The organism is Streptomyces sp. NPDC001515 (genome assembly GCF_053597115.1).
On sequence record NZ_JBSFHN010000001.1, the window covers coordinates 223,624 to 454,309 of the forward strand.

General features: G+C 72.3%; 190 protein-coding genes, 4 tRNA genes and 5 pseudogenes (2 of these 199 running past the window's edge). 127 read left to right on the forward strand and 72 right to left on the reverse strand.

The window, feature by feature from the left end:
• Positions 1-290, forward strand: the end of a protein-coding gene (locus ACWCXC_RS01050; protein WP_450885820.1) for a DUF6232 family protein. Its footprint begins 358 nt before the window's first position; 290 of the gene's 648 nt are visible here — the last part of the coding sequence; its start codon lies off the left edge, out of view; the stop codon is at positions 288-290.
• Positions 291-326: 36 nt separating this feature from the next.
• Here ACWCXC_RS01050 and ACWCXC_RS01055 read toward each other — a convergent pair whose 3' ends face one another.
• The 6 genes from ACWCXC_RS01055 to htpX (ACWCXC_RS01080) all read right to left on the reverse strand — a co-directional run bounded on the left by ACWCXC_RS01055 (position 327) and on the right by htpX (ACWCXC_RS01080) (position 3,842).
• Positions 327-761 (reverse strand): hypothetical protein, encoded by a 435-nt coding sequence (locus ACWCXC_RS01055; protein WP_450885822.1) that lies wholly within the window; start codon positions 759-761, stop codon positions 327-329.
• Positions 762-917: 156 nt separating this feature from the next.
• A complete protein-coding gene (locus tag ACWCXC_RS01060; RefSeq protein WP_450885824.1) occupies positions 918-1,508 on the reverse strand; it encodes a DUF1707 SHOCT-like domain-containing protein in 591 nt (196 codons plus the stop codon).
• A gap of 22 nt (positions 1,509-1,530) precedes the next feature.
• Positions 1,531-1,662, reverse strand: a complete 132-nt coding sequence (locus ACWCXC_RS01065; RefSeq protein ID WP_450680927.1) for a hypothetical protein — start codon at positions 1,660-1,662, stop codon at positions 1,531-1,533.
• A 50-nt stretch (positions 1,663-1,712) separates the two neighbouring features.
• Positions 1,713-1,931 (reverse strand): hypothetical protein, encoded by a 219-nt coding sequence (locus ACWCXC_RS01070; RefSeq protein WP_450885826.1) that lies wholly within the window; start codon positions 1,929-1,931, stop codon positions 1,713-1,715.
• A 385-nt stretch (positions 1,932-2,316) separates the two neighbouring features.
• Positions 2,317-2,901 (reverse strand): PspA-associated protein PspAB, encoded by a 585-nt coding sequence (pspAB, locus tag ACWCXC_RS01075; protein ID WP_450680928.1) that lies wholly within the window; start codon positions 2,899-2,901, stop codon positions 2,317-2,319.
• A 29-nt stretch (positions 2,902-2,930) separates the two neighbouring features.
• Positions 2,931-3,842, reverse strand: a complete 912-nt coding sequence (gene htpX / locus ACWCXC_RS01080) for a zinc metalloprotease HtpX (RefSeq protein ID WP_450680929.1) — start codon at positions 3,840-3,842, stop codon at positions 2,931-2,933.
• Positions 3,843-4,011: 169 nt separating this feature from the next.
• Here htpX (ACWCXC_RS01080) and ACWCXC_RS01085 point away from each other — a divergent pair, with 169 nt between their 5' ends.
• Together ACWCXC_RS01085 and ACWCXC_RS01090 are read left to right on the forward strand one after the other, a co-directional pair.
• Positions 4,012-5,223, forward strand: coding sequence for a cytochrome P450 (locus tag ACWCXC_RS01085; RefSeq protein ID WP_450680930.1), 1,212 nt, complete (start codon positions 4,012-4,014; stop codon positions 5,221-5,223).
• A 26-nt stretch (positions 5,224-5,249) separates the two neighbouring features.
• On the forward strand, positions 5,250-5,429 hold the full coding sequence (locus ACWCXC_RS01090) for a ferredoxin (RefSeq protein ID WP_450680945.1): 180 nt from the start codon (positions 5,250-5,252) through the stop codon (positions 5,427-5,429).
• Between the two features lie 33 nt (positions 5,430-5,462).
• On the opposite strand, the gene ACWCXC_RS01095 is transcribed toward ACWCXC_RS01090, so the two are convergent.
• Positions 5,463-6,131: a pyridoxine/pyridoxamine 5'-phosphate oxidase gene (locus ACWCXC_RS01095; protein WP_450885829.1), complete on the reverse strand. Its 669-nt coding sequence runs from the start codon at positions 6,129-6,131 to the stop codon at positions 5,463-5,465.
• Between the two features lie 81 nt (positions 6,132-6,212).
• Between ACWCXC_RS01095 and ACWCXC_RS01100 the strand changes: the two genes are divergently transcribed.
• Together ACWCXC_RS01100 and ACWCXC_RS01105 are read left to right on the forward strand one after the other, a co-directional pair.
• Positions 6,213-6,491: a type II toxin-antitoxin system Phd/YefM family antitoxin gene (locus tag ACWCXC_RS01100; RefSeq protein WP_450885831.1), complete on the forward strand. Its 279-nt coding sequence runs from the start codon at positions 6,213-6,215 to the stop codon at positions 6,489-6,491.
• Positions 6,484-6,888: a type II toxin-antitoxin system VapC family toxin gene (locus tag ACWCXC_RS01105; protein WP_450885833.1), complete on the forward strand. Its 405-nt coding sequence runs from the start codon at positions 6,484-6,486 to the stop codon at positions 6,886-6,888. Before ACWCXC_RS01100 ends, ACWCXC_RS01105 begins: the two co-directional genes overlap by 8 nt.
• 40 nt (positions 6,889-6,928) lie before the next feature.
• Here the strand turns inward: ACWCXC_RS01105 and ACWCXC_RS01110 are convergent, their stop codons facing one another.
• Positions 6,929-8,125 carry a thiolase C-terminal domain-containing protein gene (locus ACWCXC_RS01110; protein WP_450885835.1) on the reverse strand — a complete coding sequence of 399 codons (1,197 nt, stop codon included), beginning with the start codon at positions 8,123-8,125 and terminating at the stop codon, positions 6,929-6,931.
• A gap of 165 nt (positions 8,126-8,290) precedes the next feature.
• Here ACWCXC_RS01110 and ACWCXC_RS01115 point away from each other — a divergent pair, with 165 nt between their 5' ends.
• Both ACWCXC_RS01115 and ACWCXC_RS01120 read left to right on the forward strand, forming a co-directional pair.
• Positions 8,291-9,553 (forward strand): acyl-CoA dehydrogenase family protein, encoded by a 1,263-nt coding sequence (locus ACWCXC_RS01115; protein WP_450886384.1) that lies wholly within the window; start codon positions 8,291-8,293, stop codon positions 9,551-9,553.
• Complete coding sequence (locus tag ACWCXC_RS01120) at positions 9,553-10,068, forward strand: nitroreductase family deazaflavin-dependent oxidoreductase (protein ID WP_450885837.1); 516 nt, start codon at positions 9,553-9,555, stop codon at positions 10,066-10,068. Before ACWCXC_RS01115 ends, ACWCXC_RS01120 begins: the two co-directional genes overlap by 1 nt.
• A gap of 116 nt (positions 10,069-10,184) precedes the next feature.
• Here the strand turns inward: ACWCXC_RS01120 and ACWCXC_RS01125 are convergent, their stop codons facing one another.
• Positions 10,185-10,832, reverse strand: a complete 648-nt coding sequence (locus tag ACWCXC_RS01125) for a TetR family transcriptional regulator (protein WP_450680936.1) — start codon at positions 10,830-10,832, stop codon at positions 10,185-10,187.
• A 321-nt stretch (positions 10,833-11,153) separates the two neighbouring features.
• Between ACWCXC_RS01125 and ACWCXC_RS01130 the strand changes: the two genes are divergently transcribed.
• Both ACWCXC_RS01130 and ACWCXC_RS01135 read left to right on the forward strand, forming a co-directional pair.
• Complete coding sequence (locus tag ACWCXC_RS01130) at positions 11,154-11,954, forward strand: VOC family protein (RefSeq protein WP_450885840.1); 801 nt, start codon at positions 11,154-11,156, stop codon at positions 11,952-11,954.
• A 178-nt stretch (positions 11,955-12,132) separates the two neighbouring features.
• Positions 12,133-14,505: an outer membrane protein assembly factor BamB family protein gene (locus ACWCXC_RS01135; RefSeq protein ID WP_450886386.1), complete on the forward strand. Its 2,373-nt coding sequence runs from the start codon at positions 12,133-12,135 to the stop codon at positions 14,503-14,505.
• Between the two features lie 148 nt (positions 14,506-14,653).
• On the opposite strand, the gene ACWCXC_RS01140 is transcribed toward ACWCXC_RS01135, so the two are convergent.
• A complete protein-coding gene (locus ACWCXC_RS01140) occupies positions 14,654-15,298 on the reverse strand; it encodes a hypothetical protein (protein ID WP_450885842.1) in 645 nt (214 codons plus the stop codon).
• Between the two features lie 224 nt (positions 15,299-15,522).
• Here ACWCXC_RS01140 and ACWCXC_RS01145 point away from each other — a divergent pair, with 224 nt between their 5' ends.
• The gene (locus ACWCXC_RS01145) at positions 15,523-16,068 is read left to right on the forward strand and encodes a hypothetical protein (RefSeq protein WP_450684714.1); all 546 of its coding nucleotides are present in this window, start codon (positions 15,523-15,525) and stop codon (positions 16,066-16,068) included.
• A gap of 34 nt (positions 16,069-16,102) precedes the next feature.
• On the opposite strand, the gene ACWCXC_RS01150 is transcribed toward ACWCXC_RS01145, so the two are convergent.
• The 3 genes from ACWCXC_RS01150 to ACWCXC_RS01160 are packed head-to-tail and all read right to left on the reverse strand — an operon-like array spanning position 16,103 to position 18,482.
• On the reverse strand, positions 16,103-16,882 hold the full coding sequence (locus ACWCXC_RS01150) for an enoyl-CoA hydratase/isomerase family protein (RefSeq protein WP_450885844.1): 780 nt from the start codon (positions 16,880-16,882) through the stop codon (positions 16,103-16,105).
• A gap of 4 nt (positions 16,883-16,886) precedes the next feature.
• Positions 16,887-17,327: a Zn-ribbon domain-containing OB-fold protein gene (locus ACWCXC_RS01155; protein ID WP_450684712.1), complete on the reverse strand. Its 441-nt coding sequence runs from the start codon at positions 17,325-17,327 to the stop codon at positions 16,887-16,889.
• A gap of 6 nt (positions 17,328-17,333) precedes the next feature.
• Positions 17,334-18,482 carry a lipid-transfer protein gene (locus ACWCXC_RS01160; RefSeq protein ID WP_450684711.1) on the reverse strand — a complete coding sequence of 383 codons (1,149 nt, stop codon included), beginning with the start codon at positions 18,480-18,482 and terminating at the stop codon, positions 17,334-17,336.
• A gap of 112 nt (positions 18,483-18,594) precedes the next feature.
• Between ACWCXC_RS01160 and ACWCXC_RS01165 the strand changes: the two genes are divergently transcribed.
• The 3 genes from ACWCXC_RS01165 (at position 18,595) to ACWCXC_RS01175 (ending at position 20,907) form a co-directional block, all read left to right on the forward strand.
• Positions 18,595-20,172 (forward strand): FadD3 family acyl-CoA ligase, encoded by a 1,578-nt coding sequence (locus ACWCXC_RS01165; RefSeq protein WP_450885847.1) that lies wholly within the window; start codon positions 18,595-18,597, stop codon positions 20,170-20,172.
• 64 nt (positions 20,173-20,236) lie between these two features.
• On the forward strand, positions 20,237-20,512 hold the full coding sequence (locus tag ACWCXC_RS01170; RefSeq protein ID WP_450684709.1) for a hypothetical protein: 276 nt from the start codon (positions 20,237-20,239) through the stop codon (positions 20,510-20,512).
• On the forward strand, positions 20,512-20,907 hold the full coding sequence (locus ACWCXC_RS01175; protein WP_450684708.1) for a PIN domain-containing protein: 396 nt from the start codon (positions 20,512-20,514) through the stop codon (positions 20,905-20,907). Before ACWCXC_RS01170 ends, ACWCXC_RS01175 begins: the two co-directional genes overlap by 1 nt.
• 109 nt (positions 20,908-21,016) lie before the next feature.
• On the opposite strand, the gene ACWCXC_RS01180 is transcribed toward ACWCXC_RS01175, so the two are convergent.
• Positions 21,017-21,205 (reverse strand): hypothetical protein, encoded by a 189-nt coding sequence (locus ACWCXC_RS01180; protein WP_450684707.1) that lies wholly within the window; start codon positions 21,203-21,205, stop codon positions 21,017-21,019.
• A gap of 209 nt (positions 21,206-21,414) precedes the next feature.
• The gene (locus ACWCXC_RS01185; RefSeq protein ID WP_450885850.1) at positions 21,415-24,384 is read right to left on the reverse strand and encodes a BTAD domain-containing putative transcriptional regulator; all 2,970 of its coding nucleotides are present in this window, start codon (positions 24,382-24,384) and stop codon (positions 21,415-21,417) included.
• A 234-nt stretch (positions 24,385-24,618) separates the two neighbouring features.
• On the opposite strand from ACWCXC_RS01185, the gene ACWCXC_RS01190 reads away from it, so the two are divergent.
• A complete protein-coding gene (locus ACWCXC_RS01190; protein WP_450885852.1) occupies positions 24,619-25,851 on the forward strand; it encodes an amidohydrolase family protein in 1,233 nt (410 codons plus the stop codon).
• Between the two features lie 82 nt (positions 25,852-25,933).
• On the opposite strand, the gene ACWCXC_RS01195 is transcribed toward ACWCXC_RS01190, so the two are convergent.
• Positions 25,934-26,761: a MerR family transcriptional regulator gene (locus ACWCXC_RS01195; RefSeq protein WP_450684704.1), complete on the reverse strand. Its 828-nt coding sequence runs from the start codon at positions 26,759-26,761 to the stop codon at positions 25,934-25,936.
• A gap of 113 nt (positions 26,762-26,874) precedes the next feature.
• Between ACWCXC_RS01195 and ACWCXC_RS01200 the strand changes: the two genes are divergently transcribed.
• The gene (locus ACWCXC_RS01200; RefSeq protein ID WP_450885855.1) at positions 26,875-27,525 is read left to right on the forward strand and encodes an RNA polymerase sigma factor; all 651 of its coding nucleotides are present in this window, start codon (positions 26,875-26,877) and stop codon (positions 27,523-27,525) included.
• Complete coding sequence (locus ACWCXC_RS01205; protein ID WP_450885857.1) at positions 27,522-28,547, forward strand: CU044_5270 family protein; 1,026 nt, start codon at positions 27,522-27,524, stop codon at positions 28,545-28,547. The genes ACWCXC_RS01200 and ACWCXC_RS01205 overlap by 4 nt, the downstream gene beginning before the upstream one ends.
• A 181-nt stretch (positions 28,548-28,728) precedes the next feature.
• On the opposite strand, the gene ACWCXC_RS01210 is transcribed toward ACWCXC_RS01205, so the two are convergent.
• A complete protein-coding gene (locus ACWCXC_RS01210; protein ID WP_003967102.1) occupies positions 28,729-28,932 on the reverse strand; it encodes a cold-shock protein in 204 nt (67 codons plus the stop codon).
• A gap of 365 nt (positions 28,933-29,297) precedes the next feature.
• Between ACWCXC_RS01210 and ACWCXC_RS01215 the strand changes: the two genes are divergently transcribed.
• The 4 genes from ACWCXC_RS01215 to ACWCXC_RS01230 all read left to right on the forward strand — a co-directional run bounded on the left by ACWCXC_RS01215 (position 29,298) and on the right by ACWCXC_RS01230 (position 34,148).
• Positions 29,298-30,176, forward strand: a complete 879-nt coding sequence (locus ACWCXC_RS01215; protein WP_450684701.1) for a menaquinone biosynthetic enzyme MqnA/MqnD family protein — start codon at positions 29,298-29,300, stop codon at positions 30,174-30,176.
• Between the two features lie 230 nt (positions 30,177-30,406).
• Positions 30,407-32,221 carry a serine/threonine-protein kinase gene (locus tag ACWCXC_RS01220; protein ID WP_450885859.1) on the forward strand — a complete coding sequence of 605 codons (1,815 nt, stop codon included), beginning with the start codon at positions 30,407-30,409 and terminating at the stop codon, positions 32,219-32,221.
• A gap of 72 nt (positions 32,222-32,293) precedes the next feature.
• Positions 32,294-33,493 (forward strand): cyclic dehypoxanthinyl futalosine synthase, encoded by a 1,200-nt coding sequence (mqnC, locus tag ACWCXC_RS01225; RefSeq protein WP_450684699.1) that lies wholly within the window; start codon positions 32,294-32,296, stop codon positions 33,491-33,493.
• Positions 33,494-33,500: 7 nt separating this feature from the next.
• Positions 33,501-34,148 carry an imidazolonepropionase-like domain-containing protein gene (locus ACWCXC_RS01230; protein WP_450885861.1) on the forward strand — a complete coding sequence of 216 codons (648 nt, stop codon included), beginning with the start codon at positions 33,501-33,503 and terminating at the stop codon, positions 34,146-34,148.
• A 29-nt stretch (positions 34,149-34,177) separates the two neighbouring features.
• Here ACWCXC_RS01230 and ACWCXC_RS01235 read toward each other — a convergent pair whose 3' ends face one another.
• The 7 genes from ACWCXC_RS01235 to ACWCXC_RS01265 form a co-directional block, all read right to left on the reverse strand.
• Positions 34,178-34,525, reverse strand: coding sequence for a helix-turn-helix domain-containing protein (locus tag ACWCXC_RS01235; RefSeq protein ID WP_450684697.1), 348 nt, complete (start codon positions 34,523-34,525; stop codon positions 34,178-34,180).
• A 111-nt stretch (positions 34,526-34,636) separates the two neighbouring features.
• Positions 34,637-35,059 carry a peptidase inhibitor family I36 protein gene (locus ACWCXC_RS01240; RefSeq protein WP_450684696.1) on the reverse strand — a complete coding sequence of 141 codons (423 nt, stop codon included), beginning with the start codon at positions 35,057-35,059 and terminating at the stop codon, positions 34,637-34,639.
• Positions 35,060-35,209: 150 nt separating this feature from the next.
• Positions 35,210-35,890 (reverse strand): DUF3152 domain-containing protein, encoded by a 681-nt coding sequence (locus ACWCXC_RS01245; RefSeq protein ID WP_450885864.1) that lies wholly within the window; start codon positions 35,888-35,890, stop codon positions 35,210-35,212.
• Between the two features lie 95 nt (positions 35,891-35,985).
• Positions 35,986-36,780 (reverse strand): DUF3152 domain-containing protein, encoded by a 795-nt coding sequence (locus tag ACWCXC_RS01250; protein WP_450886388.1) that lies wholly within the window; start codon positions 36,778-36,780, stop codon positions 35,986-35,988.
• A gap of 185 nt (positions 36,781-36,965) precedes the next feature.
• Positions 36,966-37,238: a LuxR C-terminal-related transcriptional regulator gene (locus tag ACWCXC_RS01255; protein WP_450885866.1), complete on the reverse strand. Its 273-nt coding sequence runs from the start codon at positions 37,236-37,238 to the stop codon at positions 36,966-36,968.
• A gap of 164 nt (positions 37,239-37,402) precedes the next feature.
• Positions 37,403-38,371: a hypothetical protein gene (locus tag ACWCXC_RS01260; RefSeq protein ID WP_450684693.1), complete on the reverse strand. Its 969-nt coding sequence runs from the start codon at positions 38,369-38,371 to the stop codon at positions 37,403-37,405.
• Between the two features lie 128 nt (positions 38,372-38,499).
• Positions 38,500-38,934 (reverse strand): hypothetical protein, encoded by a 435-nt coding sequence (locus tag ACWCXC_RS01265; protein WP_450885868.1) that lies wholly within the window; start codon positions 38,932-38,934, stop codon positions 38,500-38,502.
• 799 nt (positions 38,935-39,733) lie between these two features.
• Here ACWCXC_RS01265 and ACWCXC_RS01270 point away from each other — a divergent pair.
• The 6 genes from ACWCXC_RS01270 to ACWCXC_RS01295 all read left to right on the forward strand — a co-directional run bounded on the left by ACWCXC_RS01270 (position 39,734) and on the right by ACWCXC_RS01295 (position 46,286).
• Positions 39,734-41,449 (forward strand): peptidoglycan-binding protein, encoded by a 1,716-nt coding sequence (locus tag ACWCXC_RS01270; RefSeq protein WP_450885870.1) that lies wholly within the window; start codon positions 39,734-39,736, stop codon positions 41,447-41,449.
• Positions 41,446-42,162 (forward strand): ABC transporter ATP-binding protein, encoded by a 717-nt coding sequence (locus ACWCXC_RS01275; RefSeq protein WP_450885872.1) that lies wholly within the window; start codon positions 41,446-41,448, stop codon positions 42,160-42,162. The genes ACWCXC_RS01270 and ACWCXC_RS01275 overlap by 4 nt, the downstream gene beginning before the upstream one ends.
• Positions 42,163-42,227: 65 nt before the next feature.
• Positions 42,228-43,448: an ABC transporter permease gene (locus tag ACWCXC_RS01280; RefSeq protein WP_450885874.1), complete on the forward strand. Its 1,221-nt coding sequence runs from the start codon at positions 42,228-42,230 to the stop codon at positions 43,446-43,448.
• 41 nt (positions 43,449-43,489) lie between these two features.
• Positions 43,490-44,182, forward strand: a complete 693-nt coding sequence (locus tag ACWCXC_RS01285; protein ID WP_450684688.1) for a demethylmenaquinone methyltransferase — start codon at positions 43,490-43,492, stop codon at positions 44,180-44,182.
• Positions 44,183-44,309: 127 nt separating this feature from the next.
• Complete coding sequence (locus tag ACWCXC_RS01290) at positions 44,310-45,593, forward strand: geranylgeranyl reductase family protein (protein ID WP_450684687.1); 1,284 nt, start codon at positions 44,310-44,312, stop codon at positions 45,591-45,593.
• A gap of 204 nt (positions 45,594-45,797) precedes the next feature.
• Positions 45,798-46,286 (forward strand): DinB family protein, encoded by a 489-nt coding sequence (locus ACWCXC_RS01295; protein ID WP_450684686.1) that lies wholly within the window; start codon positions 45,798-45,800, stop codon positions 46,284-46,286.
• Between the two features lie 89 nt (positions 46,287-46,375).
• Here ACWCXC_RS01295 and ACWCXC_RS01300 read toward each other — a convergent pair whose 3' ends face one another.
• Positions 46,376-47,638 carry an MFS transporter gene (locus ACWCXC_RS01300; RefSeq protein WP_450885877.1) on the reverse strand — a complete coding sequence of 421 codons (1,263 nt, stop codon included), beginning with the start codon at positions 47,636-47,638 and terminating at the stop codon, positions 46,376-46,378.
• A 173-nt stretch (positions 47,639-47,811) separates the two neighbouring features.
• Entirely contained in the window at positions 47,812-48,651 is an 840-nt protein-coding gene (locus ACWCXC_RS01305; protein ID WP_450684684.1) for a C40 family peptidase, read from the reverse strand.
• 782 nt (positions 48,652-49,433) lie between these two features.
• Between ACWCXC_RS01305 and ACWCXC_RS01310 the strand changes: the two genes are divergently transcribed.
• From ACWCXC_RS01310 to recQ, 15 genes are all read left to right on the forward strand, one after another.
• Positions 49,434-49,793: an NADH-quinone oxidoreductase subunit A gene (locus tag ACWCXC_RS01310; protein ID WP_003992243.1), complete on the forward strand. Its 360-nt coding sequence runs from the start codon at positions 49,434-49,436 to the stop codon at positions 49,791-49,793.
• An 18-nt stretch (positions 49,794-49,811) separates the two neighbouring features.
• Positions 49,812-50,366 carry a NuoB/complex I 20 kDa subunit family protein gene (locus ACWCXC_RS01315; protein ID WP_111337185.1) on the forward strand — a complete coding sequence of 185 codons (555 nt, stop codon included), beginning with the start codon at positions 49,812-49,814 and terminating at the stop codon, positions 50,364-50,366.
• Positions 50,363-51,076, forward strand: a complete 714-nt coding sequence (locus ACWCXC_RS01320; protein WP_450684683.1) for an NADH-quinone oxidoreductase subunit C — start codon at positions 50,363-50,365, stop codon at positions 51,074-51,076. Before ACWCXC_RS01315 ends, ACWCXC_RS01320 begins: the two co-directional genes overlap by 4 nt.
• On the forward strand, positions 51,076-52,398 hold the full coding sequence (locus ACWCXC_RS01325; RefSeq protein ID WP_450684682.1) for an NADH-quinone oxidoreductase subunit D: 1,323 nt from the start codon (positions 51,076-51,078) through the stop codon (positions 52,396-52,398). Before ACWCXC_RS01320 ends, ACWCXC_RS01325 begins: the two co-directional genes overlap by 1 nt.
• A gap of 29 nt (positions 52,399-52,427) precedes the next feature.
• A complete protein-coding gene (nuoE, locus tag ACWCXC_RS01330; protein WP_450684716.1) occupies positions 52,428-53,252 on the forward strand; it encodes an NADH-quinone oxidoreductase subunit NuoE in 825 nt (274 codons plus the stop codon).
• Positions 53,252-54,616, forward strand: a complete 1,365-nt coding sequence (nuoF, locus tag ACWCXC_RS01335) for an NADH-quinone oxidoreductase subunit NuoF (RefSeq protein WP_450684681.1) — start codon at positions 53,252-53,254, stop codon at positions 54,614-54,616. The genes nuoE and nuoF overlap by 1 nt, the downstream gene beginning before the upstream one ends.
• Positions 54,613-57,117: an NADH-quinone oxidoreductase subunit G gene (locus tag ACWCXC_RS01340; protein ID WP_450885882.1), complete on the forward strand. Its 2,505-nt coding sequence runs from the start codon at positions 54,613-54,615 to the stop codon at positions 57,115-57,117. The genes nuoF and ACWCXC_RS01340 overlap by 4 nt, the downstream gene beginning before the upstream one ends.
• Positions 57,114-58,517, forward strand: a complete 1,404-nt coding sequence (nuoH, locus tag ACWCXC_RS01345; RefSeq protein WP_450885884.1) for an NADH-quinone oxidoreductase subunit NuoH — start codon at positions 57,114-57,116, stop codon at positions 58,515-58,517. Before ACWCXC_RS01340 ends, nuoH begins: the two co-directional genes overlap by 4 nt.
• Positions 58,510-59,229: an NADH-quinone oxidoreductase subunit NuoI gene (nuoI, locus tag ACWCXC_RS01350; protein WP_383643045.1), complete on the forward strand. Its 720-nt coding sequence runs from the start codon at positions 58,510-58,512 to the stop codon at positions 59,227-59,229. The genes nuoH and nuoI overlap by 8 nt, the downstream gene beginning before the upstream one ends.
• Positions 59,226-60,056, forward strand: a complete 831-nt coding sequence (locus ACWCXC_RS01355) for an NADH-quinone oxidoreductase subunit J (protein WP_450885886.1) — start codon at positions 59,226-59,228, stop codon at positions 60,054-60,056. The genes nuoI and ACWCXC_RS01355 overlap by 4 nt, the downstream gene beginning before the upstream one ends.
• Complete coding sequence (gene nuoK, locus ACWCXC_RS01360) at positions 60,053-60,352, forward strand: NADH-quinone oxidoreductase subunit NuoK (protein WP_018101339.1); 300 nt, start codon at positions 60,053-60,055, stop codon at positions 60,350-60,352. The genes ACWCXC_RS01355 and nuoK (ACWCXC_RS01360) overlap by 4 nt, the downstream gene beginning before the upstream one ends.
• A 13-nt stretch (positions 60,353-60,365) precedes the next feature.
• Positions 60,366-62,261 carry an NADH-quinone oxidoreductase subunit L gene (nuoL, locus tag ACWCXC_RS01365; protein ID WP_450885888.1) on the forward strand — a complete coding sequence of 632 codons (1,896 nt, stop codon included), beginning with the start codon at positions 60,366-60,368 and terminating at the stop codon, positions 62,259-62,261.
• Between the two features lie 4 nt (positions 62,262-62,265).
• Entirely contained in the window at positions 62,266-63,837 is a 1,572-nt protein-coding gene (locus tag ACWCXC_RS01370; protein ID WP_450685303.1) for an NADH-quinone oxidoreductase subunit M, read from the forward strand.
• Positions 63,834-65,498 (forward strand): NADH-quinone oxidoreductase subunit NuoN, encoded by a 1,665-nt coding sequence (gene nuoN / locus ACWCXC_RS01375; protein ID WP_450685302.1) that lies wholly within the window; start codon positions 63,834-63,836, stop codon positions 65,496-65,498. Before ACWCXC_RS01370 ends, nuoN begins: the two co-directional genes overlap by 4 nt.
• Before the next feature lie 144 nt (positions 65,499-65,642).
• Positions 65,643-67,718 carry a DNA helicase RecQ gene (gene recQ, locus ACWCXC_RS01380; protein ID WP_450885891.1) on the forward strand — a complete coding sequence of 692 codons (2,076 nt, stop codon included), beginning with the start codon at positions 65,643-65,645 and terminating at the stop codon, positions 67,716-67,718.
• Between the two features lie 21 nt (positions 67,719-67,739).
• Here the strand turns inward: recQ and ACWCXC_RS01385 are convergent, their stop codons facing one another.
• From ACWCXC_RS01385 to ACWCXC_RS01405, 5 genes and pseudogenes are all read right to left on the reverse strand, one after another.
• Positions 67,740-68,348 (reverse strand): Uma2 family endonuclease, encoded by a 609-nt coding sequence (locus ACWCXC_RS01385; RefSeq protein ID WP_450886390.1) that lies wholly within the window; start codon positions 68,346-68,348, stop codon positions 67,740-67,742.
• Between the two features lie 59 nt (positions 68,349-68,407).
• Positions 68,408-69,972, reverse strand: a pseudogene (locus tag ACWCXC_RS01390) (HEAT repeat domain-containing protein); the annotation flags it as partial.
• A 15-nt stretch (positions 69,973-69,987) separates the two neighbouring features.
• Positions 69,988-71,214 carry a fumarylacetoacetase gene (gene fahA, locus ACWCXC_RS01395; protein WP_450685293.1) on the reverse strand — a complete coding sequence of 409 codons (1,227 nt, stop codon included), beginning with the start codon at positions 71,212-71,214 and terminating at the stop codon, positions 69,988-69,990.
• A gap of 58 nt (positions 71,215-71,272) precedes the next feature.
• Complete coding sequence (locus tag ACWCXC_RS01400) at positions 71,273-73,267, reverse strand: CocE/NonD family hydrolase (RefSeq protein ID WP_450685292.1); 1,995 nt, start codon at positions 73,265-73,267, stop codon at positions 71,273-71,275.
• A gap of 54 nt (positions 73,268-73,321) precedes the next feature.
• Positions 73,322-74,821: a peptide MFS transporter gene (locus ACWCXC_RS01405; RefSeq protein ID WP_450885894.1), complete on the reverse strand. Its 1,500-nt coding sequence runs from the start codon at positions 74,819-74,821 to the stop codon at positions 73,322-73,324.
• A gap of 157 nt (positions 74,822-74,978) precedes the next feature.
• Between ACWCXC_RS01405 and ACWCXC_RS01410 the strand changes: the two genes are divergently transcribed.
• The 5 genes from ACWCXC_RS01410 to ACWCXC_RS01430 all read left to right on the forward strand — a co-directional run bounded on the left by ACWCXC_RS01410 (position 74,979) and on the right by ACWCXC_RS01430 (position 80,362).
• Positions 74,979-75,989, forward strand: a complete 1,011-nt coding sequence (locus ACWCXC_RS01410) for a polyprenyl synthetase family protein (RefSeq protein ID WP_450685290.1) — start codon at positions 74,979-74,981, stop codon at positions 75,987-75,989.
• Positions 75,990-76,220: 231 nt separating this feature from the next.
• A complete protein-coding gene (locus tag ACWCXC_RS01415; RefSeq protein ID WP_450885897.1) occupies positions 76,221-77,522 on the forward strand; it encodes a LolA family protein in 1,302 nt (433 codons plus the stop codon).
• A gap of 123 nt (positions 77,523-77,645) precedes the next feature.
• A complete protein-coding gene (locus tag ACWCXC_RS01420; RefSeq protein WP_450685288.1) occupies positions 77,646-78,641 on the forward strand; it encodes an ATP-binding cassette domain-containing protein in 996 nt (331 codons plus the stop codon).
• Positions 78,628-79,536, forward strand: a complete 909-nt coding sequence (locus ACWCXC_RS01425) for an ABC transporter permease (RefSeq protein WP_450885900.1) — start codon at positions 78,628-78,630, stop codon at positions 79,534-79,536. The genes ACWCXC_RS01420 and ACWCXC_RS01425 overlap by 14 nt, the downstream gene beginning before the upstream one ends.
• Before the next feature lie 235 nt (positions 79,537-79,771).
• A complete protein-coding gene (locus tag ACWCXC_RS01430) occupies positions 79,772-80,362 on the forward strand; it encodes a TetR/AcrR family transcriptional regulator (protein ID WP_450682430.1) in 591 nt (196 codons plus the stop codon).
• A gap of 22 nt (positions 80,363-80,384) precedes the next feature.
• On the opposite strand, the gene ACWCXC_RS01435 is transcribed toward ACWCXC_RS01430, so the two are convergent.
• Positions 80,385-81,191 carry an HAD family hydrolase gene (locus ACWCXC_RS01435; protein WP_450885903.1) on the reverse strand — a complete coding sequence of 269 codons (807 nt, stop codon included), beginning with the start codon at positions 81,189-81,191 and terminating at the stop codon, positions 80,385-80,387.
• 170 nt (positions 81,192-81,361) lie between these two features.
• A pseudogene (locus ACWCXC_RS01440) lies at positions 81,362-81,805 on the reverse strand (N-acetyltransferase family protein); the annotation flags it as partial.
• Positions 81,806-81,999: 194 nt separating this feature from the next.
• On the opposite strand from ACWCXC_RS01440, the gene ACWCXC_RS01445 reads away from it, so the two are divergent.
• Positions 82,000-84,003, forward strand: a complete 2,004-nt coding sequence (locus ACWCXC_RS01445; RefSeq protein ID WP_450885905.1) for a PE-PGRS family protein — start codon at positions 82,000-82,002, stop codon at positions 84,001-84,003.
• A gap of 6 nt (positions 84,004-84,009) precedes the next feature.
• On the opposite strand, the gene ACWCXC_RS01450 is transcribed toward ACWCXC_RS01445, so the two are convergent.
• On the reverse strand, positions 84,010-84,462 hold the full coding sequence (locus tag ACWCXC_RS01450) for an Lrp/AsnC family transcriptional regulator (RefSeq protein ID WP_450885907.1): 453 nt from the start codon (positions 84,460-84,462) through the stop codon (positions 84,010-84,012).
• A gap of 106 nt (positions 84,463-84,568) precedes the next feature.
• On the opposite strand from ACWCXC_RS01450, the gene ACWCXC_RS01455 reads away from it, so the two are divergent.
• Positions 84,569-85,513: an SMP-30/gluconolactonase/LRE family protein gene (locus ACWCXC_RS01455; RefSeq protein WP_450682427.1), complete on the forward strand. Its 945-nt coding sequence runs from the start codon at positions 84,569-84,571 to the stop codon at positions 85,511-85,513.
• 33 nt (positions 85,514-85,546) lie between these two features.
• On the opposite strand, the gene ACWCXC_RS01460 is transcribed toward ACWCXC_RS01455, so the two are convergent.
• Both ACWCXC_RS01460 and ACWCXC_RS01465 read right to left on the reverse strand, forming a co-directional pair.
• Positions 85,547-85,753 carry a DUF397 domain-containing protein gene (locus ACWCXC_RS01460; protein ID WP_450885910.1) on the reverse strand — a complete coding sequence of 69 codons (207 nt, stop codon included), beginning with the start codon at positions 85,751-85,753 and terminating at the stop codon, positions 85,547-85,549.
• Positions 85,750-86,586, reverse strand: coding sequence for a helix-turn-helix domain-containing protein (locus ACWCXC_RS01465; protein WP_383643120.1), 837 nt, complete (start codon positions 86,584-86,586; stop codon positions 85,750-85,752). The genes ACWCXC_RS01460 and ACWCXC_RS01465 overlap by 4 nt, the downstream gene beginning before the upstream one ends.
• A 111-nt stretch (positions 86,587-86,697) precedes the next feature.
• Here ACWCXC_RS01465 and ACWCXC_RS01470 point away from each other — a divergent pair, with 111 nt between their 5' ends.
• From ACWCXC_RS01470 to ACWCXC_RS01480, 3 genes are all read left to right on the forward strand, one after another.
• Entirely contained in the window at positions 86,698-86,943 is a 246-nt protein-coding gene (locus ACWCXC_RS01470; RefSeq protein WP_450682425.1) for a hypothetical protein, read from the forward strand.
• Positions 86,940-87,146: a hypothetical protein gene (locus ACWCXC_RS01475; protein ID WP_450885913.1), complete on the forward strand. Its 207-nt coding sequence runs from the start codon at positions 86,940-86,942 to the stop codon at positions 87,144-87,146. The genes ACWCXC_RS01470 and ACWCXC_RS01475 overlap by 4 nt, the downstream gene beginning before the upstream one ends.
• A 163-nt stretch (positions 87,147-87,309) precedes the next feature.
• Positions 87,310-88,017: a hypothetical protein gene (locus tag ACWCXC_RS01480; protein WP_450885915.1), complete on the forward strand. Its 708-nt coding sequence runs from the start codon at positions 87,310-87,312 to the stop codon at positions 88,015-88,017.
• On the opposite strand, the gene ACWCXC_RS01485 is transcribed toward ACWCXC_RS01480, so the two are convergent.
• Positions 88,014-88,697, reverse strand: coding sequence for an NADPH-dependent F420 reductase (locus ACWCXC_RS01485; protein WP_450885917.1), 684 nt, complete (start codon positions 88,695-88,697; stop codon positions 88,014-88,016). The two genes, ACWCXC_RS01480 and ACWCXC_RS01485, sit on opposite strands and share 4 nt — an antisense overlap.
• Before the next feature lie 77 nt (positions 88,698-88,774).
• On the opposite strand from ACWCXC_RS01485, the gene ACWCXC_RS01490 reads away from it, so the two are divergent.
• The 3 genes from ACWCXC_RS01490 (at position 88,775) to ACWCXC_RS01500 (ending at position 91,301) form a co-directional block, all read left to right on the forward strand.
• Complete coding sequence (locus tag ACWCXC_RS01490) at positions 88,775-89,155, forward strand: winged helix-turn-helix transcriptional regulator (protein ID WP_450682420.1); 381 nt, start codon at positions 88,775-88,777, stop codon at positions 89,153-89,155.
• Positions 89,156-89,286: 131 nt separating this feature from the next.
• Positions 89,287-90,087 (forward strand): MerR family transcriptional regulator, encoded by an 801-nt coding sequence (locus ACWCXC_RS01495; RefSeq protein ID WP_450682419.1) that lies wholly within the window; start codon positions 89,287-89,289, stop codon positions 90,085-90,087.
• Complete coding sequence (locus ACWCXC_RS01500) at positions 90,084-91,301, forward strand: glycosyltransferase (protein ID WP_450885920.1); 1,218 nt, start codon at positions 90,084-90,086, stop codon at positions 91,299-91,301. The genes ACWCXC_RS01495 and ACWCXC_RS01500 overlap by 4 nt, the downstream gene beginning before the upstream one ends.
• Before the next feature lie 165 nt (positions 91,302-91,466).
• On the opposite strand, the gene ACWCXC_RS01505 is transcribed toward ACWCXC_RS01500, so the two are convergent.
• Positions 91,467-91,883 (reverse strand): DUF4267 domain-containing protein, encoded by a 417-nt coding sequence (locus ACWCXC_RS01505; RefSeq protein WP_450682417.1) that lies wholly within the window; start codon positions 91,881-91,883, stop codon positions 91,467-91,469.
• Between the two features lie 65 nt (positions 91,884-91,948).
• A complete protein-coding gene (locus ACWCXC_RS01510) occupies positions 91,949-92,299 on the reverse strand; it encodes an antibiotic biosynthesis monooxygenase family protein (RefSeq protein WP_450682416.1) in 351 nt (116 codons plus the stop codon).
• A 143-nt stretch (positions 92,300-92,442) separates the two neighbouring features.
• On the opposite strand from ACWCXC_RS01510, the gene ACWCXC_RS01515 reads away from it, so the two are divergent.
• The gene (locus tag ACWCXC_RS01515; protein WP_450885923.1) at positions 92,443-93,024 is read left to right on the forward strand and encodes a TetR/AcrR family transcriptional regulator; all 582 of its coding nucleotides are present in this window, start codon (positions 92,443-92,445) and stop codon (positions 93,022-93,024) included.
• Positions 93,025-93,051: 27 nt separating this feature from the next.
• On the opposite strand, the gene ACWCXC_RS01520 is transcribed toward ACWCXC_RS01515, so the two are convergent.
• The 4 genes from ACWCXC_RS01520 to ACWCXC_RS01535 form a co-directional block, all read right to left on the reverse strand.
• Positions 93,052-93,510, reverse strand: a complete 459-nt coding sequence (locus ACWCXC_RS01520) for a VOC family protein (RefSeq protein WP_450682414.1) — start codon at positions 93,508-93,510, stop codon at positions 93,052-93,054.
• Positions 93,511-93,546: 36 nt separating this feature from the next.
• A complete protein-coding gene (locus ACWCXC_RS01525) occupies positions 93,547-95,127 on the reverse strand; it encodes an FAD-dependent monooxygenase (protein ID WP_450682413.1) in 1,581 nt (526 codons plus the stop codon).
• A 74-nt stretch (positions 95,128-95,201) separates the two neighbouring features.
• Positions 95,202-96,194, reverse strand: a complete 993-nt coding sequence (rarD, locus tag ACWCXC_RS01530; protein WP_450682412.1) for an EamA family transporter RarD — start codon at positions 96,192-96,194, stop codon at positions 95,202-95,204.
• A gap of 136 nt (positions 96,195-96,330) precedes the next feature.
• Positions 96,331-97,191 (reverse strand): SDR family oxidoreductase, encoded by an 861-nt coding sequence (locus ACWCXC_RS01535; RefSeq protein WP_450885926.1) that lies wholly within the window; start codon positions 97,189-97,191, stop codon positions 96,331-96,333.
• Positions 97,192-97,290: 99 nt separating this feature from the next.
• Here ACWCXC_RS01535 and ACWCXC_RS01540 point away from each other — a divergent pair, with 99 nt between their 5' ends.
• Complete coding sequence (locus ACWCXC_RS01540; protein WP_450885928.1) at positions 97,291-97,695, forward strand: winged helix-turn-helix transcriptional regulator; 405 nt, start codon at positions 97,291-97,293, stop codon at positions 97,693-97,695.
• 111 nt (positions 97,696-97,806) lie between these two features.
• On the opposite strand, the gene ACWCXC_RS01545 is transcribed toward ACWCXC_RS01540, so the two are convergent.
• From ACWCXC_RS01545 to ACWCXC_RS01565, 5 genes are all read right to left on the reverse strand, one after another.
• Positions 97,807-98,865 (reverse strand): 2-oxoacid:ferredoxin oxidoreductase subunit beta, encoded by a 1,059-nt coding sequence (locus tag ACWCXC_RS01545; protein ID WP_450682409.1) that lies wholly within the window; start codon positions 98,863-98,865, stop codon positions 97,807-97,809.
• Positions 98,858-100,813: a 2-oxoacid:acceptor oxidoreductase subunit alpha gene (locus ACWCXC_RS01550; RefSeq protein WP_450885931.1), complete on the reverse strand. Its 1,956-nt coding sequence runs from the start codon at positions 100,811-100,813 to the stop codon at positions 98,858-98,860. Before ACWCXC_RS01550 ends, ACWCXC_RS01545 begins: the two co-directional genes overlap by 8 nt.
• Positions 100,814-101,127: 314 nt before the next feature.
• A complete protein-coding gene (locus tag ACWCXC_RS01555; RefSeq protein WP_450682435.1) occupies positions 101,128-101,787 on the reverse strand; it encodes a LuxR C-terminal-related transcriptional regulator in 660 nt (219 codons plus the stop codon).
• Between the two features lie 126 nt (positions 101,788-101,913).
• Complete coding sequence (locus ACWCXC_RS01560; protein ID WP_450885933.1) at positions 101,914-103,272, reverse strand: sensor histidine kinase; 1,359 nt, start codon at positions 103,270-103,272, stop codon at positions 101,914-101,916.
• A gap of 229 nt (positions 103,273-103,501) precedes the next feature.
• Complete coding sequence (locus ACWCXC_RS01565; protein WP_450682406.1) at positions 103,502-104,710, reverse strand: sensor histidine kinase; 1,209 nt, start codon at positions 104,708-104,710, stop codon at positions 103,502-103,504.
• A 170-nt stretch (positions 104,711-104,880) separates the two neighbouring features.
• Between ACWCXC_RS01565 and ACWCXC_RS01570 the strand changes: the two genes are divergently transcribed.
• The 14 genes from ACWCXC_RS01570 to ACWCXC_RS01635 all read left to right on the forward strand — a co-directional run bounded on the left by ACWCXC_RS01570 (position 104,881) and on the right by ACWCXC_RS01635 (position 117,543).
• Complete coding sequence (locus ACWCXC_RS01570) at positions 104,881-105,282, forward strand: NADH-quinone oxidoreductase subunit A (protein ID WP_450682405.1); 402 nt, start codon at positions 104,881-104,883, stop codon at positions 105,280-105,282.
• Positions 105,273-105,911, forward strand: coding sequence for an NADH-quinone oxidoreductase subunit B (locus ACWCXC_RS01575; RefSeq protein ID WP_450682404.1), 639 nt, complete (start codon positions 105,273-105,275; stop codon positions 105,909-105,911). Before ACWCXC_RS01570 ends, ACWCXC_RS01575 begins: the two co-directional genes overlap by 10 nt.
• A complete protein-coding gene (locus ACWCXC_RS01580; protein ID WP_450885936.1) occupies positions 105,908-107,284 on the forward strand; it encodes an NADH-quinone oxidoreductase subunit C in 1,377 nt (458 codons plus the stop codon). Before ACWCXC_RS01575 ends, ACWCXC_RS01580 begins: the two co-directional genes overlap by 4 nt.
• Positions 107,281-108,249 (forward strand): complex I subunit 1/NuoH family protein, encoded by a 969-nt coding sequence (locus tag ACWCXC_RS01585; RefSeq protein ID WP_450885938.1) that lies wholly within the window; start codon positions 107,281-107,283, stop codon positions 108,247-108,249. The genes ACWCXC_RS01580 and ACWCXC_RS01585 overlap by 4 nt, the downstream gene beginning before the upstream one ends.
• Before the next feature lie 80 nt (positions 108,250-108,329).
• The gene (locus ACWCXC_RS01590; RefSeq protein WP_450886392.1) at positions 108,330-108,887 is read left to right on the forward strand and encodes a 4Fe-4S binding protein; all 558 of its coding nucleotides are present in this window, start codon (positions 108,330-108,332) and stop codon (positions 108,885-108,887) included.
• Entirely contained in the window at positions 108,884-109,522 is a 639-nt protein-coding gene (locus ACWCXC_RS01595; RefSeq protein ID WP_450885940.1) for an NADH-quinone oxidoreductase subunit J family protein, read from the forward strand. Before ACWCXC_RS01590 ends, ACWCXC_RS01595 begins: the two co-directional genes overlap by 4 nt.
• Positions 109,522-109,944 (forward strand): NADH-quinone oxidoreductase subunit NuoK, encoded by a 423-nt coding sequence (nuoK, locus tag ACWCXC_RS01600; RefSeq protein WP_450885942.1) that lies wholly within the window; start codon positions 109,522-109,524, stop codon positions 109,942-109,944. Before ACWCXC_RS01595 ends, nuoK (ACWCXC_RS01600) begins: the two co-directional genes overlap by 1 nt.
• The gene (locus tag ACWCXC_RS01605; protein ID WP_450885944.1) at positions 109,941-111,941 is read left to right on the forward strand and encodes an NADH-quinone oxidoreductase subunit 5 family protein; all 2,001 of its coding nucleotides are present in this window, start codon (positions 109,941-109,943) and stop codon (positions 111,939-111,941) included. Before nuoK (ACWCXC_RS01600) ends, ACWCXC_RS01605 begins: the two co-directional genes overlap by 4 nt.
• Positions 111,942-111,968: 27 nt before the next feature.
• Positions 111,969-113,519: a complex I subunit 4 family protein gene (locus ACWCXC_RS01610; RefSeq protein ID WP_450886394.1), complete on the forward strand. Its 1,551-nt coding sequence runs from the start codon at positions 111,969-111,971 to the stop codon at positions 113,517-113,519.
• Positions 113,516-115,129, forward strand: coding sequence for an NADH-quinone oxidoreductase subunit N (locus ACWCXC_RS01615; protein ID WP_450885946.1), 1,614 nt, complete (start codon positions 113,516-113,518; stop codon positions 115,127-115,129). The genes ACWCXC_RS01610 and ACWCXC_RS01615 overlap by 4 nt, the downstream gene beginning before the upstream one ends.
• 95 nt (positions 115,130-115,224) lie before the next feature.
• Positions 115,225-115,686 carry a large conductance mechanosensitive channel protein MscL gene (gene mscL / locus ACWCXC_RS01620; protein ID WP_450885948.1) on the forward strand — a complete coding sequence of 154 codons (462 nt, stop codon included), beginning with the start codon at positions 115,225-115,227 and terminating at the stop codon, positions 115,684-115,686.
• A gap of 203 nt (positions 115,687-115,889) precedes the next feature.
• Complete coding sequence (htpX, locus tag ACWCXC_RS01625; protein ID WP_450682396.1) at positions 115,890-116,753, forward strand: zinc metalloprotease HtpX; 864 nt, start codon at positions 115,890-115,892, stop codon at positions 116,751-116,753.
• Positions 116,750-117,142 carry a YccF domain-containing protein gene (locus tag ACWCXC_RS01630; RefSeq protein ID WP_383643195.1) on the forward strand — a complete coding sequence of 131 codons (393 nt, stop codon included), beginning with the start codon at positions 116,750-116,752 and terminating at the stop codon, positions 117,140-117,142. The genes htpX (ACWCXC_RS01625) and ACWCXC_RS01630 overlap by 4 nt, the downstream gene beginning before the upstream one ends.
• 125 nt (positions 117,143-117,267) lie before the next feature.
• A complete protein-coding gene (locus ACWCXC_RS01635) occupies positions 117,268-117,543 on the forward strand; it encodes a GlsB/YeaQ/YmgE family stress response membrane protein (protein ID WP_383643198.1) in 276 nt (91 codons plus the stop codon).
• 21 nt (positions 117,544-117,564) lie between these two features.
• On the opposite strand, the gene ACWCXC_RS01640 is transcribed toward ACWCXC_RS01635, so the two are convergent.
• The 3 genes from ACWCXC_RS01640 to ACWCXC_RS01650 all read right to left on the reverse strand — a co-directional run bounded on the left by ACWCXC_RS01640 (position 117,565) and on the right by ACWCXC_RS01650 (position 119,433).
• Entirely contained in the window at positions 117,565-118,227 is a 663-nt protein-coding gene (locus ACWCXC_RS01640) for an alpha-ketoglutarate-dependent dioxygenase AlkB family protein (protein ID WP_450682394.1), read from the reverse strand.
• A complete protein-coding gene (locus ACWCXC_RS01645; protein ID WP_450885952.1) occupies positions 118,227-118,745 on the reverse strand; it encodes a methylated-DNA--[protein]-cysteine S-methyltransferase in 519 nt (172 codons plus the stop codon). The genes ACWCXC_RS01640 and ACWCXC_RS01645 overlap by 1 nt, the downstream gene beginning before the upstream one ends.
• A 199-nt stretch (positions 118,746-118,944) precedes the next feature.
• Entirely contained in the window at positions 118,945-119,433 is a 489-nt protein-coding gene (locus tag ACWCXC_RS01650; protein WP_383643207.1) for a YajQ family cyclic di-GMP-binding protein, read from the reverse strand.
• A 264-nt stretch (positions 119,434-119,697) separates the two neighbouring features.
• Between ACWCXC_RS01650 and ACWCXC_RS01655 the strand changes: the two genes are divergently transcribed.
• Together ACWCXC_RS01655 and ACWCXC_RS01660 are read left to right on the forward strand one after the other, a co-directional pair.
• Positions 119,698-119,779, forward strand: a tRNA-Tyr gene (locus tag ACWCXC_RS01655).
• A gap of 64 nt (positions 119,780-119,843) precedes the next feature.
• Positions 119,844-120,293, forward strand: a complete 450-nt coding sequence (locus ACWCXC_RS01660) for a DUF523 domain-containing protein (RefSeq protein WP_450682373.1) — start codon at positions 119,844-119,846, stop codon at positions 120,291-120,293.
• A 15-nt stretch (positions 120,294-120,308) separates the two neighbouring features.
• On the opposite strand, the gene ACWCXC_RS01665 is transcribed toward ACWCXC_RS01660, so the two are convergent.
• On the reverse strand, positions 120,309-120,965 hold the full coding sequence (locus tag ACWCXC_RS01665) for an SDR family oxidoreductase (protein ID WP_450885955.1): 657 nt from the start codon (positions 120,963-120,965) through the stop codon (positions 120,309-120,311).
• A gap of 34 nt (positions 120,966-120,999) precedes the next feature.
• Positions 121,000-122,256 carry an amidohydrolase family protein gene (locus ACWCXC_RS01670; RefSeq protein WP_450885957.1) on the reverse strand — a complete coding sequence of 419 codons (1,257 nt, stop codon included), beginning with the start codon at positions 122,254-122,256 and terminating at the stop codon, positions 121,000-121,002.
• A 277-nt stretch (positions 122,257-122,533) separates the two neighbouring features.
• Here ACWCXC_RS01670 and ACWCXC_RS01675 point away from each other — a divergent pair.
• The 8 genes from ACWCXC_RS01675 (at position 122,534) to ACWCXC_RS01710 (ending at position 127,315) form a co-directional block, all read left to right on the forward strand.
• Positions 122,534-122,606 (forward strand) — tRNA-Thr (locus ACWCXC_RS01675).
• A gap of 45 nt (positions 122,607-122,651) precedes the next feature.
• Positions 122,652-122,724: transfer RNA gene (locus ACWCXC_RS01680), tRNA-Met, on the forward strand.
• An 88-nt stretch (positions 122,725-122,812) separates the two neighbouring features.
• Positions 122,813-122,977: a 50S ribosomal protein L33 gene (gene rpmG / locus ACWCXC_RS01685; RefSeq protein WP_003956487.1), complete on the forward strand. Its 165-nt coding sequence runs from the start codon at positions 122,813-122,815 to the stop codon at positions 122,975-122,977.
• Positions 122,978-123,094: 117 nt separating this feature from the next.
• Complete coding sequence (locus ACWCXC_RS01690; protein ID WP_383640078.1) at positions 123,095-123,547, forward strand: FAS1-like dehydratase domain-containing protein; 453 nt, start codon at positions 123,095-123,097, stop codon at positions 123,545-123,547.
• Positions 123,547-123,975, forward strand: coding sequence for a MaoC family dehydratase (locus ACWCXC_RS01695; RefSeq protein WP_450682370.1), 429 nt, complete (start codon positions 123,547-123,549; stop codon positions 123,973-123,975). Before ACWCXC_RS01690 ends, ACWCXC_RS01695 begins: the two co-directional genes overlap by 1 nt.
• A gap of 137 nt (positions 123,976-124,112) precedes the next feature.
• Positions 124,113-124,661 carry a TetR/AcrR family transcriptional regulator gene (locus ACWCXC_RS01700; protein WP_450682432.1) on the forward strand — a complete coding sequence of 183 codons (549 nt, stop codon included), beginning with the start codon at positions 124,113-124,115 and terminating at the stop codon, positions 124,659-124,661.
• A 75-nt stretch (positions 124,662-124,736) separates the two neighbouring features.
• Entirely contained in the window at positions 124,737-126,182 is a 1,446-nt protein-coding gene (locus ACWCXC_RS01705; RefSeq protein ID WP_450885960.1) for a DHA2 family efflux MFS transporter permease subunit, read from the forward strand.
• Positions 126,183-126,259: 77 nt separating this feature from the next.
• Positions 126,260-127,315, forward strand: coding sequence for a UDP-N-acetylmuramate dehydrogenase (locus ACWCXC_RS01710; RefSeq protein ID WP_450885962.1), 1,056 nt, complete (start codon positions 126,260-126,262; stop codon positions 127,313-127,315).
• A gap of 33 nt (positions 127,316-127,348) precedes the next feature.
• Here the strand turns inward: ACWCXC_RS01710 and ACWCXC_RS01715 are convergent, their stop codons facing one another.
• On the reverse strand, positions 127,349-127,984 hold the full coding sequence (locus tag ACWCXC_RS01715) for an NAD(P)-dependent oxidoreductase (RefSeq protein WP_450885964.1): 636 nt from the start codon (positions 127,982-127,984) through the stop codon (positions 127,349-127,351).
• An 87-nt stretch (positions 127,985-128,071) separates the two neighbouring features.
• On the opposite strand from ACWCXC_RS01715, the gene ACWCXC_RS01720 reads away from it, so the two are divergent.
• Positions 128,072-128,677, forward strand: a complete 606-nt coding sequence (locus ACWCXC_RS01720; protein WP_450682366.1) for a TetR/AcrR family transcriptional regulator — start codon at positions 128,072-128,074, stop codon at positions 128,675-128,677.
• Positions 128,678-128,695: 18 nt separating this feature from the next.
• Here the strand turns inward: ACWCXC_RS01720 and ACWCXC_RS01725 are convergent, their stop codons facing one another.
• Together ACWCXC_RS01725 and ACWCXC_RS01730 are read right to left on the reverse strand one after the other, a co-directional pair.
• Positions 128,696-129,718, reverse strand: coding sequence for an adenosine deaminase (locus ACWCXC_RS01725; RefSeq protein WP_450885967.1), 1,023 nt, complete (start codon positions 129,716-129,718; stop codon positions 128,696-128,698).
• 130 nt (positions 129,719-129,848) lie between these two features.
• On the reverse strand, positions 129,849-131,075 hold the full coding sequence (locus ACWCXC_RS01730; protein WP_450682364.1) for a pyridoxal phosphate-dependent aminotransferase: 1,227 nt from the start codon (positions 131,073-131,075) through the stop codon (positions 129,849-129,851).
• Positions 131,076-131,310: 235 nt separating this feature from the next.
• On the opposite strand from ACWCXC_RS01730, the gene ACWCXC_RS01735 reads away from it, so the two are divergent.
• The 10 genes from ACWCXC_RS01735 to ACWCXC_RS01780 all read left to right on the forward strand — a co-directional run bounded on the left by ACWCXC_RS01735 (position 131,311) and on the right by ACWCXC_RS01780 (position 144,635).
• Positions 131,311-131,383, forward strand: a tRNA-Trp gene (locus tag ACWCXC_RS01735).
• A 106-nt stretch (positions 131,384-131,489) separates the two neighbouring features.
• On the forward strand, positions 131,490-131,777 hold the full coding sequence (secE, locus tag ACWCXC_RS01740) for a preprotein translocase subunit SecE (RefSeq protein ID WP_383640053.1): 288 nt from the start codon (positions 131,490-131,492) through the stop codon (positions 131,775-131,777).
• Positions 131,778-131,853: 76 nt separating this feature from the next.
• Positions 131,854-132,717, forward strand: coding sequence for a transcription termination/antitermination protein NusG (nusG, locus tag ACWCXC_RS01745; RefSeq protein WP_450885970.1), 864 nt, complete (start codon positions 131,854-131,856; stop codon positions 132,715-132,717).
• A 177-nt stretch (positions 132,718-132,894) separates the two neighbouring features.
• Positions 132,895-133,329, forward strand: coding sequence for a 50S ribosomal protein L11 (gene rplK / locus ACWCXC_RS01750; RefSeq protein ID WP_073786749.1), 435 nt, complete (start codon positions 132,895-132,897; stop codon positions 133,327-133,329).
• 82 nt (positions 133,330-133,411) lie between these two features.
• On the forward strand, positions 133,412-134,134 hold the full coding sequence (gene rplA, locus ACWCXC_RS01755; protein ID WP_383640045.1) for a 50S ribosomal protein L1: 723 nt from the start codon (positions 133,412-133,414) through the stop codon (positions 134,132-134,134).
• 159 nt (positions 134,135-134,293) lie between these two features.
• On the forward strand, positions 134,294-135,220 hold the full coding sequence (locus tag ACWCXC_RS01760; protein ID WP_450885973.1) for a hypothetical protein: 927 nt from the start codon (positions 134,294-134,296) through the stop codon (positions 135,218-135,220).
• Between the two features lie 275 nt (positions 135,221-135,495).
• Positions 135,496-136,026 carry a 50S ribosomal protein L10 gene (gene rplJ / locus ACWCXC_RS01765; protein ID WP_450682361.1) on the forward strand — a complete coding sequence of 177 codons (531 nt, stop codon included), beginning with the start codon at positions 135,496-135,498 and terminating at the stop codon, positions 136,024-136,026.
• Between the two features lie 113 nt (positions 136,027-136,139).
• Positions 136,140-136,526 carry a 50S ribosomal protein L7/L12 gene (rplL, locus tag ACWCXC_RS01770; RefSeq protein WP_450682360.1) on the forward strand — a complete coding sequence of 129 codons (387 nt, stop codon included), beginning with the start codon at positions 136,140-136,142 and terminating at the stop codon, positions 136,524-136,526.
• A gap of 594 nt (positions 136,527-137,120) precedes the next feature.
• Positions 137,121-140,606 (forward strand): DNA-directed RNA polymerase subunit beta, encoded by a 3,486-nt coding sequence (gene rpoB / locus ACWCXC_RS01775; protein ID WP_450682359.1) that lies wholly within the window; start codon positions 137,121-137,123, stop codon positions 140,604-140,606.
• A gap of 129 nt (positions 140,607-140,735) precedes the next feature.
• Entirely contained in the window at positions 140,736-144,635 is a 3,900-nt protein-coding gene (locus ACWCXC_RS01780; RefSeq protein WP_450682358.1) for a DNA-directed RNA polymerase subunit beta', read from the forward strand.
• A 74-nt stretch (positions 144,636-144,709) separates the two neighbouring features.
• Here ACWCXC_RS01780 and ACWCXC_RS01785 read toward each other — a convergent pair whose 3' ends face one another.
• The 6 genes from ACWCXC_RS01785 to ACWCXC_RS01810 all read right to left on the reverse strand — a co-directional run bounded on the left by ACWCXC_RS01785 (position 144,710) and on the right by ACWCXC_RS01810 (position 151,341).
• On the reverse strand, positions 144,710-145,711 hold the full coding sequence (locus ACWCXC_RS01785; protein WP_450885976.1) for a M48 family metalloprotease: 1,002 nt from the start codon (positions 145,709-145,711) through the stop codon (positions 144,710-144,712).
• Between the two features lie 20 nt (positions 145,712-145,731).
• Complete coding sequence (locus tag ACWCXC_RS01790; RefSeq protein ID WP_450885978.1) at positions 145,732-146,265, reverse strand: Pycsar system effector family protein; 534 nt, start codon at positions 146,263-146,265, stop codon at positions 145,732-145,734.
• Entirely contained in the window at positions 146,262-147,494 is a 1,233-nt protein-coding gene (locus ACWCXC_RS01795) for a hypothetical protein (RefSeq protein ID WP_450885980.1), read from the reverse strand. The genes ACWCXC_RS01790 and ACWCXC_RS01795 overlap by 4 nt, the downstream gene beginning before the upstream one ends.
• Entirely contained in the window at positions 147,491-149,710 is a 2,220-nt protein-coding gene (locus ACWCXC_RS01800) for a hypothetical protein (protein WP_450885982.1), read from the reverse strand. Before ACWCXC_RS01800 ends, ACWCXC_RS01795 begins: the two co-directional genes overlap by 4 nt.
• Entirely contained in the window at positions 149,707-150,480 is a 774-nt protein-coding gene (locus tag ACWCXC_RS01805) for a hypothetical protein (protein WP_450885984.1), read from the reverse strand. Before ACWCXC_RS01805 ends, ACWCXC_RS01800 begins: the two co-directional genes overlap by 4 nt.
• A gap of 108 nt (positions 150,481-150,588) precedes the next feature.
• Positions 150,589-151,341, reverse strand: a complete 753-nt coding sequence (locus ACWCXC_RS01810; protein WP_450885986.1) for a Crp/Fnr family transcriptional regulator — start codon at positions 151,339-151,341, stop codon at positions 150,589-150,591.
• Positions 151,342-151,713: 372 nt separating this feature from the next.
• Between ACWCXC_RS01810 and rpsL the strand changes: the two genes are divergently transcribed.
• The 4 genes from rpsL (at position 151,714) to tuf (ending at position 156,081) form a co-directional block, all read left to right on the forward strand.
• Positions 151,714-152,085, forward strand: a complete 372-nt coding sequence (gene rpsL, locus ACWCXC_RS01815; protein WP_003948652.1) for a 30S ribosomal protein S12 — start codon at positions 151,714-151,716, stop codon at positions 152,083-152,085.
• Positions 152,086-152,087: 2 nt separating this feature from the next.
• Positions 152,088-152,558, forward strand: a complete 471-nt coding sequence (gene rpsG / locus ACWCXC_RS01820; protein WP_450682351.1) for a 30S ribosomal protein S7 — start codon at positions 152,088-152,090, stop codon at positions 152,556-152,558.
• A gap of 38 nt (positions 152,559-152,596) precedes the next feature.
• Positions 152,597-154,726 carry an elongation factor G gene (gene fusA / locus ACWCXC_RS01825; protein ID WP_450682350.1) on the forward strand — a complete coding sequence of 710 codons (2,130 nt, stop codon included), beginning with the start codon at positions 152,597-152,599 and terminating at the stop codon, positions 154,724-154,726.
• 161 nt (positions 154,727-154,887) lie between these two features.
• Positions 154,888-156,081: an elongation factor Tu gene (gene tuf / locus ACWCXC_RS01830; protein WP_383640021.1), complete on the forward strand. Its 1,194-nt coding sequence runs from the start codon at positions 154,888-154,890 to the stop codon at positions 156,079-156,081.
• Between the two features lie 95 nt (positions 156,082-156,176).
• Here tuf and ACWCXC_RS01835 read toward each other — a convergent pair whose 3' ends face one another.
• The 3 genes from ACWCXC_RS01835 to ACWCXC_RS01845 are packed head-to-tail and all read right to left on the reverse strand — an operon-like array spanning position 156,177 to position 160,574.
• On the reverse strand, positions 156,177-156,644 hold the full coding sequence (locus ACWCXC_RS01835) for an N-acetyltransferase family protein (RefSeq protein ID WP_450885989.1): 468 nt from the start codon (positions 156,642-156,644) through the stop codon (positions 156,177-156,179).
• Between the two features lie 13 nt (positions 156,645-156,657).
• The gene (locus tag ACWCXC_RS01840; protein ID WP_450682348.1) at positions 156,658-158,904 is read right to left on the reverse strand and encodes an RNA repair domain-containing protein; all 2,247 of its coding nucleotides are present in this window, start codon (positions 158,902-158,904) and stop codon (positions 156,658-156,660) included.
• Positions 158,904-160,574 (reverse strand): RNA ligase family protein, encoded by a 1,671-nt coding sequence (locus tag ACWCXC_RS01845; protein ID WP_450885992.1) that lies wholly within the window; start codon positions 160,572-160,574, stop codon positions 158,904-158,906. The genes ACWCXC_RS01840 and ACWCXC_RS01845 overlap by 1 nt, the downstream gene beginning before the upstream one ends.
• A gap of 506 nt (positions 160,575-161,080) precedes the next feature.
• Here ACWCXC_RS01845 and rpsJ point away from each other — a divergent pair.
• The 23 genes from rpsJ (at position 161,081) to ACWCXC_RS01960 (ending at position 172,965) form a co-directional block, all read left to right on the forward strand.
• Positions 161,081-161,389, forward strand: a complete 309-nt coding sequence (gene rpsJ, locus ACWCXC_RS01850; RefSeq protein WP_003948644.1) for a 30S ribosomal protein S10 — start codon at positions 161,081-161,083, stop codon at positions 161,387-161,389.
• Positions 161,390-161,402: 13 nt separating this feature from the next.
• Positions 161,403-162,047 carry a 50S ribosomal protein L3 gene (rplC, locus tag ACWCXC_RS01855; protein ID WP_383640009.1) on the forward strand — a complete coding sequence of 215 codons (645 nt, stop codon included), beginning with the start codon at positions 161,403-161,405 and terminating at the stop codon, positions 162,045-162,047.
• Between the two features lie 4 nt (positions 162,048-162,051).
• Positions 162,052-162,702, forward strand: a complete 651-nt coding sequence (gene rplD / locus ACWCXC_RS01860) for a 50S ribosomal protein L4 (RefSeq protein ID WP_383640005.1) — start codon at positions 162,052-162,054, stop codon at positions 162,700-162,702.
• On the forward strand, positions 162,702-163,025 hold the full coding sequence (rplW, locus tag ACWCXC_RS01865; RefSeq protein ID WP_003966958.1) for a 50S ribosomal protein L23: 324 nt from the start codon (positions 162,702-162,704) through the stop codon (positions 163,023-163,025). Before rplD ends, rplW begins: the two co-directional genes overlap by 1 nt.
• Before the next feature lie 40 nt (positions 163,026-163,065).
• A complete protein-coding gene (gene rplB, locus ACWCXC_RS01870; protein WP_450682346.1) occupies positions 163,066-163,902 on the forward strand; it encodes a 50S ribosomal protein L2 in 837 nt (278 codons plus the stop codon).
• A gap of 12 nt (positions 163,903-163,914) precedes the next feature.
• Entirely contained in the window at positions 163,915-164,196 is a 282-nt protein-coding gene (gene rpsS / locus ACWCXC_RS01875; protein ID WP_093540761.1) for a 30S ribosomal protein S19, read from the forward strand.
• A gap of 42 nt (positions 164,197-164,238) precedes the next feature.
• Entirely contained in the window at positions 164,239-164,586 is a 348-nt protein-coding gene (gene rplV / locus ACWCXC_RS01880; RefSeq protein WP_004571827.1) for a 50S ribosomal protein L22, read from the forward strand.
• Entirely contained in the window at positions 164,586-165,422 is an 837-nt protein-coding gene (rpsC, locus tag ACWCXC_RS01885; protein WP_148020233.1) for a 30S ribosomal protein S3, read from the forward strand. The genes rplV and rpsC overlap by 1 nt, the downstream gene beginning before the upstream one ends.
• Positions 165,423-165,427: 5 nt before the next feature.
• The gene (gene rplP, locus ACWCXC_RS01890; RefSeq protein ID WP_018101222.1) at positions 165,428-165,847 is read left to right on the forward strand and encodes a 50S ribosomal protein L16; all 420 of its coding nucleotides are present in this window, start codon (positions 165,428-165,430) and stop codon (positions 165,845-165,847) included.
• Positions 165,847-166,071 (forward strand): 50S ribosomal protein L29, encoded by a 225-nt coding sequence (gene rpmC / locus ACWCXC_RS01895; protein ID WP_014047786.1) that lies wholly within the window; start codon positions 165,847-165,849, stop codon positions 166,069-166,071. Before rplP ends, rpmC begins: the two co-directional genes overlap by 1 nt.
• Positions 166,071-166,355 (forward strand): 30S ribosomal protein S17, encoded by a 285-nt coding sequence (rpsQ, locus tag ACWCXC_RS01900; RefSeq protein ID WP_383639998.1) that lies wholly within the window; start codon positions 166,071-166,073, stop codon positions 166,353-166,355. Before rpmC ends, rpsQ begins: the two co-directional genes overlap by 1 nt.
• A 109-nt stretch (positions 166,356-166,464) precedes the next feature.
• Positions 166,465-166,833: a 50S ribosomal protein L14 gene (rplN, locus tag ACWCXC_RS01905; protein WP_003966950.1), complete on the forward strand. Its 369-nt coding sequence runs from the start codon at positions 166,465-166,467 to the stop codon at positions 166,831-166,833.
• Positions 166,834-166,835: 2 nt separating this feature from the next.
• On the forward strand, positions 166,836-167,159 hold the full coding sequence (gene rplX, locus ACWCXC_RS01910; RefSeq protein ID WP_111337423.1) for a 50S ribosomal protein L24: 324 nt from the start codon (positions 166,836-166,838) through the stop codon (positions 167,157-167,159).
• Positions 167,159-167,716, forward strand: coding sequence for a 50S ribosomal protein L5 (gene rplE / locus ACWCXC_RS01915; RefSeq protein ID WP_018550615.1), 558 nt, complete (start codon positions 167,159-167,161; stop codon positions 167,714-167,716). Before rplX ends, rplE begins: the two co-directional genes overlap by 1 nt.
• Positions 167,717-167,718: 2 nt before the next feature.
• On the forward strand, positions 167,719-167,904 hold the full coding sequence (locus tag ACWCXC_RS01920; RefSeq protein ID WP_003948630.1) for a type Z 30S ribosomal protein S14: 186 nt from the start codon (positions 167,719-167,721) through the stop codon (positions 167,902-167,904).
• Between the two features lie 224 nt (positions 167,905-168,128).
• A complete protein-coding gene (gene rpsH / locus ACWCXC_RS01925; protein WP_005313538.1) occupies positions 168,129-168,527 on the forward strand; it encodes a 30S ribosomal protein S8 in 399 nt (132 codons plus the stop codon).
• Positions 168,528-168,548: 21 nt separating this feature from the next.
• Positions 168,549-169,088, forward strand: a complete 540-nt coding sequence (rplF, locus tag ACWCXC_RS01930) for a 50S ribosomal protein L6 (RefSeq protein WP_383639993.1) — start codon at positions 168,549-168,551, stop codon at positions 169,086-169,088.
• 2 nt (positions 169,089-169,090) lie between these two features.
• Positions 169,091-169,474 (forward strand): 50S ribosomal protein L18, encoded by a 384-nt coding sequence (gene rplR / locus ACWCXC_RS01935; RefSeq protein ID WP_111337428.1) that lies wholly within the window; start codon positions 169,091-169,093, stop codon positions 169,472-169,474.
• Positions 169,475-169,520: 46 nt separating this feature from the next.
• Positions 169,521-170,126, forward strand: a complete 606-nt coding sequence (gene rpsE, locus ACWCXC_RS01940; RefSeq protein ID WP_018101216.1) for a 30S ribosomal protein S5 — start codon at positions 169,521-169,523, stop codon at positions 170,124-170,126.
• Positions 170,126-170,308: a 50S ribosomal protein L30 gene (gene rpmD / locus ACWCXC_RS01945; protein WP_003966943.1), complete on the forward strand. Its 183-nt coding sequence runs from the start codon at positions 170,126-170,128 to the stop codon at positions 170,306-170,308. The genes rpsE and rpmD overlap by 1 nt, the downstream gene beginning before the upstream one ends.
• A gap of 1 nt (position 170,309) precedes the next feature.
• Positions 170,310-170,765 (forward strand): 50S ribosomal protein L15, encoded by a 456-nt coding sequence (gene rplO, locus ACWCXC_RS01950; RefSeq protein WP_450682345.1) that lies wholly within the window; start codon positions 170,310-170,312, stop codon positions 170,763-170,765.
• Between the two features lie 224 nt (positions 170,766-170,989).
• Positions 170,990-172,309 (forward strand): preprotein translocase subunit SecY, encoded by a 1,320-nt coding sequence (secY, locus tag ACWCXC_RS01955; protein WP_450682344.1) that lies wholly within the window; start codon positions 170,990-170,992, stop codon positions 172,307-172,309.
• Positions 172,309-172,965, forward strand: coding sequence for an adenylate kinase (locus ACWCXC_RS01960; protein WP_450682343.1), 657 nt, complete (start codon positions 172,309-172,311; stop codon positions 172,963-172,965). Before secY ends, ACWCXC_RS01960 begins: the two co-directional genes overlap by 1 nt.
• Here ACWCXC_RS01960 and ACWCXC_RS01965 read toward each other — a convergent pair.
• The 5 genes and pseudogenes from ACWCXC_RS01965 to ACWCXC_RS01985 all read right to left on the reverse strand — a co-directional run bounded on the left by ACWCXC_RS01965 (position 172,946) and on the right by ACWCXC_RS01985 (position 222,763).
• A complete protein-coding gene (locus ACWCXC_RS01965; RefSeq protein ID WP_450885999.1) occupies positions 172,946-187,345 on the reverse strand; it encodes an SDR family NAD(P)-dependent oxidoreductase in 14,400 nt (4,799 codons plus the stop codon). The genes ACWCXC_RS01960 and ACWCXC_RS01965 overlap by 20 nt on opposite strands.
• 89 nt (positions 187,346-187,434) lie before the next feature.
• Complete coding sequence (locus ACWCXC_RS01970) at positions 187,435-192,315, reverse strand: type I polyketide synthase (protein WP_450886001.1); 4,881 nt, start codon at positions 192,313-192,315, stop codon at positions 187,435-187,437.
• A 32-nt stretch (positions 192,316-192,347) separates the two neighbouring features.
• Positions 192,348-195,641: pseudogene (locus ACWCXC_RS01975) on the reverse strand (type I polyketide synthase); the annotation flags it as partial.
• Between the two features lie 300 nt (positions 195,642-195,941).
• The gene (locus tag ACWCXC_RS01980; protein WP_450886003.1) at positions 195,942-206,327 is read right to left on the reverse strand and encodes an SDR family NAD(P)-dependent oxidoreductase; all 10,386 of its coding nucleotides are present in this window, start codon (positions 206,325-206,327) and stop codon (positions 195,942-195,944) included.
• A 29-nt stretch (positions 206,328-206,356) separates the two neighbouring features.
• Positions 206,357-222,763: an SDR family NAD(P)-dependent oxidoreductase gene (locus tag ACWCXC_RS01985; protein ID WP_450886005.1), complete on the reverse strand. Its 16,407-nt coding sequence runs from the start codon at positions 222,761-222,763 to the stop codon at positions 206,357-206,359.
• Positions 222,764-223,116: 353 nt separating this feature from the next.
• On the opposite strand from ACWCXC_RS01985, the gene ACWCXC_RS01990 reads away from it, so the two are divergent.
• The 3 genes from ACWCXC_RS01990 (at position 223,117) to ACWCXC_RS02000 (ending at position 225,800) form a co-directional block, all read left to right on the forward strand.
• Positions 223,117-224,676 (forward strand): acyl-CoA carboxylase subunit beta, encoded by a 1,560-nt coding sequence (locus tag ACWCXC_RS01990; RefSeq protein WP_450682437.1) that lies wholly within the window; start codon positions 223,117-223,119, stop codon positions 224,674-224,676.
• A gap of 1 nt (position 224,677) precedes the next feature.
• Positions 224,678-224,905 carry an acyl-CoA carboxylase epsilon subunit gene (locus ACWCXC_RS01995; RefSeq protein WP_450682438.1) on the forward strand — a complete coding sequence of 76 codons (228 nt, stop codon included), beginning with the start codon at positions 224,678-224,680 and terminating at the stop codon, positions 224,903-224,905.
• Between the two features lie 136 nt (positions 224,906-225,041).
• The gene (locus tag ACWCXC_RS02000) at positions 225,042-225,800 is read left to right on the forward strand and encodes a thioesterase II family protein (RefSeq protein ID WP_450886008.1); all 759 of its coding nucleotides are present in this window, start codon (positions 225,042-225,044) and stop codon (positions 225,798-225,800) included.
• Between the two features lie 90 nt (positions 225,801-225,890).
• Here the strand turns inward: ACWCXC_RS02000 and ACWCXC_RS02005 are convergent.
• A pseudogene (locus ACWCXC_RS02005) lies at positions 225,891-226,223 on the reverse strand (ATP-binding protein); the annotation flags it as partial.
• A 127-nt stretch (positions 226,224-226,350) separates the two neighbouring features.
• Positions 226,351-226,719: pseudogene (locus ACWCXC_RS02010) on the reverse strand (transcriptional regulator); the annotation flags it as partial.
• 365 nt (positions 226,720-227,084) lie between these two features.
• Between ACWCXC_RS02010 and ACWCXC_RS02015 the strand changes: the two are divergent.
• The 6 genes from ACWCXC_RS02015 to ACWCXC_RS02040 all read left to right on the forward strand — a co-directional run.
• The gene (locus ACWCXC_RS02015; protein ID WP_450886010.1) at positions 227,085-227,492 is read left to right on the forward strand and encodes a four-helix bundle copper-binding protein; all 408 of its coding nucleotides are present in this window, start codon (positions 227,085-227,087) and stop codon (positions 227,490-227,492) included.
• 180 nt (positions 227,493-227,672) lie between these two features.
• Positions 227,673-228,194, forward strand: a complete 522-nt coding sequence (gene msrA, locus ACWCXC_RS02020) for a peptide-methionine (S)-S-oxide reductase MsrA (RefSeq protein ID WP_450682444.1) — start codon at positions 227,673-227,675, stop codon at positions 228,192-228,194.
• Positions 228,195-228,273: 79 nt separating this feature from the next.
• Complete coding sequence (locus ACWCXC_RS02025; RefSeq protein ID WP_450682445.1) at positions 228,274-228,933, forward strand: sulfite oxidase-like oxidoreductase; 660 nt, start codon at positions 228,274-228,276, stop codon at positions 228,931-228,933.
• Positions 228,930-229,667, forward strand: coding sequence for a ferredoxin reductase (locus tag ACWCXC_RS02030; protein ID WP_450886012.1), 738 nt, complete (start codon positions 228,930-228,932; stop codon positions 229,665-229,667). Before ACWCXC_RS02025 ends, ACWCXC_RS02030 begins: the two co-directional genes overlap by 4 nt.
• Before the next feature lie 53 nt (positions 229,668-229,720).
• Positions 229,721-230,008, forward strand: a complete 288-nt coding sequence (locus ACWCXC_RS02035; RefSeq protein WP_450682447.1) for a DUF6510 family protein — start codon at positions 229,721-229,723, stop codon at positions 230,006-230,008.
• A gap of 228 nt (positions 230,009-230,236) precedes the next feature.
• Positions 230,237-230,686, forward strand: partial view of an alpha/beta fold hydrolase gene (locus tag ACWCXC_RS02040; RefSeq protein WP_450682448.1) — the 5' portion only. 378 nt of this gene lie beyond the right edge of the window; only the first 450 of its 828 coding nucleotides appear in the window; it begins with the start codon at positions 230,237-230,239; its stop codon lies off the right edge, out of view.

Sequence of the window (230,686 nt, forward strand, 5' to 3'; positions counted from 1 at the left end):
AGAACGGCAACGTCCTGACCCTCGTGGGTGTGGCCGCCCTGATCATCGTCGTCCTGAGCATCGGCACGGCGAAACCGGTGCTCGTCGTGGAGACGGCCGGGGGCTCCCGCCTGGTCGTCACCCGGCCGAGCCTGGAGGACCTGCGACTGATCGCCGACGCGATCCTCTTCGCGATCCAGGTCCCGGACACGGAGTTCCACACCACTGTGCGTCCGCTCAACGACGCGAAGAAGTACGGGTCCGTGATGGTGATGAACGGCGGGCGGGGAACCCCCGGCCTCAGGCTGTGAGCGGCCTGCCCGGCCGGTGAGGCCGGTGTGAGCCGGTCAGACCCAGGCGGCCACGGTGTTGCACGTGTTCTCGATGACGTACGTCGCCCCGTACTCACCGGCGCAGACGTCGAATTCCAGGTAGTCGCCCTCGGCGAAGTTCTTGTTCATGTACCGGTACGCGTTGGCCCCGCCCTTGTTCCAGATGAGGCCGGTGCGGTGGCGCGCGTTGGTGTTCGCGTCGTACGTGGTCCAGCGGACGACCGCGGAGTGACCGTCGGCCTTCTGGTCCACGATCATGAACCAGTCGCCGTTCGGACGGAAACAGGCCATGGCCGACGAGTTGGATCCGCACCGGTCGCTGGTGCCGGTTCCCGAGGGCCAGACCGTCGTACCGGCCACGTCGTTCTCGACCGTGATGGCGGAGGACGAGGTGATGCTGAGGAGCGTGGCGGCGACGGCTCCGCCGACGACCGTGGCTATCCGGGACATGCGCATGAGGGTTCCTCCCGTTGTCGATCTCGTGGATCTTGTCGATCTTGTCGAGTGGCGCATGGTAGCCAGTCGCGGGAGACGAGTCGACTCGCCAGCAGGTGAGCGGTGGTCAGGGACGCCCTCTGCGACCACACGTCGTCCGGTGAGGGCCACTCAACTGGTCAGCGCCTTACGCTGCTTGCGCCGCTCCCGGCCGCTGGAGTGGCGGATCACGACCCCGCCCATGCCACACGTGCCCGAGAGCCGGAGCAGCGGGGTGCCGGGCAGCCGTCGGCCGGAGGTCTTGTCCTTGAAGCCGCCCATGCCGGGATCGAGCGCGTCGGTGTCCGAACCCCAGCCCTCGGGCACCACGAACACCACACCCGCCATCTGTGCGTCCACCTCGACCTCGATCTCACGCAGTCGGCACTCCGTCTGCGTGAAGTCGAGCAGGACGCCGCCCATGCCGCCGTACGCGACGATGCGCGGCGGCACCTTCCACCGGCCCGTCCGGGACACGCTGTGCATGCCGCCCCGGAGCGTCAGCGGTTCGCCGGAATCCACGACCACGGGCCCCAGATCGGCGGTGAGCGGGGCGAGTTCGCCGTACGTCTTCGCCGTCAGCGCGGCGCCGACCCGTTCGTCCAGCTCGTCGAGGTCGATCCGTCCCTCGGCCGCCGCCTCCCGCAGCTGTTCCACGACCGCCTCGCGGTCGGCGTCGGAGGCACGCATGCGGCCGGGGGAGCGGTCGGGTTCGGCAGTCATGGACCCGATGATACGGACGGCTCTACTCCTCGGGCACGAGCTGGGCGGTGACCACCCCGTGCAGCAACTCCGCGTCCACGAAGTCCCCGTACTCCGGCGCCCCGCACCGCCGGCTCAGCGGATACGTGTTCCCCTCCGCCGCCGGAATACCCACCTACCGGTCCCGCACCGCCGACCCGGGATCACCGTCCGTCGGCGCCGCCGTCACCGCCCGGGTGCCCCGATCACCTGGGCGGTCGTCTCGAAGCGGTGCACGGTCGGCTTCAGGACTTCGTAGAGCCGGCCGAAGTAGGCCGTTTCGGCCGTCCCCGTGAGCACCGCCAGGACGAACTCGACGCAGCGCATGGCGTGGGGCTCCCAGAGAGGTCCCCGCCCCTCGTTGAAGAGGAGCGTCCACGTGTCCGGGTGCTGTCCGGGGCGCACGAGCAGTAGAGGAAGGCCCCGGAGCCCTCCTCGAAGGCCCAGGGGATGACGTACGCCCCCTCCTCCAGCAGGCCGTCCGGTTTTTCCTCGTCCATGAGCCACAGGCTTTCGAGGACCCCGTCACGTTCCGTCCGCTGCCAGTGCAGGTTGGACACGTCCGCCGTGGCGTCCGGGCCGAGCAGCCAGATCGTCCGGTCGAAGAGCCCGTCCCCGTAAGCCTCCACGAGCCGCTTGTAGTCCTCCGGCAGCCCCGTGCCCAACCGTTTCTCCGCCGCCGCCCAGTCGGGTGCCGGGGGCGGCTCGGCGGGCGGCGGGCAGAGGCGGAGGAGGGCGTCGAGCGCGGGGGATGCGGTCACGGAGACGGAACGTAGCGGAGCGGCCCGCCTCACAGCCCCGGTGCCCCCCACACCGGGAACCACCGTGCCAGGTCCTTCTCCACCCGCAGGTCGTCGCCCAGGGCGGCGCGGACGGAGAGTTCGAGGGGGTTGTCGCGTTTCTCGGTGGTGCCGGGGAGTGGGGCGAAGGGGTAGAAGGTGCCGCGTTTGTAGAGGTAGACGAGGGCGAGTGAGCGGTCGCGGGCGTCGTGGAAGGCGATGAGGGAGCAGAGGAGCTGCGGGCCGAAGCCGCCGTCCTGGAGGAGGGTGTTGACGGCGTGGAGGTCGTTGACGAGGGCGGCGGTGTCGTCGGGGGGCTGGCGGGCGAGGAGCCAGGTGTAGCCGTAGGAGTCGCGGCTGAACTCGACGGGGATGCCGCCGCGCGCGGTGTCGGCGTCGAGGAGTTCGCGGACGTCCTGCTGGAGACGGGCGAAGGTGGCGCCTTCGACGCCGGCGAAGCAGACCGAGCCGAGGCCGGTCGGGGTGAAGCCGGTGGCGGCCTGGAGGGTGAGGGCGGCGGAGGGGACGGCGAAGAGCTGGTCGAGGTCCGGGCGGACCGGTTTGCTGCGGCCGAGGATGGTGTCGAGCAGGCCCACGGGGGACTCCCTGGGTGGCGGGGGCGCTTCTACGGGCGGGACAGGTCGGCGGAGATGCGGGCGAGCTGGTCCAGGCGCTGTTCGAGGGTCGGGTGCGAGGAGAGCAGCCGGCTGAGGCTCTCCTTGGAGGAGAAGGCCGGGACGAAGTAGAAGGCGTTGTACGGCTCCGCCTTCCGCAGGTCCTCCGTGGGGATACGGGCCATCTGGCCGCTCACCTTGGTGAGGGCGGAGGCCAGGGCGGAGGGGCGGCCGGTGAGGAGGGCCGCGGCGCGGTCGGCGGAGAGTTCGCGGTAGCGGGAGAGCAGCCGGGTGAGCAGGAAGCTGAGGGCGTAGACGACGGCGCTGACCAGCGGGATCAGCATGAGGACGATGCCCGAGGGGTCGTTGCTGCGGCTGCCCCGGGCGAAGCCGCCCCAGAGGGCGACGCGGGTCATGATCCCGGCGAGGACGCCGAGGAACGAGGCGATGGTCATGACGGCGACGTCCCGGTGCGCCACATGGGACATCTCGTGGGCGAGGACGCCCTCCAACTCCTCCGGTTCCAGTCTGCGGAGCAGACCGGTGGTGGCGCAGACGAGGGCCGTCTTCTCGTTGCGGCCCGTCGCGAAGGCGTTCGGGACGTCGCTCTGCGCGATCGCCACCCGGGGTTTGGTCATATCGGCAAGGGCGCAGATCCGGTCGATCGCGCCGTGCAGTTCCGGGGCCTGTTCGGGGGTGACCTCGCGGGCGCCCATGCTGAACGCGGCGATGCGGTCGCTGAACCAGAACTGGGCGACGAACATGCCGCCGGTGATGATCAGGATGATCGGCCAGGCGCCCTTCAGGACGGCGAGCAGCACGCCGACCAGCACGACGTACAGCAGGCCGATCAGGAACATGGTGGTGACCATGCGTGCCGTCAGCCCCCGGTCGGAGGCGTAGCGGCTCCGGGTTCGGCTCATGGGTGCCCTCCAGTCCTCGCCTGTCTTCCATGGTGCTCCTCGGCGGCCGAAAGTGGACGTGGGGACTCCGTTCGGGTGGTTTGGCCGAAGAGCGCCTGGTTGTTTAGGTGCCTCAGGCATCTAGTGGGAGTGATCGGTACGACACCCCCCTCTTCCTGCGAGGTCCGCCGTGACAGAGACATCCACCGAAACGCCTGGCGTCGTCTTCCCGCAGAACCGCAGCTGTCCCTATCACCCGCCGTCCGGCTACCCCCGTCCGAGCCGGGGCGACGGGCCCGTCTCCCGGGTCCGGCTCTTCGACGGCCGTACGGTCTGGCTGGTCACCGGACACGCCGAGGCGCGGGCCCTGCTCGTGGACCCGAGGCTGTCCTCCGACCGCGAGCACCCCGCGTTCCCGGTGTTCGCCCGGCGGCTGGCCACCACCACCCAGCGGCGGATCGAACTGCTCGGCGTGGACGACCCCGAGCACCACGCCCAGCGCCGGATGCTCATCCCGAGCTTCACGCTCCGCAGGACCGCCGCGCTGCGCCCGCGCATCCAGGAGATCGTGGACGGGCTCCTCGACGCGATGGTCGCGCAGGGGCCGCCCGCCGAACTGGTCACGGCCTTCGCGCTCCCCGTCCCGTCCATGGTCATCTGCGCGCTGCTCGGCGTGCCCTACGAGGACCACGCGTTCTTCGAGGCGCAGTCCCGCAAGCTGCTGCGCGGGCCGGAGGGCTCCGACGTGGAGACGGCCCGGGAGGCGCTGACCGAGTACTTCCGGACGCTGATCGCGCAGAAGCGGCGCGAGCCGGGCGACGGGCTGCTGGACGAGCTGATCGCCCAGCGGCTGGAGACCGGGGAACTGGAGCTGGACGCGCTGGTGCGGCTGGCGCAGATCCTGCTGGTGGCCGGGCACGAGACCACCGCGAACATGATCTCGTTGGGCACCCTCACCCTGCTCCAGCACCCGGACCAGCTGGCGCTGCTGCGGGCGGCGGGGCCGGAGGGGGTGGGCGCGGCCGTGGAGGAGCTGCTGCGGTTCCTGTCCATCGCGGACGGGCTCTCCCGGATCGCCGTCGAGGACATCGAGATCGGCGGGGTGGTGCTGCGCGCCGGGGACGGGGTCCTGCTGTCCACGGCGGTGAGCAACCGGGACGCGAGCGTGTATCCGGCCCCGGACGCGCTCGACCTGGAGCGCGGCGCCCGCAACCACGTGGCGTTCGGCTTCGGCATCCACCAGTGCCTCGGGCAGAACCTCGCCCGCGCCGAGCTGGAGATCGCGCTGCCCGCCCTCTTCGAGCGGCTGCCGGGGCTGCGGACGGCGGTGCCCGTGGCGGAGATCCCCTTCAAACCGGGGGACACCGTCCAGGGGCTCGTGGAACTGCCGGTGACGTGGTGAGCGCGGAAGGGGAGGCGGCCGTGGAGCTGCGGATCGCCGTCGACAAGGACGTGTGCATCGGGGCCGGGCAGTGCGCGCTCGCGGCGCCCCGGGTCTTCACCCAGGACGAGGACGGGCTCAGCGAGGTGCTCCCCGACGCCGAGCCGGGGCCCATGGTCCGCGAGGCCGCCCGCGCCTGCCCCGTACGGGCGATCACGCTCGGCTGATCCGGCGGGCGGGGCCCTCGGGGCCGGAGGGATTCACGGCCAGAGCAGTTCACGGATCCAGGCGGCGCCCTCCGCGCGGTACCGCAGCCGCACGTGGCGGCGGCGGGCGTCGCCCTGGAAGAACTCGGCCTCACGCGGCTCCACCACGTACCGCGTCCAGCTCGCCACCTCCGCGTCCGGCTCCGCCCCGGCCCGCTGCCACGCGGCGTCCGAGGCGCGGTCCAGCTCCGCCACCGACCCCAGCACCTCGCTCTGCCGTCCGACCAGCGCCGAGGCCAGGGCCCCCGTCGAGCGGGCGTGCAGATCGGCGGAGCTCTCGGCCGGCGAACAGACCGCGACCAGCCCTCGCACCCGCACCTGCCGTCCGAGCGCGGGCCAGTAGAACCCCAGCGCCGCCTGCGGGCGGGCGGCCAGTTGCCGGCCCTTCGCGCTCGTGGCGTGCGTCGCGAAGTGCCACCCCCGTTCGTCCGCCCCGTGCAGCATCACCGTCCGCACGTCCGGCATCCCCTCCTCGTCCACCGTCGCCAGACTCATCGTGTGCGGCTCCGTCTGCCCGGCCGCGACGGCGTCCGCGAACCAGGAGTGGAAGAGGGGAAGGGGCGCGGCGGGGGCCGCCTCCGGGTCGAATACGGGCAGCTCGACGTCCCAGACGCGCTGGGCGTGGAGCAGTTCGGTGAAGCGGTGCGAGGCGTCGGAGGTCATGGGGTCATTTCACAGGGTGCGGCGGGGCAGGAGAGGCGAGACGATGTAGCACTGTGAGACACGTGGCGCTGCGCTGGCTGTATGAAGACCATTACGCAGCGGGAGTTCCGTAACCGGTCCGCGGATGTCATGAACGCAGTGGAGGAGGGCGAGGTCTTCCACATCACGCGCAACGGGATAGAGGTTGCCGAGCTGCGCCCCCTCGCGCGCAGGCGAAGTCCGAGCGCGGAGGAGCTGGTGGCCCGCCACCGGCGCCTTCCGAGGGTGGACGCCGCAGTGATGCGCCGTGAGGCGGACCAGCTGTTCGGCGGCGAGGACAGGGCCGGAGACGACGATCCGTGGGAGCGCCCGCGTGGCTGAGCGCTATGAGCAGGGCGTCCTCGATACCTGCACGTACATCGACCTCGGGCTGCTGAGTCCGAAGGACCTGCCGTCCTTCCCCGCGCTCACCGCCGTGACGATGGCCGAACTCCAGCAGGGGGTGGCGATGGCCGTCCACCCGTCCGAGCGGGCGGCACGGATGGAGAAGCGGGGGGCCGCCGTGGCCGACTTCGAGCCCCTGCCCTTCGACGGTGACGCGGCCGCCCGGTACGGAAGCCTGGTGTCGCTGGTCCTCGCGGCCGGCCGGAACCCCCGCCCCCGGCGTATGGGTCTGATGATCGCGTCCATCGCGTCGGTGCGGGACCTGCCGCTCTTCACCCGCAACGCGGACGACTTCAAGGGGCTGGAGGACATGCTCACCGTGGTCGCCCTCTGAGCCGGACGTGCCCCGTGCCGGTCCTCCGGCTTTCCGCCCCTCACCCCCGCCCCAGCACCACCGTCCCCGAGGAGCAGAACCAGCCGCCCGTGCCCGAGGCGACGGCGAGTTCCGGGAGGCGGTCGCCCGGTTTGCGGACCTGACGGGCGCCGGCCTCGCCGCGGAGCTGGCGGACGGCCTCGACCAGGAGGAAGAGGCCGCGCATGCCGGGGTGGCAGGCGGAGAGGCCGCCGCCGTCGGTGTTGACGGGGAGTTCGCCCGTCAGGCCGGTGCGGCCCTTCTCGACGAAGGGGCCGCCCTCGCCCTTCGCGCAGAAACCCAGGTCCTCCAGGGTCACCAGCGTCATATAGGTGAAGGCGTCGTAGATCTCGGCCAGATCGATGTCCGCCGGGCGCACCCCCGCCCGTTCGAAGGCGAGCCGGCCGGAGACGGCGGCGGGGGAGACGGTGAAGTCGTCCCACTCGGACATCGTGGAGTGCGAGACGTGCTCGCCGGTGCCGAGGACCCAGACGGGGGCCTTCGCCGTGTCCGGGACGTACTCCTCGGCGGCCAGCAGCACCGCGCAGCCGCCGTCGCTGCGGATGCAGCAGTGCAGCTTGGTGAACGGGTCCGCGATCATCGGGCCGGACAGCACCTCGTCCACGGTGACCGGGTCGCGGAACATCGCGTCCGGATTGGCCGCCGCGTTGGCCCGCGCCCGCACCGCGACCTCCGCGAGCTGCTCCAGCGTGGTCCCGTACGTGTGCATGTGGCGGCGGGCCGCCATCGCGTACTTCGCGATCAGCGAGTGCCCGTACGGCACCTCGAACTGGAGGGGGCCCCGCGCGCCGAAGGACAGGTTCGAGGTGCGGCGGCCCGCCTTGATGTCGGCGCGGGCCGTCGACCCGTACGCCAGGAGCACGGCGTTGGCCCGGCCCTCGGCTATCGCGTCCGCCGCGTGCGCCGCCATCACCTCCCAGGTCGCCCCGCCCACCGAGGTCGAGTCCACCCAGGTCGGCCGCAGGCCCAGATACTCGGCCACCTCCACCGGGGCCAGCGTGCCGAGCCCGGCCGAGGCGAACCCGTCCACGACCGAGCGGTCCAGCCCCGAATCTGCCAGCGCCCGGCGGGCCGCCTGGGCGTGCAGGGCGTACGGCGTGGCCGTGTCGACGCGCCCGCAGTCGGACAGGGCGACCCCGACGACGGCGACCCGGCGGCGGCCGGGGGAGGGGGGGCGGTGCGTGGGAGTGGTCGGCATGAATCTGACGGTACATCAGATGGCGGGGAGCGGGACCCGCGCGGAACGGGTCCGTCGTGTGGTCCCCGTCGCCGTGCGCGACTCTGGGAATCTCCGTGCTTCACCCCTAGCATGACGGCCCGTCAGATCAGAGGCCGTCGGCCCCTGAGGGGAAGGAGCCCGATGATGGACGCCGCCTTCACCGCGGACCAGGACACGATCCGCCGCGCCCTGCGCGCCCTGCCGGCCGCGCACCGCTCACCGGCACCGGACGGGCCCGGGGGCGCCGCCGCGCCGGACGGCCCCGGCGGCGGGAGTGGTGCGCCGGACGGCTACGACCCGGAGGTCTGGCGCGCCCTCGCCCGCGACCCCGGGCTGCCCGGCCTCGCCCTGCCCGAGGCGTACGGAGGGGGCGGACGCGGGACCGCCGGGCTGGCCGCCGCTTTGGAGGAGACCGGCCGCGCCCTGCTCCCCTCCCCGCTGCTCGCGACCGCCGCGCTGGCCGCGCCCCTGATCCTCGCCCTCGGCGCCGAGGACCAGCGCACCGCCCTGCTGCCGCGCATCGCGGACGGCACCCTCACCGCCGCCCTGGCCGTCCCCGGCGGCTCGCTGTCCACCGCCCTCGGCCTCACCGGCGACCCCACCGGGGGGGCCTGGGCGGGCGGCGGCCGGGCCGGCGGGGTGCAGGCCAGGCCCGTCGGGGGTGACGGCGGCTGGCGGCTGTACGGCGAGGCCGTCCCGGTGATCGACGGCGCGAGCGCCGGACTGCTCGTGGTCGCCGCCCACGCCGGCGGCTTCCCGCGCAGCCGCACCCTCCTCTTCCTGGTCGAGGCCGACGGACCGGTCCCGCCCGCCGGACTCGTCCGCACCCCGCACCCCTCGCTCGACCCGACCCGCCCGCTCGCCCGCGTCCAGCTCCGCGACACCGGGGCGGCGCTGCTCGGCGCCGACGACGGCGCGGACGTCACCGGAGCCCTCGCGGAGGCCGGGCGCACCGCCGCCGTCGCCCTCGCCGCCGAGGCCGCCGGGGCCGCCGCGGGCGCGCTGGAGCGGGCCGTCGCCCGTGCGGAGGCCGCCGAAGCGGCCGGAACCGGAACCGCCGGCGCGCACCCGGCCGCCCGGCTCCGCCTCGCCGAGCTGTACGTCCGGGTCGAGTCGGCCCGGACCGCCGCCCACCACGCCGTCGGGGAACCGGAATCCGGCGGGCTGGCGCTCGCCCAGGCCCTGGAGGTGCTGCGCGCCACCACCGCCGAGACCGCGCAGCTGCCGGGCGGTCCGGGTGCCGCCCGGGAGCGCGGGGCCCGGGGCTACTTCGAGCGGGCCGCCGGGGACGAACTCCTCCTCGGTCCCGTCCATCTGCTCCGCGACCACGCGGCCGACCGGGCCGGGATGTTCGGCACCCGGCCGTGCGAGGGCGCCGGGCACGGGGCCGGGCGGGTGGCGGTCTGATGGCGCCCGGCGTCCGGCTCGTCCAGAAGGTCTCCTCGACCCGGGCCTTCGCGCGGATCGCCCCGCACGTCGTGCCCGCCATGGACCGCGCGGTCCACCGGCTCACCCGGGGCAGAGTGCTGCTCAGCGCCCGGATGCTGCCCGGGGTGGTGCTCACGGTGCCGGGGGCGCGCAGCGGCCGGCCGCGTACCACCCCGCTGGCCTGCATGCCGCACACCGCTGCGGACGGCGGCGAGGGCTGGGTCCTGGTGGGCAGCAACTTCGGCCGCCCCGGCCATCCGGCGTGGACGGCCAATCTGCTGGCGCACCCGGAGGCGGCCGTCATCAACTGGAAGGGGCGCGACATCCCGGTGGCGGCCCGGCTGCTGGCGGGGGAGGAGCGCGCCGGGGTGTGGCGGGAGGCGCTGCGGTTCTGGCCGCCCTATGCCGCGTACCAGTCCCGGATCGACCGGGAGATCCGGCTGTTCCGGCTGGAGCGGCGGGACGGCGGGGAGGGCGCGGCCCAGGGGGTCTGAGCTGTCCCGTCCGGGTACGCCGACGGCGGACCACAGGCGTGGTCCGCCGTCGGTGAGACAGGACCCGGGGCGCGCGGGGTCGCCGCGCGTCGCCCCGTGGGGAGACCGGCCGCGCGTTACTTCGGCGGCTTCTTGCCGGTGATGCCCAGATGCACCAACAGCGCCAGGTTCGGCTTCAGTTCGGCCTGCTTGACGCCCCAGGCGGTGAAGCCCTTCTGGTGCGAGGCGACGGCGGCGAGCATCGCGACCAGGGAACCGGCCATCGCCGCGGCGCTGACGTCCTTGTCGACCTTGCCCTTGGCCTGGAGCTCCTTCACCGATTCCGTAAGGGAGTTGGTGACCGAGTTCAGGATCTTCATGCGGATCTTGTAGAACCGCTTGTCGCCCTCGGCCGCGCCGAGGTCCACCACGCGGAGGATGGCGTCGTTGCGGCGCCAGAAGTCGAGGAAGCCCTCGACCAGTTCCTCGGCGGCCTGCCAGCCCGACTTGCCGACCCAGGAGCGTCCGGCGACCAGTTCGGTCAGTCCGGCGCCCTCTTTGGCCATTTCCTCGGCGATTTCGAGAACGGCGCCCTCGACGTCCGGGAAGTACTGGTAGAAGGTCGCGGGTGAAGTCCCCGCCTTCCGGGCGACGTCGATGACTTTGACGTCCCGGTACGGCGAGGAGCCGAGCATCTCGCTGAGGCAGTCGAGCAGCTTCTGCCGCGTCGCCTGACCGCGTCGACCGGCCACGCGGCCGTCGACGGTGCGTACTTGTCCTGTCATGCCGTCAGCTTACCGACGGGTGATCGGAGCGCGATTCGGCCGAGTGCAAATGGGGTGCGGGGCATGCGTGGTGGGGGGAACGGGGGGATTTCGGGGGATGCGCCCCGGGGTCTCCCGACCGCTTTCCACCGGGTGATTAGTGTTATCAACAGCCTGTGGACAACTTTGGTGGATAACTTTCCGTGAGGACCGCGTGACGAGGGTGTGCGGGGCGCCGCGTATCGAACGTGCGTTCGCATCGAGGGGGCTGAGGGGCGCCGGACGGGCCGCACGGCTACGTTGGGTGTGACGAGCGTCACCGCGACGGAAGGAGCCGGGCCCATGGCCGCGTTCGCACGGTCCGCCCCGTGCTGGGTGGATGCGCAGCTCCCCGACCTCGAAGCCGGCAAGCGCTTCTACGGCGAGCTGTTCGGCTGGACCTTCCGGCCCGGCGACGGCCCGTACGCCGACGCGCTCAGCGAGGGCCGGCTCGTCGCCGCCCTCGCCGCCAAGCGGGACGGCCGGATGCCCACCGCCTGGGGCGTCTACTTCGCCACCGACGACATCGGCGCCACCGTCGCCCTGATCCGCGAGCACGGCGGCCAGATCATCACCACCCCCGTCCGCGCCGGGCTCGCCGGGATCGTCGCCCAGGCCGCCGACCCCGGCGGCGCGGTCTTCGGCCTCTGGCAGGCCGCCGAGCGCAAGGGCTTCCAGAAGCAGAACGAACCCGGCTCCTTCTGCTGGACCGAGGTCTACACCCGCGAGAAGGAGCGCGTGGACGCCTTCTACGAGGCCGTCTTCGGCTTCCGCTCCACGGACCTCGACGAGTCCGGGCCCGGCGGCCCCGGCACCGCCGAATCCGGCGTCGACTTCCGCATGTGGTCCCCGGAGGGCACCGAACCGGGCCCCGACACCGCCGTCGGCGGGCGCAGCGTCATCACCGACGCCTTCCCCGCCGAGATGCCCAGCTACTTCCTCAGCTACTTCGCCGTCGCCGACTGCGACGCCACCGCCGAGACCGTCCAGAGGTTCGGTGGCCGGATCTCGGCGGAGCCCTTCGACATCCCGTACGGGCGGATGGCCGTCGTCCAGGACGACCAGGGCGCCGTCTTCGCCGTACTTCAGCCGCCCCTGTCCTGAAACGGGCGGAGTGCTACGGGACACCCCGATCCGCCCCCGGGTTCGCCACCGGAGCCTCGGCCAGGAAGAATCGGGGTGCGCACCGCCGGGTGGTGCCCACGGATGAGACGCTGCACACGGCGGGTTTTTCGCGGACCTCTGATCCCTGGGGTCCGTACGGGGAGGTGGCAGGCAAGTGGTGGAGCAGCTGACGCAGCACGACCCGAGGCGGATCGGCCCGTTCGAGGTGCTGGGACGGCTCGGGGCCGGCGGCATGGGGCTGGTCTATCTCGCCCGCTCGGCGTCCGGCCGGCGGGTGGCGATCAAGACGGTCCGCACGGAACTGGCCGAGGACCAGCTGTTCCGGGTCCGCTTCACGCGCGAGGTCGAGGCGGCCCGCGCGGTCAGTGGTTTCTACACGGCCGCCGTCGTCGACGCGGACCCGCGTGCCGCCGTGCCGTGGCTGGCCACCGCCTATGTGCCCGCCCCCTCGCTCGAAGAGATAGTGAATGAGTGCGGGCCGATGCCGACGCAGGCCGTGCGCTGGCTCGCCGCGGGCATCGCCGAGGCCCTCCAGTCCATCCACGGCGCCAAGCTCGTCCACCGCGACATGAAGCCCTCCAACGTGCTGGTCGTCGAGGACGGCCCCCGGGTCATCGACTTCGGGATCGCCTCCGGGGTCTCCAACACCCGGCTCACCATGACGAACGTCGCCGTCGGCACGCCCGCGTACATGTCGCCCGAGCAGGCCCGCGACTCCCGCAGCGTCACCGGGGCCAGCGACATCTTCTCGCTCGGCTCCACCCTGGTCTTCGCCGCTACCGGGCACGCCCCGTTCCACGGAGCCAACCCCGTCGAGACCGTCTTCATGCTGCTGCGCGAGGGCCCCGACCTCGCCGGACTCCCCGAGGACCTGCGCCCGCTCATCGAGTCCTGCATGCAGATGGACGCCGCGCTACGCCCCACCCCGGCCGAGCTCCAGGCCCAGCTCGCCCCGCACCTCTTCGCCTCCGGCGGCGACGACAGCGGCACCGCGTCGGCCTGGCTGCCCGCCGAGGCCACCGCGATGATCGAGCAGCGCCGGGGCGGTGGCCGCGCCCCCGCCGCCCGGCCCGCGCCCGCCGCGCCGCCGCAGCGCGGCGCCGACTGGGACAACGCCTGGCGCCCCGGCGACAACCCGCCCCCGCCGCCCGCCGCCCCGCCCGCCCCCGTCCCGGTGCCCGACGCCGGCGGTCCCGTACGCCTCCAGGGCGCGGCCGTGCCGATCGGCCCCGGCCCCCGGGCCCAGGACGTGCGCGCCTCCGCCGCCGCCGAGGCCGGCCCGGCGACCGACTGGGTGCGCCCGCCCGCCGGGATGAACGGCGCGGCCCCCGCCGCCACGCACGCCCCCGTGCCCGCCCCGGCCCCCGCGCCCGAGGCCGGACCGGCCGCGCCGGACCGCTGGCGGCCCTGGCGTTTCCGCATGTCGAACGATGTGTGGGGCACCCCCGTCGTCGTCGGTGACCTGCTCTACGTGACCTCCTTCGAGGTGCACGCGCTGGACACCGGCAACGGGCGGCGCCAGTTCAAGACCAGGGACGTGGCCTGGGCGATGGCCGTGGACGGCGGCAGCATCCACGCCTCCGACGGCCCCTCGCTCTACGCCCTGGACGCGACGAGCGGCGCCGAGCGCTGGCGGGCGCAGAGCGAGGCGTGGGTGTACGCGCTGCGCGCCGAGCGCGGCACCGTCGTCACCGCCACCCGGGGCGGCGGCGTCCAGGCATGGGAGGCGGCCACCGGGGAGCGGCTCTGGGAGATCACCGGGGCGCAGACGGACTTCGAGACGGCGGAGGCCGGGCCGGCCCTGCACGACGGCACGGTCTACCTCTGGCAGGACGCCCGGCTGCGGGCCGTCGACGCCCGCACCGGCACCGAGCGCTGGTCCTACCCGGTGGGCGACGCCGCCTCCTGCGGCGGTGTGCCGGTCCGGGTGACCCCGGCCGCGGACGGCTATGTGTACATCGCGGCGGGGACCCGCGTCCTCGCCGTGGACATCGCCGCCGGCCACGTCCGCTGGCACTTCGAGGCCCCCGCGGTCTTCCTCTCCCCGCCCGCCTTCGCGCCCGGCCCGGCGGTGACCGGCGGCGGGGTGTACCTCGCGGACTACCTCGGCACCGTCTACGCCCTGGACGCCTCGACCGGCAAGGACCGCTGGCGCATCGCCACGGAGGCCCGCCAGTCGATCGAGCCGGTGCTGGTGGAGGCGGGCAACGTGCACGTCGGCAGCGGCAGCGCGCTCTACACCCTGGACGCCGTCACGGGCACCCCGAAGTGGCGGTTCGCCGCGGGCGGCGAGGTCGTGGGGGCCCCGGTCGTCGCCGACGGCCGCGTCCACTTCGGCTCCGCCGACCACGTCCTCTACACCCTCGACGCGGCGGGCGGCCAGCTCCGCTGGAAGCTCGCCACCGGCGGCGAGATCACCGGCTCGCCCGTGGCCCAGGGCGGCGTCGTCTACGCGTGCAGCAAGGATCGCTGCGTGTACGCGCTGGACGCGGTCAAGGGCACGGGGACGGGGAACCGGGCGCGGTCCTAGGGCCTGTCTGACAATTCCCGTCGTCCGCCCGGAGGGCGGGCCGGGCGGCGTCAGGTGCGTGCCGTTGACGCCCTCCTCCGCCTTGCAGCCCCACGCACCACACCCCGCTCCCTGATCCAGCCTGATCCGAACGAAAGGCCCTAGCCGTTCAACCGGTGTCCTTCGGGGAACGCGGCTCCCCGGGCGGGCGGGGGTCCTCCGGCGGGCGCCGCTCCCCGGGCGGCGGGGGCCGCCGGGTGTCGTCCGGGCCCACGTACGGCTCCGCCTCCGGCTCGGGCCAGGGGCTCGTCTGGACCGAGGGCCCCGGCTCGCGGGTGGGCGGCCAGGTGTCGGGATCGGCCGAGTCCGGCGCTTCGTAGGGAGGTTCGGCGCGGACCGCGCGGGGCCGCCCGGACATCAGCGCGGCGCCCAGCAGGAGCAGCACCCCGCCGGCCGCCGCGGTCGCCACGCCCTCATCGAGCCCCGAGCCGTCGCCCGCGACCGTCAGGCTCCCCTCCGCCTGCCCCTGGCGCACCATCCACAGGACGGTGAAGCCCAGCACCAGCACGCCCGCGACCGCCACCAGCGGCCGGAAACGCAGCACGACGCCCACGACCGCCAGGACGGCGGCCACGAGGAACGGCAGCAGGATCGAGCCGAGCACGGCGGGGTGGGCCCCGGTGATCCCGGTGAACAGGTCGCCGACGCGGTAGTACCGCCCGAGGCGGCCGTCGTACCAGTCACGGAAGGGGCTCTGCACGGCGGCCGCCGCTCCTAGGAGAGCGACGACGGAACCCAGGACGTTGCGGATCATCTCCGGCCTCCCGCGGACGATGGCCATCGCCCTCGCTCCGACGCTACGCCGGGCCCCGGGGTGCCGCCACCAGACGGACCATGACGCATCTGTGACAGGACCATGACCGGGGCGCCGGAACGCGGGCGGGATGCTGTGCGCTACGTTGTCGCGCGCCCGTTCGACAACGCGCCGACGGACGGCACGCACGGAACGAGAAGCGGGCACCCGAGGGGGACATGGCGATGGTGAAGCAGCATGTGAAGCTGACAGTGGTGCTGGTGGCGGTGGTCCTCGCCCTCACCGGCTTCTCCACCAGCGGCAAGGGCCGGGGCGGCAGCGGCAAGAGCAAGTCGCACAGCAGCAGCGGCGGCGGAGGCGGGTGCTCCAACTCCAAGAAGAGCAACGGCACCTACCACGACACGGACTCCGACACCGACTACTCCTCGTCGAGCGGCGGTTCGTCCGGTTCGGTCGACAGCACCCCGACCGCCACCGCGACGGACGCGCCCCAGGTGTACGTCTTCCGCTGCGCCTCGCCCCGCAAGGGCAAGCGCAAGGCCGTCACCGTCTCCACCGCGCGGCTCACCCCGAACGCGACGGCGACCGGCAGCCACACCTACGAGGTCGAGGTGACCTTCCTCGACGCGATCGGCAACACCGTCGACACGGGCACGGCCTCCACCACCGTGGAGGGCAACGAGACGAAGACCGTCTCCGTGCGCATGGACCACCCCTCCAAGGTGTCCCGCGTCAAGAAGTGCTCGGCCACCGCCGAACTGCTGTACTGACCCGGGGCCGCGCGGCCACCCCCCACCGCGGCCCTCACCGCAGGCGGAACCCTCCACCGCCCCGGCCCCGCCCCCCGAACAGCCCGGCCTGCTCCTCGGGTGCCAGGTTCCCGAGCGCGATCAGGTGCGGGGCGTGGGCGAACGCCTGCGCCCGCGCCGCCTCCTTCGCCGACCACACCGCCCGCACGGTGCCCTGCACCGCCCCGGTGGGGTACGAGGCGATCACCTCGGCGGCCCGCAGCGCCGCCGGCACCGCGCCCCCGGCCTCCGTCACCTCGCTGACCAGCCCGGTCTCGTACGCCCTGCGGGCCGTGACCCGCTCCGCCGTCCCCATCAGGGCCATCCGGGCCACCTCGCCGAACGGCATCCGCTGCGCCATCGCGATCGTCTCGTAGGCGCTGACCATGCCGTACGTCGTGTGCGGATCGAAGAACGTGGCCCCCTCGGAGGCGACGACGAACTCCGCCTCGCCCAGCAGGTAGAACGCCCCGCCGCACGCCATCCCCTCCACGGCCGCGATCACCGGCTTCCACAGGTCGTTGGCCTTGGGCCCGACCGTGAGCAGCGGATCGTCGATCGCGTACAGCGAGGAGGGCTGCGGGACCTCGGCGTCCCGGTCGATGCCGGTGCAGAACGCCCGCCCGCCGGCCCCGGTGAGCACCACCGCCCTGACCGTGTCGTCGAACCGGAACGCCCGCCAGGCGGCGACGAGTTCGGCGGCGGTGGCCAGATCGATCGCGTTGTGCCGCTCCGGCCGGTCCAGGGTGAGCAGCGCGACCCCGGTCGCCGCGTCGGTCTCCGTGCGCAGGCTCATCGGCTCACCGCTCCAGCAGCCAGCGGACCAGCACGGTTCCGGGCGCGACGGGGCAGAACACCACCCGCACCGGGGCCCCGATCCGCAGCCGTGCCGGGTCGACCGAGTCCAGGGGCGCGTCCGGGCCGCTGACCACATTGCCGACCAGCCGGATGTGCGGGGCCTCGGCGAGTTCAACGACGACCGCGTTGTACGGGGCCTGGGCGGCGTACGCCGGAAGGAGCGGGGGGTGCGGCAGCACGTACGACCAGATGCGGCCGCGGCCGCTCGTCTCCCGCCACTCGCTGTCGAAGGAGCCGCAGTGCGGGCAGCACGGCCGGGGCGGGAAGCGGAGCCGGCCGCAGTCCGGGGCGGCGCACGCCTGGACGCGCAGTTCGCCCCGGGCCGCGTACTCCCAGAAGGGGGCGCCGTCGTCGTCGACGACGGGCAGCAGAAGATCGTCCATCGCGGTTCAGCTCCTCAGCAGGACGGCGGAGGTGGGGACGCCCTCCCCGGCGGTGACCAGGCAGGTCGAGGCGGAGGGCACCTGGGCGGTGGAGGTGCCGCGGAGTTGCTTCACGCCCTCGTTGATGAGGTTGAAGCCGTGGACGTAGCCCTCGCTGAGGCCGCCGCCGCCGGTGTTGATCGGCAGCCGGCCGCCGCTCTCCAGCGCCCCGCCCTCGGTGAACGCGCCGCCCTCGCCGCGTCCGCAGAATCCGTACCCCTCCAGGGAGAGCGGGATGAGCGGGGTGAACGCGTCGTAGATCTGGGCGACGTCGACGTCCTGCGGCCCGAAGTCGGCCTGTTTCCAGAGCTGCCGGGCGGCGGCCCAGGCGGGGCCGGTGAGCGGGTCGTCGTTCCAGTAGTTGACCATCCCGTGGTGCTGGGCGGGCAGGCCCTGGGCGACCGAGTGGAGGTAGACGGGCCGCTGCCGGCAGTCGCGGGCCCGTTCGGCGGAGACGATCACGCAGGCCAGCGCCCCGTCGGTCTCCAGGCAGTTGTCGAAGAGGCAGAGCGGCTCGCTGATCCAGCGCGAGGTCATATACATGTCGCGGGTCAGCGGCCGTTCGTACATCACGGCGTCCGGGTTCTGGTTGGCGCGGTTGCGGCAGGCGAGGGCCACGTTGAACAGGTGGTCGCGGGTGGCCCCGTACTCGTGCATGTAGCGCCGGGCGAGCATGCCGATCTCGTCGGCGGGGCGCAGCAGCCCGTAGGGCCGGGTCCACTGGGCGGGGGTGGGCAACTGCACGGCGGTGTTCTTCCAGGGGCGCGGGCCCGACCCGCGTTTGCGCGAACGCCAGGCCACCCCGACGCTCGCCTGCCCGGTGGCGACGGCGGCGGCCAGATGCGCGAGCGTCGCGCAGGAACCGCCGCCGCCGTAGCCGACCTTGCTGAAGAAGGTGACGTCCCCGGCGCCGATCGCCTTGGCGACCTCGACCTCGTCGGTCTCCTCCATGGTGTACGAGGCGAAGGCGTCCACCTCCGACGGGGCGATGCCCGCGTCGTCGAGCGCGGCGAGGATCGCCCGGCACGCCAGGGTCTTCTCCGACTCGGGCAGGTGCTTCGCGAACGCCGTCTGCCCGATTCCGGCTATCGCCGCCTTGTCCTTGAGCGTCCCCACCGCCACCTCCGAGGCCGTCGCGACTGCTGACAGCGGCAGAGGCTACAGCTAATCTGACGGATAGTCAGCTACGAGGGGCGGGACGGTTTTCCGTTCGACGGGAGGGCACGAGATGCGCGGCGACGAGGAATGGTCCACCGTCCCCGACCTGGTGCGCGCGGCGGCGCGCCGCTACCGGGACCGCGAGGCGGTGGTGGAGGGCCGGACCCGGGTCACCTACGCGGAACTGGGCGAGCGGGTGGAGCGGGCCGCCGCCGCGTGCATGGCGGACGGGGTGGAGCCGGGGGACCGGGTCGCGATCTGGGCGCCCAACACCCTGGACTGGATCGTCTCCGCGCTCGGCGCGGTCACGGCGGGCGCGGTCCTCGTCCCGCTCAACACCCGCTTCAAGGGCGCGGAGGCGGCGTACGTCCTGGAGCGCAGCCGGGCCAAGCTGCTCTTCGTCACCGGCACCTTCCTCGGCACCTCGTACGTGGCGTCCCTGCGCCGGGCCGAGGCGGACCTGCCGCACCTGGAGAAGGTGGTGGTCCTCGCCGACACCGCGCCGGAGGCGGAGGACTACGTCACCTGGAAGGACTTCCTGGCGACGGGGGAGGGGATATCAGCCGGGCAGGTCCGGGAACGGGCCGACGCGGTCCCCGCCTCGGCCCCCTCCGACATCATCTACACCTCGGGCACCACGGGCCGCCCCAAGGGCGCCGTCATCACCCACGCCCAGACCCTGCGCTGCTACGCGATCTGGAGCGAGCTGGCCGGGCTGCGCGAGGGCGACCGCTACCTGATCGTGAACCCGTTCTTCCACACCTTCGGCTACAAGGCGGGCATCATCGCCTGCCTCATGCGCGGGGCGACGATGATCCCGCAGCCGGTCTTCAGCGTGGACACGGTCCTCGCCAACATCGCCGCCGAACGCGTCTCGGTCCTCCCGGGGCCGCCCACGCTCCACCAGTCCCTCCTGGACCACCCCGCCCGCGCGTCCCACGACCTCTCCGCCCTCCGCCTCGTCGTGACCGGAGCGGCGGTCGTCCCCCTCCGGCTGGTCGAACGGCTCCGCGCCGAGCTGAACATCGCCACGGTCCTCACCGCCTACGGCCTCTCCGAGGCGAGCGGCATCGTCACCATGTGCCGCCGGGGCGACCCCGCCGAGGTCATCGCCTCCACCTCCGGCCGCGCCATCCCCGGCACCGAACTCCGCGTCCTGGCCGCCCCCGGCGAACCCGGCGAGATCCTCGTCCGGGGCTTCCACGTCATGGGCGGCTACTTCGAGGACCCCGAGACGACGGCGGCCACGGTCACCCCGGACGGCTGGCTCCACACCGGCGACATCGGCGTCCTCGACGCGGCGGGCAACCTGCGCATCACCGACCGGATCAAGGACATGTTCATCGTCGGCGGCTTCAACGCCTACCCCGCCGAGATCGAACAGCTCCTCGGCCTCCACCCCGACATCGCCGACGTCGCCGTCATCGGCGTCCCCGACCCCCGCCTCGGCGAGGTCGGCAAGGCGTACGCGGTCCGCCGGCCGGGCGCGACGGTCACCGAGGACGACCTCATCGCCTGGTCGCGGCGCGAGATGGCCAACTACAAGGTGCCGCGCGCGGTGGAGTTCGTGGCCGAACTGCCGCGCAACGCGAGCGGGAAGGTGCTGAAGGGCGAGCTGCGGGGGAGGGTCGATCACTCCCTCGGGTGAGCCGGTCACCCTATGTGATGAACCGGCCTGTTCGGCCGAACGGGTGCGGAGTATGGTGCGAAGTATGGCAACCAAGAAGTACACCGTCACCCTCCCCGAGGAGCTCGCGGAGGAGATCCGCAAGGAGGTCGGCCCCGGGGCCTTCAGCGCCTATGTCACCCGTGCCATAGAGCGGCAGCGCGAGCACGACCGGCTGGGGGAGCTGGTGGAGCGGCTGTTGGAGGAGCACGGTCCGCTGACCGAGGCCGAGGAGGCGGCGGCCGAGAAGGAGAGGCGTGACATCGAGCGCTGGTTCGAAGAGCGCGAGTCCGCCTCCGACGCGCGGCCGGAAGCCGCCTGATGCCGGAGATGACGTACGTGTTGGACAGTGAGGCCCTCTCCAGGGTCGCCCTGAACGACCGCGCCATGGCCGTGACGCTCGCGAAGGCCCACCGGTCGAACGTCCGCGTCGTGACGAGTTCGATGACGCTCATCGAGGCGTATCACAGCAGGATCCGGCAACCCGTCTGGGACTGGGCGATGTCGCGGGTCGTCGTCGAACCCGTCACCAAGGTCATCGCCGACGAGGCCATCCGGCTCCTGCGCGCCACCGGCCTGCACGGCCACAGGTACGCCATCGACGCGGCTCTCGCGGTGATCGCCGGCCGTCAGCGCGGGCGGGTGGTGGTGTTCACCTCGGACGAGGACGACATGGGGAAGCTCTGCGGGGCGGGGGTGCTGGTGCGGGGCATGTAGCCGCACGGCGGACACACCCCGTCCGCACCGCGTCCGCGTCCGGACATGCAACGGCCGCGGTGGCTCCCCCTCCGCGCCACCGCGGCCGTTCCCCCGTCGAGAGAAGTCGTCAGTTGGCCGGCTCCGACGTGGCGTGCATGTCGTTGGTGGAGGCTTCGCCACCCGTGGCGTGCATGTCCAGCGGCTTGATCGGGCTGCCCGTGGCGTGCATGTCCTGCGTCGTTATCTGGACCGCGTCCTCCCCGGTCGCGTGCATGTCCTCGGGCTTGAGCTCCAGATCCTTCTTCGCGTCAGCCATGATCGTCTGCTTCCCTCGGCTTTTCTGTGATGGGTCGGTGAGGCCCGCCCGGCTGTTCCCCCGTGGACTGCCGGGCGGGCGTCTCCAGAGCCGCTCACCTTAGTGCTACGGCTTCGGCGTCGACCCGTCTGCCCCCCGACGCGGCGGATCGACAGGGATGAGACTGCCGGGCCCGGATAAACGATTGATGAACGCCCCGAACGCGGAGGTCAGGAGGCCGCCGCCGAGGGGACGGAGGAGAGCAGGGCGCGTACCCCCGCGGCCTCCTGGGAGCCGAGCCGTTCGTAGATCGTCAGCGCCTCGCGCCAGCACACATGGGCCCGGCCGAACTGGCCGATGCTGTTGAGCGCGCGGCCCAGTACGGTGAGGACGTTCCCCCGCCGCCACTCGCCGCCGATGCCCCGAAGGGCCGTCAGGGCCTGTTCCGCCTTGGTCGCGGCGTCGGCGGGCCGGCCCCACGCGAGGTCCACCTCCGACAGCCGGAAGAGCGCCATCCCCTCCCACAGGCGCTGCCTGCTGTCCCGGAAGATGCCGAGCGCCTCCAGCAGGACCTCGGAGGCGGCGGCGAACTGCCCGCTCTGCGTCAGCGCCATGCCGAGGGCGTAGCGCCCGTTGGCGCTGCGCAGGGTGTGCCCGAGGCTGTTGTAGATCGCGATGCCCTGCTGGGCCAGCGAGACCGCGCTCTCGGTCCGCGCGGTGGCGAGGTGGATGCGCGACAGGTTGCACAGGGCGCTGGCCTCGCCCGGCCGGTCCTCGATGCGGCGGAAGCGTTCGATGGCGAGGCTGAGGTACTTCTCGCCGTCCGCGTGCCGGTTCTCGTAGAGGGCCATGATCCCGAGCGCGTTCGGCGCCCAGCAGCCGGGCAGCGGGTCGGAGGTGGACCCGACCAGCTCCATCACCTGCTCCGACTCGTCACGGGCCTGGTCGAAGCGGCCCGAGGTGTGGTGCACGTCCGCCAGCGTCATCAGCGCCCGCACCTCGGTGCGGCGGTCGCCCGCCCGGCGGGCGGCCGTGAGAACGGCGAGGGCGGTGGACTCGTACTGCTTCGCGTCCGTACCGGACTCGCCCAGATCGAGCGCCGCCCACAGCAGGTCGACCGAACGGGGCAGGGTGTCGGGCGAGCAGAGCTGCCGCACGCAGGACAGCAGCGGGCCGGCCTCGGCGTACAGCCAGTCGCGGGCGGTGGATCTGCTCCGGAACGACAGCCCGGCCCGTTCGGTGGGCTGCAGGTGGTCCACCAGCCGGTCCCCCGGCCGCTCCAGCGCGTACACCCCCGCCGCCGTCGCCAGATAGAAGTCCAGCAGCCGCGACAGCGCCCGGTCCTTCTCCTCCGGGGGCTGTTCGTCGCGGTCGGCGCAGGAGCGGGCGTAGAGGCGGACGAGGTCGTGGTAGCGGTAGCGGCCCGGGGCGGCGGATTCGAGGAGGCTGGTGTCGACGAGCGCTTCGAGGAGGTCCTCGGCCGCGTGGACGTCCAGGTCGAGCAGGGCGGCCGCGGCGGCGAGCGAGATGTCGGGGCCGTCGGCGAGGCCGAGCAGGCGGAAGGCGCGGGCCTGGGCGGGTTCGAGCTGGCCGTAGCCGAGTTCGAAGGTGGCCTTCACCGCGAGGTCGCCGGCCTGGAGCTCGTCCAGGCGGCGGCGCTCGTCCGCGAGCTTGGCGGCGAGGACGGAGACCGTCCAGGTGCGGCGGGAGGCCAGCCGGGAGGCGGCGATGCGGATGGCGAGGGGGAGGAAACCGCAGGCGGCGACCACGTCGAGGGCGGCCTCGCGCTCGGAGGTGACGCGCTCCTCGCCCGCGATGCGGGTGAAGAGCTGGAGCGCCTCCTCGGGGGACATCACATCGAGGTCGACGAGGTGCGCGCCCGCCAGGTCGACCATCCGGACGCGGCTGGTGACCAGCGCGGCGCAGCCCTCCGTGCCGGGGAGCAGGGGGCGGATCTGGGCGGCGTCGTGGGCGTTGTCCAGGAGGACCAGGACCCGGCGGCCGTCCAGCGCGGAGCGGTAGAGCGCGGCGCGCTCGTCCAGCGAGTCGGGGATCGCGGAGTCCGCCGTGCCCAGCGCCCGCAGGAACGCGCCGAGCACCGCCTCCGGCTCGGCGGCCCGGGAGCCGGCGCCCTGGAGGTCGACGTAGAGCTGTCCGTCGGGGAAGTGCCGGCGGGCCTGGTGGGCGACGTGCACGGCGAGCGTCGTCTTGCCGACGCCGCCGATGCCGGCCAGGGCGGAGACGGCCATCACGGAGCCCTCGGCGGTGCCGAGGCGGTCCCCGAGTTCGCGGACGAAGGAGGCGCGGCCGGTGAAGTCCGGTACGGTCGCCGGGAGCTGGGCCGGGCGGACCGGTGCGGGGGCCGGGGCCGGTTCGTCCGCCGGGCGGGCCAGTTCCTCGTCGGCGCGCAGGATGCGCTGCTGGAGCTGGGCCAGCTCCGGGCGCGGGTCCACGCCCAGTTCCTCGGCGAGCAGCCGGCGGGTGTCCGCGTAGACGGCCAGCGCCTCGGCCTGCCGACCGCTGCGGTACAGCGCCACCATGAGCAGTTCGCGCAGCCGCTCGCGCAGCGGGTGCGCGGCGGTGAGCGCGGTCAGTTCGGAGACGGCCTCCGCGTGGCAGCCGACCTCCAGGTCCAGATCGAGCCGGCTCTCGGTGAGCTGGAGCCGCCACTCCTCCAGCCGGGTGCGCTGGTTGTCGGCGTACGGGCCGGGGACGGAGGCCAGCGCCTCGCCGTCCCACAGCGCCAGCGCCTCGTTCAGCAGCTCCCGGGCCCGGGGGCGGTCGCCCGAGGCGCGCGCCTTCTCCGCCTCGGCGGCCCGTTCCTGGGCCCGGGTCAGGTCGAGCGCCTCCGGCGCGACCCGCATCGCGTAGCCGCCGGAGTCGCTGGCCAGGGTCAGCGGGCCCAGCGTCTTGCGGAGCCGGGAGGCGTAGGTGCGGACGGCGGCCAGCGCCTGGGAGGGCGGGTCCTCGCCCCAGATGGCGTCGATGAGTTCGGCGGCCGTGGCCGTCCGGCCGCCGCGCAGCAGCAGGGCGGTCAGCAGGGCGCGCTGCTGGGGCGATCCGGACGGCAGCGTCTCCTCCCCGCGCCGGGCCCGTACCGGACCGAGCACGGAGAAGTGCAGACCCGCGTCCTGTACGGCCCCCCGCTCCGGGGCGCGTTGCTCCGGAACACGTACCCGTGGCCCGACGTCACGGCCCATTGCTGCCTCCTGTCCCACCCTGTGCGCCGCCCGGCAGGGGCCGCAGATGTCCCGTTCCCTCCGGGGCCATCCGGATTGCTCCATACCGTTGGTATCGCCGTCAACAGTCTGCCTTGTGGAGGGGCGACTCGTCAGCCTTGGGTGACTCTCTGCACAAGCCCTCGACAACGATTGTGGAACGGGTCCCCGCACAGATAGCTGACGGTTCGTCAGATCAACGCTACCGTGGACCGCATGGAGACCTTCCCGAAGATCATCTCGGTGGACGACCACACGGTGGAGCCCGCTCATGTCTGGCGGGACCGGCTCCCGTCCAGGTACGCCGACTCCGGACCGCGCATCGTCCGCGCACCGCTCAAGGAAATGACCTTCATGGGCGGAAAGTTCGCCCCCGTGATGGGCGCCCCGGGCGACGACGGACCGATCGGCGACTGGTGGGTGTACGAGGACCTGCACCGCCCGCTCACCCGGCTGGACACCGCCGTCGGCTACGACCGGGACGAGATCAGGCTCGAAGTCATCACCTACGAGCAGATGCGCCCCGGCTCGTTCTCCGTGCCCGAACGCCTCGCCGACATGGACGTCAACCACGTCCAGTCCGCCCTCTGCTTCCCCACCTTCCCCCGCTTCTGCGGCCAGACCTTCACCGAGGCCAAGGACCGGGAGCTGGGGCTGCTCTCGGTGCGCGCGTACAACGACTGGATGGTCGAGGAGTGGTGCGGCCCCGAGGCGCACGGCCGGCTCGTCCCGCTCACCCTCATCCCGCTCTGGGACGCGGAACTGGCCGCCGCCGAGGTCCGCCGCAACGCCGCGCGCGGGGTGCGCGCCGTCGCGTTCTCCGAGATACCCCCGCACCTGGGACTGCCGTCCATCCACACGGACGACTGGGACCCGTTCCTGCGCGCCTGCGACGAGACGGGGACGGTGATCGCCATGCACATCGGCTCGTCCTCGAAGATGCCCTCCACCTCCGCCGACGCCCCGCCCGCCGTCGGCTCCACCATCACCTTCGCCAACTGCTGCTTCTCGATGGTGGACTGGCTGATGAGCGGCAAGTTCGAACGCTTCCCGAACCTGCGGATCATGTACGCCGAGGGCCAGATCGGCTGGATCCCCTACATCCTGGAACGCGCCGACGTGGTCTGGGAGGAGAACCGTGCCTGGGGCGGCGTCGCGGACAAGGTCCACCGCCCGCCGTCCGAGCTCTTCGCCGACCACGTCTTCGGCTGCTTCTTCGACGACGCCTTCGGGCTCAGGAACCTCGACGCCATCGGGGTGGGGAACGTCCTGTACGAGACGGACTACCCGCACTCCGACTCGACCTGGCCCAAGTCCCGCGAGGTCGGTGAGGCGCAGATGGGCCACCTGGACGCCCAGGTCGTGGAGCGCATCGTGCGGGGCAACGCCATCGACCTGCTGGGTCTCACCCCCGACGGACTGTGGGCGGGACCCGGCACCGGGGCCTGAACCGGCGCCCCGGGGCCGGGTCCCGTTCGAGGGCGGGGGCCCGGCACCGGCCTGGCCGGGCGCGGCCGGGCCCCCGCCCCGGTCACCCAGCGGCCAGCGGCTCCTGGAGCTCCGTCACCCACAGCGACTCGTCCTCGGGGCACTCCAGGCTGACCTCGCGCGCGTACCCCGCCGAACGGCGTCCGCCCGCGTCGATCCAGCGGGCCAGCGTCTGCGTCGTCGGCAGCACCGTGGCCATCGGCCCCCGGTGCACGATGGTCGCCGCCTCCACCGGCTCCAGCTCCACCACCGTGACGCCCGTGTCACCCACCGGCCCCAGCGGGGCCGAGACCGTCACCCCGGCGTGCACCACGATGGCGCCGCCGCCCTCCGGGGCGTCCTCGTACCGGGCGATCCCCGGGCCCGTCGGCCGGACCCCGGCCCCCTCCAGTAGCGGGAAGAGCCGCTCGTACAGCGGCCGGATCACCGGAGTGATGTCCTGCGGCTCATAGCTCGCGGCGGTCCCCGTCAGCTCCGCGACCCGCACCGCCGGGATGGTCTTGATCACGACATCGTCCGTGGACATGTGTCCCTCGCTCTCGATCGACCGGAGCCTCGCCTCGACCTGGACGAGCCGCGCCGCGGCCCGCGCCATCGCCTCCTCCAGCTCCGCCCGGCGCAGCCGCAGCATGCCGCGGAGCTGTTCCGGGTCCACCTCCTCGTCCAGGACGGCCCGCACCTGCTGGAGCGTGAAGCCGAGGTCCTTGAGGGCGATGATCCGGTTGAGCCGGGCGAGCTGGGCGGCACCGTAGTGGCGGTAGCCGTTGGCGGGGTCGGTACGGTCGGGGTGCAGCAGTCCGACCGCGTCGTAATGACGCAGCATGCGGACCGACACCCGTCCGTACCGGGCGAAGTCTCCGATGGTGAACATGATGTCTCCCAGTGCACGGCCTCACACGGTGTCAGGGTCAAGCATCACCCGGAGCCCCGAGCCCTGTGACCCAGGTCACCGGAACCCGGCGTCCGCCCCGGACAGGACCTGACGTGGAGCATTCCCTGAGAGCCCGGATACGGGCAGGCGACCCGGACGCGTTCGGCACCCTCTTCGACGACCACGCCCGCACGGTCTTCCGGTACGCGGCGCGGTCGACGGGCGATACCGCCGGCGCGGAGGACATCGTCTCGCTGACCTTCCTGGAGGCGTGGCGGCTGCGCACCACCCTGCGCGAGTCCGACGAGGAGCTGAAGCCCTGGCTGCTCGGCATCGCCACCAACGTCCTGCGCAACACCCGCCGCGCCGCCCGCCGCCACGACGCCGCCCTGACCCGGGTCCCGGTCCGGCCCGCCGTGCCCGACTTCGCCGACGAACTCGTGGGCCGCATCCACGACGCCGAACAGCTCGCGGCGGCGCGGGCCGCGCTCGCCCGGCTGCGCCCCAAGGAGCGGGAGGTCTTCCTGCTCTGCGTCTGGGACGGACTGGACTACCGGCAGGCCGCCCGCGCACTCGGCGTCCCGGTCGGCACCGTCCGCTCCCGGCTCTCCCGGGCCAGGAAGCGGCTGCGCGACCTCACCGAGGACGAGCTGAAGAGATACGAGAAAACCGCGAGAAACAGGGAACTACCGGGATCAGCCGGACAGTACCTGGGTGACCGCGCCACCGCGGTCCGGTCGAACGAAAGGGAGGGGAACCGATGAGTGCAGACGCCGAGAAGGTCGCCCAGGAGCTCCGGGCACGGCTGCCCGAGCCGCACGGACCGGTCCTGCCGGGCGACCGCCAACGGCTGCTCAAGGAGTACGTGATGAACGAGATCCACCAGGCCGGGGCCGGGGAGAAGACGGCGGCGGGCAGCACCCGCCCGCGCCGGCTGCGCGGCTGGTACGCCGTGCCGGTCGGCATGGCCGCCGCCGGGGCGCTGGCCTTCACCTTCCTGGCCGGTCCCGGCCAGGGCGGCGGGGACACCGGCTACCACCTCAGCGCCGCCCCCGTGGTCAAGGTCGAGGTCGCCTCGGCCGACGGCGTGGGCGCGCTCATGGAGAACGTCGCCCGCCACGCCGAACAGGGCCCGGCCCTCCGCGTCCGCGCGGACCAGTTCGTGTACGTGCGCTCGCACTACTCCAACATGCAGGCGAAGGTGGGCGAGGCCTTCCAGCTGAAGACGTACTACCGCGAGTCCTGGACCTCCCAGAACCCCGACAAGGTGCAGAGCCGGCTCAAGCAGCCCGGCGACGACATCGTCTGGTCCGAGCCGGACGAGGAGGGGCTGCGCCAGTACAACCGGAACCACACCTACGCGGCGCTGGCGGCGCTGCCCACCGAGCCGGGCGCCCTGCTGAAGAAGCTCCGCGCGGACGCCGCGTACACCGGCTCCTCCGACCAGGACCTCTTCGACTACGTCGGCGGCCTGATCGGCGAGTCGATCCTGCCGCCCGAGACCGGCGCCGCGATCTACCGCGCCGCCGCCGAGATCCCCGGCGTCGTCATGGTGAAGAAGGCCCAGGACGGCGACGGCCGGCCCGGTGTCGCCCTGGCCCGCACCGACGAGCGGACGCACGAACGCAAGGAGCTGGTCTTCGACGCCAACAGTTACGACTATCTCGGACTGCGTTCCTATCTCGTCCGGAACACCGAACTGGGCAGGAAGGGCACCGTCACCGAAATGCAGGCGGTGCTCGACCGGGGCGTCGTGAACAGCCGCGACGAGACGCCGAAGAAGTAGACGGGACGCCGACGAAGTAATCGCACATCCGGATGACGGGTGGGTGCGGGCGGAATTCCCCGCATTCCGCCCGCATCCGTCCGGGGCCGTACAACGGGCAGGAGCCCCGCTTCTCCGCCGGAGCGGAGGAGCGGGGCTCCTTGGGTACTGCATATGCGGCCGCGATCGGCCGACCTGGCAACTAGGCCGGGGTGACGTTCTCAGCCTGCGGGCCCTTCGGACCCTGAGTGACGTCGAAGTTCACGACCTGGTTCTCCTCGAGGGAGCGGAACCCGGACGCGTTGATCGCGGAGTAGTGGACGAAGACATCCGGGCCGCCGCCGTCCTGGGCGATGAAGCCGAAGCCCTTTTCAGCGTTGAACCACTTGACGGTTCCGGTAGCCATAAGCCCTCCTTGGGCCAAAGGGTTGCCCTGCTCCAGAACCTGCAAAGAAGTCTGAAAACTACAAAAGCCTGCGGGGTTACATGCTCCGCAGGCTCTGTACTGCAAGGGAAACCAAACTGCAACTTGGCGACGAGCCTAGCACGCAGCGTGTGCCGAGGGGTAGAGGGAAAGATCACTTCACCCGGATGTTTGATTGCCGTGCGGATGAGCGTCCCGAGAGTGTCTTCCGGGTGACTTCGCACCCTTCCGCACCCCTTCCGGAGAGCCGGTCGCGGGGTCCGTGCGAGACCTTCGTGAAGAAGTGGTGCGTGACACCGCGCGCCCCCGGTGGGGCGCGCCGAGCAGTGCGGGTCTAGCCTCGCGATGTGGACAATTCAACCGTCTCAACCGTCGCAGGCGACGACCGTCGCAGCCGGCCGCGCGTCGGCCACATCCAGTTCCTGAACTGCCTCCCCCTCTACTGGGGCCTCGCACGGACCGGAACCCTGCTCGATCTGGAGCTGTCGAAGGACACCCCGGAGAAGCTCAGCGAGCAGTTGATCCGAGGCGAGCTGGACATGGGTCCGGTCACCCTCGTGGAGTTCCTGCGCAACGCCGACGACCTGGTCGCCTTCCCCGACATCGCCGTCGGCTGCGACGGCCCCGTCATGTCGTGCGTCATCGTGTCGCAGCGTCCCCTGGAGGACCTCGACCGGGCCCGGGTCGCGCTCGGCTCCACCTCCCGCACCTCCGTACGCCTGGCGCAGTTGCTGCTCGCCGAGCGGTACGGCGTCACCCCGGACTACTACACCTGCCCGCCGGACCTCGGCGTGATGATGCAGGAGGCCGACGCCGCCGTCCTCATCGGGGACGCCGCGCTCCGCGCCAATCTGCACGACGCCCCCCGGCTCGGGCTCCAGGTCCACGATCTGGGCGCCATGTGGAAGGAGTGGACGGGGCTGCCCTTCGTCTTCGCCGTCTGGGCCGCGCGCAAGGACTATCTCGCCTCCGAGCCGACCGCCGTGCGCAAGGTCCACGAGGCGTTCCTGGCCTCGCGCGACCTCTCGCTGGAGGAGGTCACCAAGGTCGCGGAGCAGGCCGCGCGCTGGGAGGCTTTCGACGCGGAGGTGCTGGAGCGCTACTTCACCACCCTCGATTTCCGATTCGGTCCGGCGCAGCTCGCCGGGGTCGAGGAGTTCGCCCGCCGCACCGGCCCGACGACCGGCTTCCCGTCGGATGTGCGCGTCGAACTGCTGGGCGGTTGAATTCGCAACGGGCCGAGCCGTTCGATCAATCGACCGGAGCTCTCGATCAATCGACCGGATCTCTTCGATAACCGACCGGCGGAACGGCACATTCACGCCTTTTGTTGTGGCGAATGATGTCGTTCGTTCCCTCCGGGGCGAAATCGTCGGATGGTTTCCTCTGTGAGCCGATGACCTTCAGAGCCTAGGCTTCGGTCGGATGTCAGCCGGTCCACAGGGGGAGTCCGAATATGCAGCCGCTCGAAGCCGGCGACCCGCTGGGCATCGGTGCCTATCGGCTGCTCGGCAGACTCGGGGCCGGAGGCATGGGCCGCGTCTATGTCGGACGCAGCGCGGGCGGCCGTACGGTCGCGGTCAAGGTCGTCCATCCGCACTTCGCGCTCGACGAGCAGTTCCGTGCCCGCTTCCGCCGCGAGGTGGACGCGGCCCGGCGCATCGGCGGCCAGTGGACCGCGCCCGTCCTGGACGCCGACCCGGACGCCCCCGTGCCCTGGGTCGCCCACGGCTACGTGGCCGGGCCACCGCTTTCCTCCGCGGTGACCGCCCACGGCCCGCTGCCCGAACAGGCGGTCCGCACCCTGGGCGCCGGGCTCGCGGAGGCGCTGGCCGCCGTCCACGGGCAGGGGCTCATCCACCGCGACGTGAAGCCGTCCAACGTGCTGCTCGCCCTCGACGGCCCCCGGCTGATCGACTTCGGCATCGCCCGCGCCATCGACGCGACCGTCTCCCTCACGTCCACCGGGGTCTCCGTCGGCTCGCCCGGCTACATGTCCCCCGAGCAGATCCGGGGCCAGGAGATCTCCGGCGAGGCCGACATCTTCTCGCTGGGCGCGGTGCTGGCGTACGCGGCGACGGGCTCGGCCCCCTTCCTCGGCGACTCCTCCGCGGTCCTCCTCTACAAGGTCGTGCACGAGGAGCCCGAGCTGGGCGAGCTGGAGGGCGAGCTGCGCGAGGTGATCGCCGCCTGCCTGGCCAAGGACCCGGCGCACCGCCCGACCCCGGCCGAGCTGGCCCGCCGGCTGATGCCCGGCGGCGCGGCGGCCGCGGTGGCCGCGGGCTGGCTCCCCGCCTTCCTGGAGCGCGAGGTCAGCCGCTCGGCGGTGGCCCTGCTGGACCTGGAACCGCAGGACGCGCCGGTGCAGTCGGGTCCGGTGCCGTTCAGCAGCGCCTCGTTCGGCATGGGAGGCGCCGGAGGCATCGGCGGCCGGGGCGGCGTGGACGGCATGGGCGGCGCGGACGGTGCCGGCGGGACGGCCGGTGCGGCCGGCGGCGGGGGCCTCGGGGTCTTCGGGCCGCCGGCCGACCCGCGGACGGCGCCCGACCCCCGGTCGGAGCCGGGGCCGCGCGGGGCCGGGGCGGGCGGGGTGCCCGGCCCGCGCACGGCCCGTCCCCGGTTCGCCCTCGGCATCGACGCGGGCTCCCGGCCGGACGGGCGGCGGGGGCGCCGGCTCAGCTGCACCGTCGCGCTCGCGGTGGCCGGGGCGCTGGCGGTGGCGACCGTCGGCGGCGCGTACCTCTTCGACCTGATGCCCGGCGGGGACGGCACCGAGAACGCCGGAGCGCGGCCGACCACGGGCGCCGAGACGTCACCGCGCACCCCGGACGGCTCCACCGGCTCCGCGCCGGGCACCCCGTCCGGCTCGGGGACCCGCACCCCGGGCCGGGTGGCCGAGGTCCCGACGGCCTTCCTCGGCACCTGGCGCGGCCCGCTCACCGAGAAGACGACCGGCGCCCCGCACGGCACGCTCACCGCGGTGATCGGCAAGGGGGCCGAGGGGGACGACGTGGTCCGCATGACGACGACCGTCGAAAGCCTCGGCGTGGAGGTGCGCTGCTACAGCGTCGCCTCCCTCACCTCCGCCACCGACAAGGCGCTCACCCTGCGGGAACGGACCGACCCCGACCGCCCCGGCACCCCCGGCCTCTGCACCACCAACCCGGCCGTCCTCCACTACACGCGCGCCGACGACGGCACCCTGCGCTTCCGCTCCGAGGAGCGGGCGGCCGGGCTCCCGTACGGCACGCTGGCCAGGTCCGGCCGCTGAGGCCCGGCGGGGCTGGCGTACGCTGAACCGGTCCATGGATCCGTTGAAAAACCGCCGAAAGGTGACAGCCCGGTGACCGAGAAGGCCGACCTCCAGCCCATCCTCGACCGCGCCGCCGCGGGCGGCCGGATCACTCCGGAGGAGGCCCTCGACCTCTACCGGTCCGCGCCCCTGCACGCCCTGGGCGCGGCGGCGGACGCCGTGCGCCGCAGGCGCTACGCGGGTACGGAGCACATCGCGACGTACATCATCGAGCGGAACATCAACTACACCAACGTCTGCGTCACGGCGTGCAAGTTCTGCGCGTTCTACGCGGCGCCCAAGGACACGGACAAGGGCTGGTCCCGGGACCTGGACGACATCCTGCGCCGCTGCGCGGAGACCGTCGAGCTGGGCGGCACGCAGATCATGTTCCAGGGCGGCCACCACCCGGACTACGGCGTGGAGTACTACGAGAAGCACTTCTCGGCGATCAAGAAGGAGTTCCCGCAGCTGGTCATCCACTCGCTCGGGGCCTCCGAGATCGAGCACATGGCCCGGATCTCCGGAGTCTCCGCCGAGGAGGCCATCGCCCGGATCCACGCGGCGGGCCTCGACTCCTTCGCGGGCGCGGGCGCCGAGCTGCTGCCGGCCCGGCCGCGTACCGCCATCGCCCCGCTCAAGGAGTCCGGCGAGCGCTGGCTGGAGATCATGGAGATCGCCCACGGCCTGGGCGTCGAGTCCACCACGACGATGCTCATGGGGACCGGCGAGACGAACGCCGAGCGCATCGAGCACCTGCGGATGATCCGCGACGTGCAGGACCGCACCGGCGGCTTCCGCGCCTTCATCCCGTACACGTACCAGCCGGAGAACAACAAGCTGAAGGGCCGCACGCAGGCCACGCTCTTCGAGTACCTGCGGATGATCGCCATCGCCCGGCTCTTCCTGGACAACGTCGCCCACATCCAGGGCTCCTGGCTGACCACCGGCAAGGAGGTCGGCCAGCTGTCGCTGCACTACGGCGCCGACGACCTCGGCTCGATCATGCTGGAGGAGAACGTCGTCTCCTCCGCCGGGGCCAAGCACCGCTCCAACCGCCTGGAGATCATCGACCTGATCCGCAAGGCGGACCGGGTGCCGGCCCAGCGCTCCACGACGTACGAGCACCTGGTCGTCCACGACGACCCGGCGAACGACCCGGTCGACGAGCGCGTCGTCTCGCACATCTCGTCCACCGCGATCGAGGGCGGCACCGCGCACCCGGAGCTGAAGCTCCTCAACGCCAACTGACCCTGCCGTGCTGACGATCCACACCGCCGCCCTGCTGCTGCCGGGCGGCGGCCGTGCGCCCGTGCCCGACGGCGCGGTGGTCGTGCGGGACACGGTGGTCGCCGCCGTCGGGCCGTACCAGGAGGTGGCCGCCGCGCATCCGGGCGCCCGGGTGCGGCGCTGGCCCGGACTGCTGGCCCCCGGGCTCGTCCAGGACGACGCGGTCCGGCTGCTGACCGAGTGGTATTTCCCCGATCCGCGCGAGGCCGGGACCCTGGGCACCGAACCCCTCACCGGGGCCGCCCTCGACGCCCTCGGTCCGGACTCCGCCCGGTGGGCCGGCAGCGTCCGGCGCGGGCTGCACCGGATGCTCGGCCACGGCACGACCCACCTCGCGGGCCGCTTCGACGACGAGACCCTGCGCGGACCCGTCGCCCGCTCCGGCCTCACGGTCCTCCCGCCGGCCCGCCCCCACGGCGATCACCCCGCCCCGTGTCTTGATCCGTTCGCACACGGACGCGACCTGGCCGCCGCCGCCCACGGCCCCCTCACCGAGGGCGCCCGCGCCGACCTCGCCGCCTTCGACGTCCCGGACGAACCGGCCCTCCTCGCGGAAGGCGCCCGCACCTGCGCGGCGACGGTGCTGGGAGGGCGGCTGGTGTACCGGCGGCGGTGAGCCCGCCGCCGGCACGGGGCGCCGAGGCCCTACGCGCACGGGGCCAGCCGCGGCTGCTCCGCCAGGACATGGGCGCAGGCGGGGCAGACGGCCGGCAGCTCCAGCCGTTCCAGGGCCGCCAGCAGATGCAGCCGCAGCCGGGTCAGACCGCCCAGCTTGGTGCGGAGATTGACGATGTGGAACTTCACGGTGCGCGGGGTGATGTGCAGCCGCGCCGCGAGTTCCTCGTTGGACGGGCCGCTGTACAGCGCGGCGAACACCTGCCGTTCCGTCGGGGTCAGGTGACGGAGCGGGACGCGCGTCAGCGGGGTCCGCTGCTTGCCCTGCTGGTGCCCGGCGCTCGGGCCGTCCGCGCATACGAGACAGCGAATCCTCATGATTCCCCCCGGAGCCAACTCGGATCACGGAACCTCGCACGGGAGCGGGGTGGTCGGCCCCGTACCCGGGACGCGCGGTTCCGGAGTGCTTGGTCGGTGGCCGGCCCGCGGCTACTCGGCCCAGGCCGCGCTGACCGACGAGATCGTGTTCCGGTACGTGCTCGACGCGTTGCCGACGTAGCCGGGCGGCAGGCTTCCGTGGGAGCCGCTGAAGCCCGCGCCCGTGTACACGACCATCCGGTTGCTCGCGCTGCGGTTCCAGTACGAGGCGGTGTTGTTGTCCACCCGCTGTCCGGCGCAGCTCAGCGAGCCCTTGAAGTAGTCGTTGCCGAGGTCCTCGTCGGAGCCGTACTCGCCGAGGTCGAAGACGGAACTGCCCTGGTTCGGCGTGCAGTACAGGCCCATCTCCCCGGCGGTGAGCCAGCCGTCCTTCTCCGCGGCCGAGGACGTGCCGGCGGTGACGAGGCAGAGCACGGCGGCGGAGGCGGCGAGGATCGCGGGGACCAGGGCCCGCGGACGGATTCCGGTGCGCATGAAGGCTCCCCTTCCGGGGGTCTCGGTGGTCGGATCGGCCGTGATCGGCGTTCAGGGCCGTTGAGAAGTGAAGCAAGCTCGACCGGCTCTCGACCACTGTCCCTCGGGCCAGTTCGCGTACGGTGAGAGGCGCTCACCGCCCGCCCGGCGTCACGGCACCGGAGGCCCGCCGAGGTAGCGCCCGTGCGCGTCGTACGGCCAGGCGTTGGCGACGCAGCCCTTGAGCCCGTCGATCTGCTGCATCATCGCCGGGGCGGGGCGGCCCTTGCCGGGGCAGGTCTCGTGACCGTGGCCGAGCCAGTGCCCGACCTCGTGGTTGATGATCAGCGCCCGGTACTCGGCGAGCGGGCCGCGGAACTCCGGCGAGCCCTTCTCCCAGCGCTTCAGATTGACCATGACCTCGGCCCCGACCCGGCAGTTGACCTCGCCATGGGTGTCCAGGCCGCTCTTGGCGCAGACCCGGTCGGTGGTGTCGGGCGTCGCGATGCGGATGACGAGCCCCGCCGACGCGTCGTCCACCTGGCGGAAGGTCTGCTCCCCGCCGTGCGCCCAGCCGCGCGGCGCGGAGAGGACGGTGGCCACCCGGGCGGCGACCTCGTCCGGGTTCAGGCCGGACGCCTTCTCGACCTCGACCCGGTAGGCGTGGCCCGTCGTGCCCGTGGAGACGCCCGCGCGGGCCACCTCGAACGTGTCCCCGCCGCGCCCGGCGTTCCACTTCAGCCCCACGACACCGGCCGCGACCAGCACCAGGGGGACGGCGGCCGTCAGCACCAGCCGACGCCGCCCTCCGCCCGCACGTATCCGTTTCCGGCGCCCCGTACTCGTGGCCATCCGTACCCTCCCCGGTCCCGCGTGTGTGTGCACTCCCCGTGGGTAGGACCGGTGCTGGGGGCAATGGGTTCAGTCCACACGCGTAATCGGTCGGCTCAGGGCACGGCGGGCCCGCCGAGGTAGCGCCCGTGCGCGTCGTACGGCCAGGCGTTGGCGACGCACCCCTTGAGCCCGTAGATCTGCTGCATCATCGCCGGGGCGGGGCGGCCCTTGCCGGGGCAGCCCTCGTGGCCGTGGCCCAGCCAGTGGCCGACCTCGTGGTTGATGATCAGCGCCCGGTACTCGGCCAGTGGGCCGTCGAACTCCGGCGAACCGGTCTGCCAGCGCTTGAGGTTCACCACCACCGTCTCGCCCAGTCGGCAGTTGACCTCCCCGTGCGTGTTCATGCCGCCCGATCCGCAGATGCGGTCGGTGGTCGCCGCCGTCGCGATCTTGACCACCATTCCGGCCGGACCCTCGGTGACCTGGCGGAACGCCTGCGCCCCGCCGTGCGTCCAGCCGCGCGGCGACGCCAGGATGTCCGCGATCCGGTCCGCCGCCTCGTCCGGGTCGACCCCGGAACCGTCCTCCACCTCCACCCGGTAGGCGTTCCCGCCCCCGGAGGAGGCGCCCGCGCGCGCCACCGTGAAGGTTCCCGGGCCCGACGCGGGGACGACGGGCGGGGCCGTCCGGGTCTTCCGGGGAGACGGGGAGGGGGAGGGAGAGGGGGCGGCCTCGGGGGAGGGCGGCGCGGAGGCGGGCGCGGGCGCGGTCACCTCGGTGTCGGTGTCGGTGTCGGTGTCGGTGCTGGTGCCGGCGGCGGCAGCGGCCGGTTCGCCCCGCTGCCAGGGCGGCGCGACGACGAGGAAGGCCGCGACGGCCAGTGCGGCCAGGGCCAGCACGGCGAGCACCGTCCGGCGCGGCGGCCCCCCTCCCCGTAGGGACGGCGCGCGTCCGGATATGCCGCTGATGCCTCGGTCTCTCGTCACCCGGTGGATCCCACTGTTCTTTCGCACGGTCTGTTCGTCGCGTATCGCATCAGGTCCCCTCACCACCGCGCGCGGCGGGGGGTGCGGAACGTCCGCGGGTGCGGTCCTCAGGCTGACCGGGCCACGACGGAACCGTCCGTGAACCCCGACGCGCACGAATCGCACAGGGCCGGAAGCCCGCGGTGGTGCAGGGCGGCGAGCAGACAGAGCTGGAGGTGCGTGAGACCGCCCAACTTCTGCCGGAGATTGGCCAGATGGAATTTGACCGTACGGGTGGTGATGAAGAGCGACGCGGCGATGTCCTCATGCGCGGGGGCGCTGTGCAGCACCTCGAAGATCCGGAGTTCCGTCGGTGTCAGATGGTGGACCGGAACGGGCACCAGAGGCGGTTCCGGTAGGCACCTGCACGCGCTGACCATGCGATGAGCGGCGCAAACGACGCAACGGTCCATCATGTCCCCCCCCAGGGAAGCCGGCACAACGCCCGCGAAACTAGCACGGGGCCGGCGGATTCCCCGGGGGGATATCAGGATCCGGAATGTCGTCAGGACGTCAGTTCCGAGGCGAGGCGGAGCCGGTCCTGCGCCTGCTTCCGAAGGAGGCCGAGCGTCTCCGCGTTCCGGTCGGCGGAGCGCTTCTCGTACGCGCTCTGCACGGCGAACCGGATTCCCGCGTAGTTGACCTCCGCCTTGCAGGCCACGTCCGCCTTCGCCGCCGTCACCGCCCTGGGACCGGTGGCGGCCTCACCCGAGAAACCGAGGTCCCGGGCGGCCGACGCGGGGGCGGCCGTGACGTACCCGGCCTTCTTCATGCACGCGGACCAGGCCCGCGTCGCCTTCTTCACCCGCGAATCGCTCAGGGCGCGGGACTCCGCCTCGCCCTTGAGATTGAACACGTACATGATGTCCACGCTGGACGAGGTGGGGGCGTACAGCTTCAGATACGACTCCCGCAGGCAGCCGCCCATCGGGACGGCGCGGCCGTTGACGACGAGGCCGCTCTTCTTCTTCTCGGCGGCGGTCTGGCTCATGGGCATGCCGGCGAGCGCCTTGGCACCCTTCGCCTCCTTCGGGCCGAACAGCACCGACTTGGCGGTCTCGCCGAGGACGGCGGTCTTGGGCTTCGCGGGTGCCGCGCCGGGCCGGAGCATTGACCCGTAGCCGTAACGTGCGGCCTCTCCCGCGTCCACGAGGCCGAAGACCCGTGCGTTCGGCCGGTCGTGGGTCGGCGGCATGGGGTCCGGGGCGTCGTACGTGAAGCCGTAGCGCTTCATGCACTGCTCGGTGAGGACGTTCTGCGCCTTGGCCAGCGCGTACACATCGTCCTCGGACCGCTCGTACGCGTCGAGCGGGAGCCGCGCTCCCGCGGTGAGCGTCATTCTCGGGGTGTCCGCGACCGCGGGCTCACCACTGCCCGCGCCCGAGCCGTCGTCGGAGGAGGAACAGCCGGTCAGGACGGCCGCGACGGCTGCGGCCAGGCACACGGCGCGGAGGCGGCCGGGGACAGCGGGCATGGGGCGGTCCTTGCACTCGGAGGGGGCGACGGCGGGGGTTGTAGGGTGCTCGCGGCGCCGTCCCGCCCGGCTCCAACGGGCGGGACGGCGCTGCGGAGGGGTGAGGCGCGGGTCCTACGGCGACAGCACTACTGCTTGGGGTAGTAGTGGTAGGCCGAGCTGATCTGGTTCCGGAAGCCCGTCGACGCGTTGCCGATGTGGCCGGGGGGCAGCGAGCCCTCACTGCCGGTGGCCCAGGAGCCGGTGTACACCCACCAGGTCGCGGTGTCGCGGTTGTAGTACGAGGCGGTGTTGTTGTCGACGGGCTGGCCCTGACCGCTGCACGTGCCGCTGTACGGCTTGAAGGTGTACCCCTGGAAGTTCTGCTCCGCCATGTAGAGGTCGAAGACGCAGCCCGTCTGGTTCGGGCTGTAGTACAGGCCGAGTTCGTACTCGTCGACGTACCCGTCCTTCGGCGCGTACACGGCGAAGGCGTTGCCGGCAGTGAAGAAACCGGCACCCGTCAGCGCGGTCGCGGCCAGCGTGAGGGTGGCCGCGCGACGCGCCAGGTTGTTCTTGAACACTGAGTCATTCCTTCGGTCCAGCGGTGACCGCCCGACGTGGCGAGCCGTCCCCGCGGCTGATGTCGGAGCAAGCGGACCCAGCCAAGCGCAGCCCCCGACGGGCCGTCTACTGGCCTCGGGGACAGTGGACACGGGGTGCGCACCCGCCTAGTTTCGCTGGGGGACGATCGCGGAAGCCCTGGTCAACTCCGGGGCGCCAGCTCGGCGTTGAGTGCTGCCCGGTTCCTCGTACGCCCCGCGCCCGGCCGCCGTTCCGCCGGGTCTCCGCCCTCACCGGCCCGCCCCGCCCCTGGAGTTCCGCATGCCGCGCACCGCCCGCACCGCCCGAGGGGCAGCCCTCCGCGCACTCCTCGCGTCCGTGCTGCTGGGCGGATGCCGGAGCGGTGCGCCGGACGGCGCCCCGGAGTCGCGCGAATCCGTTGCATCCGCGAATTCTCAGGTGTGGAGCGCCACCGCCACGCACCGGGACGGGGCCCTGACGGTCTGCCTCGGCTGCCTGGAGGACCGGGGCGGCGGTCGGCCCCGGGGAACGGGCGAGGTCCGAGGAGTTCGGCGCCTGCGTGCGGCGTGACGGGTATGCCGGATATCCGGATCCGGACCCGGAAACGGGCAGGTCGCGCAGACGGAGGAGCAGGCGGCGGCGTTCAAGACGGACCCCGGGGCGATCGGGGCGTTCAGGAAGTGCGGCGGACGCGGCGGGGCCGCGGCGGACGGCGGGACGGTGGCCGGCGGCTGAACCGGACCGCCCCGACGACCCCGTACCGGCCGATATGCCGCCCGACGAAGGAAAGGTGACACGATGGCTCCGACCTCAGCCCTCCCCGACGACGCCCCCCACAACGTGCCTCCCGAGGCCCCCGACGGCGTCCCCGGCGACGCCCCCGTCGGCGTCCCGGACGCGGTCGGCTCCGCGACCGGCGCGCCCGGGAAGGGAGCCACCGGGCTCTCCCGGCGCAGGAGGGCGGTGGCCGTGCTGGCCGCCGGAGCCGTGGTGCTCGCGGGGGCGGGGGTCGCCGCCGCCGCGTTCGTGAAGTCGCCCGCGCAGGCCGCCGCCGACGCCGAGGCGCCCGCGCCGAGCGTGCTCACCGCCGAGGTCGAGTACCGCGTCCTGGCGTCCACCGTGATCACCCGGGGCCAGGTCATCGCCGGGCAGTCGGTGCGGATCGCCCCGCAGACCGCCGGCGGGGAGGGGGCCGGGAGCCCGGTGGTCACCAAGATCGGGGTGCCGGCCGGCGGGAAGGTCACGGCCGGGAAGGTGCTCCTGGAGATCTCCGGGCGGCCGGTCTTCGCCCTGCCCGGCACCCTCCCCGTCTACCGCGACCTGAAGCCCGGCGCCACCGGCGACGACGTCGCCCAGCTCCAGAACGCGCTGCGCGGACAGGGGCACGGCACCGGAACCGACCCGCGCGGCACCTTCGGCGAGGGGACCAAGGCCGCGCTCACCGCCTTCTACGCGTCGATCGGCTACGACCCGCTGCCCGCGCTCGACGACCGCGGCGCCGGTCTCAAGGCCGCCCGCGACGCGGTCACCGCCGCCGAACGCGCCGTCCAGGACATCGAGGACGCGAACGCGGCGGCGGACGCGACCCGGAGCGGGGCCCCGGACGGGACCCCGGACTCGACCCCGAAGGGGACCGCGAACGGGAAGCCCCCCAAGGACGCCGCCGACGACACGGGGAGCCCAGGCGCCGCGACCACCGACGCCGCTAGCACCGGCGCCGCGACCACCGGCGCCCCGAGCACCGGCAAGGGCTCCGGCGGCCCCGCCTCCGGCCGGCAGCTCGCGCGTGCCCGGGAGGACCTCGCCGCCGCCCGTACCGCCTTGGCCGCCGCGCGTGCCGCCGACGGACCCGAACTGCCCGCCGGGGAGGTCGTCTTCCTCCAGGGCTTCCCGGCCCGGGTCGACTCGGTCCCCGGCACGGTGGGGACGCGGGTCTCGGGCACGGTGATGACCGTGTCGGCGGGGCGGCTGGTCGTCCACGCCTACCTCCAGGAGCACCAGACGGGCCTGGTCCGCAGGGGCCAGAAGGCCGAGATCCTCTCCGAGCTGACCGGAATCCGCGCCGGGGCCCGTGTCACCTCGCTCTCCGGGACGCTCTCCACCGCCGGGCAGGACGCCGGGGACACCGCACGGGGCGGCGGGGACCAGCAGGGGAGCGGCCAGGGCGGCGACGGGGCGCCCACCGGGGAGTCGGGATATCTGCTGGAGGTCCGGCCCGACCGGCCCCTCGACCCCAGACTCGCCGGGCAGGACGTCCGGCTCACCATCGAGGCGGCGACCACCGACGGCAAGGCACTCGTCGTCCCCGTCACCGCGATCACCGCCGGGGCCGACGGCCGGACGACCGTCACCGTGCTCACCGGAAGCGGCGGGCGCCGGCAGGTGGCCGTCGAACCCGGCACCGTCGGCGACGGCTTCGTCGCCGTCACCCCGGTCGGCTCCGGCGCACTCCGCCCCGGCGACAAGGTCGTCACCGGCGTACGGAAGACCACGGACACGGGGGCGGGACAGTGACCGGGCCCGGCGGCACCGCCCGGACCGCCGAACCGCCCGTCATCGAGTTCCGCCAAGTCGGCCTCACCTACCCGGGGCCGCCGCCGGTCGCCGCGTTCCGGCCGTGCGATCTGCGCGTGGACGCGGGGGAGTTCGTGACCGTCGTCGGCCCCTCCGGCTCCGGCAAGTCCACCTTCCTGAACATCGCCGGACTGCTCGACGCCCCGACCCACGGCACGTACCTCCTCGACGGGTACGACACGGGCGCCCTCAAGGACGCCGACCGCACCGCGCTGCGCGGTCGCCGGATCGGCTTCGTCTTCCAGTCCTTCCACCTGCTGCCGCACCGCTCCGCACTGGAGAACGTCATCCTGGCGATGGTCTACAACGGCACCCCGCGCGCCGAGCGCCGCCCCCGCGCCCGCGAGGCGCTGGACCGGGTCGGCCTCGGCCCCCGGACGGACAGCCTGCCCACCCGCCTCTCCGGCGGCGAACGCCAGCGCGTCGCCATCGCGCGGGCCCTGGCGGCCGGTCCGTCCCTGCTGCTGTGCGACGAGCCGACCGGCAATCTGGACACCGCGAACGCCGCCACCGTGCTCGCCCTGCTCACCGAACTCCACGCCGAGGGCATGACCGTCCTGTTGATCACGCACGACCCGGGCATCGCCGCACGCGGCCAACGGACCGTCACCATCCGCGACGGGATCCTCGACGAGCGGCGGGTGGGCGGGTGAACGCGCGGGGAGCCCGGTCCCTCCGGTGGCGGGGGCACGGGCCGGGCCGGGGGGCGCGGCCGGCCGTGGAGCCGTCCGGATTCCGGCCCCGGGACCTGCTGTCCGAGGCCACGGCCGGCATCCTCCAGCGGCCGGCCCGTTCGGCGCTGACCGCGCTCGGCACAGTCCTGGGCGTCGGGACGTTCGTGGCGGTCCTGGGGCTGACCGCCACCACCTCCTCCCAGATCGACTCCCGGTTCAACGCACTGACCGCCACCGAGGTGACCGTCGAGGAGGCCGGGTCCGAGGGGGCCGCGACGTCCGGCCCGGTCTTCCCCGAGGACGCCGACCACCGCATGGCCCGGGTGAACGGGGTGACGGCGGCCGGGGTGTACTGGACGGTCCGCCTCCGCGACTCCGTCACCGTGCGCTCCGCGCCGATCGCGGCGGACGGCACCGGCGGCGGGGGACAGGAGGTCGCCGTCGTCGCCGCGTCCCCCGGGGTGTTCGCCGCCGCCCGGCCCGTCCTCGCCCAGGGCCGCGTCTACGACGACTACCTCTCCGACTCCGGCGAACCCGTCGCCGTCATCGGCTCCGGCGTCGCCGCCCGGCTCGGCATCACCACCCTGGAGACCCACCCGGCCGTCTTCATCGGGGAGGAACCCTTCACCGTCGTCGGCATCGTCGAGAACGTCGCGCGCAAGGCCGATCTGCTGCTCTCCGTCGTCGTGCCCCGGACCGCCGCCGAGCGGATCTGGGGCGCCCCCGACCCGCAGGAGGCGCAGATGCTGGTCTCCACGGAGATCGGCGCCGCCCGCCAGGCGGCCCGGGAGGCGCCGACGGCACTGCGGCCCGACCACCCCGAGTACCTCAAGGCCCAGCCGCCGCCCGACCCCAGGACCCTGCGCACCCACGTCACCTCCGACCTCGACCAGCTGTTCCTGCTGCTCGCCGGGATCTGCCTGGTCATCGGGGCCGTCGGCATCGCCAACACCACCCTGGTCGCGGTCCTCGAACGGACCGGCGAGATCGGTCTGCGCCGCGCGCTCGGCGCCCGGGGGCGGCACATCACCGCCCAGTTCCTCGCCGAGTCCGGGGCGCTCGGCGCGCTGGGCGGGCTGGTCGGCACCTCGCTGGGCACCGTGACCGTCGTCGGCGTGGCGGTGCTCCGGGACTGGACCCCGGTCGTCCATCCCGGGACGGTGGCCGCCGCCCCCGTCATCGGGCTCGTCACCGGGGTGGTGGCCGGTCTCTATCCGGCCTGGCGCGCCGCGCGCGTCGAACCGGCCGAGGCCCTGCGCCGGTGACCCGCCCCGCCCCCGTACGGCCGGGCTGCTTGAATGGACGGGTGACCCGAGCCTCCCTGGACAAGCAGCCGCACGAAGTCGCCTCCATGTTCGACGGAGTGGCGGCCAACTACGACCTGACCAACGACGTGCTCTCGCTCGGCCAGGCCCGGCTGTGGCGCAAGGAGGTCGCCAAGGCGGTCGGCGCGCGGCCCGCGGAGAAGGTCCTCGACCTGGCGGCCGGTACGGCGACGTCCTCGCTGCCGTTCGCCGCGACCGGGGCGTACGTCGTGCCCTGCGACTTCTCCCTCGGCATGCTGAGCGAGGGCAAGAAGCGCCACGCCTGGCTGCCGTTCACGGCCGGCGACGCGACGAGGCTGCCGTTCCGGGACGAGACGTTCGACGCGGTGACGATCTCCTTCGGGCTGCGCAACGTCCAGGACACCGAGGCGGCGCTGCGCGAGCTGTACCGGGTGACGAAGCCCGGCGGCCGGGTCGTGATCTGCGAGTTCTCCCAGCCGGTCTGGGCCTCGTTCCGCACGGTGTACACGGAGTACCTGATGCGGGCGCTGCCCCCGGTCGCGCGGGCGGTGTCGTCCAACCCGGACGCGTACGTGTACCTCGCGGAGTCCATCCGCGCCTGGCCCGACCAGCCGGGCCTCGCCGCGCTGCTCCAGCGGGCCGGCTGGTCGAAGGTCGCCTGGCGCAACCTGACCGGGGGCATCGTCGCCCTGCACCGGGGCGTACGCGCCTGACGGCGGGGAGCACGGACCGGGCGCGGACATGGGGGGAGCCCTTCCGAGGACGCGCCCGCGTCCCCCATAGACTGCGGGGGACAAGTGCCGCGCGGCACGCGAATGCGAGTCTCCGGGAGAGCCGATCGTGACCGAGCCCCTGTCCGAACACAGCGCGGACGTGATCGTCGTCGGGGCGGGCCCGGCCGGCTCCACCACCGCGTACTACCTCGCCAAGGCCGGACTCGACGTCCTGCTGCTGGAGAAGACGGCGTTCCCGCGCGAGAAGGTCTGCGGCGACGGCCTCACCCCGCGCGCCACCAAGCAGCTCGTCGCCATGGGGATCGACATCTCCGAGGAGGCCGGCTGGCTGCGCAACAAGGGCCTGCGCATCATCGGTGGCGGCGTCCGGCTCCAGCTGGACTGGCCGGATCTCGCCTCCTTCCCGGACTACGGACTGGTCCGCAAGCGCGACGACTTCGACGAGCAGCTGGCCCGGCAGGCGCAGAAGGGCGGCGCCCGGCTGTACGAGCGCTGCAACGTCGGCGCCCCGATCGTCGACGAGCGCACCGGCCGCATCACCGGCGTGCACGCCAAGCTCGGCGAGGAGAAGACCCCGGTCACCTTCCACGCCCCCCTCGTCGTCGCCGCCGACGGCAACTCCACGCGCCTCTCCCTGGCGATGGGCCTGCACCGCCGCGAGGACCGCCCGATGGGCGTCGCCGTGCGCACGTACTTCACCTCGCCCCGCCACGACGACGACTACCTGGAGTCCTGGCTGGAGCTGTGGGACCGGCGCGGCCCCCAGGACCGGCTGCTGCCCGGCTACGGCTGGATCTTCGGCATGGGCGACGGCACCTCCAACGTCGGCCTCGGCATCCTCAACTCCTCCTCCGCCTTCAAGGAGCTGGACTGGCGCGAGGTCCTCAAGGCGTGGTGCGCCTCCATGCCGGAGGACTGGGGCTACACCCCGGAGAACATGACGATGCCCATCCGCGGCGCCGCCCTCCCCATGGCCTTCAACCGCCAGCCCCACTACACCAAGGGCCTGCTGCTCGTCGGTGACGCGGGCGGCATGGTCAACCCGTTCAACGGCGAGGGCATCGCGTACGCCATGGAGTCCGGCCGGATCGCCGCCGACGTCATCGTCCAGGCCCACGCCCGCGCCACCCCCGCCCAGCGCGAACTGGCCCTGAACAACTACCCGAAGGTCCTCAAGGAGACCTACGGCGGCTACTACACGATGGGCCGCGCCTTCGTGAAGCTCATCGGCAACCCGAAGGTTATGAAGGTCGCCACCCAGCGCGGCCTGACCCACCCGGTGCTCATGAAGTTCACCCTGAAGATGCTCGCCAACCTCACCGACCCGACGGGCGGCGACGCGATGGACCGCATCATCAACGGCTTGGCGAAGGTGGCCCCGAACGCCTGATCCCGCACCCGCACGACGAAGCCCGCCGCCCGTCCCGCACGGGACCAACGGCGGGCTTCGCGCCGCTGCACCAGTGCGGTGACGCGCGTGCGCAGCGTTTTCGCGAGGCCGCGTGCCGGTGCGCGTGCTCTCCCTTCGCGGGGTCGGCGGGGACGGTCCGGGCCGTCCCGCCCCCCTGTCAGTGCCGCCTGCCACCATGCGCTCATGGACACGGAGAGCAAGGAGAAGGCGACCCTGTCGGCGTTCCTCGCGGCGCAGCGAGCCAGTGTGCTGGCCATTGTCGACGGGCTCGACGCGCGGTCGCTGACCACGCCGGTCCTGCCGTCGGGCTGGACGCCGCTGGGGCTGATAGAACATCTGGGGCACGCGGAGAGGTACTGGTTCCAGGAGATCGTCACCGGAGGGGCCGAGCCGTTGCCGTGGGCCGACGGCGATGCGCCGCTGACGACACCGCGGGCGCCGGAGGTGGTTTTCGCGTTCTACGAGGACCAGTGCCGCCGCTCCGACGCAGTGATCGCCCGCACCCCGTTGTCGGCGCTTCCGAAGGGGCGCCTGCCCGAAATGATGGGCGACGAAGTCTCCGACCTGCGCGGGATCATCCTCCACGTCGTGGAGGAGACCGCACGGCACGCCGGCCATCTGGACATCGTCCGTGAACTGCTCGACGGCAGAACCGGACTCGGGCCCCGCTGAGCACCCGCGCGGTGTCGCCCCTCGCGTTCCCCCCCGCTCCGCCCCGGTGACGCCGAAAGCCCGCCGTCCGTCCACGGACGGAGGAGCCGTCACGTCCGGGCGGGGGAGCGACCGTCCCCGCCCGGTTCGGTGTCCCGGCGGAGGAGGCGGCCGGGCCGGGCGCCCCTCGTCCGCGACGCGACGAGCACCGCCAGGCCCGCCGCCCCCGCCCCGCACCACATGACCGCGCGGAGCGAGGTGTGGTCGACGACCGCGCCCCCGGTGAGGGCGCCGGCGGCGAGCGTCGCCTGGAAGGACGCGGTGAACAGGACCGTGGCGGCCTCGGGCGCGCGCGGGGCCGCGCGGACGAACCAGGTCTGGGAGCAGACCGGCACCGCCCCGTAGCCGAGTCCCCAGACGACGAGCACGGTGAGCGCGCCCGCGTCGGTGCGGCCGAGGACGGGCGCCAGCGCGGTCGCGGCGGCGATCGTCGCGGCGGCCGCCCCGAACGCGAGGCGGGGCGCTCGCGTGACCAGGGCGCCCCCGATGAAGTTGCCGGCCACGCCGGCGGTGCCGTAGATCAGCAGGTATCCGGTGATCCGCGCCGGACCGGCTCCGGTGATCTGCTGGAGGAGGGGCGTCACGTAGGTGTACGTGGCGAAATGCGCCATGACGACGAGGAACGTCATCAGCAGGGCGTACCGGGTGTCCGTGCCGCGCAGCAGGGCGCGGAGCACCGAGGTGCGGGTGCCGCCCCCCTCCGGGGGCAGGGCGGGGAGGGTCAGCAGCAGCAGGGCGAGCGCGCCGGTGCTCAGCAGCCCCATCACCGCGAACGCGGTGCGCCAGCCCGCCAGATCACCGACGAGCGTGCCGGCGGGGACGCCGAGGACGGAACCGAGGGGGACGGCCGCGAAGATGACCGCCGTCGCGCGCCCGGCCGACTCGGGGCGGACCAGCCGGCCGGCGAGTCCGGCGCCGATCGACCAGAAACCGCCGATGGTGACGCCGACGAGCACCCGGGCGACGAGCACCAGCGAGTAGGCCGTCGCCGCGGCGGTGAGGAAGTTGGCCACCGCGAGCAGCAGGATCAGGGCGCAGAGCATCAGCCTGCGGTCGACGCGGGCCGTCGCGAGGGTCACCGCCGGGGCGGCGACGGCGGCGAGGAGGCCGGGCATGGTCATCATCAGGCCCGCCGTACCGTCCGCGACGCCGAAGCCGGCGCCGATCGGGGTCAGCAGACCGATCGGCAGGATCTCGGTGGTGACGATGGCGAAGAGGGCCAGGGTCAACGCGCCCACCGCGGACCGGCCGCGCAACGGGGTGCCGGTGGGACGGCCGGAGACGGGCGGGGGCGTGGTGGCCGTGCGGTGCATGGAGGGCCGTCCTGTGCTCGGGGGAACGAGGGCTGTTCCCTCCAGTTCACAAGCACACGCGGATGATGTCCGGCAGGTTCGCGACGTCAACGGTGACGCCCAAGGGCCGCCGCTCCCGAGCGGGGGAGCGGCGGCCCTTCACCGTGCGCCGGAGCGCTTGTGAAACCGTGAACTCAGAGCACGCGGACGGCGCCCGTGGGCATGTCGTACGACAGCGGGCGCTGCACGACTCCGGTGGAGGAGTTCTGCGCGCCGACGAACTGGCCGTTGCCCACGTAGATCCCGACGTGGTATGCGCTGCCCGCGCTGCCCCAGTACAGGATGTCGCCCGGCTGGAGGTTGCTCAGCGAGACCTGGGTGCCCGCGGTCGACTGGCTCTGCGAGACGCGCGGCAGGTCGACGCCGACCGTGCGGAACGCGGCCTGGACGAGGCCGGAGCAGTCCCAGGAGTTGGGGCCGGTGCCGCCGGCCACGTAGGCGTCGCCGACCTGTGCCTGCGCGAAGGCGACGACGGAGGCGGCGGAGCCGGTGGCGCTGGAGGAGTACGAGGCCGTGGCCGTGGAGGCGGACGACGACGAGGACGACGAGGAGCCCGAGGTGGTGCTGAGCGTCGTGCGGGCGGCCGTGCGGGAGGCGCGCTCGGCGGCCTCCGCCTTGGCCTTCGCGGCGGCCTCGGCCTTCTTCTTGGCCTCGGCCTTGCGGACGGCCTCGGCCTTGGCCTTCTTGGCGGCCTTGGCGGCGCTGGTGGCGGCCGCGTCCTCGTGGGCCTGCGTCTCCAGGTCCAGGGCGACCTGCTGCGTGGCCTCGGCGGACGCCGCGACGGTGGTCGAGAGGCCGTCCGTGAGGGTCGGCATCTCGATGGTCTGGGTCACCGGCTCGGCCTGCGCCGGACCGGCGGCACCCGCGACCGCGATCGTGCTGAGGACGCCACCGGCAACTCCGGCCCGCAGCGCCGTCTTGGAGGCGTTTCGGCGGGGCTTCCGGTGGCTGGGTATGAGAGCGGAGTGGGACATGGGTACTAGCGCTATCAGGGCCGTAGGGGTCCCATCAAGAAACGTGTGTTGCGACACAGTTACGTCCGGAATCTGTGAATCCGCTTTCTGGGGACCTTTATTGACGCCGTAACGGGCAAATCGGGCAGACGTCAACATGGCCGTGAGCACGGGTTTTCAGCAATACGCCCGAATTGCCCGTCACTTACCATCCGTTCACACGGTTGGCCAAGCCCGGTTTTCGGCCGTCCCTCTAGGGGTGACGCAGGTCACAGGATGGTCTCACTGGAGGGCGATCGCGGCCGACGGGCGCGGCGGCCTGGGGGCGGGGGTGCGGAACCGGCCCCGGGTGGCGGGTCATTCGCCCCCTAGGGGGTGGATGCGGCTTTGCGTCCACTTCGTTCCACGCGAGGCCCCCGCGCGGGTGACGAACGCTCGCGCATCGGCGGAGGATTCCTTTATCACCCGCTCGCGTCCATGGCCAATTTGGCGGATGGTGCCTCCGCTTGATAGAGCGACACCCGTTTGACCAGCGCGTACGGCCGTGGATGTCACGTCTCGTGATCACTCGGCCGCTTCGTGTACGAAGATCACCGCTCATCCGACTTCATGATCGTTCGTCAGGTGGTGGAGATCACAAAGGCGTTGTCGTACCCCGTGTCGCAGATCACAAGGCGGCGGGCATAGGATGCGGGGCAGTCGGGCTTGTGAACTGCCTCACATGTGCACGATCTTGGTGAGGCGGGGAACCGGTTCGCCCGATGCGGTCCAACGGTCAAGGACGACTGGAAGGAGCGAGGAGCGTGAATGCCTACGCGCCCATCCTCGTGCTCGGCGCCCTCGGGGCAGGGTTTGCGATCTTCTCCGTGGTCATGGCCACGCTTATCGGCCCCAAGCGCTACAACCGAGCGAAGCTCGAAGCGTACGAGTGCGGTATCGAACCCACCCCGACTCCGGCCGGAGGCGGCCGCTTCCCCATCAAGTACTACCTGACGGCGATGCTGTTCATCGTCTTCGACATCGAGATCGTCTTCCTCTATCCCTGGGCGGTCACCTTCGACGCCCTGGGGATCTTCGGGCTCGTGGAGATGCTGCTCTTCGTGCTCACCGTCTTCGTCGCCTACGCGTACGTGTGGCGACGCGGCGGCCTGGAATGGGACTGAGGGGCTGAGGGGCACACCATGGGACTCGAAGAGAAGCTGCCCAGCGGCTTCGTACTGACCACTGTCGAGCAGGCCGCCGGCTGGGTGCGGAAGTCCTCCGTCTTCCCCGCCACCTTCGGCCTCGCCTGCTGCGCCATCGAGATGATGACGACCGGGGCCGGGCGCTACGACCTGGCCCGGTTCGGCATGGAAGTCTTCCGCGGCTCGCCGCGGCAGGCGGACCTGATGATCGTGGCGGGACGGGTGAGCCAGAAGATGGCGCCCGTCCTGCGTCAGGTCTACGACCAGATGCCCAACCCCAAGTGGGTCATCTCCATGGGTGTTTGCGCGTCATCCGGTGGAATGTTCAATAATTACGCCATTGTTCAGGGTGTTGATCATATTGTCCCGGTTGACATCTATTTGCCGGGCTGTCCGCCGCGGCCCGAGATGCTGATGGACGCCATCCTCAAGCTCCACCAGAAGATCCAGGGCTCCAAGCTCGGGGTCAACGCCGAGGAGGCCGCCCGCGAGGCCGAGGAAGCGGCGCTCAAGGCCCTGCCCCTGATCGAGATGAAGGGGCTCCTGCGGTGAGCGACGAGCAGAACACCACCAACGGCGTCCCCGCCCCGCGCGACGAGCACGGCGAGGTCATCGGCGTACGCAAGGGCATGTTCGGCGCCAACAACGGCGGCGACACCAGCGGCTACGGCGGCCTGGTCCGCACCGTGGCCCTGCCCGGCGCCTCCTCCCGTCCCTACGGCGGCTGGTTCGACGAGGTCGCCGACGAGCTGGAGGGCGCCCTGGAGGAGCAGGACCTGCTCCCCGAGAACGCCATCGAGAAGACCGTCGTGGACCGCGGCGAACTCACCTTCCACATCGCCCGCGAGCACCTGCTCACCGTCGCCCGGACCCTGCGCGACGACCCGGCGCTGCGCTTCGAGCTCTGCACGGGGGTGAGCGGCGTCCACTTCCCCGGCGACAAGGGACGTGAACTGCACGCCGTCTACCACCTGCGCTCGCTCACCCACGGCCGGCTGATCCGCCTGGAGGTGTCCACCCCGGACGCCGACCGGCACCTGCCGTCCCTCGTGCCGGTCTACCCGACCAACGACTGGCACGAGCGCGAGGCCTACGACTTCTTCGGGCTGATCTTCGACGGGCACCCCGCCCTCACCCGGATCATGATGCCGGACGACTGGCAGGGCTTCCCGCAGCGCAAGGACTACCCGCTCGGCGGCATCGCCGTCGAGTACAAGGGCGCCCAGATCCCGGCTCCGGACCAGCGGAGGTCGTACTCCTGATGACCACTCCCCATGCCACGCCCCGCGCCACGACCGAGGGGACTGTATATACAGTCACCGGCGGCGACTGGGACGAGATCGTCGAGAACGCCACCGCCTCCGACGACGAGCGCATCATCGTCAACATGGGCCCGCAGCACCCGTCCACCCACGGCGTGCTCCGGCTCATCCTGGAGATCGACGGCGAGACCGTCACCGAGGCCCGCTGCGGCATCGGCTACCTCCACACCGGCATCGAGAAGAACCTCGAATACCGCAGCTGGACGCAGGGCACCACCTTCGTCACGCGCATGGACTACCTGACGCCGTTCTTCAACGAGACGGCGTACTGCCTCGGCGTGGAGAAGCTGCTGGGCATCGAGGACCAGATCCCCGACCGCGCCAGCATCCTGCGCGTGCTCCTCATGGAGCTCAACCGGCTCTCCTCCCACCTGGTGTGCATCGCCACCGGCGGCATGGAGCTGGGCGCCACCACGATCATGATCTACGGCTTCCGCGATCGTGAACTCGTTCTCGATCTCTTCGAGCTGATCACCGGACTGCGGATGAACCACGCGTTCGTCCGCCCCGGCGGCCTCGCCCAGGACCTGCCCCCGGGCGCGGTCGACCAGCTGCGCGAGTTCGTGAAGACCATGAAGAAGAACCTGCCGGAGTACGACAAGCTCGCCACCGGCAACCCCATCTTCAAGGCCCGCATGCAGGACGTCGGCTACCTGGACCTGACCGGCTGCATGGCGCTCGGCGCCACCGGACCGATCCTGCGCTCCGCCGGACTCCCGCACGACCTGCGCAAGACCGACCCGTACTGCGGATACGAGACCTACGACTTCGAGGTCCCCACCGCCGACAGCTGCGACGCCTACGGCCGCTTTCTCATCCGGCTGGAGGAGATGCGCCAGTCGCTGCGGATCATCGAGCAGTGCATCGACCGGCTCGCCCCCGGACCGGTCATGGTCGCCGACAAGAAGATCGCCTGGCCCGCGCAGCTCGCGCTCGGCCCGGACGGCCTCGGCAACTCGCTGGACCACATCAAGAAGATCATGGGCACCTCCATGGAGGCCCTGATCCACCACTTCAAGCTGGTGACCGAGGGCTTCCGGGTCCCCGTCGGACAGGCGTACACCGCCGTCGAGTCCCCCAAGGGCGAACTCGGCGTGCACGTCGTCTCGGACGGCGGAACCCGCCCCTACCGGGTCCACTTCCGCGACCCGTCCTTCACCAACCTCCAGGCCATGGCGGCGATGTGCGAGGGCGGCCAGGTCGCCGACGTCATCGTCGCCGTCGCATCCATCGACCCCGTGATGGGAGGCGTCGACCGGTGACCGAAGCACGTCAGGAAGTCAGTCTGGGGATGCCGCAGCTCCCCGCCCCCGCCTACCCGGCCGAGGTGCGCGCCAGGCTCGAAGCGGATGCGAAGGAGGTGATCGCCCGCTACCCCGGCAGCCGCTCCGCGCTGCTGCCGCTGCTGCACCTGGTGCAGTCCGAGGAGGGGTACGTCTCGCGTACGGGCATGGCCTTCTGCGCCGAGGTGCTCGGCCTCACCACCGCCGAGGTCACCGCGGTCGCCACCTTCTACACGATGTACCGGCGCAGGCCGAGCGGCGACTACCAGGTCGGCGTCTGCACCAATACGCTCTGCGCGGTGATGGGCGGCGACGCGATCTTCGACCGGCTCAAGGAACACCTCGGCGTCGGGAACGACGGTTCTGATATGACCACAGACGACGGCAAGGTCACGCTCGAACACATCGAGTGCAACGCCGCCTGCGACTTCGCGCCCGTCGTGATGGTCAACTGGGAGTTCTTCGACAACCAGACGCCCGAGAGCGCGACCCGGCTGGTCGACGACCTCATCGCCGGACGTCCCGTCGAGCCCACCCGGGGCGCCCCCCTCTGCACGTACAAGGAGACGGCCAGGATCCTGGCCGGCTTCCCCGACGAGCGCCCCGGCGCCGTCGCCGCCTCCGGCGGTGCCGGCCCCGCCTCGCTCATCGGACTGAAGCTCGCCAAGGGCGAAGCCGCCCCGCAGGCCCGCGTCGTCAGCCCGCGCGGCGAGGCGCCCGGCGACCAGCCGCAGAAGGGCGCCGAGCACCTCAGCTCCCACGACGCGCCGCAGCAGACCTCGGCATCCGACCCGGACCACCCGGCAGGACCCGCGGCCGAGGAGGGGGAGTGATGACGTTGGCCACCGAACTCAATCAGAACGGGACCAGCCCCGAGAAGCTGCTCGCCCCCGTCCTCTCCGCGTTCTGGGACCAGCCCGAGTCCTGGACCCTGGAGACCTACCGCCGCCACGAGGGCTACGAGGGACTGCGCAAGGCCCTCGCCATGTCCCCGGACGACCTCATCGCGTACGTCAAGGACTCCGGACTGCGCGGGCGCGGCGGCGCCGGCTTCCCCACCGGGATGAAGTGGCAGTTCATCCCGCAGGGCGACGGCAAACCGCACTACCTCGTCGTCAACGCCGACGAGTCGGAGCCGGGGACCTGCAAGGACATCCCGCTCCTCTTCGCCAACCCGCACAGCCTCATCGAGGGCATCGTGATCGCCTGTTACGCGATCCGCTCCTCGCACGCCTTCATCTATCTGCGCGGCGAGGTCGTCCCCGTCCTGCGACGGCTGCACGAGGCCGTCCGCGAGGCGTACGAGGCGGGCTATCTCGGCAAGGACATCCTGGGCTCCGGACTCGATCTGGAACTCACCGTGCACGCGGGCGCCGGCGCGTACATCTGCGGTGAGGAGACCGCGCTGCTCGACTCGCTCGAAGGACGGCGCGGCCAGCCCCGGCTGCGCCCGCCCTTCCCCGCGGTCGCCGGTCTGTACGCCTGCCCCACCGTGGTGAACAACGTCGAGTCCATCGCCTCGGTTCCCGCGATCCTGAACCGGGGCAAGGACTGGTTCAAGTCGATGGGCAGCGAGAAGTCCCCGGGCTTCACGCTCTACTCGCTCAGCGGCCATGTCGCCGGACCCGGCCAGTACGAGGCCCCGCTCGGCATCACCCTGCGCCAGCTCCTCGACATGAGCGGCGGGATGCGCCCCGGCCACCGGCTGAAGTTCTGGACGCCCGGCGGCTCCTCCACCCCGATGTTCACCGAGGAGCACCTCGACGTGCCCCTCGACTACGAGGGCGTCGGCGCCGCCGGATCCATGCTCGGCACCAAGGCGCTCCAGTGCTTCGACGAGACGACCTGCGTGGTGCGGGCCGTCACCCGCTGGACCGAGTTCTACGCGCACGAGTCCTGCGGCAAGTGCACACCCTGCCGCGAAGGCACCTACTGGCTCGTCCAGTTGCTCCGAGACATCGAGGCCGGCAAGGGCCAGATGGCCGACCTGGACAAACTCAACGACATCGCCGACAACATCAACGGCAAGTCGTTCTGCGCCCTCGGCGACGGCGCCGCCTCGCCGATCTTCTCCTCGCTGAAGTACTTCCGCGAGGAGTACGAGCAGCACATCACGGGCAAGGGCTGCCCCTTCGATCCCGCCAAATCGACCCTCTGGGCCGACGACAAGAACGCATCCCAGGGGGTGAACGCATGACAGTCACCACGAGTGCGCCCTCCGGGGGCGGCGAAGCGGCGATCCCGCCCGAGGACCTCGTCACGCTGACCATCGACGGCATCGAGATCAGCGTGCCCAAGGGCACCCTGGTCATCCGCGCCGCCGAACTCCTCGGCATCGAGATCCCGCGCTTCTGCGACCACCCGCTCCTCGACCCCGCCGGCGCCTGCCGCCAGTGCATCGTCGAGGTCGAGGGCCAGCGCAAGCCGATGGCGTCCTGCACCATCACCTGCACCGACGGCATGGTCGTCAAGTCGCAGCTCACCTCGCCCGTCGCGGACAAGGCGCAGCGCGGGGTGATGGAGCTGCTGCTCATCAACCACCCGCTGGACTGCCCGGTCTGCGACAAGGGCGGCGAGTGCCCGCTCCAGAACCAGGCGATGTCGCACGGCGACGCGACCTCCCGCTTCGAGGGGAGGAAGCGGACCTACGAGAAGCCCGTGCCGATCTCCACCCAGGTGCTGCTGGACCGCGAGCGCTGCGTGCTCTGCGCCCGCTGCACCCGGTTCTCCAACCAGGTGGCCGGCGACCCGATGATCGAGCTGATCGAGCGCGGCGCGCTCCAGCAGGTCGGCACCGGCGAGGGCGACCCCTTCGAGTCGTACTTCTCCGGCAACACCATCCAGATCTGCCCGGTCGGCGCGCTGACCTCGGCGGCGTACCGGTTCCGCTCCCGCCCCTTCGACCTGGTCTCCACGCCCTCGGTGTGCGAGCACTGCGCCGGCGGCTGCGCCACCCGCACCGACCACCGGCGCGGCAAGGTCATGCGACGGCTGGCCGCCAACGACCCCGAGGTCAACGAGGAATGGCTCTGCGACAAGGGCCGCTTCGGCTTCCGCTACGCCCAGCAGCGCGACCGGCTCACCACCCCGCTGGTGCGGGGCGAGTCCGGTGAGCTGGAGCCGGCGAGCTGGCCCGAGGCGCTGGCCGCCGCGGCCGAGGGCCTGTCCGCCGCGCGCGGCCGGACCGGTGTCCTCACCGGCGGCCGGCTGACCGTCGAGGACGCCTACGCGTACGCCAAGTTCGCCCGGACCGCCCTCGACACCAACGACGTCGACTTCCGGGCCCGGGTGCACAGCGGCGAGGAGGCCGACTTCCTGGCCTCGCGCGTCGCGGGGCGCGGCACGGACCTGGACGGCAGCGGGGTCACGTACACCTCGCTGGAGAAGGCCCCGACCGTGCTGCTGGTCGGCTTCGAGTCCGAGGAGGAGGCCCCCGGCGTCTTCCTCAGGCTGCGCAAGGCCCACCGCAAGCACGGCCAGCGCACCTTCTCCGTCGCCTCGCACGCCACCCGGGGCCTCGGCAAGGCGGGCGGCACCCTCCTGCCCGCCGCCCCCGGCACCGAGACCGAATGGCTGGATGCCATCGCGGGCGGTGTCGGCCTGGACGGCGACGGTGCCGCCGCCGCCGAGGCGCTGCGCGCCGAGGGCGCCGTGATCGTGGTGGGCGAACGGCTCGCCGGGGTGCCCGGCGGGCTGACCGCCGCGGTGCGGACGGCGACCGCGACCGGGGCCCGGCTGGTGTGGATCCCGCGCCGGGCCGGCGAGCGCGGCGCGGTGGAGGCCGGCGCGCTCCCGTCGCTGCTGCCCGGTGGCCGCCCGGCCACCGACCCGAGGGCCCGGGACGAGGTGGCGGCCGTCTGGGGCGTCGCCGAACTCCCCTCCCGCTTCGGCCGCGACACCGGCCAGATCATCGAGGCCGCGGCCACCGGTGAGCTGGGCGCGCTGCTCGTCGCCGGGGTGAACACCGAGGACCTGCCGGACCCGGCCCGTGCCCTGGAGGCGCTGGACGCGGTCGGTTTCCTGGTCTCCCTGGAGCTGCGGCCCAGCGAGGTCACCGACCGCGCCGACGTGGTGTTCCCGGTGGCCGCGGTCGCCGAGAAGGCCGGGACCTTCCTCGACTGGGAGGGCCGGGTGCGGATGTTCGAGGCCGCGCTGAAGCCCGAGCAGATGACGCGGACGCCCGCCCCCGGCGACGCCCGGGTGCTGCACATGCTGGCCGACGCCATGGACACCCACTTCGCGCTGCCGGACCTGAAGTCCGTACGCCGCGAGCTGGACCGGCTCGGCCACTGGCAGGGCGATCACGCCGACGAGCCGCGCGTCCCCGCGCAGCCGCTGCCCCGGCCCGGTGACGGCGAGGCGATCCTCGCCGGCCACCGGATGCTGCTCGACCAGGGGCGCCTCCAGGACGGCGACCCGGCGCTGGCCGGGACGCGGCACGCCGCTCTCGCCCGGCTCTCCGCGGCCACGGCCGCCGAGACCGGTGTCAAGGACGGCGACCTCCTCGCCGTCTCCGGCCCGGCCGGCTCCGTCGAACTGCCGCTCCGGATCACCGACATGCCGGACCGGGTGGTCTGGGTGCCGCTGAACTCCGCCGGACGCGGGGTCCCGGGCGACACCGGCGTACAGCCCGGTGGCCTGGTCCGGATCGGCCCCGCCGCCGGCACTCCCGACGACGCACCGGAGGTGGGGGCGTGAGCGCCTTCGCTCAACTCGCCGCGGCGCCGCACAGCACCGTGCTCGCCGCCGAGGACCTGTCGATGTTCGGCAACGACCCCTGGTGGCTCGTCGTCATCAAGGCGGTCTTCTGCTTCGCGTTCCTGATGGTGACCGTGCTCTTCTCCATCGTGTGGGAGCGCAAGGTCGTCGCCTGGATGCAGCTGCGCATCGGCCCCAACCGGCACGGCCCCTGGGGCATGCTCCAGTCGCTCGCCGACGGCATCAAGCTGATGCTGAAGGAGGACGTCGTCGTCAAGCGGGCGGACAAGGTCGTCTACGTCCTCGCCCCGATCGTCGCGGCCATCCCGGCGTTCATGGCGATCGCCGTGATCCCCTTCGGGCCCTCCGACAACCAGGTCTCGATCTTCGGCCACCGCACGGCGATGCAGCTCACCGACCTGCCGATCGCGATGCTCTACATCCTCGCGGTCGCCTCGGTCGGGATCTACGGCATCGTGCTGGCCGGCTGGTCGTCCGGCTCGACGTACCCGCTCCTGGGCGGTCTGCGCTCCTGCGCGCAGATGATCTCGTACGAGATCGCCATGGGCGCCGCGTTCGCCTCGGTCTTCCTCTACTCCGGGTCGATGTCGACCTCGAAGATCGTGGAGGCGCAGGAGGACCGCTGGTTCATCATCCTGCTGCCGGTCTCCTTCATCATCTACATCGTCACGATGGTCGGGGAGACCAACCGCGCCCCGTTCGACATGCCGGAGTCCGAGGGCGACCTGGTCGGCGGCTTCAACACCGAGTACTCGTCGATCAAGTTCGCGATGTTCATGCTCGCCGAGTACGTCAACATGGTCACCGTCTCGGCGGTCTCCACCACCCTCTTCCTGGGCGGCTGGCGGGCCCCGTGGCCGATCAGCACCTTCTGGGAGGGCGCGAACCAGGGCTGGTGGCCGATGCTCTGGTTCGTCCTCAAGGTCCAGCTGCTGCTGTTCTTCTTCATCTGGCTGCGCGGCACGCTGCCCCGCGTCCGCTACGACCAGCTGATGAAGCTCGGCTGGAAGGTGCTCATCCCGGTCTCCGTGGTCTGGCTGATGCTGGTCGCGACCGTGCGGGCGCTGCGCAACGAGGGCTACGACTTCACCAGGATCCTGCTCTACGTGGCCGGAGCCGTGATCGCGGTCCTGCTGATCTCCTTCGTCGTCGACATCTTCCGCGACAAGCAGGACAAGGCCGCCGCCGGGCGTGCCGAACCGGAGCCCGCGTTCGACCCGATGGCGGGCGGGTTCCCGGTGCCGCCGCTGCCCGGACAGACCCTGCCGCCGGTGCCGAGGCGCAGGCCGCGGCGCGAGCGGGAGCTCGTTGTCAGTGGTGGCATGGATACTCAGAGTGACGGAAATCCGAGTGACGGAAAGGAGGCCGGCGGTGTCTGAACTGTCTGGGTCCCCGGGGTCCGGGAAGCCGGCGAAGCCCACCGGGCCGAAGGGGGCGGTCGCGCCCTCGGGCGGCTCCGGGGCGTCGGGATCCTCCCCGTCCTCGGAGGAGAAGTTCCTCAATCCGGTGGCCGGCTTCGGCGTGACCTTCAAGGCCATGTTCAAGAAGCGGCTCACCGAGCAGTATCCCGAGACGCCGAAGGTGACGGCGCCGCGCTTCCACGGGCGGCACCAGCTCAACCGCCACCCGGACGGCCTGGAGAAGTGCGTCGGCTGCGAGCTGTGCGCCTGGGCCTGTCCGGCGGACGCGATCTACGTCGAGGGCGCGGACAACACGGACGAGGAGCGCTACTCCCCGGGGGAGCGCTACGGCCGCGTCTACCAGATCAACTACGCGCGCTGCATTCTCTGCGGTCTGTGCATCGAGGCGTGCCCGACCCGGGCGCTCACGATGACCAATGAGTTCGAGCTCGCCAACACCACCCGCGAGAGCCTCATCTACACCAAGGACGAGCTGCTCGCGGGCCTGGAGGAGGGCATGGTCGACAGCCCGCACGCGATCTTCCCGGGCATGGACGAACAGGACTACTACCGGGGCCTGGTGACCGAGGCCGCTCCCGGTACGGAGCGCCAGGTCGCCGTCTCCAAGGGCGAGAAGCCCGAGGACGCGCACAGCGAGGGCAACGGCTCCGCGCAGGAGGTGGACGCATGACCGGCCTGGCCGCAGCGGCCTCCCAGACCTCGACCGGCGAGGCGTTCCAGTTCTGGGTGCTGGGCACGGTCGCCGTGCTCGGCGCCCTGTCCACGGTGCTCATGAAGAAGGCGGTGCACAGCGCGCTGAGCCTCGCCGGGACCATGATCATCCTGGCGGTGTTCTACCTCGCCAACGGCGCCTACTTCCTCGGCATCGTCCAGATCGTCGTCTACACGGGCGCGATCATGATGCTGTTCCTCTTCGTCGTCATGCTTGTCGGCGTCACGGCCGCGGACTCCCTCAAGGAGACCATCAAGGGCCAGCGCTGGCTGGCCGCCGGCTGCGGCCTCGGCTTCGGCGTCCTGCTGATCGCCGGCATCGGCAACGCCTCGCTGAACAGCTTCAACGGCCTGGGCACCGCCAACACGGAGCACGGCGGAAACGTGGAGGGGCTCGCCAGCCTCATCTTCACCAAGTACGTCTTCGCCTTCGAGATCACCGGCGCGCTGCTGATCACCGCGACCGTCGGCGCGATGGTGCTCACCCACCGCGAGCGCACCGAGCGGGCCAAGACCCAGCGGGAGCTGTCCGAGGAGCGCGTGCGCGGCACGCACCTCCCGCCGCTGCCCGCCCCCGGCGTCTACGCCCGGCACAACGCCGTGGACATCGCCGGTCTGCTCCCCGACGGCACCCCGTCCGAACTCACCGTCATGCAGACGCTGCGCAAGCGCGGCCAGATGCGCGACGTGTCCCACGAGTCGCTGGCCGGCCTCAAGGCACTGGAGCAGCGCTCCGGTGAGCGGCTGGGCCGGGACACCGCAGAAGAAGAGGAGGTCGCCAAGTGAACCCGGTCAACTACCTCTATCTCGCCGCTCTGCTGTTCACCATCGGCGCCGCCGGGGTCCTGATCAGGCGGAACGCGATCGTGGTGTTCATGTGCGTGGAGCTGATGCTCAACGCCTGCAACCTCGCGTTCGTGACCTTCTCCCGGATGCACGGCAATCTCGACGGCCAGATCATCGCGTTCTTCACGATGGTCGTCGCCGCCGCGGAGGTCGTGGTCGGGCTCGCGATCATCGTGTCGCTGTTCCGTTCCCGTCACTCGGCCTCGGTCGACGACGCCAGCCTGATGAAGCTGTAAGGGGCGCTAGACCGTGGACAACCTCATTGCGCTGCTCGTCGCGGCGCCCCTGCTGGGAGCGGTGGTGCTGCTCTGCGGAGGCCGGCGCCTCGACCGGGCCGGCCACTGGCTCGGCACCGCGCTCGCCGCCGTCTCCTTCGTCGTCGCCGTGGCGCTCTTCACCGACATGCTCGGCAAGGGCGCCGAGGACCGTGCGCTGCACCAGAAGCTGTACAGCTGGATTCCCGTGGAGGGCTTCCAGGCCGATGTGGCCTTCCAGCTCGACCAGTTGTCGATGACCTTCGTGCTGCTGATCACGAGCGTGGGCACCCTGATCCACCTCTACTCGATCGGCTACATGGAGCACGACGAGCGCCGTCGCCGCTTCTTCGGCTATCTGAACCTGTTCGTCGCGGCGATGCTGATCCTGGTCATCGCCGACAACTACCTGCTGCTGTACGTCGGCTGGGAGGGCGTCGGCCTCGCGTCGTACCTGCTCATCGGCTTCTGGCAGCACAAGCCCAGCGCGGCCACCGCCGCCAAGAAGGCCTTCCTGGTCAACCGCGTCGGTGACATGGGCCTCTCGATCGCGATCATGCTGATGTTCACCACCTTCGGCACTTTCGCCTTCGGCCCGGTCCTGGAGGCCACCGGCGAGACGAGCGAGGGCAAGCTGACGGCGATCGGCCTGATGCTGCTGCTGGCCGCCTGCGGCAAGTCCGCCCAGGTGCCCCTGCAGTCCTGGCTCGGTGACGCGATGGAGGGCCCGACCCCGGTCTCGGCCCTCATCCACGCCGCGACCATGGTCACCGCCGGTGTCTATCTGATCGTCCGCTCCGGCGCGATCTTCAACGGCGCCCCCGACGCGCAGCTGGTCGTCGTGGTCGTCGGCGCGGTCACGCTGCTCTTCGGTGCGATCGTCGGTTGCGCCAAGGACGACATCAAGAAGGCGCTCGCCGGTTCCACGATGTCGCAGATCGGCTACATGATCCTGGCCGCCGGGCTCGGCCCCATCGGCTACGTCTTCGCGATCATGCACCTGGTGACGCACGGCTTCTTCAAGGCCGGGCTCTTCCTCGGCGCCGGTTCGGTCATGCACGGCATGAACGACGAGGTCGACATGAGGAAGTTCGGCGGCCTGCGCACGTACATGCCGGTCACCTTCGTCACCTTCGGCCTCGGCTATCTGGCGATCATCGGCTTCCCCGGCCTGTCCGGCTTCTTCTCCAAGGACAAGATCATCGAGGCGGCCTTCGCCAAGGGCGGCACCGAGGGCTGGATCCTCGGCGCGGTCACCCTGCTGGGCGCCGCGATCACCGCGTTCTACATGACGCGCGTGATGCTGATGACCTTCTTCGGCGAGAAGCGCTGGGTCCCGGACGCCGAGGGCCACGAGCCCCACCCGCACGAGTCCCCGCGCTCCATGACGATCCCCATGATCGTCCTGGCGGTCGGCTCGGTCTTCGCCGGAGGCTTCTTCTCCATCGGCGACCGCTTCCTGCACTGGCTGGAGCCGGTCACCGGCCACAGCCACGGGGACGCCCCGGTCAGCGCGACCACCGTCACCGCCGCCACCATGGTGGTGCTCGTCCTCGGTGTCGCCCTCGCCTGGGCGATGTACGGCCGCAAGCCGGTGCCGGCGGTCGCCCCGCGCGGCTCGCTGCTCACCCGGGCGGCCCGCCGCGACCTCCTCCAGGACGACTTCAACCACGTGGTCCTGGTCCGCGGCGGCGAGCACCTCACCCGCTCCCTGGTCTACGTCGACCACACCCTGGTCGACGGCGTCGTCAACGGCACGGCCGCGTCCATGGGCGGGCTCTCCGGCCGGCTGCGCAAACTGCAGAACGGCTACGCCCGCTCCTACGCGGTCTCGATGTTCGGCGGTACGGCGGTTCTCATCGCCGCGACCCTGCTGATGAGGGCGGTCTGATCCCATGTCCTTTCCCCTCCTGACAGCGACGGCGGCGCTCCCGGCGATCGGCGCGGTGGCCACCGCCGCCGTCCCGGCCGCCCGGCGCACCACGGCCAAATGGGTCGCGCTCGCCTTCTCGCTGGGCACCCTGGTCCTGGCGGGCATCGCGCTCGCCCGGTTCACGCCCAACGGCGCGCGCTACCAGCTCACCGAGTCCCACGCCTGGATCGCGGACTTCGGCGTCCGGTACGAACTGGGCGTGGACGGCATCGGCCTGGCGCTCATGGCGCTCACGGCCCTGCTGATCCCCTTCGTGATCCTGGCCGGCTGGCACGACGCCGACCCGCTGGAGACCAACTCCTCGCGCTGGCGCCCCACCCAGGGCTTCTTCGCGCTGATCCTGATGGTCGAAGCGATGGTGATCCTCTCCTTCGAGGCCACCGACGTCTTCCTCTTCTACATCCTCTTCGAAGCCATGCTCATCCCGATGTACTTCCTCATCGGCGGCTTCGGGGACCGGGCGCACACCGGCACCGACGAGAACGCCTCGGCCCAGCGCTCCTACGCGGCCGTGAAGTTCCTCCTCTACAACCTGGTCGGCGGGCTCATCATGCTGGCCGCCGTCATCGGGCTCCACGTCGTCACGGGGACGTTCTCGCTCTCCGAGATCGCCGACGCCCGCGCCGACGGCTCGCTCACCATGGCGACCGGCACCGAGCGGTGGCTCTTCCTCGGGTTCTTCTTCGCCTTCGCGGTGAAGGCCCCGCTCTGGCCGCTGCACACCTGGCTGCCCAACGCCATGGGCGAGGCGACCACCCCGGTCGCCGTGCTGATCACCGCCGTGGTCGACAAGGTCGGCACCTTCGCGATGCTCCGCTTCTGCCTCCAGCTCTTCCCGGAGGCCAGCAAGTGGGCCACCCCGGTGATCCTGGTCCTGGCCCTGATCAGCATCGTCTACGGGGCGCTGCTCGCGGTCGGCCAGCGCGACATCAAGCGCCTGATCGCCTACGCGTCGATCTCGCACTTCGGCTTCATCATCCTGGGCATCTTCGCCATGACCAGCCAGGGCCAGTCCGGCGCCACGCTCTACATGGTCAACCACGGCATCTCGACCGCCGCGCTGATGCTGGTGGCCGGCTTCCTCATCACCCGGCGCGGCTCGCGGCTCATCGCGGACTACGGCGGGGTGCAGAAGGTCGCCCCGGTGCTGGCCGGCACCTTCCTGATCGGCGGACTCGCCACGCTGTCGCTGCCGGGCCTCGCCCCGTTCGTCAGTGAGTTCCTGGTCCTGGTCGGCGCCTTCTCCGCCTATCCGGCGGTCGGCATCATCGCCACCACCGGGATCGTGCTCGCCGCGATCTACGTCCTCGTCCTCTACCAGCGGACGATGACGGGCCCGGTCAAGGCCGAGGTCCAGGGCATGGCGGACCTCAAGGTCCGGGAGCTGGCGGTGGTCGTCCCGCTGATCGCGCTGCTGATCTTCCTGGGCGTCTATCCCAAGCCCCTCACCGAGATCGTCAACCCGGCGGTGCAGCACACCATGTCGGACGTACAGAAGAAGGACCCCCAGCCCGAGGTGGAGGCCGCCAAGTGAGCGCAACAGCTGTCCACAGCCTGTGGACCGTGGCGGGCGGGGTGACGACGGCCGCGCCCGAGGAGAAGTTCACGGCGCCGGTCATCGAGTACACCCAGCTGTCCCCGGTCCTGATCGTGATCGGAGTCGCCGTCCTGGGCGTCCTCGTCGAGGCGTTTGTGCCGCGACGGGCCCGCTACTACACCCAGGTCCTGCTGACCGTCGCCGCGCTGGTCGCCGCCTTCGCGGCGGTGATCGGCCTGGCCGCCGCCGGATACGGCACGACGGACGCGCACATCGCCGCGATGGGCGCCGTCGCCGTCGACGGACCCGCCCTGTTCCTCCAGGGCACCATCCTGCTGACGTCCCTGGTGGCCGTCTTCACCTTCGCCGAGCGCCGGCTCGACCCCGCCTCGCACGGCAACCGGGTCGACTCCTTCGCGGCCCAGGCCGCCTCGGTGCCCGGCAGCGACAGCGAGAAGGCCGCCGTCCGGGCCGGCTTCACCACCACCGAGGTCTTCCCGCTGGTCCTCTTCTCGGTGGCCGGCATGCTGGTGTTCCCCGCGGCCAACGATCTGCTGACGCTCTTCGTGGCCCTGGAGGTCTTCTCCCTCCCGCTGTACCTCCTGTGCGCCGTCGCCCGCCGCAAGCGGCTGATGTCGCAGGAGGCCGCCGTGAAGTACTTCCTGCTCGGCGCATTCTCCTCGGCCTTCCTGCTCTTCGGGATCGCCCTCCTCTACGGCTACGCGGGCTCCGTCTCGTACGCGAAGATCGCGACCGTCGTCGACGGCTCCCTCCAGAAGATCGACCCGGCGCTCGCCGACACCATGGGCAACGACGCGCTGCTGCTCATCGGCGGCGCGATGATCCTGACCGGCCTGCTCTTCAAGGTCGGCGCCGTCCCGTTCCACATGTGGACCCCGGACGTCTACCAGGGCGCCCCGACCCCGGTCACCGGCTTCATGGCCGCGGCCACGAAGGTCGCCGCGTTCGGCGCGCTGCTGCGCCTGCTGTACGTGGTGCTGCCCGGGCTCACCTGGGACCTGCGCCCGGTCATGTGGGGCGTCGCCATCGTCACGATGGTGGGCGGCGCGGTCGTCGCCATCACCCAGACCGACATCAAGCGGCTCCTGGCGTACTCCTCGATCGCGCACGCCGGGTTCATCCTGGCCGGTGTCATCGCGGCCACGCCGGAGGGCGTCTCCTCGGTGCTCTTCTACCTCGGCACGTACTCCTTCGTGACCGTCGGCGCCTTCGCCGTCGTCACCCTGGTGCGCGACGCCGGCGGCGAGGCGACGCACCTGTCGAAGTGGGCCGGTCTCGGCCGGCGCTCCCCGCTGGTCGCCGCGGTCTTCGCGGTGTTCCTGCTGGCCTTCGCGGGGATCCCGCTCACCTCGGGCTTCTCCGGCAAGTTCGCGGTGTTCAAGGCCGCGGCGGACGGCGGGGCGACCGGTCTGGTCGTCGTCGGTGTGATCTCCTCGGCGATCGCCGCGTTCTTCTACATCCGGGTCATCGTGCTGATGTTCTTCAGCGAGCCGAAGGCGGACGGCCCCACGGTCGCCGTCCCGTCCCCGCTGACGATGACCACGATCGGGCTCGGCGTCGCCGTCACGCTGGTGCTGGGCCTGGCCCCGCAGTACTTCCTGGATCTGGCGGGCCAGGCCGGGGTGTTCGCGCGGTAGCCGGGACACCACGGAGCGCACGGCGCCGGACGGGCTTGACCCCCCTGGGGAAGTCAAGCCCGTCCGGCGTTGTCGTAGGCGGCGCCTATCGTGGCAGGGGAGAGCACCGGGACGGGAACGGACAGCCGCCGGGGGAACAGCGCGATGAACATGACGGGCGGGACAGGCGTGACGGACAGGACCACGGACCCCACCGGGGCCGGGACCGAGAGCGAGGCGCGGCGCACGCTGCACCGGATCTTCGGGTACGAGGAGTTCCGGGGCGAGCAGGAAGCGATCGTCGATCATGTGGTGGCCGGCGGGGACGCCGTCGTGCTCATGCCGACCGGTGGCGGAAAGTCCCTGTGCTACCAGATCCCGTCCCTGGTCAGACGAGGCACGGGCATCGTGATCTCGCCGCTGATCGCCCTGATGCAGGACCAGGTCGACGCGCTGCGGGCGCTCGGCGTGCGGGCCGGGTTCATCAACTCGACGCAGGACTTCGACGAGCGCCGCTCGATGGAGTCCCAGTTCCTGGCCGGGGAGCTGGACCTGCTCTATCTGGCGCCGGAGCGGCTGCGGCTGGACGCCACGCTCGCGCTCCTGGCCCGGGGCGAGATCTCCGTCTTCGCGATCGACGAGGCGCACTGCGTCGCCCAGTGGGGCCACGACTTCCGCCCCGACTACCTGGCCCTGTCCGTCCTGGGCGAGCGCTGGCCCGACGTCCCGCGCATCGCCCTGACGGCCACGGCGACCGAGGCCACGCACGGCGAGATCACCCAGCGCCTGGGCATGCCCGACGCCAAGCACTTCGTGGCCAGCTTCGACCGCCCCAACATCCAGTACCGCATCGTCGGCAAGTCCGACCCCAAGAAGCAGTTGCTCACCTTCCTCAAGGAGGAGCACGCCGGGGACGCGGGCATCGTCTACTGCCTCTCCCGCGCCTCCACGGAGAAGACCGCCGAGTACCTCTGCCGCAACGGCATCGAGGCCGTTCCGTACCACGCGGGCCTGGACGCCGGCACGCGCGCCGCCCACCAGTCCCGCTTCCTGCGCGAGGAGGGCCTGGTCGTCGTCGCGACCATCGCCTTCGGCATGGGCATCGACAAGCCGGACGTCCGCTTCGTCGCCCACCTCGACCTGCCGAAGTCCGTGGAGGGGTACTACCAGGAGACCGGCCGCGCCGGCCGCGACGGGGCCCCGTCCACGGCCTGGATGGCGTACGGCCTCCAGGACGTCGTCCAGCAGCGCAAGCTCATCCAGGGCGGCGAGGGCGACGAGGCGTTCCGCCGCCGCGCCGCCTCCCATCTCGACGCGATGCTCGCCCTCTGCGAGACGGTCCACTGCCGCCGCGCCCAGCTCCTGAGGTATTTCGGCCAGGAGCCCACCGCCGCCGCCTGCGGCAACTGCGACACCTGCCTGGCCCCGCCCGAGACCTGGGACGGCACGGTGGTCTCCCAGAAGCTGCTCTCCACCGTCGTCCGGCTGAAGCGGGAGCGCGGCCAGAAGTTCGGCGCCGGCCAGATCATCGACATCCTCCTCGGCCGCCGCACGGCCAAGGTCATCCAGTTCGACCACGACCAGCTCTCCGTCTTCGGCATCGGTGAGGAGCTGTCCGAGGCGGAGTGGCGCGGCGTCGTCCGCCAGTTGCTCGCCCAGGGCCTCATCGCCGTCGAGGGCGAGTACGGCACGCTCGTCCTCACCGAGGACAGCGGTTCCGTCCTCTCCCGGCAGCGCGAGGTCCTGCTCCGCAAGGAGCCCAAGAAGCCCGCCGCCTCCCGTTCCTCCGCCACCCGGGGCGAGCGCAGGGCCAAGGCCGCCCCGGCCGACCTCCCGGAGACCGCCGTCCCCGTCTTCGAGGCCCTCCGCGCCTGGCGCGGCGCCCAGGCCAAGGAGCTGGGCCTCCCGGCGTATGTGATCTTCCACGACGCGACCCTCCGCGAGATCGCCACGCTCCGCCCGACGACGCTGGACGAGCTGGGCGGCATCAGCGGCCTCGGCGAGAAGAAGCTGGCGACGTACGGCGAGGGCGTCCTGGAGGTCCTGGCGGGCCTCCCGGCCGCCCCTGACACGGAGGAGAGCCCCGCACCGACGCCCCCGCCGTCCGAAACCCCGGCCCCGGCCCGGCAGGCGCCCGCCCCGGCCCCCGCGCACGCGTCGGCCGCCCGGCCCGCCGCCCAGGCACCGGCCTTCGACGACGACGGGTTCGGCTGGGACGAGGAGCCGCCGGAGTACGAGTGAGGCGGGACGGGCGGGGCGGATCTACTGCGGGTCCGCCCCGCGCCGGCGCGGCATGATCGCGGTGAGGTCCAGATCGACCGGGAAGGGCACGGACACCTTCATGTGGTCGTGGAAGATCCCGGTGGAGGTGTAGGCCCCGGTTACGGGCTCCAGCTCGAAGACGTACACGACCGTGCGCCCGCCCTGGTCCTCCACCCGCCAGTAGTGCGGGATCTTCGCCCGTGCGTACTTCACGGGCTTGGTCTCCCGGTCACGGGTGACCGAATCGTCGGAGACGACCTCGACGGCGAGGACCACGCTGCTCGCGGGGAAGCGCGTCTGGCGCAGGCTTTCGACGGCGTCGCCGCGGACGACGATCACATCGGGTTCGGGCCGGTTCGAGCGGTCGATGTCGATCGTGAAACGGGCCACGGCGTCCAGAGAGGGCGGCGCCGAGGACAGCAAGTGCCGGCTGAAGAAGCTGACGGCCCGGGAATGGAAGACGTTCTGGCGGCACGCGAAGACCAGACTGCTGTCGATCAGCTCCGTGTGCGGTGGCAGATTCGGCAGCGTGTCCAGGTCGTCGGCGGTCCAGCCGCCCACGGGCGGTACCGCCCATCGCGGTCCGGGAGGCGCGGGCTCGCGGTTCATCGGTGTACCCATGCGGCGGAGTCTCGCGTCCCGGACCGCACATGCGCCCGGGACCGGCATCAGGGTCCTCCGCACGGGTGACCGGTGCTCAGGCCCCCACCCCCCCGCCCCGCATAAGCCCGCACATCCGCGTCCGGGTCCGCGACCGCCCCCGCGAGTGCGTCCCGCACCCCCGGGGCGTGCCCGTGACGCAGCAGCGCCAGTACCGCCGCCTTGCGGACGTCGGCGTTCGAGTCGTCCAGCGCACCGGCCAGCGGGCCCACCGCGTGGGCCGGGTCCGCCGAGGACAGGGCCTTTGCCGCGCCCGCGCGGACCTGCCAGGCCGGGTCGGTCAGGGCGGCCACCGCGCGCTCGGCGTACGCCGTCGGGCAGCCGGTCTCCGCGAGGGCGCCGAGGGCCGCCGCGCGGACCAGGGCGTCCGGGTCGTCGAGGAGCGGGGCGAGGGGGGCCGGGGCGGGGTCGCGTACGGCGGCCAGGCCCTTGGCAGCCGCGACGCGGACCTCGCGGGCGTCGTCGGCGGTCGCGCGGGACAGTCCGTCGACCGCGTCCACGGAGACCAGGGCGCGGACGGCCGAGAGGCGGACATCGAGTTCCGGGTCGTCCAGCGGGCCCGTGTAGAGGGACGCGTCGCCGAGCCGCAGCGCCCGCAGGGTGTCCAGCGCGGCGGCCCGGACCACCGCGTCGGGCGAGGAGAGCGCGGCCACCAACGGGGTGCGGAGTTGCGGGGACGGGGGCAGCACCTCGACCAGTTCGCGCAGGGACGCGGCGGCGGCGCGGACGGCGGCGGCCGGATCGCCCAGGGCACCGGCCAGCGCGGGGCCCGCGCCCGGCGGAGTGGACTCGGTGAGCGCGGCGACGGCGGCCCGGCGGACGGCCGGGTCGGGGTCGTCCAGGTAGGGGGCCAGGGCCGCGAGGTCGGGTTCGCCCTCGCCCAGGGCCAGCAGCTCCAGGATGCGCGGCGAGGTGGAGGGGGCGGAGGGGACGGGCCCCTGGGCGGACGGGGCGGCAGCCGCACCCGACGCCGACGCCGACGCCGCCTTCCGCGCCGACGCCGACACCGGAGCCGCGTCCCGCGCTCGCGCCGTCCCCACCCCGGCCGGCACGACCTCCCCGATCCGCCGCACCGGCCCGCCGACCGGGGCGAAGCCCTCCACCGGGACCAGGTACGGGGCCACCGGGCGGGCCGTGAACTCCATCGCGCCGGACGGGGACTTGCGCAGGTCCAGATCGTGGAACCAGTCCGCGTCATCGCGCTCCGGATGGTCCGTGCGCGCGTGGTACAGCCCCAGCGGGACTCCGTGCGGGCCAGCGGGGCGCGGGCGGCCATCTCCGCGCAGTCCCGGATGAACGACACCTCCGCGCACCGCATCAGCTCGTGCGGGGTGGTCGCGCCCATCTCCGCGAGGTCCGTGCGCATCCGCTCGAAGGACTCCAGGGCGATGGCGAGCCGGGCGCCGGACTTCGGCGGGGCCACGTAGTCGTTCACGAACCGGCGCAGCTTGTACTCGACCTGGGTCTGCGGCGGCCCGTCCGGATGACGCAGCGGCCGGTAGACCAGCTCGTGGGCCGCCCGCAGCTGATCGGCCGACAGCTCGCCCTCGTAGGCCGTGTGCCGCGCCGCGTCCGGCATGCGGACCTCTCAGGCGCCCGCCACGATCCGCCCCGTCACCTCGCCGAGGCCGACGCGGACGCCGTCCGGGCCCGGTGCCCAGGCGGTGAGCGTCACGGTGTCGCCGTCCTCCAGGAAGGTGCGCGGGCCGTCGGGCAGGTCCAGCGGATCGCGGCCGTTCCAGGTCAGTTCGAGGAGGGAGCCGCGCTGGGAGGGCTCGGGGCCGCTGACCGTGCCGGAGGCGTAGAGGTCGCCGGTGCGCAGGGAGGCGCCGTTGACCGTCATCTGGGCGAGCTGCTGGGCGGCGGTCCAGTACATGGTGGAGAACGGCGGCTCCGCGACGACCCGGCCGTTGACGGCGACGGCGATCCGCAGGTCGTAGCCGCCCGGCTCGTCCTCGTCCGCGTCGTCGAGGTAGGGCAGCAGCGGGACGTCCCGGGCGGGCGGGGCGGTCCGCGCGGAGTCCAGCGCCTCCAGCGGGGTCACCCACGCCGAGACGGAGGTGGCGAAGGACTTGCCGAGGAAGGGGCCCAGCGGGACGTACTCCCACGCCTGGATGTCGCGCGCCGACCAGTCGTTGAGCAGCGACAGGCCGAAGACGTGCTCGCGGAAGTCGGCGAGGGGCACGGCCCGGCCCTGCTCCGAGCCGACGCCGACGACGAAGCCGACCTCGGCCTCGATGTCCAGCTTCACCGAGGGGCCGAAGACCGGGGCCGGGTCGGCGGGCGTGCGGCGCTGCCCCGAGGGGCGCACCACGTCCGTGCCGGAGACCACCACGGTGCCCGCCCGGCCGTGGTAACCGATCGGCAGGTGCTTCCAGTTGGGGGTCAGGGGCTCGCCGTCCGGGCGGAAGATCCGGCCCACGTTGGAGGCGTGGTGCTCGCTGGCGTAGAAGTCCACGTAGTCCGCGACCCGGTAGGGCAGGTGCAGCGTCACCGCGTCGAGCGGGTGCAGCAGCGGGGCGACGGTCTCCCGGTGGGCCGGGACCGTCACCCAGGCCGTCAGCGCCCGGCGCACATCGCTCCAGGCGGTGCGCCCGGCCGCCAGCAGGGCCATCAGATCGGGCTGCGCCAGCAGCCGCGCGTACGGCGACCCCAGCGCGTGCGCGGCGGCCCCGGCGTCCAGCACATGGCGGCCGAGGCGGACGCCGACGCGGTGTTCGGGCCGCTCGGGGGTGGAGAAGACGCCGTAGGGAAGGTGGTGCGGGCCGAAGGGGTCGCCCTCGGCCACATCGAGCGGACTGCTCTGCTCCGGCATGGGTCGCTGCCTCGCTTTCCGGGGTCGCTGTGGGGGACACGTTACGTGCCCCCACCGCTCACCCGGCCGTGCGCGGGATGCGCTTCTCCCAGGTCCGGTGGAAGACGACCTCGCCGCCCTCCTTGCAGACCACCTCGTTGGAGGTGAGGAAGTCATGGGCGTCGCAGGAGATCTCCGAACGCGTCTCCACGAGCACGTCCCAGGCCATCTCCGGCCGGTGCAGCCGGATCGTCCAGTCGGAGCGGGTGCGGGCCGAGAGCGGGTCGTTCTCCTGGATGGTGTACGTCTCCCGCGCGTCCTCGGTGAACTCCAGGCCGTCGGGGTAGACCCGGGTGCCGCCGTAGCGCGGATCGACCTCCATCCGCCATTCGCCCTTGGCGACGTCGCGGACCACCAGCCGCTCGGGCCGCTGCTCGTCCAGCGTGACGGGGTGGACGACGCCGAGGGGTTCGGACTGCTCGGGCTCCTCGAAACGGATCGCGGGGTCCTCGGTGCGTGCGCGGACCGGGAGTTCGACGAAGCTGCCGTCGGCGTCCAGGGTGAAGCCGGCCGAGCCGGCCTGCGGCCAGATCCACGGCCAGTACGAGGAGGAGACCGCGAGGCGGATGCGGTGGCCGGGCGGGAAGGTGTGGCCGATGCCGTTCAGTTCGAAGGTGACGTCCTCGGTCGCCCCCTCGGGCCAGTCCACGGCGTGGTCGCGGCCCTCGCGGGCGGCCAGGTTGAGGACGCCCCGGGTGACGAGCGTGGAGGCGCCGTCCGGGGCCACGTCGCAGAGCCGGGCGACCGCCTGGCCCCGGGGCACGTCCATCCGGATCCGCAGCCTGACCCGGGGGCGGCCCAGGATCTCGATCGGGGCGTCCTCGACGGGGAACTCGAAGCACAGCGACTTGGCGTCCTCGTCGCGCTGGTCGGGCGGGAGGTCGGCGTCGTTGCCGAACGGGAAGAACCGCCCGGCGTCCATGCCCGTCTGCTGCGGCGAGTCGACGATCTGCGGCCCGCCCTGGAGGGCGTACGCCACCGGCCGGATGTTCTCCGACGGCCAGCGGGTCTCCCCGACCCAGCGGCCCGGCAGCGTCTCGTAGACCGTCGCGGGCCGGTGGGACTCGCTGATCCAGGCGCGCAGCAGCGGCTCCTCCATCACCCCGGTGTCCTTGTCCTTCAGGTGCTGGTCCCACCAGCGCAGCGTCTCCTGGAGGAAGCCGATGCCCGGCCCCGGCGGCAGCCCCCGGTCGGGGTACTGGTGCGACCAGGGCCCGATCAGCCCGCGCACCCTCGCCGGGTCCAGGTGCTCCACCAGCCGCAGGACCGTGTCGCGGTACGGGTCGTGCCAGCCGCCGACCGCCAGGACGGCGGCCCTGACCGCCCCGTAGTCCTCGCAGACGCTGCCGTGCTTCCAGTAGTCGTCCCGGGTCTGGTGGGCGAGCCAGGTGTGGATGAAGGGGTCCACGGCCTCCAGCCGGTCCAGCCACATCTGCCGCCAGTCGTCGCCCACGTCCGCCGGGTCCGGCGGCCGGCAGACGAAGGCGAGCATGGTCGCCGCCCAGGCGTGCATGTCCACGGCGAGGACGGAACCGCCCATGTAGTGGACGTCGTTGTCGTAGCGGTCGTCGGTGGAGCACACGGTGACGATCGCCTTCAGCGGCTCGGGGGCGAGCTGGGCGATCTGGAGCGAGTTGAACCCGCCCCAGGAGATGCCGAACATGCCGACCCGGCCCGAGCACCACTCCTGCTGGGCCAGCCAGTGGATGACGGCCACGCCGTCCGCCAGCTCCGTCGCGTCGTACTCGTCGCCCGGCATGCCCTCGCTGTTGCCGTGGCCGCGCACGTCGACCCGGACCGAGGCGTAGCCGTGGCCCGCGTACCAGGGGTGGCGCTGCCAGTCGCGCGGCGCGGTCCAGTCGCTGAGCCGGTAGGGCAGGTACTCCAGCAGCGCCGGAACGGGTTCGTCCGTGACCGGCCGCCAGATCCGGGCGTACAGCTGCGTGCCGTCCGCCAGCGGGATGTAGAGGTCCTCGCGGGTCGTCTCGTACGGGAACGAGGTCTGGATGTGCATGGGGGCTACCTCAGGTACATGGACGGGGGACGGGGGAGGAAGGGCGCGGGGGCCTCAGTGGACGGGGTGCATGGTGCGCCGGAGCCAGGGGGCGGCGGCGATGACGGCCACGCCGGCCACCACCGCGATGGCGCCGTTGACCCCGAAGTACGCGGGGTTGGAGACCTCGCCGTACAGCTTCACGATCTGGGCCTGGATGCCGTTGGCGAGGGCCAGGGAGAGGAACCAGAGGGCCATCGTCTGGCTGGCGAACGCCTTCGGGGCGAGCTTGGTCGTCGCGGACATGCCGGAGGTCTCCAGCAGGATGTCGCCGAGGCCGAGCAGCAGATAGGAGCCGACGATCCACCAGGCGGCCATCTTGTACGTGTCGTCCGCGTGGCCCGAGGTCGGCAGGACCATCAGCAGGAACGACAGACCGCCGAGGATCACCCCGATCGCGATCTTGTTGGAGGCGTGCGGCTGGCGGGGGCCCATCTTCGCCCAGACGGCCGCGACCACCGGAGCGAGCGCCACCTCGAAGGCGCCGAGCGCGGAGGCGTACCAGCTCGCCGGGAAGTGGAAGCCGAAGATCTCGGTCCGGGCGTTGGTCGACGCCAGCAGCATCATCGTGGAGTACGCCTGGAAGAGGATGAAGTTGAAGACCACCGAGGCCAGGAACAGCACCACGTACGGGCGGAGCCGGCCGCGCTCCTCGGCGGTGACCCGGGGGCTGCGGAACATCACCGCGAAGTAGACCACCGGGGCGATCACCGAGATCAGCGTCAGCAGGTCGACGAAGCGGTCCATGGTCAGCCAGCCCGCCAGGGCCAGCGCGGTCGCCACGGCGGCGACGACCACGGCGCCGAGCACGATCAGCCGCACGGCCCGGCGCATCGGTCCGGGGGCCAGCGCGAACTCGGCCTGGTTCTTTCGCCCGGCCAGGTGACGGCGGCCCAGGACGTACTGGATCAGGCCGAGCGTCATCCCGAAGGCGGCGGCCGAGAAGCCCCAGTGCCAGCTGGCGTGGTCGCCCAGCCAGCCGGTGACCAGCGGGCCGAGGAAGGCGCCGATGTTGATGCCCATGTAGTAGAGGGCGAACCCGGCGTCACGGCGCTCGTCCTCGGTGCGGTAGAGCTTGCCGACCATCGTGGCGACATTGGGCTTGAGCAGGCCCGTTCCGGCGCTGATCAGCCCCAGGCCCACCCACGTCATGGCATCGGTGGGCACCGCCATGGCGTAGTGCCCGCAGGCGATGAGGATGCCCCCGTAGAGCACGGCCCGGTACGAGCCGAGAATCCGGTCGGCCAGCCAGCCGCCGGCCACGGAGACCAGGTAGACGAGGGTGCCGTAGGCGGCGGAGACGGAGGCGGCGGTCCCGGCCTCCATGCCCATGCCGCCGTTGGAGACGGTGTCCGCGAAATAGAGGACGAGGATCGCCTGCATGCCGAGGAACGAGAACCGCTCCCAGACCTCCAGGCCGGAGAGCGTCATCAGCCCCCGGGGCTGGCCGAAAAAGGCGTGGTCGTCGCCCGGCGGCGGCTGGGCCGGTTCGGTGTCTGCGGCTGTGCTGGACAAAGGGGTGACTCCTGACCGTATGAGCTGATCTCGAACATACCGGCGGTGGCGGGAAGGCGCCCACGGTGATCCAAAGGGGACCGGATACGCTGACTTCAGTGGTTGACAACGACACATCGACATTCCGTGTGATCGTCAGCAGACAGGAGATCCCCTCGTGACCGTCGTCGGGCCGTTCGGGCTGAGCGTGCGGGACCAGGCGCTTGAGGCCGGTGTCCAGGCCGGTTTGGCCGCTGTCGAGTCCGGGCTGCTCGATGCCACCAAGAGCGAGGTGCCCTTCATCACGGAGGCCGCCCAGCACCTGGTGCGGGCGGGCGGCAAGCGGTTCCGGCCGCTGCTGGCGATGCTGGCCGCGCAGTTCGGTGACGCCGACGCCCCGGGCGTGGTCCCGGCCGCCGTGGTCGTGGAGCTGACGCACCTGGCGACGCTCTACCACGACGACGTGATGGACGAGGCCGACGTCCGCCGCGGCGTGGCCAGCGCCAACGCCCGCTGGGGCAATTCCGTGGCCGTGCTGACCGGCGACTTCCTCTTCGCCCGCGCCTCGCACATCCTGGCCGACCTCGGCCCGGAGGCCGTGCGCATCCAGGCCGAGGCGTTCGAGCGCCTGGTGACCGGGCAGATCCTGGAGACCGCGGGCCCGCGCGACGGCCGCGACCCGGTCGACCACTATCTGGAGGTCATGCGCGGCAAGACCGGCTCGCTGATCGCGGTCGCCTGCCGCTTCGGCGCGATGATGGCGGGCGCGGACGAGTCCACGACCGACATCCTCACCCAGTACGGTGAGCGGCTCGGCGTGGCCTTCCAGCTCGCCGACGACGTCCTCGACATCGCCTCCGACTCCCACGAGTCCGGCAAGACCCCCGGCACCGACCTCCTCGAAGGCATCCCGACGCTCCCCGTCCTCCACCTCAGGGCCCAGGCCGCCGCCGACGGCAAGCCGGACGATCTGGAGCTCGTCGCACTGCTGGACGGCGATCTGAGCGACCCCGCCGTGCTCGCCGAGGCGCTGCGCCGGCTGCGCGCCCACCCGGCCCTCGCCCAGGCCCGCCAGGACACCGTGCGGTACGCCCAGGAGGCGCGGGCCACGCTGAAGCCGCTCCCCGAGTGCTACGCCAAGCTCGCGCTGGAGGAGATGTGCGACGCGGTGGTGCACCGGGCCGGCTGAGCGGCCGCGCCGTACGCCCTGCGGACCGACCCCTACTGGGCGGCGGAGAATCGGGCCGTCGGTGTCATCCCGTAGAGGTACGGGGAGTTGCTCCCGGGGGCTGACGATCCGGGCCGTCCGTTTTGGTCTGATGGAGACACAACCACTCCTGACCAAAACGGGTGAGAATGGCGGCACGGAGTGGACGAGTGCATCCGGACGGAAGCCGCCGACCACGGAGGTAGGGCACACATGGCACCGAACGACAGCGCAGCGGCCGACAGCACGGCCACGACCACGGGCGGCACGGGCCGGTCCGTCCCGGGCCGCCGGAAGGCGGTGCGCTACATCGTCCCGGTCGCGGTGGCGGGTGTGGCCGCCGCCACGATCGGGCTGGTCCCGGCGCTCGCCAGCTCGGGCGACCCCGATCTGCCGGAGATCACCGCGCGGCAGCTCATCGAGAAGATCGCCGCGTCGGACACCCAGCGGCTCTCCGGCACGGTGAAGATCACCACGGACCTGGGCATCCCGTCCCTCGGCGGGCTGGCCGGCTCGTTCGTCCCGGGCGGGGCGGGCGACGGCGGCCGGGGCGGCGCGAGCGCCGACCCGCAGACGAAGCTCACGGAGCTGGCCTCCGGCACGCACACCCTCCGGGTGGCCGCCGACGGCCCCGACAAGCAGCGGCTGTCGATCCTGGACCAGGCGTCCGAGTACAGCCTCATCCACAACGGGGACGAGGTCTGGGCGTACGACAGCACGTTCAACGAGGTCTACCACGCCCGTCAGAAGGCGGGGGAGACCCGCGGGGGCCAGGGCGCCGAGAAGCGCGGGCACGCGGTGCCCGAGGGCGTGCCCGCGACCCCCGAGGCCCTGGCCGAGCAGGCCCTGAAGGCCGCGGACGGCTCCACGTCCGTCACGGTCGACGGCACGGCGCACGTCGCGGGCCGCGACGCGTACCGCCTGGTCCTCAAGCCCAAGGGAAGCGGTTCGACGGTCGGCTCGATCACCATCGCGGTCGACGCGGAGAACGGGACGCCGCTGAAGTTCACACTGCTGCCCAGCGGCGGCGGCGCGGCCGTCGTGGACGCCGGGTTCACCTCGGTGGACTTCGGCGCCCCGAAGGCGTCCTCGTTCACCTTCACCCCGCCCAAGGGCGCCAAGGTCACCGAGGCGGACGAGGCGGGCAAGGACGCCGCCGAGCGCCGCGCGGAGGCGGAGAAGGCGGCGGGCGAGCTGGGCGGCCTCGGCCTCGGCGATCACGGTGAGGGCGTCAAGGTCATCGGTGAGGGCTGGAACGCCGTCGCGGAGCTGAAGACCCCGGGCGGGGCGGGCCTGCCGTCCTCCTCCTCGAAGGCCGCGCCCTCGGACAAGGAGATCCCCGCCGAGGCACGGCAGTTCCTCGACGCGCTCGGCGACAAGGTCCACGGAACGTTCGGCTCGGGCACGGTCTTCAAGACCCGCCTGGTCAACGCGCTGATGACGGACGACGGCCGGGTCTTCGTCGGCGCGGTCGACAAGGACGCCCTGGTGAAGGCCGCCAACAGCGCGAGCTGAACCACGGACGGCGCCGGCCGGTCCGACGCGTCCACCCGCATCACCGCCCCGCCCCGCCGTAGCCTCCGTACGGCGGGGCGGTGGCGTTCGCGGCCGCCTTTGGAACCCATGGGGGTACGACAGATGAACGAGTCCGGGACCCGTCCCGCGACGCCGCCCCGGACCCGGGCGGCGGGCGAGGGTCCGCCCGTGATCGAGACCAGGGGCCTGACCAAGCGCTACCGGGGCGGCCAGCTCGCCGTGGACGGACTGGACCTCACGGTCCCCGGCGGCAGCGTCTTCGGTTTCCTCGGGCCCAACGGCTCCGGCAAGACGACCACGATCCGGATGCTGATGGGCCTCATCGACCCGACCGCCGGCACCGCGAGCGTCCTCGGCGCCCCCATGCCGCACGCGGCACGGACGGTGCTGCCGCAGGTCGGGGCGCTGATCGAAGGACCGGCGCTGTACGGCTTCCTGAGCGGCCGGGACAATCTGCTGCGCTACGACCGGGCCGACCCCACCGCCGACCCGCGCACCCGGACCGCCCGCGTCGGCGCGGCGCTGGAGCGGGTGGGGCTGGCCGCCGCGTCGGGCAAGAAGGCGCGGGCGTACTCCCTGGGCATGAAGCAGCGCCTGGGCCTGGCCGCCGCGCTGCTGCGGCCCCGCCGCCTGCTCGTCCTGGACGAACCGACCAACGGGCTGGACCCCCAGGGGATGCGGGAGATCCGCGCGCTCGTCCGGGAGCTGGCCGCCGAGGGCACCACGGTCTTCCTCTCCTCCCACCTCCTCGACGAGATCGAGCAGGTCTGCACGCACGCGGCGGTCATGGCCCGGGGCCGGCTGATCACCCAGGGCGCGGTGGCGGAACTGGCCGCCGGCGCCCGGGGCCGCCTAGCGGTCACCACCCCGGACCCGGCCGACGCCGCCCGCGTCCTCAAGGAGCACGGCATCACCGGCATCACCCAGGACGGCGACCGGGTCCGCGCGGACGCCCCGCCGGCCTCCGCGGAGCTGTCCGAGCTGAACGCGGCGCTGGTCCACGGCGGCGTCCGGGTCCGTTCCTTCGGCGTCGAGCGGGCCTCCCTGGAGGACGCCTTCGTCGCACTCACCGGAGAGGGATTCGATGTCGCAGGCTGACCAGGCCCCCGTTCCTGTTCCCCTTCCCGCGCCCGCCCCGGCCCGGGTCCGCCGCCACCCCCTGTGGACCCTGGGTCTGCTGCGCTCCGAGCTGGCGACGACGCTGCGCCGCTGGCGGACGCTGGCCCTGCTCGGGGTGCTGGCGGCGGTGCCCGTCCTGATCGGGATCGCGGTCCGCATCGAGACCTCCGACGGCGGCCGGGGCGGCCCGGAGGGCGGGGCGGGCCCCGCGTTCCTCTCCCAGGTGACCAACAACGGCCTCTTCCTGGTCTTCGCCGCCCTGGCCGCGACCCTGCCGGTCTTCCTGCCGATGGCGGTGGGGGTGATCGCCGGCGACGCGATCGCGGGCGAGGCCAACGCGGGGACCCTGCGCTACCTTCTGGTCGCCCCGGCCGGCCGGACCCGGCTGCTGCTCGTCAAGTACGCCTCGACGCTGGCGTTCTGCCTGGTCGCGACCCTGGTGGTGGCGGCCTCCGCGCTGGCGGTGGGCGCGCTGCTGTTCCCGGTCGGGGACCTGACGACGATCTCCGGTACGCGGATCGGCTTCGGCGAGGGCCTGGTGCGGGCCGGGCTGGTCGCGGTGGCCGTGGCGGCCTCCCTCATCGGCTTCGCGGCCGTCGGCCTCTTCGTCTCGACGCTGACCAACAGCGGGATCGCGGCGATGGCGGCGACGGTCGGCGTCCTGATCACCGTGCAGATCCTGGACACCATCCCGCAGCTCAGCGGCATCCACCCCTATCTCTTCCCGCACTACTGGCTGTCCTTCGCGGACCTGATGCGCGATCCCCTCTACCTGGACGAGATCGTCAAGAACCTGGGCCTTCAGGGCCTGTACGCGGCGGTGTTCGGCTCGGCGGCGTGGGCGCGGTTCACGGCGAAGGACATCACGGCCTGAGCGGCATGGGGCGCGGATCGCGGGGAAGGGGTCGGCAGGCCGTACCGTCGGCCGGCGAGCCGTCCCCCGATCGGCTCGTCGCGGCACGAACGGCACGAACGGTGCGAAGGCACGGAACGAACCGACACGGTCCGTTCCCTTTTCCGCTTGAACATTGTTCGACTTCTGGCGACGCACTGTCAACAAGGATTGGCTCAAACAGACCTATGCTCACCGAATGATCACATCGCCCCGAATGATCACATCGCCGGGTTCGCCCCACCGGAGCGAGAGCGCGCGCAGGGCGACGCTCCGGGCCGCGCTCGACCTCTGCACGGAGAAGGGGTACGGACGCGTCACCGTGGAGGCGATCGCGGCGCGGGCGGGCGTCAGCAAGAAGACGATCTACCGCTGGTGGCCCGCGAAGAGCGCGGTCCTCCTGGAGGCGTTCACCCAGGCCCTGGTCACCGGCGTCCCCTTCACCGACTCCGGCGACATCGCCGCCGACCTCCGCGCCCATGTCACGGGCGCCGTCCGGGTCCTCTCCGTCCCGCCCTACGGCCCCGCGTACGCCGGCATCCTCTCCGAGGTCCACCACGACGACGAGCTGGCCGAAACCGTACGGACCCAGCTCATCGAACCCCGCTTCGACGAGGTCGTTGACCACCTCCGGTCCGCCCAGTCACGCGGCCAGATCCCCCCGGACGCCGACCTCCGCCTCGCCGTCGAGATGCTCTACGGCCCCGTCTACTACCGCCACGTCCTCCGAAAGCCGATGCAGGACGAGGAGGAGGTGGCGAGGCTGGTGGAGCATGTGCTGCGGGCGTTGGGGGCGGGGGAGGGGTGACCTTCCCGGAGGTGGCCGGCGGTCAGCCGTACACCCGCTCCAGGACGACCGCTATCCCGTCGGCCTCGTTCGAGAGGGTCACCTCGTCGGCCGCCTCCCGCAGCAGCGGGTGGGCGTTGCCCATGGCCACGCCGTAGCCGCAGGCACGGAACATCGGCAGGTCGTTGGGCATGTCGCCGAAGGCGATGGCGGTACGGGGATCGACCCCCAGCTCCTCGGCGGCCAGGGCGATTCCGGCGCCCTTGTCGACCCCGTACGGCTGAAGTTCGACCGTGTCCGGCCCGGAGTGCGTCACCGTGGCGAGATCGCCGACGACCGTACGGGCCTCGGCGGCCAGCGCCTCGTCACTCAGTTCGGGGTGCCGGATGAGCACCTTGATGACCGGCTCGGCCCACAACTCCGCCCGGTGCCGGGTCCGTTGGGCGGGCAGTGTGGCGTGCGGCATCCGATACCCCGGCTCGGCCAGGGTGCGCCCGCGCGCCCCGTCCTGGTCCACCGCAGCGAACACCGGTCCCACCTGCGCCTCGATCTTCCCGAGCGCCGCGTCGGCCGCCTCCCGGTCCAGCGTGACCGCCCGGACCGTGCGCCGCGCCCCCGCGTCGTACACCTGCGTCCCCTGCCCGCAGACGGCCAGCCCTTCGTACCCCAGCCCCTCCAGCAGCGCCCGCACCCCCGGCACCGGCCGCCCGGTGACGACGAGGTGCCGGGCCCCCGCCCCACGGGCCAGGGCGAGCGCGGCCCGCGTCCGGGCGCTGACGCTGTCGTCGCCGCGCAGCAACGTGCCGTCCAGGTCGGTCGCGACGAGGGCATATGCGGATGGGATGGGCATGGAATCCAGCGTAGGCGGTCGCCCGTGGAGCCCCGGCGGAGTTGTGGCGGGGCGGGGTGATCGGGTAGGGGGGCAGAGAGGCGGGCGGGCGCGCAGGAGAACCCCCCGCCGCAGTCGAACGAGACCCCCTGGAATCCCGCCGCGCGCCGCGTCTCCGTGAAGCCCAGCGCCTCGTGCAGGGCCAGGGAGGCCGGGTTCTCCGCGGACACGAAGCACCACACCTCTCCGGCCCGCTCCCACGCCCACGCCATCCGCCACCGTGTCAGCGCTCCGCCGATCCCGCGCCGCCTCCAGGGAGCGGCCACCGTCGCCCCGGTCAGGTAGTACCCGCCCGGCGCCCCGTCCTCCGGACGCTCCGCCAGGAACGCCGCATTCCCGTACCCGGCAAGCTCCCCGCCCGCCCTGGCGACCACGAACGCGCTCCGCCCGCCTCCGACGGCCCGCGCGATCCGATCGGCCCAGTCCGACGCCGCTTCTCCCCGGACGGCCGCCTGGAACGCGGCGAGTTCACCGACATCGCCCGGCTCCGCCTCCACGAGGTCGGGCGAGACGGGCGGCCGGGGGGACGTCACGTACGTCAGGTAGCGGGCGAAGTGGGACGCGGCATCCGGCATGGGGGAAGCGTAGGCCCGGGGCCCGCCGGGGTGGGCCTCTGCGGGGAGTGCTTGGGCGCCTCGGTGCCGGGGGTCGCCTGTGGCGCGGTCCGGGATTCGCCGCTCCGCCCGAGGGCGTCCGCCGTCCTGGGCAGTCCCCGCATCCCACCGATTGCGTGGAGGGTGGGAAGGGGGCTCGGGCAGGATGGGCTCCCATGAGGGGTGGGAGAGACGCACTCGTAGAACTGCTCCAGCGTGCGGGGCTGCACGTCGTGGGGGAAGCGCGAATCGAGGAGGTGCTGCCGCCCCGAGCCGCTTGGCGGCCGGTCGTCTCGGCCGCCGCCGAGCCGACCGTGGCCGTACGAGGGGACCTCCCCGGCCTGGTCGCCGAGCTCAATGCGCGATGGCACCGGCTCGCGGCCGGCAGTGGGATCCTCGACGAGGGCGGCGTCTTCCTCATCGACGTCGCCGGCAACTGGACCGGAGGGTCGCCCCGACGATGGACACGGGTGCGGCTCACCGAGCGGTGGGACCTCGCGGGAGTCCTCGGCGAGCGGCCCGGACAGCCGGAGTTCCTCACCTTGGCGCCGGACGGCAGTGCTCTGATCGGGGTGACGACCGAGGAGGACGAGGTCTGGCTCACCTTGCTGGACGACCTCGGAGAACGTCAGGAGGCAGCCGCACGGGAGGCGGCCCGCGAAAACCCTCGGGAGCGGGAAGCCGCGTGGGCGACCCTGTTTCAGGGACCGGGGCCTACGGAGAGAGTGCGCGAGATGTGGGCGCACGGACTCGCACTCAACCCGGCCACCCCCGATGACCTGCGCGCCCGACTCCTGGGTCTGTCGGACCTACTCCTGTGGCGCCCCCTGCCGACGGCGGTCGTCGAGGCGGCCATGGACCATCCGGAACGGAAGGTGAGGCTCCGGCTGGCCGAAGTCCAGCCGAACATCACCGCTGAGCAGTGGACCCGCCTGCTTCTGGGCGAACACGAACCCCGGGACCGATGGCTCCTCACCATGCTCGCGGCGGACCGGCGCGCCGAGCTCACCGCCACCGCTTACGAGCGGCTCGCCGCAGACCCGTCCCCCAGGGTCCGCGAAGAGGTCGCCCGCCTCCCCGGCCTGCCCGCACGGATGCTCACCGCCCTGGCCGCAGACGCCGACGCGTCCGTACGAGCCTCGGCCTGCCCGGGGGCATGGCCTCATCTGGACGCCCCGGCCCGGCGCGTGCTCCTGGACGACCCCTCCGGCAGGGTCCGGATCGAGGCGCTGTTCCAGCACCACCAGGAGCACCCGATGCCTCGGTCGGTTCTCGAAACCGCCGAACTCGCGGACCGCGCGGTGGGCGCCTGTCGTCTGGAACGTGACCTCGCCGCGCACCTGGCCCGCCACGGCACCCCGGACCAGCGCCGCTCCCTGGCGGGCAACCCGCACCTGGATCCGGATTTGGTCGGCCTCCTGGCGCGCGATCCCGCCGAGAGCGTCCGCTCCGTGGTGGCCGTCCGCTCCGACCTCACCGAGGAACAACGGGCGGGCATCCCCATCGACTTCGACCCGCGCGTCCACCACCACCCGCTCGACTGGGTCACGGCACTCCACGGGGATCCCGGAGCCATGCGCCGCCTGGCCGCCTCCACTCACCCCCTCGTTCGCAGGAGCGTCGCCCGCGCCCGGCACCTCCCGCCGGACGTCGTCGTACGCCTCGCCCACGACCAGGACCGTGTCGGCCAGCTCTTCCTCGCGGAATCCTGCGATGACGCGCCCGCCGACATGCTGCTGAGGGTGTGGCAGTGGTGGACCGGAAGCCTCAGCACTCCCGATCGCCCCCGCGGTCACCCGAACTTCCCCCGCCGCGACCTGCTCTGCTACGCCGACGACCCGAACCCACGCCTGCGGCAACTGGCTCTGGACGACACGGAGTCGAGAGACGATCTGGTCGAGCGCTTCAGCCGGGACCGTGACGGTGAAGTCCGGCACCGGGCCGCGTCCGATCCTCGGCTGACGCCTGCTTCGGCCGTCCGGCTGCTCGACGATCCGCACGAAGACGTGCGCCACGCGGCCTGTCGGCACCCCGGGCTGCCCGCGAGGACGCTGGTCCGTCTGCTGAGAGACCCCGAGACCGCACAAGCCGCAGCCCAGCACGCCGCGTTGCCCACCCCCGTCATGGAACAGATGCTCCAACGGATCCAGTCCCCGACGGGCGCGACACCGGAACCATGAGCCGGGTCACGTCTGTTCGGGCCCCGGCGGGGAGAGCGGTCGTTCGAAGAAGGTCTCCAGGACCACCGTGGCCTGCGTGCCGCTGACCCCGTCGATGGCGTAGATCCGGCGCAGCACATCCTGCAGTTGCTCGGTGGACGCGGTCCTGACCTTCACCAGCACCGAGGCGCTCCCGGCGATGATGTGCGCCTCCACGATCTCGGGGATCCCGGCGAAGTCCTGTGCCGAGTCACCCATCCAGGACGTCGAGTCGACCATGACGTAGGCCAGGACGGCGCCGCCCAGCGCGGCCGGGTCCGTCTCGACGGTGGTGCGCCGGATCACGCCGCGCTCCCGCAGCTTGCGCACGCGTTCGTGAGCGGCGCCGGCCGAGAGACCGACGGCCCGCCCCAGGGCGGCGTAGGACTGGGTGGCGTCCTGCTGGAGATGTGTCAGCAGGGCGTGATCGATGTGATCCATGGCTCCCCATTCGGTATTACCTTGTGTTGACCATATCTGATCCCTAAAGGTTGGCCTTAAGGTGAACGAGATTCGGCACGTGAGGCATATGGGAAAGGTAGAGCTCATGACCAGCGAGCGCCCCGGGCTGTACGAGATGTTCGACGACCGGTTCCGTACCGGGCGGTGCATGAACGGCGACGCGGCATTGGAGGTCCTGTACACCGGCTGTCGCTGGGCCGAGGGGCCGATCTATGTGCCTGGCTGGCGGCACGTGGTCTGGAGCGACATCCCCAACGACCGGATGCTGCGCTGGGACGAGGAGACCGGGGATGTCGGCGTCTTCCGCCGCTCGGCCGGGCACACGAACGGCAACACCCTCGACCGTCAGGGCCGGCTGATCACCTGCGAGCAGGGCAACCGCCGAGTGACCCGGACCGAACACGACGGCACCGTGACCGTGTTGGCGGACCGGTGGAACGGCAAGCGCCTGAACAGTCCGAACGACGCGGCCGTCAAGTCCGACGGTTCGATCTGGTTCTCCGACCCGGACTTCGGCATCACCAGCGACTACGAGGGCTATCGCGCGCCGAGCGAGATCGGCTCGAACAACGTCTACCGCATCGACCCGGCCACGGGCGAAGTGCGGCTGGTCGCCGACTGTTTCGGTGCGCCGAACGGCCTGGTCTTCTCACGCGACGAGCGGCACCTGTTCGTCTCCGACACGCGGGCAGGCTTCATCCGGGTCTTCGACGTGCGCGAGGACGGCACGCTGTCCGACGGCGAGGTCTTCGCCGAAGCGGGTGCCCGCGAGAACGCCCGCTTCGACAATCTCCGCTTCGACGACGAGGGCCGGCTCTGGGCAGCCGCGATGGGCGACGGCGTGCACTGCTACGACCCCGACGGCACGCTGATCGGGCGCCTCGACGTCCCCGAGGCGGTGTCCAACATCTCCTGGGGCGGCGCGAAACGGAACCGCCTCTTCATCACTGCGGAGACCAGCCTCTACTCGGTGGTCATGGGCGTCACCGGCACGCACCCGACCGGACCGGGCCACCGGCCCTGGCTCTGAGCGACCGGCCCCGGAACCGCACCTCCGGCAGTGTCAGACGGGGTCACCCCCACCGCGCTTGAGGCCCGCGACGAACGCGGTGAACGCGGCGGGGGTGAGGGCGAGGGCGGGTCCGGTCGGGTTCTTGGAGTCGCGGACGGGGACGGTGCCGGTGGGGGCGAGGTTGGTGGCGACCTGGACGCAGTTGCCGCCGTTGTTGCTGTACGAGGAGGTGTACCAGCGCGGGGATTCGGTCGTCACGGAGTGCCCTTTCGCATCTTTTTGATCATGGCCACGGATGCTGCCTGCGACAGCGCTTCGGCCTGTAGTTGATGGTAGGCCGTCAACATGGGTAGTACCGACGGGCTTTCACGGTCCAGGTGCCCTTGGGTCTGGGACTCTGCGTAGCAGATCACGGACCGGTCCGGAAGCGTCAGCAGATTGACGGGTAGGTCGAACGTTCGCCGCTCGGCCATCTCGTACGGAGCGATCTGGAGCAGCGTGTTCGGCATCTCTGCGAACTCGATCAGCCGGTCCAACTGGGCGTTCATGACCTCCGGTCCGCCGACCGGGCGACGGATGCAGCTCTCGTCCATGGTCACGAACATCATGGGCGGCTTGGGGCGTACGAGTGCCGCCTGTCGTTCCGCCAGGAACGAGACGCGTTCGTCGGCCTGCTCGGGCGGGATCGCGCCGCGATGGACCGCGCTGTACGCCAACACCCTGGCGTACTCCGGAGTCTGGAGCAGCCCCGGGATGATCCCGATCTCGTACAGCCGCAGCTCCACCGCACGACCCTCGTACCCCACGTACTGAGGGAAGCCCTCCAACAGCGATCCGTGCCGGATCTCCCGGTACTGGCGCTCGAACGTGTCAGCGGTTTCTCCGGTGCCGAAAGCCTGGTCGGCACTGCGCGAGAACCGAAGGGTTGGCATCTTGCGACCCGTTTCCACGGCCGAGATGTGCGTACTGGAGTAGCCCGTCCGTTCGGCGAGGTCCTCCTGCTTCCAGCCCCGGGCTTCTCGCATGCTGCGGACCCGTGCGCCGTAGGCGGCCTGGGGGCTGCTGTCGGGCTGTAACTCCTTGATGTTCAAGGGGTGTCACCGACCTTTCGCTCATGAGTGACACGTTGAATGGTTCTCGACCCTAGGGCACGCTGAGCCGCCTTGGTAGTGGAATGACTACGGAGAGGTACGGCAGTGTCTATGCAGGTACAACCGTCCGAATTCGCCCCCGCCCCCGGAACCCTCGTCGTCGACGTGACCCGTGCGCATCTGCCCCGGATCGGGGAGTTCCGAGGGGTTGCCGGGCCCTACTGGATGCTCCGTCCGGCCCGGGGCGGCGCCGAGTGGGAGGTGCTGCCCGAGCACACGCGGGAGGCGACGTCCCGGGAGCGGCTGTGGGCGCGGAACGCGCGGGAGAACGCGCGGAGTCGGGGTGAGGTCGTATGACGAGCGAGGGGCGCGACGGGCGCGAGGGCGCCGGGGCGGACGCCGACACCGCCCCGTCGTCGTCGGGCGGGTGCGGGACGTGCGACGCGTTCGCCGTCGCCGAGGAGGCCGCGCAACGTGCGGGCGACGGGAGCCGGGAGACGGACTTCCGGGTGCTCCGGCGGCGGCACGCGGCGACCGCGCACGGCGCGGAGCCGGCGTAGGGCGCCACCGCACCCCCCGTACGCGGGTCGGGTTCCGGGCCGTTCGCGTAGGACCGACCGTACGGGGTACGCGAGTTGGGATACGCGGGTGCGGCGGGGGAGGCGGCTGGCGATGGTACGGGGGCAGGGCCTGCGGAGGGCGTGGAGCAGGGTGAGCGGGTGGGTGCCGAGGCGCCCCGGGACGGCGGGGGCCCTGCTGGGTCTCGCCGGCGGGCTCCTGATGGCGGGAAGCGCGGCTCTGGCTCCGCTTCTGCACGACGTTCCGGACTACGCCAAGGTCCTTCTCGTCGTCCCGTTCGGCGTCGGCCTGCTCGGCCTGTTCTGCCTGGGGGCGCCGTACGAGAAGCACATGCTGGTGCTGGGAATCTGCGGAATAGCTCTGCTCATCCTGGGCAACGCCGGCGTCGGCAGTGCGGTGCTCAGCTGGCGCGGTGAGCGCGTACAGGCCACGGTCACCGAAGTGACGCGGCAGGAGAACCGGCGGGCCGGCAGCGTGTCGTACGGCTGCAAGGTCGTGGACGCCGAGGGGCGTACCGACTGGGTCCGGGACGGTGGCCGGTGCGGCCGTGACAGCCGCCCCGGCGACCGGTACGAGATCCTGCGCGATCCGGACGACCTGGTGCCGGCGACGACGACGGACCCGCCCATCACCTTCGCGGTCCTCGTACCCGTCACCGGCACGCTCCTCCTCCTGATGTCCGTGTCGGGCGCGCTGGCCATGAAGCGGCGGGTCGGGGACAAGGAGGGGAAGCAGGGCCGGAAGCCGGACCGGAAGCAGGAGCGGAAACAGGGCCGGAAGCCGAGCCGCTCGCAGGACCGGTCGGAGCCCCGGGGCACGACCGGGGCGGCGACCGCGTCCCGGAAGGCTTAGGAGCCGGCCCCGGTGCCACCGTCCGTTTCCCTGCGGCCCGGTCCCGCCGCGTAGGCCAGCGGAGGCGCGATCGCCTGTGCGTCCGCTCCCTCGCCGACCCACAGGGCGATGAACAGCGCGGCGGTCGCTTCCAGGAGGCCCGCCCGATCGAGACCGCCGCCGGCCACGGGGGTGCAGCCCACGTCCCGCACCAGTTCGCGGACGCGTGCGAGGGCCGAGGCGTCGTCCCCGCAGACCGGCACGGCCAGGGGCCGTCCGTCGAAGACGGGCGGTCGCATGCGCCACACGTCCTCGTGGCAGAGGTTGAACGCCTTGACCACGTGGGCTCGCGGGGCCGCCTCGGCCAGGTGGCGTGCGGCCGAGGGGCCTCCTTCCGTCAGCAGCCGGAAGCCCGGCCCGACCGGATTGGAGCAGTCGATCAGCGCCTTGCCCTCAAGCGCCGTGTGCAGGTCCCGCGCCACCTCCGTGTTCGCTCCGAAGGGCAGCGCGGCCAGTACCACCTGACCGGAGTCGGCGGCGCCGCGCAGATCCGAGGATCTCGCGCCGCCTCCGATGCGCCGCGCGAGGCGCTCCGCCTTGTGCGTGTGGCGTCCCCCGATGGTCACCTGGTGTCCGGCCCGCACCCAGTGGGTGGCGAGTGCGTCGGCCATGTTGCCCGTTCCCAGTACGCCGATTCTCATCACGCGTTCCCTTTCCGTACCTGCTGCTTCCGACGGTTCTCCCGACGCTAGAGAGGCGTTCGGGCACCATGTGGTACGTGACGACCGACACCTTCCTCGCCGACTGCCGGGCCCGCCTCGCCTTCGACCTCCTCTCCAACACCTGGAACGCCGTGGTGCTCTGGTCGCTGCGCGAGGGTCCCAGGCGCCCGGTCGAGCTGCGGGAGCGGATCGGCGGCATCAGTTCCAAGGTCCTCACGGAGACCCTGCGGCGGCTGCAGTTCAACGGACTGGTCGACCGGCAGCCACGCGCCGGCGCGGCCTCGGGGGTCGAGTACGGTCTGACGGCTCTCGGCCGGACCCTGCTGGCGCCCATCGACGCCTTCGGCGCCTGGGCCTTCGAGCACGGTGACGAGGTGATGGCGGCCCAGGAAGCCGCCTGCGCCCCGGACGCGGCCGGCGGGTCGGGCGCGTCCTGAAGCGGAGTCCGGGGCGGGCGCCCCACCGCGAGCCGTAGCGGCCCGGCCACGGCCACCCACGTCATTCCCGTCACCGTTTGACCCTCCCCCTACGTCAGGCTTGAGGCTGAGGCCGGACGAAAGGGCGGCGGATGAGCTATTCCGTGGGGCAGGTGTCGGCGTTCGCCGGGGTGACGGTGCGGACGCTGCATCACTACGACCGGGCGGGGCTGCTCTCGCCCAGCGGGCGCAGCCATGCCGGTTACCGGCTCTACGACGAGGCGGACCTCGCCCGGCTCCAGCAGATCCTGTTCTACCGGGAGCTGGGCTTCCCGCTGGACGAGATCGCCGTGATCCTCAAGGACCCGCAGGCCAACGCGCTGGATCATCTGCGGGACCGGCAGCGGCGGTTGGGCGAGGAGATCGCTCGGCTCCAGCGGCTGACGGAGGTGGCGGAGCGGGCCATCGAGGTGCAGCAGACCGGCGTGGCGCTGACCCCCGAGGAACGCTTCGAGGTCTTCGGGGAGATCGCCTTCGATCTGAGCTACGCCACGGAGGCCGCCCTGAAGTGGGCCGACTCCGAGGGGCAGCGCGCCTCGATGGCGCGGGCGGCGGCGCACACCAAGGAGGACTGGCGGCGGCTGATGGGGGAGGCCACCGCCTGGCGGGGTGAGCTGCTGGCGGCGTTCGACGAGGGGGAGCCGAGCGACGGCGAGCGAGCCATGGACCTGGCCGAGGAGCACCGGCTGCACATCTCGCGCTGGTTCACCTCCTGCCCGCCGGACATGCACCGGCGCATCGCGGACGACTTCGTCGCCGACCCCCGCGCGTTCGCCCTGGTCGTCCCGCCCTCCCGGCAACGCCCCGGCCTGGCGGCCTACCTGGGCAAGGCGGTCCACGCCAACGCGGCCCGCCACGACGGCGGCCGTACCGAACCTCCGGAGGAACGATGAAGATCCTGATCGCCGCAGCCGGCTCGCGCGGTGACGTAGCGCCCTACACGGGGCTGGGCGCCGCCCTGCGCGGGGCCGGGTACGAAGTGGCCCTCGCCACGACGGAGACCTTCGCGCCGCTCGTACGCGAGGCGGGGCTGGAGTTCCGCGCCCTGCCCGCCGACGCGCGGACCGGCGGCGGGGTCCAGGGCCGCCGCGAACTGATGCGTACCGCCGCCGCGTTCGTCACCGACCTGGCCGACGGGTTCGCCGACGCGACGGCCGAGGGCGCCGACCTCCTCCTGCTGTCGACGACCACCGCCCCGCTCGGCTGGCATCTCGCCGAGGCGACGGGCCTGCCGAGCCTCGGGGTGTACCTCCAGCCGACCGCACCGACCGGCGACTTCCCGCCGGTCGTGACCGGCACGCGCTCGCTGGGCCGCCTCGGCAACCGCGCGGCGGGCCGCTTCGCCCTCCGTATGACCGACCGGCTCTACGGCGACGCGGTCACCGCACTGCGCCGGCGCCTCGGCCTCCCCCTGCTCTCCGCCCCCGCGACGCGGCGCCGGCAGGAGGCGGCCCAGTGGCCCGTGCTGTACGGATTCAGTACGGCGCTGGTGCCCCGGCCCGCCGACTGGCGGGCCGGTCTGGAGGTCGTGGGTTCCTGGTGGCCGCACCACGACCCGGACGCGAAACTCCCCGCCGAGGTGGAGGACTTCCTCGCCGCCGGGCCCCGCCCCGTCCTCATCGGCTTCGGCAGCATGGCGTCCGGCGAGGGCGAACGGCTCGGCGCGCTCGCCGTCCAGGCCCTGCGCCGCGCCGGACTGCGCGGCATCCTCCAGTCCGGCGTCGCCGGGCTCACCGCCCACGGCGACGACACCGTCCTCACCGTCGGAGACCTCCCGCACGCCCTCCTCTTCCCCCGCCTCGCCGCCGTCGTCCACCACGCGGGCGCCGGAACCACCGCCGCCGCCCTGCGGGCCGGGGTGCCCTCGATACCCGTACCCGTCACCGCCGACCAGCCCTTCTGGGCGTCCCGGCTCACCGCGCTCGGTGCGGCCACCGACCCCATCCCCTTCCGCTCCCTCGACGCCGAACGCCTCGCCGCCGCCCTCGGCCTGGCCGTGAAGCGCCAGTCCTTCACCCGGTCCGCCGGCGACGCGGCGCGTCACCTGGCGACCGAGGACGGGGCGGGGAAGGTGATCGAGGCGGTGCGGCGGATGACCGGAGGCTGAGGGAGGGGGCGATGCGGCCGGGCGCGGCGCCGTGCCTCCGTGCCGTGCCCCGCCGACCTCCCGTCCCGTCGTCCCGCTGACCTCGCGCGGCCCAGGCCGCCACGCACGTTCAACGCGGCCGGCATCGGCTGGGTCTCCTCCGGCAACGGGCCGACGCGGGCGGTGTCAGCGCCGGGCCGTGGTGGCAGCCGGACGGCTCCCGCCCGTCTCGCGGAGTATCAGCAGACCGGTGACCGCGATCACCGCCGCGGTCAGGCCGTGGATGCCGAACGCGGCCGAGGCCGGCCCGTGGTGGGCCAGGACGTTGATCATGTCGCCGAACGGGGCGACGGCCTCCATCAGCAGCACCCAGCCCAGCGCGCGGCGGTGGCCGGTCAGGAGGAGGACGCCGAGGACCAGGCCCATCGCGAACTCGCGGGTGCCCTTCATGACGAGGAAGCCGTCGCCGTTGCCGTCGGACCACGTCGGCAGTCCGACCCCGTGGGTGGACGCCTCGGGCGACAGGATGAAGGACAGCCCGAGCCAGAGGACGAACAGGACGCAGACCGTGGTCAGGGCGGTGTTGACGTTCTTCGGCGACACGGTGTCGCTCCTTCGGTGTGCGGCGGAGGGCGGGGAGACGAGAGGCGGGGTCGCCCGAGGGGCCGTCACAGGTCGATCTCCTCGTAGAGGTGCGGATACGACACGACCTCGGCTGGCGACTCCGCGGCCATCCGCTGGAACTCCGGCCTGCCGAAGGCCGTGGCGAGCGCCTCGGTCGACTCCCAGACCGCGACGTTCATCAGCAGCCGGCTGTCCGCCGTGCCCCGGTGCATCCGTAGGGAGACGAACCCCGGCTGGGCGCTCATGAATGCCGCCTGCCTCCGGAACAGCACCAGGAACTCCTCGTCCCGCTCCCTCGGGACGACGAACGTGTTGGCCAGGACGACGCGCCCGGTCTCCTCCGTGAACTGCGCGAACAGCGGCGTACTCGGATCCAGGTTCCGCAACTCGGCCATGCTCGGTACTTCCCTTCCGTCGGGCGGTCACCGGTCACTCGATGCCAACGAGTGTGGGCCAACACGCGTTGGCCAACGGCTGTGGGCAAACGTAGGGCCGGGGGCCCTGGACTGTCAACACGTGTTGGCCTACGTTTGTTGGTATGACCGGCACCACGGAGAATCAGCAGGCCGCCCGGCGTTCCGACGCCACCCGCGCCGCGATCCTCGCCGCGGCCCGCGAACGGTTCGCGGCGGACGGCTACGAGAAGGCGACCATCCGGGCCATCGCGCGGGACGCGCGGATCGACCCGTCGATGGTGATGCGCTACTACGGCAACAAGGCGGGGCTGTTCGCGGAGGCCGTCGCCATCGACCCCGGGCTGCCGGACCTGGCCGTCGAGTCGCGGGAGGAGACCGGCCGCACCCTGGTGCGCCACTTCCTCTCCCTGTGGGAGCACAACGACGAACTCACCGCGCTACTGCGGGTCGGCGCCACCGACCCTGCCGCCGCCGAACGCACGCAGAGCGTGCTCCGCGACCAGCTGATCCCGCTCGCCCGCCGGGTCGGCCCCGACCCGGACCAGGCCCCGGCCCGCGCGGCGCTCTGCGCCTCGGCCGTGCTGGGCATCGCGCTGACGCGCTACGTCCTGCGGTTCCCCGCGACCGTCGCGCTGCGGCCCGAGGAGATCGTGGACTGGGTCGGGCCCACGATCCAGCGCTACCTCACCGCCCCCGAGCCGTGACGAAGCCGCCCCGCCCCCATCACGCGCCTACTGCACGCAGAACTCGTTGCCCTCCGGGTCGGCCAGGACCGTCCACCGGCCGCCCGGCTGGTCGACCGCGTTGAGGACCTTGGCGCCGAGGGCCTCCAGACGGGCGATCTCGTCGGCGCGGCGGTCGGGGCCCGCGTGGAGGTCGAGGTGGAGGCGGTTCTTGACGGTCTTGGGCTCGGGGACGCGCTGGAAGAGGAGGCGGCGGCCGTGGCCGGTGCCGCTCCGCTCGTCGTACGGGTCGTCCGGATGCCGTACGGCGGCCAGATCGCGCCAGGCGCGGCGGCCGTGCGCGGTCGTCGTGAGCGCCTCGGGAACGGCTCCCGCGCTGAGCAACTGGTCGATCAGGGGGCTGTTGTCCTCGATCGCGTAGCCCAGGGCCGCGGCCCAGAAGCCGGCCTGGGCGTGCGGGTCGGCGGCGTCGATGACGACTTTCCAGTCAAGAGTCATGATCGTCATTCTGTCCCGGAATGAGGCATTCCGGCGATGATCACTTCATGTCGCGGAGATACGCCGCGACCGGCCTCCGGTGCCCGCCACCGTGCCGCGCAGATAGTCCGCCACCGCCGCGTGGTCCGAGGCCGGCGCGATCAGCGCCACATGGTTGTCCGGGCGGACCAGGACCAGCGCCTGTGCGTCCGGTTCCAGGCCGTACGCCGCGCGGGCGTGCCCGCCGTCGTCGGCCAGGTCGTGCGGCGCGCCCGCGCCGATCCCGTACGCCCGCAGTTCGTCCGGATGGTCCGAGGCCGCCTCGCGCAGGGCCGGTGCCGTGCGCGGGCCGAAGCCGAGGAGGGTGAAGTGCGGTCCGGCGAAGGTCTCGAAGAGGCGGCGGGGCCCGCCGGTCGCCGCGTCGGCGCAGGGCGCGTCCGGGGCGCGGTCGCCCGCGCGGAGCCGGGGCGTGGTGAGGGGGGAGGCGGCCAGCGAGCTCCACCGGTAGCCGTGGCCCAGTCCGTTCGTCCGCGGGCCGATCGCGCTGTCCAGGCCGCCGCCGGGCCGCCGGATGGCCTCCAGGGTGGCCTTCAGCCGCTCCGCGCTGATGTCGAGCACATCGGCGGCGACGGGCAGCCGCTCCTCCTCGTAGGTGTCGAGCAGCGCCGGCCCCGACCGTCCGGTGACGACCCGGGCGAGCTTCCAGCCCAGGTTGTACGCGTCCTGGATGCCGGTGTTCATGCCGAGGCCGCCCGCGATGGAGTGGACGTGGGCGGCGTCCCCGGCCAGGAGGACCCGGCCCACCCGGTAGCGCCGGGCCAGGCGTTCGTTGACCCGGTACGTCGACAGGAGTTCGGCCCGGGTCAGCCGCTCGCCGGGCAGCCGGGCGTGCTTGGCGAACAGGCGGCGGAAGCTCTCGGCCGACGGCGGGACGGGCGCGCCCGAGGCGTCGGTCTCCGGACCGGCCTGGAACCACCAGCCCGCCCGGGTGCCGGGGATGGGGCAGAGCATCACCGCCCCGTCCTCGTCGAACCACTGGTGCCAGAAGCCCCGGTCCAGCCCCTCCACCTCGACGTCGCCGCAGACCATCCGCTGCGTCTCGTCGGTCTTCCCCTCGAACGGGACGCCCAGCAGCGTACGTACGGTGCTGTGGCCGCCGTCGCAGCCCACCACGTACCGCGCCTCCACCGCCGCGCCGTCCGCGAACGCGGCCGTGACGGAGTCCTCGCCCTCGGTCAGCCCGACGAGCTCGGTACCCAGCGCGACCCGTACGCCGAACTCCGCGAGGCGGTCGCGGAGGATCTCCTCCACCTGCCACTGGGCGAGCATCCGGGGCCGCTGGTACGGCGAGTCGGGGGTCGGACGCGCGTCCGCGAAGGGGTCCGCGTCGGCGATCGGGACGCCGCCCCGGTACTTGCGCATCGGCGGCGGCTCCGCGCCCGCCGCCAGCACCGCGTCGACGACCCCGAGGTCCTCCAGCACCTCCAGGGAGCGCGGATTGGGGCCCTTGGCCCGGGAACTGCGGGGGTGCGCCGGGCTCTTGTCGATGATCAGCGGCGCGATCCCGCGACGGGCGAGATCGATGGCCAGGGTCAGTCCGGTCGGTCCCGAGCCGACGATCAGGACGGGCGTCGTGCGCGGAGGCATGCGTACTCCTCGGTCGGTGGTCCGTGAGGCACCATCACACCGTAACCGAGTTAAAAAAGCAACCGAGTAATCTTTTATTGGGGCTGTTCGGCGGTGGCCGGGCGCGCGGGCGCCGCCGGGTCCGGAAGCCGGGCCGCCTCCGTCTGCGCAGCCTCCGCCCGCGCCGCCTCGGCCCGTGCCCGCGTGCGCCGCGAGGTCCGCAGCGCGTCCCAGGTCAGCAGGGCCAGGGCCACCCACACCAGACCGAACCCGGCCCAGCGCTCCGGAGGCATCTCCTCGTGGAAGTACAGAATCCCCAGACCGAACTGGAAGACCGGCGCCAGATACTGGAGCAGGCCCAGCGTGGAGAGCGGGACGCGGATCGCCGCCGCCCCGAACAGGATCAGCGGAACCGCCGTCACCAGCCCCGTCGCGGCGAGCAGCACCGCGTGGCCGACCCCCTCGGCGGCGAAGGAGGACTCGCCCCGCGCGCCCAGCCACAGCAGATAGCCGAGCGCCGGCACGAACAGCACCGCGGTCTCCGCGGTGAGCGACTCCAGGCCGCCCATGTCGACCTTCTTCTTGATCAGCCCGTACGTGGCGAACGAGAACGCCAGCGCCAGCGAGATCCACGGCGGCCGCCCGTAGCCGATCGCCAGCACGAGCACCGCCGCCGCGCCCGTCCCGACGGCCACCCACTGCACCGGGCGCAGCCGCTCGCCGAGCAGCAGCACCCCCATGGCGATGGTGACCAGCGGGTTGATGAAGTAGCCGAGCGAGGCCTCCACGACATGGCCGTTGTTCACCGACCAGATGTACAGGCCCCAGTTCACCGTGATCGTCGCCGCGGCGACCGTCAGCAGGCCCAGCTTCCGGGGCTGTCGCAGCAGCGCGCCGATCCACGCCCAGCGGCGCAGGGCCAGCAGCGCGACCCCGACCACCGCCAGCGACCACACCATCCGGTGGGCCAGGATCTCCACCGAGCCGGCCGGCTTCAGCAGCGGCCAGAACAGCGGGACGACCCCCCAGATGCCGTACGCCGCGAAGCCGGACAGGAGTCCGGCCCGCTGCTCGTTCTTCCCCTTCACGGGCCCCTCCTGGCGATGACCGCCGGCGCCGCCGCCGACCGGACGACGGTAGCGCCGCCCGGGGTCCGGTGTCATTGCCGTATCGCCAGACGGTCATGACATCGGAGCGCGTGGGTCCGCAGGGGGCGGGACGGTCCTACAGTGCGGCGACCGCGGCGGCGACCGTCTCGGCCATCGGCGTCGTCGGGCGGCCGATCAGCCGGGCCAGGTCCCCGTTCGTCCCGGCCAGCCGGCCGCGCCGGATCGCCTCGTCCACGTCGACCAGGATCGCCGCGAAGCCCTCGGGGACCCCGGCTCCGGTCAGGATCTCCTGGTGCACCGCGCCCGGCACGTCCTTGTGGACGATCTCCTTGCCCGAGGCACGCGCGACCTCGGCCGCGTACTCCGCGAGCGACCAGGCCGTGTCGCCGCTCAGCTCGTACGCCTTGTTGAGGTGGCCCTCGCCGGTCAGCACCGCCGCCGCGGCGGCGGCGTAGTCGGCGCGGGTCGCCGAGGCGATCCTGCCGTCGCCCGCGTTGCCCACCACCGCGCCGTGCGCCAGGACCGGCGCCAGGTTGGCCGTGTAGTTCTCCGTGTACCAGCCGTTGCGCAGGAAGGTGTACGGCAGGCCGGAGTCCAGGATCAGCCGCTCGGTCACCTTGTGCTCGTCGGCGAGCACGAAGTCCGCGTCCGGGCCGCCCAGGATGCCGGTGTACGCCAGCTGCGCCACGCCCGCCGCCTTCGCCGCCTCGATCACCGCCGTGTGCTGCGGGACGCGGCGGCCGACCTCGCTGCCGGAGATCAGCAGCACCCGGTCGCCGGCGCGGAAGGCCCCGGCCAGCGACGCCGGGTCCTCGTAGTCGGCGATCCGCAGCTCCACCCCGCGCGCCGCGAGACCGGCCGCCTTCTCCTTGTCTCGGACCACGGCGGCGATCCCGTCCGCCGGGACGGTGGTCAGCAACTGCTCGACGACCAGGCGGCCGAGCGCTCCGGTGGCTCCGGTGACGACGATGCTCATGGGGGGCTCCTTGCGTATGTCCTTTTCGGGCGTTCCGGCACTCACCCTACGAGCTGCACTAACTAATCGAAAGTACCCACTTTGAAGTAAGGTACTGGTATGAGCGTAAGCAAGGTGGACGTCGGCAGGGCGGATCTCCCGGGAGGCCGCCCGGACGTGCGCGAGCCGCTGTGTCCGTCCCGGGTCGTCCTCGAACACGTCACCAGCCGCTGGGGCGTCCTCGTGCTCGCCGCCCTGCTCGACCGGTCGTACCGGTTCGGCGAACTGCGCCGCGAGGTCGGCGGCGTCAGCGAGAAGATGCTCACCCAGACGCTCCGGACCCTGGAGCGCGACGGCTTCGTGCGCCGCGACGCCAAGCCGGTGATCCCGCCCCGCGTGGACTACGCGCTCACCCCGCTGGGCCGCGAGGCCGCCGGGCAGGTCTGGGCCCTGGCCCGCTGGGCGGAACGGAGCCTGGACGCGGTGGACGCGGCGCGCGCGGCGTACGACGACCGCGCGGACTGAGGGGGCGTACGACGACCGCGCGGACTGAGGGGTACGCGGGTACGCGAAAGCGCCGGCCGCCCCCGCGGTGCACGGGTGCGGCCGACGCTTCGTACGCCGTGCGGACCGGGCCTAGCCCACGACCGTCCAGGTGTCGTTGCCCGCGAGCAGGGCGGCGAGGTCGCCCTTGCCCTTCTGCTCGACGGCCGCGTCCAGCTGATCGGCCATCAGCGTGTCGTACACCGGTCGTTCCACGTCGCGCAGCACCCCGATCGGGGTGTGGTGCAGCGTGTCCGGGTCGGCGAGCCGGGACAGGGCGAACGCCGTGGTCGGGCTCGGGGCGTGCGCGTCGTGGACGAGGATCTGGGACTTGTTCTCCTCGGTGACCTCGACCACCTTCAGATCACCCGTCAGCGAGTCCCGGACGACGCCCTTCGACCCGTCCGCGCCGAAGACGATCGGCTGCCCGTGCTCCAGCCGGATCACCGCCTCCTGCGCCTGATCCTTGTCCTTCAGGACCTCGAACGCGCCGTCGTTGAAGATGTTGCAGTTCTGGTAGATCTCGACCAGCGCCGTGCCGGGGTGGTCGGCCGCCGCCCGGAGCACGCTCGTGAGGTGCTTGCGGTCGGAGTCGACCGTGCGCGCCACGAACGACGCCTCCGCGCCGATGGCCAGGGACACCGGGTTGAACGGGGCGTCGAGCGACCCCATGGGCGTCGACTTGGTGATCTTGCCGACCTCGGAGGTCGGGGAGTACTGCCCCTTGGTCAGCCCGTAGATCCGGTTGTTGAACAGCAGGATCTTCAGGTTCACATTGCGGCGCAGCGCGTGGATCAGGTGGTTGCCGCCGATCGACAGCGCGTCGCCGTCACCGGTGACCACCCAGACGCTCAGGTCCCGCCGCGAGGAGGCGAGCCCGGTGGCGATGGCCGGGGCGCGGCCGTGGATGGAGTGCATCCCGTAGGTGTTCATGTAGTACGGGAAGCGGGAGGAGCAGCCGATGCCGGAGACGAAGACGATGTTCTCCTTCGCCAGTCCCAGATCGGGCATGAAGCCCTGGACGGCGGCGAGCACCGCGTAGTCGCCGCAGCCGGGGCACCAGCGGACTTCCTGGTCGGACTTGAAGTCCTTCATGGACTGCTTCGCCTCGGCCTTGGGCACCAGCTGGAGCAGTTCGTTGGTCTCAGCCATCGATGGCCTCCTGGAGGGCCGTCGCAAGCTGCTCGGCCTTGAACGGCATGCCGTTGACCTGGTTGTAACTGTGCGCGTCCACCAGGTACTTGGCCCGGATGAGCATGGCCAGCTGCCCGAGGTTCATCTCGGGCACGACCACCTTGTCGTAACGCTTCAGCACCTCGCCCAGATTCCTCGGGAACGGGTTGAGATGGCGCAGATGGGCCTGCGCGATGGGGCGTCCGGCGGCGCGCAACCGGCGCACGGCCGCCGTGATCGGGCCGTACGTCGAGCCCCAGCCCAGGACCAGGGTCTTCGCCCCCGCCGGGTCGTCGACCTCCACGTCCGGGACCTCGATGCCGTCCACCTTGGCCTGGCGGGTGCGGACCATGAAGTCGTGGTTGGCCGGGTCGTACGAGATGTTCCCGGTGCCGTCCTGCTTCTCGATGCCGCCGATGCGGTGTTCGAGACCGGGGGTGCCGGGGACGGCCCAGGGGCGGGCCAGGGTCTGCGGGTCGCGCTTGTACGGCCAGAAGACCTCGGTGCCGTCGGCCAGCTCGTGGTTCGGGCCGCCCGCGAACTGGACGCGCAGGTCCGGCAGCTGGTCGGTCTCCGGGATGCGCCACGGCTCCGATCCGTTGGCCAGATAGCCGTCGGAGAGCAGGAAGACCGGGGTGCGGTAGGTCAGCGCGATACGGGCGGCGTCGAGCGCCGCGTCGAAGCAGTCGGCGGGGGTCCTCGGCGCCACGATCGGCACCGGGGCCTCGCCGTTGCGCCCGTACATCGCCTGGAGCAGGTCGGCCTGCTCGGTCTTGGTGGGCAGTCCGGTGGAGGGGCCGCCGCGCTGGATGTCGACGATGAGCAGCGGCAGTTCCAGGGAGACCGCGAGACCGATGGTCTCGGACTTCAGGGCCACCCCGGGGCCGGAGGTCGTCGTCACCGCGAGCGCCCCGCCGAAGGCGGCGCCCAGCGCGGCGCCGATGCCCGCGATCTCGTCCTCGGCCTGGAAGGTCCGTACGCCGAAGTTCTTGTGCCGGCTCAGCTCGTGCAGGATGTCCGAGGCCGGGGTGATCGGGTACGAGCCGAGGTAGAGCGGCAGGTCCGCCTGGCGGCCCGCGGCGATCAGCCCGTAGGACAGGGCGAGGTTCCCGGAGATGTTGCGGTACGTCCCGGTGGGGAACGCCTGCGAGGCCGGGGCGACCTCGTAGCTGACCGCGAAGTCCTCGGTGGTCTCGCCGAAGTTCCAGCCGGCCCGGAAGGCCGCCACGTTCGCCTCGGCGATCTGCGGCTTCTTGGCGAACTTGGCCCGCAGGAAGGACTCGGTGCCCTCCGTCGGCCGGTGGTACATCCACGACAGCAGCCCGAGCGCGAACATGTTCTTGGAGCGCTCGGCCTCCTTGCGGGAGAGCCCGAACTCCTTCAGCGCCTCGATGGTGAGCGTGGTCAGCGGCACCGGGTGGACGTTGTACGCCTCCAGCGAGCCGTCCTCCAGGGGGCTGGTCTCGTAGCCCACCTTCGCCATCGGCCGCTTGGTGAACTCATCGGTGTTGACGATGATTTCGGCGCCGCGCGGCACATCGGCGATATTGGCCTTCAGGGCCGCCGGATTCATCGCGACCAGCACGTTCGGCGCGTCGCCCGGGGTCAGGATGTCGTGATCGGCGAAGTGCAGCTGGAACGAGGAGACACCCGGCAGGGTGCCCGCGGGGGCGCGGATCTCGGCGGGGAAGTTCGGCAGCGTGGAGAGGTCGTTCCCGAAGGACGCGGTCTCCGAGGTGAACCGGTCACCGGTGAGCTGCATGCCGTCACCGGAGTCACCCGCGAAGCGGATGATCACCCGGTCCAGGCGGCGGACTTCCTTCCCGCCCGTCCCCTCGGCTGCGGACTGGGGGGCACGCTGTCCCCCTACGAGCGCCTCACTGGCCTCGTCGGCCTGTTCGGCTGGGCTACTGACCTGGCTGGTCACTTACTGGACCTCCCTCGGCGCGGCGGCTCGGGACCGTCCGGCCGACCGGAAGTCCCGAGCACCACCCTACGTCTGTAAGGGTCGCCTTCCTCTGGCCGATCACATGGTGGACGGCATTTTGAGACGATTCTCGGCGCTGTTCCGCCATGATTCACCCCCCATCCTGTTTCCCGCCGGAGCCTCGAAAGAGACACCGGGAAGCAGGGCCTGTCGGCCTACTACCTGACAGGGTGTCAGATGGCGGTGCCGGGCGCCCGGGGTTCACCCCGACCGGACGCCCGGGAGCGACGGGCGAGCCGGGCGGGCCGGGCGCGTCAGGAGTTCAGATACGTCAGCACGGCCAGCACCCGGCGGTGGTCGCCCTCGCTGGGCGAGAGCCCCAGCTTCAGGAAGATGTTGCTGACGTGCTTCTCCACCGCACCGTCGCTGACCACCAGCTGCTTGGCCACGGCCGAGTTGGTCCGCCCCTCCGCCATCAGCCCCAGCACCTCGCGCTCGCGCGGCGTCAGCCCGGCCAGCACGTCCTGCTTGCGGCTGCGGCCCAGCAGCTGCGCCACCACCTCCGGGTCCAGGGCCGTACCGCCCCGCGCCACCCGGACCACCGCGTCCACGAACTCGCGGACCTCCGCCACCCGGTCCTTCAGCAGATAGCCGACCCCCCGGCTGGACCCGGCCAGCAGCTCGGTGGCGTACTGCTCCTCCACGTACTGCGAAAGGACCAGCACCCCGATTCCCGGATACTCCTTACGGAGCAGCACGGCCGCGCGGACGCCCTCGTCCGTGTGCGTGGGCGGCATCCGCACGTCGGCGACCACCACGTCGGGCAGCGCGTCCTGCCCGGCCAGCTCACCGATCTTCCTGATCAGCGCCTCGGCGTCACCGACGCCCGCGACCACCTCGTGCCCCAGATCGGTCAGCAGCCGGGTGAGCCCTTCCCGGAGCAGTACCGAATCCTCGGCGATGACCACGCGCACCCTGTCCTCCACCACGACGCTGAATCCCCCACTGCTCGCTGTTGCACCCGTTGTGCCTCCTCGCCCCAGCATCCCAGACACGCGACGGCCCGGCCGTGGCACGGCCGGGCCGGGAGACGGGTGCGGTCAGCCGCGCCACGGGAGTTCGGCGGTGATCCTGGTGGGTCCGCCGGCGGGGGAGTCGACCACGAGGACGCCGTCCACCGCGTCCAGCCGCTCGGCCAGCCCCGCCAGCCCGCTGCCCGAGGCCACGTCGGCGCCGCCGCGCCCGTTGTCATCGACCTGGAGCAGCAGCCGGTCCTCGCTGCGCCAGACCTCGACGGTGGCGCGGGTGGCGCGGGAGTGCTTGGAGACGTTCTGGAGGAGTTCGGAGACCGTGAAGTAGGCGATGCCCTCGATGGCCTGCGCCGGACGGGACGACAGATCCACGTCCACGGTGACGGGCACCGTGCAGCGGGACGCCACCGCGGAGAGGGCGGCGTCGAGTCCGCGGTCGGTGAGGACGGCGGGGTGGATGCCGCGGGCGAGGTCGCGCAGTTCCTGGAGGGCGACCTTCACCTCGCCGTGGGCCTCGTCGACCATGCGTGCGGCGGCCTCGGGGTCGTCGGCCAGTTTCTCCTTGGCGAGGCCGAGGTCCATGGCGAGGGCGACCAGGCGGGCCTGGGCGCCGTCGTGCAGATCGCGTTCGATCCGGCGCAGGTCGGCGGCGGCCGTGTCGACCACGACCCCCCGGTCCGACTCCAGCTCCGAGACGCGCGAGGCCAGCCGGGACGGGCCGAGCAGCCCGCTCACCATCAGCCGGTCCACCGAGACCAGCCCCCGGATCACCCACGGCGTGATCAGCACGAGCAGCAGTCCGGCGGCGCTGGTCACGGCCAGCTCGAAAGGCGAGTCCAGATAGATCTGGTGCGTGCTGTCCCCGTACAGCTGGATGCCGTCCGTCCCCGCGTAGGCCGGGAAGACCCAGTGCCACAGCGGATACGTCAGGGCGCCCCAGCCCTGCGTCCACAGGGCCACCGAGACACCGAAGCCGAAGACCGCCCAGGGCAGGTGGAGCAGCGTGTAGAGCAGGTGGCGCCAGGACACCCCGCTCTTCAGGACCGCGCCGACCCAGGACATCAGACCGCCGGCCCGGCCGCGCACCGGCGCGGGATCGGCCACCTCCAGCCGCAGCAGGCCGCGCGCCCGCGCCCGCTCCACCGCGCCGAACCCCCGGCACATGGCCAGACCGGCCGCCAGCAGCGGGATACCGATGAAGGTGATGATCAGACCGGCGCTCAGCGAGACCATCGAGACGGCGAAGGCGAACATCACGATGCTGATCGGCAGGCTCAGCAGCAGATAGCCGAACTCCCGCCAGGTCCGGCCCTCGAAGGGCGCCCGCAGCAGCGGCGGCAGCACGTGCCGCCGCGTGTCCCGGTCCCGTCCGTACCCGGTGTCCGGCCGCTGGGGGGCCCGCGTGTCCGGTCCGTATGCCGTGGCCATGGGGTTCCGTCCGTTTCTGCCGAGTCCGCCGGGGCGGCCGTTTCCGTCGTGTTCCAGAGTGCCGGGGGAGGGACGCGCCCACCATGAGGGCCGTATCCCTCTTCGACCGGGGGTTTTCCCTACCCCGGGAAGAGCGTCGGGGGAGGGAGGGTCGTGCAGGTGGGAGCGGTCGGCCCGTTTCGGGCCGTGGGGGCGGTCGGCCCGTTTCGGGCCCGGCGGTGCGCCCGTCTCAGGCGCGGGCGGTACGCCCGGAGGCGGCGTCGCGCTCGCTCTCCCGGCCGCGCCAGGGCAGCTCGGCGGTGACCGTGGTCGGCCCGCCCGCCGGAGATTCGAGGACGAAGAGCCCGTCCACGGCGCCCAGCCGTTCCGCGAGGCCCGCCATCCCCGTACCGCCCTCCAGCGACGCACCGCCGCGCCCGTCGTCGGTGACCTGGAGCAGCAGACGGTCCTTGGCGCGCCAGACCTCGACGGTGGCGCGGGTGGCGCGGGAGTGTTTGGAGACGTTCTGGAGGAGTTCGGAGACCGTGAAGTACGCGATGCCCTCGATCGCCGCCGCGGGCCGGCCGGGCAGATCGACGTTCACCGTCACGGGGACCGTGCAGCGGGAGGCGATGGCCGACAGCGCGGCGTCGAGTCCGCGGTCGGTGAGGACGGCGGGGTGGATGCCGCGGGCGAGGTCGCGCAGCTCCTGGAGGGCGACCTTCACCTCGCCGTGGGCCTCGTCGACCATGCGTGCGGCGGCCTCGGGGTCGTCGGCCAGCTTTTCCTTGGCGAGGCCGAGGTCCATGGCGAGGGCGACCAGGCGGGCCTGGGCGCCGTCGTGCAGATCGCGTTCGATCCGGCGCAGGTCGGCGGCGGCCGTGTCGACCACGACCCCCCGGTCCGACTCCAGCTCCGCGATCCGGCGCTCCAGATCGTCCGAGGGCGAGAGCAGCCCGCGCACCATCGCCCGGTCGGCGTTGGCGAGGAACCGCGCGACGAACGGGAGCACCGGCCACAGGACGAACAGCCCCACCAGCGTCACCGCGAACGTCACCACGCCCCACGGCAGCCGTATGAACGAGTACAGCGCCGCGCGCCAGCCCACCGGGTCCATCAGGCTCGACCACAGCCAAGCGAAGAAGCCCTGGTCGTGCCGGGCCCGGGAGAGCGCGCTCGGTTCCTCCACCCGCACCCCGAGCAGCCCCCGCGCCCGCGCGCGCTCGGCGCGTCCCAGCAGCCGGGCGCCCTGCAGGCCGAGCGCGAGCAGCGGCAGACCGACCACGGTGACCGCGAGCCCGGCACCGATGCTGATCATCAGCATCGTGTAGACGAAACCCGCGATCGCCATCGGAAGGTTGGAGAGGAGATGCGCGATCTCCTTCCACGTCCACCGGTCGAACGCGAAGCGGGCGGGCGGCGGCCCGTCGGGGACGGGCACCTGGGGGCTCATGGTCATGCGTCCAGCCTGCCGGGCCGGGCCCCCCGGCGCCATGGGGTTCGTGGGTGGGGGCGAAGTGGGGATAACCCCACCAGTTGCCCGACGCAACTGCTTACCGTCCCTTTACAGGGCCTAGACTCCCGTGCGTACAGATCGTCGAACAGGTTTGAGGGAACGAGGGGGCGGACGTGACGGACGTGCCGGGATCGGCCGTTCTCGCCTCGGACTACTTCCGCGGCTACTCGGTGGTCGGACTGCTCGCCGTGATCGGCGTGCTCTTCGTCGCCGTCGCCTTCGCGGCCGGCCGGCTGCTGCGGCCCGTGGTGCCGACGCGCGAGAAGTTCCTGACGTACGAATGCGGCGTGGACCCCGTGGGGGACGGCTGGGCGCACACCCAGGTCCGCTACTACGTCTACGCCTTCCTGTACGTGGTCTTCGCGGTCGACTCGATCTTCCTGTTCCCCTGGGCGACCGTCTTCGCCGCGCCCGGCTACGGCGCGACGACGCTCGTCGAAATGTTCATCTTCCTCGGTTTCCTGGCCGTGGGACTGCTCTACGCATGGAAGAAGGGCGTCCTCGAATGGACGTGACGAGCCCGTCGTCCACCGGGGCGGGGGACGAACCCGCCGCCGTACCGACGTTCCTGCCGGAACCCAAGCGCCTCGGCGTCCTGTCCCGGCTCGCCCCCGAGCCGATGAAGGTCGTCCTCAACTGGGGCCGCCGCTACAGCCTCTGGGTCTTCAACTTCGGACTCGCCTGCTGCGCCATCGAGTTCATCGCCGCCTCCATGGCGCGCCACGACTTCATCCGCCTCGGTGTGATCCCCTTCGCGCCGGGCCCCCGCCAGGCCGACCTCATGATCGTCTCCGGCACGGTGACGGACAAGATGGCCCCTGCCGTGAAGCGCCTCTACGAGCAGATGCCCGAGCCCAAGTACGTCGTCTCCTTCGGCGCCTGCTCCAACTGCGGCGGCCCGTACTGGGACTCGTACTCCGTGACCAAGGGCGTCGACCAGATCATCCCCGTCGACGTCTACGTCCCCGGCTGCCCGCCCCGCCCCGAGGCGCTCCTCCAGGGCATCCTCAAGCTCCAGGAGAAGATCGCCCGCGAGTCCCTGGGCGAGCGCTACGGACGGCCCGCCGCCGGCCCGTCCACCGCGGCCCTCCGCAGCGGCCTGGTCACTCCGCCGCCCGCCCCGGCCGAGGAGGAGACCCCGTGACGACTCCCGCCGCCCCGGCAGAGGTGTACGGAAGGCTGCCCGACGCGGCCGGGGAGATCTTCGGCGAGGGCGCGACCGCCGAGCGGGCCTACGAACTGCTGACCGTCGACGTCCCGTCCGCCTCCTGGACCTCCGCTCTGGAGACCGCCCGCGACACCCTCGGCTGCACCTACTTCGACTGGCTGAGCGCCGTGGACGAACCGGGCACCGGCTTCCGCGTCTGCGCCCATGTCGCGGCGCTGCCGGGCGAGGGCACCGGCGTACGCCGGCTGCTGCTGCGCACGACCGTGCCGCACGAGGCCGCCGTCCTGCCGACGGCGACCGGTGTGTACGCGGGCGCCGCCTGGCACGAACGCGAGACCCACGAGATGTTCGGCATCGGCTTCGAGGGCCACCCGCACCTCGTCCCGCTGCTGCTCCCCGAGGGGTTCGAGGGCCACCCCCTGCGCAAGGACTTCGTCCTGGCCGCCCGCGTGGCCAAGGCGTGGCCGGGCGCCAAGGAGCCCGGCGAGTCCGAGCACGGCGGGCCCAAGCGCCGCACGATGCTGCCCCCCGGCGTGCCCGACCCGAACGAATGGGGCCCCCTGAAGGGCCAGCTTCCGCCCGCCCCGGCCCGCCCCGCCCGCGCCGCGCGCACCGCCCCGGGCGACCGCCCGCCGCGCCGCACCCGCACCACGGCCGACGCCACCCCGGCCGCGCCCGACACCGCCCCCGCCGAGGCCCCGGCCCCCCGCCCGCGCCGCAACCGCAGCGCCTCGCAGGGCTCGGCCAGCCAGCAGCCGGAGACCGGGGACACCACGCCCGGCACGGCGACGGGGGCCGAAGCGCCGACAGGCACACCCCCGGAGGCCACCAGGCCGACGGACGCGGTCCCGGGGTCCGGGACGCCGGCGGACGCGGTCGCGGGGGGCGGGACGAGGGCCGACGCGGTTACGGAGAACGGCACGGCGACGGATGCGGTCGCGGGGTCCGGGAAGCCGGCGGGCGCCGCTCGGCGCACTGCCCGGCCCGTTCCGCCCGGCGCGGACGCGCCGTGGCACGATGCCCGCCCCGCGTTCGACGAGCCGTCCGGACCTTCTCAGCCCCTCCGGCGTTTGAGGAGCGGGGGTCCGGGGGCGGAGCCTCCGGTTCGGGAAGGGGCGGGTAGGGGAGAAGCCCAGCGCAGCGACACCCCGGACACGCCCGCCGCACGGGCCCCCGAGGCCCCGCCGGCCCCCGAGGCCGCACCGGCCTCCCAAGCCACCCCGGCCCCTGAATCCGCACCGGCCCCCGACTCCACCCCGGCCCCCGACTCCGCACCGGACACGGATACCCCGGACGCGGACACCCCCCCGACCCCCCGAACCCCCGACCCCGGAGGCGACCCCGAGTGAACGACGTACTGGACGTCGCCCTCCGCCTCGTCATCGTGTTCGCGGTGTTCATGGTCCTGCCGCTCGTCGTCGGGCAGACCGAACACAAGGTCATGGCGCACATGCAGGGCCGCCTCGGCCCCATGTACGCCGGCGGCTTCCACGGCTGGGCCCAGCTCGTCGCGGACGGCGTGAAGTTCGCGCAGAAGGAGGACATCGTCCCGGCCGAGGCCGACCGACGGGTCTTCCAGCTCGCGCCCGCCGTCGCGCTGCTCCCGTACCTCCTCGTCCTCGTCGCCGTCCCGATCGGCCCCGGCGAGGGCGCGGTCGGCCAGGTCCTCGACGCGGGCATCTTCTTCGTGCTCGCCGTGATGGGCGTCGGCGTACTCGGCTCCCTCATGGCCGGCTGGGCCTCCGCCAACAAGTTCTCCCTGCTCGGCGGCCTCCGCACCGCCGCCCAGCTGCTCGCGTACGAACTGCCGATGCTCCTCGCCGCCGCCTCCGTCGCGATGGCGGCCGGAACGGTCTCGCTGCCCGGCATTCTCGACGCCTTCGAGTGGTGGTGGCTGCCCTGGCAGATCACCGGCGCCCTGGTCTTCTTCGTGGCCGGCCTCGCCGAACTCCAGCGCCCCCCGTTCGACATGCCCGTCGCCGACTCCGAGATCATCTTCGGCGCGTACACCGAGTACACCGGATTGCGCTTCGCGCTCTTCCTGCTCGCCGAGTACGCCGGCATCGTCGTGCTCTGCGGACTGACCACCGTCCTCTTCCTCGGCGGCTGGCACGGACCGCTCGGCGCCGACGGACTCGGCTGGGTCTGGACCCTGCTGAAGACCGGCATCCTCGCCTTCGTCGTCATCTGGCTGCGCGTGACCTACCCGCGCCTGCGCGAGGACCAGCTGCAGAAGCTCGCCTGGACCGTCCTCATCCCCCTCGCCCTCGCGCAGATCGCGCTCACCGGCATCGTGAAGGTGGCGATCAACTAGTGGCCGTACCGCCCCCGCCCTCCCGGCCCCGCATCCCCGGCGCGGGCCTGGCCAAGGGCCTCGCCGTCACCCTGCGGACGATGACGAAGAAGACCGTCACCGCCCAGTACCCCGACGTGCAGCCCGAACTCCCGCCCCGCTCCCGGGGCGTCATCGCGCTGTTCGAGGAGAACTGCACGGTCTGCATGCTCTGCGCCCGCGAGTGTCCCGACTGGTGCATCTACATCGACTCCCACAAGGAGACCGTGCCCGCCGCCGTCCCCGGCGGGCGCGAACGCAGCCGCAACGTCCTCGACCGCTTCGCGATCGACTTCTCGCTCTGCATGTACTGCGGCATCTGCATCGAGGTCTGCCCGTTCGACGCGCTGTTCTGGTCGCCCGAGTTCGAGTACGCCGAGACGGACATCCTCGAACTCACCCACGAGCGCGACAAACTGCGCGACTGGATGTGGACGGTCCCCGAACCGCCCGCCCTGGACGCAGGTGCCGAGGAACCGAAGGAGATCGCCGCCGCCCGCAAGACGGCCGACAAACTCCGCGCCCAGCGCGAACAGGAAGCCGCCGAGGCCGCCGCCCGTACCGCCGAGGCCGCTGCCGACGACTCTGTTCCCGAACCCGGTCAGGAGGGACAGGAGTGATCACCGCGGCCGGCCACCCCGGCTTCCTCTCCCCGAGCGGGGTCGAGATCGTCTTCGTCCTCGTCGGCATCGCCACCCTCGGCGCCGCCCTCGTGACCGTCACGACCCGGCAGCTCGTCCACGCCGCCCTCTGGCTGATCGTCGCGCTCGGCGGCCTGGCCGTCGAGTACCTGCTGCTGACCGCCGAGTTCATCGCCTGGGTGCAGGTGCTGATCTACGTCGGTTCCGTCGTCGTCCTCCTCCTCTTCGGACTGATGCTCACCCGCGCCCCCATCGGCCGCTCCCCGGACGCCGACTCCGAGAACCGCTGGGCCGCCCTCGCGGTCGCCGTCGCCTCGGCCGGCACCCTCGTCTGGGTCGTCGTGGACGCCTTCCGCACCACCTGGATCGACCTGGACGGGCCCGCCCAGGGCTCCACCGAGGTCACCGGCTCCTTCCTCTTCCGCCACTGGGTCCTGCCCTTCGAAGCCCTCTCCGTCCTCCTGCTCGCCGCCCTCGTCGGAGCGGTCGTCCTCTCCCGCAAGAGCCGCGAGGCCGGGAAGGCCGACGCCCGGAAGGACAACGCCGGGAAGGCCGACGTCCCGAAGGCCGACGTCCGGAAGGCCGACCTCCGGAGCCGAGAGGGGAACAGCTGATGCACCTCGCCTATCCCGCCGTCCTGGCCGCCCTCCTCTTCTGCACCGGGCTCTACGGCGTCCTCGCCCGCCGCAACGCGATCCTCGTCCTGATGTCGGTCGAGCTGATGCTCAACGCCGTCAACCTCAACCTCGTCGCCTTCGACGTCTGGCTCCGCGACACCCTCCACGCCGGACAGGCCCTCACCCTGTTCACCATCGCCATCGCGGCGGCGGAGATCGGCATCGGACTGGCCGTCGTCCTGGCCGTCTACCGCAACCGGGGCAGCTCCGACGTCGACCGCCTCCGCGACACCGCCGAGACCGACGCCGCCGAAGCCCTCCCCGACGACGCGGACGACTCGGACGACACCGACGGCGCCCCCACGGACGACGCGGCCACCGCCGCGGGCACGGCACAGAAGGCAGAGGCCACCGCGTGACCACCACGACCCTCGCCGTCCTCGTCCCCCTCCTCCCGTTCCTGGGAGCCGCGGCCGGTCTGCTGCTCGGCCGCACCGCCCCCGGTTACGTCCGGCCCCTCGCCGTCCTGCCCCCGCTCGTCTCCCTCGTCCTCGCCGTCGTCGTCGCGGCACGCCAGGGCGGCGGCCGGGCCATCGACGCCGCGACCCAGCTCACCCCCACCGGCTCCGTGCCCATCGACCTCGCCCTGCACCTCGACGGCTTCGCCGTCCTCGCAGCCGTCCTGGTCGCCCTCGTCGCGAGCTGCGTGCAGATCTACTCCACCGCCTATCTGCGCGACGACCCCCGCTACCCCTCGTACGCGGCCCTCGTCTCCCTCTTCACCTCCGCGATGCTGCTCGTCGTCTACTCGGGCGACCTGATGGTGCTCTTGGTCGGCTGGGAGATCATGGGCATCTGCTCGTACTTCCTCGTCGGCCACTACTGGGAGACGCCCGAGGCCCGCGCCGCCTCCCTCAAGGCCTTCCTGGTCACCAAACTCGGCGACGTCCCCTTCCTCATCGGTCTGTTCGCCCTCGCCGCCGACACCGGCACCTTCCGGATCACCGGCATCCTGGGCTCGGTCGCCCACGGCGGCCTCGACCACCCCACCGTCATCGCGCTCCTCCTGCTCGCCGGGGTCGCCGGCAAGTCCGCGCAGTTCCCCCTGCACATCTGGCTGCCCGACGCCATGGCAGGCCCCACCCCCGTCTCCGCGCTGATCCACGCGGCGACGATGGTCGCCGCCGGCATCTACTTCGTGGCCCGGCTCCTCCCCGTCTTCGCCGCGTCCGGCGCCGCCCTCGTCGTCCTCGCCGTCATGGCCGCCGTCACGATGATCGGCTCCGGACTCGCCGCCCTCGCCCAGGACGACATCAAGCGCGTCCTCGCGTACTCCACGATCGGCCAGCTCGGCTACATGTCCGGCGCCCTGGCCGTGGGCGACCGGGGGGCCGCCGTCTTCCACCTCCTCTCGCACGGGGCGTTCAAGGCCGTCCTCTTCCTCGCCGCCGGCGTCGTCATCCACGCCGCCGGCACCAACTCCCTGGCCGCCATGTCCCGCATGGGCGGCCTGACCAAGCGCGTCCCCGACGCCTTCTGGACGATGACCGTCGCCCTCCTCGCGCTCGCCGCCATCCCGCCGTTCGCCGGCTTCTTCTCCAAGGAAGCCGTCCTCGTCGCCGCCGAGCACACCGCCCTCGGCGACCGCCACGTCGCCCCGGCCGCCGCCGGCTGGACCGTGCTCGTCGCCGGCCTGCTGGCCGCCCTCCTCACCGCCGCGTACGCCACCCGCCTCTGGCTCCTCGCCTTCCGAGGGCGCGGCACAGAGGCCCCCGACCACGGCGCCCAGCCCGTCGCCATGACCGCGGTCCTCTGGGTGCTGGCCGTCCCCACCCTGGCCTTCGGACTGACCGCAGGCGTCATCACCGACTGGTTCGACGGCCACAGCCTCACCCCGACCCTGACCACCGCCGTGCTCTCCACCGGCGTCGGCCTCGCCGGCGGCCTCGTCACCTACGGCGCCTGGCGCCACACCACGGCACTCGCCGCCCGCACCCCCATGGGCGCGGTCGTCGCCCACCCCGAGGCGGAGCCCGCCCTCGTCGAGATCGAGGCCCTGGAGAGCCACACCGCCGCCTACGGCCCCACGGGCGACGCCCCCGACCCGGCCGACCCCGGCCGGCTGCTCCTGGGCCCCGTCCACCGCCACGCCGCCGCCGGCTTCCACCTGGACGCCCTCTGCACCGCCCTGTTCGTCCGCCCCGTCCAGGCCGCCGCGCGCCTCGTCCGCTTCCTGGACCGCGAAGTCGTCGAGACCTACGTACGCGGCTCCGCCACCGGCGCCCGCTGGCTCGGCACCGCCGTCCGACGCGCCCAGACCGGCAACGTGCAGACCTACCTCAGCGCGCTGCTCGCCGGCTCGCTGGTCCTGGCGGTCGCCGCCGTCGTCCTCGCCAACGTCAACGCCGGGTCGTGAGCCGTGATCGATATCAGTGCGTCCGTGATGCAGTTCCTTCTGGCGTTGGTCGTCGTCGGCCCGCTCATCGGTGCCGTCGCCGCCCTGCTCCCCGCACCCCCCGGACTGAAGGGGCGCAACCCCGACCAGGCCGTGCTGCGCCACGGCGTGACCGTGACCGGCGCGATCCTGCTCGCCACCCTCGTGCTCGCCGCGGGCTTCGACCACGACCACCCGTCCACGATGCAGGCCACCACCGACATCAGCTGGATCCCGGCGCTCGACGTCCGCATCCACCTCGGCATCGACGGCATCTCGCTCCCCCTTCTCGTACTGACCGCGCTGCTGACCTTCCTCTGCGCGCTGTACAGCTACTTCAAGCTGCCCGAGGGCCCCTCCCCGCGGGCATTCGTCGCGCTGATCCTCGTCCTGGAGTCCGGCACCCTCGCCACCTTCGCCGTCCTCGACCTGATCCTGTTCTTCCTGGCCTTCGAGATGGTCCTCATCCCGATGTACTTCCTCATCGCCCGCTGGGGCGGTGCCAGGAGGCAGGCGGCCGCCTGGACGTTCATCCTCTACACCCTGCTCGGCTCCGTCGTCATGCTGCTGGGCCTGCTCCTCGTCGGGCTGAAGAGCGGCACCTTCGACATGGTGGCACTCGCCACTGACAACGGCCGGGGCCTGACTTCGTCCGTGCAGGTCACGGCCGTTCTCGCGATCGGGATCGGGCTGGCGGTGAAGACCCCGATGTGGCCGCTGCACAGCTGGCTGCCGGACGCCCACACCGCCGCCCCGACCGTCGGATCCGTCCTCCTCGCCGGCGTCCTGCTGAAGATGGGAACGTACGGATTCGTCCGCATCCTGCTGCCGGTCGCCCCCGACGGCATGCGGACCTTCGCGCCCTACCTCGCCGCGTTCGCGGTCGCCGGGATCATCTACGGATCGCTCGCCTGCCTGGCCCTCGCCCGGCCCGGCGCCAAGGGCGACCTCAAACGGCTGATCGCGTACTCCTCCGTCGGCCACATGGGCTTCGTCCTCCTCGGCATCGCGAGCATGACCCCCACCGGCGTCAACGGCGCGCTCTTCGCCAACATCGCCCACGGACTCATCACCGGCCTGCTGTTCTTCCTGGTCGGAGCGGTGAAGGACCGGTACGGCACGGCCGACCTCGACACCCTCGCCGGAGCCACCGGCGCCGCCCTCTACGGCCGCGCCCCCCGCCTCGGCGCCCTCCTCGCCTTCGCCGCGATCGCCTCCCTCGGCCTGCCCGGCCTCGCCGGGTTCTGGGGCGAGATGCTCGCCCTGTTCGGCGCCTTCGACCCGGCCGCCGGGCTCAGCCGCCCCGCCTTCCTGACCTTCATGTCCATCGCCGCGTTCGGCACCCTGCTCACCGCCGCGTACCTCCTCGTCGTGGTCCGCCGCGTCTGCATGGGCGCCCACGCCGAGGACACGCGCCCCCTCGCCGACGTGCAGCGCTACGAATTCGCCGCGTGGACCCCCCTCGCGGCGCTCACCGTCCTCGCCGGCCTCTGGCCCGCCGTCCTCCTCGGCCTCACCGACCCGGCCGTGCAGAAGCTCCTCGCAGGAGGCAAGTCGTGATCGTGGCAGCCGCAAGCGCCCCCGGCGCGGCACCCGCCGTCCAGTCCGCGGCCGGCAGCACCGGCAGCCTCGTCCAGTCCGTCGACTGGCTCGCGATCGCGCCCCCGGTCACCGTCGCGGCCGTCGCCCTCGCCGTCCTCGTCGCCGACCTGTTCGTGCCCGACGACCGCAAGCGGTACCTCGGACACGGGGCCGTGGCCGGACTCGTCGCCGCCCTCGCCCTGCTCGTCCCCCTGCGCGACGGCGACCGCTCCACCTTCTGCCTCACCGCCACGGCCCCGGGCGCGGGCCAGGCGTGCAGCTACACCGCCGACCACTTCGCCCTGGTCATCCAGGCGCTCGTGTTCGGCGGCGCCCTGCTCACCGCGCTGCTCTCCCTCGGGGACACCCGCCGCCTCCCGGCCGGGGAGTTCTGGTTCCTGCTGCTCTCCTCCGCCGCCGGCGCCGCCCTGCTGCCCGCCGCCCGCGACCTCGCCACCCTCGTCGTGGCCCTGGAAGTCGCCTCGCTGCCCGCCTTCGCGCTCGTCGGCATCAAGCGCGGCGACCGCCGCTCCTCCGAGGCCGCGCTGAAGTTCTTCCTGTCGTCCGTCGTCGCGACCGCCGTCACGCTCCTCGGCGTCAGCTTCGTGTACGCGGCCACCGGCACCCTCCACCTCACGGAGATCGCCGCCCGGCTCGACGACGTCCCGGGACAGCTCGGCACCCTCGCCGAGGCCGGCGTCGTCCTCACCCTCGTGGGCTTCGCCTTCAAGACCGCCGCCGCGCCCTTCCACTTCTGGGTGCCCGACACCTACATCGGCGCCCCCCTGCCGATCGCCGCCTACCTCTCCGTCGTCGGCAAGGCGGTCGGCTTCTCCGGCCTGATCCTCGTCACCGTGATCGCCTTCCCGGCGTACGCGGACGTGTGGGGCCCCGCCCTCGCCGTCCTCGCCGCCCTCACGATGACCGTCGGCAACGCCGCCGCGCTCCGCCAGCGCACCGACCGCGCCCGCGGCGCCGTACGCCTGCTGGCCTGGTCGTCCGTCGCCCAGGCCGGCTACCTCCTGGTGCCGATCGCCGCCGCCGGATACGCGGGCGAGCGGCAGATCGGCTCCACCGTCGCGTACGCCCTCATGTACGCCGTCGTGAACCTCGGCGCGTTCGCGGTGGCCGCCCTCGTCGCCCGCAGCCACCCCGGCAACCGGATCGACGACTACCGGGGCCTGTACGCCACCCGGCCGCTCGTCGCCCTCGCCCTGGCCTTCTTCCTGCTCTGCCTGGCCGGGCTGCCGCCAGGCATCATCGGCCTGTTCGCCAAGGTCACGGTCTTCTCCGCGGCCGTGGACGCCGGACTGGGCTGGCTCGCCGTGGTCATGGCCGTCAACGTGGTGATCGCCTTGTACTACTACCTGCGCTGGACGGCGGCCCTCTTCCGCGCCCCGGCCGACGCGGTGGCCGAGGGACCCGCTGCGGAATCCGCGCTGGCGCCCGCCGACGCGCCGCGACCTGCGCCGGGACCGCGCACCCCGGCCTCGCTCACCGCCGCGATCGCTCTCACGGCCGTGGCCGGAGTCGTCCTCTCCGGGGCTCCGCAGACCGTCCTCAGGTTCGCATCCGTTCACCTGTTCTAACCGGCTCAGCACCGGGTTTGCCCCGAACGGCTCACACAGGGCAGGGTCATGCCCGCGCACGGCGCGCACCACACGGACACAGAGGAGCCAGAGCAGTGCTGAACGGGTTCAAAGACTTCATCCTGCGCGGAAACGTCGTCTCCATGGCGATCGGTCTCGCCGTCGGAGCCGCGTTCACCGCGGTCGTCACCGGGTTCAGCAACGCCTTCATCGTTCCCGTGATCGGCATCATCACCCGGGGCACGGGCGACTTCAGCAAGGCCCACTTCAAGCTCGACGGAGTGGACTTCCCCTACGGCCTCTTCGTCAGCGCCGCGATCGCCTTCCTGATCACCGCCGCCGTGCTCTACTTCTGCGTCGTCGTGCCCATGGCCAAGGTGCAGGACCGCTTCACCAAGAAGGAGCAGGAGAAGGTCGACATCAAGGCCGCCCTGCGCGACTGCCCCCGCTGCTTCACGGCCATCCCCGCCATCGCCTCGCGCTGCGCCCACTGCACCAGCGAGGTCGAGCCCGACCCCGAGGCCCTGGAGCTCGCCAAGCTCCCCGCCCCGCGCTGACCGGCCGTACGCCCCACCCGTACGGCCTACGGCCCGCCCCCGGACGCACACCCGCCCGGTCGCGGGCCCCAAGGCCGCGACGGGCAGCGAGCACAAGGGAACTAGCTCCTCCCGCCTGGCGTTGACCAGTTCGGGAGGCTCCACTGGGGAGTGGAGCACCACCGAGCAAGGGTCCCCCTGCCGCACCACTTGGAGGGCGTACCGTGCACCGCCGGCACAACGGGCTGAGAACCGCCGTACTCCTCGGCGGCCTGTCCGCCCTCATCATCGTCATCGGAAGCTTCTTCGGGCGTACGGGCCTGATCGTCGCGCTCCTCGTAGCCGTCGGCACCAACGCCTACGCCTACTGGAACAGCGACAAGCTGGCCCTGCGGGCCATGCGCGCCCGCCCGGTGAGCGAGTTCGAGGCACCCCAGCTGTACCGCATGGTCCGCGAGCTCTCCACGGCCGCGCGCCAGCCCATGCCCCGGCTGTACATCTCCCCGACCCAGGCCCCCAACGCCTTCGCGACCGGCCGCAACCCGCGCAACGCCGCGGTCTGCTGCACCGAGGGAATCCTCCAGATCCTGGACGAACGGGAACTGCGCGGCGTCCTGGGACACGAGCTGAGCCATGTCTACAACCGCGACATCCTGATCTCGTCCGTCGCCGGAGCGCTCGCCTCCGTCGTCATGTTCCTCGTCAACTTCGCCTGGCTGATCCCGGTCGGCCGCTCCAACGACGACGAGGGCCCCGGCATCCTCGGCATGCTGCTGATCATGATCCTGGGCCCGCTGGCCGCCTCCGTGATCCAGCTGGCCGTCAGCCGCTCCCGCGAGTACGAGGCGGACGCCTCCGGCGCCCAGCTGACCGGCGACCCGCTGGCCCTCGCCGGTGCCCTGAGAAAGCTGGAGGCGGGCACCAAGCAGCTTCCGCTGCCCCCCGAGCCCCGGATCGAGACCGCGAGCCACATGATGATCGCCAACCCGTTCCGGCCGGGCCAGGGCATGTCCAAACTGTTCTCGACCCACCCGCCGATGGCGGAGCGCATCGCCCGACTCGAAAAGATGGCAGGTCACCGCCCGTGAAGACAATCCTGAACGTCATCTGGCTGGTCCTGTGCGGCTTCTGGATGTTCCTCGGCTACCTGCTCGCGGGCGTCCTGCTGTGCATCACGATCATCGGCATCCCCTTCGGGCTGGCCGCCTTCCGGATCGGCCTCTACGCCCTGTGGCCCTTCGGCCACCGCGTCGTCGACCGCCGGGACGCGGGCGCCCCCTCCTGCGTCGGCAACGTGCTCTGGCTGATCCTGGCCGGCTGGTGGCTGGCGCTCGGCCACATCACCACCGGAATCGCTCTCTGCCTCACGATCATCGGCATCCCCCTGGGCATCGCGAACTTCAAGCTGATCCCCGTCTCCCTGATGCCCTTCGGCAAGGAGATCGTCAGCACCGACGCCCCCTTCGCCGGCTGGTAGACCCCGGCCCCGCCCCGCCCCCGTACGCACCACCCCCCACAGGGGATGCACAGCAGGTCCGGGCAAGTGCCCGCCCGCCCCGGCGTCGTGGATTCCACGGCCGGGCGGCGGGTAGGTTCGCACGCATGAGCATTGTTGGCTGGATCATCCTCGGACTCGTCGCGGGCGTCATCGCCAAGGTCCTGCTGCCCGGACGCGACCCCGGCGGCCTCGTGGGCACCACCCTCATCGGGATCGTCGGCGCGTTCCTGGGCGGCTGGATATCGACACGGTTCCTCGACCGCACCATCTCGAACGACGACTTCTTCGACCCGGCCACCTGGGTGTCGGCCATAGGCGGCTCGCTGATCCTGCTGATCGCCTACCGGCTGCTGTTCGGCAACTCCCGCGAACGCCGCTGACCCCCGGTCAGGGCCCCCTTCTCAGGGGGCGCCCAGCCCCGTCTCGCGCAGCGTCAGATTGAGCCGGCCGCCCCGCATCCCGGTGCCCGGGTCCGCCGTCCCCGGCAGGATCCGCGGCACCCCGTGGAACGCGTACCGCGACGGCCCACCGAAGACGAACAGATCGCCCGAGGCCAGTTCCACGTCCGTATAGGGCCGCCCCCGGTGCTCCGTGTTGCCGAAGCGGAAGACGCAGGTGTCACCGATGCTCAGCGACACCACCGGGGCCCCGGCCCGCTCCTCCCTGTCCTGGTGCATGCCCATGCGCGCGGCGTCGTCGTAGAAGTTCACCAGCGCCGCGTCCGGCGCGTACGCCCCGGCGCCGCCCTCCGGCCCGTACGCCTCCGCCACCGCGGCCCGCCCCAGCTCCACGAGCCAGTCGGGCAGGGGCGCGACCGGCGCCCCGTTCACATCGTCCGCCGTACGCGAATAGCGGTACGGCTGCCAATGCCACCCCAGGCACACCGTCCGCACCGACATCACCCCGCCGCCCGGCAGCACCGTGTGCCGCAGCGGAACGGGCCCGCGCGCCCACTCCCGGCACGCCACCACCAACTCCCGCTGCCGTTCCAAGGACAGCCACTCGGGCACATGCACCGCGCCCGGCGCGACCACGGTCCTCGGCCGGGGGAACAGACCGCCCATCAGCGCCCCACGAGGGCCCCCTCCAGGCCCAGCAGCCGCTCCTTGCGCTCCAGGCCGCCCGCGTACCCGCGCAGCGCCCCGTCCGCGCCGATCACCCGGTGGCACGGCCGCACGACGAGCAGCGGATTGCGCCCGATCGCCGTCCCCACGGCCCGCACCCCCGCCCCCGACGAACCGACCCGCTCCGCGATCTGCCCGTACGAGACGGTCTCGCCGTACGGCACCGCCTCCAGCGCGTCCCACACCCGGCGCTGGAACGCCGTCCCCCGCCCCGCCGCGTAGACCAGGTCGAACCGGGTGCGCCGGCCCTCGAAGTACTCCCGCAGCTGCGCGGCCACCCCGGCGAACGCCCCCGGATCACGGACCCAGCCGTCCTCGACGGCCGCCCCGCCCTTCTGACCCGGCACGGAGAGCGAGACGAGCGCGACCCCCCCGGCGGAACCGGCCGGCCCGGCCGCCCGCTCGCCCACCAGCAGAAGCTCGCCCAACGGGCTGTCGACCGTCGTGTACAGCGTCATGGCGCGTCCCTCTCCTCCGTCCGGAACCGGCCGCTCCACCGGCCTCCACCGACCAGTCTGCGGCGCCCGGCCCACCGCGACCGGCGGTAATCGGACATGCAGTCCCGCACCGGAGAACCGGCCGGGACCGGGCGGGCGGGGAGCGCGTCACGCGCGCTCCCCGCCCGCCCGGACCGCGACGGTCCCGCGGAACTCCCGACTACCGGTAGTTCACGAACTGGATGGCGAAGTCGAAGTCCTTGCCCTTCAGCAGCGCCTGAACGGCCTGCAGATCGTCCCGGCTCTTCGAGCTGACCCGCAGCTCGTCGCCCTGGACCTGCGCCTTGACGCCCTTGGGGCCCTCGTCCCGGATGACCTTCGCGACCTTCTTGGCGTTCTCCTGGGAGATGCCCTCCTCGATGGAGGCGAAGATCTTGTACTCCTTGCCGGACAGCTGCGGCTCTCCCGCGTCCAGCGACTTCAGCGAGATGCCGCGCTTGATCAGCTTGGACTGGAAGATGTCGAGGATCGCCTTGACCCTCTCCTCACCGTTCGCCTCCATCAGGATCTTCTCGCCGGACCAGGAGATCGAGGCACCGGTGCCCTTGAAGTCGTAGCGCTGGGAGATCTCCTTCGCGGCCTGGTTGAGGGCGTTGTCGACCTCCTGCCGCTCGACCTTCGAGACGATGTCGAAACTGGAGTCGGCCATGACGTGTGGCTCCTTGGATCGGGGTGCTGGAAAGAAAGTGCTTACAGGGGCGGTCGCGGAGCCCGCGGGCGCCACGCCGTCCGGCCAAGCCTAGGACAGCCCCCGAGCCCCCCGCGTCCCCCGGACACCCCCGCCCGGGACCCCCGCGCACCCCCGGCGCCACCCCTGATCAATCCGGTGGCGAAGCACCCCCGGTCATCAGGTATCGTTTACGTCGTTGCCGGAGAGCACCGCGAAAAACGGGACTCGAAGCCAACATCCCTTGGCGGTGTGCCCGAGTGGCCAAAGGGAGCAGACTGTAAATCTGCCGGCTTCGCCTACCCAGGTTCGAACCCTGGCGCCGCCACACTGCAAGGCCCCCTTCCTCTGGAAGGGGGCCTTCTCTGTTTCCGTACGACGAGGAACGTGCCATGGAATCCGTACTGGTCAGTGCCTGTCTGCGCGGGGTGCCCTGCCGCTTCGACGGACGGGACAAGGCGTCGGCCGAGGTGGTGGAGGCGCTGGAGGGGCGGCGGGTGGTGGCGTTCTGCCCGGAGGTCGCGGGCGGCCTGGGGACGCCGCGGCGGCCCGCGGAGATCGTCGGGGGTGACGGGCACGACGTGCTGGAGGGCCGGGCGCGGGTCGTGGACGACGAGGGGCGGGACGTGACCGGCGCGTTCGTGGACGGGGCCCGCAGGGCGCTGGAGGCGGCGCGGGCGGGCGGGTGCGCGGAGGCGGTGCTGATGGCGCGCAGCCCGTCGTGCGGGCGGGGCCGGGTCTACGACGGAACGTTCGGCGGGGTGCTGCGGGAGGGGGACGGGGTGACCGCGGCGCTGCTGGAGCGCCACGGGATCACCGTCCGGCCGGCCACGGGGGACTGACCGGCCGGACGCGGGTCAGTTTCCGGCCACGTCCTTCACCGCGACGGTCACCGGCACGCTGCCCGCGATGAGTTCGAGCGTCAGGCCCGCCGTCGCCGGGGTGTCCAGGAGCTCCACGAGAGTGGCCGCCACGTCGTCGCGCGGGACCGGGCCGCGGCCGGTGGACGCGGCGAGCAGGACCTCGCCGGTGCCCGCGTCGTTGGTCAGCATGCCGGGGCGCAGGATCGTCCAGTCGAGCGCGGACCGGGAGCGTACGTACGCGTCGGCCGCGCCCTTGGCCCGCAGATAGACGTCGAACACCTCGTTGCCCGGGTGGTCCGGGTCGGCGCCCATGGACGAGACGACGACGTACCGTCGCACCCCCGCCCGCTCGGCCGCGTCCGCGAACAGCACCGCGGCGCCCTTGTCCACAGTGTCCTTGCGGCTCACACCGCTGTTGGGGCCCGCGCCGGCCGCGAACACCGCCGCGTCCGCGCCGCGCAGCACCTCGGCCACCTCCTCGACGCCGGCCGATTCGAGGTCCAGGACCGCGGGCTCGGCGCCCGTCTCCCGTACGTCCTCGCTCTGCGCCGGATTCCGGATGACGCCCACGGCCTCATCCCCGCGCGCGGCGAGCAGCCGCTCCAGCCGCAGCGCGATCTGACCATGTCCACCTGCGATGACAATGCGCATACCGCCGACGGTACGCCGGACGGCGCCCCGGCGCTCACGCACCGCCGGGGGAATCCGCTCTTCCCTGGCGCGGCAGGGGGGACGCACCGCCGCCCTCCGGGTCGCGGTACTCGCGCACGGCGCTCGTCCTGGCCACCACCCGGCCCCGGTGCACGACGACCCGGCTGTAGGCGAGCGACAGCACCCCGGCGAGCGAGTCCCCGCGCACCGCGAGCAGGTCGGCGGGGAAGCCCGCCTCCACCCGCACCTCGGGCAGCCCCATCGCCCGCCTGGCCTCCGCGGCGACGGCCTCGTAGGCGTGCTCGGGGGGCAGCCCCTCCTGCGAGGCGAGCAGATAGGCGGCCTCCAGGGGGTCCCCGCGCCCCACCGGGTTGCCGGGGTCGCGCAGAGCCCCGCTGCCCGCCGCGACCCGCACCCCGGAGGCGCGCAGCAGCCGTACGGGGGCGGTGCCCCGGCGGCCGGCCCCGCGGCAGCCGCCCTGGGGCAGGCAGACGACCGTCACACCGGCCGCCGCGAGCCGGTCGGCGGTGCGCGCCAGGATGTCCTCCGGAAGCCGCGAGAGGCCCGCACAGGGGCCGATGGCGACCTGCTGGCGCAGACCGCCGGCCATCGCGGCGAACCGGGCGAGCCGGCCGGGATCGTCGCCGTCGGTGTGCAGGTCGACGGGGCAGCCGTGTTCGGCGGCGAGCTCCAGCACGGCCTCCGTGTAGCCGGTGGGGTCCGGGTCGAGGTCCGGGCAGCCGCCGACGGCGCCGGCGCCCATCCTCAGCGCGTCCCGGAGCATCGCCAGATTCTCGGCTCCGGCGGCCCCGGTGAGCAGCCGGGGGACGGCCACGGCGGTCAGATCGGCGAGTCCGCGCAGCGAGCGGCGGGCCTGGAGGACGGCTTCGAGGGCGGTCAGGCCCTGGAGGTCGCCGATGCGGATGTGCGAGCGCAGCGCGGTGGCGCCGTGGCCGAGCTGGAGCAGCGCCGCCTCGGTGGCGCGCCGTTGGATGTCCTCCGGGTGCTGCGAGGCGGGTCCGGTGGCGTCGGCGGTGAGCGCGGTGTCCCCGTGGGCGTGCGGTTCGGCGGGGGCGGGGAGCAGCAGATGGCCGCGCAGGTCCACGCGGGGGCCGGGGGCGACCAGGCTGCCTGCGGTGCCGACTGCCTCGATGCGTCCGGCGCCGAGCCGGACGTCCACGAGGCGGCCGTCGGTGAGCCGGGCGCCGCAGAGGGTGCGCGCGGCCTGCTCGGGGCCGCCCGCCGTGCCCGCCGGGCGGTCGTCCGGCGGCCGCGGCCGGTTGTCGGGCATCGCGGCTCCTGGGAGGGGAGGAGAGCGTGCGGAGATCACGCGGAGTGGGTCGAGCCTAGGGTCGCGCCCGGCCGCCTTCGAGGAGCAGCGCAATAGTCGTACCGGCGTGGTTCCACGGGGCCCGGGGGTCCGGGTGCCGGGGTGGACGCGTCGCTGATCAAGGGGTGTGCGGCGACCCGGGGCAGGCGCTCGGAGCCGTACCGGACAAGGGCCGGCGAGGGGGTGCCGAAACGGATTTGGGCGATCGGCGACAGACCGTGTAATGTCTTCATCGCTCGCCCCAATAGCTCAGTCGGTAGAGCGTCTCCATGGTAAGGAGAAGGTCTGCGGTTCGATTCCGCATTGGGGCTCTGGTGATCGGGAAACCCCGCTTCGGCGGGGGGACTCGTCATCAAAGCGGTGTAGCTCAGTCGGTAGAGCAAGCGGCTCATAATCGCTGTGTCACCGGTTCAAGTCCGGTCACCGCTACTAACAGTAGCCGATTGTGGGGTCGGTCCTTCGATCGGCTACTCTTTTTTGCGTTCATCCGTCCATCGTCCGTCCAAGGAGCACTCACGTGGCTGCCACCGACGTCCGCCCGAAGATCACGCTGGCCTGCGTGGAGTGCAAGGAGCGGAACTACATCACCAAGAAGAACCGGCGTAACAACCCGGACCGTCTTGAGATGAAGAAGCACTGCCCGCGCTGCAACTCGCACACCGCGCACCGCGAAACGCGCTGAATCAGGCTCGTACACGAGGCCGCCCCCCTTGGGGGCGGCCTCGTGTCGTTGTACAGGTCGGTATGTCGTACCGGGCCGTGCCGGCCCATCGTCTTTTCATCAGGAGGTTGCGAGCTCATGGCGCTCGACCAGTCCTTCGTGGGGCGGACCTATCCGCCCACCGCGCCGTACGAGGTCGGCCGGGAGAAGATCCGCGAGTTCGCCGAGGCGGTGAACGACGCGAATCCCGCGTACGTCGACCCCGAGGCGGCCAAGGCGCTCGGGCACACCGATGTGATCGCCCCGCCGACCTTCGTGTTCTCGATCACTTTCAAGGCGGCCGGGCAGGTCATCGAGGACCCGCAGCTGGGTCTGGACTACAGCCGGGTGGTGCACGGCGACCAGAAGTTCGCGTACGTGCGTCCGGTGCGGGCGGGCGACCGGCTCACGGTCACCTCGACCATCGAGACCGTCAAGACCATGGCGGGCAACGACATCCTGGACATCCGCGGCGAGGTCCACGACGAGTCCGGTGAACTCGTCGTGACGGCGTGGACGAAGCTCGTGGCGCGCGGCGCCGAGGAGGCGTGATGGCGGCGAAGGTGAGCTACGACGCGGTCGAGGTCGGTACGGAACTGCCGGCGCAGACCTTCCCGGTGACCCGCGAGACCCTCGTCCGGTACGCGGGCGCCTCCGGCGACTTCAACCCGATCCACTGGAACGAGAAGTTCGCCCGTGAGGTCGGTCTGGAGGACGTGATCGCCCACGGCATGTTCACCATGGCCGAGGCGGTCCGGGTCGTCACGGACTGGGCCGGGGACCCGGGCGCGGTCGTCGAGTACGGCGTGCGGTTCACCCGCCCCGTCGTCGTCCCCAATGACGACAAGGGAGCGCTCATCGAGGTCACCGGCAAGGTGGGCGCCCTGCTGGACGACAAGCGGGTGCGGGTCGACCTGACGGCGACGAGTGACGGCAAGAAGGTGCTGGGCATGTCCCGCGCCGTGGTGCGGCTCGGCTGAGACGCCGGCGGTACGGGGTACGCGTAAGGGGCACGGTCCAGGGGGCCGTGCCCCTTACGCGTGGGTCCTTCGAGGGCGGTCGCGCCCACGGCTTGACCAAGTTAGTGATTGAGTACTAACTTACGGGCATGGCAAGGATGAGTGCGGACGAGCGGCGCGGATGCGTCATCCGCGAGGCGGTCACGAAGTTCGCCCGCGGAGGGTACAGCGCCACGTCCACCGAGGCGATCGCGAAGGCCGTCGGTGTGTCGCAGCCCTATCTGTTCCGCCTCTTCCCCAACAAGAAGGCGATCTTCCTCGCCGCCGCCGAGCGGTGTCTGCGTGACATCCGGCAGGTGTTCGAGGAGGCCACCGACGGGCTGGAGGGTCAGGAGGCGCTGCACGCCATGGCCGTCGCCTACCAGAAGATGCTCGTCTCGGACCCCGACAAGCTGCTCATGCAGATGCAGATGTACGCGGCCGTCGCCGCCGCAGAGGCCGCCGGGGACCACGAGTTCGGCGCCACGCTCCGGGCCGGGTGGATGGAGTGGTTCGACTCGGTCCACCTCGCCCTCGGCGCCGACGTCAGCGAGACCACCCAGGTCCTCGCGTACGGCATGCTCGTCAACACGCTCACCTCGATGGGCTTCCCCGCCGACCATCGCATCTGGACCGGCCTCTACGACTCGGCCAGGCCGACGAGCTGATCAGCACCGCCCGGGCCCGGCCCGGTTTTCTGCCCAAGAAAGTTAGTCATCAATTACTAACCCGCAGGGGGAGCAGTGGACCAGCACACGACAGGCCGCCGGGGGGCGGTCTGGGCCCTCGTCATCACCAGCGTCGCCGGATTCATGGCGGCCCTCGACAACCTCGTCGTCACCACCGCCCTGCCGTCCATCCGCACCAGCCTCGGCGGCGGGCTCGAAGAGCTCGAATGGACGGTCAACGCCTACACGCTCACCTTCGCCGTCCTGCTGATGCTCGGTGCCTCGCTCGGCGACCGGTTCGGCCGCCGCCGGCTCTTCCTCGGCGGGCTCGCCGTCTTCACCGGCGCCTCCGCCGCGGCGGCCCTCTCCTCCGGCATCGGTGAACTGATCGCCTTCCGCGCGGTCCAGGGAGTCGGCGCGGCGGTCATGATGCCGCTGACCCTCACCCTCCTCACCGCCGCCGTCCCGCCCGCCCGGCGCGGTGCCGCGCTCGGCATCTTCAGCGCCGCCACCGGGATCGCGGTCGCCAGCGGCCCGCTCATCGGCGGCGCCCTCACCGAGCACATCTCCTGGCAGTGGATCTTCTGGCTGAACGTCCCGATCGGCCTCGCCCTCCTGCCGCTCGCCCGGACGCGCCTGGCCGAGTCGTACGCCTCCGACGCGCGCCTCGACGTCCCCGGCACCCTCCTGGTCAGCGGCGGCCTCTTCGGCATCGTCTACGGACTCGTCAACGCCAACGCCGAGGGCTGGACCAGCGCCACCGTCCTCACCGCCCTCACCGTCGGCACACTGCTCATCGCCGCGTTCGTCCGCCACGGCTTCCGCGCCGCCCACCCGATCCTGCCGATGCGCCTCTTCAAGGACCGCGCCTTCTTCGGGATCAACATGGCGAGCCTGCTGATGTTCCTCGGCATGTTCGGCTCGGTCTTCCTGCTCAGCCAGTACCTCCAGGGCGCCCTGGGGTACTCGCCCACCGAGGCCGGACTGCGGATGCTGCCCTGGACCGGGATGCCGATGCTCGTCGCCCCGATCGCCGGAGTGCTCGCCGACCGGTTCGGCGGCCGGCCCGTCGTCGTGACGGGGCTGGCGCTCCAGGCCGCCGGACTCGCCCTGTTCGCCCTGGCCCTCGACCCCGGCGTGAGCTACGCCGCCCAGCTGCCGGGCCTGATCGTCAGCGGCGTCGGCATGGCCCTGTACTTCGCGCCCGCCGCAGGACTGGTGATGTCGTCCGTCCGCCCGGCCGAGCAGGGCATCGCCTCCGGCGCGAACAACGCCCTGCGCGAGGTCGGCGGAGCCCTCGGAGTCGCCGTGCTCGCCACGGTGTTCTCGGCGCAGGGAGGCATCGGCACTCCGGACGCCTTCACCGACGGGACCGTGCCCGCCGTCTGGATCGGCGCCGGCGTGGTCGCCCTGGCCGCGCTCGTCGCCCTGATGATCCCGGGCCGCCGCACCGCCCCGGCCGCCCCGGAGACGGCCACGGCCGCCGAACCGGCGAAGGCCCGCGTGGCCGTGTCCGCCTGAGGCCCGTACGCCCCGCGCGCGACCACGGTCCGCGGCCCCGCCCGGGAGGCGGGGGCGCGGACCGTAGTCTTGTTCCCGTGCAGGAACTCCACGACGCGCCCCTCGCCCCCCTGACCACCTTCCGGCTGGGCGGCCCCGCCACCCGTCTGATCACCGCGACCACCGACGCCGAGGTGATCGACGCCGTCCGCGAGGCCGACGACAGCGGCACGCCGCTCCTCGTCATCGGCGGCGGCAGCAATCTGGTCATCGGTGACAAGGGCTTCGAGGGCACCGCCCTGCGCATCGCCACCCGCGGCTTCGCGCTCGACGGCACCGCCCTCGAACTGGCCGCCGGCGAGGTCTGGACGGACGCCGTCGCCCGCACCGTCGAGGCCGGGCTCGCCGGACTCGAATGCCTGGCGGGCATCCCCGGCTCCGCCGGCGCGACCCCGATCCAGAACGTCGGCGCGTACGGGCAGGAGGTCTCCTCCACCCTCACGGAGGTCGTCGCCTACGACCGGCGCACCCGCGAGACCGTCACCGTCCCGAACGAGGACTGCGCCTTCTCCTACCGCCACAGCCGCTTCAAGGCCGAACCCGACCGCTACGTGGTGCTGCGCGTCCGCTTCGCCCTGGAGGACGCGGGCGGGCTGTCCGCCCCGCTCAAGTACCCCGAGACCGCCCGTGCCATGGGCGTGGGGGAGGGGGAACGCGTTCCCCTCGCGGAGGCCCGCGAAACCGTGCTCCGGCTCCGGGCGGGCAAGGGCATGGTGCTCGACCCCGAGGACCACGACACCTGGTCCGCCGGCTCCTTCTTCACCAACCCGATCCTGGACCCGGAACAGTTCGAGGCGTTCACCGCCCGGGTCGCCGACCGGCTCGGCCCGGACGTCACGCCCCCCGCCTTCCCCGCGGGCGGGGGACGTACCAAGACCTCGGCGGCCTGGCTCATCGACCGGGCCGGATTCACCAAGGGATACGGCACGGGCCCGGCCCGTATCTCCACCAAGCACACCCTCGCCCTGACCAACCGGGGCGAAGCCACCACCGAGGACCTCCTCGCCCTGGCCCGCGAGGTCGTCGCCGGCGTGCACGGTGCCTTCGGCGTCACGCTCGTCAACGAGCCGGTGACGGTCGGGGTCAGCCTTTAGGGCGGGTCCCGCGGAGTGCCGTTGCGTCCCGGTTCAGTACGCCACGCCCACGCCCTGCTTCACCGACGCCGGATCGTCGATCAGCGCCAGCATCGCGTGGGCCACGTCCGCGCGGGAGATCGAACGGCCGGCGCGCGGGCTGCCGCCCACCACCGTGCGGTAGTGACCCGTCAGGGGACTGTTGGTGAGCTTGGGGGGCCGCACGGACGTCCAGTCCGTCGCGGAGGCCGCCAGGGCCGCCTCCATCGCCGTGAGGTCCGCGTAGACCTCCTTGAGGACCGCGCCGATCACCGAGAGCACCATCCGGTCCAGCGCGCCGGGGTTCTCCGGCGGCGGGCCCACCGGGGCCGCGCTCACCACGAGCAGCCGCCGCGTCCCCTCCGCCTCCATCGCCGACAGCACGCCCCGGGTCAGCCGCTCCGCGACGCCGCCGGCCTTCCGGCCGCGCGAGCCGAGCCCGGAGAGCACGGCGTCCCGGCCCGCCACCGCCTCGCGCAGCGCCTCCGGCTCGTCGATCCGCGGTGCCGTGTACACCGTGACGTCCTTGAGCGGGACCGACAGCCGCGCGGGATCGCGCACCACCGCCGTCACCTCGTGCCCCGCCTTCACCGCCTGGGCGACGATCTCCCGCCCGATGCCACCCGTCGCGCCGAACACCGTGAGTTTCATGGCACACCCCTCCTAGAGTGGGTAAGTATTCACTCACCTCTAGAGTGAGTGGGCACTCACTCACCCGTCAAGCCTTGTGGAGAACGCATGGAACAGAAGCCGGCCCGCGCCCGCATCATCGACGCCGCCCACCGGCTGATGCTCACCATCGGCCTGGCCCGCGCCACCACCAAGGAGATCGCACGGGAGGCCGGCTGCTCGGAAGCCGCGCTCTACAAGCACTTCCCCAGCAAGGAAGAGCTGTTCGTCGTCGTGCTCCGGGAACGGCTGCCCAAGGTGGAGAGCATCCTGGAACGGCTGAGGACCGCCCCCGGGGAGGGCGAACGCACCGTGGAGGACAACCTCACCGAGATCGCCCGCCAGGCCGCCCTCTTCTACGAACAGAGCTTCCCGATCGCCGCCTCCCTGTACGCCGAACCGAAGCTCAGGGAGCGCCACAACGCCGCCATGCGCGAACTGGGCGCCGGCCCCCACATGCCCATCCGGGGCGTCGCCGCCTATCTGCGCGCCGAGCAGTCGGCCGGCCGCGTCCGCCCCGACGCCGACCCCTACGCGGCCGCCTCCCTGCTCGTGGGGGCCTGCGCCCAGCGCGCCTTCGCCTACGCCGCCACGCCCACCGGCGCCCCGCCGCAGTCCCTCGACGACTTCGCCGCCTCCGTCGCCCGGACCCTGCTCGGCGGGCTCACCGGATAACGCGTCCGCCCGGCCGGGTCAGGCCACCGGAGAGGCCAGCCAGGCGTCCACACCCGCCAGCAGCTCCGCTCTGACCGCCTCGGGCGCCGCCGAACCCCGCACCGACTGCCGCGCCAGCTCCGCCAGCTCCTCGTCCGTGAACGCGTGATGGCGCCGCACCAGCTCGTACTGCGCCGCCAGCCGCGACCCGAAGAGCAGCGGATCGTCCGCGCCCAGCGCCATCGGCACCCCCGCGTCGAACAGAGTGCGCAGGGGGACGTCGGCGGGCTTCTCGTAGACACCGAGCGCCACGTTCGACGCCGGGCACACCTCGCACGTCACCCCGCGCTCCGCCAGCCGGCGCAGCAGCCGCGGATCCTCCGCGGCCCGCACCCCGTGCCCGACCCGGGCCGCGTCGAGGTCGTCCAGGCAGTCGCGCACGCTCGCCGGCCCCGACAGCTCCCCGCCGTGCGGCGCCGCCAGCAGACCGCCCTCCCGGGCGATCGCGAAGGCCCGGTCGAAATCGCGGGCCATGCCGCGCCGCTCGTCGTTGGAGAGCCCGAAGCCGACGACGCCCCGGTCCGCGTACCTCACCGCGAGCCGGGCCAGCGTCCGGGCGTCCAGCGGGTGCTTCATCCGGTTCGCCGCGATCACCACCCGGATCGGCAGCCCGGTCGACTCCGACGCGCCGTCCACCGCGTCCAGGATGATCTCGATCGCCGGGATCAGCCCGCCCAGCAGCGGGGCGTACGAGGTCGGGTCGACCTGGATCTCCAGCCATCCCGAACCGTCCGCCACGTCCTCCTGGGCCGCCTCGCGCACCAGCCGCTGGATGTCCTCGGGCTCCCGCAGACAGGACCGGGCGATGTCGTAGAGGCGCTGGAAACGGAACCAGCCGCGCTCGTCCGTCGCCCGCAGCCGGGGCGGCTCGCCGCCGGTCAGGGCCTCGGGCAGCCGCACGCCGTACTTGTCGGCGAGTTCGAGCAGCGTCGTGGGCCGCATCGAACCGGTGAAGTGCAGGTGCAGGTGGGCCTTGGGCAACAGACGTACATCACGCTCCATTCCAAGATCCTGCCGCACGGACGGGGCCTCGCGGTAGCCGCTTTCCCCATCGGGTTGTCCATCGAACACGTACGCGAACAAAAAGCGACCCCCGGCCGGGCCGGGGGTCGCTTCTCGGATCGGGGGGCGCTTACGCCTTGGCCTCGCCCAGCAGCTTCTGGAGCCGCGAGACGCCCTCGACCAAATCGTCGTCGCCCAGCGCGTAGGACAGCCGCAGATAGCCCGGCGTACCGAAGGCCTCGCCCGGCACGACCGCGACCTCGGCCTCGTCCAGGATGAGCGCCGCCAGCTCGACCGAGGTGGCCGGACGCTTGCCGCGGATCTCCTTGCCGAGCAGCTCCTTCACCGAGGGGTACGCGTAGAACGCGCCCTCGGGCTCCGGGCAGAGCACGCCGTCGATCTCGTTGAGCATCCGCACGATGGTCTTGCGGCGGCGGTCGAAGGCGGCGCGCATCTCCGCGACCGCGTCCAGGTCGCCCGAGACGGCGGCCAGCGCGGCGACCTGCGCCACGTTGGAGACGTTCGAGGTCGCGTGCGACTGGAGGTTGGTCGCCGCCTTCACCACGTCCTTGGGTCCGACGATCCACCCCACGCGCCAGCCGGTCATCGCGTACGTCTTGGCGACCCCGTTGACCACGATGCACTTGTCGCGCAGCTCGGGCACGATCGCCGGCAGCGAGGTGAACGTCGCGTCGCCGTAGACCAGGTGCTCGTAGATCTCGTCTGTCAGCACCCACAGGCCGTGCTCGACGGCCCAGCGGCCGATCGCCTCGGCGTCGGCCTCGCTGTAGACCGCACCGGTCGGGTTCGACGGGGAGACGAACAGGACGACCTTCGTACGCTCCGTACGGGCCGCCTCCAGCTGCTCCACGGAGACCCGGTACCCGGTGGTCTCGTCGGCGACGACCTCCACCGGGACGCCGCCGGCCAGCCGGATCGACTCCGGGTAGGTGGTCCAGTACGGCGCGGGGACGATGACCTCGTCGCCCGGGTCGAGGATCGCTGCGAAGGCCTCGTAGATGGCCTGCTTGCCGCCGTTGGTCACCAGGACCTGGGAGGCGTCGATCTCGTAGCCGGAGTCGCGCAGCGTCTTCTCGGCGATCGCGGCCTTGAGTTCGGGGAGCCCGCCCGCGGGGGTGTAGCGGTGGTACTTCGGGTTGCGGCAGGCCTCGACCGCGGCGTCGACGATGTAGCCGGGGGTCGGGAAGTCGGGCTCGCCGGCGCCGAAGCCGATCACCGGACGGCCGGCGGCCTTGAGGGCCTTGGCCTTGGCGTCGACGGCGAGGGTGGCGGACTCGGAGATGGCACCGATGCGGGCGGAGACCCGGCGCTCGGACGGAGAAGTGGCAGCGCTCATGACCCCATGCTCCCAGACCGGAATCCCGGCCGGCACACGGGTTTCAGGGACCGGACAGCACCTGGACACCATCCGGACGGACAACCGGACGCCATCGGTCAGGAGCGGTCGGGAGCTATCTGTTCGACGCCGGGCCGCTGAGCACGTACACTCACCTGTCGTTGGCCTTCACCAGCCGCACCGTTCCTGCACTCGGGACTTCCGGGAACATGCGGTAGGTTGGTGGAAACCACAAAGGGTCGTAGCTCAATTGGTAGAGCACTGGTCTCCAAAACCAGCGGTTGGGGGTTCAAGTCCCTCCGGCCCTGCTACACACTCCTTCGCCAGGATGTGTGCGCATGTACGTACTTCACTGCACTGCCGTGCGGCTCCACCGGGCGCGGCACGGCCATGACCCGGAATCAGGTGAGAAGCGTGACGGACGCCGTGGGCTCCATCGACATGCCTGATGCCGAGGATGAAGTCCCCGAGTCGAAGAAGAAGGCCCGGAAGGGCGGCAAGCGCGGGAAGAAGGGCCCTCTGGGCCGTCTCGCGCTCTTCTACCGTCAGGTCGTGGCGGAGCTGCGCAAGGTCGTCTGGCCGACGCGCAGCCAGCTGACGACGTACACGTCCGTGGTGATCGTGTTCGTCGTCGTCATGATCGGCCTCGTGACCGTGCTTGACTTCGGATTCCAGCGGGTCATCAAGTACGTCTTCGGCTGATCCCCGCGGAGGGCGCCTCATGGGCGCCCCTTTCGCATGTTCCACCCATTTGTACATCCAGGAAGAAGCAGCCACCGTGTCTGACCCGAACCTGAACGACGCCGTCGAGCCGACGGCGGGCGCCTTCGAGTCCGCCGAGGACGAGCTCGACATCGTCGAGGCGGCGGACGCTGAGGAGCCGGACCAGGCCGAAGCTGCCGACGCCGCCGCGGGCGAGCCCGCCGAGCAGGATGCCGTGCACGCCGAGGAAGCCGGCGACGACGAGGAATCCGACGACGAGGCCGAGGCGGCCGACGAGGAAGAGGCCGAGCCGGCCGAGCCCGTCGACCCCGTCACCGCCCTCCGCGAGGAGCTGCGCGGTCTGCCCGGCGACTGGTACGTCATTCACACCTACGCCGGTTACGAGAAGCGTGTGAAGGCCAACCTGGAGCAGCGTGCCGTCTCGCTGAACGTGGAGGAGTTCATCTATCAGGCCGAGGTGCCTGAGGAGGAAATCGTCCAGATCAAGAACGGCGAGCGCAAGAACGTCCGTCAGAACAAGCTCCCCGGCTACGTCCTGGTGCGCATGGACCTGACGAACGAGTCCTGGGGCGTCGTCCGCAACACCCCCGGTGTCACCGGCTTCGTGGGCAACGCCTACGACCCGTACCCGCTGACGCTGGACGAGATCGTCAAGATGCTCGCCCCGGAGGCCGAGGAGAAGGCCGCCCGCGAGGCCGCCGAGGCCGAGGGCAAGCCGGCTCCGGCCCGCAAGGTCGAGGTCCAGGTACTGGACTTCGAGGTGGGCGACTCGGTCACCGTCACCGACGGCCCCTTCGCGACGCTGCAGGCGACGATCAACGAGATCAACGCCGACTCGAAGAAGGTCAAGGGCCTCGTCGAGATCTTCGGCCGCGAGACCCCGGTCGAGCTCAGCTTCGACCAGATCCAGAAGAACTAGCGCTTTCCGCTCGTTCCTGGACACATGCCCAACGAGCAGGTCAGACCGGCTGTCGCAGCCGGTCTGACCTGCTCGGTTTTTGGTCGCGCAGCTATACCCGTTATCGTTGTGCGGTATGCCTGCATCCGGATGACCGGATGAAGGCGAAACACTCTCACTAGGACCCGGAGAGAGCACATGCCTCCCAAGAAGAAGAAGGTCACGGGGCTTATCAAGCTCCAGATCAACGCCGGTGCGGCCAACCCGGCCCCGCCGGTCGGCCCCGCGCTCGGTCAGCACGGCGTCAACATCATGGAGTTCTGCAAGGCCTACAACGCCGCGACCGAGTCGCAGCGCGGCATGGTCGTGCCGGTGGAGATCACGGTCTACGAGGACCGCTCCTTCACCTTCGTGACGAAGACCCCGCCGGCCGCCAAGCTGATCCTCAAGGCCGCGGGTGTGGAGAAGGGCTCCGGCGAGCCGCACAAGACCAAGGTCGCCAAGCTGACGGCCGCCCAGGTCCGCGAGATCGCCACGACGAAGCTCCCCGACCTGAACGCCAATGACCTCGACGCCGCGTCGAAGATCATCGAGGGCACCGCCCGTTCCATGGGCATCACGGTCGAAGGCTGAGTCAGCCCCCACCCCTCTCAGTGGTAGGACCAAGCGCTGGTCCGCACCACGACTCCACACTCTGAAACCATCAGGAGTAGAAGTGAAGCGCAGCAAGAACCTCCGCGCTGCGGACGCCAAGGTCGACCGGACGCGTGTGTACGCGCCGCTCGAGGCCGTCCGTCTCGCCAAGGAGACCGCCTCCACGAAGTTCGACGGCACCGTCGAGGTCGCCTTCCGCCTGGGTGTCGACCCGCGCAAGGCCGACCAGATGGTCCGCGGCACCGTGAACCTCCCGCACGGCACCGGCAAGACCGCCCGGGTCCTGGTCTTCGCGACCGGTGACCGTGCTGCGGCCGCGGAAGCCGCCGGAGCCGACATCGTCGGCGCCGACGAGCTCATCGACGAGGTGGCGAAGGGCCGTCTGGACTTCGACGCCGTCGTCGCGACCCCGGACCTCATGGGCAAGGTCGGCCGCCTCGGCCGCGTGCTCGGTCCGCGTGGTCTGATGCCGAACCCGAAGACCGGTACGGTCACCCCCGATGTCGTGAAGGCTGTCAACGACATCAAGGGCGGCAAGATCGAGTTCCGCGTCGACAAGCACTCGAACCTGCACTTCATCATCGGCAAGACCTCGTTCGACGAGACCAAGCTGGTGGAGAACTACGCGGCGGCGCTGGAGGAGATCCTCCGTCTGAAGCCGTCCGCCGCCAAGGGCCGCTACATCAAGAAGGCCGCGCTGGCCACCACGATGGGCCCCGGCATCCCGCTGGACGCCAACCGCACCCGTAACCTCCTCGTCGAGGAGGACCCGGCCGCCGTCTGAGCCCCCGTGCTCGTACGACCGCCGTGTCACGTGTGACATGAACGGGCCCCGCAACCTTTCGAGGTGCGGGGCCCGTCCTCGTACACAGACAACCCGGCTGTCGGAGCCGTGCGTTAGCGTGCGCATGACGAGAGAGCCGAACGAGGGGTGGAAGCGGACATGAGGACCAGTACCGTACGGCGCGTGGGGCTGGCCGTGGCTGTGGCAGCGGCGCTGACGTCGGTCGGGGCCTGTGGCGGAGCGGACGAGGACGGCGGGAGCACCAAGCCGGCCGCCGAGGGGAAGAGCGGCGGCACCTCCGTGCTGAAGGCCGACACGATCGCCGCGCTGCTCGACGTACAGAAGAAGACCGGCTCGGCCAGTTCCGCCAGGGTCGAGGGCACCACGGTCATGGGCAGCACGATGTCCATGAAGCAGACCGGCTCCCTGGACTGGAGCGACGGGATCACCGGCACCATGCAGATCACCTACACCGCCGGCACCATGGCCGACACCCTGAAGCAGGCGGGCGGCAGCGGCACCATGGAGGCCCGCTACTTCAAGAACGGCTACGCGGCCGACATGGGCCCGGTGCTCGCCCGGCAGACCGGCGGCAAGCGCTGGATCAGCTACTCCTACGACGACCTGGCCCGGGCCGGCGGCGCCTCCGGCGCGGCGATGAAGGAGCAGATGCAGAACACCACGCCCGAGCAGGGCGTGAAGTCCCTGCTGGCCTCCGGGGACGTGAAGGAGGTCGGCAAGGAGCAGGTCCGCGGCGTCGACACCACCCACTACTCCGGCACGGTCGACGTCGCCGAGCTGACCGCCAAGACCTCGAAGCTCGACGCGGACCAGGTCGAAGCGCTGAAGAAGCAGCTCAACGACGCCGGGATCACCACCGAGAAGATCGACATCTGGGTCGACGAGAACGATCTGCTGGTGAAGAAGACCGAGCGCGGCCGGATGAAGACCGGCGAGCTGAACTCGACGGTGTTCTACAGCGACTACGGCGTCAAGGTCTCGGCCGAGCGGCCGCCGGCCTCCCAGACCATCGGCTTCGCGGACCTGCTCAAGCAGCAGCAGGGAGCCGCCGGAGCGGGCGCCTGATCCTGCCCGGACCGGACGGAACCGGACGGATTTGCCCCGCGCGACCCCGGTCGCGTACTCTTCTGCAGAAGCCAAAGACCGCTGGTCGTTGCCGTGATCCCGCAAGGGGGAAGGCAACCGAAGGATCCGTTGAGACGGGCGACCTGCGCAGGTGACTGTGGAAGAGCTCCCGATCTCATGTCGGTCGAGCTACGCCCTGGCGCCTGCGCCGGGGCGTTTCGTCTTTCCCGGCCCCTTGTGAGCGGTCCTCATCACCCGGAAGGAGGCCGACGCTCATGGCAAGGCCCGACAAGGCTGCTGCGGTAGCCGAGCTCGCGGACCAGTTCCGCAGCTCGAACGCCGCCGTGCTGACCGAGTACCGGGGTCTCACCGTGGCGCAGCTCAAGCAGCTGCGCCGTTCGCTCGGTGAGAACGCCCAGTACGCCGTGGTGAAGAACACGCTGACCAAGATTGCGGCCAACGAGGCCGGGATCGACGCGCTGGACGACCTGTTCGCAGGTCCGACGGCGGTTGCCTTCGTCACCGGTGACCCGGTGGAGTCGGCGAAGGGTCTTCGTGACTTCGCCAAGGAGAACCCCAACCTCGTCATCAAGGGCGGTGTCCTTGATGGCAAGGCGCTGTCCGCCGATGAGATCAAGAAGCTCGCGGACCTCGAGTCCCGCGAGGTTCTGCTCGCCAAGCTGGCCGGGGCCATGAAGGGCAAGCAGACTCAGGCTGCACAGCTCTTCCAGGCTCTGCCGTCGAAGTTCGTCCGCACCGCGGAAGCGCTTCGCGCCAAGAGGGCCGAGCAGGGCGGTGCCGAGTAATTCGGCTCGCGCACTGATCGCCGCCCGCTAGAGGGCGACGGTCACAGCGGGCCGAATGTACGCCCGCCTTCATATACACCCGGCACCTGCCGATTTAGTGGAAGGACGCCATCATGGCGAAGCTCAGCCAGGAAGACCTGCTCGCCCAGTTCGAGGAGCTCACGCTCATCGAGCTCGCCGAGTTCGTGAAGGCCTTCGAGGAGAAGTTCGACGTCACCGCCGCCGCGGCCGTCGCCGTTGCCGCCGGTCCGGCCCAGGGTGGCGGCGACGCCGCCGCCGTCGAGGAGAAGGACGAGTTCGACGTCATCCTCACGGGCGCCGGCGACAAGAAGATCCAGGTCATCAAGGTCGTGCGCGAGCTGACCTCCCTGGGTCTGAAGGAGGCCAAGGACCTCGTGGACGGCGCTCCGAAGCCGGTCCTCGAGAAGGTCGCCAAGGACGCCGCCGAGAAGGCCGCCGAGTCCCTCAAGGGCGCCGGCGCCTCCGTCGAGGTCAAGTGACCTCGCGAGTCGTCCGACTCGACTGACGCGCCCCGAGGGGCGTGAACGTCACACCGCGAAAGGCGATCACCCGTACGGGTGGTCGCCTTTCGGCGTACCCGCGGCGGGTGCCTTGCTCTTCCCGGCGCGACGAGTATGGTGATCATCGCCGTGCGCCTCTCCGGGGGCGAGGCCGGTGGCCGGGGTGACGGCGGGACGGTGTCCCGGGGCCCGCACCGGCTGGGGGGCCTTGACGAACCGCAGCAGGCGCGCAATTCTCAAGGCGCGTCGTCACATCGATCCGAATCCGAGGCATGGATCGGCGGCGAAGAGGGCAGTAAAGAAGAGCGCAGCTCACGCAGGGCCGGACAAAGGTGTTGAGAACAGCCGTTGACAGCGACGCGGGTCTCTGAGAACCCCGACTGGACATCAGTGTGCCACTTGGCTACACTGACCCTTTGCGCTGCCTGTTAGCTGCCTCCTGCCCGTCACCAGGGGCATACCCATCTTGTGCACCGTGGATCGCAACATCCCTCACCAGGGATTTTCTGTCCACCTGTCCAGTTTGGGACCGGTACGCGCGTAGTGAGTCCGAGCCCTCGGAAGGACCCCCTCTTGGCCGCCTCGCGCAACGCCTCGACCGCGAATACGAACAACGGCGCCAGCACCGCCCCGCTGCGCATCTCTTTTGCAAAGATCAAGGAGCCCCTCGAGGTTCCGAACCTCCTCGCGCTGCAGACCGAGAGCTTTGACTGGCTCCTCGGCAACGCCGCCTGGAAGGCTCGCGTCGAGGCTGCTCTGGACAGTGGACAAGACGTCCCCACCAAGTCCGGCCTGGAGGAGATCTTCGAGGAGATCTCCCCGATCGAGGACTTCTCCGGGTCGATGTCGCTTACGTTCCGCGACCACCGCTTCGAGCCCCCGAAGAACTCGATCGACGAGTGCAAGGAGCGCGACTTCACGTACGCCGCCCCGCTCTTCGTCACGGCCGAGTTCACCAACAACGAGACCGGCGAGATCAAGTCCCAGACGGTCTTCATGGGCGACTTCCCGCTCATGACCAACAAGGGCACCTTCGTCATCAACGGCACCGAGCGTGTCGTGGTGTCGCAGCTGGTCCGCTCGCCGGGTGTCTACTTCGACTCGTCGATCGACAAGACGTCCGACAAGGACATCTTCTCCGCCAAGATCATCCCCTCCCGGGGTGCCTGGCTGGAGATGGAGATCGACAAGCGCGACATGGTCGGTGTCCGCATCGACCGCAAGCGCAAGCAGTCGGTCACCGTCCTCCTGAAGGCGCTCGGCTGGAGCACCGAGCAGATCCTGGAGGAGTTCGGCGAGTACGAGTCCATGCGCGCCACCCTGGAGAAGGACCACACCCAGGGCCAGGACGACGCGCTGCTCGACATCTACCGCAAGCTCCGTCCGGGCGAGCCGCCCACCCGCGAGGCCGCCCAGACGCTGCTGGAGAACCTCTACTTCAACCCGAAGCGCTACGACCTCGCGAAGGTCGGCCGCTACAAGGTGAACAAGAAGCTCGGCGCCGACGAGCCGCTGGACGCCGGGGTGCTCACCACCGACGACGTCATCGCGACCATCAAGTACCTGGTCAAGCTGCACGCCGGTGAGACCGAGACGATCGGCGAGTCCGGCCGGGAGATCGTCGTCGAGACCGACGACATCGACCACTTCGGCAACCGTCGTCTGCGCAACGTCGGCGAGCTCATCCAGAACCAGGTCCGTACGGGTCTGGCGCGTATGGAGCGCGTCGTGCGCGAGCGCATGACCACCCAGGACGTCGAGGCGATCACGCCGCAGACCCTGATCAACATCCGGCCGGTCGTCGCCTCCATCAAGGAGTTCTTCGGCACCAGCCAGCTGTCGCAGTTCATGGACCAGAACAACCCGCTGTCGGGTCTGACCCACAAGCGCCGTCTGTCGGCGCTCGGCCCGGGTGGTCTCTCCCGTGAGCGCGCCGGCTTCGAGGTCCGTGACGTGCACCCGTCCCACTACGGACGCATGTGCCCGATCGAGACCCCCGAAGGCCCGAACATCGGTCTGATCGGTTCGCTCGCCTCGTACGGCCGCGTCAACGCGTTCGGCTTCATCGAGACGCCGTACCGCAAGGTCGTCGACGGCCAGGTCACCGACGAGGTCGACTACATCACCGCCGACGAGGAGGACCGCTTCGTCATCGCCCAGGCGAACGCGACCCTCTCGGACGAGCTGCGCTTCACCGAGCCGCGCGTCCTGGTCCGCCGCCGCGGGGGAGAGGTCGACTACGTCCCCGCGTCCGAGGTCGACTACATGGACGTCTCGCCGCGCCAGATGGTGTCCGTCGCCACCGCGATGATCCCCTTCCTGGAGCACGACGACGCCAACCGTGCCCTCATGGGCGCGAACATGATGCGCCAGGCGGTTCCGCTCATCAAGAGCGAGGCCCCGCTGGTCGGCACCGGCATGGAGTACCGCTGCGCCACCGACGCCGGTGACGTGCTGAAGGCCGAGAAGGACGGTGTGGTCCAGGAGGTCTCCGCGGACTACATCACCGTGACGAACGACGACGGCACGTACACCACGTACCGCATCGCCAAGTTCATGCGCTCCAACCAGGGCACCTCGGTCAACCAGAAGGTCGTCGTCTCCGAGGGCGACCGGGTCATCGAGGGCCAGGTCCTCGCCGACGGTCCGGCCACCGAGTTCGGTGAGATGGCGCTCGGCAAGAACCTGCTCGTGGCGTTCATGCCGTGGGAGGGCCACAACTACGAGGACGCGATCATCCTGTCGCAGCGCCTCGTGCAGGACGACGTCCTCTCCTCGATCCACATCGAGGAGCACGAGGTCGACGCCCGTGACACCAAGCTCGGCCCCGAGGAGATCACCCGGGACATCCCGAACGTCTCCGAGGAGGTCCTCGCCGACCTCGACGAGCGCGGCATCATCCGCATCGGTGCCGAGGTCGTCGCCGGCGACATCCTCGTCGGCAAGGTCACGCCCAAGGGCGAGACCGAGCTGACCCCCGAGGAGCGCCTGCTCCGCGCGATCTTCGGTGAGAAGGCGCGCGAGGTCCGCGACACCTCGCTGAAGGTGCCGCACGGCGAGATCGGCAAGGTCATCGGCGTCCGCGTCTTCGACCGCGAAGAGGGCGACGAGCTGCCGCCGGGCGTGAACCAGCTGGTCCGCGTCTACGTCGCGCAGAAGCGCAAGATCACCGACGGTGACAAGCTCGCCGGCCGTCACGGCAACAAGGGCGTCATCTCGAAGATCCTCCCGATCGAGGACATGCCGTTCCTGGAGGACGGCACCCCGGTCGACATCATCCTCAACCCGCTGGGTGTCCCGTCCCGAATGAACCCGGGACAGGTCCTGGAGATCCACCTCGGCTGGCTCGCCAGCCGCGGCTGGGACGTCTCCGGCCTCGGTGACGAGTGGGCCAAGCGCCTGCAGGCCATCGGCGCCGACCAGGTCGCCCCCGGCACCAACGTCGCCACCCCCGTCTTCGACGGTGCGCGCGAGGACGAGATCTCCGGTCTCTTCGAGGCCACGATCCCCAACCGCGACGGCGACCGCCTGGTGCAGCCCTCCGGCAAGGCCAAGCTGTTCGACGGCCGCTCCGGCGAGCCGTTCCCGGACCCGGTCTCGGTCGGCTACATGTACATCCTCAAGCTGCACCACCTGGTCGACGACAAGCTCCACGCCCGTTCGACCGGCCCGTACTCGATGATCACGCAGCAGCCGCTGGGTGGTAAGGCGCAGTTCGGTGGTCAGCGATTCGGCGAGATGGAGGTGTGGGCCCTTGAGGCCTACGGCGCCGCGTACGCCCTCCAGGAGCTCCTGACGATCAAGTCCGACGACGTCACCGGCCGTGTGAAGGTCTACGAGGCGATCGTCAAGGGCGAGAACATCCCCGAGCCGGGCATTCCCGAGTCCTTCAAGGTGCTCATCAAGGAAATGCAGTCGCTCTGCCTCAATGTGGAGGTGCTGTCCTCGGACGGCATGTCCATCGAGATGCGCGACACGGACGAGGACGTCTTCCGCGCGGCGGAGGAGCTCGGTATCGACCTGTCCCGGCGCGAGCCGAGCAGCGTCGAAGAGGTCTGACGGGTTGGCCGGCCGGATCCCCGTGATCCGGCCGGCTCTCCCCGGACCCGTTCAGACCATTGCTGAAGTGCCCCGATTTCTCGCATGACGCGAGGGGGCTCGAACCCCCGAAAGAGGGATTGACGACAAGTGCTCGACGTCAACTTCTTCGACGAGCTGCGGATCGGCCTTGCCACCGCGGACGACATCCGGACCTGGTCCCACGGCGAGGTCAAGAAGCCGGAGACCATCAACTACCGCACCCTCAAGCCCGAAAAGGACGGACTCTTCTGCGAGAAGATCTTCGGTCCGACCCGGGACTGGGAGTGCTACTGCGGCAAGTACAAGCGTGTCCGCTTCAAGGGCATCATCTGTGAGCGCTGTGGCGTCGAGGTCACGCGCGCCAAGGTGCGCCGCGAGCGCATGGGCCACATCGAGCTCGCCGCTCCCGTCACCCACATCTGGTACTTCAAGGGCGTCCCGTCGCGTCTGGGCTACCTGCTGGACCTCGCGCCGAAGGACCTCGAGAAGGTCATCTACTTCGCCGCGTACATGATCACGTTCGTCGACGAGGAGCGCCGCACCCGCGACCTCCCGTCGCTGGAGGCGCACGTCTCCGTCGAGCGCCAGCAGATCGAGAACCGCCGCGACTCCGACCTGGAGAACCGCGCCAAGAAGCTGGAGTCCGACCTCGGCGAGCTGGAGGCCGAGGGCGCCAAGGCCGATGTGCGCCGCAAGGTGCGCGAGGGTGCCGAGCGCGAGATGAAGCAGCTCCGCGACCGCGCCCAGCGCGAGATCGACCGCCTCGACGAGGTGTGGAGCCGCTTCAAGAACCTCAAGGTCCAGGACCTGGAGGGCGACGAGCTGCTCTACCGCGAGCTGCGTGACCGCTTCGGCACGTACTTCGACGGCTGCATGGGCGCCGCCGCGCTGCAGAAGCGCCTGGAGTCCTTCGACCTCGACGAGGAGGCCGAGCGCCTCCGCGAGATCATCCGTACCGGCAAGGGCCAGAAGAAGACCCGTGCGCTCAAGCGCCTCAAGGTCGTCTCCGCGTTCCTGCAGACCAGCAACAAGCCCAAGGGCATGGTGCTCGACTGCGTGCCGGTCATCCCGCCGGACCTGCGTCCGATGGTGCAGCTGGACGGTGGCCGCTTCGCGACCTCCGACCTGAACGACCTGTACCGCCGCGTGATCAACCGCAACAACCGCCTGAAGCGGCTTCTCGACCTCGGCGCGCCCGAGATCATCGTGAACAACGAGAAGCGCATGCTCCAGGAGGCCGTGGACGCCCTCTTCGACAACGGTCGTCGCGGTCGCCCGGTCACCGGCCCCGGCAACCGTCCCCTGAAGTCCCTCAGCGACATGCTGAAGGGCAAGCAGGGTCGTTTCCGTCAGAACCTCCTCGGCAAGCGCGTGGACTACTCCGCGCGTTCCGTGATCGTCGTCGGCCCGCAGCTCAAGCTGCACCAGTGCGGTCTGCCGAAGGCGATGGCGCTGGAGCTGTTCAAGCCGTTCGTGATGAAGCGCCTGGTCGACCTGAACCACGCGCAGAACATCAAGTCGGCCAAGCGCATGGTCGAGCGCGGCCGCACCGTGGTGTACGACGTCCTCGAAGAGGTCATCGCCGAGCACCCGGTGCTGCTGAACCGTGCGCCCACCCTGCACCGCCTCGGCATCCAGGCCTTCGAGCCGCAGCTGGTCGAGGGCAAGGCCATCCAGATCCACCCGCTCGTCTGCACCGCGTTCAACGCGGACTTCGACGGTGACCAGATGGCCGTGCACCTGCCGCTCTCCGCGGAGGCGCAGGCCGAGGCCCGCATCCTGATGCTGTCCTCGAACAACATCCTGAAGCCGGCCGACGGCCGTCCCGTCACCATGCCGACGCAGGACATGGTGCTGGGTCTGTTCTTCCTCACCACCGACGGCGAGCTGCGTGACACCAAGGGCGAGGGCCGCGCGTTCGGCTCCACGGCCGAGGCGATCATGGCGTTCGACGCCGGCGAGCTGGCGCTGCAGTCGCCGGTCGACATCCGCTTCCCGGTGGGCACCATCCCGCCGCGTGGCTGGGTGCCGCCGGTCGCCGAGGAGGGCGAGCCCGAGTACCAGCCGGGTGACACCTTCCGGCTGCGCACCAGCCTGGGCCGCGCGCTCTTCAACGAGCTGCTGCCCGAGGACTACCCGTTCGTCGACTACTCCGTCGGCAAGAAGCAGCTCTCCGAGATCGTCAACGACCTCGCCGAGCGCTACCCCAAGGTCATCGTGGCGGCGACGCTCGACAACCTGAAGGCGGCCGGCTTCCACTGGGCGACGCGCTCCGGCGTCACCGTGGCCATCTCCGACGTCGTCGTGCCCGAGGCCAAGAAGGCCATCGTCAAGGGCTACGAGGAGCAGGACGAGAAGGTCCAGAAGCAGTACGAGCGCGGTCTGATCACCAAGGACGAGCGCACGCAGGAGCTCATCGCGATCTGGACCAAGGCGACCAACGAGGTCGCCGAGGCGATGAACGCGAACTTCCCCAAGACGAACCCCATCTTCATGATGGTTGACTCGGGTGCCCGAGGAAACATGATGCAGATGCGTCAGATCGCCGGTATGCGTGGTCTGGTGTCCAACGCCAAGAACGAGACGATCCCGCGTCCCATCAAGGCGTCCTTCCGCGAGGGCCTCACCGTTCTGGAGTACTTCATCTCCACGCACGGTGCCCGTAAGGGTCTGGCGGACACCGCCCTGCGTACCGCCGACTCGGGTTACCTGACCCGTCGTCTGGTGGACGTCTCGCAGGACGTGATCATCCGCGAGGAGGACTGCGGCACCGACCGCGGCCTCAAGCTGAAGATCGCGGTCAAGGGCGCCGACGGCGTCCTGCGCAAGACGGACGACGTCGAGACCTCGGTGTACGCCCGCATGCTGGCCGAGGACGTCGTCGTCGACGGCAAGGTCATCGCGCCGGCCAACGTCGACCTCGGTGACGTCCTGATCGACGCCCTGGTGGGCGCAGGCGTCGAGGAGGTCAAGACCCGCTCGGTCCTGACCTGCGAGTCCGCGGTCGGCACCTGTGCCTTCTGCTACGGACGCTCCCTCGCCACCGGCAAGCTGGTCGACATCGGTGAGGCGGTCGGCATCATCGCCGCCCAGTCCATCGGTGAGCCCGGCACCCAGCTGACGATGCGTACCTTCCACACCGGTGGTGTGGCCGGTGACGACATCACCCAGGGTCTGCCGCGTGTCGTCGAGCTCTTCGAGGCCCGTACGCCCAAGGGTGTCGCCCCGATCTCCGAGTCCGCGGGCCGTGTCCGCATCGAGGAGACCGAGAAGACCAAGAAGATCGTCGTCACCCCGGACGACGGCAGCGACGAGATCCCCTTCCCGATCTCCAAGCGCGCCCGTCTCCTGGTCGGCGAGGGAGACCACGTCGAGGTGGGCCAGAAGCTCACCGTGGGTGCCACCAACCCGCACGACGTGCTCCGGATCCTCGGTCAGCGCGCGGTCCAGGTCCACCTGGTCGGCGAGGTCCAGAAGGTCTACAACTCGCAGGGTGTGTCGATCCACGACAAGCACATCGAGATCATCATCCGGCAGATGCTCCGCCGCGTGACGATCATCGAGTCCGGCGACGCGGAACTGCTGCCGGGCGAGCTCGTCGAGCGCTCGAAGTTCGAGACCGAGAACCGTCGTGTGGTCACCGAGGGCGGTCACCCCGCCTCCGGCCGTCCGCAGCTGATGGGTATCACCAAGGCCTCGCTGGCGACGGAGTCGTGGCTGTCCGCGGCCTCCTTCCAGGAGACGACCAGGGTCCTGACGGACGCGGCGATCAACGCCAAGTCCGACTCCCTGATCGGCCTCAAGGAGAACGTCATCATCGGTAAGCTCATCCCGGCCGGTACGGGTCTGTCCCGCTACCGCAACATCCGGGTCGAGCCGACCGAGGAGGCCAAGGCCGCCATGTACTCGGCCGTCGGCTACGAGGACATCGACTACTCGCCGTTCGGCACGGGCTCCGGCCAGGCCGTTCCGCTGGAGGACTACGACTACGGTCCGTACAACCAGTAGGCAGTGAGCGAGAAGGGCGCCCATCCCGTCGGTGACGGGGTGGGCGCCCTTTCGTGCGCCGGTCGCCGCACGGGTCAGTACTGCGGAGGCAGGAAGGACCGGAGCCGGTGCAGCCGTGTCGTGTAGTCGGGGTGGCACGCGAGGAGACGGCCGCCCGGCCCCGGTCCGGCAGCGGTGCGCCCGGACACCGCGGATCCATGGGCGGGCGCGGGCCGCTCCCCGGCCTCCTCCATCGCGAGCAGCACCTCCTGGAGCATCGGAGCGAAGCCCAGCGAGGCCGCGTGGACGTCCGCGCGCAGCTCGGCGCGTCTGCTCAGCGCGGCCGTCGCGTAGGGCATGAGGAGCAGGACGAGCGGCACCCCGCCGAGCAGGAGGGCCGCCGGTCCGAGCAGCACGATGCCGGAGCCGGCGATCAGAACCACCGTGACCAGGAACGGGATCCGGGCCCTCGTGCCGCTCGTGCCGTTGAGCACCGCCTGCCCGGCGCGGAGCGCGGCCCGGCACGGCAGCGCGTACCAGCGCCCGGCCAAGGTGGACCAGCTGTGACCGCCGGTGTGATGCCCCAACTCGTGCGCGAGTACGGCGGCGAGCTGGGCGCTCGGCAGGTTCTCGACGGCGAACCGGGTGACACCGACGATATGACCGGCCGCCGCGTACGCGTTGAGGTTCCCGGAGTTCTCGACCCAGAGGCGGTAGCCGTCCCCGTCGACCCCGGCGCGTCCGGTCACCTCGCGCCAGACGGGCACGAGCCTGGCCTGTTCGTGGGGGAGCGGATGGCGCAGCCCCAGCACGTGGCGGGCGTAGAGGTCCTCCGTCGGCCGATGGAAGACCAGGAGTCCCGCGAGCAGCCAGAGCAGGGCGGGCAGCCACGGCGGAACACCCCAGGCGAGTGCCAGGAGCCGCCCGACGGCGAGCATCATTCCCAGGCTCACCACGAACCCGGGCAGACCGAGAACCAGCCGGCCCCACACCGTGGCATCGGTGTACCTCCGGCGGGCGGCGATGTGCAGCCGCCGGCCGGGCGCGTGCCGGTACTCCAAGCCCCCGTGCGCGTCCTCGTCCGCATCGTGCGACATGTTCACCTCCTTGGCCGGGGTCAGCCGATGACCACGGACGCGGGGAGCAGCAGGGCGCCCAGACCGAAGGCGGCCAGACCGGCCCGGATCCACTGGTGTTTGCGGGCGGCGATCCGGCTCGTCTCGGCCAGGGCGGTGAGAAGAGCGGCCATGGGCAGCTGGTCCGTCTCGGCCAGCGCCCGGGCCAACTGGCCGCGCCGTGAGGCGCGCCGGATGTCACCGAAGTACGTCAGCGGGGCCCCCGGTACCCAGTGGCTCGCGCGGTAGCGGGGAACCACGGCCATGAGGAGGAAGAGCAGCGCCGCGGCCAGGGCGCCGACCCCGGTCCACCACAGGGTGGCCGCAGGCTTCGACAGCTGGTCCGAGGGCCGGCCCCCGCCGGCCAGGAGCCCGCAGACAACGCCCGAGCTCATACCGAGGGCCGCGACCACCACGGCCGCCTTGCTGTCGGCCCGGGTGATCTCGGCGCGCAGCTCGGACAGCAGCCGCGTGGCCGCGGCCGCGCCGGGAACGAGCGGGGTTGCGGACGGCTCCGGCGGCACCGGGCCGCTCACCGGAGGTCCTGGGGAGCGGACTCGTACGCCTCGGGTGTGTACGGGCGGGGAACAGGCGGCACGGTGGGCCCCTGGGGCGGGGCTTCGTCGCCGGAGACCCCCGGACGCGGCATCGGCGGTGCCCCGCCCCCGCTCGGAGGCCACTCCGTGACGGGCAGACGCGGTGCGGGGGCGCCCCGCCCCGTCTCGTCGGCTGGCAGTTGCTGGTTCAGGATGTCGTGCATGGCGCGCAGCGCGAGCTTCTTCGGCGCCGCCAGCTCATACCCCTCCGCGCCGTCCTCGTTCAGCAACTGGGACACCATGTCCGCCTTGGCGCGGATCATGCCGAGCTGATCCTCGCGGAGGCTCTGCATGACCAGCCGGGAGTCCTCCGGGTGCTCGGCCAGGTGGAGGGCCCACGCCCGGACGCCGCCCTGTTCCAGCTGGGCATGGTAGAAGTCGATCTTCGCGAGATCCGCCTCGCGCAACTCCGCCCGCCACTTCTGCTGCTGGAGGAGCAGAGCCTGCTGCCGCTCCCCGTACACCAGCTGCCGGTCGGCCTGGAGCGCGTCGTGCTGTTTCGCCCGCAGAGTGGCTTCGACATCGCAGTCCATGGCCCGGCGTTCGCCGAGGATCCTCTCCCGCGCCGCGTGGTCGATCGCCTGCAGCCGGCGCTGGTGCTCCCGGTTGTCCTGGTCCTGGTGGAGCCGCATGGTCCAGGTGACGACGAGGCCCGCACGGGCGCCGAGCCGCCCTTCGACGCCCACCGTGCGGAGGACCTCGGCCTCGGCCCCGGCGCTGGCGGTGACGGCGAAGCGCCGCGTGACCGGGCGTGCCGCCTGTTCCAGCTCGCTCAGCAGCAGCCGGGGGACATCCCGGTGCCCCGAGGCGACGAACACCGCCGGGTCGCCCACCCGCCAGCTCAGTTCGACGTCGCCCTCGAAATGCAGCGCGTCATTGTCACTGGGCAGCCGCAAGGACACGGCAACGGGGTGCACGCCCATGTCCACCTCGTACACGGCGGTCCAGCGCCGGGCGATGATCTCGCGGCGCGACGGCCGGATGGGAGGCAACGACGGCACGTACGAGCCCGAAGGCGTCGCGAACACCAGGGCGTGGTCGATACGGGTGAACCGCCGGGGCACGAACCCCCACCGGGAGATCTGGCGCACGGTCAGGACCGGGTCCAGCAGCGCCGTATGACGTCCGGCAGGCTGTTCCCAGTCGGGTGCGAGGTGAAACGCGCTCATACCGAGATGTCTCCTGTACTCGTCGGGGCCGGGCGGTGGAGGCCCAGTGCTTCGATGAGGCGCCCCGCCACGGGCGGCACGGGGCCGTCGGCGCCGGGGACCGTACGCAGCAGATGGTCGATGCGGCGGTGGTCCACCTCGTCCACCACGAGCGCGGACAGCAGTCGGCCCAGCGTCCGCTCGGTCACGGGGTCCGCCTGGGCCGCCAGAACCCACCGGCGCAGCACGTCGAGGCCGCGGGAGCGGTGCCCCCGGTCGTTCAGCGCCGTGCGCAGGAGGACCGGGATGCCGACCGCCGCCGGCGTTCGCGCTCTCAGGGCCGTCGCGTACCAGTCGAGTACGAGCGGGCGGCCGGACTCCGCGTCGTCGTCGGCCCGCCCGCAGGCGTTGAGGAAGCCGTTGACGGCCAGAGTCCTGGTCTGCGTGTCCTGGTCGAGCGTTCTCAGGAGCTCGTCGAGCACCTGCTCGTTGGCCGCGGAGAGCAGCAGGAGTTCCACGGACCCGGCCAGTGCCTCGGCGAGCTGCTCCTCGTCCTCCTGACCCGCGTCCAGCGGATCCGCGGACTCGTCGCGCTCCATCCGCGCAGCGGTGCGCAGTGCCGTCAGGGTCTCGACCGGTCGCTCGGGGCCGATCTGCCCGTGGGTACGAATCGCCACCCAGCGCAGGTGCGGCGTCTTGCTGTCGCACCAGGCGTCGAGAATGCGCGGCACGTTCGGCGTTCCCACGTGATGGGCGAGGGTCAGGGCGTGGACGGCGACGGTCCGGGGGCCGTAGAGCGGGGACGCGGCCCAGGGTTCGATCACGAGCGCCATGGCCGAGGGCAGATCGGTGTGGGCGAGGACGGCCACCGCGGCGGAGGCCCGGGTGCGGACGAGAGGTCTGCGGTCCTCGGCAAGCTCCTTGAGCCACCGCACGAGCGCCGGCCGGGCCGATGGGTGGCCCGTCCACACCTCCCTGAGCAGCACCAGCGCGGTCCGGTCGTCCCGGAAAGCGGCGTTCACCTGGTGCACCGGCCCCCACTCCGTGGGCTGCTCCGCTTCGTAGCGACGGGCCCGCGCGAATTGGAGGCGTTTGCCGATGTGTGTCCCGAACACCGGTACGGCGGCGGCGCGTTGGGAATCGACGGTCTGCTGCAGATGCGTGTACAGGCGGTCGCTCACCTCCGCCGTCAACGCGTAGGGACCGTCGTCGAACGCGGCCAGTGCGATGAGGAATGCCTTCTCCCGCAGGTGCAGGACCTCGTCGTCCTCCTCGAACCATTCACGGATCTGGCCTTCGAGAGCGAGCAGCGAGAAGTCCTCCACCTGTCGCTCGTCGGCCTCTCCGGCCGCATGCCGCAGCAGGACGTCGGCGAAGGCCGAGACTTCCCGCGGCTGGTGTTCACGTGCCAGGAACTCCCTGACCACCGGCCTTTCCAGCAGTTCGACGCAGGCGCCCGGACCTGCCCCCGCCCGCACGTGCGCGGTCAGCACGTCCATGGGGGGCGGCGGGTACCAGATCTCCGGCACCACGTCCTCCACGTGCGCCCGGGGGCCGACGGTGATCACCAGATACCCGTCCTGCCGGGCGAGCCGGTCCCGCAGCGCCAGCAGGTCGACCTCCCGCAACGGCTTGTTCCGATCGGTCTCCAGGTCGCAGAGCAGGTGGCCGTGCGCCGTGGGCGGTTCCTCGGTCTCGGAAGCGAGCGAGCCCGGCGCCGTGTCGCGCGCCACGGAGTGCACCGGTGACGCCCCCAGCCGGTGCAGCATCATGAGCGCGGCGGTACGGCGTCCCGACGAGGGCGGACCGCTCAGCACGAGGACGCGCTCCGCGCGCAGGCGTGCGACGAGAGCCGCGAAACGGGGACCGGGGTCGGCGAAGCGCTGGGCCAGCGCGTCGAGCGTCGCCGTGCGGATCTCGCCCGACGACCGGGCCGCGGACAGACCACGGGACCCGTAGTGGATGTGGGTCGTGGTGCCGACGTGGACGGTGCCGTGGAACGACCCGCCGCCGATGCCGTGGTTGACCCCGCCGAGCACGCCACCCGCCAGGCGGGTACCCGTACCGAAGGCCATGGTCCGAGGGGTGTGGTGGCGCAGGTCCCGCTGCGCGGCCCACGCCTCCTGGGGCCGGTCGGTGGCCCTGGAGCCGGGGTTCTCGTCCGGCTGTCCCGCGGTCTCGCCGTCCGCGGCCCCCTCGCTTCCCTGCTGGGGGCCGGTCTCGTTCTCCCCGCTCACCTCCGCTCCCCGCCGTTGCCGAAGTGGATGTCCCCCTGGAAGGTCCCGCCGCCGATGCCGCTGTTCTCGCCGCCGAAGACGCCGCCGGTCACCGTGGCCCCGCCGAAATCGAAGGTGGAGGACGGGGGGGCGGCGGGGCGGTGCACGGGCTCCGGCGCGGTCCTGGCGCCGGCCTCCGGCGCGGCCGGACCGATCCCGTCGGGCAGCGTCCCGTGCAGCCACGCGGACAACGGCCCGTTCTTGCTGTCGACCGTCACCGCGTGGAACTCTTCCACGGGCACGCCGGGGTGCCCGTGCCTCACGACCCCCTGGTAGACGGACTCGGACACGCACAGGGCGAAGTCGCCCCGCTCCCTCCGCAGAGCCTGCCGCAGCACCTCGGCGTCGAGCAGGCGGCAGGCGTGGTTGAGGTCGGAACCGACCCAGCCCCCCTCGCCGTCGACCGCCACGTAGCCGGAGGCGACCACTCCGCGCAGCCGCATCTGCGCGGAGCTGGACGCCGTACGGTTCATGGCGCGGAGTTCCGCCGGAACGAAGGTGAGAAGGGTGCGGAGCAGCGTGGTCGACGACGCGTTGGAGTCGATGAGTTCCATGACGCTGTCGCCCCGGTCGGCGCGCCGGCGCAGCGTCATCTCGATCCCGGCGGCGAGCAGGGCCCGGTCGGTGAGTTCGAACAGCATGCGTCGCAGATATGCCTGTTCGACGTCGTCGCGCCGGCTGAACTTCTCGATGTCGAGAAGAAGGATGGTGCAGTTCACGGGGCCTGACATCGGTGCGCTGCCTCTCGCCGGAAACGGGTTCGGCAAGAGCCTTCCGTCCGTCCGGCCGCCGCGGTCAGGGCAGACGACCCACTCGTACTGTGACGGTGTGCACTGACATCAGGGCGTGAGGGTGCTGTGCTCGGACCGTGCGGTTGCCGGGCCGGCCGGAGAGCCGGCGATCCGGCGGAGCGCGCTCGGGCGTACCACCACCAGGGCTCTGCGGCCGGTCACCACGATGCCGCGCGCCCGCAGGTCCTTCAGCAGGCGCTGCACCATCTCCCGGGAAGCGCCGATCGCTCCGGCCAGCTCCTGTTTGCTGAGCGGTACGTCGATCTCGATGCCCTCCTCCGTGCGCCGCCCGTGCGAGCGGACGAGGTCGAGGAGCAGGATCGCGAACCGTTCCCGGACGCTCAGGGACGCGAACTCCAGCCGCCGCCGGTCGGCCGCCCGGGTCCGGTCGGACGTCAGTCCCAGCAGTTTCAGCGAGACGGCCGGGGAGCGGCTGACGAACTCACGGAACCGCTCGTGCCGGACGGCGACGGCACGCACGGGCGCCAGCGCGGTAACGGTCGCCGACCGGGGGCGGCCGGTGAGTGCCGCGGCCTCGCCGACGATGTCGCCGGGACCTCGGAGCGCGAGCAGGGCCTCGTACCCGTTCTCGGACGAGGCGATCACCTTGGTCCAGCCGTCCAGGATGAGCAGGACATGGGACGACGGCTCGTACTGCTGGAGGAGCGGGGCACGGGGCGCGAAACGCAGCTCCCGGCCGAGGCTGAGCAGGGCTTCCCGGTCCTCGCGTTCCAGCCGGGCGAGGAAGGGCACGCGGTCGTCGAGCCCTTCGTCCCCGGACACAGACGTGCCAGCGGTCATGCCGTCCCCCGTCCTCCCGGCGCGCCGTTCAATGTACTGACGGGGGCGGGTGCCCCGGACGGCGAATGGCGGGATTTCGGCCACGGAGTGTCGTCGCGCGGTCACGGGCGCCCCGGCGGGGTGCCGCCCCCGGGCTGGACACCATTTGTTTTGACCCAGCTCCGTGAGGTAGGTACGCTCAGACCTTGTGCCTGGGGTGTGCCTGGGCTCGTGTGCGTGTCCTCAACCGCATGGCGAGTCCGTCACTGGCCACCGCGATCTGTGCTTCCACTGCTCCCGGGGAGTGGCCCGCAGTATCCGACACACCCGACCGCGTGGGTCGGTGACGTTCCAGGTTAGTTTCACCGACGGCACACAGAAACCGGAGAAGTAGTGCCTACGATTCAGCAGCTGGTCCGGAAGGGCCGGCAGGACAAGGTCGAGAAGAACAAGACGCCCGCACTGGAGGGTTCGCCCCAGCGCCGCGGCGTCTGCACGCGTGTGTTCACGACCACCCCGAAGAAGCCGAACTCGGCGCTCCGGAAGGTCGCGCGTGTGCGTCTGACCTCCGGTATCGAGGTCACGGCCTACATCCCGGGTGAGGGACACAACCTGCAGGAGCACTCCATCGTGCTCGTGCGTGGTGGCCGTGTGAAGGACCTGCCGGGTGTTCGTTACAAGATCATCCGCGGCTCGCTCGACACCCAGGGTGTCAAGAACCGCAAGCAGGCCCGCAGCCGCTACGGCGCCAAGAAGGAGAAGTAAGAATGCCTCGTAAGGGCCCCGCCCCGAAGCGCCCGGTCATCATCGACCCGGTCTACAACTCTCCTCTTGTCACCTCGCTGATCAACAAGATCCTCCTGGACGGCAAGCGTTCCACCGCCGAGCGCATCGTGTACGGCGCCATGGAGGGTCTTCGCGAGAAGACCGGCGCCGACCCGGTCATCACGCTGAAGCGCGCGCTGGAGAACGTCAAGCCCTCGCTCGAGGTCAAGTCCCGTCGTGTCGGTGGCGCCACCTACCAGGTGCCGATCGAGGTCAAGCCCGGTCGTGCCGCCACCCTCTCGCTGCGCTGGATCGTGGGTTACTCCCGCGCCCGTCGTGAGAAGACGATGACCGAGCGCCTCATGAACGAGCTGCTCGACGCCTCCAACGGTCTTGGCGCTGCCGTCAAGAAGCGCGAGGACACCCACAAGATGGCCGAGTCCAACAAGGCCTTCGCGCACTACCGCTGGTAGTCGCTCACCCCATCGAGACCGAGAGAAGATTGAGCCTTATGGCCACCACTTCGCTTGACCTGGCCAAGGTCCGCAACATTGGGATCATGGCCCACATCGACGCGGGCAAGACGACCACCACTGAGCGGATCCTCTTCTACACCGGCGTTTCGTACAAGATCGGTGAAGTCCACGACGGCGCTGCCACGATGGACTGGATGGAGCAGGAGCAGGAGCGCGGCATCACGATCACGTCGGCCGCGACGACCTGCCACTGGCCGCTCAACGATGTTGACCACACCATCAACATCATCGACACGCCGGGTCACGTCGACTTCACCGTCGAGGTGGAGCGTTCGCTCCGCGTCCTCGACGGCGCCGTCACCGTGTTCGACGGTGTGGCGGGCGTCGAGCCGCAGTCCGAGACCGTGTGGCGTCAGGCGGACCGCTACGGCGTTCCGCGTATCTGCTTCGTCAACAAGCTCGACCGCACCGGTGCCGACTTCCTGCGCTGCGTCGGCATGATCGTGGACCGCCTCGGCGCCACCCCGATCGTCATGCAGCTGCCGATCGGTGCCGAGGCCGACTTCACGGGCGTCGTCGACCTCGTGTCGATGAAGGCCTTCGTGTACCCCGAAGAGGCCGCCAAGGGCGAGATGTACAACGTCCTGGACATCCCGGAGAACCTCCAGGAGCAGGCCGAGGAGTGGCGCGGCAAGCTGCTCGAGGCCGTGGCCGAGAACGACGACGCCATGATGGAGCTGTACCTGGAGGGCACCGAGCCCACCGAGGAGCAGCTGCACGAGGCGATCCGTCGCATCACCCTGGCCTCCAAGGGCGGCGCCGACTCCACCACCGTCACCCCGGTGTTCTGTGGCACCGCGTTCAAGAACAAGGGCGTCCAGCCCCTGCTCGACGCGGTCGTGCGCTACCTGCCCTCCCCCCTGGACGTCGAGGCCATCGAGGGCCACGACCCCAAGGACCCGGAGACGGTCGTCAAGCGCAAGCCCTCGGACGACGAGCCGCTGTCGGCTCTGGCGTTCAAGATCGCGAGCGACCCGCACCTCGGCAAGCTCACCTTCGTCCGGATCTACTCCGGTCGCCTGGACGCCGGCACCGCGGTGCTGAACTCCGTCAAGGGCAAGAAGGAGCGCATCGGCAAGATCTACCGCATGCACGCGAACAAGCGTGAGGAGATCGACTCGGTGGGCGCCGGCGACATCATCGCCGTCATGGGCCTGAAGCAGACCACCACCGGTGAGACGCTGTGCGACGACAAGAACCCGGTGATCCTGGAGTCCATGGACTTCCCGGCGCCGGTCATCCAGGTCGCCATCGAGCCCAAGTCCAAGGGTGACCAGGAGAAGCTGGGTGTCGCCATCCAGCGCCTCTCCGAGGAGGACCCGTCCTTCCAGGTGCACTCCGACGAGGAGACCGGCCAGACCATCATCGGTGGTATGGGCGAGCTTCACCTCGAAGTGCTCGTCGACCGCATGAAGCGCGAGTTCCGCGTCGAGGCGAACGTCGGCAAGCCGCAGGTCGCGTACCGCGAGACGATCCGCAAGGCCGTCGAGCGCATCGACTACACGCACAAGAAGCAGACTGGTGGTACCGGCCAGTTCGCGAAGGTGCAGATCGCCATCGAGCCCCTTGAGGGCGGCGACGCGTCCTACGAGTTCGTCAACAAGGTCACCGGTGGCCGCATCCCCCGGGAGTACATCCCCTCGGTGGACGCCGGTGCGCAGGAAGCCATGCAGTTCGGCATCCTGGCCGGCTACGAGATGGTGGGCGTCCGCGTCACCCTTCTCGACGGTGGCTACCACGAGGTCGACTCCTCGGAGCTGGCCTTCAAGATCGCCGGTTCGCAGGCGTTCAAGGAGGGTGCCCGCAAGGCGTCCCCCGTGCTCCTCGAGCCGATGATGGCCGTCGAGGTCACCACGCCCGAGGACTACATGGGCGATGTCATCGGCGACCTCAACTCCCGCCGTGGCCAGATCCAGGCCATGGAGGAGCGCAGCGGCGCTCGCGTCGTGAAGGGCCTCGTGCCCCTCTCGGAGATGTTCGGCTACGTCGGAGACCTCCGCAGCAAGACCTCGGGTCGCGCAAGCTACTCGATGCAGTTCGACTCCTACGCCGAGGTTCCGCGGAACGTCGCCGAGGAGATCATCGCGAAGGCCAAGGGCGAGTAACTCTCCCGAGCTCACGCTTTAGGCTTGTCACCGGAGCCCCGTGGGGCATTCGTCGCAGAGCGGAAGCATTGCGGAGAATGCCCCCGGGCACCGGCATCCCAGCAAAGATCACCTGGCGCCGATGAAGCAAGGCGTACAGAACCACTCCACAGGAGGACCCAGTGGCGAAGGCGAAGTTCGAGCGGACTAAGCCGCACGTCAACATCGGCACCATCGGTCACATCGACCACGGTAAGACGACCCTCACGGCCGCCATTACCAAGGTGCTGCACGACGCGTACCCGGACCTGAACGAGGCCTCGGCCTTCGACCAGATCGACAAGGCTCCCGAGGAGCGCCAGCGCGGTATCACCATCTCCATCGCGCACGTCGAGTACCAGACGGAGTCGCGTCACTACGCGCACGTCGACTGCCCGGGTCACGCGGACTACATCAAGAACATGATCACCGGTGCCGCGCAGATGGACGGTGCCATCCTCGTGGTCGCCGCCACCGACGGCCCGATGCCGCAGACCAAGGAGCACGTGCTCCTGGCCCGCCAGGTCGGCGTTCCGTACATCGTCGTCGCCCTGAACAAGGCCGACATGGTGGACGACGAGGAGATCCTGGAGCTCGTCGAGCTCGAGGTCCGCGAGCTGCTCTCCGAGTACGAGTTCCCGGGCGACGACCTGCCGGTCGTCAAGGTCTCGGCGCTCAAGGCCCTTGAGGGCGACAAGGAGTGGGGCAACACCGTCCTCGAGCTGATGAAGGCCGTGGACGAGTCCATCCCGCAGCCCGAGCGCGACGTCGACAAGCCGTTCCTGATGCCGATCGAGGACGTCTTCACGATCACCGGTCGTGGCACCGTCGTCACCGGTCGTATCGAGCGTGGTGTCCTCAAGGTCAACGAGACCGTCGACATCGTCGGTATCAAGAACGAGAAGACCACCACCACGGTCACCGGCATCGAGATGTTCCGCAAGCTGCTCGACGAGGGCCAGGCCGGTGAGAACGTCGGTCTGCTCCTCCGTGGCATCAAGCGCGAGGACGTCGAGCGCGGCCAGGTCATCATCAAGCCCGGTTCGGTCACGCCGCACACCGAGTTCGAGGCCCAGGCCTACATCCTGTCGAAGGACGAGGGTGGCCGTCACACCCCCTTCTTCAACAACTACCGCCCGCAGTTCTACTTCCGTACCACGGACGTGACCGGCGTCGTGACCCTCCCCGAGGGCACCGAGATGGTCATGCCGGGCGACAACACCGTCATGTCGGTCGCGCTGATCCAGCCGGTCGCCATGGAGGAGGGCCTGAAGTTCGCCATCCGTGAGGGTGGCCGGACCGTGGGCGCCGGCCAGGTCACCAAGATCAACAAGTAATCACTTGTTCGTCTGACCTGGTTGCTCCGCACAGAGCACCGAGAAGGGCCCCGTCCCACCGTTCACGCGGTGGGGCGGGGCCCTTCGCCTTACGCTCAGACCGCGGTCGGCCGCGGCCGGCGCACCATGAACACGTCCACCGGGTCCTCCCGCTCCAGCACGAACCCGTGCCGTTCGTACAGCCGCCGGGCCGCGCTGCCCTGGAGGACGGTGAGCCGGACGGTCAGCCGGTCCGCGTCGGCACGGGCCAGCAGGGTGCCCAGCACGTCCGAGCCGATGCCCCGCCCCTGCAGGCCCTCGTTGAGGAAGAAGCTCTCCAGGCACCGGCCGTCCCCGTCAGGCCGCAGCGTCACACAGCCGGCGAAGCGCCCGTCGACGACGATCACCGAGGTGTGCTCGGGGGCGTACGAGTCGCGCATCCGCGCGCGCACCCGGTGCTCGTCGAAGCGGCCGAGGCGGACCAGGTCGGGGCGCATGACGACGGCCCGCAGCTCGACGATGTCGTCCAGGTCGTCGGGGGTGGCCGGGCGAAGCGCCCAGTCCTGAGTGGTACGTACAGGCATGGGCGGGAGTCTGTCACCCCGGCCCGGTCCCGGGCGATGCCACCGGGGCCCCGGCCGGTGCGAGCGACGCGTCCCGGATGCCGCGCAGCACCTCCGCGCCGATCTCGGCCAGCCGCACGGCGTCCGGCGCGGCGGTGCCCAGCCCGATCGCGTACCCCGTACGGCCGCCGGACGTGACCGGGCGCGGCCAGACGCGGACGTCGGGCGCGCCCGCCGCGGCGAGCGCGGCCACGAGCGCCAGGAGCCTGCCCCGCAGCCGGCCCGCGTCCGTACTTTCGGAGGGGACGGAGGCGAGGGCCCAGGACGGGTGCGCGGCGGTGAGGAGCGGAGGGGCGCACAGCTCCGTACGGGTATCGGCGCCGTCCCCCGCGGCCTCCAGGAGTTCCCAGGCGCGGAACAGCTCCGCCGTGAGCAGATCGCGGCCCGCCGGGGAGACCTGGGTGGTGCAGGAGCGGACGGGCGCGCTCGGGGTGTACACGGTGACGGGGTCGCCGGTCGCCGGGCCCTCGCCCACCGGCTCGCGCCAGTCCCACGCGGCCCACGTCGCGAAGAAGTCGCGCAGGCCGCCCCCCTCGTGCGCGGTCCGGGCGGCCAGGACCGCCCAGGCCAGGCCCGGCAGGCCGCCGCACGGCGCGGCGTCCAGTCCCCGCGCGGCGGCCCACGCCTTGACGTCCCGGGCGAGCCCGGCGAACGCGGCCCGGTGCGGGTCCGCCGCCGAGAGGACCGCCCCGGCGTCGCTCACCGCGCTCAGCGCCACGGCCGCCTCCCCGCCCAGAGCGGTGCGGCGGTCCACCGCGTCGGCGGGGGAGAGGGACCCGGTCGCCACGGTGACGAGATCGACCCGGAGGCCGTCCACCGTCCAGCGCAGCCCCGGAACGCGGGCACCCGTCACCTCGGCCAGGTCCCGCGCCTCCGGGAAGGCCGCCGCCAGCCGGGCCCGCACCCCCGCCGGATCGGGGGCGCCGGGCAGCGCGGCCACCAGGTCCAGATCGGCGCCGGGTGCGGCGCAGCCCGTGCGGCGGGAGCCGACCACGTGGACGCGCGCCCCGGGGAGCGCGGCGACGACGCGGGCGGTCGCCGCCTCGGCCGTCCGCGTCGTCGCGTTCCCGGCCGTACGGTCCGTCGCGCCGGAAGTCCCGCCCGTCCCGGCCGCCGGGGCGCGCGGGGCCAGCTCGACGCGCACCCCGTAGTGGTCGGAGACGTACAGCCCGCCGGGGCCGGGGACGTCGCCGGTGAGCGTGGCGGAGCGGGGGCGCAGCCGGCGGGTGCGGAGCAGGACCCTGTCCAGGCGGGAGACCCGACCGGAGAGGGACGAGACGGCGGCCAGGGGGTTCACGGACGGGTCGAAGGTGGGGGTGGTGTCGGCGGGGCCGCACGCCTCGCTCCACGCGTCCGCCATGGCCAGCCGGGTCTGCGGATGGTCGCCGCCGTCGTTGAAGTCGCCCACCAGCACCAGTTCGCCCTCCACCCCGGCCAGGCCCGAGGCCAGATCGGCGAGTTCGCCGTCGCGGCGGGCCGCGCCGTCGGGGGAGTGGTCACTGCTGAGGTGGGTGACGGCGACCGTGACGGGGCCGTCCGCCGTCGCGACGACGGCCGCGCTCACGGCCTTGTGCGGGCCGAGCGCGTGCACCCCCGCCTCGCGGACAGGGAGCCGGCTGAGCAGCAGCAGTCCGTGGTCGGCCACGTCACGACGAGACGGTTCCGTCGCGACGGTGTAGTTCTTTCGCACCCAGTCACAGGAAAGAACGAGCGAAAGCAGCGCGGGCTCCACCTCCTGGAGCGCTATCACGTCCGCGTCCGCCGCGCGCAGCGCGTCGAGCAGCAGGGGGCGGCGCCGTGCCGTGTCGATGCGGTCGCTGTCGTAGCGGTCCCAGAGGGTGTTCCAGGTCAGGACCGTCAGCCCGGGGGCGGAGGGGGCCGGAGCGCCCGGCGACGCCGGTTCCCAGGCGCCCGTGGCCGGGGAGAAGGCGTGCGGCGTACGCGAGACGAAGTACGGGGCGGGGAGCGCGCGCGGGGTGCGGATGCGGCCGGCGTCGGTGGCGTCGATCCGGTCGGTGCCGGTGGCACGGTCCCAGACGACCTCGCCGTCCGCCTCGACGAACAGCACCCGGTGCCAGGGGATGTCGCCGCCCGGGGTGAAGTGGTCGAGACGGATCCGCTGGGGCTCCCGGCCGCGCTGGGCCACCCCCAGCACGAAGCGCGCCGGATCGAAACGGGCGTCCCAGCGGACCCGGTGGTAGAGCTGCTCACTGGTGCGCATCAGGCCCGGTCCTCCACGGTTCCGCTGCTGCCGATGTACCAGGTGCGGTGCGCCTGGCCGGGGTACGGGGGGACGAAGCGGCGCAGTTGGGCGGCGAGCACCTCCGGGGGCACCGGATGCGCCCGCCGGCGGTTGCGCGCGGTCAGCTCCTCCTCGCCGACCCACACCACCGCGTGGGTAAGCAGCGCGTCCCTCCGGCGGGCGACCGCGTGGACCAGGGAGCGCTGGTGCGCGTTGAGCGAGGTGGCGTCCCAGACCGCGGTGGCGCCCGGCACCAGCGCGGCGTCCAGCCGGCGCAGCCCCTCGCGCAGCACCTCCCCGTTGGCGCCCTGGTCGGTGCGCGCCCCCCGGGCGTCCCGCAGATCGTCCAGCGAGACGTACGCGGCGACCCCCGGCAGCCCCCGGCCGAAGGTGCTCTTGCCGCTGCCGGAGGGGCCGACCAACTGGATCAGGCGCGGGAAGTCCCCGGACCGGTGGCTCCAGGTCGCGGCGACGGCCTCCTCGGCGGTGGTGAGGCGCCCGGCCGCGTACGCCTCGCGGGCGTGGGCCAGACAGCGGGCGGCGGTCTCCGGGTCCAGGCCGGCGAAGGCGTCGGCCAGCCCTTCCGGCTCGGCCACCTCCTGGGCGTGCAGCGCCGACCACTCCACCTGCTCCGCCGCCTCCGCCGTTCCCGCCAGCGCCCCGGCCACCGCGTGCAGCACGGGCAGATCGGCCGCCGACGCCATCCGGGCCAGCCCGGCGCGCCGCTCCTCGTCCGGGTAGGGGCGGTGCAGCGCGGGGGCCAGCCCGACGAGGTCGGCGACGCGGCGGGCGAGCGGCATCCCGAGCGGACCGGCGAGCGCCGGGGCGAGCGCGGTGCGGCCGGTGCCGTGGTGGAGGGCGGCGAGGACCCCGGCCAGCCGGTCGTCGCCCGTGCGGCCCAGCGCGTCGAGCGCGTCGGCGGCGGTCAGGGCGGCCCCGGCGTCGCCCCGGCCCCGACCGGTGGCCGCCGCCAGGGCGGCGGGGTCGACGGGGGCGCCGGAGCGCACGGCCCAGAGCGCGGCGGCCGGGCCGAGTCCGTTCTCCACGACCTCGGCGTGCATCCAGTGGGTGCCCGTCGTCACGTGGTGCGGCCGGACCCACTTGGCGACCAGCCGCCCGAACGCGTCGGCCGGGAACGATCCGGCGGGCCGGACCACGTACCCCTCCTGGCGCGCGGTGTCCGGGCGCAGCCCCCGCAGCGCCTTCTCGGCGCGGGCGTCGAGGACCCCCCGCCAGAGCACGGGCGGCGTCGGGATGCCCAGCCCGCGCAGGAAGTCCACGGTCCGGTCCCACTCCAGACAGCGGTCGCCGTCCCAGACCGAGAAGCCGTAGAAGTGGCTCGCCAGGTCCTCGTACGCGATCGAGTGGCGGGCGAACATGTTCTCGCCGCAGATCCGCCACCCCTCCGGGATACGGGCGGCGACGCGGCTCTGGAGGGCCTTGACCCGGGTCCGGGACGGATGGTGCGCGGAGTCCGGCGAGCGGGCGTGCACTCCGTCGGCGTACAGGGTGGTGTTCTCGCCGTCGAGCTTCTCGGTGACGACGACCTCGGTGCCGGCCAGCGCGGCCGTTCCGCCGAGCCGTACGTCGTCCGGGGTGGCGCCGGGGGACCAGGGCAGATGGGGTGTCCGCGGATAGTGCGTACGCATGATTCGGGCCCCCGTGAGTCGCCGTTCCGGCCGGTCACTGTAGGGGTGTTCGCACGTCCTGTTCGACCGGTTTTCCCGGGTGCGGCGGGGGCGGGGAGCGCCGTGCGGACGCCGCCGCGTTTGACGCGGCGGGCGCGGGGGGTAAGATCCTCGGCCCGATTGGCCAGGCTCACGGCCCGTGTGGCACACTAGCCAGGTTGCTCGGTTGAGTGTCAATGCTGCGCGCCTCCCGCCGGGAGGACCGGAAGCGAGTCCCACAGTACTCGTCGGCCCCTGGGGCCGGACGTACGGGAATCTTTCGGGAAGCGTATGTGTGGCACCGGCCAGGCGCCCGGTGGGTTTCACCCCCGGCACCGCGGACCTGGGCCCGCACCCCCTTGGTTGGGAAATCCTTCGGGAGATCTTCGTAGAGGGGATGCGACACGCCCGACCGCGTGGGTCGGAGGTGGGGTTATCAGAACACCGGGTCCCAGAGCGTTAAACGAGAGACAGGACTACTAGTAGCCATGGCGGGACAGAAGATCCGCATCCGGCTCAAGGCCTACGACCACGAGGTCATCGACTCCTCGGCGAAGAAGATCGTCGAGACGGTGACCCGCACTGGTGCGTCGGTCGCGGGCCCGGTGCCGCTGCCCACTGAGAAGAACGTGTACTGCGTCATCAAGTCGCCGCACAAGTACAAGGACTCGCGCGAGCACTTCGAGATGCGCACGCACAAGCGCCTCATCGACATCCTCGACCCCACGCCGAAGACGGTTGACTCGCTCATGCGTCTCGACCTGCCGGCGGGCGTCGACATCGAGATCAAGCTCTGAGGTGACGCGCGAGATGGCTAAGAACATTAAGGGCGTCCTGGGCGAGAAGCTCGGCATGACCCAGGTCTGGGACGAGAACAACCGGGTCGTCCCGGTGACCGTCGTCAAGGCCGGGCCCTGCGTCGTCACCCAGGTCCGCACCAACGACAGCGACGGCTACGAGTCGGTCCAGATCGCCTTCGGCGAGATCGACCCGCGCAAGGTGAACAAGCCCCTCAAGGGCCACTTCGCCAAGGCCGACGTCACCCCGCGCCGCCACCTGGTGGAGATCCGCACCCCGGACGCGTCCGAGTACACGCTCGGCCAGGAGATCACCGCCCAGGTGTTCGAGTCTGGTGTGAAGGTCGACGTCACCGGCAAGAGCAAGGGCAAGGGCTTCGCCGGTGTCATGAAGCGTCACAACTTCAGGGGCCTCGGCGCCGGCCACGGCGTCCAGCGCAAGCACCGTTCCCCCGGTTCGATCGGTGGCTGCGCCACCCCTGGGCGTGTCTTCAAGGGCATGCGCATGGCCGGTCGGATGGGTAACGAGCGCGTCACCACCCAGAACCTGACCATCCACGCGGTTGACGCGGAGAAGGGCCTGCTGCTCATCAAGGGCGCGGTCCCCGGTCCGAACGGCGGCCTCGTCCTGGTCCGTACCGCGGCCAAGGGGGCTTGAGGTAATGAGCACCATTGACATCCTTTCGCCGGCAGGCGACAAGGCCGGTACCGTCGAGCTCCCCGCGGAGATCTTCGACGCGAAGACCAGCGTTCCGCTGATCCACCAGGTCGTCGTCGCCCAGCTGGCAGCTGCCCGTCAGGGCACGCACAAGACCAAGACCCGCGGCGAGGTCCGTGGTGGTGGGCGCAAGCCGTACCGCCAGAAGGGCACCGGCCGCGCGCGTCAGGGCTCGACCCGCGCACCGCAGTTCGTCGGCGGTGGCGTCGTCCACGGCCCGCAGCCGCGTGACTACTCGCAGCGCACCCCCAAGAAGATGAAGGCCGCCGCCCTGCGCGGTGCCCTCTCCGACCGGGCGCGTCACTCCCGCATCCACGTCGTCACCGGCGTGGTCGAGGGTGGGATCTCCACGAAGGCCGCCAAGACGCTGCTCGGCAAGATCTCGGAGCGCAAGAACCTGCTCCTGGTCGTCGACCGCGCCGACGAGGCCGCGTGGCTCTCCGCACGCAACCTGCCCCAGGTGCACATCCTGGAGCCGGGCCAGCTGAACACGTACGACGTGATCGTCTCTGACGACGTGGTCTTCACCCAGGCCGCCTTCGAGTCCTTCGTGTCTGGCCCCCAGACCGCTGAGACCGAAGGGAGCGACGCCTGATGAGCGAGGCGACCGTTACCAGCAAGACCTACTCCGACCCGCGCGACGTTCTCGTCAAGCCGGTGGTCTCGGAGAAGAGCTACGCGCTGCTCGACGAGAACAAGTACACGTTCATCGTCGCGCCCGGCTCCAACAAGACCCAGATCAAGCAGGCCGTGGAAGCGGTCTTCTCGGTCAAGGTCACCGGGGTCAACACGATCAACCGCCAGGGCAAGCGCAAGCGCACCCGCACCGGTTTCGGCAAGCGTGCCGACACCAAGCGCGCCATCGTGACCCTCGCTGAGGGCGACCGTATCGACATCTTCGGCGGCCCGACCTCCTGACGGAGCGTCGAGTCGTCCGGAATCGGACGAGGACTGAGAAATGGGTATCCGCAAGTACAAGCCGACGACCCCGGGCCGTCGTGGCTCCAGCGTCGCCGACTTTGTCGAGATCACGCGGTCCACGCCGGAGAAGTCGCTGGTCCGCCCTCTGCACAGCAAGGGCGGCCGTAACAACACCGGTCGTGTGACCGTTCGCCACCAGGGTGGTGGCCACAAGCGCGCCTACCGCGTGATCGACTTCCGTCGTCACGACAAGGACGGCGTGCCGGCCAAGGTCGCGCACATCGAGTACGACCCCAACCGCACCGCGCGCATCGCGCTCCTGCACTACGCGGACGGCGAGAAGCGCTACATCATCGCCCCGCGCGGCCTGGTGCAGGGCGACCGTGTCGAGAACGGCCCGACCGCCGACATCAAGCCCGGCAACAACCTGGCGCTGCGCAACATCCCGGTCGGTACGACCATCCACGCCATCGAGCTGCGGCCCGGCGGCGGCGCGAAGTTCGCCCGCTCCGCGGGTGCCTCCGTGCAGCTGCTGGCGAAGGAGGGCACCATGGCCCACCTTCGTATGCCGTCGGGTGAGATCCGCCTGGTCGACGCCCGCTGCCGCGCCACCATCGGCGAGGTCGGCAACGCCGAGCAGTCGAACATCAACTGGGGCAAGGCCGGCCGCATGCGGTGGAAGGGCGTCCGCCCGACCGTCCGTGGTGTCGTCATGAACCCGGTCGACCACCCGCACGGTGGTGGTGAGGGCAAGACCTCCGGTGGCCGTCACCCGGTTTCGCCGTGGGGTAAGAAGGAAGGTCGTACGCGTTCGCCCAAGAAGGCGTCGAACAAGTACATCGTCCGCCGCCGCAAGACGAACAAGAAGCGCTAGGAGCGGGTTTAGATGCCGCGCAGTCTCAAGAAGGGGCCCTTCGTCGACGGCCACCTCATCAAGAAGGTGGAAGTTCAGAACGAGGCAGGCACCAAGAACGTCATCAAGACCTGGTCCCGTCGCTCGATGATCGTCCCGGCCATGCTGGGTCACACCATCGCGGTGCACAACGGCAAGATCCACGTCCCGGTGTTCGTCACCGAGTCGATGGTCGGCCACAAGCTCGGCGAGTTCTCGCCGACTCGCACCTTCCGCGGCCACGTCAAGGACGACCGGAAGTCGAAGCGCCGCTAACCGCGGAGTGGAACGACTATGACTTACACCGAAGGGACAACCATGGAAGCCAGGGCCCAGGCGCGGTACATCCGCGTCACGCCCATGAAGGCCCGCCGCGTGGTGGACCTCATCCGTGGCATGGATGCCACGGAGGCTCAGGCGGTCCTGCGTTTCGCCCCGCAGGCCGCGAGCGTGCCGGTTGGCAAGGTGCTGGACAGCGCCATCGCCAACGCTGCACACAACTACGACCACACGGACGCCTCTTCGCTGGTCATCAGCGAGGCGTACGTGGACGAGGGCCCGACCCTGAAGCGGTTCCGTCCGCGTGCTCAGGGCCGTGCCTACCGGATCCGTAAGCGGACCAGCCACATCACCGTGGTCGTCAGCAGCAAGGAAGGAACCCGGTAATGGGCCAGAAGGTAAACCCGCACGGGTTCCGGCTCGGCATTACCACGGACTTCAAGTCCCGTTGGTACGCCGACAAGCTGTACAAGGACTACGTCAAGGAAGACGTCGCCATTCGTCGCATGATGACGAAGGGCATGGAGCGGGCCGGCATCTCCAAGGTGGAGATCGAGCGCACCCGCGACCGCGTCCGCGTTGACATCCACACCGCGCGTCCGGGCATCGTCATCGGCCGCCGCGGCGCCGAGGCCGACCGCATCCGCGGCGAGCTGGAGAAGCTGACCGGCAAGCAGGTCCAGCTGAACATCCTCGAGGTCAAGAACCCCGAGGTGGACGCTCAGCTGGTGGCCCAGGCCGTCGCCGAGCAGCTCTCCTCCCGCGTCTCCTTCCGTCGGGCCATGCGCAAGAGCATGCAGAGCTCGATGAAGGCCGGCGCCAAGGGCATCAAGATCCAGTGCGGTGGCCGCCTCGGCGGCGCCGAGATGTCCCGCTCGGAGTTCTACCGCGAGGGCCGTGTGCCCCTGCACACCCTCCGCGCGAACGTGGACTACGGCTTCTTCGAGGCCAAGACGACCTTCGGCCGCATCGGTGTGAAGGTCTGGATCTACAAGGGCGACGTCAAGAACATCGCCGAGGTCCGCGCCGAGAACGCTGCTGCCCGTGCGGGCAACCGCCCGGCCCGTGGCGGCGCTGACCGTCCGGCCGGTCGCGGTGGCCGCGGTGGCGAGCGTGGCGGTCGCGGCCGCAAGCCGCAGCAGTCGGCTCCGGCCGCCGAGGCCCCCAAGGCCGAGGCGTCCGCCGCTGCTCCGGCTGCTGAGAGCACCGGAACGGAGGCCTGACCGAAATGCTGATCCCCCGTAGGGTCAAGCACCGCAAGCAGCACCACCCGAAGCGCAGCGGTATGTCCAAGGGTGGCACGCAGGTTGCGTTCGGCGAGTACGGCATCCAGGCGCTGACCCCGGCGTACGTGACGAACCGTCAGATCGAGTCCGCTCGTATCGCCATGACGCGTCACATCAAGCGTGGCGGCAAGGTCTGGATCAACATCTACCCGGACCGTCCCCTCACCAAGAAGCCTGCCGAGACCCGCATGGGTTCCGGTAAGGGTTCCCCGGAGTGGTGGATCGCCAACGTCAAGCCCGGACGCGTCATGTTCGAGCTGTCGTACCCCAACGAGAAGATCGCCCGTGAGGCGCTGACCCGTGCGGCCCACAAGCTGCCGATGAAGTGCCGGATCGTCAAGCGCGAGGCAGGTGAAGCGTGATGTCGGCCGGTACCAAGGCGTCCGAGCTGCGCGAGCTGGGCAACGAGGAGCTCCTCAACAAGCTCCGCGAGGCCAAGGAAGAGCTGTTCAACCTCCGCTTCCAGGCGGCGACCGGGCAGCTCGAGAACCACGGTCGGCTCAAGTCCGTCCGTAAGGACATCGCCCGGATCTACACCCTGATGCGTGAGCGCGAGCTCGGCATCGAGACGGTGGAGAGCGTCTGATGAGCGAGAACACTGTGACTGAGACCAAGACCGAGCGCGGCTTCCGCAAGACCCGCGAGGGCCTCGTCGTCAGCGACAAGATGGACAAGACCGTCGTCGTCGCCGTCGAGGACCGCGTCAAGCACGCGCTGTACGGCAAGGTCATCCGCCGTACGAACAAGCTCAAGGCCCACGACGAGCAGAACGCCGCCGGCGTCGGCGACCGCGTCCTCCTGATGGAGACCCGGCCGCTGTCCGCCACGAAGCGGTGGCGCATCGTCGAGATCCTCGAGAAGGCCAAGTAATTTCCTGAGGGGTTTCCCTCAGGTCAGTTCCGCCAGGCTCGGCGCGGGAGCCTCGTAACACGCTTACGGGGCTCCCCGCCGGGAACCGGCAGACGATCAGGAGATAGACGTGATCCAGCAGGAGTCGCGACTGCGTGTCGCCGACAACACGGGTGCGAAGGAAATTCTCACCATCCGTGTTCTCGGTGGCTCGGGTCGCCGCTACGCGGGCATCGGTGACGTCATCGTCGCCACCGTGAAGGACGCGATCCCCGGTGGCAACGTGAAGAAGGGTGACGTCGTCAAGGCCGTCATCGTTCGCACCGTCAAGGAGCGTCGTCGTCAGGATGGCTCGTACATCCGCTTCGACGAGAACGCCGCCGTCATTCTGAAGAACGACGGCGACCCCCGCGGCACCCGTATCTTCGGCCCGGTCGGCCGTGAGCTGCGCGAGAAGAAGTTCATGAAGATCATCTCGCTCGCGCCGGAGGTGCTGTAAGCATGAAGATCAAGAAGGGCGACCTGGTTCAGGTCATCACCGGCAAGGACAAGGGCAAGCAGGGCAAGGTCATCGTGGCCTACCCCGCTCAGGACCGCGTCCTCGTCGAGGGTGTCAACCGGGTCAAGAAGCACACCAAGGCCGGTCAGACCGCTCGCGGTTCGCAGACCGGTGGCATTGTGACGACCGAGGCGCCCGTCCACGTCAGCAACGTGCAGCTGGTTGTCGAGAAGGACGGCAAGAAGGTCGTCACTCGCGTCGGCTACCGTTTCGACGACGAGGGCAACAAGATCCGCGTTGCCAAGCGCACCGGTGAGGACATCTGATGACTACCACCACTGCGCCGCGTCTCAAGACGCGCTACCGCGAGGAAATCGCCGGCAAGCTGCGTGAGGAGTTCTCCTACGAGAACGTCATGCAGATTCCCGGTCTGGTCAAGATCGTGGTCAACATGGGTGTGGGCGACGCCGCCCGCGACTCCAAGCTGATCGACGGCGCCGTGCGCGACCTCACCACGATCACCGGTCAGAAGCCGGCCGTCACCAAGGCCCGCAAGTCGATCGCGCAGTTCAAGCTGCGCGAGGGGCAGCCGATCGGCTGCCACGTCACCCTTCGCGGTGACCGCATGTGGGAGTTCCTGGACCGTACGCTGTCGCTCGCGCTTCCGCGTATCCGTGACTTCCGCGGCCTGTCGCCGAAGCAGTTCGACGGCCGTGGCAACTACACCTTCGGTCTCACGGAGCAGGTCATGTTCCACGAGATCGACCAGGACAAGATCGACCGGGTCCGGGGCATGGACATCACCGTGGTCACCACGGCGACCAACGACGACGAGGGTCGTGCCCTCCTTCGTCACCTCGGCTTCCCGTTCAAGGAGAACTGACCGTGGCGAAGAAGGCTCTGATCGCTAAGGCCGCCCGTAAGCCGAAGTTCGGCGTCCGCGGGTACACCCGCTGCCAGCGCTGCGGCCGGCCCCACTCCGTCTACCGCAAGTTCGGCCTGTGCCGTGTGTGCCTTCGTGAGATGGCTCACCGCGGCGAGCTGCCGGGCGTGACCAAGAGCTCCTGGTAATTCTCCTTCGCCCGTTGGGCGTTGGGAATCACCGGAGACTCTCGGTAAGCATCTGGTCGGCAGGAGCCCACCCCCGCATGCCGTAGGCTTGCAGGGTTGGGCGCCTGCCGCCCAAGACCGACTTACTACGCCGTAGGTCCCCGCGCCGCACCCGTCCCGCCTCTGAGTGGGGAGAGGGATGGCGCATACAGGAAACCCCGGCGAGAGAGGCCGAAGGCCAATTCATGACCATGACTGATCCGATCGCAGACATGCTCACGCGTCTGCGTAACGCGAACTCGGCGTACCACGACTCCGTCGTGATGCCGCACAGCAAGATCAAGTCGCACATCGCGGAGATCCTCCAGCAGGAGGGCTTCATCACCGGCTGGAAGGTCGAGGACGCCGAGGTCGGCAAGAACCTCGTCCTCGAGCTGAAGTTCGGCCCGAACCGCGAGCGCTCGATCGCCGGCATCAAGCGCATCTCGAAGCCGGGTCTGCGTGTGTACGCAAAGTCCACCAACCTGCCGAAGGTCCTCGGCGGCCTGGGCGTGGCGATCATCTCCACGTCCCACGGTCTCCTGACCGGCCAGCAGGCTCAGAAGAAGGGCGTAGGTGGGGAAGTCCTCGCCTACGTCTGGTAGTCGGGAACGGAGGAATAGCTCATGTCGCGTATCGGCAAGCTCCCCATCCAGGTTCCCGCCGGTGTGGACGTCACCATCGAGGGCCGCACGGTCGCGGTGAAGGGTCCCAAGGGCACCCTCACGCACACCGTCGCCGCGCCCATCGAGGTCACCAAGGGTGAGGACGGCGTCCTGAACGTCGTCCGCCCGAACGACGAGCGTCAGAACAAGGCCCTTCACGGCCTGTCCCGCACGCTGGTGGCGAACATGATCACCGGTGTGACCCAGGGATACATCAAGGCGCTCGAGATCAGCGGTGTCGGTTACCGCGTCCAGGCGAAGGGCTCCAACCTGGAGTTCGCCCTGGGCTACAGCCACCCGATCCTGATCGAGGCCCCGGAGGGCATCACCTTCAAGGTGGAGTCCCCCACGAAGTTCACCGTCGAGGGCATCGACAAGCAGAAGGTCGGCGAGACCGCGGCCAAGATCCGCAAGCTGCGGAAGCCTGACCCGTACAAGGCCAAGGGCGTCAAGTACGCCGGCGAGGTCATCCGCCGCAAGGTCGGAAAGGCTGGTAAGTAGCCATGGCATACGGCGTGAAGATCGCCAAGGGCGACGCCTACAAGCGTGCCGCCCGCAAGCGTCGCCACATCCGTGTCCGCAAGCACATCTCCGGTTCGCCGGAGCGTCCGCGCTTGGTCGTGACGCGGTCCAACCGCCACATGGTGGCTCAGGTCATCGACGACATCGCGGGCCACACGCTCGCGTCGGCGTCGACCCTGGACGTCTCCATCCGTGGTGGCGAGGGCGACAAGAGCAGCCAGGCCAAGCAGGTCGGCGCCCTGGTCGCCGAGCGTGCCAAGGCCGCAGGCGTCGAGGCCGTCGTGTTTGACCGCGGTGGTAACCAGTACGCCGGGCGGATTGCCGCTCTGGCTGACGCCGCCCGTGAAGCCGGGCTGAAGTTCTAGCCCCGGTTCCTACGCACAGCGGACGTAACAGAGAGAGGTAAATCCAATGGCTGGACCCCAGCGCCGCGGAAGCGGTGCCGGTGGCGGCGAGCGGCGGGACCGGAAGGGCCGTGACGGCGGCGCTGCCGCCGCCGAGAAGACCGCGTACGTCGAGCGCGTCGTCGCGATCAACCGTGTCGCCAAGGTTGTGAAGGGTGGTCGTCGCTTCAGCTTCACCGCGCTGGTCGTGGTGGGCGATGGTGACGGCACCGTCGGTGTCGGTTACGGCAAGGCCAAGGAAGTTCCCGCGGCCATCGCCAAGGGCGTGGAAGAGGCCAAGAAGAACTTCTTCAAGGTCCCGCGCATCCAGGGCACCATCCCTCACCCGATCCAGGGTGAGAAGGCCGCGGGCGTCGTCCTGCTCAAGCCGGCTTCCCCCGGTACCGGTGTGATCGCCGGTGGCCCGGTGCGCGCCGTCCTGGAGTGCGCCGGCGTCCACGACATCCTGTCGAAGTCGCTCGGGTCCTCGAACCCGATCAACATCGTGCACGCGACCGTGGCGGCCCTCCAGGGCCTGCAGCGTCCCGAGGAGATCGCGGCCCGCCGCGGTCTGCCCCTCGAGGACGTCGCCCCCGCGGCCCTGCTTCGTGCGCGTGCGGGAGCGGGTGCGTAATGGCTCGCCTCAAGATCACGCAGACGAAGTCGTACATCGGCAGCAAGCAGAACCACCGCGACACCCTGCGTTCGCTCGGGCTCAAGCGCCTGAACGACTCGGTTGTCAAGGAGGACCGCCCCGAGTTCCGCGGCATGGTGCACACCGTCCGCCACCTCGTGACGGTTGAGGAGGTCGACTGACATGGCGGAGAACAAGCCGCTGAAGGCCCATGACCTCCGGCCTGCCCCGGGTGCCAAGACCGCCAAGACCCGTGTGGGTCGTGGTGAGGCGTCCAAGGGTAAGACCGCTGGTCGTGGTACCAAGGGCACCAAGGCCCGTTACCAGGTTCCGGAGCGCTTCGAGGGTGGCCAGATGCCCCTCCACATGCGTCTCCCGAAGCTCAAGGGCTTCAAGAACCCGTTCCGCACCGAGTACCAGGTCGTGAACCTGGACAAGCTCGCGACGCTCTACCCCGAGGGTGGAGAGGTCACGGTGGCCGATCTGGTCGCCAAGGGCGCGGTGCGCAACAACCACCTCGTCAAGGTCCTCGGACAGGGCGAGATCTCCGTGGCGCTGCAGGTGACGGTCGACGCCGTCTCCGGCTCCGCCAAGGAGAAGATCGCCGCCGCCGGCGGCTCCGTCACCGAGCTCGTCTGAGACAACTCGGACCATTCGGTGGCCTGAACATCCGACCGGGGATGCCCTCTCAAATGGGGCATCCCCGGTTGGTCGTTCCTAGGGGGGCATGTACGCCGGTAAGGTGGCGTCCGTTGCTGTGGTAACCCCTGGGCGCGTGCGTTCAGGGGCCTTTGGCTGTTACTCATTCGTCGAACCTCAAGACCGTCACCTCTACGCATCGCGCGGGGGTCGCAGGAGGCACCGTGCTCACCGCGTTCGCCCGGGCGTTCAAGACGCCCGACCTGCGCAAGAAGCTGCTCTTCACGCTCGGCATCATCGTGCTCTACCGGCTCGGGGCGCACATCCCCGTGCCCGGAGTGAGCTACGAAAACGTTCAGACCTGTGTTGACCAGGCAAGCAAGGGCAACAACAGCCTGTTCGGCCTGGTGAACATGTTCAGCGGTGGTGCACTGCTGCAGATCACGATCTTCGCGCTCGGCATCATGCCGTACATCACCGCCAGCATCATCCTTCAGCTGCTCACCGTGGTCATTCCGCGACTCGAGGCGCTCAAGAAGGAGGGCCAGTCCGGCCAGGCCAAGATCACGCAGTACACGCGTTATCTGACGGTCGCGCTCGCCATCCTCCAGGGCACCGGCCTGGTGGCCACCGCGCGCAGCGGTGCGCTGTTCAGCGGCTGCCCGGTCGCGGACCAGATCGTTCCGAACCAGTCGCTGTTCACGACCATCACGATGGTCATCACGATGACCGCCGGCACCGCCGCCGTCATGTGGCTCGGTGAGCTCATCACCGACCGCGGCATCGGCAACGGCATGTCGATCCTGATGTTCATCTCGATCGCCGCCAGCTTCCCCGGCGCCCTGTGGGCCATCAAGACGAGCGGCAAGCTCGCGGACGGCTGGATCGAGTTCGGCACGGTCATCCTCATCGGATTCGTGATGGTGGGCCTCGTCGTCTTCGTCGAGCAGGCCCAGCGCCGCATCCCGGTGCAGTACGCGAAGCGCATGATCGGCCGCAGGTCGTACGGTGGCACGTCCACGTACATCCCGCTGAAGGTGAACCAGGCGGGTGTGATCCCCGTCATCTTCGCTTCTTCGCTGCTCTACATCCCGGCCCTGATCGTCCAGTTCTCCAACTCCAACGCGGGCTGGGCGACCTGGATCAAGGACAACTTCGTCAAGGGCGACCACCCCTACTACATCGCCACGTACTTCCTGTTGATCGTGTTCTTCGCCTTCTTCTATGTGGCGATCTCGTTCAACCCCGAGGAAGTCGCCGACAACATGAAGAAGTATGGTGGGTTCATCCCGGGTATCCGGGCAGGTCGACCTACTGCCGAGTACCTGAGCTACGTGCTCAACAGGATCACTTGGCCGGGCTCGCTGTATCTGGGTCTGATCGCTCTTGTGCCGACGATGGCGTTGGCAGGCTTCGGTGGAGCCAACCAGAACTTCCCGTTCGGCGGGACGAGCATCCTCATCATCGTGGGTGTGGGTCTGGAGACCGTGAAGCAGATCGAGAGTCAGCTCCAGCAGCGCAATTACGAAGGGTTCCTCCGCTGATGCGAATCGTCCTCGTCGGCCCGCCGGGTGCCGGCAAGGGAACGCAGGCCGCGTACCTTGCCAAGAACCTGTCGATTCCGCACATCTCCACGGGCGACCTCTTCCGCGCCAACATCAGCCAGGGCACGGACCTTGGCAAGCAGGCCCGCGCCTACATGGACGCGGGGCAGCTGGTGCCGGACGAGGTCACGATCGGGATGGCCAAGGACCGCATGTCCCAGCCGGACGCGGTCAACGGCTTCCTGCTCGACGGCTTCCCGCGCAACGTGGGCCAGGCCGAAGCCCTTGATGTGATGCTCAAGGACGAGGGCGTCAAGCTGGACGCGGTGCTCGACCTCGAAGTTCCCGAGGACGAGGTCGTGAAGCGGATCGCGGGCCGCCGCATCTGCCGCAACGAGAGCGCGCACGTCTTCCACGTGACGTACAACCCGCCGAAGACCGAGGGCGTCTGCGACCTCTGCGGCGGCGAGCTGTACCAGCGTGACGACGACAGCGAGGAGACGGTCCGTACCCGGCTGGAGGTCTACCACACGCAGACCGAGCCGATCATCGACTACTACCGGTCCCAGGACCTGGTGGTCACCATCTCCGCGCTCGGCAAGGTCACCGATGTGACCGAGAGGGCCATGGAGGCGCTCAAGGCCGACCAGGGCTGAGCGCACCCGCAGGACACCCAGCAACGCAGTCGGGGGCGGGGGCGCCGGGGGCGCGGCCCCCCCGGGCGCCGGCGGACCGGGTCACCAGCACGAGCCGGGACGAGGCGTACGCCGGTTCCGCCAGCCACCGCCGCACGGCGGCGAGGGCGGTGTCCACGGCGGTACGGGTCCCGGCGGGCACCGCGTCCTCCGTGCCGGCCCCGGCCGCGTCCGCGAGGACCGGCAGCAGCACCGCGTCGGGCGCACCGGCACCGGAATCCGCGAGCGCGTCGAGGCCGGCGACGACCGGCACCCCGGCCACGACCAGGCCGGGCCCGGCGACCGCCCAGTCACCGCGCGGCCCGCCGCCGCCGACGGGCTGCCAGTCGACGGCCAGCAGCGCGTCGCGGAACCCGCCGCCGCCCAGGTGCTCGGCGGCGACCGGCCGCAGCTGGAGCGCGGCGACGGTGGCGACGGGCGCCCCGGCCGGGTCGGCCAGGTCGAGCCGGACGGCGTTGCGCTGCCCCTCGACGGGGGCGAGCCGGACCCGTACGGAGGTCGCGGCGGCGGCGTGCAGGGTGACACCGCTCCAGGAGAAGGGGAGCAGCGCCCGCCCCTCGTCCTCGTCCGCGCCGAGCCCGCCGAAGCCGAGCGCGTGCATGGCGGCGTCGAGCAGCGCGGGGTGGAGGCCGAAGCGCGCCGCGTCCTCGTGGGCCTGCTCGGGCAGGGCGATCTCCGCGTACAGCGCGTCGCCGTGCCGCCAGGCCGCGGTGAGGCCGCGGAAGACCGGTCCGTAGCCGAATCCGCGTTCCTGGAGGCCGTCGTAGAGCCCGTCGGCGTCCAGTTCCTCCGCCCCGGCGGGCGGCCAGTCGGCGAGGCCGTCGCCGGCCTTGTCCGTGGCGGGGGCGAGGAGGCCGTCGGCGTGCCGGGTCCACGGCTCTTCGGGGTGGTTCTCGGGCCGGGAGTACACCCGCACCGTGCGCCGGGCCTCGGCGTCGGGCTCCGAGACGACGACCTGGAGCAGGACCCCGCCACGCTCGGGCAGCACCAGCGGCGCGTACAGCGTCAGTTCCTCCACGAGGGCGCAGCCGACGTGGTCGGCGGCGCGCAGGGCGAGTTCGACGAAGCCCGTGCCGGGCAGGAGCACGCTCCCGTGCACGGCATGGTCGGCCACCCAGGGCTGGGTGTCGAGGGAGACCCGGGCCGTGAAGGTCACCGAGTCGGTGTCGGGCGAGGCGACGACGGCCGCCAGCAGCGGGTGGTCGAGGGCGTCCTGGCCCACGGCGAAGGCATCGGTGGCGGGCTTGGCCGCGTCCACCCAGTAGCGGGTCCGCTGGAACGGGTACGTCGGCAGGTCGACCGTGCGGGCGCCCGTGCCGGCGTAGAAGGCCGCCCAGTCGACCCGGGCCCCGTCCGCGTACAGCCGTCCCAGGGCCGTGACCAGTGCTTCGGCCTCCGGCCTGTTCCGGCGCACCGCCGGCACGACGACCGTCTCGCCGTCCGTGGCGTCCCGGTCCAGGATCTGCTGGGCGAGGCCGGTCAGGATGCCGTCCGGGCCGATCTCCAGGAAGCGGGTCGCCCCCTGCCCCGCCAGCGCGGCGACGGCGTCGGTGAAGCGGACGGCCTGGCGGACCTGGCCGACCCAGTACTCGGGCGACTGCCAATCGGTGCTCGGTTCACCCGTCACGGTCGAGACGGCCGGGATGCGCGGTTCGGCGTACGTCAGCGACGCGGCCACCGTGCGGAACTCGTCCAGCATCGGGTCCATCAGCGAGGAGTGGAACGCGTGCGAGACGGAGAGGCGGCTCGTCTTGCGCCCGGCGGCGGCGACGTGCTCGCCCACCGCCAGGGCCTCGGCCTCCACACCCGACACGACCACGGACTGCGGGCCGTTGACCGCCGCGATGCCCACACCGTCGGTGAGGAGCGGAAGAACTTCCTCCTCGGTGGCCTGGACGGCGACCATCGCGCCCCCGGCGGGCAGCGCCTGCATCAGACGCCCGCGCGCGACCACGAGCCGGGCCGCGTCGGCCAGGGACAGCACCCCCGAGACATGCGCGGCGGCCAGCTCACCGATCGAGTGACCGGCGACGACGTCCGGGGTCACGCCCCACGACTCCACCAGCCGGTACAGCGCGACCTCGAAGGCGAAGAGGGCGGGCTGGGTGATCCCGGTCGCGTTCAGCGCGTCCGCGTCCTCGCCCCACACCACCTCCCGCAGCGACGCCCCGAGATGAGCGTCGACCTCCGCGCAGACCGCGTCCCACGCCTCCGCGAACGCCGGGAACGTGTCGTACAGGTCGCGGCCCATGCCGAGGCGCTGCGCGCCCTGCCCGGTGAACAGGAACGCCGACTTCCCGCTGCGGCGTGCCTGTCCGGCGGCCACGGCGGGGGCGTTCCGGCCCTGGGCCAGGGCGGTGAGGCCGCGCAGCAGTTCCTCGGTGCCGGAGCCGACGACGACGGCGCGGTGCGGGAACGCGGTGCGGGTCGAGACGAGGGAGAGGCCGAGATCGACGGGGTCGGGCGCGGGGCCGTCCGTCAGGCGGTCGATCAGTTGCTCGGCGCGGGCGGCGAGCGCCTGCGGGCTCTTGCCGGAGAGGACCCACGGCACGACGGGAAGGGGTGCGGCCCCGCCCCGTACGGCATCGGACGCCGGGGCCTCCTCCACGATCACGTGGGCGTTCGTCCCGCTGATCCCGAAGGAGGAGACGCCCGCGCGGCGCGGACGGTCGGCCCGCTCCCACTCCCGGGCCTCGGTGAGCAGGGAGACGTGTCCGGCCTCCCAGTCCACCTGGTCGGAGGGGGCGTCCACGTGCAGGGTCCTGGGGAGGACGCCGTGGCGCATCGCCATGACCATCTTGATCACCCCGGCGACGCCCGAAGACGCCTGGGTGTGGCCCACGTTGGACTTGATGGAGCCCAGCCACAGCGGCCGGTCCTCCTCGCGCCCCTGGCCGTACGTGGCCAGCAGCGCCTGCGCCTCGATGGGGTCGCCGAGCGTGGTGCCGGTGCCGTGGGCCTCGACCGCGTCGACCTCGGTGGCGGAGAGGCCCGCGTTGGCGAGGGCCTGGCGGATGACGCGCTGCTGGGACGGGCCGTTGGGGGCGGTCATTCCGTTGCTGGCACCGTCCTGGTTGAGGGCGGAGCCGCGCAGGACGCCGACGACCGGGTGGCCGTTGCGGCGGGCGTCGGAGAGCCGTTCCAGGAGCAGCACCCCGGCGCCCTCGCCCCAGGCGACCCCGTCGGCGGAGGCGGCGAAGGACTTGGAGCGGCCGTCGGGGGCGAGTCCGCGCTGCCGGCTGAACTCGATGAACATGCCCGGGGTGCCCATGACGGCGACGCCTCCGGCCAGGGCGAGGGCGCATTCGCCGGAGCGGAGCGCCTGGGCCGCCATGTGCAGGGCGACGAGCGAGGACGAGCACGCGGTGTCGACGGTGACGGCGGGGCCCTCCAGGCCCAGGGTGTAGGCGGTGCGGCCGGAGACGAGGCTGCCGCCGCTGCTGGCCGCGGCCTCCACGCCGAGCGCGTAGTCGTGGTACATCACTCCGGCGAACACCCCGGTCGACGAGCCCTTGAGCGTCGTCGGGTCGATCCCGGCGCGCTCGATCGCCTCCCAGGACACTTCGAGGAGGAGCCGCTGCTGCGGGTCCATCATCAGCGCCTCGTTGGGGCTGATCCCGAAGAAGACCGGGTCGAAGTCCGCCGCGTCGTAGAGGAATCCGCCCTCGCGGGCGTAGGTGCGTCCGGGGGTGCCGGGCTCGGGGTCGTACACCTCCGCGTCCCAGCCCCGGTCCTCGGGGAAGCCGCCGATGGCGTCGGTGCCGTCCGCGACGAGCGTCCACAGCTCCTCGGGGGTGGTGACGCCTCCCGGGTAGCGGCAGCCCATGCCGACGATGACCACCGGGTCGTCGCCGGTGTCCGCGCCACCGCCCGTGGGCAGGGCGCGGGCGGGCGCGGGCGGCGCGTGGTCCGGTCCGGTCACCTCGGTGCCGATGTAGGCGGCGACGGCGTCGGCGGTCGGGTAGTCGAAGATCAGCGTGGCGGGCAGCCGGAGGCCGGTCGCGGAGCCGAGCCGGTTGCGCAGTTCGACGGCGGCGAGCGAGTCGAAGCCCAGCTCGCTGAAGGCCCGTTCGGGTTCGATCGCGTCGGCGGAGGCGTGGCCGAGGACCCCGGCGACATGTGTCCGGACGAGGTCGAGGAGCGCGTCGGCACGGGCGGGCGCGTCGAGCCCCGCCAGCCGGGCGAGCAGCCCGTCGCCGCCGTCCGTGGACCGCGCGGTCCGGCGTACGGGGACGCGGACCAGGCCCCGGAGAAGGGGAGGGAGTTCGGCTCCCCGGTTGCGCAGGACGCCGGTGTCGACGCGGAGCGGCACGGTGGCCGGGAGGCCGGAGGCGAGTGCCGCGTCGAAGAGGGCCAGGCCCTCCGCCTCGGAGAGCGCGGGCAGCCCCTGGGCCGCCATCCGCTCCTCGGCCAGGCCGAGCATGGCGACGCTGGTCATGCCGGTGTCGACGCCCCAGAGCCCGAAGGCCATCGCGGTGGCCGCCCGGCCCTCGGCCCGGCGCTGAGCGGCCAGGGCGTCCAGGAAGACGTTGGCGGCGGCGTAGTTGCCCTGTCCGGCGGCCAGGACGAGCCCGCCCGCCGAGGAGAACATCACGAACGCCGACAGCTCCAGGTCCCGCGTCAGCTCGTGCAGATGCCAGGCCGCGTCCACCTTCGGCCGCAGCACCGCGTCGACCCGCTCGGGCGTCAGCGCCCCGACGACCCCGTTGTCCACGACACCCGCGACGTGCACGACCCCGGTGAGGGGGCAGTCCGGGCCGACCGAGGCGAGGAGCGCGGCGAGGGCGTCCCGGTCGGCGGCGTCGCAGGCGGCGACCTCGACCGTGGCGCCGAGCGCGGTGAGTTCCGTGACGAGTTCGGCGACCCCGGGGGTGTCCGCGCCCCGGCGGCCGGCCAGCAGCAGTCCGCGTACGCCGTGCTCGGTGACCAGGTGCCGGGCGACGCGCGCACCGAGACCGCTGGTGCCGCCCGTGATCAGCACGGTCCCGCCGGCGTCCCACACCGGTCCGGCGTCCTCGTCGGGAGCCGGAGCCGGGGCCAGGGCCAGCCTCGGGACACGGATCTCCCCGTCGCGCACGGCCAGCTCCGGTTCACCCAGGGCCACCAGCCGCTCCCAGGGCACGGAACCGTCGGTGTCGATCAGGACGAACCTGCCCGGGTTCTCGGCCTGCGCGGCGCGCACCAGCCCCCACACCGGGGCGTGGCGCACGTCCACCGGCTCTCCGTCCGCCACGGCGACGGCGTCCCGGGTGACGACGGCCAGGACCGCGCCCTCGGGACGGTCCTCGGACAGCCACTCCTGTACGGCGCCGAGGACCTGGCCCACCAGGTCGTGCACGGCGCCCGGGACGTCCTCGACGTCCAGGTCACGGGCCCCGCAGTCGAAGACGGCGGAAAGAGCAGCCTCGGGCGGGGTCTGGCCGGCGGGGGCCGGCAGCGGGTTCCACCCGATCCGGAACAGGCAGTCGCTGCCGTGCGTGGCCAACTGCTCGCTGGAGACGGGCCGGCCGACGACCGCGCCGACCGTGGCCACGGGGGCGCCGGTGACGTCAGCGACCTGGAGGGAGAGGCTTTCCGGGGTGGGCTGGGTGATGCGGACGCGGACGGCGGAGGCCCCCGTGGCGTGCAGGGTCACCTCCCGCCAGACGAATGGGAGGACGGTCTCGTCGCCGCCCGTCCCGTTGACGAGCGCCGCGTGCATCGCCGCGTCCAGCAGCGCCGGGTGCAGCCCGAACGCCTCGGCCTCCGCGTGCGCCTGCTCGGGCAGCGCGACCTCCGCGTACAGCACGCCGTCCGCGCGCCAGGCCGCCTTCAGGCCCTGGAACACCGGCCCGTACCCGAAGCCGCGCTCGCGCAGCCCCGCGTAGGCACCGTCCAGGGGCAGTTCCTCGGCCCCGGCGGGCGGCCAGGCCGAGAGGTCGAACGCGGCGGGGGCGGCGCCCGGGGCGAGCACCCCGTCGGCGTGCAGGGTCCACGCCAGGTCCGGGCGGTCCTCGGCACGTGAGTACACGCTCACCGAACGGCGGGCCGTCGCGTCGGCGGCACCGACGACCATCTGCACGATCACCGCACCACGGCCCGGAAGGATCAGCGGCGCCTGAAGGGCCAGTTCCTCCAGCACCCCGCAGCCGACCTGGTCCCCGGCCCGCACGGCCAGCTCCACGAAGCCCGTGCCCGGAAGCAGCACGCTGCCCAGCACGTCGTGGTCCGCGATCCAGCCGTGCGTCGCGGCGGACAGCCGGCCCGTGAACGTCACCATGTCCGTGTCCGGCGACGGCACGACCGCCCCCAGCAGCGGATGCCCGGCATCGGTGAGACCGGCCGTCGCCATGCTGCTCCCGCCGCCCCCGATCCAGGAGTTGGCGAGGTATTCGTCCATGCCGATCCAGTAGCGCGTGCACTGGAACGCGTACGTCGGCAGCTCCACGCGCCGCGCCCCCGCCCCGGCCCAGAACGCCTCCCAGCCGACCCGGACCCCGTCCGCGTACAACCGGCCCACACCCGCGACCAGCGACTCCGCCTCCTCACGGTTCCGGCGCACGAGCGGCACGAAGACGCTGTTCTCGTCCTCGGCGGAGCCGGCTCCGAGCGCGGTGAGCACCGCGTCCGGGCCGATCTCCACGAAGGTGCGTGCCCCGAAGGACTCGGCAGCGCGTACGGCATCCGCGAACCGGACGGTCTCGCGGACCTGGCCGACCCAGTACTCCGGCGACTGCCAGTCCGAGGCGAGCGTTCCCGTCACGGACGAGACGGCGGGGATACGCGGCTCGGCGTACGACAGAGACGCGGCGACCTCCCGGAACGCGTCCAGCATCGGGTCCATCAGGGAGGAGTGGAACGCGTGCGAGACCGACAGACGGCTCGTCTTGCGGCCCAGGGAGGCGAAGTGCTCGCCCACAGCCAGGGCTTCACCCTCCTCACCCGACACGACCACGGACTGCGGCCCGTTGACCGCCGCGATCGAGACACCCTCGGTGAGAACGGGCAGGACTTCTTCTTCGGTCGCCTGGACGGCGACCATCGCGCCCCCGGACGGCAATGCCTGCATCAACCGGCCCCGGGCCACCACCAGCCGCGCCGCGTCGGCCAGGGACAGCACCCCCGAGACATGCGCGGCGGCCACCTCACCGATCGAGTGACCGACGACCACGTCCGGCGTCACGCCCCACGACTCCACCAGCCGGAACAACGCGACCTCGAACGCGAACAACGCGGGCTGGGTGATCCCCGTCGCGTTCAGCGCGTCCGCGTCCTCGCCCCACACCACGTCCGCGAGCGACGCCCCCAGATGGGCATCGACCTCAACGCAGACCGCGTCCCAGGCTGCCGCGAACACCGGGAAGGCAGCGTGCAGTTCACGTCCCATGCCCAGCCGCTGCGCGCCCTGCCCGGTGAACAGGAACGCCGACTTCCCGGCCGTTCGGGCGGTGCCCCGCACCAGGCCAGGGTGGTCCTCGCCCGTCGCGAGGGCGGTGAGGGCGGCCGTGCGGTCGGGGCCGAGGACCACCGCGCGGTGCTCGAAGGCGGGTCTGGCGGTGGCGAGGGAGTAGCCGATGTCCTCGGGGCGCGGGTCGGCGGCGTCGGCCAGGGGGAGCAGAGCTTGGGCCTGGCCCGCCAGGGCCTGGGGGCTCTTGGCGGAGACGATCCAGGGGGCGGCGGGCAGCTCCGTGCGGCGCTCCGGATCGGACGCGGGGAGCGAGGGGGGCTCTTCCACGATCACGTGGGCGTTGGTGCCGCTGATCCCGAAGGAGGAGATACCGGCCCGGCGCGGGTGGTCCCCCGGCGCCCAGTCCCGGGCCTCGGTGAGCAGGTGGACGTCCCCGGCCGACCAGTCGATCTGGTCGGAGCGCTCCTCGGCGTGCAGGGTCGGGGGCAGAACGCCGTGGCGCATCGCCATGACCATCTTGATGATGCCCGCGACACCCGCCGCCGCCTGCGTGTGGCCCATGTTGGACTTGATGGAGCCCAGCCACAGCGGCCGGTCCGCCTCCCGCCCCTGGCCGTACGTGGCGAGCAGCGCCTGCGCCTCGATCGGGTCGCCCAGGACCGTGCCGGTGCCGTGGGCCTCCACGGCGTCGACCTCGGCGGCGGTGAGGCCCGCGTTGGCGAGAGCCTGGCGGATGACGCGCTGCTGGGACGGGCCGTTGGGGGCGGTGAGGCCGTTGGACGCGCCGTCCTGGTTGAGGGCGGAGCCCTTGACGACGGCGAGCACCGGGTGGCCGTTGCGGCGGGCGTCGGAGAGCCGCTCCAGGAGGAGCATGCCCGCGCCCTCGCCCCAGCCGGTGCCGTTGGCTCCGGCGCCGAAGGACTTGCACCGGCCGTCCGGGGCGAGGCCGCGCTGCCGGCTGAACTCCACGAACACCTCGGGGGTCGCCATGACGGCGACGCCGCCCGCGAGGGCCAGGGAGCACTCGCCGGAGCGCAGGGCCTGGGCGGCGAAGTGCAGGGAGACGAGCGAGGAGGAGCACGCGGTGTCGACGGTGACGGCCGGGCCCTCCAGGCCGAACACGTAGGAGACGCGGCCCGAGGCGATGGCGCCCGTGCTGTTGTTGGCCGCGTAGTCGTGGTACATCATCCCGGCCCAGCAGCCGGTCATGCTGCCGCGCAGCGTCTCCGGGTCGATCCCGGCCCGCTCGAACGCCTCCCACGCCGTCTCCAGCAGCAGGAACTGCTGCGGGTCCATGACGGCGGCCTCATTGGGGCTGATCCCGAAGAACGCCGGGTCGAACTCGCCCGCCTCGTGCAGGAATCCGCCCTGATTGGCGTAGGTGGTGTGCGGGCGCTCCGCGCTCGGGTCGTACACCCGGTCCAGGTCCCAGCCACGGTTGCCGGGGAAGTCCGAGACCGCGTCCACGCCGTCCGCGACGAGCCGCCACAGCTGCTCGGGGCTGCGGACGCCGCCCGGGTAGCGGCAGGCCATGGAGACGATCACGACCGGGTCGTCGTCGTGTCCGGCGGCGGTGGCGGGGCCGGTGGGGGCGGCCTGGACGAGGGTGCCGTCGAGTTCGGCGAGCAGGTGCCGGGCCAGGGCGCGGGGGCTCGGGTAGTCGAAGGCCAGGGTCGCGGGCAGCCGGACCTCGGCGGCGGCGCTGACGGCGTTGCGGAACTCGACGGCCGTCAGCGAGTCGAAGCCCAGTTCGCTGAAGGCGCGCGTCTCGTCGACGGCCTCCGGTCCCGGGTAGCCGAGCGCCGCCGCGACCTGGGTGCGCACCAGGTCGAGCAGGGCGGCCTCGCGGTCCTCGGGGGCCAGGGCGGCCAGCCGGCCGCGCAGCGCGCCCGCCGCCTCGGCCGTGGCGGCGGCGGCCCGCCGGGGCCGTATCCGCACCAGCTTCCGGAAGAGCGGCGGCAGCGCCTCGCCCGCCTCGGCGAGGGTGCGCACGTCGAGCCGGATCGGCAGGACGACGGGGGTGTCCACGGTCAGCGCCCGGTCGAACAGCTCCACGCCGTACGTTGAGGTCAGGGCGCCGATGCCGGTACGGCTCAGGCGCTGGAGGTCGGCGTCCGTCAGGGTGCCGGACATGCCGCTCGCCCACAGGCCCCAGGCCAGGGAGCGGGCGGGCAGGCCGTGGGCGGTGCGGTGGGCGGCGAGGGCGTCCAGGACGGCGTTCGCGGCGCCGTAGTTGGCCTGGCCGGGGACGCCGAGGACCCCGGTGGCGGAGGAGAACAGGACGAACGCCGACAGCGCCCGGTCCCGGGTGAGGTCGTGGAGGTGGAGCGCGGCGTCGGCCTTGGCCCGCAGGACGGTGTCCAGGCTCTCCGGGGTGAGCGAGGCGATCAGGGTGTCGTCGAGGACACCGGCGAGGTGGACGACGCCCGTCAGCGGCACGCCGTCGAGCGCGGCGGCCAGCGCCTCGCGGTCCGCGGCGTCGCAGGCGGCGAAGGCCACCTCGGCGCCGAGCGCGCGCAGTTCGTGGCCCAGCTCGGCGGCGCCGGGGGCGTCCGCCCCGCGCCGGGAGAGCAGCAGCAGGCTCCGCACGCCGTGCGCGCCCACGAGCTGCCTGGCCACCAGCGTGCCGAGCGCGCCGGTCGCCCCGGTCACCAGGACCGTGCCGTCGCCGAAGTCGGGCGCGGTCCGGGTCTCCGGGTCGTCGGTGAGACGGACGAGCCGGGCGCCGTACACGGCCCCGCCCCGCACCAGGGTCTGGGACTCGCCGGTCGCGAGGGCGGCGGCGGCCTGGGCCTCGTCGGCCGGGTCGTCCAGGTCCGCGAGGAGGAACCGTCCGGGGTGCTCGGCCTGCGCGGAGCGCACCAGGCCCCAGACGGCGGCGCCGGCCAGGTCCGTGACGTCCTCGCGGGGTCCGCCGGTCCGGGCGACCGCGCCGCTCGTCGCGACGAGCAGCCGGGAGCCCGCGTACCGCTCGTCCGCCAGCCAGTGCTGGAGCGCGGCCAGCACCTCGGCGGTGGCCGCGCGCACGGACGCGGGGTCGGCGCCCGTGGCGGAGGGGCGCAGGACGACGTCCCCGTTCCCGGGCACGGGCCCGTCGGAGGGCAGCGCGGCCCAGTCGAGCGGCGCCGACTGGGGTTCGGCGGCGGGGAGTTCGGCCCAGTCCAGGCCGAACAGTGATTCATGGGCGACGGTACGGGCGGCGGCCAGCTGCTCGGCGGAGACCTCGCGCAGGACGAGCGCGTCCACGGACAGCACGGGCCGGCCCGTCTCGTCGGCGACGGACAGGGCGACGGCCCCGGCCCCGTCGGGGGCGATCCGGACCCGCAGGCGGCCGGCGCCGGAGGCGTGCAGCCGCACGCCCGTCCAGACGAACGGCAGCACGGGCCCGGTGGCCCCGTCGTAGAGGTCCGTGAAGACGGACCCGTGCAGCGAGGCGTCCAGCAGCGCCGGGTGCAGCCCGAAGGCAGCGGCCCGGGCACGAGCCCCCTCCGGCAGCGCCACCTCGGCACAGATCGCCGTCCCGGACCGCCAGGCGGCCGTCAGCCCCCGGAACGCGGGCCCGTAGGCGAGACCGGCCTCGGCCAGGCCCGCGTACACCCCGTCCGTGTCGAGCGGCGTCGCCCCGGCGGGCGGCCAGGCGGCCAGGTCGAAGGGGGCGGTGTCCGCCGTGGTGGCGGCGAGGACCCCGGCCGCGTGGAGCGTCCACGGCTGGTCCGGCTGGTCGTCGCGGCGGGAGTGGACGCTGACCGGGCGCCGCCCGGAGGCGTCCGCCGCACCGACCTCGACCTGGAGGGCGACCGCGCCCCGGGCGGGCAGCACCAGCGGTGCCTGGAGCATCAGTTCGTCGAGCGTCTCGCAGCCGACCTGGTCCCCGGCCCGCACGGCCAGTTCCACGAAGCCGGTGCCGGGGAAGACCACGGAGTCCCCGACGACATGGTCCGCGAGCCACGGCTGCGCCGAGACGGAGACCCGGCCGGTCAGCACGACACCGCCGGAGTCCGCGAGCGAGACGACCGCGCCCAGCAGCGGATGCCCGGCGGCGGCGAGACCGGCGGCGGTCACGTCTCCGGGGGCGCCACCGCCCTCGACCCAGTAGCGGCTGCGCTGGAAGGCGTACGTGGGCAGCGCGACGCGGCGGACGCCCGTACCGGCGTAGAACGCCTCCCAGTCCACGGAGGTGCCGGTGGTGTACAGCCGGCCGAGCCCCGTGACCAGGGCCGCCGGTTCGGACAGGTCCTTGCGCAGCAGCGGCACCAGACCGGTGGACGCGTCGGTGACGGACGCGGCCCCCAGGGCGGTGAGGACGGCGTCCGGCCCGATCTCGACAAAGGTGCGGACGCCGGTCGCCTCGGCCGCCCGTACGGCGTCCGCGAAGCGCACGGCCTGGCGGACCTGATCGACCCAGTACTCCGGCGACCGCCAGTCCGAGGTCAGCTCACCCGTCACGGTCGAGACCGCCGGGATGCGCGGCTCGGCGTACGCCAGCGAGGCGGCCACCTCCCGGAACGCGTCCAGCATCGGGTCCATCAGGGAGGAATGGAACGCGTGCGAAACCGACAGACGGCTCGTCTTGCGGCCCAGCGCGGCGAAGTGCTCGCCCACGGCCAGGGACTCGCTCTCGGCCCCGGAGACGACGACCGCCTGCGGGCCGTTGACCGCCGCGATCGACACCCCGTCGGTGAGCAGCGGCAGGACTTCTTCCTCACCCGCCTGGACGGCGACCATCGCGCCCCCGGTCGGCAGGGCCTGCATCAACCGGCCCCGGGCCACGACCAGACGGGCCGCGTCGGCCAGGGACAGCACACCCGAGACATGCGCGGCGGCCACCTCACCGATCGAGTGACCGACGACCACGTCCGGCGTCACGCCCCACGACTCCACCAGCCGGAACAACGCGACCTCGAACGCGAACAACGCGGGCTGGGTGATCCCCGTCGCGTTCAGCGCGTCCGCGTCCTCGCCCCACACCACATCCGCGAGCGACGCCCCCAGATGGGCATCGACCTCAACGCAGACCGCATCCCACGCCCCCGCGAACACCGGGAAGGAGCCGTACAGTTCACGCCCCATCCCCAACCGCTGCGCGCCCTGCCCCGTGAACAGGAACGCGGTCGTGCCCTTGGTGGCGGCGCCGCGGAAGAGCGCCGGGTGGGTCTCGCCCGAGGCCAGGGCGGCGAGGCCGTCCCGGGCCGTGTCGGGGGTGCCGGCCAGGACGACCGCCCGGTGGTCGAGGGCGGCGCGAGTGGTGGCCAGGGAGTACGTGAGGTCGCCGGGGGTCTGGGGGGCGGCTTCCCCGGTGAGGTGGGCGTGCATCCGGCCGGCCTGGGCGGCCAGGGCCTGGCGGTCGCGGGCGGAGAGCAGCCACGGCAGTACGGCGGGAAGCGTGGCGGCGGGGGCTTCGGAGACGGCGGGGGCTTCGGAGGCCGCGGGGGCTTCGGAGGCCGCGGGGGCTTCGGCGTTCTCCCGGGCCTCCCGAGACGCGGGGGCCCCCGGGGACGCAGGGGCCCGACCGGCCTCCGGGGACGCGGGGGTCTCGGCCGTCCCGGGCGCTTCGGCCGCCGGGTCGGGGGCCTCCTCCAGGATGACGTGGGCGTTCGTCCCGCTCACCCCGAACGCGGAGACACCGGCCCGCCTGGGCCGGTCCTCGGTGCGTTCCCAGACACGGCTCTCGGTCAGCAGCCGAACCCGGCCCGCCGACCAGTCGACGTGGCTCGACGGCTCGTCCACGTGGAGGGTCTTGGGCAGGACGCCGTGGCGCAGCGCCTCGACCATCTTGATGACGGAGCCGACTCCGGCCGCGGCCTGGGCGTGGCCCATGTTGGACTTGATGGAGCCGAGCCACAGCGGGCGGTCCTCGTCGCGGCCCTGGCCGTAGGTGGCCAGCAGCGCCTGCGCCTCGATGGGGTCGCCGAGGGTGGTGCCGGTGCCGTGGCCCTCGACGGCGTCGACATGGGTGGCGGAGAGCTTGGCGTTGGCGAGGGCCTGGCGGATGACGCGCTGCTGGGCGCGGCCGTTGGGAGCGGTGAGGCCGTTGCTGGCGCCGTCCTGGTTGACCGCGCTGCCGCGCACGACGGCGAGGACGGGGTGGCCGTTGCGGCGGGCGTCCGCGAGGCGTTCGAGGACGAGCATGCCGGCGCCCTCGGACCAGCCGGTGCCGTCGGCGGCCTCCGCGAACGCCTTGCAGCGGCCGTCGGGGGCCAGTCCGCGCTGGCGGCTGAACGCGATGAACGGGGACGGGGTCGACATCACCATGACGCCGCCCGCCAGGGCCAGCGTGCACTCGCGCTGCCGCAGCGCCTGGGCGGCCAGGTGCAGCGAGACGAGCGAGGACGAGCAGGCGGTGTCGACGGTGACGGCGGGGCCCTCCAGGCCCAGGGTGTAGGAGATCCGGCCGGAGATGACGGCGGCGGCGTTGCCCGTCGTCATGTACGCCTCCGCGACCTCGCCCGCCGCGCCGACGATGTACTCGTAGTCCTGGATGCCGGAGCCCGCGAACACGCCGACGGGCTTGCCGCGCAGCGACGCCGGGTCGATCCCGGCCCGCTCGATGGCTTCCCAGGACACCTCCAGGAGCAGCCGCTGCTGCGGGTCCATGGTCAGGGCCTCGTTGGGGCTGATCCCGAAGAAGCCGGCGTCGAAGTCCGCGACGTCCCGGACGAATCCGCCCTCGTTGACGTAGCTGCCGCCCGTGGCGGCGGCGTCGTCGCCGCGCAGCGCGTCCAGGTCCCAGCCCCGGTCCGTGGGGAAGGTGGAGACGGCGTCCCGGCCCTCGGAGACGAGCCGCCACAGCTCCTCGGGGGTGGTGACGCCCCCCGGGTAGCGGCAGCTCATCGCCACGACGGCGATGGGCTCGTGGTTCTGGCCCTCGGCTTCCTGGAGCCTGCGCCGCGTCTGGTGCAGATCCGCCGTGACCCGCTTGAGGTAGTCGAGAAGCCGTGCGTCGTCATTGGACATGTTGGGTCCCACCGAGTCCTTGTTCATGCCGGTTCATGCCGTGAGGTCGAGTCGGGGTGCGGATGCGGCCGTGCGCGGCCGGTGCCGGGTCAGGTGAGGCCGAGTTCGTTGTCGATGAAGGCGAAGATGTCGTCGGCCGACGCGGATTCGAGCTGGTCCCCGACGTTCGGGCCGGTGTCGCCGGAGCGGGCGTCGAGCGTGCCGGTCAGCGTGGCCAGGAGGGCCTGGAGCCGGGCCGTGATCCTGGTCGCCTCGATGTCCTCGGCGGCGAGCCCCGACGCCGCCTCCTCCAGGCGGTCGAGCTGGGCCAGCACCGGGAACTCGCCGCCCCCCTCGCCCTCGCACAGCTCGGACCAGAGGTGGGCGGCGAGCGCCCCGGGGCTGGGGTGGTCGTAGACCATGCTGGTGGGCAGCGGGCGGCCGGTCGCCGCGACGAGCTTGGTCCGCAGGTCGACGGCGGCCACGGAGTCGAAGCCGAGGTCGGTGAAGCCCCGTTCGGGCGCGACCTCGGACGGGTCCTCGTAGCCGAGCAGGGCCGCCACATGGGTGCGGACCAGGTCGAGCAGGACGGCCCGCTGTTCGGTGGGGGACTGCGCGGCCAGCCGGTCCGCGAGGGCCGTGTCGCCCCCGGTGGACTCCGGGGTGCCGTCGGCGCCGAGCGCGGCCCGCACCTCCGGCAGGGCGTCCAGGAGCGGGCGCGGCCGGGCCAGGACGTAGGTGGGGGCGAACCGCTCCCAGTCGAAGTCGGCGACGACCGCGTGCGACCCGCCCCCGGCGAGGACGCGGCGCAGCGCGGCGACGGCGAGGGCGGGGTCCATCGCGGGGGCGCCCATCCGGCGCATGACGGCGGCGAGTTCGGCGTCCACCATGCCGCCGTCCCAGGAGCCCCAGGCCACGGAGGTCGCGGCGAGGCCCCGGGCGCGCCTGCTGTGGGCGAGGCCGTCGAGATGGGCGTTGGCGCTGCCGTACGCGGCCTGCCCGGCGCTGCCCCAGACGGCGGCGCCGGACGAGAACAGGACGAACGCGTCGAGCGGGGTGTCCCCGAGGAGGGCGTCGAGGTGGCGGGCGCCGAGCACCTTGGCCCCGGCGACCTCCGCCAGTTCGTCGGCGGTCAGTTCGGTGAGCGGGGCGATGCGCTGCGGGAGCCCGGCCGCGTGGAAGACGGCGGTGAGCCCGGTCAGCCCGTCGAGCAGCGTGCGGACGGCGTCCCGGTCCGCCATGTCGCAGGCGGCGACGGAGACCCGGGCCCCGCTCGCTTCCAGCTCCTCCACGAGACCCGCGACGCCCGGCGCGTCGGCGCCCCGGCGGCCGGCCAGGACGATGTGCTCGGCCCCGTCGGCGGCGAGCATCCGCGCCACGTGCGCGCCGATCCCGCCGGTTCCGCCGGTCACCAGGACGGTGCCCCGGGCCCGCCAGGGGCCGGCCGGGTCCGGCTGGGCCGGGCGGACCAGCCGGCGGGCGAAGACCCCTTCGGTCCGGACCGCGATCTGGTCCTCTCCGGTGGCCCCGGCGAGGCTGTCGCAGAGCCGGAGCAGGGCCGCCGGGCCGGGGACCGCGTCCCCGGCCGGGAGGTCGGCGAGGCCGCCCCAGGTGTCCGGGGCCTCCAGGGCGAGGGCCGCGCCGAGTCCCCAGACGGCGGACTGCGCGGGCCGCACCGGGCGGGCCGCCGCGTCCGCGTCGTCGGTGGCGACGGCACCCCGCGTCAGGCACCACACGGGCGCCGCCCACGCCCGTGCGGCGGTCTGCCGCAGCAGTTCGGCGGTGTCCGCGAGCCCCTGGGAGAGGGCGGGGCGGGCGGGGTCGTCGGTGTCGTCGAGGGCGAGCAGGCTGAGGATCCCGGACGGGTCGGCCGCCGCGTCGGGCAGCACGCCGCCCGCGACCGGGACGGCGGTGGCGCCCCGGGCGGTCAGGGCCTCCGCGAGGGCGTTGGCGAGGGGGCGTTCGCCCTCGGGGTGGACGATCAGCCACTCCCCGGTGAGCGGGGCGGCCGGGACGGGTTCGGTGACCGGTGTCCAGGAGACCCGGTAGCGCAGCGCGTCCACGGCGGCGGCCTCGCGCCGGCCGGCGCGCCAGGTGGTGAGGGCGGGCAGGACGGGGGCGAGGTCGGCCGGGTCGATGCCGAGCCGTTCGGCGAGGCCGGTCGCGTCCTCGCGCTCCACGGCCTCCCAGAAGCGGGCCTCGCCCGGATCGGCCGCCGTGTCCGCCGCCGGGGTGCCGGCCGCCGGCGGGGCGGCCCAGTAGGTGCGGTGCTGGAAGGCGTACGTCGGCAGGTCCACCCGCTGGGGGCGGTGGCCGTTCGCCGTGAAGCAGGCGGTCCAGTCGACGGGGACGCCACGGGTGTGGGCGAGCGCGACGGCCTCGGTCAGGACCCGGGCCTCGTCGCGGCCCCGGCGCAGCGCGGCCGTGAACACCGGGGGCTCGGCGCCCTCCACCTCTTCGTCCGTCCCGGCCAGGCAGTCCGGGCCGAGGGGGGTCAGCGCGGCGTCCGGGCCCAGCTCCAGGAAGGTGTGGACGCCCTTGGCCGCGAGCGTGCGGACCGCGTCGGCGAAGCGGACGCTCGCCCGCACGTGGCGGACCCAGTAGTCGGCGCAGCCGAGTTCGTCGTCCCCGGCCAGTTCACCGGTGACGGTGGAGACGACCGGGATGCGGGCGGTGCCGTAGGCGACGGACTCGGCCTCGGCGCGGAACGCGTCGAGCATCGGTTCCATCAGCGGCGAGTGGAAGGCGTGCGACACGGCGAGCCGCTTGGTGCGGCGGCCCAGGGCGGTGAAGTGCGCGGCGACGGCCAGCGCGTCGCTCTCCTCGCCGGACACGATGACCGCGCGCGGCCCGTTGAGCGCGGCGATCCCGGTGTCCTGGGTGAGCAGCGGCACCACCTCGTCCTCGGACGCCTCGACGGCGATCATCGCGCCGCCCGCCGGAAGGGCCCGCATCAGCCGGCCGCGCGCCGCGACCAGCCGGGCCGCGTCCGCCAGCGTGAGCACCCCGGCGACGTGGGCGACGGCGAACTCCCCGACCGAGTGCCCGGCCAGGAAGTCCGGGCGCACCCCCCAGGACTCCACGAGCCGGTACAGCGCCACCTCGCAGGCGAACAGCGCGGGCTGCGCCAGCGCCGTACCGTCGAGCGCCTCCCGGTCCTCGCCCCACATCGCCGCGCGCAGCGGGGTGTCCAGGTGCGCGTCCAGCGCCTCGACCGCCTCGTCGAAGGCGCGCGCGAACACCGGGTAGGCGGCGTGCAGTTCGCGGCCCATGCCCAGCCGCTGCGCGCCCTGCCCGGTGAACAGGACCGCGCTCAGGGCATCGGGCCGGGCGTCCCCGACGACCGCTCCCGCGGCCTCGGCGGAGCCGTCCGCGAGGGCCCGGAGCCGCCGGACCAGCTCACCGGTCCCGGCCCCGGTGTCCGCGACGAGCACGGCCCGGTGCTCCAGGGCGGCGCGGGTGGTGGCCAGCGACCAGGCGGTGTCGGTGACCGTGCGGTCCGGGTGGGCCTCCAGGTGGTCCGCGAGCCGGGTGGCCTGCGCGGCCAGCGCCTCGGGGCGGCGCGCGGAGAGCGGGACGGGCACGAACCGGGGGGCCTCGGCGGCGTCCCCGTCCGGCTCCGGGGCCCCGTCCTGGGCGGCCGGGGCCTCTTCCACGATCACGTGCACGTTGGTGCCGCTCAGCCCGAACGACGACACCCCGGCGCGCTTGGCGCGGCCGAGGTCCGGCCAGGCGACGGGCTCGGTGAGGAGCCGTACGCCGCCGGCGCTCCAGTCCACGTGGTGGCTGGGCTCGTCCACGTGCAGGGTGCGCGGCAGCACCCCGGCCTTCATGGCCTGCACCATCTTGATGACCCCGCCGACCCCGGCGGCGGCCTGGGCGTGGCCGATGTTCGACTTGAACGACCCGAGCCACAGCGGCTGTCCGGGCGCGCGGCCCTGGCCGTAGGCGGCGATGAGGGCCTGTGCCTCGATGGGGTCGCCGAGGACGGTGCCGGTGCCGTGCGCCTCGACGGCGTCCACGTCGGCGGGGGCGAGCCCGCCGGAGGCCAGGGCCTGCTGGATGACCCGCTGCTGGGAGGGGCCGTTGGGGGCGGTGAGTCCGTTGGACGCACCGTCGGAGTTCATGGCGGAGCCGCGGATGACGGCGAGGACGGGGTGGCCATTGCGGCGGGCGTCGGACAGCCGCTCCAGGAGGAGCATGCCCGCGCCCTCGGACCAGGTCGTGCCGTCGGCGGCGTCCGCGAAGGACTTGCACCGGCCGTCGGGGGCGAGGCCCCGGTCCTGGCTGAAGCCCACGAAGGAGTCCGGGCTCGCCATCACGGTGACCCCGCCCGCGAGCGCGAGCGCGCACTCACCGCCGCGCACGGACTGGACGGCGAGGTGGAGGGCGACGAGCGAGGACGAGCAGGCGGTGTCGACGGTGACGGCCGGACCCTCCAGGCCCAGGGTGTACGCCACCCGTCCGGACGCGACGCTGGCCAGGCCGCCGGTGCCGCCGCCGCCCGGGTAGTCGTGGTAGACGACCCCGGCGAACACCCCGGTCCTGCTGCCCTTCAGCGAGGTCGGATCGATCCCGGCCCGCTCGACGACCTCCCAGGACACCTCCAGGAGCAGCCGCTGCTGCGGGTCGGTGTCCCGGGCCTCGCGCGGGCTGATCCGGAAGAAGTCCGCGTCGAACTCCCCCGCGTCGTGCAGGAATCCGCCCTCTCGGCAGTACGTCCTGCCGGGCGTGGACGGCTCGGGGTCGTACAGCGCGTCCATGTCCCAGCCCCGGCCGTCCGGGAAGAGCGAGACGGCGTCCCGGCCGGCGTCCACCAGCTGCCACAGCTCCTCGGGCGAGGTGATGCCGCCGGGGAACCGGCAGCCCATCGCCACGATCGCGACCGGCTCACTGCTCCGCGCCTCGGCCTCCGACAACTGGCGTCGCGTGCGCTGGAGTTCGGCGGTGGCGCGCTTCAGATAGTCCCGGAGCTTGTCGTCGTTGCTCATCGAACCTCAACCAATCTGCAGCTGATCGCTGGCTAGGAGATGCCGAATTCGCTGTCGAGCACGTCGAACAGCTCCTCGTCGGTGACCGTGTCGAAGTCGGGCCCGTCCCCGGCCGGGACCGGGTCGCCCTGGGCGTCGCGCCAGCGCCGCACGATGCCCTCCAGCCGGGCGGTGATCGCGTCCGCGCGGGCGCTGACCGCCTCGGCGTCCCCGCCGGCGGCCGGGAAGCCGCCGAGCACGTCCTCGATCCGGTCCAGTTCGGCCAGCAGCTCGGCTGCCCGGTCGCCCCCTCCGGTCTCGGACTCCAGCCGCTCCGCGAGGAACGCGGCGACGGCGCGCGGGGTGGGGTAGTCGAAGATCAGCGTGGCGGGCAGGGCGCAGCCGGCGGCCGCGGTGAGCCGCTTGCGCAGCTCCACGGCGGCCAGCGAGTCGAAGCCCATGTCCCGGAAGGCGAGGTCGGTCTCCACGACCGCGACGGAGTCATGGCCGAGGACGGCCGCCACATGCGTCCGCACCAGCCCCAGCAGCACCCGTCCCCGCTCGGCCGCCCCGGCCCCGTCGAGCCGTGCCCGCAGCCCGGCGGCGGCCCGCTCCGACTCCTCGGCGGTCGGCTCGTCGTGGACGGTGACGGGGGCGGCGGCCCCACTGGCTGCGCCGCCCTCCACCCAGAAGCGGCTGCGCCGGAAGGCGTACGTGGGCAGCTCGACCGTGTGCGCGCCCGAACCGGCGAAGTACGCAGCCCAGTCCACCCGCACCCCGTGCACATACAGCTGTCCTACACCTCCGACCAGGGACTCCACCTCGTTCCGGTTCCGGCGTTGCAGGGGGACGAGGACGGCGTCCTCGTCGGTGACGGCGCCGGCGGCGAGCGCGGCGAGGACGGCGTCGGGCCCGATCTCCACGAAGGTGCGGGCGCCCAGCTCCTCGGCGGCCCGTACGGCGTCAGCGAAGCGCACGGCCTGGCGGACCTGGCCGACCCAGTACTCCGGCGACCGCCAGTCCTGAGTCGGCGCACCCGTCACGGTCGAGACCGCCGGGATGCGCGGTTCGGCGTACGTCAGCGAGGCGGCCACCTCCCGGAACGCGTCCAGCATCGGGTCCATCAGGGAGGAGTGGAAGGCGTGCGAGACGGACAGACGGCTCGTCTTACGGCCCAGCGCGGCGAAGTGCTCGCCCACGGCCAGGGCCTCCGTCTCCCCGCCGGAGACGACGACGGACTCGGGTCCGTTGACGGCGGCGACCGAGACACCGCCGGTGAGCAGCGGCAGGACTTCCTCCTCGCCCGCCTGGACGGCGACCATCGCCCCGCCGGCGGGCAGGGCCTGCATCAGCCGCCCCCGGGCCACGACGAGCCGGGCCGCGTCGCCCAGGGACAGCACCCCGGACACATGCGCGGCGGCCAGCTCACCGATCGAGTGACCGACGACCACGTCCGGGACGATCCCCCACGACTCCACCAGCCGGAACAACGCGACCTCGAAGGCGAACAACGCGGGCTGCGCGAGCGCGGTCGCGTTCAGCGCCTCCGCGTCCTCACCCCACACCACATCCGCGAGCGACGCCCCGAGATGGGCATCGACCTCAACGCAGACCGCGTCCCACGCCTCCGCGAACACCGGGAAGGAGTCGTACAGTTCACGGCCCATGCCGAGCCGCTGCGCGCCCTGCCCGGTGAACAGGAAGGCGGCCTTGCCGACGCGGCCGGTGCGGCCGGTGACGACCGCGGGATGGTCCTCGCCGGCCGCGAGCGCGGCGAGCGCGTCCCCATGGTGGCCGAGGACGACGGCGCGGTGGGTGAAGGCGGTCCGGGTGGTGGCCAGGGAGAGCCCGATGTCCGCCGCATCGGCACCGGGCTCCCCCATGACCTGTTCCCGCAGGCGGGCGGCCTGGGCACTGAGGGAATGCCCCGACTTCGCCGACACAACCCAAGGAACCACGGGGAGCGCGGCCCGCACGGCCGTCTCCCCCGTCCTTTCCGGCGCCTCCTCGACGATCACATGGGCGTTCGTCCCGCTGATCCCGAAGGAGGACACCCCGGCCCTCCGCACGGCGCCGCCCGGCACCCAGGGGCGGGACTCCGCCAGCAGCTCCACCGCGCCGTCCGCCCAGTCGACCTGGTCCGACGGCCGGTCCGCGTACAGCGACTTCGGCAGGGTGCCGTGGCGCATCGCCATGACCATCTTGATGACCCCGGCGACACCGGCCGCGGCCTGGCTGTGGCCCATGTTCGACTTGATGGAGCCCAGCCACAGGGGCCGGTCCTCGGGCCGCTGCCGGCCGTAGGTCTCCAGGAGGGCCTGCGCCTCGATCGGGTCGCCGAGGGTCGTGCCGGTGCCGTGCGCCTCGACCGCGTCCACTTCGGCCGCCGTGAGCCCCGCGTCCTCCAGGGCGCGGCGGATGACGCGCTGCTGAGCGGGGCCGTTGGGGGCGGTGAGGCCGTTGGAGGCACCGTCCTGGTTGAGGGCGGAACCGCGGATCACGGCGAGGACCGGGTGGCCGTTGCGGCGGGCGTCGGAGAGCCGCTCCAGGAGCAGCACCCCCGCCCCCTCCGAGCAGGCGACGCCGTCGGCGGCGGCGGAGAAGGACTTGGAGCGCCCGTCGGGGGCCAGACCCTGCTGGGTGCTGAAGTACACGAACATGTCGGGGGTCGACATGACGGTCACCCCGCCCGCCAGGGCCAGCGAGCATTCCCCGTCGCGCAGTGCCCGCACCGCCAGGTGCAGGGAGACCAGGGAGGACGAGCACGCGGTGTCGACGCTGACCGCGGGCCCCTCCAGGCCCAGGGTGTACGCGACGCGGCCGGAGACCACACTGCCGGCGGTGGTGCTGCCGGGCTCCGCGCCGAGCGCGTAGTCGTGGTACATCACCCCGGCGAAGACCCCGGTGTCGGTGCCCTTGAGCGTGGTCGGGTCGATTCCGGCGCGCTCGATCGCCTCCCAGGACACTTCGAGGAGGAGTCGCTGCTGCGGGTCGGTGACCAGGGCCTCGTTGGGGCTGATCCCGAAGAAGACCGGGTCGAAGTCGGGGGCGTCGTAGAGGAATCCGCCCTCGCGGGCGTAGGTGCGTCCGGGGGTGCCGGGCTCGGGGTCGTACACCTCGGGGTCCCAGCCCCGGTCCTCCGGGAACGCTCCGATGGCGTCGGTGCCGTCCGCGACGAGCCGCCACAGTTCCTCGGGGGTGGTGACCCCGCCGGGGTAGCGGCAGCCCATGCCGACCACGACGACCGGGTCCCCGTGGTGGGCGGTGCGGCCGGACGGGCCGGCCGCCGCCAGGCGGCGCTCGGCGTCCGCCAGTTGGCGGCGCACCTCCCGCAGGTCGGTCGTGGCCCGCTTCAGGTAATCGAGAAGTCGCTCCTCGTTGCTCACCGAGACCTACTCCCTCTGGTCGACGATCCGTGGCGACTCACTCACGCGGCGTCCAACGCTGATCGGATGTGAACGCTACTGAGCGCTCCGAGGGGCGGCCTACCCTTAGCCCACCCCTGCCGCGGACCCCGGTCCGGCAGGGGAAAACAGGGGAAAACGGTGGCCGGAACGGGCTCCCGAACACGCGGAGGGCCGGGGTGCGCGGCGGCTGTGGTCCAGCTGCCGCGCACCCCGGCCCGGGGCCGTGGGTACGGGGGCCTGTCAGGGGGTCGCGGAGGTGCCGAGCTCGTTGTCGAGGATGTCGAACAGCTCGTCCGCGGTGACCTCTCCGAGGTCCCGGCCGGGCTCCGGGATCTCCGGTCCGGCATACCCCTCTTCCGCGCCGAAGAGCGGTGCGTCGAGCCGGCCGGCCAGCTCCCGGAGGCGCTGGACGAACCGGGCACGTCCGGGCCCCGGCGCCGGGGCGTCGGTCGTCAGCAGGGCCTCCAGCCTTTCGAGGTCCGCCTCCGCCCGGGACACGGTCACGGCGGGTGCCAGCCGCGCCGCGAGATACGCGGCGACCTCCGCCGCGCTCGGGTAGTCGAAGATCAGCGTGGCCGGGAGCCGCACCCCGCTGACCGCCGTGAGCCGGTTGCGCAGCTCCACCGAGCCGAGCGAGTCGAAGCCCAGCTCGCCGAAGGCCCGGTCCGGTTCGATCGCCTCGCCGGAGGCGTGGCCGAGGACGGCCGCCGCCTGGTTCCGTACGGCCTCCAGGACGAGCGCGGTCCGCTCCTCCTCGTCGCACCCGGCGATCCGGGCGGCCAGCCAGGCGCCCTTCGCCCCGCCCCCCGTACCGCGCTTGCGGGCGGGCGGGGCGAAGGCCCGCAGCAGCGCGGGGATTTCGTCGGTCCGGGAGCGCAGCGCGTGCGCGTCCACGCGCAGCGGCACGGTGGCCGCCGGGCCGGAGGAGAGCGCCGCGTCGAACAGCGCCAGCCCCTCCGCCTCGGAGAGCGCGGGCAGCCCGGACCTGCGCATCCGGTCCAGATCGGCCTCGCCCAGGTCGGCGGCCATCCCGGTGTCGACGCCCCACAGCCCGAAGGCCATCGCGGAGGCCGGAAGCCCTTCGGCCCGGCGGTGGGCCGCGAGGGCGTCGAGGAAGACGTTGGCGGCGGCGTAGTTGCCCTGCCCGGCGGCCAGGACGAGCCCGCCCGCCGAGGAGAACATCACGAACGCCGACAGGTCCAACTCCCGCGTCAGCTCGTGCAGATACCAGGCCGCGTCCGCCTTCGGCCGCAGGACGGCGTCGACGCGCTCGGGCGTCAGCGCTCCGACGACCCCGTTGTCCGCGACCCCGGCGACATGCACGACACCGGTCAGCGGATGCTCCGGACCGACCCCGCCGACCACGGCGGCCAGGGCTTCCCGGTCACCGACATCGCAAGCGGCCACCTCGACGGCCGCACCGAGCCCGGTCAGCTCCGCGACCAGCTCGCCCACCCCGGGGGCGGAAGCGCCCCGGCGCCCGACGAGCAGCAGGTGCCGCACCCCGCGCTCGGCGACGAGGTGCCGGGCGACCCGGGCACCGAGCCCGCCCGTCCCGCCGGTGATCAGTACGGTTCCGTCGGCGTCCCACACCGGTTCGGCCGCCGCCTCCGGGGCCGCCACCGGAACCAGCCGGGGGACGCGCACCTCCCCGTCCCGGACCCGCACCTCCGGCTCGCCCAGCGCGGCCAGACGCTCCCAGGGCACCGAACCGTCCGAATCGATCAGGACGAACCTGCCCGGGTTCTCGGCCTGCGCGGCACGCACCAGCCCCCACACCGGGGCGTGGCGCACGTCCACCGGCTCCCCGTCCGCCACGGCGACGGCATCGCGGGTGACGACGGCCAGGACCGCGCCCTCGGGACGCTCCTCGGCAAGCCACTCCCGCACGGCGGCCAGGGCGTCCCCGACCGTGCCGCGCACCGCGCCCGGCACCTCCTGGTCCGGGTCCCGGGCCTCGCTGACGAACACGGCGGACTCCGCGGCGCACTCGGACGCCTCACCCGCCGCGACGGGCTGCCACTCCACCCGGAACAGCGCGTCCGACGCGGACGGCTCGTCCCACACGGGCCGCGAGAGCAGCGACTCGACCGACAGGACCGAGCGGCCGTGCTCGTCGGCCACGGTCAGCGCGAGGCCGTCCTGCTGAGCGACGGGCGTGATCCGCACCCGGAGCGAGGACGCGCCGGAGGAGTGCGCGGCGACACCGTTCCACGCGAAGGGGAGCAGCGTCTGCCCGCCGTCCTCGCGGTCCGGAATCGCGAGCAGGCCGACGTGCATGGCCGCGTCCAGCAGCGCCGGGTGCAGCACGAAACGGGCCGCGTCCGCGTGCGCCGACTCCGGAAGCCGGACCTCCGCGTACAGCTCCTCGCCGCGCCGCCAGGCCGCCGTCAGCCCCTGGAACACCGGCCCGTAGTGATAGCCGGCGGCGGCCAGGCCCTCGTAGGCCCCGTCGACCGCAAGCTCCTCGGCCCCGGCCGGCGGCCACTCCATGAGCGCGTCGGCCGGTCCGGCGTCCGCCCCGGGCGCCAGCACACCGTCCGCGTGGCGGGTCCACGGCAGGCCCGGGTGGTCATCGGCGCGCGAGTGGACGGAGACGGTACGCCGCCCGGTCTCGTCCGCCTCCCCCACGGCGACCTGGACCGCGATGCCGCCGAGCGGCTGGAGGACGAGCGGCGCCTGAAGGGTCAGTTCCTCCAGCAGCCCGCAGCCGAGCAGTTCGCCCGCGCGGAGGGCCAGTTCGACGAAACCGGTGCCCGGGAGCAGCACACTGCCGAGCACGGTGTGATCCACGATCCAGCCGTGCGTCCCGGCGGACACCCGCCCGGTCAGCACGGCCCCGCCCTCGTCGGGCAGCACGACCGCCGCCCGCAGCACCGGGTGGTCGAGCGCGACCTGCCCGGACGCGGCGACCCCGCCGCCCTCGGACGCGGGCGCCTCCATCCAGTACCGGGACCGCTGGAACGGATAGGTCGGCAGATCGACCCGCCGCGCCCCCGCACGGGCGTAGAACGCCTCCCAGTCCATCCGGCCCCCGCACACGAACACCCGCCCCACGCCCCCGACCAGCGACGACGCCTCGGGACGGCTCCTGCGGAGCAGCGGCACGAAGACACTGCCCTCGTCCTCGGCCGAGCCCGCTCCGAGCGCGGTGAGGACGGCGTCCGGCCCGATCTCGATGAACGTGCGGGCCCCGAAGGATTCGGCAGCACATACGGCGTCGGCGAACCGGACGGCCTGACGGACCTGATCGACCCAGTACTCCGGGGACTGCCAGTCCGAGGTCAGCTCACCCGTCACGGTCGAGACCGCCGGAATACGCGGCTCGGCGTACGTCAGAGACGCGGCCACCGCGCGGAACTCGTCCAGCATCGGATCCATCAGCGAGGAGTGGAACGCGTGCGAGACGGAGAGGCGGTTGGTCTTGCGTCCGGCGGCGGCGAAGTGCTCGCCCAGAGCCAGGGCTTCCCCTTCCTCACCCGACACGACCACGGACTGCGGTCCGTTGACGGCCGCGATCGAGACACCCTCGGTGAGAACGGGCAGGACTTCTTCTTCGGTCGCCTGGACGGCGACCATCGCGCCCCCGGCGGGCAGCGCTTGCATCAACCGGCCCCGGGCCACCACCAACCGCGCCGCATCGGCCAGGGAAAACACCCCCGACACATGCGCGGCGGCCACCTCACCGATCGAATGACCCACCACGACATCCGGCGTCACACCCCACGACTCCACCAGCCGGTACAACGCGACCTCGAAGGCGAACAACGCGGGCTGGGTGATCCCGGTCGCGTTCAGCGCGTCCGCGTCGTCCCCCCACACCACATCCGCGAGCGACGCCCCGAGATGCGCATCGATCTCCGCACACACGGCGTCCCAGGCTGTCGCGAACACCGGGAAGGCAGCGTGCAGTTCACGACCCATGCCCAGCCGCTGCGCGCCCTGCCCCGTGAACAGGAACGCCGTCCTGCCCTTGGTCACGGCACCGCGCAGCAGTTCCGGGTGGTCCGCTCCGGTGGCCAGGGCGGTCAGCGCCTCGGCCGGGTCTGCGAGGACGACGGCCCGGTGCTCGAAGAGGGAGCGGGTCGTGGCGAGGGAGTGGCCGACATCGGCGGGGTGGTGGCCGTCGGAGAGGGAGAGGAGCCGACGAGCCTGCTCGGCCAGCGCGTCGGGGCTCTTCGCGGCCAGCACCCAGGGGGTGACGGGGAGGTCGTCGGCGCGCTCCGGCGTACTGACCGACGTGGGCGGGGCCTCCTCCACGATCACATGGGCGTTCGTGCCGCTCAGACCGAAGGAGGAGATGCCGGCCCGGCGCGGATGCCCGGACTGCTGCCACTGCCGGGCCTCGGTGAGCAGATGCACGTCCCCGGCCGACCAGTCGATCTGGTCGGAGCGCTCCTCGGCGTGCAGGGTCGGGGGCAGAACGCCGTGGCGCATCGCCATGACCATCTTGATGATGCCCGCGACACCCGCCGCCGCCTGCGTGTGGCCCATGTTGGACTTGATGGAACCCAGCCACAGCGGCCGGTCCGCCTCCCGCCCCTGGCCGTACGTGGCGAGCAGCGCCTGCGCCTCGATCGGGTCACCGAGCCGCGTGCCCGTGCCGTGGGCCTCCACGGCGTCGACCTCGGCGGCCGACAGGCCCGCGTCGGCCAGGGCCTGGCGGATGACGCGCTGCTGGGACGGGCCGTTGGGGGCGGTCAGCCCGTTGCTGGCGCCGTCCTGGTTGAGGGCGGAGCCCTTGACCACGGCCAGCACCGGGTGGCCGTTGCGGCGGGCGTCGGACAGCCGCTCCAGCAGGAGGACGCCCGCGCCCTCGCCCCAGCCCGTGCCGTCCGCCCCGGCACCGAAGGACTTGCACCGGCCGTCGGGCGACAGGCCGCGCTGCTCGCTGAAGTAGACGAGCATGTCGGGCGTCGCCATGACCGTGACACCGGCCGCGAGGGCCAGGGAGCATTCGCCGGAGCGCAGGGCCTGGGCGGCCGAGTGCAGGGCGACGAGCGAGGACGAGCAGGCCGTGTCGACGGTGACGGCCGGGCCTTCGAGGCCGAGCGTGTACGCGACGCGGCCGGAGACGAGACTGCCCGCCGTTCCGCCCGCGTAGTCGTGGTACATCACCCCGGCGTAAACCCCGGTCCGGCTGCCCTTCAGCGTCAGCGGATCGACCCCGGCCCGTTCGATCGCCTCCCAGGAGACTTCGAGGAGCAGCCGCTGCTGCGGGTCCATCGTCAGGGCCTCGCGCGGGCTGATCCCGAAGAACGCCGGGTCGAACTCCGCCGCGTCGTACAGGAATCCGCCGTCCCGGGCGTACGACTTCCCCGGCGTTCCCGGCTCGGGGTCGTACACATCCGGGTCCCACCCCCGGTCGTCCGGAAGCGGGGCGATGGCGTCCACACCGTCCGCGACGAGCGTCCACAGCTCTTCGGGCGTGGTCACCCCGCCCGGGTAGCGGCAGGCCATGCCCACGATCACGACCGGGTCGTCGTCGGCCCGGACTGCGGCGGCGGGCCGGTCCCGGTCGGTGTCCGGGGCCCCGTCGAGCAGGGTCAGGACGAACGCGGCGACGGCCTCGGCCGTCGGGTGGTCGAAGATCAGCGTGGCCGGGAGCCGCAGCCCGGTCTCGGCGTCGAGCCGGTTGCGGAGTTCGACGGCGGTCAGCGAGTCGAAGCCCAGCTCGTCGAAGGCGCGGCCCGGTTCGATCGCGTCACCGGAGGCGTGGCCGAGGACGGCGGCGATCTTCGTCCGGACCAGCTCCAGGACGGCCGCCGCCCGGTCGGGGCCGGTCAGACCCGCGAGGCGGGTGCGCAGCACCGGGGAGCCGCCGCGCGCGGTCCGGCGGCCGGGGCCGCGCACGAGACCGCGCAGCAGGGCCGGGACCTCGTCGGCGTGGGCGCGGAGCACCCCGAGGTCGAGGCGGACGGGCACCGAGGCGGCCACGTCCGCGCGCAGCGCCGCGTCGAAGAGGGCGAGCCCCCGGTCGGCGGTGATCGCGGGGGTTCCGGCCTCGCGCATGCGGTCCAGCTCGGAGGCGCCGAGCCGCGTGCCCATGCCTCCCGGGGTGTCCCAGAGCCCGAAGGCGAGGGACGAGGCGGTGAGGCCGGCGGAGCGGCGGTGGGCGGCGAGGCCGTCCAGGAAGGCGTTCGCGGCGGCGTAGTTGGCCTGGCCGGTGGAGCCGAGGGTGCCCGCGACGGAGGAGAACAGGACGAACGCGGTGAGGTCCAGCTCCCGGCTCAGTTCGTGCAGATGCCAGGCGGCGTCCGCCTTCGGGGCGAGGACGCCGTGGAGGCGTGCCGGGGTGAGCGAGGTGATCACGGCGTCGTCGAGGACACCGGCCACGTGGACGATCCCGCGCAGCGGGTGGGCCGGGTCCACTCCGGCGAGCAGCGCGGCCACGGCGTCGCGGTCGGCGACATCGCAGGCGGCGAAGGTGACCCGGGCCCCCGACTCGACCAGTTCCGCGCCGAGTTCGGTGGCCCCGGGGGCCTCCGCGCCGCGCCGGCCGGCGAGCAGCAGATGCCGTACGCCGTGCTCGGTGACCAGGTGGCGGGCGACGAGCGCGCCGAGCCCTCCGGTGCCGCCGGTGATGAGGACGGTCCCGTCGGCGTCCCAGACCGGATCGGGTCCGGCGGGCACGGTGGTCCGGGCCAGCCGGGGGGTCAGCAGCCGCCCGTCGCGCACGGCCGCCTCCGGTTCGCCGGCGGGAGCGACGGCCCCCGGAGCATCCGTGTCGAGCAGGGCGAACCGGCCCGGGTTCTCCGCCTGCGCGGCCCGCACCAGCCCCCACACCGGGGCCTGCCGTACGTCAACGGGGTCGCCGTCCGCCACGGCCACCGCGCCGCGCGTGACGACGAGGAGGGTGGCGGCGGCGAAGCGCCGGTCGCCCAGCCACCGCTGGACCACGTCCAGGACGTGCGCGGCGACCGCGTGGGCGGCGCCCGTCACGTCCTGCGGCGACGCGTCCGCGACGGCGGCGCAGTCGAGCAGGACGGTCCCGGTCACCGGGCCGCCCCCGACGGGCAGTTCCTCCCACCGGATGACCTCGCCCGGAGCGGACGGCGGGACGGGACCGGCCGCCTGCCACACGACCCGGTACAGCGGGTCGGCGGCGGCCCCGCCCCCGGCGGGTGCCGCGTCCATCGCCCGGCCGACGACCCCGCCGACCGACGCGACCGGCGCACCGGAGGCGTCCGCGATGTCCAGGGCCAGGCTCTCCGGGGTCGGCCGGGTGATCCGGACCCTGGCCGCGCCCGTACCGTCCGCGAACAGCCGCACGTCCTTCCAGACGAACGGCAGCACCGTGCCCCCGCCGTCCCCGCCCCCGGCACCGTCCACCAGCGCGGCGTGCATCGCCGCGTCCAGCAGGGCCGGGTGCAGCCCGTACTCCTCGGCACCGACGTCCTCCCCGAGGACCACATCGGCGTAGAGCGCCCCGTCGTGCCGCCAGGCGGCCGTCAGGCCCTGGAACGCGGGTCCGTAGGCCAGACCCTGATCGCGCAGCGTCTCGTAGGCCCCGTCCAGCGCGAGCGGTTCGGCCCCCGCAGGCGGCCAGACCGCCAGGTCGAAGCCGGGTTCCTCCGCGTCCTCGGCCAGGACGCCTTCGGCGTGCAGCACCCAGTCGGCATCCGGCAGGCTCTCGTCCCGCGCGTACACCCCGACCGACCGCCGGGCCGTCTCGTCGGCCGCGCCCACGACGACCTGCACGGCGGCGGCCCCGGCGGCGGGGAGCACGAGGGGCGCGTGCAGGGCCAGCTCCTCCAGCGTCCGGCAACCCACGTGGTCGCCCGCGCGCACGGCCAGCTCGACGAAGCCCGCGCCCGGGAAGAGCACGGTGTCCCGCACCACGTGGTCACCGAGCCACGGCCGCGCGGCCACGGCCAGCCGTCCGGTCAGCACCGCGCCACCGGAGTCGGCCAGCGTCACCACGGACCCGAGCAGCGGATGAACGGGCCCCGCGCCCCCGGGCCGCACCGCGTCCAGCCAGAAGCGGCTGCGCTGGAACGGATACGTCGGCAGATCGACCCGCCGCGCCCCCGCCCCGGCCCAGAACGCCTCCCGGCCGACCCGGACCCCGTCCGCGTACAGCCGGCCCACACCCGCGACCAGCGACTCCGCCTCCTCACGGTTCCGGCGCACGAGCGGCACGAAGGCACTGCCCTCGTCCTCTGCGGAGCCGGCTCCGAGCGCGGTGAGGACGGCGTCCGGCCCGATCTCGATGAACGTGCGTGCCCCGAAGGACTCGGCAGCGCGTACGGCGTCGGCGAAGCGCACGGCCTGACGGACCTGGCCGACCCAGTACTCCGGCGACCGCCAGTCCGAGGTCAGCTCACCCGTCACGGTCGAGACCGCCGGGATGCGCGGCTCGGCGTACGTCAGAGACGCGGCCACCGCGCGGAACGCGTCCAGCATCGGCTCCATCAGCGAGGAATGGAACGCGTGCGAAACCGACAGACGGCTCGTCTTACGGCCCAGCGCGGCGACGTGCTCACCCACCGCCAGGGCTTCCGCTTCGATGCCCGACACGACCACGGACTGCGGTCCGTTGACCGCCGCGATGGCAACCCCGTCCGTGAGGACAGGCAGGACTTCCTCCTCGGTCGCCTGGACGGCGACCATCGCCCCGCCGGCGGGCAGGGCCTGCATCAGCCGCCCCCGGGCCACGACCAGACGGGCCGCGTCGCCCAGGGACAGCACCCCGGACACATGCGCGGCGGCCAGCTCACCGATCGAGTGACCGACGACCACGTCCGGGACGATCCCCCACGACTCCACCAGCCGGAACAACGCGACCTCGAAGGCGAACAGCGCGGGCTGGGTGATCCCGGTCGCGTTCAACGCGTCCGCGTCCTCCCCCCACACCACATCGCGCAGCGACGCCCCAAGCCGCGTATCGATCTCCGCACACGCGGAGTCGAAAGCCTCCGCGAACACCGGGAAGGCAGCGTGCAGTTCGCGTCCCATCCCCAGCCGCTGCGCACCCTGCCCCGTGAACAGGAACGCCGACTTCCCGAGGGAGCGCGTGGTGCCCCGGATCAGGCCGGGGTGGTCCTCGCCCGTCGCGAGGGCGGTGAGGGCGGCCGTACGGTCGGGGCCCAGGATCACCGCGCGGTGGGGGAAGGCGGTGCGGGCGGTGGCGAGGGTGTGGGCCACGTCCTCGGGGCGGTGGTCGGCGGCGACGGCCAGCAGGCGTTCGGCCTGGGCGGCGAGCGCGTCGGGGGTCTTGGCGGTGACTGGCCAGGGGGCGGCCGGGAACACGGTGGCGGGGGCCTCCTCGGTCGCCGGGGCCCCGGGGGCCTCCTCGACGATGACGTGGGCGTTCGTCCCGCTCAGCCCGAAGGAGGAGATGCCCGCGCGTCTCGGGCGGCCCGGGGACTTCCAGGGGCGGGACTCGGTGAGGAGTTCCACGCGGCCGGCCGACCAGTCGACCTGGTCCGAAGGGGCGTCCACGTGCAGGGACTTGGGCAGGACGCCGTGGCGCATCGCCATGACCATCTTGATGATGCCCGCGACACCGGCCGCCGCCTGCGTGTGGCCGAAGTTGGACTTCACCGAGCCGAGCCAGAGGGGCCGGTCCTCGGGGCGGCCCCGGCCGTAGGTGGCGAGGAGGGCCTGCGCCTCGATCGGGTCGCCGAGGCGGGTCCCGGTGCCGTGGGCCTCGACGGCGTCGACCTCGGCCGCCGACAGGCCCGCGTCCGCGAGGGCGTGCCGGATGACGCGCTGCTGGGCGGGGCCGTTGGGGACGGTCATGGCGCTGGAGGCACCGTCCTGGTTGACGGCCGAGCCGCTGACCAGGGCCAGGACGGGGTGGCCGTTGCGGCGGGCGTCGGACAGCCGCTCCAGAAGCAGGACGCCCGCGCCCTCGCCCCAGCCCGTGCCGTCCGCCCCGGCCGCGAAGGGCTTGCAGCGGCCGTCGGGGGCGAGGCCCCGCTGTCCGCTGAAGTACACCAGCATGTCCGGCGTCGACATGACGGTCACCCCGCCCGCGAGGGCGAGCGAGCACTCGCCGGAGCGCAGCGCCTGGGCCGCCGTGTGCAGGGCGACCAGGGACGAGGAGCAGGCCGTGTCGATGGTGACCGCCGGGCCCTCCAGGCCCAGGGTGTAGGCGACGCGGCCGGAGACGAAGCTGCCGGCGGCCCCGTCCGCGTAGTCGTGGTACATCACCCCGGCGTAGACCCCGGTCCGGCTGCCCTTGAGGGTCGTCGGGTCGACGCCGGCCCGCTCGATGGCCTCCCAGGACACCTCCAGGAGCAGCCGCTGCTGCGGGTCCATGGCCAGGGCCTCGCGCGGGCTGATCCCGAAGAAGTCCGGGTCGAACTCCGCCGCGTCGTACAGGAACGCCCCGTCCCGGGCGTACGACTTGCCCGGGGCGCCCGGCTCGGGGTCGTACACGTCCGGGTCCCAGCCCCGGTCCGCCGGGAAGCCGGACACCGTGTCGACGCCCCCGGCGACCAGCCGCCACAGGTCCTCCGGTGTGGTGGCGCCGCCGGGATAGCGGCAGGCCATGGCCACGATCGCGATCGGGTCGTCGCGCTCGGAGGTGAGACGGGCGTTCTCCTCGCGCAGCCGCTCGTTGTCCGTGAGCGACTTGCGGAGCGCCGCCACGACCTGTTCCATCGATGTGCTGGTCACGTCATCCTCATCATCCGGCGTCGTCGGGGTCAGCTGAGTTCGCCGCCGGCCAGGGCGGCCCGTACGAGGTCGTCGACGGCCATCTCCTCGATGGCCGGAGCCGCGGCCTCCGTGGCGGCGGGACCGGGGTCCCCGGCCGGTTCGGTGCGGGCGAGTCCGAGGAGCGTGTCGAGCAGTCCGGACTCGCGCAGCCGCGCGGCCGGGATCGACAGCAGGGCCCGGCGCACGGCCTCGTCGTCCAGGGCGTCCCCGTCCGTGGACTCGGCCGCCGGCTCGGGGAGCAGTTCCTCGCCCAGGAATCCGGCCAGGGAGGCGGAGTTGGGGTAGTCGAACATCAGGGTGGCGGGCAGGCGGAGGCCGGTGGCCTTCTGGAGCCGGTTGCGGAGTTCGATCGCCCCGAGCGAGTCCAGGCCCAGTTCGGTGAAGCCCCGGTCGGCGGGGACCCCGGACGGGTCGCCGTGGCCGAGGACGGCGGCGGCGTGGCCCCGGACCAGCTCCTCCAGATAGCGGTCCCGCTCCGGGCCGGTGCGCAGCCCGGCCAGCTTGGCGCGGACCAGGGAGCCGTCCGTGTCGCCCGCGCCCGTGGACGGGACGGCGGCGGGCTTGGGGCCGGTGCGGACCGGCGGTCCGGCCAGGTCCCGGAGCAGGGCCGGGATCTCGTCGGCGCGTTCGCGCAGGGCCGCACGGTCGAGCCGGACCGGGGCGAGCAGGGCGGCGTCCTGGGCCATGGCCCGGTCGAACAGCGCGGTCCCGTCCGCGAAGGACAGCTCCAGCACCCCCGAGCGGCCCATGCGGCGCAGATCGGCGTCGGTCAGCTCGGGGCCCTCCCCGACCGTGCCCTCCCACAGGCCCCAGGCCAGGGAGGTGGCGGCGAGCCCGGCGGCCCGGCGTTCGGCGGCCAGGGCGTCGAGGAAGACGTTGGCCGCCGCGTACGTGGCCTGGCCCGCCGGAAGGATCTGCCCGCCGGCCGAGGAGTAGAGGACGAACGCGGCCAGGCCGAGGTTCCGGGTCAGTTCGTGCAGGTGCCAGGCGGCATCGACCTTGGGCCGCAGCACCGCGCCGACCTGTTCCGGGGTGACCGCCCCGACGAGCGCGTTGTCCATGACACCGGCCGCGTGCACGACCCCGGTCAGCGGATGCGCGTCCGGGATCTCGTCGAGCAGGGCGGCGAGCGCGTACCGGTCGGCCGCGTCCACCGCGACGATCCGGACCGACTCCGCTCCGGCGCCGACGAGTTCGGCGTGCAGCTCGGCGGCGCCCGGGGCGTCCTCGCCCCGGCGGCTGGTGAGCACCAGATGGCGGACGCCCTGTTCGGCGACGAGGTGCCGGGCGAGCACCGCACCCAGCAGTCCGGTGCCTCCGGTGATCAGGACGGTGCCGTCCGCCGCCCACTCCAAGGGGGTTCCCTGCGCGTCGGCGGGGGCGTAGCGGGGCACCAGGACCCTGCCCTCCCGTACGGCGATCTCCGTCTCGCCCGAGGCCAGGGCGGTGGGCAGGGCGGCGGCCGACGCGGGTGCGGCGTCGAGGTCCACGACGGTGAAGCGGCCCGGGTTCTCGGCCTGGGCCGCCCGCACCACGCCCCACAGCGGGGCCTGGACGCAGTCGACCTGGTCGGCGTCGTCGGCCACCACGGCGTTCCGGGTGACGAGCACCAGCCGGGAGTCCGCGAAGGCGGGCTCGGCCAGCCACTGGCCAAGGGTGTCGAGGAGCCGCCCCACGCAGGTGCGGACCCGCTCGGGGACCCCGCCCGTGGCCCCGAAGAGATCGGACACGTCCGGCGCGGTCAGCAGCACCGTGTCCGGTACGCGGTCCAGGGCGGCGGCCTCCGCGAGCGTGGTCACCGCGCGGAGGCCCGGCAGCGGCGGCCCCACGACGAGCCAGCCGTCGGCGGACGCGGCCGGGGCCTGCGGGGCGCCCGGCCGGGGGGCGGACCAGTCGACACGGAAGAGGTCGGCACCGCTTCCCGTGCCCGGGGCGGCGAGCTGGGCCGGGGAGACCTCGCGCACCACCAGCGATGCGACCGTGGCGACGGGCTCGCCGGTCGGCGCGGTGATCCGCAGCGCGACCGCGTCCGGGCCCGGCTTCGTCAGCCGCACCCGCAGGGCGGTGGCCCCGGTCGCGTGCAGGGTGACCCCGTTCCAGGCGAACGGCAGGGCGGCCCGGACGGGCCCCTCGTGGTCCGCGTCGAAGATCCGCTCCGCGTGCAGGGCGGCATCGAGCAGGGCCGGGTGCAGGGCGAAGGCGGCGGCCTCGGTCCGGGCGTGCTCCGGAAGCCCGATCTCCGCGAACAGTTCGTCCCCGCGCCGCCACGCCGCCGTGAGGCCCTGGAAGACCGGCCCGTACCCGTAGCCGAGCCCGGCCAGGTCCTCGTACATCCCGCTCACGTCCACGGGCCGCGCCCCGGCCGGCGGCCAGACCTCCAGGTCCGGCACCACGGGCGCCGGCTCGGCGGCCAGCACCCCGCGCGCGTTGCGGGTCCACGGCGCGCCCTCGGGCAGGTCCTCGGCCCGCGAGTACACGACGACGTCCCGCCGCCCCGACGCGTCCGCGTCGCCCACCGTCACCTGCACGGCCACCCCGGCCTTCGCCGGCAGCAGCAGCGGCGCCTCCTGCGTCAGCTCCTCCAGCCGCGCGCAGCCCGCCTCGTGCCCGGCGCGCAGCGCCATCTCGATGTACGCGGTGCCCGGCAGCAGCACGCTCCCGTGCACGGCGTGGTCCGCGAGCCACGGATGCGTGGCCACGGAGAGCCGCCCGGTCAGGACCGGCGCCCCGCTCTCCGGCGACACGACCACGGCGCTGAGCAGCGGGTGCCCGGCGGGCACCTGCCCCAGCCCGGCCGCGTCCCCGACGGCGGCGGGGGCGTCCAGCCAGTACCGGGTGCGCTGGAAGGCGTACGTCGGCAGCGCGACCCGCCGCGCCCCGCTCCCCTCCAGGAACGCGCCCCAGCCGACCCCGGCCCCGCGCGCCCACACCGCCCCGGCCCCGGCCATCGCCGCCCCGACTTCGCCCCGGTCGCGCCGCACGAGCGGCACGAAGGCACTGCCCTCGTCCCCGGCCGAGCCGGCTCCGAGTGCGGTGAGGACGGCGTCCGGCCCGATCTCGATGAACGTACGGGCCCCGAAGGATTCGGCAGCACGTACGGCATCCGCGAAGCGGACGGCCTGACGGACCTGATCGACCCAGTACTCGGGCGACTGCCAGTCCGAGGTCAGCTCACCCGTCACGGTCGAGACCGCCGGAATGCGGGGCTCGGCGTACGTCAACGAGGCCGCCACCGCGCGGAACTCGTCCAGCATCGGATCCATCAGCGAGGAGTGGAACGCGTGCGAGACGGAGAGGCGGTTCGTCTTGCGACCGGCGGCGGCGAAGTGCTCGCCCACCGCCAGGGCTTCCGCTTCGATGCCCGACACGACCACGGACCGGGGCCCGTTCACCGCAGCGATGGAGACACCGTCCGTCAGAAGGGGCAGGACTTCTTCTTCGGTGGCCTGGACGGCGACCATCGCGCCCCCGGCGGGGAGCGTCTGCATCAGCCGGCCCCGGGCCACCACCAACCGCGCCGCATCGGCCAGGGAAAACACCCCCGACACATGCGCGGCGGCCAGCTCACCGATCGAATGACCCACCACGACATCCGGCGTCACACCCCACGACTCCACCAGCCGGAACAACGCGACCTCGAAGGCGAAGAGAGCAGGCTGAGTGATCCCGGTCGCGTTCAGCGCCTCCGCGTCCTCACCCCACACCACATCCGCGAGCGACGCCCCAAGCTGCGTATCGACCTCCGCACACACGGCGTCGAAAGCCTCCGCGAACACCGGGAAGGAGTCGTACAGTTCACGCCCCATCCCCAATCGCTGCGCGCCCTGCCCCGTGAACAGGAACGCGGTCCTTCCGCTGGTGACGCTTCCCCGCGTGCCCTCGCCGTTCTCGAAGGCGGCGAGTTCGCGCAGGGCGCTGTCGGTGTCCGTGGCGAGGACGAGACCGCGGTGTTCCAGGGCGGCCCGGCCGGTGGCCAGGGTGTGGGCGACATCGCGGAGGTCGGTACCGGGGGCCGTGAGCAGATGGGCGCGCAGCGCGGCGGCCTGGCGGGCCGGGGCCTCGGGGTCGGCGCCGGAGAGGAGCAGGGGCACCGGGCGGACGAGGTCCGGACGGTCCTGCGGTTCGCCGGCGGCCGGGGAGACCGGCTGCGGGGCCTCCTCCACGATCAGATGGGCGTTCGTCCCGCTGAGGCCGAAGGAGGAGACCGTCGCGCGGCGCGGCCGGTCCTCGCGGCGCGGCCAGGGACGCGCTTCGGTGAGGAGGCGGACGTGTCCGGCCTCCCAGTCGACCTCGGGCGAGGGCTCGTCCACGTGCAGGGTCTTGGGCATCAGGCCGTGGCGCAGGGCCATGACGGACTTGATGACGCCGCTGACGCCGGCCGCCGCCTGGGCGTGGCCGATGTTGGACTTGATGGAGCCGAGCCAGACCGGGTCCTCGGCGGTGCGGCCCTGTCCGTAGGTGGCGAGGAGGGCCTGCGCCTCGATCGGGTCGCCGAGGCGGGTGCCGGTGCCGTGGCCCTCCACGAGGTCCACGTCGGAGGTGGTCAGTCCGCTCACGGCCAGGGCGCGCTGGATGACGCGTTGCTGGGAGGGGCCGTTGGGGGCGGTGAGGCCGTTGGAGGCGCCGTCCTGGTTGATGGCGGTGCCCCGGATGACGGCGAGGACGTCGTGGCCGAGGCGTTCGGCGTCGGAGAGCCGTTCGACCAGGAGCAGGCCGACGCCCTCCGCCCAGCCGGTGCCGTCCGCCCCGGCCGCGAACGCCTTGCAGCGGCCGTCGGCGGAGAGTCCGCGCTGCTGGGCGAACTCCACGTAGATCTCGGGCGTCGACATCACCGTGACCCCGCCGGCCAGCGCCATGCCGACCTCGCCGCGCCGCAGGGCCTGGCAGGCCATGTGGAGGGCGACCAGGGAGGAGGAGCAGGCGGTGTCGACGCTGACGGCCGGGCCCTCCAGGCCCAGGGTGTAGGCGACGCGGCCGGTGAGGATGGAGGCGGCGGTGCCGTTGCCGAGGTAGCCGGCGACGTCGTCGGGGATGTGCGGGAGGCGGGAGGCGTAGTCGTGGTACATCACGCCCGCGTACACACCGGTCTGGCTGCCGCGCATGGCCGTCGGATCGATGCCCGCGTGCTCGAACGCCTCCCAGGCCGACTGGAGGAGCAGCCGCTGCTGCGGGTCCATGGCCACGGCCTCGCGCGGGCTGATCCCGAAGAACGCCGGGTCGAACTCCGCCGCGTCGTAAAGGAATCCGCCGTCCCGGGCGTACGTCTTGCCGTGCAGTCCGGGCTCCGGGTCGTAGATGCCCTCGGTGTCCCAGCCCCGGTCCGTGGGGAATCCGGCGACGGCGTCGCGGCCCTCGGCGACCAGCTCCCACAGGTCGTCGGCGGAGCGCACCCCGCCGGGGAACCGGCAGCTGATGCCGACGATCGCGATGGGCTCGTCGTCGGAGATGCCCGTCGCGGGTGCGGGGGCCTCGGCGGGCGCCTCGTCCCGCGCACCGCCGAACTCGGTGTCCAGGTAGTCCGCGACGGCCCGGGTGTTCGGGTAGTCGAAGACGAGGGTGACGGGGAGCCGCAGCCCGGTGGCGGCGTTGAGCGCGTTGCGCAGTTCCACGGCGGCCAGCGAGTCGAAACCCAGCTCCTTGAACGCGCGGTCCACACCGATGGAATCGGCCGACGCGTGCCCGAGGACGGCGGCGACCTGTCCGGCGACCAGCTCGCGCAGGGTCCTGGTCCGGTCGGCCGCGCCGAGGGAGGCCAGCCGGCGGGCCAGGGTGTCGCCGCCCGGCGCGGCGGACGCGGTCCGGCGCCGCGCCGGTCGGGCGGCAGCGGCGGTGGCGCGCAGCAGCGGCGGTACGTCGGCGCCCCGGGCGTGCAGGGCGGCCGGGTCCACGAGGAGCGGGGCGACCAGGGCGTGCCGGGTGCGCAGCGCCTCGTCGAAGAGGGCGATGCCCCGTTCGGCGGGCAGGGCGGGGAGGCCGAGCCGGTTCATCTTCTCGACGTCGGCGTCGGTGAGTTCGCCGCCGAGCCCGGTGTTGACGGCCCACAGCCCGTACGCCAGCGCGGTGGCCGGCAGGCCGAGGGAGTGGCGGTGGGCGGCGAGGGCGTCGAGGAAGACGTTGGCGGCGGCGTAGTTGCCCTGTCCGGCGGGGAGCACGAGCCCGCCGGCCGAGGAGAACATCACGAACGCCGACAGGTCCAGGTCGCGGGTGAGTTCGTGCAGGTGCCAGGCGGCGTCCGCCTTGGGCCGCAGCACGGTGTCGAGCCGTTCGGCGGTCAGCGCGCCGATCAGCCCGGGGTCGACCACCCCCGCCGCGTGCACGACACCGCCCAGCGGGTGCGCCTGCGGTACGGCGTCGAGGACGGCGGCCAGGGCGTCCCGGTCGGCGGCGTCGCAGGCCGTGATCCGCACGTCCACGGCACCGGCCGCGAGGAGCCGGTCCCGCAGTCCGGCCGCGCCCGGGGCGTCGGGGCCCCGGCGGCTGGTGAGCACCAGATGCCGCACCCCGTGCCGCTGGACGAGGTGATGGGCGACGCGGGCGCCGAGGCCGCCGGTGCCTCCGGTGACCAGGACGGTCCGTTCGCCGTCCCAGGGCGCGGCGGCCTCGGGCACGGCGGCCCGCACGAGCCGGGGGACGAGGAACCGGCCGTCGCGCAGCGCCAGTTCGGGTTCGTCCTGGGCGAGGGCCGCCGCCACGGCGTCCGGGAGTCCGGCCGTGTCGATCCCGGCGGCGGGATCGGCGTCCAGCAGGACGATCCGGCCCGGGTTCTCGGCCTGCGCGGCCCGGACGATGCCCCAGACGGGCGCCTGGGCCAGGTCGGGGGACTCGGCCCCGTCGGTGGTGACGGCGCCCCGGGTGACGACGACCAGGGGGGTGGCGTCGAAGCGTTCGTCCGTCAGCCAGGTCTGTATCTGGTCGAGGACGTACGCCGTGGTCGTGCGGACCGCCTCGGGCACCGGCCAGCCGCCCGGCACCGGGCAGCAGGCCAGGACGGCCGCCGACGGGTCGGAGAGGATCGCCAGCCCGTACTCGTCCAGCACCGCCGGGGAGGACGGCAGCGGCTCGGCCGGCTGCCGGAGCGGTGACCATGCGATGTGGTGCAGCGCGTCGGAGACGGGTCCCTCGGCCACCGCGAGCTGGTCGGGCGAGACCGGGCGGCAGATCAGCGAGGACACCGTCATCACCGGGCTGCCGGTCTCGTCGGCGACGACCATCGCCGACTCCTCCGCGCCCCGGATGCGCCGGACGTACACCCGCAGCGCGGACGCGCCCGCGGCGTGCAGCGCGACCCCGCTCCAGGCGAACGGCAGCAGCGCCTCGGTGCCGCCCTCGCCCTGGTCCACCACCACGTCCACGTGCATGGCAATGTCCAGGAGCGCCGGGTGCAGCCCGTAGTCGGCGGCCTCGGCCCGCACGGTCTCCGGCAGGGCGACCTCGGCGAACAGCTCGTCGCCGCGCCGCCAGGCCGCCGTCAGCCCCTGGAACGCCGGGCCGTAGCCGTAGCCGCGCTCCCGCAGCCGCTCGTACGCGCCGTCGACCTCCACCGGGGCAGCCCCGCGCGGCGGCCACGTCGTCAGGTCGGCCCCCGGGACCTCCGGCGGGGCGCCGGTGGCGAGGAAGCCGGTGGCGTGCCGGGTCCAGGCGTCCTCGGGTGCCCCGTCGAGCCGGGAGTGGATGTGCAGCGGGCGGCGCCCCGAGGCGTCCGGGGCCCCGGCGGCGACGCGCAGGGACGCGCCCCCGTGCTCGGGCAGGACGAGGGGTGCCTCCAGGGTCAGTTCCTCCAGCACCTCGCAGCCGACCTGGTCCCCGAGCCGCACGGCCAGCTCCACGAACCCGGTGCCGGGGAGCAGGACCGCCCCGTGCACCCCGTGGTCCGCGACCCAGGGCTGCCCGGCGGCCGACAGCCGGCCGGTGAGCACGACCGCCCCGGACTCCGGCGCCACCACGGCCGCGCTGAGCACCGGGTGCTCGACGGCGTCCAGCCCGGCCGAGCCCACATCGCCCGTCTTCGCGGTGACGTCGAGCCAGTAGCGCGAGCGCTGGAACGCATACGTCGGCAGGTCCACCAGCGGCCCGCCGGTCCCGAGCACGGCGACCCAGTCCACGTCCGCCCCGCGCGCCCAGGCCGCACCGGCCCCGGCCACCACGTCCCGGACCTCGCCCCGGTCGCGCCGCACGAGCGGCACGAAGGCACTGCCCTCGTCCTCGGCGGTACCCGCTCCGAGCGCGGTGAGGACGGCGTCCGGCCCGATCTCGATGAACGTGCGTGCCCCGAAGGACTCGGCAGCGCGTACGGCATCCGCGAAGCGCACTGCTTCCCGCACCTGACCGACCCAGTACTCGGGCGACTTCCAGTCCGAGGTCAGCTCACCCGTCACGGTCGAGACCGCCGGAATGCGGGGCTCGGCGTACGTCAACGAGGCCGCCACCTCCCGGAACGCGTCCAGCATCGGATCCATCAGCGAGGAGTGGAACGCGTGCGAGACGGAGAGGCGGTTCGTCTTGCGACCGGCGGCGAAGTGCTCACCCACCGCCAGGGCTTCCGCTTCGATGCCCGACACGACCACGGACCGGGGCCCGTTCACCGCAGCGATCGAGACACCCTCCGTGAGGACAGGCAGGACTTCCTCCTCGGTCGCCTGGACGGCGACCATCGCGCCCCCAGCCGGGAGCGCCTGCATCAACCGGCCCCGGGCCACGACCAGACGGGCCGCATCGGCCAGGGACAGCACCCCCGACACATGCGCGGCGGCCACCTCACCGATCGAATGACCCACCACGACATCCGGCGTCACACCCCACGACTCCACCAGCCGGAACAACGCGACCTCGAAGGCGAACAACGCGGGCTGAGTGATCCCGGTCGCGTTCAACGCGTCCGCGTCGTCCCCCCACACCACATCCGCGAGCGACGCCCCGAGATGCGCATCGATCTCCGCACATACGGCGTCGAAAGCCTCCGCGAACACCGGGAAGGCAGCGTGCAGTTCACGACCCATCCCCAGCCGCTGCGCACCCTGCCCCGTGAACAGGAACGCCGACTTGCCTTCCTGGACCGCGTCGGCGCCCGTGAGCTGGTCGAGGGCGGTGACGAGGTCGTCGCGGTCGGTGCCGAGGGCGAGGGCGCGGTGTTCGAGGGCGGCGCGGCCGGTGGCGAGGGTGTGGGCGGCGGGGGCCAGTTCGGCGTCGGTGAGGAGGGGAAGGTGGTCGCGGAGGCGGCCGGCCTGGGCGTGCAGGGCCTCGGCGGTGGCGCCGGAGACGGGCCAGGCGAGGAGGTCGGGGAGTGCGGGGACCGGGGCGGGGGCCGTCGGGGCCGGTTCCTCGGCCTGCTCGATGATCACGTGGGCGTTGGTGCCGCTGATGCCGAAGGAGGAGATGCCGGCCCGGCGCGGATGCCCGGCCCGCTGCCACTCCCGGGCCTCGGTGAGGAGTTCGACGTCACCGGCCGACCAGTCGACCTGGTCCGAAGGGGTCTCCGCGTACAGGGACTTGGGCAGGACGCCGTGGCGCATCGCCATGACCATCTTGATGATGCCCGCGACACCGGCCGCCGCCTGCGTGTGGCCCATGTTCGACTTGATGGAGCCCAGCCACAGCGGCCGGCCCTCGGGCCGCTCCTGGCCGTAGGTCTCCAGGAGGGCCTGCGCCTCGATCGGGTCGCCGAGGCGGGTTCCGGTGCCGTGCGCCTCGACGACGTCGACCTCGGCGGCGGAGAGGCCCGCGTTGGCGAGGGCGCCCCGGATGACGCGCTGCTGCGCGGGGCCGTTGGGGGCGGTGAGGCCGTTGGAGGCACCGTCCTGGTTGAGGGCCGAGCCCTTGACGACGGCCAGGACGCGGTGGCCGTTGCGGCGGGCGTCGGACAGCCGCTCCAGGAGCAGCACGCCGGCGCCCTCGCCCCAGCCCGTGCCGTCCGCACCGGCGCCGAAGGACTTGCAGCGGCCGTCGGAGGACAGGCCGCGCTGGCGGGCCATGTCGAGGAAGGTGTCCGGGGTGGACATGATCGTGACACCGCCGGCCAGGGCCAGCGAGCACTCACCCGCCCGCAGGGCGCGGGCCGCCATGTGCAGGGCGACCAGGGACGACGAGCACGCCGTGTCGACGCTGACCGCCGGGCCCTCCAGGCCCAGGGTGTAGGCGACGCGCCCCGAGACGACGCTCGCGAGGCTGCCGTTGCCGTGGTAGCCCGCCACGTCGTCGGGGAGCGGGCCCAGGCGCAGCCCCCAGTCGTGGTACATCACCCCGGCGAAGACCCCGGTGTCCGTGCCCTTGACCGAGCGGGGGTCGATGCCCGCGCGCTCGAAGGTCTCCCAGGCGACCTCCAGCAGGAGCCGCTGCTGCGGGTCCATGGCCTGGGCCTCGCGCGGGCTGATCCCGAAGAACGCCGGGTCGAAGTGGGCGGCGTCGTAGAGGAAGGCACCCTCGGTGGAGTACGTGCGGCCGGGCTTGCCGATCTCCGGGTCGTACAGGCCGGTGTCCCAGCCCCGGTCCGTGGGGAACGGCCCGATCGCGTCGGAGCCCTCCGCGACGAGCCGCCACAGCTCCTCGGGCGAGGTCACCCCGCCCGGGTAGCGGCAGGCCATGGAGACGATCACGACCGGGTCGTCGACGGTGGCTCCGATGCGGGGTGCCGGGGCCTGCGGTCCGGCCGCCGTGGCCTCCCCGGCGAGCTTGGTGACCAGGTATTCCGCCAGGACCGTCGCCGTGGGGTAGTCGAAGGTCAGGGTGGCGCTGAGCCGGAGACCGGTGGCGGTGGCGAGGCGGTTGCGGAGTTCGACGGCGGCGAGCGAGTCGAAGCCCGTCTCCATGAAGGCGCGGGTGGCGCTGACCTCGTCGGCGCCGGCGTGGCCGAGGACGGCGGCGGTCTCGGTGCGGACCAGGCGCAGCATGTGCGCCAGCCGGTCGGCGGCGCTCATCCCCGCCAGGAGCGCGGCGAGCGGGGCGGTGCCGGTCACCGGCGCCGGGCCGCCCGCGGCGCGGGCGGCGGCCGGGGCGGTGCGGGGCCGGACGAGGGCGCGCAGCAGCGTGGGCGTGCCGTCCGTACGGGCGCGTACGGCGCGGGGGTTGACGCGTACGGGGACGACGGCCGGTTCGTCCGTGCGCAGCGCCTTGTCGAGCTGGGCCAGGTTCTCGGCGAAGGACAGCGAGTCCAGGCCGAGGCGTTCGATACGGGTCAGCGCGGCGGCGTCCAGCGAGGCGCCCATGCCGCCGCCGCCGGCCCACAGGCCCCAGGCCAGCGAGGTGACGACCTGCCCGGCCGCCGCCCGGCGGGCGGCCAGCGCGTCCAGGAACAGGTTGGCGGCGGCGTAGTTGCCCTGGCCCGCGCCGTCGAGGACGGTGGAGGCGGAGGAGAACAGGACGAACGCGGCGAGCCCGAGGTCCGCCGTCAGCTCGTGGAGGTGCCAGGAGGCGTCCACCTTGGGCCGCAGCACCGTGTCGAGCCGGGCCGGGGTGAGGCCGCCGACGAGACCGTCGTCGATGACGCCCGCCGCGTGCACCACGGCGCGCAGCGGGTGCGCGTCCGGGACGGCGGCGAGCAGGGCGGCCAGCGCGTCCCGGTCCGCGACATCGGTGGCCGAGACGGTGACCTCGGCGCCGTGCTCCGCGAGTTCGGCGACGAGTTCGCGGGCCCCGGGGGCGTCGGCGCCGCGCCGGCTGGTGAGGATCAGGCGGCGGACTCCGTGCTCGTGCACGAGGTGGCGGGCGAGTGCGGCGCCGACGCCTCCGGTGCCGCCGGTCAGCAGCACGGTTCCGGTCGCGTCCCAGGGCGCCGGGCGCTCCTCCTCGGGCTCGGGCACGGCGGTGAGCCGGGGGACGTACACGCGGTCGCCGCGCAGGGCGAGTTCGGGCTCGCCCGTGGCGGCCAGCGCCCGGCCGAGATGGGCGGCACCGGCCTCGTCGGTGTCGACCAGGACGAACCGGCCCGGGTTCTCCGCCTCGGCGGAGCGCACCAGCCCCCAGACGGGTGCCTGGCCCAGGTCGACATCGGTGCCGGGGACGGCGGCGCCTCCCCGGGTGACGACGGCGAGCCGCGCCCCGGCGTTCCGCTCGTCGGCCAGCCAGCTCTGGACGGCGGCCAGCGCGTCGGCGGCGACCGCGCGGACGGCGGCGGGCACATCGCCGTCCGGGGTGGCCGGGACGCGGTAGACGACGAGGTCCGGGACGCCGTCCCCCGCCACGTCACCGAGCGCATCGAACTCCGCGAACTCCACGGACTCCGCGGCGAGTTCAGCGTCGTGCCAGCGGACGGCGAGCAGCGGGTCGGTGCGGTCGGCGGCGAGCTGGGCGGCGGTGACGGCGCGCAGCAGCAGCGATTCGACGCGGGCGACGGGGGCGCCGGCGGCGTCCGCGACGGTCACGTCCAGTTCGTCGGAGCCGTTGGCGGTGATGCGGACGCGGACGGCCGGCGCGCCCGCCGCGTACAGGGTGGCCCGGTTCCAGGAGAACGGGACCCAGGTGCCCTCCGGCCGCTCGCCCCGCGCGGCGAGAGCGTGGTCGGCGGGGTGCAGGGCGGCGTCCAGGAGCGCCGGGTGCAGGCCGTAGCCGGCCGCGTCGGCGCGTACGTGCTCCGGGAGTTCGACGTCGGCGTAGACCGCGCCGTCCAGCAGCCAGGCGGCCCGCACACCGTGGAAGGCGGGCCCGTAGCCGTAGCCCTCTCCGGCCATGTCGGTGTACAGGGTGCTGACGTCGAGGGGAGCGGCTCCGGCCGGGGGCCAGGCCCCGGCGAGGGCTCCGGTGTCCGGCTCCGGGGCCGTGGGGGCGAGGACGCCCGTGGCGTGGCGGGTCCAGGGGTCCTCCGCGTCCTCGGCGGCCTCGGCTCCGTCCGGGCGGGAGAAGCACTCGACGGTGCGGCGGCCGGAGGCGTCGGCGGGGGCCACGACGATCTGGAGGTCGACGCCGCCGGACGCGGGCAGCACCAGCGGGGCCTGGAGCGTCAGTTCCTCCACCGAGCCGCAGCCGGTCTCCGTCGCGGCGCGCAGGGCCAGTTCGACGAAGGCCGTGCCCGGCAGCAGGGTGACGCCCGCGATGGTGTGGTCGGCGGTCCAGCGGTGGGTGCGCGGCGCCACCCGTCCGGTGAGGACGGTGGTGCCGGTGCCGGCGAGGTCGCCCGCCGAGCCGAGGACGGGGTGGAGCGTGGCGAGCCGGCCGAGACCGGTGGAGGCGGACGGCTGGGGCGCCAGCCAGTAGCGGCGGGTGCGGAACGCGTACGTGGGCAGCTCGACGGGCCGGGTGCGGCGGCCCGCGTACAGCGCGTCCCAGTCGATCCGCGCCCCGCGCACCTGGGCGAGGGCCACGGCCCCCAGCACCTCGCGGACCTCGTCCTTCCCGGCGCGCAGCAGCGGGGCGAAGACGGTGTCGGCCTCGCGCTCCTCGGGCAGGCAGTGCTGGCCGAGGGCGCTGAGGACGCCGTCCGGGCCGAGCTCCAGGAAGGTGCGGGCGCCGCCCTCGGTGAGGAGCCAGTCCATGGCGTCGGAGAAGCGCACGGCGTTGCGGACGTGACCGGTCCAGTAGTCCGGGGAGCACAGCTCGGCGGCGGTCGCCGGCCGCCCGGTGACGGTGGAGACGACGGGCACGGTGGGCGCGGAGTAGCTGAGCACCCCGGCGACGCGGCGGAACTCCTCCAGCATCGGTTCCATCAGCGGCGAGTGGAAGGCGTGGGACACCTGGAGCCGCTTGGTCTTCCTGCCCTGCGCGGCGAAGCGCGCGGCCAGGGCGAGCGTGGCGTCCTCCTCGCCGGAGAGCACCACGGAGTCCGGCCCGTTGAGCGCGGCCACGGCGACGTGCTCGGAGAGGAACGGAAGGACTTCCTCCTCGGTCGCCCGGACGGCGATCATGGCGCCGCCGGAGGGCAGTTCCTGCATCAGCCGGCCGCGCGCGCCGACGAGGATCGCCGCGTCCTCCAGGTTCAGGACCCCGGCGGCGTGGGCTGCCGCGATCTCCCCGATGGAGTGCCCGGCCAGGAAGTCCGGCCGCACCCCCCACGACTCGACCAGCCGGAACAGCGCCACCTCGACGGCGAACAGCGCGGTCTGCGCGTACCGCGTCTCGTTGAGCAGCGCCGCCTCCGGCGAGCCCTCCCGCGCGAACAGCACGTCCCACAGCGAGACGTCGAGCTGGAGGTCCAGCCAGCCGATCGCGTCCGCGAGGGCGTCCGCGAAGACCGGGTGGGCGTCATGGAGGCGGCGGCCCATGGCGAGGCGCTGGCTGCCCTGCCCGGTGAAGAGGAACGCGAGGCGCCCGGCGGGCAGCGTGCCCGTCCGGGTGTCGGCGGTGTCCGTCCCCTCCGCCAGGGCGCGCAGCCCGGCGAGGAGTCCGTCGCGGTCGGCGGCGACGACCGCGCCCCGGTGCTCCAGGGCGGCCCGGCCGGTGCCCAGCGCGTGCCCCAGGTCGGCCGGGGTGAGGTCGGGGCGCTCGTCCAGGAAGGCGGCGAGGCGGGCGGCCTGGGCGCGCAGCCCGTCGTCGGAACGCGCCCCGACGGGGACGAGCGCGGGAGCGGAGTCGGCGCCGGCGTCACCACCGGGGGTGCCGTCACTTCCGTCGCCGTCCTCGGCGGGCGGCTCCTCCACGATCACATGGGCGTTGGTGCCGCTGATGCCGAATCCGGAGACGCCGGCCCGGCGCGGCCGGTCCTCGGTCGCGGGCCACGGCACGGGCTCGGTGAGCAGCCGTACGGTCCCGGCGGACCAGTCGACGTTGCCGGTGGGGGCGTCGACGTTCAGGGTGCGGGGCAGCACCCCGTTCCGCATCGCCATGATCATCTTCATGAGTCCGGCGACCCCGGCGGCGGCCTGGGTGTGCCCGAGGTTGGACTTCACCGAGCCCAGCCACAGCGGCCGGTCCGCGGGCCGGTCCTTGCCGTAGGTGGCGATGAGCGCGCGGGCCTCGATCGGGTCGCCGAGGGTGGTGCCGGTGCCGTGCGCCTCGACCGCGTCGACCTCGCCGGGGGTGAGCCCGGCGTCGGCGAGGGCCTGGGTGATGACGCGCTGCTGGGCGGTGCCGCTGGGGGCGGTGAGCCCGTTGCTGGCCCCGTCCTGGTTGACGGCCGAACCGCGGATGACGGCGAGGACCCGGTGGCCGTTGCGGCGGGCGTCGGAGAGCCGTTCCACGACGAGCAGGCCGACACCCTCCGCGAAGGAGGTGCCGTCGGCGCCCGCCGCGAACGCCTTGATGCGGCCGTCCGGGGCGAGCCCGCGCTGCCGGCTGAACTCCGTGAACAGCCCCGGGGTGCTCAGCACGGTCACCCCGCCGGCCAGCGCCATCGCGCACTCGCCCCGGCGCAGCGACTGGACGGCCAGGTGGAGCGAGACCAGCGAACCGGAGCAGGCGGTGTCGACGGTCAGCGCGGGCCCCTCCAGCCCGAGCGCGTAGGCGACCCGCCCCGAGGTGACGCTGAGCGCGCCTCCGGTGACGAGGTATCCGGTCAGGTTCTCCGGGGCGTCCTGGACGCGCGGTCCGTACTCGGAGGGCCCGGCGCCGATGAACACGCCCGTACGGCTGCCGCGCAGCGAGGTCGGGTCGATCCCCGTCCGCTCCAGCGCCTCCCAGGCGGTCTCCAGGAGGAGCCGCTGCTGCGGGTCCATCGCCAGCGCTTCGCGCGGCCCGATCCCGAAGAACTCGGCGTCGAAGTCCGGGGCGTCGTGCAGGAATCCGCCGGTCCGGGTCGCGCAGGTGCCGGGCACGGACGGGTCGTCGCCGAAGAGCGCGTCGAGGTCCCAGCCCCGGTTCTCGGGGAACGGCCCGACCGCGCTCGCACCGCCGTCGACCAGGTCCCACAGCTCCTCGGCGGAGCGGATGCCGCCGGGGAACCGGCCGCTGATGCCGACGACCGCGATGGGCTCGCCGTCGAAGGCCGGGGCCGCCTGCTCGGCGGCCTGCTCCCGGCGGGCGTCGGGGGCGCCGAGCAGTTCCGTACGGACACAGGCGGCGAGCAGTTCGGGGCTCGGGTGGTCGAAGGCGGCGGTCACCGGCAGGGCCAGCCCGGTCGCCGCGTTCAGACGGGCGTGCAGGTCGACCAGGGCGATGGAGTCCAGCCCCAGTTCCCGGAACGAGGTGCGGGCGACGACCACCGGCTCGGCGTCCGGGCGGACCTTGCGCAGGCACGCCGCGGTGTGCTCGCAGACCAGATCCGTGAGGAGCCTGGTCTGCTCGCTCAGCGGCAGCCCGGCCAGCCGGCCGGCCGGCGCGGCGGTGCCGGAGACCTGTTCCGGGCCGGGAATCGCCTCCGTACCCGCCGGAGCGGCGGCCCCGGAAGTCTCCCCCGCACCACCCGGAGCGGCGGCACCGGCCGCCTGTTCCGGGCCGTGGGTCTTCTGCGGAGCGGCGGCGGCAGCGGCCTCCCCCGGGCCCGACGGCCGGCCGGCCTCCGAGCGTCCCCCCGGGCGGACCTCCGCGCCGGACATGTCATCAGCGACAGGATCGAAGCCCGCGGACATCTGCACGCTCCCAGCTCGTATCGAATGCCCCGCACCGTTCCAGCCACGGGGTGTCCGCACGCTAGGTCGGCCCCGAAGGGCGGCGACACCCCTATCCCCCCAGGTGTTGACCCTGCTCGCGGCCGGTCCGCACCCACCGGAACCGGCCGTTCACCGCCGCGCCGTACCGCGAGATGCCTGCTGGGCCCGGGTGGCGGCGGACCGGGGCGCGGTCAGGGGGGTGGTCGGTGTTCTCCGCGCGCGCCCCCGGACCCTTCAATGGCACGCACTGCCCAGGGCGCCGCCCACGGCGGGCCCGATGGCCGAGAGACGGGTGGAGCATGACCGTTGCCGATGTCAGTGTCCGAGTCGCCGAACGAGGAGCGATCAAGGAGGCCGTGGAGCTGGGCCCTTCGCCGAGTGCCACCGAGGCGCAGCGCGCACGGGGCAAGCTGACCGTACGCGAACGGCTGGACCTGCTGTTCGACCCCGGGACCTTCCGGGAGATCGAGCAACTGCGCCGCCACCGCGCCTCCGGGTTCGGGCTGGAGGACCGCAGACCGCACACCGATGGCGTCGTGACCGGCTGGGGCCAGGTCGAGGGCCGGAAGGTGTTCGTGTACGCGCACGACTTCCGGATCTTCGGCGGCTCGCTGGGCGAGGCGCACGCGCAGAAGATCCACAAGGTGATGGACCTCGCCCTGGCGGCGGGCGCACCCCTGGTGTCGCTCAGCGACGGCGCGGGCGCCCGCATCCAGGAGGGCGTCACCGCGCTCGCCGGCTACGGCGGCATCTTCCGCCGCAATGTGGCGGCGTCCGGGGTGATCCCGCAGATCAGCGTGATGCTCGGCCCGTGCGCGGGCGGCGCCACGTACTCACCGGCGCTCACCGACTACGTCTTCATGGTCCGCGACATCGCGCAGATGTACATCACCGGACCCGACGTCGTGCAGGCCGTCACCGGCGAGAAGATCAGCCACAACGACCTGGGCGGGGCCCAGGTGCACTCGACGGTCTCGGGCGCGAGCGCCTTCCTGTACGACACCGAGGAGGAGTGCCTGGAGGAGGTGCGCCACCTCCTCACGCTGCTCCCCTCCAACAACCGCGAACTGCCTCCGGTCCAGCCGTGCGACGACCCGGTCGACCGCCTCGGCGACGCCCTGTGCCGTCTGGTCCCGGCCGACCCGAACGTCGCGTACGACATGCGGGCGGTCATCGAGGAGATCGTCGACGACGGCGACCTCTTCGAGGTCCACGCGCACTGGGCGACCAACATCATCTGCGGGCTGGCCCGTCTGGACGGCCATGTCGTCGGCATCGTCGCCAACCAGCCGGCCTCCCTCGCCGGCGTCCTCGACATCCACGCCTCCGAGAAGGCCGCGCGCTTCGTCCAGACCTGCGACGCATTCTCGATCCCGCTCGTCACCCTGGTCGACGTCCCCGGTTTCCTCCCGGGCAGCGACCAGGAGCACAACGGCGTGATCCGCCACGGCGCGAAACTGCTGTACGCGTACTGCAACGCCACCGTGCCCCGCGTCCAGGTCATCCTGCGCAAGGCGTACGGCGGCGCGTACATCGTCATGGACTCCCGCTCCATCGGCGCCGACCTCTCCTTCGCCTGGCCCACCAACGAGATCGCCGTCATGGGCGCGGAGGGCGCCGCCAACGTCGTCTTCCGCCGCGAGATCGCCGCCGCCGACGACCCGGAGGCGGCCCGCGCCCAGCGCGTGAAGCAGTACCGCCAGGAGCTGATGCACCCCTACTACGCCGCCGAACGCGGCCTGGTGGACGACGTCATCGACCCGGCGGCCACCCGCCGCGTCCTCGCCGACGCCCTCGACGTCCTGCGCGCCAAACACGTCCCCCTGCCCGAACGCAAGCACGGCAACCCGCCGTTCTGACATGACCGCCGATCCGTACGTACGCGCGGAGGCCGGCCCCGGCCCCCACCTCCGCATCGAGCGCGGCACCCCGGACGCGGACGAACTGGCCGCCGTCCTCCTCGTCCTCCTCACCGCGACCCGCACCGTGGAGGCGTCCACCGGGGACACGCTCACCCCCCACCCCCGCTCCCGCTGGGGCCCGTCCCGCGGCTGGCGCCCCCCGGGGGCATGGCCCACGACACCGTGACGCCGCACACCCGGCGCACACCGCGAGCGCCCGGACCGCACCGTGACCGACCCAGCACCCGGCACTCCGCACCCCGTACTCCGCACCGCGCATCGCGCACACCACAGCCCGTACTCCGTGAGGACACACCCCGCCCATGACCACGACGACACCGACCACCACCCCCTGGCTCCGCCGCTTCCACCCGGCCGAACGGGCCCCGGTGCGGCTGTTCTGCCTCCCCCACGCGGGCGGCGCGGCCAGCTACTACTTCCCCGTCTCGCGCGCGCTGGCGCCGGCCGCCGATGTGGTGGCCGTCCAGTACCCCGGCCGCCAGGACCGCCGCCACGAGACCTGCGTGGACGACGTACGCCAACTCGCGGACCTCGTCACGGCCGAGATGCTGCCGTGGTGCGACCGCCCGGTGGCCCTCTTCGGCCACAGCCTCGGCGCCACGCTCGGCTTCGAGGTGGCCCTGCGCCTGGAGGCGGCCGGCACGGTCCCCGTCGCCCTGTTCGCCTCGGGCCGCCGCGCCCCGTCCCGGCCGCGTGAGAACGAGCGCGTCCACCAGGCCCCGGACGCCCGGCTCCTCCAGACCATCCGCCGCATGAGCGGCACCGACCCGGCGGTCCTGGCCGACGAGGAACTCCTGCGGTCGGTCCTCCCGGCGATCCGCGCCGACTACCGCGCCGCCGAAACGTACCGCTACCACCCCGGCCCGCCCCTGACCTGCCCGATCGACGTACTGAACGGCACCGAGGACCCCGAGGTCACCGAGGACGAGGCGGCGGCCTGGACGACCCACACCACGGCGGCCACGACCTTCCACTCCTACGAGGGCGGCCACTTCTACCTGAACGACCACGCCCCGGCGGTCATCGCCCACATCCGCGCCCGCCTGGCGGAACTGGCGTAACGAGAGGTGTGAGGAGGGGGCGCGACACCCCCTCCTCACACCCCTGTCGGTCCGACCCGTCCCGCCCCAGTCCCGGCCCAGGGCGGCGACAACCCGTAACCCTCGTCCGCCGGCTTCGTCCATATCCGCCCGGCGGAGCACCGGCCGGAGCCGTGACCGGTCGGAGACGGCAAGGCGTACGGTGCGTTCGGCGGTGCGCTCGACCACGACACGGATCGGGCCGCGCCGGGCATGCCGAACCGCGTTGGTGACCAGTTCGCTGACGATCAGATCACCGTCCCCGGCCAGCTCCTCCAGATCCCCGCAGGCAAGGGCGGTGCGCGTGAGGCGCCGCGCGGCGGCGGGGCTCTCCGGGAGGCGCGGCAGGGTCTCGCTGTAGCCGGGATGCCCGGTGGGGCGGACCCTGGTGGCGGATGGTGGCATGGCTGTCCGTTCTCCCGGATCGGGTGGCCCCCGGACACCGGTCGAACGGCAGCCGCGGGCGTTGTGCCCTCATGCAAGCGCCAGGCCCAGCAGGCCGACAGGGGCGCAACGTCCCACTTTCACCACGTTAGGGAGTGACCCCCAGGAACTCGGCCAACGGGCGAAGTCCCGGCGGATGGTTGGGGAGCGCCCAGAGGTCGCGGACGATCGCCACGGCAAGGGTGTGGTGCCGCATCCACGTCGGGGCCACGCGACGCAGGGACTCCAGGGTCTTCACCGCACCGGCCGCGTCCCCGATGTCCGTATGGGCCCGTGCCACGTCGAGCAGCAGCCAGGTGCGCCACGACGGGGGTGTGTCCTTGCTCAGCCGCATCCCCTTTGCCAGGGCGAGGGCGTCCCGGGGACGCCCGTACTGCACGGCCAGCCGCACGCGCTCGATACGCACCGACGAGGGGCTGAAGACGCTGGTCATGCGGGTGTCACCGCCCTCGGGCAGCCCTCCAGGGAGAACTCCGGCCCCGGCGGTCCGGGCTCCGGCCCCCACAACGCCGGCATGACCGCCCGCCGCACCGCCACGATTCGCGGCCCCCGGCCCCCGGCCCCGGCCCGGGGCACCTCCACCCCCTCCGCCCGCAGGTGGCGGGCGGAGGGGACGTCGGCCACGATGGGCAGGTGGGGCCGCGCGAGGAAGGGGTCCGCATGTCAAGGGATCGTTTCGGCTCCGCCACGTCCCGGACCTCGCCGTCGGCCCGGCCCCTTTCCGGCCCTGCCCCGCACCCGGCTCCGCCCCCTTCCGGCCCTACTCCGCACGGCTCCGCCCCGCCCCCGCTCTTCCCACCCCCGCGACAGGAGCGACGACCCATGCCCAGCGTGGATGAACTGCTTGAGGCGCACCCGTCCGCCCCCGCGTCATCGCGGCGCCAGGCCCTCGCACGCGCGGTGCGGGCGGCGCTGGACTGCGCGGCCGCCTGTACGGCCTGCGCGGACGGCTGCCTCGCCGAGGACGACACCGCCTCCCTGGCCAGAGCGGCGGCAGCCGCCGAGCACTGTGCGCCGGTCTGCCTGCTCACGGCCACGACGCTGCTGCGGCAGAGTGCTCACGAGGACCGCGCGGCCCTCATCGCCCTGGTGCAGGCATGTACGAGCGCCTGTCTGCGCTGCGAGCGGGAATGCCGGGAACACGAGCTGATGCACGCCCACTGCCGCCTCTGCACCGAAGCGTGCACGGCCTGCGCCGAAGCCTGCGAACACCTCCTCGAGGTGCTGTGAACACCTCCTTCGGCGGCCCCACGGACGCCGTCCTCGGCGGCCCCGCGAACGCCGCCCTCTCCAGAGGTGCCGCACACGCTTCCTTGAGAGGGTGCGGTGAGGGCCGACCACGGAGACCCATGGCCCGGCCCAACCGGGGCCGCCAGGGCCCGGAACAGAACACCCACGTCGGAGGGCGACATGAACGACCGGACCGAGAAGGCCGTACTGGCCGGAGGCTGCTTCTGGGGCATGCAGGAGCTCATCCGCCACCAGCCCGGTGTCCTCGCCACGCGCGTGGGCTACACGGGCGGCGACACGCCGAACGCCACGTACCGCGCACACGGCGACCACGCCGAGGCCATCGAGATCCTCTACGACCCCACCCGCACCACCTACCGCGACCTGCTGGAGTTCTTCTTCCAGATCCATGACCCCAGCACCCGTGACCGCCAGGGCAACGACATCGGCCGCAGCTACCGGTCGGCGATCTACTACACCGACGACGACCAGCGCCGGACGGCGCTGGACACGCTCGCGGACGTCGATGCCAGCGGCCTGTGGCCGGGGCCCGCCGTCACCGAGGTCCAGCCCCTGGGCGACTTCTGGGAGGCCGAGCCCGAACACCAGGACTACCTCCAGCACTACCCCAACGGCTACACCTGCCACTTCCCCCGCCCCGGCTGGAAGCTCCCCGCGCGCGACGCCCGTACCGACCCGTGACCACACGCACGGCACGGGAAAGCCGTCGCCCACCGCCGCCGGGCCCCACAGCCGTACCCGCACGTGAGGAGGCGCCCCGATGACCGGACTCTCACCCGGCTTCCACGGCCGGAGCGACCGGAGTGGCCGGAACGGCCAAAGCAGCCCGACGGGCCCGAGCGGCCCGAGCACCCGGAGCCTCGTGGAACGGCTGCCCCCGGGCCAGTACCCCACGGAGTCCTTCCCGGTGCTCTCCGCCGGACCGACCCCGCAGGTGCCCACGGACCGCTGGTCCTTCACCGTCACCAGCGAGACCGGTGAGAGCCGGAGCTGGACGTGGGAGGAGATGACGGCGTTGCCGCAGGAGCACCCCGTGGTGGACATCCACTGCGTGACCCGCTGGTCGAAGTTCGACACCCGGTGGCAGGGCGTCTCCCTCGACGTCCTCACCGACGCCGTGGAGACCTCCGCGGACTTCGTCGTCGCGGAATCCTTCGACGGGTACACGACCAACCTGCCGCGCGCCGACGTCACGGGCGGCAAGGCGTGGCTCGTCCACAGCTTCGACGGCTTCGCCCTGTCGCCGGACCACGGCGGTCCGGCCCGCCTGCTGGTCCCGCACCTCTACTTCTGGAAGTCCGCGAAGTGGGTCAGGGGCCTGCGCTTCACGACCGGCAACGAGCCGGGATTCTGGGAGCGGGCCGGCTATCACGACTACGGCGACCCCTGGCGCGAGCAGCGCTACCGGAGCGACGGGTGAGTACCGCCCCGGCCGACCGGGTCCCGGCCACGGGCGGCTGGCGGCGGGCGCGGCTCACCGCGCGGGAGCCCCAGACGGCGACCGGCCGCACCCTCCGCTTCGAGGTGCCCGGCTGGCCGGGCCACCGTCCCGGCCAGCACGTCGACGTCCGCCTGACCGCCGACGACGGATATCAGGCGGTCCGCAGCTACTCCCTCGCGGCCCCCGCCGACGGCGACACGGTCGAGCTGGGGGTCCAGTCGGCGCCCGACGGCGAGGTCTCCCCGTATCTGACCGACGTCCTGCCCGTCGGCGCCGAGGTCGAGCTCATGGGGCCGCTCGGCGGATGGTTCGTGTGGACACCGCGCGACCGCGGCCCCCTCCTCCTCGTCGCCGGCGGCTGTGGCATCGTCCCCCTCATGGCCATGCTCCGGGCCCGCCGCGCCGCGGAGCCCTCCGGGGACCCCTGCGCCCTGCTCTGCTCCGTACGCGGCCCGGACGAGCTCTGGTACACGAAGGACCTCACCGATCCGACCGGGTCCGAGGACATCCGCATCGTCTACACCCGCCGGACGGGCCCCGGGGTGAGCCGGCCGGCGGGCCGCGTCACCCGTGACGACTTCGGGGGACTGCCCGCCTCACCGGACACCCGCTGCTACGTCTGCGGGCCCACCGGCTTCGTCGAACGCGCCGCCGATCTCCTCCAGTCCCTCGGCCATCCGCCGCAGACCATCCGGACCGAACGGTTCGGCTGACCGCGCTCGCCCGCGCGACCGCGCCTCCACCCGCACCACGAGGGGACACCATCGTGAACCAGCGCCCTCCGCTCCACCTCGACGGCAACTGCCTCGCGGGACCGCTCTCCCAGGTCTTCGCCCTCGACCCCACCACGGCCCGGTGGACCTGCCCGGCCTGCCGCACCCCGCACACGGTCGGCGCCCTGCACGTCTACGGCCCCGACCCCGGCCTCACCGGCCGCTGTCCGCACTGCGCGCAGCTCGCCCTCCGGGTCGTCACCCAGCCCGGCGGCCTCTGGCTGCAGCTCGGCACCGGCCAGGGCGCCTTCCGGTTCGCGCTGCCCCCGTCCGCGCCGTAGCGCTGCCCCCGTCCGCGCGTAGCGCGGGGCCCGGGCCGGCGCGTCGCCGCACCCGACCATCCTGTTCGATTTGTCCTATACGTCACATATACCGCACACTCGATATGCGGGGCGCGAGGCGGAGAGCCCAAGAGCCCGCGCCTTCCGCACGGTGGCGCGCACCCCCCTTTCGCACAGTCGTGCGCACCAAGGCGCGTCATTCACCCGACATTTCGGAAGGAAGTCGTCATGCCCGTTTGCACGACACGCGACGGAGTCGAAATCTTCTACAAGGACTGGGGCCAGGGCCGCCCGGTCGTCTTCATCCACGGCTGGCCGCTCAACGGCGACGCCTGGCAGGACCAGCTCAAGGCCGTCGCCGACGCCGGCTACCGGGGCATCGCCCACGACCGCCGGGGCCACGGCCGCTCCACGCCGGTCTTCGACGGCTACGACTTCGACACCTTCGCCGACGACCTCAACGACCTCCTCACCCACCTCGACCTCCGCGACGTCACCCTCGTCGCCCACTCCATGGGCGGTGGCGAACTCGCCCGCTACATCGGCCGCCACGGCACCGACCGCATCCGCTCGGCGGTCCTCCTCTCCGCCATCCCGCCCCTGATGCTCCAGGGACCGGACAACCCCGAAGGCGTCCCCCAGAACGTCTTCGACGGCATCAAGAGCGGCATCCTCGCC

Coding starts and splice junctions, on each gene's coding strand:
- ACWCXC_RS01315 (WP_111337185.1), top strand. CDS start 49,812: ATGGGACTCGAAGAGAAGCTGCCCAGCGGCTTCGTACTGACCACTGTC.
- rplX (WP_111337423.1), top strand. CDS start 166,836: ATGAAGATCAAGAAGGGCGACCTGGTTCAGGTCATCACCGGCAAGGAC.
- ACWCXC_RS01725 (WP_450885967.1), bottom strand. CDS start 129,718: ATGGAGCGTGATGTACGTCTGTTGCCCAAGGCCCACCTGCACCTGCAC.
- ACWCXC_RS01520 (WP_450682414.1), bottom strand. CDS start 93,510: ATGACGATCATGACTCTTGACTGGAAAGTCGTCATCGACGCCGCCGAC.
- rpsS (WP_093540761.1), top strand. CDS start 163,915: ATGCCGCGCAGTCTCAAGAAGGGGCCCTTCGTCGACGGCCACCTCATC.
- ACWCXC_RS01835 (WP_450885989.1), bottom strand. CDS start 156,644: ATGCCTGTACGTACCACTCAGGACTGGGCGCTTCGCCCGGCCACCCCC.
- ACWCXC_RS01455 (WP_450682427.1), top strand. CDS start 84,569: ATGACCAGCGAGCGCCCCGGGCTGTACGAGATGTTCGACGACCGGTTC.
- ACWCXC_RS01960 (WP_450682343.1), top strand. CDS start 172,309: ATGCGAATCGTCCTCGTCGGCCCGCCGGGTGCCGGCAAGGGAACGCAG.
- rplV (WP_004571827.1), top strand. CDS start 164,239: ATGGAAGCCAGGGCCCAGGCGCGGTACATCCGCGTCACGCCCATGAAG.
- ACWCXC_RS01535 (WP_450885926.1), bottom strand. CDS start 97,191: ATGAGCATCGTCGTCACCGGAGCCACCGGAGCGCTCGGCCGCCTGGTC.
- nuoF (WP_450684681.1), top strand. CDS start 53,252: ATGACGTTGGCCACCGAACTCAATCAGAACGGGACCAGCCCCGAGAAG.
- ACWCXC_RS01500 (WP_450885920.1), top strand. CDS start 90,084: ATGAAGATCCTGATCGCCGCAGCCGGCTCGCGCGGTGACGTAGCGCCC.
- ACWCXC_RS01805 (WP_450885984.1), bottom strand. CDS start 150,480: ATGTCAGGCCCCGTGAACTGCACCATCCTTCTTCTCGACATCGAGAAG.
- ACWCXC_RS01660 (WP_450682373.1), top strand. CDS start 119,844: ATGGAATCCGTACTGGTCAGTGCCTGTCTGCGCGGGGTGCCCTGCCGC.
- ACWCXC_RS01795 (WP_450885980.1), bottom strand. CDS start 147,494: ATGAGCGCGTTTCACCTCGCACCCGACTGGGAACAGCCTGCCGGACGT.
- rplO (WP_450682345.1), top strand. CDS start 170,310: ATGGCGGAGAACAAGCCGCTGAAGGCCCATGACCTCCGGCCTGCCCCG.
- ACWCXC_RS01965 (WP_450885999.1), bottom strand. CDS start 187,345: ATGTCCAATGACGACGCACGGCTTCTCGACTACCTCAAGCGGGTCACG.
- rpmD (WP_003966943.1), top strand. CDS start 170,126: ATGGCTCGCCTCAAGATCACGCAGACGAAGTCGTACATCGGCAGCAAG.
- ACWCXC_RS01295 (WP_450684686.1), top strand. CDS start 45,798: ATGGACACGGAGAGCAAGGAGAAGGCGACCCTGTCGGCGTTCCTCGCG.
- ACWCXC_RS01970 (WP_450886001.1), bottom strand. CDS start 192,315: ATGAGCAACGACGACAAGCTCCGGGACTATCTGAAGCGCGCCACCGCC.
- ACWCXC_RS01995 (WP_450682438.1), top strand. CDS start 224,678: ATGACCGCCGATCCGTACGTACGCGCGGAGGCCGGCCCCGGCCCCCAC.
- rpsG (WP_450682351.1), top strand. CDS start 152,088: ATGCCTCGTAAGGGCCCCGCCCCGAAGCGCCCGGTCATCATCGACCCG.
- ACWCXC_RS01730 (WP_450682364.1), bottom strand. CDS start 131,075: ATGAGCGCTGCCACTTCTCCGTCCGAGCGCCGGGTCTCCGCCCGCATC.
- ACWCXC_RS01485 (WP_450885917.1), bottom strand. CDS start 88,697: ATGAGAATCGGCGTACTGGGAACGGGCAACATGGCCGACGCACTCGCC.
- ACWCXC_RS01300 (WP_450885877.1), bottom strand. CDS start 47,638: ATGCACCGCACGGCCACCACGCCCCCGCCCGTCTCCGGCCGTCCCACC.
- ACWCXC_RS01095 (WP_450885829.1), bottom strand. CDS start 6,131: ATGACCTCCGACGCCTCGCACCGCTTCACCGAACTGCTCCACGCCCAG.
- ACWCXC_RS01235 (WP_450684697.1), bottom strand. CDS start 34,525: ATGAGGATTCGCTGTCTCGTATGCGCGGACGGCCCGAGCGCCGGGCAC.
- ACWCXC_RS01760 (WP_450885973.1), top strand. CDS start 134,294: ATGAGGACCAGTACCGTACGGCGCGTGGGGCTGGCCGTGGCTGTGGCA.
- ACWCXC_RS01985 (WP_450886005.1), bottom strand. CDS start 222,763: ATGTCCGGCGCGGAGGTCCGCCCGGGGGGACGCTCGGAGGCCGGCCGG.
- ACWCXC_RS02015 (WP_450886010.1), top strand. CDS start 227,085: ATGCCCAGCGTGGATGAACTGCTTGAGGCGCACCCGTCCGCCCCCGCG.
- ACWCXC_RS01170 (WP_450684709.1), top strand. CDS start 20,237: ATGGCAACCAAGAAGTACACCGTCACCCTCCCCGAGGAGCTCGCGGAG.
- ACWCXC_RS01420 (WP_450685288.1), top strand. CDS start 77,646: ATGAACGAGTCCGGGACCCGTCCCGCGACGCCGCCCCGGACCCGGGCG.
- ACWCXC_RS01475 (WP_450885913.1), top strand. CDS start 86,940: ATGACGAGCGAGGGGCGCGACGGGCGCGAGGGCGCCGGGGCGGACGCC.
- ACWCXC_RS01140 (WP_450885842.1), bottom strand. CDS start 15,298: ATGATCCGCAACGTCCTGGGTTCCGTCGTCGCTCTCCTAGGAGCGGCG.
- ACWCXC_RS01525 (WP_450682413.1), bottom strand. CDS start 95,127: ATGCCTCCGCGCACGACGCCCGTCCTGATCGTCGGCTCGGGACCGACC.
- ACWCXC_RS01115 (WP_450886384.1), top strand. CDS start 8,291: ATGGACGCCGCCTTCACCGCGGACCAGGACACGATCCGCCGCGCCCTG.
- rplE (WP_018550615.1), top strand. CDS start 167,159: ATGACTACCACCACTGCGCCGCGTCTCAAGACGCGCTACCGCGAGGAA.
- ACWCXC_RS01415 (WP_450885897.1), top strand. CDS start 76,221: ATGGCACCGAACGACAGCGCAGCGGCCGACAGCACGGCCACGACCACG.
- recQ (WP_450885891.1), top strand. CDS start 65,643: ATGAACATGACGGGCGGGACAGGCGTGACGGACAGGACCACGGACCCC.
- msrA (WP_450682444.1), top strand. CDS start 227,673: ATGAACGACCGGACCGAGAAGGCCGTACTGGCCGGAGGCTGCTTCTGG.
- rpsH (WP_005313538.1), top strand. CDS start 168,129: ATGACCATGACTGATCCGATCGCAGACATGCTCACGCGTCTGCGTAAC.
- ACWCXC_RS01425 (WP_450885900.1), top strand. CDS start 78,628: ATGTCGCAGGCTGACCAGGCCCCCGTTCCTGTTCCCCTTCCCGCGCCC.
- rpsJ (WP_003948644.1), top strand. CDS start 161,081: ATGGCGGGACAGAAGATCCGCATCCGGCTCAAGGCCTACGACCACGAG.
- ACWCXC_RS01690 (WP_383640078.1), top strand. CDS start 123,095: ATGGCGCTCGACCAGTCCTTCGTGGGGCGGACCTATCCGCCCACCGCG.
- ACWCXC_RS01545 (WP_450682409.1), bottom strand. CDS start 98,865: ATGGCTGAGACCAACGAACTGCTCCAGCTGGTGCCCAAGGCCGAGGCG.
- rpsC (WP_148020233.1), top strand. CDS start 164,586: ATGGGCCAGAAGGTAAACCCGCACGGGTTCCGGCTCGGCATTACCACG.
- ACWCXC_RS01445 (WP_450885905.1), top strand. CDS start 82,000: ATGAGGGGTGGGAGAGACGCACTCGTAGAACTGCTCCAGCGTGCGGGG.
- ACWCXC_RS01430 (WP_450682430.1), top strand. CDS start 79,772: ATGATCACATCGCCGGGTTCGCCCCACCGGAGCGAGAGCGCGCGCAGG.
- ACWCXC_RS01640 (WP_450682394.1), bottom strand. CDS start 118,227: ATGGGCGGTCTGTTCCCCCGGCCGAGGACCGTGGTCGCGCCGGGCGCG.
- ACWCXC_RS01840 (WP_450682348.1), bottom strand. CDS start 158,904: ATGCGCACCAGTGAGCAGCTCTACCACCGGGTCCGCTGGGACGCCCGT.
- ACWCXC_RS01560 (WP_450885933.1), bottom strand. CDS start 103,272: ATGGCCACGGCATACGGACCGGACACGCGGGCCCCCCAGCGGCCGGAC.
- rplW (WP_003966958.1), top strand. CDS start 162,702: ATGAGCGAGGCGACCGTTACCAGCAAGACCTACTCCGACCCGCGCGAC.
- rplF (WP_383639993.1), top strand. CDS start 168,549: ATGTCGCGTATCGGCAAGCTCCCCATCCAGGTTCCCGCCGGTGTGGAC.
- ACWCXC_RS01990 (WP_450682437.1), top strand. CDS start 223,117: ATGACCGTTGCCGATGTCAGTGTCCGAGTCGCCGAACGAGGAGCGATC.
- fusA (WP_450682350.1), top strand. CDS start 152,597: ATGGCCACCACTTCGCTTGACCTGGCCAAGGTCCGCAACATTGGGATC.
- ACWCXC_RS01205 (WP_450885857.1), top strand. CDS start 27,522: ATGAGTGCAGACGCCGAGAAGGTCGCCCAGGAGCTCCGGGCACGGCTG.
- ACWCXC_RS01245 (WP_450885864.1), bottom strand. CDS start 35,890: ATGGCCACGAGTACGGGGCGCCGGAAACGGATACGTGCGGGCGGAGGG.
- ACWCXC_RS01510 (WP_450682416.1), bottom strand. CDS start 92,299: ATGGCCGAGTTGCGGAACCTGGATCCGAGTACGCCGCTGTTCGCGCAG.
- ACWCXC_RS02000 (WP_450886008.1), top strand. CDS start 225,042: ATGACCACGACGACACCGACCACCACCCCCTGGCTCCGCCGCTTCCAC.
- ACWCXC_RS01130 (WP_450885840.1), top strand. CDS start 11,154: ATGGCCGCGTTCGCACGGTCCGCCCCGTGCTGGGTGGATGCGCAGCTC.
- ACWCXC_RS01180 (WP_450684707.1), bottom strand. CDS start 21,205: ATGGCTGACGCGAAGAAGGATCTGGAGCTCAAGCCCGAGGACATGCAC.
- ACWCXC_RS01060 (WP_450885824.1), bottom strand. CDS start 1,508: ATGACTGCCGAACCCGACCGCTCCCCCGGCCGCATGCGTGCCTCCGAC.
- ACWCXC_RS01470 (WP_450682425.1), top strand. CDS start 86,698: ATGCAGGTACAACCGTCCGAATTCGCCCCCGCCCCCGGAACCCTCGTC.
- rplC (WP_383640009.1), top strand. CDS start 161,403: ATGGCTAAGAACATTAAGGGCGTCCTGGGCGAGAAGCTCGGCATGACC.
- ACWCXC_RS01715 (WP_450885964.1), bottom strand. CDS start 127,984: ATGAAACTCACGGTGTTCGGCGCGACGGGTGGCATCGGGCGGGAGATC.
- ACWCXC_RS01110 (WP_450885835.1), bottom strand. CDS start 8,125: ATGCCGACCACTCCCACGCACCGCCCCCCCTCCCCCGGCCGCCGCCGG.
- rplL (WP_450682360.1), top strand. CDS start 136,140: ATGGCGAAGCTCAGCCAGGAAGACCTGCTCGCCCAGTTCGAGGAGCTC.
- ACWCXC_RS01175 (WP_450684708.1), top strand. CDS start 20,512: ATGCCGGAGATGACGTACGTGTTGGACAGTGAGGCCCTCTCCAGGGTC.
- ACWCXC_RS01150 (WP_450885844.1), bottom strand. CDS start 16,882: ATGAGCCTGCGCACGGAGACCGACGCGGCGACCGGGGTCGCGCTGCTC.
- ACWCXC_RS01185 (WP_450885850.1), bottom strand. CDS start 24,384: ATGGGCCGTGACGTCGGGCCACGGGTACGTGTTCCGGAGCAACGCGCC.
- ACWCXC_RS01305 (WP_450684684.1), bottom strand. CDS start 48,651: ATGTCCCACTCCGCTCTCATACCCAGCCACCGGAAGCCCCGCCGAAAC.
- rplB (WP_450682346.1), top strand. CDS start 163,066: ATGGGTATCCGCAAGTACAAGCCGACGACCCCGGGCCGTCGTGGCTCC.
- rpsE (WP_018101216.1), top strand. CDS start 169,521: ATGGCTGGACCCCAGCGCCGCGGAAGCGGTGCCGGTGGCGGCGAGCGG.
- nuoK (WP_450885942.1), top strand. CDS start 109,522: ATGCACCTCGCCTATCCCGCCGTCCTGGCCGCCCTCCTCTTCTGCACC.
- rpsQ (WP_383639998.1), top strand. CDS start 166,071: ATGAGCGAGAACACTGTGACTGAGACCAAGACCGAGCGCGGCTTCCGC.
- nuoE (WP_450684716.1), top strand. CDS start 52,428: ATGCCGCAGCTCCCCGCCCCCGCCTACCCGGCCGAGGTGCGCGCCAGG.
- ACWCXC_RS01370 (WP_450685303.1), top strand. CDS start 62,266: ATGTCCTTTCCCCTCCTGACAGCGACGGCGGCGCTCCCGGCGATCGGC.
- ACWCXC_RS01120 (WP_450885837.1), top strand. CDS start 9,553: ATGGCGCCCGGCGTCCGGCTCGTCCAGAAGGTCTCCTCGACCCGGGCC.
- ACWCXC_RS01695 (WP_450682370.1), top strand. CDS start 123,547: ATGGCGGCGAAGGTGAGCTACGACGCGGTCGAGGTCGGTACGGAACTG.
- rplR (WP_111337428.1), top strand. CDS start 169,091: ATGGCATACGGCGTGAAGATCGCCAAGGGCGACGCCTACAAGCGTGCC.
- ACWCXC_RS01190 (WP_450885852.1), top strand. CDS start 24,619: ATGGAGACCTTCCCGAAGATCATCTCGGTGGACGACCACACGGTGGAG.
- ACWCXC_RS01055 (WP_450885822.1), bottom strand. CDS start 761: ATGTCCCGGATAGCCACGGTCGTCGGCGGAGCCGTCGCCGCCACGCTC.
- rplK (WP_073786749.1), top strand. CDS start 132,895: ATGCCTCCCAAGAAGAAGAAGGTCACGGGGCTTATCAAGCTCCAGATC.
- ACWCXC_RS01435 (WP_450885903.1), bottom strand. CDS start 81,191: ATGCCCATCCCATCCGCATATGCCCTCGTCGCGACCGACCTGGACGGC.
- ACWCXC_RS01495 (WP_450682419.1), top strand. CDS start 89,287: ATGAGCTATTCCGTGGGGCAGGTGTCGGCGTTCGCCGGGGTGACGGTG.
- ACWCXC_RS01700 (WP_450682432.1), top strand. CDS start 124,113: ATGAGTGCGGACGAGCGGCGCGGATGCGTCATCCGCGAGGCGGTCACG.
- ACWCXC_RS01260 (WP_450684693.1), bottom strand. CDS start 38,371: ATGCCCGCTGTCCCCGGCCGCCTCCGCGCCGTGTGCCTGGCCGCAGCC.
- rpmC (WP_014047786.1), top strand. CDS start 165,847: ATGTCGGCCGGTACCAAGGCGTCCGAGCTGCGCGAGCTGGGCAACGAG.
- fahA (WP_450685293.1), bottom strand. CDS start 71,214: ATGCCGGAGCAGAGCAGTCCGCTCGATGTGGCCGAGGGCGACCCCTTC.
- ACWCXC_RS01385 (WP_450886390.1), bottom strand. CDS start 68,348: ATGAACCGCGAGCCCGCGCCTCCCGGACCGCGATGGGCGGTACCGCCC.
- ACWCXC_RS01210 (WP_003967102.1), bottom strand. CDS start 28,932: ATGGCTACCGGAACCGTCAAGTGGTTCAACGCTGAAAAGGGCTTCGGC.
- ACWCXC_RS01125 (WP_450680936.1), bottom strand. CDS start 10,832: ATGACAGGACAAGTACGCACCGTCGACGGCCGCGTGGCCGGTCGACGC.
- ACWCXC_RS01785 (WP_450885976.1), bottom strand. CDS start 145,711: ATGTCGCACGATGCGGACGAGGACGCGCACGGGGGCTTGGAGTACCGG.
- ACWCXC_RS01540 (WP_450885928.1), top strand. CDS start 97,291: ATGAGCGTAAGCAAGGTGGACGTCGGCAGGGCGGATCTCCCGGGAGGC.
- ACWCXC_RS01270 (WP_450885870.1), top strand. CDS start 39,734: ATGGCTCCGACCTCAGCCCTCCCCGACGACGCCCCCCACAACGTGCCT.
- htpX (WP_450680929.1), bottom strand. CDS start 3,842: ATGAGCCGAACCCGGAGCCGCTACGCCTCCGACCGGGGGCTGACGGCA.
- ACWCXC_RS01515 (WP_450885923.1), top strand. CDS start 92,443: ATGACCGGCACCACGGAGAATCAGCAGGCCGCCCGGCGTTCCGACGCC.
- ACWCXC_RS01610 (WP_450886394.1), top strand. CDS start 111,969: ATGCAGTTCCTTCTGGCGTTGGTCGTCGTCGGCCCGCTCATCGGTGCC.
- ACWCXC_RS01845 (WP_450885992.1), bottom strand. CDS start 160,574: ATGCGTACGCACTATCCGCGGACACCCCATCTGCCCTGGTCCCCCGGC.
- ACWCXC_RS01810 (WP_450885986.1), bottom strand. CDS start 151,341: ATGACCGCTGGCACGTCTGTGTCCGGGGACGAAGGGCTCGACGACCGC.
- ACWCXC_RS01240 (WP_450684696.1), bottom strand. CDS start 35,059: ATGCGCACCGGAATCCGTCCGCGGGCCCTGGTCCCCGCGATCCTCGCC.
- ACWCXC_RS01450 (WP_450885907.1), bottom strand. CDS start 84,462: ATGGATCACATCGATCACGCCCTGCTGACACATCTCCAGCAGGACGCC.
- ACWCXC_RS01220 (WP_450885859.1), top strand. CDS start 30,407: ATGCAGCCGCTCGAAGCCGGCGACCCGCTGGGCATCGGTGCCTATCGG.
- ACWCXC_RS01100 (WP_450885831.1), top strand. CDS start 6,213: ATGAAGACCATTACGCAGCGGGAGTTCCGTAACCGGTCCGCGGATGTC.
- ACWCXC_RS01325 (WP_450684682.1), top strand. CDS start 51,076: ATGACCACTCCCCATGCCACGCCCCGCGCCACGACCGAGGGGACTGTA.
- ACWCXC_RS01565 (WP_450682406.1), bottom strand. CDS start 104,710: ATGACCATGAGCCCCCAGGTGCCCGTCCCCGACGGGCCGCCGCCCGCC.
- ACWCXC_RS01195 (WP_450684704.1), bottom strand. CDS start 26,761: ATGTTCACCATCGGAGACTTCGCCCGGTACGGACGGGTGTCGGTCCGC.
- ACWCXC_RS01590 (WP_450886392.1), top strand. CDS start 108,330: ATGACGAAGAAGACCGTCACCGCCCAGTACCCCGACGTGCAGCCCGAA.
- ACWCXC_RS02025 (WP_450682445.1), top strand. CDS start 228,274: ATGACCGGACTCTCACCCGGCTTCCACGGCCGGAGCGACCGGAGTGGC.
- rplD (WP_383640005.1), top strand. CDS start 162,052: ATGAGCACCATTGACATCCTTTCGCCGGCAGGCGACAAGGCCGGTACC.
- ACWCXC_RS01340 (WP_450885882.1), top strand. CDS start 54,613: ATGACAGTCACCACGAGTGCGCCCTCCGGGGGCGGCGAAGCGGCGATC.
- ACWCXC_RS01575 (WP_450682404.1), top strand. CDS start 105,273: ATGGACGTGACGAGCCCGTCGTCCACCGGGGCGGGGGACGAACCCGCC.
- ACWCXC_RS01635 (WP_383643198.1), top strand. CDS start 117,268: ATGAGCATTGTTGGCTGGATCATCCTCGGACTCGTCGCGGGCGTCATC.
- ACWCXC_RS01650 (WP_383643207.1), bottom strand. CDS start 119,433: ATGGCCGACTCCAGTTTCGACATCGTCTCGAAGGTCGAGCGGCAGGAG.
- ACWCXC_RS01165 (WP_450885847.1), top strand. CDS start 18,595: ATGCGCGGCGACGAGGAATGGTCCACCGTCCCCGACCTGGTGCGCGCG.
- ACWCXC_RS01665 (WP_450885955.1), bottom strand. CDS start 120,965: ATGCGCATTGTCATCGCAGGTGGACATGGTCAGATCGCGCTGCGGCTG.
- ACWCXC_RS01145 (WP_450684714.1), top strand. CDS start 15,523: ATGGTGAAGCAGCATGTGAAGCTGACAGTGGTGCTGGTGGCGGTGGTC.
- ACWCXC_RS01400 (WP_450685292.1), bottom strand. CDS start 73,267: ATGCACATCCAGACCTCGTTCCCGTACGAGACGACCCGCGAGGACCTC.
- ACWCXC_RS01670 (WP_450885957.1), bottom strand. CDS start 122,256: ATGCCCGACAACCGGCCGCGGCCGCCGGACGACCGCCCGGCGGGCACG.
- ACWCXC_RS01645 (WP_450885952.1), bottom strand. CDS start 118,745: ATGACGCTGTACACGACGGTCGACAGCCCGTTGGGCGAGCTTCTGCTG.
- rplJ (WP_450682361.1), top strand. CDS start 135,496: ATGGCAAGGCCCGACAAGGCTGCTGCGGTAGCCGAGCTCGCGGACCAG.
- ACWCXC_RS01155 (WP_450684712.1), bottom strand. CDS start 17,327: ATGGACGATCTTCTGCTGCCCGTCGTCGACGACGACGGCGCCCCCTTC.
- rplP (WP_018101222.1), top strand. CDS start 165,428: ATGCTGATCCCCCGTAGGGTCAAGCACCGCAAGCAGCACCACCCGAAG.
- ACWCXC_RS01355 (WP_450885886.1), top strand. CDS start 59,226: ATGACCGGCCTGGCCGCAGCGGCCTCCCAGACCTCGACCGGCGAGGCG.
- ACWCXC_RS01720 (WP_450682366.1), top strand. CDS start 128,072: ATGGAACAGAAGCCGGCCCGCGCCCGCATCATCGACGCCGCCCACCGG.